This is a genomic window from Microbacterium sp. DMC48 (assembly GCF_056313825.1).
The window spans coordinates 806,174-1,036,859 of sequence record NZ_JBQUZN010000003.1 but is presented as its reverse complement, the minus strand read 5'-3'; the positions used below and the strand labels follow the sequence as shown (position 1 = coordinate 1,036,859).

Sequence of the window (230,686 nt, the reverse complement as noted above, 5' to 3'; positions counted from 1 at the left end):
ATGTCAGTATCCTGACATACACTTGCGTGTCAGATAACTGACATACGAAAGGAACAACTCATGCCCGCCACCGGCCCCGACTTCATTTCCCTGCAGGTTCGCGACCTCGCCGCCTCCCAGGCGTTCTACGAGCAGTTCCTCGGGCTCACGCGCTCACCGGCAGGACCCCCGCACGCCGTCGTCTTCGCGACGACCCCCATCGCATTCGCCGTGCGGGACATCGTCGATGACGCCGTCCGCGAGGGCGCGACCCCGCCGGGAGCGGGCATCGCCCTCTGGCTGCACGCGACCGACGTGCAGCAGATCCACGACGCCTTGGTCGCCGCCGGCCACGAGATCGTCGCCGCTCCGATCGACGGCCCGTTCGGCCGCACCTTCACGTTCGTCGACCCGGACGGGTACCGGATCACGCTCCACGACCGCGCCTGACGGACGGGCGAGCGAGCGAGCGGGCGGGCGAGCGAGCCCGACCGTATGGATGCCGGCGTCAGCGCAGGCCGAAGTGGTCGAGCTCGGCGTCGTCGAGCATCCGCGAGCGGATGAGGAAGCGCATGCCGGTCGGCCCCTCGACGCTGAAGCCCGCGCCGCGGCCCGGAACGACGTCGATCGTGAGGTGCGTGTACTTCCAGTACTCGAACTGCGATGCGGAGATGAAGACCTCGATGGGGTCGTCCAGCCCCACGTCGAGGTCGCCGAGTTTCACGTCCGACGGCCCGGTGAGGAACATCCCGACGGGGTAGCACATGGGTGCGCTGCCGTCGCAGCATCCGCCGGACTGGTGGAACATGAGCTTGCCGTGCTGCGCCGTGAGCTGGCGCAGGAGGGATGCCGCGGCATCCGTCACCGCGACCCTGCTGAGTGTGGTGGTCATGACCGTCCCGTTCTCCGCCGATACACGACCTGCCGCCCGAAACGCACGGGCGTCTGGGGCGGCAGGTCGTGTGTCGCCGATGTGTCTCGACTCAGAAGAAGCCCATCGCGCCTTCGGCGTAGGACACGAGCAGGTTCTTGGTCTGCTGGTAGTGGTCGAGCATCTTGAGGTGGTTCTCGCGTCCGATGCCCGACTGCTTGTACCCGCCGAACGCGGCGTGCGCCGGGTACTGGTGATAGGTGTTCGTCCACACGCGACCGGCCTCGATGCTGCGACCGGCGCGGTACATCGTGTCGGCCGACCGGCTCCACACGCCCGCACCCAGGCCGTAGAGGGTGTCGTTGGCGGTGTGGATGGCGTCGTCGAAGCCGTCGAAGCTGGTCACCGAGACGACGGGACCGAAGATCTCCTCCTGGAAGATGCGCATCGAGTTCTGTCCCTCGAACACCGTCGGTGCCACGTAGTAGCCACCGCTGAGCTCGCCGCCGAGGTCCACCCGCTCCCCGCCGGCGAGCAGCTTCGCGCCCTCGGCCTTGCCGATCTCGATGTAGCTGAGGATCTTCTCGAGCTGGTCGTTCGAGGCCTGGGCACCGATCATGGTGGCGGGATCGAGGGGGTTTCCCTGGATGATCTTGCCGACGCGCTCGAGGCCGTCGCCGAGGAACTGGTCGTAGATCGAGCGCTGGATGAGCGCCCGCGACGGGCAGGTGCAGACCTCGCCCTGGTTCAGCGCGAAGAAGGTGAAACCCTCCAGGGCCTTGTCGTAGTAGGCGTCGCGGTCGCGGGCGACATCCTCGAAGAAGATGTTCGCGCTCTTGCCGCCGAGCTCCAGCGTCACCGGGATGAGGTTCTGCGACGCGTACTGCATGATCAGCCGGCCCGTCGTGGTCTCGCCCGTGAACGCGACCTTGCGGATGCGCTTGTGCTGGGCGAGCGGCGCGCCCGCCTCGATACCGAACCCGTTGACGATGTTCACGACACCGGCCGGCAGCAGGTCGCCGATGATGTCGAAGAGGAACAGGATGGATGCCGGGGTCTGCTCGGCCGGCTTCAGCACGACGCAGTTGCCGGCGGCGAGCGCGGGGGCGAGCTTCCACGTGGCCATCAGCAGCGGGAAGTTCCACGGGATGATCTGGCCGACGACGCCCAGCGGTTCGTGGAAGTGATACGCGACGGTGTCTTCGTCGATCTGGCTGAGGGTGCCCTCCTGGGCGCGGAGCACACCGGCGAAGTAGCGGAAGTGGTCGATCGCCAGCGGGATGTCGGCGGCGAGCGTCTCACGGACCGGCTTGCCGTTCTCCCACGTCTCGGCGACGGCGATCTTCTCGAGGTTCGCCTCGATGCGGTCGGCGATCTTGTTGAGGATGTTCGCGCGGTCGGCCGGGGTGGTCTTCTTCCACGACTCGAACGCCTTCCAGGCGACGTCGACGGCGCGGTCGATGTCTTCCGCGGTACCGCGGCCGACCTCGGTGAACGGCTTGCCCGTGACCGGGGTGATGTTCTCGAAGTACTGCCCCTTGATCGGTTCGACGAACTCGCCGCCGATGTAGTGGCCGTACCGCGGACGGTACTCGGCGATGGCCCCGCGCTGGCCGGGAGCAGCGTAGACGCTCGAGACGCCCTCTTCGACGATGGTCATGATGTCTCCTTCGACAGTGCATGGTCCGCGGCATCCCCGCCGCGTTCGGATGCGCCGACGGTACGCACCGCAACGTTGCATCGCGTTGCATGGGCGGCGGGAGCCGCGGCATCCGCGTGGCATCCGCCGCGAGACACACGTTGCAAGCCGAGAAACCAGTGCGTGGGGTGTTTCTCGGCGTGCGCGTGGTTTCTCGTGGGTGGGCGGCGGGGGCGGGGGCGGGGCGGGGGCGGGATGCCGGGGTCAGTCGTGGCCGAGGGCGGCGAGCCAGCGGCGGGAGGCGTCGCGCACGGCGGCGGCGTCGCCCGCGGGAAGGAGCGCGACCAGGCGGTGCTCGTTGGCGAGGTGCGCCGTGAACGCGCGGTCGATGAGCTCGACGCCCTCGGGGGTGAGGCGCACGAGGCGCCGGCGGCGATCGTCCTCGGCATCCGCGCGGACGACGAGGCCGCGCTCGATCAGACGGTCGACCCGCTTCGTGAGTCCGCCGGTGGTGACCATCGTGTGGTCGGCCAGTTCACCCGCCGGCAGCTCGTACGGCGCACCGGCGCGGCGAAGCGATGCCAGGAGGTCGAACTCCGCCTCGCTCAGCCCGAACTGCGCGTAGACGGCGGTCAGCTCGGCCGTCAGCGCCGCGGCCAGGCGATGGACGCGGCCGATCACGCCCTGCGGAGAGGGATCGAGATCGGGGCGTTCGCGGCGCCACTGCTCCTGGATGAGATCGACGTGATCCTGCACACCCTCGACATTACCTTCCGTGGAAGCTATATTCTCTTCCATGGAAGATAAAAGGCGTCGCTGGGTGCTCGTGACGGCGATCGCCCCCGTCGCCTGGGGCAGCACGTACTTTGTGACGCGCCACCTGCTCCCGCCCGATACGGCCCTGTGGGGGGCGGTCATCCGCTGTCTGCCGGCGGGTCTTCTGGTGCTGCTCGTCACACGGCGCCTGCCACGCGGCGCCTGGTGGTGGCGCTCGTTCGTGCTCGGCGCCCTCACCGTCGGCGGCCTCAACGTCCTCGTCTACGTCGCCGCGCAGAGACTGGCGACGAGCCTGGCGGCGACGATCATGTCCACGTCTGCGGCGGCGCTGCTCCTGCTCAGCTGGATGATGCTCCGCCAGCGTCCGACTCTTCGGGCCGCCGGCGGTGCCGTCCTCGGCATCGTCGGCGTGATCGTCATGCTCCAGCCCGGTGGCGGCGATGCCGACGGGTGGGGCCTCGCGGCATCCGTCGTGGCGATGCTGTCATCATCGCTCGGCTTCGTGCTGACGAGGCGGTGGGGAGCCGACGTGCCACCCCTGACGATGACGGCATGGCAGCTCATCGCGGGGTCTCTCGTCGTGGCGCCCGTCGCGATCGTCGTCGAGGGAGCACCGCCGGCGCTCGACGGACCGGCGCTGCTCGGTTTCGCGTACATCATCCTCGTGGCGACGGCGGTCGCCTACGCCGCCTGGTTCACCGGTCTGTCGCGACTTCCCGGCGCCGTCGTCGGCGTGATCGGACTGCTCAATCCCGTGACCGGTGTGCTCCTGGGCGTCGTCGTCGCGCACGAGCCGTTCGGTCCCGCGCAGCTGCTCGGACTCGTGCTCGTGGTCGTCGGCGTTCTCGCCGGCATCCGCCCCGCCGGCCCCGCCGGCCCCGACGGACCGGCGCCTGCGCCCGCGGCGCCGCCGCTCGTCAGAGGTGAGCGTCGACGGCGCGCGTGAGCGCATCGAAACGGGGATTGTCGGCCAGGTCGTCCAGCAGCACGGCGCGACCGTCGGGTCCGGCCAGCGGGATCTGCCAGTTCGGGTACTCACGGTCGGTCCCGGGCTGGTTCTGCGCCCGACGCTCCCCGACGGCATCCACGAGCGCGACCCCGATCAGCTGCGCGGGGGATGCCGTGATCAGCACGTTCAGCGCCTCGATGACCTCCGCCTCGCCGGGCTCGTCGCCGATCAGTCCGCGTTCGCGCAACAGCGCCAGCATGCTCGCGCGCTCGGCATCCGCATCGGCGAGCTCCTCCTCGACCGGGCGGGTGAGCAGACCGAGGCGGGCGCGGAGGGCGACGTGCTCGTCGGCGAGGTAGCCGGCGGTCGGCGGAAGATCGTGCGTGTTGACGGTGGCCAGCAGCGAGCGGCGGTACTGCTCCGGCGGCCGGAATCCGTCGCCCTCGCGCTCGAACCACAGCACCGAGGTGGCGAGCACCCCGCGCGCCGACAGGTAGTCGCGCACCCAGGGCTCGACGTTGCCGAGGTCTTCACCGATCAACACGGCACCCGCGCGGTGGGCTTCGAGCAGCAGCACGCCGATCATCGCCTCGTGGTCGTAGCGCACGTAGGTGCCGGCGGCGGGGCTGAGCCCCTCGGGAATCCACCACAGCCGGAACAGCCCGATGACGTGGTCGATGCGCAGCGCTCCGGCGTGCCGCAGGAGCGTGCGGATCATGTCGCGCAGGGGTGCGTATCCGGCCTCGGCGAGCGCGCGAGGCAGCCACGGCGGCTGGTTCCACGTCTGCCCCTGCTGGTTGTACATGTCGGGCGGAGCGCCCACGGCCATGCCGGTCGCGTACATGTCGCGCAGCGACCACGCGTCCGAGCCCTGCGGATGCACCCCGACCGCGAGGTCGTGCATGATGCCGATCGCCATTCCCGCCGCCCGCGCTGCGGCCTGGGCGTCGGCGACCTGCTGATCGGCGATCCACTGCAGCCAGACGTGGAACGCGACCCGGTCCGCCAGCTTCGTCCGCAGCGCCGCCACCAGGGGTGAGCGGATGTCGTCGAGGTCGACCGGGCGCTCGCGGCCCGCGTAGTGCTCCTCCAGCGCGCACCACAGGGCGAAGTCCTGCAGCGGCTGGCCCTCGCGCGCGGCGAAGGCGTCGAGTTCGGCGCGCCGCGACGGCGAGAGCGGCACCGTGAAGATCGCGTCGAGCGCGAGCCGCTTGGCCGCCCAGACGGCATCGCGGTCGATGCGGTCGGCGTCACCGTCGGTCGACGCGACCGGTGCGCGAGCCGCCTCGACGACGGCGCGCTCGGTCGGGGTGAGCGCGGCGACCTCGCGGATGTGCTCCGGGCGGACGTAGAGAGGCGCGAGGAAGCGGCGGGTCGCCGGGCGGTACGGCGACGGCTCGATGGGGCTCGTGACCTCGGCCGCGTGCACCGGGTTGATGAGCAGGAAGTCGGCGCCGCGACGTCCGGCGATGGCGGCGAGGTCACCCAGATCGGCGAAGTCGCCGATGCCCCACGAGGCACGCGAGCGCACCGAGTACAGCTGCGCCATGAGCCCCCACCCGCGGTCGCGGCCGCGCCGCGCGGGCGGATCGGCCAGGCGATCCGGGGTGATGACGAAGGGGATGGATGCCGTACGGTCGGCCTCCGCCGCACCGAACGCGCGCTGCTCGGCACGCAGGGTGTGCCAGCCCAGCGGAAGGTCGGCGGGCACGGGTACCTCGACGCGCCAGCGCAGGATGCCGTCGACGAGCCGCGCCGCCGGACGCTGCTCCGGAATGGTCAGCTCACGCGTCCCAGCGTGTTCGAACTCGACGGTCAGCGCGACGTCGTGCCCGTCGTCGACGTGCACCCACAGCACGCCGACCCCGGGGCGGGTGACCACCGACGCCGGCAGCAGGTCGCGCCACACGCGCTCCTCCTCCGCGACGAGGGCCGCGCTGATCGCGGCATCCGTCCACGCGTCGATGCCCATCGCCGCCAGCACCGCCCGCAGAGTGGATGCCGGAACATGCACCCGGTCACCGAAGAACGACCAGTACTCCGTCGCGATGCCGAAGGCGCTCGCGAGTCGCACCAGGTCGGGCGTGGGCGCGTCGTCGGTCATGTCGATCCTCCCTCAGCGCCGCGCGGGCGTCTGCGCCCATCCTGGCACCCCGCCCCGGCCCCTGTCGTCCAGACCCGGCGCAGCCGGCTGCCCGAGCCCGGGTACCCCGCCGCCGGAACCCGGCGCGGCCGCGTGCACAACTCCGCCTCAACCCACGACCTCGCGCCCCCAGCCCGCCACCACCCCGGTTCAGGCGGAGTTACGCACGCCGGCACCGGGCGCCGGGCACCGGCGCCGCTCACCGCTCGAGCTTCTCCAACCGCGCGACGAGGCCGGCCCGTCGCGGCGAGCGCGCCGGCAGCATCTCGAGCGCAAGGCGTAGCACCTCGGCATCGTCGGCACCGTCGTCGGTGTCGGCGTACGCGAGCAGCACGTCGACGGAGGCCTCCGTGAGCAGGGCCTCGCGCAGGGCGAGGCGCACCGACTCGCGGAACTCCTCCACGCCGGGGGCGACCGAGTCGGGCAGCACGCGCCCGCGGTAGGCCGCGAGCGCGACGCGGTGCGCACCGCGTCCGAGCAGCGCGACCACCTGATGGGCGTCCGTGTGCAGCTCTGCCGTGAGGCGGTAGGGGCGGGATGCCGGCACCAGCTGCGGCGCCACCCGCTCCAGCACCTTGCGCAGGCGCACCAGCTCGGGTCGCAGCGTTCCCTCCGCGTCGTCCTCGCCGTAGACGAGCTGTCCGAGCCGCTCGGCGGAGAGTCCTTCGCGGTGCACGGCCAGCATGAGAAGGATCTCGGCGTGCCGAGCCGACAGCTCGGTCACCGTGACACTGTCGGGTCCGGCGACATCGAGGAGCGCCCGGTCGCGTCCGAGCACGCGCAGCATCGTCGTCGCGGTCGCCGCGGGCCGGCGCGCCCGCCGCGGCGCGGGAGGCTGGGCACGGGCGCGCAGCCGCCCCACGAGCAGCTCGGACTCGACGGCGCGGGCCGTCGCGTCGACGAGCAACTGCGCCTGCGGGGTGGCGGCATCGCTGTCGCCCGTGACGTCGATGACGCCGAGAACCCGGCGCGTCTCCGGATCGTAGACCGGCGCCGCCGTGCACGACCACGGTTGGACGAGGCGGTTGAAGTGCTCCGCCCCATGGATCTGCACCGAGCGCCCGAGGGCCAGGGCGGTGCCGGGCGCCGAGGTGCCCACCGCCTCCTCCGACCAGTTCGCGCCGGCGACGAAGCCCATGTCTCCGGTGAGGCTTCGCACCCGCCGGTCGCCTTCCACCCACAACAGCCGGCCGACGGCATCCCCCACGGCGACCACGACTCCCGAGTCGCTCTCGCCGCCCGGCAGCAGCAGGGCGCGGATCATGTCCATGGCTGCCGAGAGCGGATGCGCCTGCCGATACGCCTCGAGCTCTTCGTCGCCGAGATCGAGCGGCGGAAGCCCCTCGGCACCCACGAGGTGCGCGAGCGAGCGGCGCCAGGAGTCCTGCACGAGCGGGCGGATCTGACCCAGGCGCGGATCTCCGATGTTGCCGCCGACCAGCTCTTCGTGCGCGCGCTCGATCAGCAGACGCGACGTCTCTGGCGAGACCTCGCGGCGCGATGACCACGGCGAGGGCACGGCAACTCCGTTCGACGGTGAGGAGGTGCCGTCAGTCTAGATCGCGAGCCGCCAAGATTGCCCCGAGCCGCCAAGATTCGACGCGCGGGAGCAGGTCGGCTCGGCACGAACGTGGCGGCTCGGCGGGGAGAGATCGGCAGGGGGAGAGAGGGGTCAGCGGGCGGACCACCAGGCGCGCAGGCGCTGCTCGGCGGCATCCGCGCCGATCGGGCCCTCGTCCAGGCGCACCTCGAGCAGGAAGCGATACGCCTCACCGACCTCGCGCCCCGGCGGGATGCCGAGGATCTCCTGGATCCGGTTGCCGTCGATCTCGGGGCGGATGGCGGCGAGCTCCTCCTGCGATGCGAGCTCGTCGATGCGCCACTCGATGTCGTCGTACGCGCGGCGCAGGCGCGTCGCCTTCTTCGCGTTTCGGGTGGTCACGTCGGCGCGGGTGAGGATGTGGAGCCGTTCGAGCTGGTCACCGGCATCCCGCACGTACCGCCGCACGGCCGAATCGGTCCACGCGCCCTCGGCATAGCCGAAGAAGCGCAGGTGCTGCTCGATGAGCTGCGTGACCGCGGCGATGGTGTCGCCGTCGAAGCGCAGCGCCTGCAGGCGCTTGCGGGCCAGGCGAGCGCCCTTGACGTCGTGGTGGTGGAAGCTCACCCCGCCGCCGGGCTCCAGGCGACGGGTCGCGGGCTTGCCGATGTCGTGCAGCAGGGCGGCCAGGCGCAGCGTGGTGTCGGGGGCGGCGCCGGGATGGCGCGCGTGCTCGAGCTCGATGGCCTGGCGCAGCACGGTGAGGGAGTGCTCGTAGACGTCTTTGTGATGGTGGTGCTCGTCCACCTCGAGGCGCAGCGCGGGTACCTCGGGCAGGATCTCGCCCATCAGTCCCGTCTCGACGAGGATGCGGATGCCGCGCACGGGATCGTCGGTGGCGAGGAGCTTCACGAGTTCGGCCTGCACACGCTCGGGGCTCACGATCGCGATCGTCGAGCGCAGGCGCTCCATCGCCTCGAGAGTGGCCGGCGCGACCTCGAACTCGAGCTGGCTCGCGAACCGGGCGGCGCGCAGCATGCGGAGGGGATCGTCGCCGAAGCTGACGTCGGGGTCGCCCGGAGTGCGCAGCACGCCGGCGAGGAGATCTTCGACGCCGCCGGTCGGGTCGACCAGGGCGGGAACAGGCAGACGCAGCGCCATGGCGCCGACGGTGAAGTCGCGCCGGGCGAGATCGTCCTCGAGGCGGTCACCGAACGCGACGGTGGGCTTGCGGGTGAGCCCGTCGTAGCTGTCGGCACGGTAGGTGGTGATCTCGACCTGCTCGGAGGTGCCGGACGGGCCGGGAACCTTCGCACCGATGGTGCCGAACGCCCGTCCTATGTCCCACGTCGCGGTCGCGAGGGGCTTGACGATCCGCAGGATGTCGTCGGGGCGGGCGTTGGTCGTGAGATCGAGATCGTGGGTCGGACGTCCCAGCAGCGCGTCGCGCACCGGACCGCCGACGATCGCCAGTTCGAACCCGGCCTGGGCGAAGGCGGCACCGAGGGTCGCCATGATCGGCGAGGTCGCGAGCGACCCGAGCCGGTCGAGGCCTTCGGCCATGTTGAGCATGGTTTCCAGCCTACCGGCGCACCCTCGTCACCCCCGGGTTCACGCCAGGCGCAGCATCCCGATGAAGACGAGTTCGCGCACCCGCGGCAGCAGGTCGGCACGAAGCGCCGCGGCATCCACCTCGAGCAGTTGCGCGATCGCGTCGGAGAGCTGACCGACCGTGAGCTCGCCGTCCGCGGCGCCGACGAGAGCGGCGAGGGCGGGGTCGACCTCGACGGTGCGCGCGAGACCGCCGCCCTGTCGCAGCTCGATGACGCTCGGGGCTTCGGCGCCGGGCAGATGATGACGCGCCTCGGTGACGTCCTCGGCCACGATCGGGCGCGCGGCGGCCAGCGCCGCGTCATCGAGCTGCTCGAGCGCGTCGAAGGCGGCGAGCGCCGCTCCCAGGTGCACGCCGAGGGCGCGATCGTCGGGCAACGGGTGCGTGACGCGCTCGTATCGGGCGAGCGCCGCGATGGCGGATGCCGGGCGCCGGAGCACCAGGTAGCCGAAACCGACCGCGTCGACCTCCCGTGCGGCGAAGTCGGCGAGCCACGCATCGACCAGCGCCGCGTAGCCCGGCGTCCCCGGTGCCGTGCCGCCGTCGCGAACCCACAGCTCGGCGTACGCCAGAGGGTCGAGACGTTCCCGCTCGATCACCCAGGCCTCCAGCGGCACCGGCGAGGCGGCGATCCATTCGCGGACGCGCTGCAGACCGTCCTTCCCCGCGCGGTACTCCCAGTTGCCCAGCAGCTGCGCGGTGCCGCCCGGCGCGAGCACCGCGCCGACCCCCGACACGAAGGCTGCGACGAGGTCGTCGCCGGCGTACCCGGCATCGCGGTACTCGTATTCCGGCACGCCCGCGACGCGCGGGGTGATGACGAACGGCGGGTTCGAGACGACACGGTCGAACTGCTCACCTGCGACCGGTTCGAAGAGGCTGCCGCGACGGGTGTCGATGCCCCCCACCTCGTTGAGCAGCGCATTGATGCGGGTGAACTCCAGGGCGCGCGGCGAGACGTCCGTGGCGACGATCGTCGGCGGGGCGGGCTGAGTGCGCAGGGCGAGGTGGGCGCGCAGGGCCTGGATGCCGCAGCCCGTGCCGACGTCGAGAACCCGCCCGGCGGGCGTGGTCAGCTGCAGACCGGCGAGTGTGAGGGAGGCACCCCCGACGCCGAGGACGTGGCCCGTGGGCAGCGGTCCCCCGAGCGCGGCCTCGTCGAGGTCGCTGGCGATCCACCATTCGGCGTCGTCGGGAGCGCCCGCGACGTCCTGGGGACGCACGAGAACCGTCGGCGCGACGGCATCCCCGTCGATCCGCGCGAAGCCGAGGTCGACCAGCCCCTGTGCTCCGAGCATCGGCAGGGCGCGCGCGACGGCAGCACGGTCGGTCGCCACCCCGAGGTACAGCAGGCGCACGAGGGCGGCAAGCGCGTCACTGCGCGGTGCCAGGGCCGCCAGAGCCGGTCCGTGCAGCCCGTGGCCGACAGCGGTGTCGGCGACCGGGCCCCACAGTGATCTGACGGCGTCGGCGCGGTAGCCGGCGGCGGCGAGGTCGCGGCGCAAGGCGCTGATGAGCGCGGGGTCGGGGTTCAAGGTGGGCTCCACAGCATCCCATCCTCACGCACGCCGGTGCGGGACGCCGCACTCGGCGAGGCGACGGATCGCGGCGATCGCGGCCGGTCACGGGCTGCCCACAGCACGAGGACCCTAGAATCACAGCTGATCGTGCGGTCAGGCATCGCACAGGAGCCGATTCCCGCTATGACTGTGTCTTTCCCCGCCGCCGCGCGCCGACCTCCCGACGGAGTGCGCGGCCGTCGTCGTCGCACGATCATCGGCGCGGCGCGGCGAGGGCTGCGAGCCGCCGTGCTGCTCGCGGCGTCGGCCGGGATGGCGCTCGCGATCGTCGCCGCCCCCGCGCCGGCTCCCGCGGATGCCGCGACCGGTGCCCCGGAGCCCTCCGCAACTCCGAGCGCCACCGACGCCGCGGATGCCGCAAATCTGTCGGTCGTCGTCGCCCCGGCCGGCAACGGCGTGGTCAGCACGACGGTCGTCTCCGTCGCGGTCGCCGTCTCCAACACCGGCGACGCCCCAGCGGCGAGCGGAACGATGACCATCGCGCTGAGCCGATCGCCGCTGGCCACCAGCGCCGAGGTGACGAGCTGGCTCGACGCCCAGACGGTCGCCGACACGACCGTCTCCTCCGTACCGGTCACCGCCGTCGTCGCGCGCGGGACCGCGACGGCGACAGCGGCGGTCGATCTCGGCGCGCTGGGCGCGCTCGCCCCCGGGGTCTACCCGCTGAGCGCCGCGTACTCCTCCCCGACCACCGGCACACAGCCGCTCGTCGCGCACAGCGTGCTGACCGTGCCCGATGCCGCGTCCGCCGCGAGCGGTGTCGGCGTCGTCGTGCCGATCACCGCTCCGCCGACCACCACCGGCCTGCTCAGCGCGGACGACCTGAAAGCGCTCACCGCCGACGACGGTGCCCTGCGCACGCAACTGAACGCCGTGACCGGTACGCCGGCGATCCTCGCCGTCGACCCTGCGATCCCCGCGGCCATCCGCGTCCTGGGCTCGGCCGCACCGGCATCGGCGCGGCAATGGCTCGCCGACCTGCTGGCTCTGCCCAACTCCCGCTTCGCTCTGCAGTTCGGTGATGCCGACCTCGCCACGCAGATCGCCGCCGGCCTTCCCGCGCCTCTGCGTGTCTCCAGCCTCGATCCCTTCATGTCGGCGCGGAACTTCACCTCCACCGCCGTAGCCGCCGGCGCAAGCCCCACAGCGACCCCCGCGCCCGACGGGCGCACGCTGCCCACCCTCGACCAACTGCTCGACATCGGCACGGCGCGCGCCAATGTCTTCTGGCCCGCGACGGGCTCGGCCACCGCGGGTGTCGTCGCCGCACTGCAGAGCGCGCCGGGTGCCTCCGCCTCGACCGAGCCCGCTGCGATCACGCTCGTGGGCACGAGTGCTCTCAGCGGTGCCGTCGGGGCACGAGCGGATGCCGCAGGCGCCGGCATCCTCGCCTACGACGACGGTGCCTCCCGCGCGCTGCGCACCGCCTCGCTCGCCTCCGACCCTGTACACCAGGGCGCCGGTCTCGCGGCCGCCTCCGCCTACGCGAGCGTCGCCACACGGGGTGCCGCCTCCTCGGCGCCGCTGCTCGTCGTCGTCGACCGGGCGACCGGACGGTCGACGACGGGCCTGCGGGCCGCGATCGCCGCGGCATCCTCCCTGGCCGGGCGCACAGCCTGGGATCTGGATGCGCTGCTGGCGGCTTCGGCGACGGCGGTCTCCGTCACCGGAGGCGACGCGGCGGATCCGACACGCGTCGATGCCCTGCACGATCTGCTCGACCAGGAGAACCGCGTCGCCGCGTTCGCCACCGTGCTCGCCGATCCGACGCTTCTCACCGCGCCCGACCGGGCGGAGATCCTGCAGCTCCTGGGCAACGTGTGGCGTGCGGCACCCGATCAGTTCGCCAGCGCACTGTCGGATCATCGCGATGCGACGAGCACGACCCTGGGGTCCGTGGCGATCGTGCCCCCGAGCGACATCACGCTGCTGGCCTCGTCGGCGCCGCTGACCTTCTCGGTGCGCAACGACCTGCCGTGGCCGGTCACACTGACCCTGACCGCCGCCCCCAACGACCCGCGCCTGATCGTGCAGAAGACCGCTGACGTGTCCGTGGGCGCCGCCCAGAGCACCCGCGTGCAGGTTCCCGTGCAGGCGCGCGTGGGCAGCGGCGAGTCGACTCTCGACCTGCAGCTGCGCAGCTCGGCCGGTGTGGAGATCGGCGCCCGGGTGCGCGTCGCGGTGTCGGTGCGCGCCGAGTGGGAATCGGTCGGCATCACCGTCATGTCGGTGCTCATCGGCGCGATGCTCGTGCTCGGCGTCGTCCGCACGGTGCGGAAGATGCGCCGCCGGCGCACCGCCACCGCCGCGGCGGCGCAGACCCCCAGAACAGAGGACGTCGATGGCTAATCTCGGTCGCGCGAGCGCCATCATCGGAGCGGGAACGCTGTTCTCCCGGGTCACCGGACTGGTGCGCTCTCTCGTGCTCGTCGCCGTGATCGGCTCGTACGGCAGTAAGGCCGCCGACGCTTTCAGCATCGCGGCGCAGCTGCCGACGAACGTGTACGAGCTCCTCGCCGCCGGTGTGATCACCGGCATCCTCGTCCCGCAGATCGTGAAGGCCGCCGCGCACAGCGACGGCGGCTCACGGTACGTGTCGAAGCTGCTGACCCTCGGCAGTGTCGTGCTGGTCGCGGCAACGGCCCTCATGATGGCGCTGGCGCCCGCGCTGATCTGGCTCTATACGGATGGATGGAACGGCACCCAGAAGGGTCTCGCCGTCGCCTTCGCCTACTGGCTGCTTCCGCAGCTGCTGTTCTACGGCCTGTTCGCCCTCCTCGGCGAAGTCCTCAACGCGCGAAAGGTCTTCGGCCCCTACAGCTGGGCTCCGACCGTGAACAACCTGGTCTCGATCGCCGGATTCGGGGTGTTCCTCCTGGTCTTCGGAGGTCCCTTCACCGCCGTCGCGGACTGGGATGCCGGAATGATCGCGCTTCTCGGCGGAACCGCCACGCTGGGCATCGCGATGCAGACGTTCGTGCTCCTGCTGTTCTGGAAGCGCACGCGGCTGCACATCCGACCCGACTTCGGATGGCGTGGCATCGGCCTCCGACACGTCGGCACGCTCGCATGGTGGACGTTCCTCGCCGTGGTCGTCGGCCAGCTCGCGGGAATCGTGCAATCCCGCGTCGTCACACAGGCGTCCGGCGAGGCGAGCGTCACCGTCATGGTCTACGCGTGGCTCATCTTCATGCTCCCGCACTCGATCGTCGCGATGTCGATCTCGACCACGTACTTCACGCGGCTCGCCGAGGAGGTCGCCGCAGGGCGGCTCGATCGCGTCGCTCCCAACCTCGACGAGTCCATCCGCGCCATCGCGCTGTTCGGGTTCGGATTCACGGCCGCGATCGGCGCGGCATCCGTCCCACTCTCCCGCGTGTTCACGACCGACTCCGACGGTGCGGTCCCGATGGCGTGGGTGCTGTGCGGATACCTCATCGCGCTGGTGCCGTTCGGTGTGCTGCTGATCATCCGCCGGGCGTTCTTCGCCTTCCAGGACACCCGCACGCCGTTCGTCTTCTCCTTCGTGCAGGCCGCTCTCGCCGCCCTCGGCGCCGCAGTCGCGGCGGTCGCAGTCGCAGCGGGACTGCTGCCGTTGGCCTTCCTCGCCGCCACCGTCGCCTTCACGCAGTCGCTCTCGACGTACGTGCAGCTGCCGGTCGCGCTGCGCCTGCTGCGCCGACACACCGACACGACCGCTCTGCGCACGACGTGGAGGGCGCTCGGCCGCTTCGCCGTCGCCGCCGTCCCCGCGTTCGGCGCGGGATGGGCCGTGTTCCTGCTGGTGGGTGGACCTGCGGGCTGGACCGTGTCCGACCGACTGCTCGGGGCGATCGGCGGCGGCCTCGTGGGCGCGGCGTCGCTGGTCGTCTACATCGCCGCTCTGGCGCTGCTGCGCACCCCTGAGCTCGCGATCGCGGGCCGACTCGTGCGACGCCTCACCGGCCGCTGACCGGCGGCGCGGAATGCCGCGCGGTTAGCATGGGTTGCACGCACTGGAGCCCGACAGGGGCTCGTGCGGAAAGGGAAGAGCACGTGCGACAGGTCATCATCATCGGTTCCGGCCCGGCCGGATTCACCGCCGCCATCTACGCGGCGCGGGCGAACCTCTCCCCCCTGCTGATCGCGAGCTCGGTCGAGGCCGGCGGCGAGCTGATGAACACCACCGAGGTGGAGAACTTCCCCGGGTTCCCCGAGGGCATCATGGGTCCTGACCTCATGGCGAAGATGCAGGAGCAGGCGGAGAAGTTCGGCACCGAGGTCGTCTACGACGATGTCGTGAAGCTCGAGCTGACCGGCGACGTCAAGAAGATCGTGCTCGGCAGCGGCGCCGAGCACGAGGCCGAGAGCGTCATCTTCGCGACGGGTTCCGCCCCGCGAAAGATCGGTATCGAGGGCGAGTCGCGACTGTCCGGTCACGGAGTGTCGTACTGCGCGACCTGCGACGGCTTCTTCTTCCGCGAGCAGGCCATCGCCGTCGTCGGCGGCGGGGACTCCGCGATGGAGGAGGCGACCTTCCTCACCAAGTTCGCCTCGAAGGTGTACGTCATCCACCGTCGCTCGGAGCTGCGGGCCTCCAAGATCATGCAGGAGCGAGCCTTCGCGAACGAGAAGATCGAGTTCGTGTGGAACAGCGAGGTCGTCGACGTCCTCGGTGGCGATGCGGTCTCGGGACTGCTGCTGCGCGACACGGTCGACGGCACCGAGCGCGAACTGGCGGTGACCGGTGTCTTCGTCGCGATCGGCAACGACCCGCGCACCCATCTCGTGCACGATTCGCTGCGACTGACCGAGCACGGCACCATCTGGGTCGACGGTCGCTCCTCCCGCACGTCCGTGCCCGGGGTATTCGCCGCCGGCGACGTCGTCGACCCGATCTATCGCCAGGCGGTCACCGCTGCCGGCAGCGGCACCGCCGCGGCCCTCGACGTCGAGCACTACCTCGCCGCCCGCGGCGATGCCGGAGCTCCCGAGACGGATGCCGCCGAAATCGACGGCCTCGAGCAGGTCGCCTGACCGACGCCACGCGGGCCGGGTCGGGAACATCCCGGCATCCTCACGTGTTGGACACACCGGAGCCGAAAGAACCGCGGCTCACAACGAAGGAGACAGACATGACCGCCAAGGCCACGAGCGAGAGCACCTGGCAGCAGGACGTCATCGACGCTGAGGGACCCGTGCTGGTCGACTTCTGGGCCGCCTGGTGCGGTCCGTGCCGCATGGTCGGACCGATCCTCGACGAGATCCAGTCGGAGAATGGTGAGAAGATCACGGTCCTCAAGCTCAACGTCGACGAGAACCCCAACCTCGCCATGGAGTACCAGATCACCTCGATCCCCGCGATGAAGGTGTTCAACAAGGGCCAGGTCGAGAAGACGATCATCGGCGCCAAGCCGAAGTTCGCCCTCGAGCAGGACCTCGCCGCCTACCTCGGCTGAGCGATCCACAGCCCGCGTCCGCCCAGGGCGGCACGCCACCTCTGAACCGCACCGTCGTTCAGGATGCCTCGGCTCGCACCGACGCATCCCAGCGGCGGTGCGGTTCGCTTCCCAGCAGGCGCCAGACCGCGCGCGTCAGCGGCGGATACTGCAACGCGATCTGTCGCAGCACCCGGTAGTTGCGCGACGCCGTCGGCTTGTTGCCGCCGTCGGAGGCGATGTTCTCCGCCCGCAGGGTGAGCACGACGAGCTCGTCGACCGAGGGCAGGTCTTCCATGAAGTCCCACGGGTCTTCCCCCTCGCGGATGCGCTCCTCCACGAGCACCGACAACTCGTCGGCCGCCTCGGCGCGCAACAGCTCGAGGCTGGCACGGCGCGGGAGCGAGGGGTCGTCGGTCACCCCTCCAGCCTACGCGCCGCTTCCGACGCCGTAGCCGTCCTCACCGAGTTCGCCGAGAATGCGGTTGAGATCCTGCACCGTAGCGAAATCGATGTTGATCTGGCCTTTTCGCGCCGTCAGCGTGATCTTCACCTTGGTGTTGAGACGGTCTCCGAGGCGCTGGGCGACGTCGTCGAGGTGCGCACGGCGGGCGCCCGCCTTAGGTGCGACCCGGCGTGAGCCGGCATCCGCGACACCCTTTGCAGCCGCTTCCGCGGCCCGCACGGAGAGATCCTCGTTGATGATCTTGTCGGCCAGTCGCTGCATGGCGTCGACATCGTCCAGGGACAGGATTGCGCGCGCGTGACCCGCGCTGATGACTCCCGCCGCGACCCGCTGCTGCACCGGCATGGGCAGTTTGAGGAGTCGGATCGTGTTGCTGATCTGCGGCCGCGACCGACCGATGCGCGTCGCCAGCTGCTCCTGCGTGATGCCGAAGTCCTCGAGCAGCTGAAGATACGCCGAGGCCTCTTCGAGCGGGTTCAGCTGCGAGCGATGCAGGTTCTCGAGGAGCGCGTCACGCAGCAGGTCCTCGTCGGCGGTCTCCCGCACGATCGCGGGAATGGACGTCAGACCGGCTTCCCGGGAGGCGCGCGTGCGGCGCTCCCCCATGATCAGCTCATACTTGCCCTCGTCGTTGAGGCGGACGACGACCGGCTGCAGCACCCCGAACTCACGGACGCTGTGGACCAGCTCGGCAAGATCATCGGGATCGAAGTTCGTGCGCGGCTGCCGCGGGTTGGGAACGATGTCGTTCGGGTCGATCGTGATCAGTCGGGCTCCCGGCACCGCGACCAGTTCCGTGTCTCCACCGCCCAGTGCCGCGGCATCCGTGACGTCCGCGCCGACATCGGCACGATCCGCGGACTCGACGGTCGCCGCGGCCACGGCAGACGAAGCCCCGGGGAAGAAGACGTCGACGGGACGGGCCTCCGCGCTGTCTCCGGTCGGGATCAGTGCGCCGATTCCGCGGCCGAGACCGGTACGTTTCGCCATCAGGAGTTCTCCTCGTTCGCGGGGGTGCGCTGAGCGCGTTGGACCAATTCGACCGCCGCTTCGCGATACGACACAGCGCCCGCCGACTGGCCGTCGTACGCAATGACGGTCTGCCCGAAGCTCGGTGCCTCCGAGACGCGCACCGAGCGTGGGATCACTGTTCGCAGCACCTCCTGCGGAAAATGCTGGCGCACCTCGTCGGCCACCTGCTGAGCAAGACGCGTGCGGCCGTCGTACATCGTGAGAAGGATCGTCGACAGATGCAGACGCGGATTCAGGTGCTTCTGGATCATGCGGACGCTGCCCAGGAGCTGGCTCAGACCCTCGAGCGCGTAGTACTCGCACTGAATGGGGATCAGCAGTTCGCTCGCCGCCGTGAAGGCGTTGATCGTGAGAAGCCCCAGAGACGGGGGACAGTCGATGAGGACGATGTCCACACGTTCGGAGGTCGTCGAGAGGAAGTCATCGAGCGCCGTACGGAGGCGGTGTTCACGCGCCACCTGCGACACGAGTTCGATCTCTGCGCCGGCGAGATGAATGGTGCTGGGTGCGCAGAGGAGATTGGGGGACTCCGGGCTCACCTGGATGATGTCAGCGAGGGGGAACTCGTCGATGAGCACGTCGTAGACGCTGGGGACATCCGCGGAATGCGGCACACCCAGTGCGGTGGATGCGTTTCCCTGGGGATCGAGATCGATCACCAGCACACGCGCGCCGAGCGACGCCAGAGCGGCCGCGAGGTTCACGGTGGTCGTGGTCTTTCCCACGCCGCCCTTCTGGTTCGACACGGTGAAGACGCGGGTGTCGCCCGTGAACGTCACATCAACGGCATCCAGCGCCTTGCGGCGGGACGTCAGGTCGGCCAGCTCCCGAGCGATCGGGCTGTCATCGATGGAGAAGGGTGCGGGTGCGGTCGCATTCTCCGATTCCGGCACCATCAACTCCTGTCTTCGCGGGACTTCTCTACTGTAGTCGAGGCGTCCGACGTGAACCGACGTCGAACCCGTTCCTCGCCGCCGTTTCACGTGAAACCATGAGACGCGTCTCGAGATCCGATTGCTCCGTTTCGACTCGGTCCGCTCGCTCAACGACCGGTAGTTACGGCTGCCGCACCACGCGCACCGCGAACGACGTCCGCCGCGCGGCGTCGTAGCGCTCCTACCAGCGTTCCACGTAAAACCACGCGCGGCCTTCCGACAGCTGAGCGCTCGGCTTCGACTCGCCACGCCCACTCAACGACCGATCATTGTGACACCCGGTCGTTGAGTGAGGTGCGTAGCACCGAGTCGAAACGCCACAGGTGACGTTTCACGTGAAACGGTGAGCGCCATCCAGACAGCGAACGCACCACCCAGATCATCACCGGGAATGTTTCACGTGAAACAAGCAGGCTTTGCGCGCGCGCAACGACCGACGATGGCGGCGCTGGTCCTTGACTACGAGCGCGCCACCCAGTCGGTACGTCACGGCCGACATCCGCGTGGAGCGACCCGCGGTGTCGAGGGAAGTGAACACCGCGTATCGACTCGCCGCACACACTCAACGGCCCATCCTTGCGAGGACCGCGTCACCTCTGGTTGTCAATCTCCCCAGCGTGGAGGCGGAGAGACAACGAGGGTGTTTCACGTGAAACGGCCACAAGCCCGCACGCAGACCACGGTGGATGCTCCGCGACGGACTCGAGGAATCAGGCAGCGCGTGTCGCGCGGAGAACACGCGTCGGCTCGTCGATGACACCTTCGCCGACGGTCTCGACACGCACATCCGTGAGCTTGTAGCGACGGATCGCCTTCTCCGCAGCAGTGATCTCATTCTCCGCGTTGGCGCCCTTGAGCAGCACCAGTTCCCCACCCGGGCGCAGCAGGGGAGCGGTCACCGGGATCAGAGTGCGCAAGGCGCTCACGGCACGCGCGGTGACGGCATCCAGAACCGGACCTCCGGTCCACTCTTCGCCGCGTGCGCGTACCACCTCGACGTTGTCGAGACCGAGGACAGCCGTCTGCTCCTCAAGCCACGCGACGCGGCGCTCCATCGGCTCGATGAGGACCCACTGCACATCCGGCCGGGCGATGGCGAGCACGAGCCCCGGAAGGCCGGCGCCGGATCCGACGTCCGCCACGCGCCCGCCGGTGGGGAAGAGCGGGGCCGCGATGGCGGAGTTGAGAATATGCCGGTTCCACAACCGAGGAGGTTCGAGTGGGCCGATCAGGCCGCGCTCCTCCCCGTGCGCGCCAAGAGCGGCGGTGAACCGGCGCGCAAGCGGCAGGCGGTCTCCGAAGACGACGAGCGCCGAGGACGGCTCCGACTCCATCGCAACTGTTTCACGTGAAACATCGTCCATGGGCGTCAGGCGCGACGAATCACCGTGTGACGATCGGCGCCATCGCCGTACGACTCCGAGATCAAGCCGCGGTCGGCGACGATGTCGTGCACGAGCTTGCGTTCATAGCTCGTCATCGCGGGAAGCGACGCCTGCGACGCACCCTCATCCAGTCGGGCGATCGCACGATCGACGAGCTTCTCCAGCTGACGCTGACGCGCGTCGCGGGATCCACCGACGTCGAGGATCAGACGCGAGAAGCGGCCGGTCTTCGTCTGCACGGCGATGCGCACGAGCTCCTGCAGTGCCTGTACCGTGTCGGGCTCGGAAAGCAGCCGAAGGCTCTCGGCATCGTCGTTCTCGACCGACACGTAGGCGCGGCCTCCGCGCACGTCCAGAGCAAGGTCGCCATCGATATCGGCGATGTCGAGCAGGACCTCGAGGTAGTCGGCCGCGATGTCACCTTCCTGCTCGAGCTGCTCGGTGGTCGCAACGGGACGCTCGGACGCGTCGCTCTCGGAAATCGTGCTCATGAGGGTCCTCGGAGAATCGTCGATCCGGTCAGGAATCGGTGGTGGGCTTGTTCTTCGGCGCCTGCGACTGCTTCTTCGCGCGCTGCTTGCTCACCGGCTGCTGACGCTTGGGAGCTGCGGCCTTCGCCTTCTGGGCCTCTTCATAGAGACGCTGCTGCTCGGCCTGGTACTTCTCCAACGGCACGATCTTCCCCTGTGCATCGATCGCCTTGCCCTTGCGGGCGAGCCGCTCTTCGCGCGCCTTGGCCGCCTCGGAGCCGGGCGTCGGCAGGTTTCGGATCACGAGGAACTGCTGAACCATGGTCCAGATGTTCGACGTGAACCAGTACAGGACCACGCCCAGGGGGAAGAAGATGCCGGAGAAGATGAAGGCCAACGGCAGGATGTAGAGCATGATGCGCTGCATCTGGTAGGCCTGGCCGGTCTTGGCCTCGGGGGAGAGGTTCTTCGAGATGATCTGCAGCTGAGTGATGAACTGCGAGGCGATCATCAACACCACGAGCACGATCAGGATCGCGACGGTCGCTTCCCAGCCGTCCGGCTTCTGATTGATGGCCTCGACGAGGCTGGTGTGCAGGGGGGCGACACCGAACAGCTTCGCCTCGTAGAACTGCCAGGTGAGGTCCTTGCTCAGCAGACCCACACCGCCCACACCCCACTCGGCGTGCTTCTTCACATCACTGAGCGTGTAGAACATGCCGAGCAGGATCGGCATCTGCACCAGCAGCGGCAAACAGCTCGACACCGGCGTCGTGCCGTGCTTCTTGTACAGAGCCATCGTCTCGCGGCTCATCGCCTCGCGCGAGAGCTGATCCTTCTTGCCTCGGTACTTCTCCTGAACTTTTCGCAGTTCAGGGGCAATTTCCATCATCTTGCGCTGACTCTTGATCTGACGCACGAAGAGAGGGATGAGGGCACTGCGGACGACGATCACGAGGCCCATGATCGAGAGCACCCACGTGAGTCCGGCGTCGGCCTGGAGACCGAGCGACGTGAAGATCCAGTGCCAGAACACCAGGATCGCCTCGACGATCCACTTGAACGGCCACATGATGGTGCTGAAGAAGTCGAGGCTCGACGACGGCGCCGGCGTGGTCGGCGTCGGCACGACGGGGGTCGGTGTCGCCGCGGCGGCGGCGTACAGAAGATCCAGCACGGATCAGTCCTTTCTCGGCGACGCGTCGGGCGACGCCTCACCTGTGGATGGCACGACGAAACCGAACCGGGTCAGCTCGTGTCGAAAGTTCTCGTGCAAGGGCACATCATCGATTCCACCACGCGCCCAGGGGTGACAGCGCGCAAGGCGGGCAGCGGTGAGCGCTGATCCCTTGACGAGGCCATGCTGCTGAACCGCTCCGACCGCGTAGGCAGAGCACGACGGATAGTACTTGCAGACGTCGCCGTACAGATGCGAGATCGTCGCGCGATAGCCGTGGAGCACGAGAAGCCCGGCGTTGCGCGGCAGGAGTGGGATGGACGAGAGCACACCGGATGCCGTGAGGTGGCCCGTGCCGAGAGAGTACGAGGGGAGGGTGGTCGTACTCACGCGGCGGCCCGTCGCATCAGACATCTCGTGACCTCGTCGCGCAGCTGCGTGAAGTCGGCGGAGGCAGCGCTCGGCAGCGCGCGGATGACGATGTCCGCTCCCGGGCGGACATCGTCGATCGCCTGCGCGCAGACGGCCTTCAGGCGTCGACGAACGGTGTTGCGAACGACCGCACCGCCCACCTGCTTGCTGACGATGAAGCCGAAACGCGGTGGCCGTTGCTCCGTCGAGGTCGTGACGTACGTCACGGTGTGCGGCGCGGCACAGCGGACACCCCTGCGGACGACGGTCTTGTACTCCGCCCCGCGGGTGATGCGGTTCCCGCGCGCCAGCACTTTCGTCGGATCAGGCGGACAGCTCGGTGCGACCCTTGGCGCGGCGCGCCGACAGGATCGAACGGCCGGCACGCGTGCGCATGCGGGCGCGGAAGCCGTGCTTCTTGGCGCGGCGGCGGTTGTTGGGCTGGAACGTGCGCTTGCTCATGAGGATCACTCCGGATCGGCGGTCACCCGAACGCTCTAGACCGGGGACACGGGGTACAGGGACTGTCCAGGAGCGTCCGAAGGCGCCCCAGGGCATAAGTCAACCGACTAAGGCTACGTCGAGAACCACAAGAACTCAAACCGAAGCACCCGGACGGGTCATTATCCACCGACTGTGGATAGCGTGTGGTCAAGACACGCGGGGCGGATCTACAGTGGATTTTGCTCTTCGCGGGGTCGCTGACTACCGTGACTGCGGTAGTTATCCACAGGTTCGATCATCGTCGATGTCGCCCTGCCCCGCACCGATCCCACCCCCGGAGGGGACATGTCACAGCACGAAATTCCAGATGTCCCCGTCTGGACCGCCGTGCTGGAAGAGCTCTCCGGAGACGAGCGCGTCACTCCGCAGTTGCAGGGCTTCATCAATCTCGCCGTCGCCCAGGGAGTCATGAGCGGCACGTTGTACCTCGATGTGCCCAACGACCTCACCGCGGCTCAGCTCAACAAGCGTCTGCGGGCACCCATCATGGAGGCTCTGGCCCGCGTCGACGCCGAGCCGGCGGCATCGTCGTTCCGTGTGGTGGTGAACCCCGAGCTCGCCGACGCGCATCTGACGGTTCCGGTTCCCGTGCAATCCGCATCCGCGCCGGTCCCGATCGCCCGGCCGGCCGCCGAAGACTACGCGGAGACGGCGGCGTCACCCTCCCGCAATGACACACGCCTGAATCCGAAGTACAGCTTCGACAACTTCGTGATCGGTCAGTCCAACCGCTTCGCACACGCGGCGGCCGTCGCCGTCGCCGAAGCGCCCGCGAAGGCCTACAACCCCCTCTTCATCTACGGTGACTCGGGGCTGGGCAAGACCCACCTCCTGCACGCGATCGGCGACTACGCGCTCAGTCTCTACACCGGCATCCGCGTGCGATACGTCTCCAGCGAAGAGTTCACCAACGACTTCATCAACTCCATCGCCAACAACCGCGGCTCCGCGTTCCAGGCTCGCTACCGCGATGTCGACATCCTGCTGATCGACGACATCCAGTTCCTCCAGGGAAAAGCAGAGACGCAGGAAGCGTTCTTCCACACCTTCAACACGCTCCACGATCACGACAAGCAGGTCGTCATCACCAGCGATGTGCCACCGCGCCACCTCACCGGCTTCGAAGACCGCATGCGCAGCCGCTTCGAGTGGGGCCTCATCACCGACGTCCAGGCCCCGGACCTCGAGACCCGCATCGCGATCCTGCGCAAGAAGGCGCAGTCCGAGCGCCTCCTCGTTCCCGACGACGTCCTCGAGTACATCGCCACCAAGGTGTCGAGCAACATCCGCGAACTGGAGGGCGCACTGATCCGTGTGTCCGCCTTCGCGAGCTTGAACCGCTCGACGCTGGACATCTCGCTCGCCCAGACGGTCTTGCGCGACATCGTCGACACCGACGACGCGAACGTCATCTCACCGACCGACATCATCACGGCCACCGCCCAGTACTTCCGACTGTCGGTGGACGACCTGTACGGGTCGAGTCGGTCCCAGTCCATCGCGACCGCACGTCAGATCGCCATGTACCTGTGCCGGGAGCGCACGAGCCTTTCCCTCCCGAAGATCGGGCAGCTGTTCGGCAACCGAGATCACACCACGGTGATGTACGCGTACAAGAAGATCAGCGAGCTGATGAAGGAGCGGCGCTCCATCTACAACCAGGTCTCCGAGATCACGACGCAGCTCGGCCGCGTCGGACGTTGAGCAGCCGCCCCGTCGGGGCCTCAAAGACCCTCGGTGTCGTCACCGGGGGTCTTTTCGCGCAGATCGTGCTTGACAGCCTCACACAGGCGGCGCCAATATACGCGTTCTGCACAGTGTGGACAGACTGTGGATAACTCGGCATCCCCGTGGAGTCTTGTGAGTCGATGACGGTGGGCTGTGGATGACGATCGGACGACGGGGCCGACATCGTCGACCTCGCCCACCGACTCTCCGCAGGGTGCCCACAAGTTACACGCGTGTGGTTTCCCTGTCGCGACAGGGATCGGTCGAGTTCTCCACAGTTTCCACAGCCGTTAACACCATGACAGAGAACTTCATCAAGGAATCCGATTCGATCACCTCACGGTGTCGAGGGCTGAGGGACGGCGAAAGGATGCCGGGTCAATCCGTTCGGATCGTGGCACTAGCATGGGAGGGCCCTACTCGACGTCAAGGGAGCGCCAGTGAAGTTCCACGTGAATCGCGATGTGTTCAGCGAGGCCGTGTCGTTCGTCGTCAAGCTCCTGCCGCAGCGAAACCCGCAGCCGATCCTGGCGGGTGTGCTGATCGAGGCATCCGAGGACGGCCTGTCGCTGGCGGCCTTCGACTACGAGGCGTCGGCGCGCACGACGATCGAGGCGACGGTCGACGATCCGGGCACCATCCTCGTCCACGGACGGCTGCTGTCCGAGATCGCGAGCCGACTGCCCAACGCGCCCATCCAGATCGAGGTCGGCGAGGACGACGGCATCCTGCTCACCTGCGGGTCCGCACGCTTCACCCTCGCGTCGATGCCGGTGCAGGAATACCCCGCGATCCCCGAGGTCTCGGGCGAGTCGGGACTCGTGCCGGCGGAGGACTTCGCCACCGCGATCGCCCAGGTGGCCTTCGCTGCCTCCCGTGACGACGTCACCCCCGTGCTCACCGGTGTCCAGCTGGAGGTGGCGGGCACCGAACTCAGCCTCGTCGCGACAGATCGCTACCGTGTGGCCCTGCGCGACGTGAAGTTCGACGGCGGGGGTGTCGCCAGCGACGAGTCGACGACCGCACTCGTGCCCGCGCGTACGCTCACCGAGGTCGGAAAGACCTTCGCGCACTCCGGCGACATCCAGATCTCGTTCTCCGGATCCGGCGATCGCGAGATCATCGCCTTCACCGCGGGCAACAAGACGGTGACCTCGCTGCTGATCAAGGGAAACTTCCCTCCGGTGCGTCGCCTCTTCCCCGAGCAGACCGATCACTACGCCGTCGTCAACACGGCGGAGCTGGCCGAAGCGGTCCGTCGCGTCGCCCTCGTTCTCGACCGCTCCGCGCCGCTGCGATTCACGTTCACCGCGGACGGCGTCTCGATGGATGCCTCGGGCACCGAGCAGGCCCGGGCGACCGAGTCGGTCGATGCGACCCTCACCGGCGAGGACGTGACGCTGGGACTGAACCCGCAGTACCTCCTCGAGGCCCTCGGAGCCGTCAAGAGCGAGTTCGCGCGGATCACCTTCACGTCCAGCGACAACGCCAACAAGCTCAGCCCCGTGCTGATCACGCCGCAGACGTCGGGGACGCCCGAGAGCTTCAAGTACCTGTTGCAGCCCAACCTGCTGCTGCGCTGACGTCTTCTGCGCTCTCCCGGCGCACCGTCGGGAGTCGGCACCGCCGAATAGGCTGGGTCGGTGATCGTGGAGCAGCTCAGCCTCGTCGACTTCCGCAACTATGCGGCCGCCGACGTCACGCTGGATGCCGGCGCCAACGTCTTCGTCGGCCGCAACGGCCAGGGCAAGACGAACCTCGCCGAAGCCATCGGCTTCTTCGCCACCCTCGGGTCGCATCGCGTGTCGCAGGACGCTCCGATGGTGCGCGACGGCGCGGATGCCGCCATCGTGCGCATGCGTCTCGCGTACGGTGATCGGCGCGTGATGCTCGAGGCACAGGTGAACCGGACGGGCAGCAACAAGGCGCGCGTCAACGGCTCACCGGTGAAGACGTCGGAGCTTCCGCGCTACGCCCAGGTCGTCCTGTTCGCGCCGGAAGATCTGCAGATCGTCCGGTCCGATCCCTCCGCGCGCCGCCGCTTCGCCGACCAGCTCCTCATCCAGCGCGCGCCGCGGATGGCGGGAGTGCTCTCCGACTACGACCGTGTCCTCAAGCAGCGCACCGCTCTGCTGAAGTCGGCGCGTGCGCGTGGCGTGCGTGGGGATGCACTGTCCACCTTGGACGTCTGGGACGACAAGCTCGTCCAGCTCGGCACCGACGTGATCCGCGCGCGACTCGCCCTCGTCGACGATCTCGCCGGTCCCGTCGCGCGGGCCTACACCGCGATCGCCGGCGCCGACCATCGGCCCGAGATGGAGTGGATGCTCTCCATCGGCGGCCTCGACCCCGACGATGACGACATCGCGGCCGTCGACGGCTCGCCGGCGACCGTGAGGGGGCTGGGTGCCGGGGACATCCAGCGCATCTTCCGCGAGCAGCTCGTCGCGGTGCGCGCGTCGGAGCTGGAACGAGGGCTGACGTTGGTCGGTCCACATCGCGATGATCTCCTGCTGCGGGTGCGCGGCCTGCCGGTGAAGGGCTACGCATCGCACGGTGAATCCTGGTCGGTCGCCCTCGCCCTGCGTCTCGCGTCGGCAGAGCTTCTGCGTGCGCAGTCGCAGCTGGGCGATCCGGTGCTCATCCTCGATGATGTCTTCGCCGAGCTCGACGCCGATCGCCGTTCGCGTCTGGCGGCACTCGTCGAGGGCTACGAGCAGGTGGTCGTCACGGCCGCCGTCGAGGAGGATGTGCCTGCCGCACTGCGCGCGCGGACGGTGCGCGTGGTCGCGGGAACGATCGTGGCCGCCGACGCGGACGAGGATGCGAAGGTCGACGATGAGTGACGAGATCCCGGAGACGATCGGCACGTATCTGCGCCTGCGCGGCCTGGAGCCGTCTGCGCGCACGGCACGCCGGCGCAAGAAGCGCTCTGTCGACGACGATGACAAACAGCCGTTCGCTCCCGGCCGCGATCCCAAGGGGGTCGCCGACGTGCTCTCGGACCTCACACGCCAGTCGGGCTGGGACGCGCAGCTGGCGCGCGAAGACCTCGTCCTGCAGTGGACGGATGTCGCCGGTGAGGAGACGGCCCGCCACGCGCACCCCGTCGCCCTCGCCGACGGACTTCTGACCGTGCAGTGCGACTCGACGGCGTGGGCGAAGAACCTGCAGCTGATGCGCGCGGAGATCGTGACGCAGCTGATGCGGCGCTTCCCGGATGCCGGGGTGCAGAATGTCCGATTCGTGGGACCGGACGTCCCCTCATGGAAATGGGGCCCCAGAGCCGTTCCAGGGCGGGGTCCTCGCGATACCTACGGCTGAAGAGGGTCCGAGGGCATCTGGAACGATTTCAGGGCGCCACAGGGGCCTTCTCCGGGCTTTCGAGGGTCGTGTGGGGGTAGAATGAGACGTCTCTGATCGACCATCCAGGAGCGCTCGAAACCTATGACGTCCGATACCCCCGACAGCGTTCCTCAGGAACTTCCTCCGAAGCAGTCACAGAAGGTCGAGAACGATTACGGGGCCGACGCCATCCAGGTGCTCGAAGGCCTCGAGGCGGTGCGCAAGCGCCCCGGCATGTACATCGGCTCGACCGGTGAGCGCGGCCTCCACCACCTCGTGTACGAGATCGTCGACAACTCCGTCGACGAGGCACTCGCGGGCTACTGCGACACCATCACGGTCACGATCCTCGAAGACGGCGCGATCCGCGTGGTCGACAACGGTCGTGGCATTCCGGTCGACATGCACAAGACCGAGGGCAAGTCGACCGTGGAGGTCGTGCTGACCGTGCTCCACGCCGGCGGCAAGTTCGGCGGCGGCGGGTATGCGGTCTCCGGTGGACTGCACGGCGTCGGCTCGTCGGTGGTCAATGCGCTGTCGACCCGGCTGGATGTCGAAGTACGTCGGCAGGGACACGTGTGGCGGCAGTCGTTCCGCGACGGCGGTGTGCCGCAGGCCCCGCTGAGCCAGGACGAGGCGACCGAGGAGACCGGCACGACCATCACGTTCTGGCCGGACGCGTCGATCTTCGAGACGATCGACTTCGACTACGACACCCTGCGCACGCGCTTCCAGCAGACGGCGTTCCTCAACAAGGGGCTGCGCATCACGCTGAGTGATCTGCGTCCCTCGTCGGCCTACCTCGTCGACGGTGAGGACGGCCAGGCCGTCGAGAAGCAGCCCTTCGACGACTTCCACTACGAGCGCGGACTGGTGGACTACGTCGAGTACCTCAACAAGATCCGCAAGGCCGAGGTCGTCAACGACGAGATCATCGAGGTCGAATCCGAGGACACGGAGCGCCACATCTCGCTCGAGCTCGCCATGCAGTGGACCACGAGCTACACCGAGAACGTCTTCACCTTCGCGAACACGATCAACACGCACGAGGGCGGCACCCATGAAGAGGGCTTCCGCGCGGCGATGACCACGTACATCAACAAGTACGCGCGTGAGAAGGGCCTGCTCAAGGAGAAGGACGACAACCTCACGGGCGAGGACATCCGCGAGGGCCTCACCGCCGTCATCTCCGTGAAGCTGTCGGAACCGCAGTTCGAGGGACAGACCAAGACGAAGCTCGGCAACACCGAGGCGAAGGCGTTCGTGCAGAAGGTCGTCGGCGATCAGCTCACCGACTGGCTCGACCGCAACCCCGCCCAGGCGAAGCGCGTCATCATGAAGGCCATCGATGCCGCCACGGCACGGTTGGCCGCACGCAAGGCGCGCGAGACCGCGCGCCGCAAGAGCGTGTTCGAGTCGGCATCCATGCCCGACAAGCTCAAGGACTGCACGAGCAAAGACCCGTCGATCAGTGAGATCTTCCTCGTCGAGGGCGACTCGGCCGGCGGCTCGGCCGTCCGCGGTCGCGACCCCGAGACGCAGGCGATCCTGTCGCTGCGCGGCAAGGTGCTCAATGTCGAGAAGGCGCGATTGGACCGTGCGCTCGGCAACAACGAGATCCAGGCGATCATCTCGGCGTTCGGCTGCGGCATCGGCGAGGACTTCGACGTCGCCAAGGCGCGGTATCACAAGATCGTGCTGATGGCCGATGCCGACGTCGACGGCCAGCACATCACGACGCTGCTGCTGACGTTGCTGTTCCGCTACATGCGCGGACTCATCGAGGCCGGCTTCGTCTATCTCGCCATGCCGCCGCTGTATCGCCTGAAGTGGACCAATGCCGAGCACGAGTACGTGTTCAGCGACCGCGAGCGCGATGCGCTCCTTGCCGACGGTCTGGCCGGGGGCAAGCGCATTCCCAAGGAGTCGGGCATCCAGCGATACAAGGGTCTCGGAGAGATGAACCCGAAGGAGTTGTGGGAGACGACCATGGACCACAACACCCGCACGCTCCGTCAGGTGACGATCGATGACGCGGCCGCAGCGGACGAGATCTTCTCGGTGCTCATGGGTGAGGACGTCGAGTCGCGACGCAGCTTCATCCAGCGCAACGCCAAGGACGTCCGCTTCCTCGACATCTGATGCCTTTCGATTCGTCGAGCGAGGAGCGCAGCGACGAGTCGAAACGCGACACACGCACCCCGGCCCCCGTGAGAACGAGAAGACATGACTGACGAAGAACGCCCCGACCCGAACGCCGGCCACAACCACGGCAACATCGACCAGGTCGACCTCCAGGTCGAGATGCAGCGCAGCTATCTCGACTACGCGATGAGCGTCATCGTCGGCCGCGCCCTGCCCGACGTCCGTGACGGTCTGAAGCCCGTGCACCGCCGTGTCATCTACGGCATGTACGACGGGGGCTACCGCCCTGACAAGAGCTTCAACAAGTGCGCGCGCGTCGTCGGCGAGGTGATGGGTCAGTATCACCCGCACGGTGACAGTGCGATCTACGACGCGCTCGTGCGCCTCGTGCAGCCGTGGTCGCTGCGCTACCCGCTGGCCGACGGTCAGGGAAACTTCGGATCCCCGGGCAACCAGGGTGCGGCCGCGCCGCGGTACACCGAAACGAAGATGGCCGCGCTCGCCATGGAGATGGTGCGCGACATCGACGAGGACACCGTCGACTTCGAGCCGAACTACGACGGCAAGACGCAGGAGCCGACGGTGCTGCCGTCGCGCTTCCCGAACCTGCTGGTCAACGGCTCGGTCGGCATCGCGGTCGGCATGGCGACCAACATCCCGCCGCACAACCTCCGCGAGGTCGCGGAAGGCGCGCTGTGGGCGCTGGAGAACCCGGACGCGCCGCGCGAGGAGCTGCTCGAGGCGCTCATGAGCCGCATCCACGGGCCGGACTTCCCCACCGGGGCGCAGATCCTCGGAACCAAGGGCATCCGCGAAGCGCAGCGCACCGGTCGGGGTTCGATCACGATGCGCGCCGTCGTGAACGTCGAGGAGATCCAGGGCCGCACGTGCCTCGTGATCACCGAGCTGCCCTACCAGGTCAACCCCGACAACGTCGCGCTGAAGATCCGCGATCTCGCGCGCGATGGTCGCATCACCGGCATCGCCGACATCCGCGACGAGACGAGCGATCGCACGGGTCAGCGTCTCGTCATCGTCCTCAAGCGGGATGCCGTCGCCAAGGTCGTGCTGAACAACCTCTACAAGCACACCCAGCTGCAGGAGAACTTCGGCGCCAACATGCTGGCGATCGTCGACGGGGTGCCGCGCACGCTGGCCCTGGACGGGTTCATCACGTACTGGATCGAGCACCAGGTCGAGGTGATCGTCCGTCGCACGGCCTTCCGACTCCGCAAGGCCGAGGAGCGCATGCACATCCTGCGTGCGTACCTGAAGGCACTCGACGCGCTCGACGAGGTCATCGCGCTCATCCGTCGCTCGCCGACGGTCGAGGAGGCCCGCGAAGGACTCAAGGCGCTCCTGGAGATCGACGACATCCAGGCCGACGCGATCCTGGCCATGCAGCTGCGTCGCCTCGCCGCGCTGGAGCGGCAGAAGATCATCGACGAGGCGACGGAGCTCGAGGCGCAGATCGCCGATCTCAACGACATCCTCGTCTCGCCGGCGCGCCAGCGGACGATCATCGCCGAGGAGCTCACCGGCATCGTCGACAAGTTCGGTGACGACCGTCGCACGCACATCCTGCACGGCTTCGACGGCGACATGTCGATGGAAGACCTCATCCCGGAAGAGGAGATGGTCATCACCGTCACCCGCGACGGGTACATCAAGCGCACGCGCAGCGACAACTATCGTTCCCAGCATCGCGGCGGCAAGGGCGTCAAGGGCGCCCAGCTGCGGGCCGACGATGTCGTCGAGCACTTCTTCGTGACGACCACACATCATTGGCTGCTCTTCTTCACCACCAAGGGCCGCGTCTACCGGTCGAAGGCGTACGAGGTTCCCGAGGCCGGCCGCGACGCGAAGGGTCAGCACGTCGCGAACCTGCTGGCACTGCAGCCGGGTGAGGAGATCGCGCAGATCCTGGACATCCGCGACTACAAGGTCGCCCAGTACCTCGTGCTCGCGACCCGCGACGGCAAGATCAAGAAGACCTTCCTCAGCGAGTACGACACCAATCGTCAGGGTGGCATCATCGCGATCCGCCTGCGCGGGCAGGATGAGGAGGACGGCGACGAGGTCGTCAGCGCGCTGCTCGTCGACGACACCGACGACATCCTCCTCATCTCCCGTCAGGGCATGTCGCTGCGCTTCACCGCGACCGACGAGTCGCTGCGTCCCATGGGCCGCTCGACCGAGGGTGTGAAGGGGATGTCGTTCCGTGAGGGTGACACGCTGCTGTCGGCATCCGTCGCGAAGGACGATGCCTACGTCTTCGTCGTGACCGAAGGCGGGTACGCCAAGCGCACCGCTGTCGACCAGTACCGCCTCCAGGGACGTGGCGGACTGGGCATCAAGGTCGCCAAGCTGAACGAGGACCGGGGCGATCTCGCGGGCGGTCTGATCGTCGGTGAGGACGACGAGGTCTTGGTGGTTCTTGCCAGCGGCAAGGTGGTACGCTCTGCCGTGGCCGAGGTGCCTGCGAAGGGTCGCGACACCATGGGAGTGGTCTTCGCCCGTCCCGACGACGACGATCGCATCCTCGCAATCGCACGGAACTCGGAGCGAGCGCTCCGAGCGGAGCAGGACCCGGCCGAGACCACCGACGCCGAAGACTCCCCCGCTTCGCGCCCCGAAGGAAGTGACACCGACGCATGAGCACGGTAGCCGACAAGCTCGCCAAGAAGTCATCCAGTAAGACCAGCGCCAAGCAGGTGCGTCTGCGCCTCGTGTACGTGGACTTCTGGTCCGCCGTGAAGCTGTCCTTCCTCGCCGCGGTGGCCGTCGCGATCGTCACGGTGGTGGCGAGCTTTTTGATCTACACGGTGCTCAGCACGACGGGACTGATCGGCAAGCTCGACGACCTCTTCAAGGCCTTCGACGACAACTTCAAGTTGAGCGATGTGATCAACCTGGCGCAGGTCATGGCGTTCTCCTCCGTGGTGGCCATCCTGAACCTGATCGTGATCACGGTGCTGGGCGCCGTCGTCGCCGGGATCTACAACCTGATGGTCAAGGTGACCGGCGGACTGCTCGTCGGCTTCACGTCCAACTGACCGATTTTTTGTTTGCCCGCTCGTCGGGTAAAGTCTTGGAGGTTGACGGCGGCAACGCCGCCTCCGGACGGGGCTATAGCTCAGGCGGTTAGAGCGCTTCACTGATAATGAAGAGGTCCCAGGTTCAAGTCCTGGTAGCCCCACCACTACCCGTCCGGGGCCTTAGCTCAGTTGGTAGAGCGCCTGCTTTGCAAGCAGGATGTCAGGAGTTCGAATCTCCTAGGCTCCACAGTTTTTCTCCCCTCGGCCTCGCACGCTGACATACTCGCAGCATGCGGTTCGAAACGACGCTCTTCCAGCAGGGAAACAACACCGGCATCGTGGTTCCCCCCGAGGTGGTCGAGGCCCTCGGCGGCGGCAGCCGTGCAGCGGTCACGGTCACCGTGAACGGCTTCACCTACCCGAGCACGCTCGCGGTGATGGGTGGACGCCACCTCATCCCGTTCTCGTCCGACAAGCGCGCGGCGACCGGCCTCGCCGGCGGTGACGCGATCGAGGTCACCCTCGAGCTCGACACGACACCGCGGACGGTCGAGGTCCCGGACGATCTCGCCGTCGCCTTGGACGATGCCGGGATCCGCGCGCGCTTCGACGCGCTCGCTCCCAGCGCGCGAAAGGCGCACGTCACGAACGTCGTCTCGGCCAAGACGGACGAGACCCGCACGCGACGCATCGCCGCGATCGTCGCGAAGCTCGCCTGACCGGCGGCGCAGCCTCAGTCCGTCGTGCGCGCGAAGCGCCGTCGGGTCTCGGCATCCGCGACATAGACCACGAGCTGCACATCGGTGTGGTCCGACGGTCGCAGCTGGTGGTGCTCGAACACCAGCCGCCCCCGTTCGGGATGGCGGAACACGCGCTCGCGCGAGACGAAGCCCCCCACGCCGTGCTCGTTCCACCGGGTGCGGAAGTCGTCGCTGGCCGCGATCAGTCGCGCAACCAGATCGCGGTAGCGCGGATCTCCCAGACGAGGTCCGGCCTCGGCGCGGAACTCGGCGAGGAATCTCCGGCTCGTGTCGTCCCAGTCGTCCAGCAGCGAGCGCACCGAGGGGTCGGTGAAGACCAGCCACAGAAGGTTGCGATCTTCCGACGAGGTCGTGGCCACGCCGGGGTACAGGCGCTCGTACGCGCTGTTCCACCCGGCGATCCCCCAGTCGGGGGCGAGTGCATAGGCCGGATGCTCGTCGAGGGCGTCGAGAAAGCGCTGCACGTGGGCGGGCGCGACGTCTACGGCATCCGCGCGCACGGCCGGCCGCGGTGCGAGACCGACGAGACTGAGGACGTAGTCGTGTTCGGCGTCGGTGAGGCGAAGCGCCGCCGCGACGGCGTCCAGGACTTGGCGCGAGGGGTGGATGTCGCGCCCCTGCTCGAGCCACGTGTACCAGGTGACGCTCACCCCCGACAGGTACGAGACCTCCTCACGTCGGAGGCCCACGGCGCGACCACGGCCGGCCGGCGGCAGCCCGTAGGCGGCCCGCTCCAGGCGCTCGCGTTGGCGTCGCAGGAACGAGCCCAGCTCCTGCCGCCGCTGACGGCCGTCGTCGCGGGTGCTCTCGTCAGTCACCCCACAAACCTAGTACTGCCACTACTAGGAGCAGCGCAGACTTCCGACCGCGTGCCGCGGCATCCAGAGTGGAACCATGCCCACCCCTCTGCGCTCTCGCACCGTCACTCACGGCCGCAACGCTGCCGGCGCCCGTGCCCTGTTCCGCGCCGCTGGCGTGAACGCGGCCGACTTCGGCAAGCCGATGATCGCCGTCGCGAACAGCTTCACCGAGTTCGTCCCCGGCCACACGCACCTGCAGCCGGTGGGCCGCATCGTCTCCGACGCGATCACCGCGGCCGGCGGCATCCCGCGCGAGTTCAACACCATCGCCGTCGACGACGGCATCGCCATGGGGCACGGTGGCATGCTGTACTCGCTGCCCTCACGCGATCTGATCGCCGACTCGGTGGAATACATGGTCAACGCGCACCAGGCCGACGCGCTCGTGTGCATCTCCAACTGCGACAAGATCACGCCCGGAATGCTGATGGCGGCCCTCCGCCTCAACATTCCGACCGTCTTCGTCTCGGGCGGCCCGATGGAGTCGGGCCGGGCGACTCTGGTCGACGGGACCGTCCGCACCCTCGACCTGGTCGACGCGATCTCCGAGGCGGCGAACGACACGGTGTCGGATGCCGACATCCAGCGCATCGAGGAGAACGCCTGCCCGACGTGCGGATCGTGCTCGGGCATGTTCACAGCGAACTCGATGAACTGTCTCGTCGAGGCGCTCGGCCTCGCCCTCCCCGGCAACGGCTCGGTACTGGCGACCCACACCGCCCGCCGGGCACTGTACGAGAAGGCCGGGGAGGTCGCGGTCCAGATCACCCGCGCCTTCTACGACGAAGACGACGCGTCGGTGCTCCCGCGCGCCGTCGCGAGCCCGGCGGCCTTCGCCAACGCGATGGCGCTCGACATCGCGATGGGCGGATCGACGAACACGATCCTGCACTTGCTGGCCGCGGCGCACGAGGCCGGCATCGACTTCGGTCTCGACGAGATCGACGCCATCTCCCGTCGCGTGCCGTGCCTCGCGAAGATCGCACCCAACCCGGCCTACGGCCGCATGTACTACATGGAGGACGTGCACCGCGCCGGCGGCATCCCCACCATCCTCGGCGAGCTGCACCGCGCGGGGCTGCTCAACGCCGATGTCTCGTCGATCCACGCGGCCTCGCTGGACGCGTGGCTGGGCGAGTGGGACGTGCGCGGGGGCACGGCTTCCGACGCGGCGCGTGAGCTCTGGCACGCGGCACCCGGAGGCGTGCGCTCCTCGAGCGCGTTCTCGCAGTCGGAGCGCTGGGCGACCCTGGACGAGGATGCCGAGAACGGCTGCATCCGCTCCGTCGCGCACGCCTACTCCGCCGACGGTGGTCTCGCGGTGCTGCGCGGCAACCTCGCGGTGGACGGCGCCGTGGTCAAGACCGCGGGCGTGGACCCCTCGATCCTGGTGTTCTCGGGTCCTGCGGTGGTCTGCGAGTCGCAAGAGGAGGCGGTGGCGAAGATCCTCGGCAAGAAGGTGCAGCCGGGTGACGTCGTCGTGATCCGGTACGAGGGTCCCAAGGGCGGCCCGGGTATGCAGGAGATGCTGCATCCCACCTCGTTCCTCAAGGGCCGGGGCCTGGGCAAGGTGTGCGCCCTGGTGACCGACGGTCGTTTCTCGGGCGGCACGTCGGGTCTGTCCATCGGTCACGTCTCGCCGGAAGCAGCCAGCGGTGGGATCATCGCCCTCGTCGAAGACGGTGACATCGTCGACATCGACATCCCGTCGCGGTCGATGAGCCTGCGTGTGGACGACGACGAGCTCGAGCGACGTCGCGCCCGACTGCTGGACGAGGGCGGATACGCGCCGCGTGATCGTCAGCGACCGGTGTCATTGGCGCTGCGGGCGTACGCGGCGATGGCGACCTCGGCCGATCGCGGAGCCGTCCGCGATGTCGAATCCGTCGAACGCGCGCTGCGTGAACGCGAGCTGCGGACGGCTTCGGTCTGACCCTCGGATCTGCCGATCGCGACCGCTAGGCTCTCGGCATGGACTTGCGGGTCGCCGCCTACGCCGTCGTCGTCGACGAGTCCGACCGCGTGCTGCTCGCCCACTGGCACCAGGGGCGCCGGGGAGCCTGGACCATGCCCGGCGGCGGCCTGGAAGAGGGCGAGGATCCCGTGGATGCCGCGCGCCGAGAGGTGTGGGAGGAGACCGGGTACCGCGTGCGGATCGGCACGCTCCTCGGCATCCACTCCCGCGTGATCCCGGCGAACCGCCGGGTCTTCGCCGCCGACACCGAGCCCCTGCACACACTGCGCATCGTGTACCGCGCGCAGGTGACGGGAGGTCAGCTGCGCCACGAGAAGAACGGATCGACCGATCGGGCGGAGTGGTTCGACCTCACGGCGCTGCCGCCGCAACGGGTGAAGCTCGTCGACATCGCGCTCGGGATGGCCGGGGTGGCCGTCACCGGCGCGGTCTGAGCGCGCAGCGCGACGCGCTCAGGACGCCGCCGGCTGCGAGATGTCGGCGACCGTCGCATCGTATGCACGGATGAGGTCGTCGGCGTCGACGAACAGGCTGTAGCCGTGAGCCCCGGCACCCATCGCGATACGTCTGCCCACGATCGACGCGTCCGCGTACACCGGCCAGTCGTTCGTGCTGCCGATCGGCACGATGGTTCCCCGCTCGTAGCCGGTCGCGGCCAGAGCGAGCTCCGGCTCGGGGAGTCTCAGCTTGTTCACCCCGACCAGCGCGCGCAGTTTCGGCCAGGAGATCGCCAGATCTCCCGGGATCAACGCGAACAGATACGTGTCGTCGGACTTCTTGACCACGAGTGTCTTGACGATGTCAGCAGGCTGCAGACCGAGCAGGCCGGCCGCCTCCGCAAGGTTGGATGCCGCGGGCCGCTCACGAAGCTCGATGGCCAGGTCGCGCGCGGCGGCCGCATCTCGGACGCGGTCGAGGGGATCAGGCATCCGGGGCGCGCAGCGGGTCGTCCGCCACCCACAACTCGTCGTCCGCGCGAAGGGTCTGCCACGCCGCGTAGACCACGCCGGCCGCCGCCGCGATGCCGAGGAGGATCGCGATGACGCCCCCGGCGCCGATCCCCTTCTTCGCAGCGGGGACGCTCAGCTGCTTCGTCGCCTTCTTGCCGTACTTGTCGGCCTTCTTCTGCAGGGCGGCGAGGTCGATCGATCCGAAACCCCGACCGGCGGCCAGATCCTGGCGCTTCTCGTTCGCGGCATCCCACACCGAGAGCGCCGAACCGATCAGGGCACCCGCCGTCGGGACGACCTTGTCGTTGTAGACCTTCTTGGAGGTCGCGACGCCCTGCTCGACATAGGGGGCGGCGTACTTCTCGTAGGTGTGCTGCACGGTCGGCACGACCTGCTCGCGGTTGTAGTTGCCGAGCTGGCGGCCGGCTTCGCGGGCGACCTCGCCCGCCTGTCCGATCAGGACCTGCTGCGACTCCCACAGCGTGTTCGCCTGGTGCTGGAGCTTGCGGAGTTCCTTCTTGCGCTTGCGGCTGAGGCTCACGGTGCCCTCCCTGGGTTCCGGCTGGGTTTCATCCCATCTTGCCAGACCTCCCGGGCCTCGCGAGGGGTTGACAGGTGAGAGAATGCTAGGCATGCCGATCCACACCGCCGTCGCGACCATCCACACCAACCACGGCGACATCGTCGTCAACCTCTTCGGAGACCACGCACCGCGCACCGTGCAGAACTTCACGGGTCTGGCCGACGGCTCGCAGGCCTGGACGCACCCGGCGACCGGCAAGCCCGGCGAGGGTCCGCTGTACAAGGACGTCATCTTCCACCGCATCATCCCGAACTTCATGATCCAGGGCGGCGACCCGCTCGGTCAGGGCGTCGGGGGCCCGGGCTACAACTTCAACGACGAGATCCACCCCGAGCTCACCTTCGGTGCGCCCTACCTGCTCGCGATGGCCAACGCCGGACTGCGCCGCAACGCCATCACGGGCAAGGCCGAGGGCACCAACGGCTCGCAGTTCTTCATCACGACCGATCCGACGCCGTGGCTCAACGGCAAGCACACGATCTTCGGCGAGGTCGCCGATGACGTCTCGCGTGCCGTCGTCGACGCGATCTCGGCCGTTCCGACCGCCGCGGGCGACCGCCCGATCGAGCCCGTCGTGATCAGCTCGATCGACGTCGTCCCCGCCTGAAGAGAGCGGAACCGGCCCGCGTGACCGACTCCGGCATCCGCACCAACCCGGACAACTTCTGTTACCGGCATCCTGACCGTCAGAGCTTCGTGCTCTGCCAGCGGTGTCTGCGCACCATCTGCGGAGAGTGCCAGACACCGCTTCCGGTGGGCGTGATCTGTCCGGAGTGTCTCGCCGAGCAGCGCCAGGCCGCCAAGGCGAATGTCACGCGGATGCCGCGACGGCGTCCGTCCGGCATCGACGGCAAACCGGTCGTGACGTACACGTTGGTCATCGTCACCACCGTGTTCTACCTGATCGGACTGATCCCGGGCATCGGCCCGCTGGTTCAGAGTCTTTTCGCGTTCGCACCGTGGCTGGCCTACACGCAGCCTTGGCGATTGTTGACCGTGACGCTCGTGCACGCGAGCCCTTTCCACATCGCCTTCAACATGCTGGCGCTGTGGGCGCTGGGACGCAGTCTCGAACCGCTGCTCGGGCGATGGCGTTTCTTGGCGCTCTACCTCCTGAGCGCGTTGGGTGGATCCGTGCTGGGCGCCTTCGTCGCGCCGACGACATGGGTCGTTGGCGCTTCCGGTGCGGTCTGGGGTCTTCTGGGCGCGATGTTCGTCATCGGTCGTCACCTCGGCGCCAACGTCACCGCGATCGCCGTGCTTCTCGGGATCAACCTCGTGATCACGTTCCTGCCCGGATCGGGCATCGCGTGGCCGGCTCACATCGGCGGCGGGCTCGTGGGTGCGCTGATCGGCGTGATCTTCGCCCGGACGCGCAAGATCCGACAACGGGCGCTGCAAGTATGGTTGCTCGTCGCGGTCGGGGCGGGTCTGCTGGGCCTCCTCGCGGTGCCCTTGTTCATCTACGCCTAGGCCGTCAGCGGAGACTTATCCACAGGTTCATCCACAGATGGGGATGAATTACACCCGTGTAACTCACAGGCACTGACACCTGTGGAGAGGCCGAGGGGTGGCGGTCAGCGCCAGCGCGTCGTCATCAGGAACCCGATGAAGGCGATCCCGAAGCCGATGACGAGGTTCCATCCGGCGATGCCGGGAATCGGCAGCGCCTGGTTGCTCAGGTAGAACACGATCACCCACAGCAGCCCCAGGATCATGAGCCCGAGCATGATGGGCTTGAACCACACCGGGTTGGGTGCGGACTCGCCTTCGCCGTACTCCGCGACCTGCTCGTCGTGCTTTCCTGAACGCGCCATGGCCAAGATTCTACCTGGCAGGTCTCCCCCAGCCACGCTGTGCGACAATCACAGCGTGAAGGACGGCACCGGCGACAACGCAGCCGAGGGCATCGACCCCCTCGAGCACACGTCTCGACGTGCGCGGCGTCTTGCCGCGCAGTCGGAGGGGTCCGGGCCGACGATCCCGGCGCAGACGAACTCGCAGGAGCCGGAGGGCACGTCCCCGGCGGCGCGCCCGGTCAAGCCGGTGAAGCCGCGGCGACGAGCCTCTTTCCTCGGCGTGCTCGGCGAGCTGCTGATCACGGCCGGCGTCGTCGCACTGCTCTACGTCGCCTGGCAGATGTGGATCGGTGACTGGATCATCGGGTCTCAGAAGCACACCGAGGCCAGTGCGCTGTCGCAGAGCTGGCTGCAGCAGGCATCGCAGAGCCCGACGGCATCCGACACTCCGTCTCCGTCTCCGAGCGCGAGCTCATCTCCGGAGGCCGCCGCACCGGTCGTTCCGGTGATGGCGCAGAAGGACTACGGTCAGCAGTTCGGGGTCATGTTCATCCCGCGTTTCGGGCCGAACTGGCAGTTCACCGTGGCCGCGGGCACCGGCCGTCACGACATCCTCGACGCGGGCGAGATCGGTCACTACACCGACACCGCCATGCCCGGAGAGGTCGGCAACACCGTGTACGCCGCCCATCGGTGGACCTCGGGCGCACCCTTCGACCCGATCGACAAGCTCGTGATCGGCGACGCCATCGTCATCCAGACCCCGGACGGCTGGTACACCTATCGCTTCCGTACTCTCGAGTACGTTCAGGCGACGCAGGTCGAGGTCTTGCTGCCCGTTCCGCAGCAGGTGGGCATGGCGGCCAACGGCCGTTACCTCACCCTGACCAGCTGTGCCCCGAAGCTCAACATGCTCGAGCGCATCATCGCATACGCCGTGTTCGAGAGCTTCACTCCGACCTCGGCGGGACCGCCCGCCTCGCTGACCCAGGGAGTGTCCGCCTGATGTATGCCGCCCTCTGGCGCGTTCTGCCCGGCCCGGCCTGGGTGCGCATCGTGATTCTGCTGGTCCTGCTCGCCGCGGTGCTCTACGGGCTGTTCTGGTACGTGTTCCCGTGGGTCGGCCAGTTCATCAATCCGCAGGATGCCACGGTCGGCGGCTGACGGGCGTCGCGTCCTCGTCGTCGACAACCACGACAGCTTCGTCCACACGCTCACCGGCTATCTGCAGGAGCTGGGTGCGACGACCGACATGGTCGAAGCGGATGCCGTCGACGAGGCGAGTGCGTTGATCGCGCCGTATGCCGGAGTGCTGATCTCGCCGGGGCCCGGCGCCCCCGCGGATGCCGGGGCGTCGATCGACATCGTGCGCGCGGCGGGGGGTCAGGGGATCCCTCTGCTCGGGGTGTGCTTGGGCCACCAGGTGCTCGCGGCGGCGTTCGGCGCGACGGTCGCCGAAGCCCCCCGACTGCGCCACGGCACGACGTCGCAGGTGTGGCACGACGGCGCGTTCCCCTTCACGGGACTGCCCTCACCCTTCCCCGCGACGCGATACCACTCCCTCGCCGTCGTTCCGGACTCCCTGCCCGCCGAACTCCAGGTGACAGCGCAGACGTCGTCCGGAGTCATCATGGGACTCGCCCACCGTGACCTGCCGCTCTGGGGGGTGCAGTTTCATCCCGAGTCGGTGCTCACCGAGGGGGGCCATCTGCTGCTGGGCGCATGGCTCGAGCGCCTCGGAGTCACCGGCGCCGAGGCGCGGGGCCGTGAGCTGCGGCCCCTGCGCGGACTACTTTCCGGTGCAGACGCGGAGCTCGACCGTGGAGTGGATCGGCACGTCGCCCGGGGGCAGTGACTGCCCGGCGACGATCGGTGTCGATCCCACGGCGGGGCACGACGGGTCTTCGACGACGCTCGCGGTGAGCTTGAGGTCATCGGACGTGAGGTCGCGGGTCGCCGCGTCGACGGTGTAACCGACGAGATTCACCAGAGCGACCTTGCCGCTGGCGACCGTGAGGTTCACGCGCGTTCCGACCGGGATCTGCGTGCCGGCGGTCTGGTCGGCGGAGATCACGATGCCCTGGGCGAGGTCGGGATCGCTGCGCGTCGTCACGGCGCCGAGCTGCAATCCGACGGCCTTCAGAGCCGCTTCGGCATCTGTGGAGGACTTTCCGGCGATATCGGGCATGGCGCTGGTCTGCTGTCCCGTGGAGACGTAGACCGTGATCGTCTGGCCGGGCGCGACGATGGTGCCTGCGGCGGGATCGGTGCGGATGACGTTGCCGGCGACGATCCCGTCGTCGCTCTGGTCCACGCGCTTCGCCTCGAGATCCTGCCCCGCCAGCTTCTCGCTGGCGCGGTCCCACGACATGTCGACGACGTCCTCGACGACGCGCGAGTTCTGGGGAACCGCGCCGCCGGGACGTATCGTGATCACCCAGATCAGCACGGAGATCAGCACGACGGCGAGCAGCGCCACGCCGGCCCAGATCCAGGCGGCCGGGGGTCCGGCCTGCGTCCGTCGCATCGTGGTGTCGGCGGTGAGCTGTCGCAGCGACCGGGCTGTCTCTGCAGCCTGTCGCGGATTCGCACCGTACAGCTCGCTCGCCAGCGCGCCGACCTGCTTCTTCGTGGGGGCGTGACCGTCCACGGTGGCGTCGAGCGCCTGGCGGAACGACGCCGCGTCCTGGTATCGCTGGAACGGGTCCTTGGCGAGAGCGCGCAGCGCCACGGCGTCGATCGAGCGCGGGATCGCATCGACCAGTTCGGACGGCGGCAGGGGCGTCTCGCTCACGTGCTGGTAGGCGACGGCGACCGGTGACTCGCCGCGGAAGGGCTGGCGACCGGTGAGCAGCTCGTACAGCACGATGCCGGCGGAGTAGAGGTCGGCGCGCGCATCGACCGGCTCGCCCTTGGCCTGCTCCGGCGACAGGTAGGCCGCGGTGCCGATGATCGCGGTGGTCTCGGCGACGGTGGAGGAAGAGTCGGACACGGCGCGCGCGATGCCGAAGTCCATCACCTTCACCTGGCCGCCGGCGGTGATCATGACGTTTCCGGGCTTGATGTCGCGGTGGACGACGCCGGCGCGATGGGAGTACTCGAGTGCTTCGAGGATGCCGTCGACGTAGCGGATCGCGTCGCCGACGGGCACGCCGCCATCGCTGACGACATCCTTGAGAAGGGTGCCCTCCACGAGTTCCATCACGATGTACGGCACGGGATGCGTCGAGCCGTCCGGGTCGGTCTCGGCATCTTCACCGGCGTCGTAGACGCGGACGATCGCGGGGTGCGACATCCTCGATGCCGACTGCGCCTCGAGCCGGAACCGAGTGCGGAACGCGCTGTCTTCGGCGAGCTCCCGCTTGAGGATCTTGATGGCCACCTGACGCCCGAGGGTCAGGTCCTGCCCGCGATACACGCTGGCCATGCCTCCGCGGCCGATGAGTTCATCGACCCGATACCGCTCGGACAGCACACGCGGATCTGCAGACACTTCTCTCCCCTGGGCTGACTCATAGCCAGCCTAATAGAACCCTCCTGTGCGACCCCTGGACCCCGTCAGTCCGCGCCCCCCACCCCGGGGGCGCGACGCCGCTCAGGGAGCCGGCGTGCCCGTGGGCGTCGTCGTCGTCGGGATCGGAGCCTGACCCTCCTGCGAGTCCGGGCTCGTGCGATCGCCGCACTGCGCGCTGTACTTCACGAGGATCAACGAGCCCGGCTGCACGTTCTTGTCCGCCGTCACCTGAAGGCTCCGCGGAGCGGTGGGCGACTGGTAGGTCGTGCTGTTGTTGGCGTTGAAGGTGCCGTTGATCACGGTGAAGTTGTACGCGGTCACCGAGGACCCGGCCGGGCATCCGCTGAACGCATCCCACGTCACGGTGAAGGTCTGCGACCCCTTCGGGTCGTTCGTCACCGTCGGCGCGTTCGGCGTGCCGATCGGGCTCATCTCGTCGTAGAAGGTCAGCGTCACCGGGCTGCTGAGCTTGACGTTGCCCGTGGTCGGGTTGGTCTGGTACACCTTGCCGACCTCGTCCTGCGTCGTTGCCGCGGATCCCCGCTCGCAGGAGACGTTGGTGAAACCGGCCTTCTCAGCGATGGCCTTTGCGGCGTCACACGTCTGCCCGATCAGTCCAAGGCTGTCGATGGCCACCGTCGTGGGACTCGCCGAGGGTGACGGGGGCGTCGCGGAGCGGCTGGGTGTCTGCGATGGCGCGCTCGACGTCGGAGCGGGCTGCGCGCCCTGATTCGCGAAGAGGGCGAACAGCGTGCCGCCCAGCACGATGAGCAGCAGCGCGATGAGCGCGACCAGCGGCCACGTCCACGGGCTGCGCTTCTTCTTCTGCGGCTCGTCCGCGGCGTCGGCGGCCGCGACGGCGCCCACCGCTCCCGCCGTCGGCAGCAGACGTGTGGCCTCCTGGGTCGCGACGCCCGGCGTGAGGAGCTTGGTCGCCTCGTCCATGGCCAAGCCGCCGGCGATCGCCGGGACGATGGCCGCCGCGCCGGCGACATCGCCGCGACGGAGTGCGGTCGCCGCGCGGGCGACCGCCGAAGCGGTCGCGGGACGGTCCTCGGGCTTCTTCGCGATCATGCTCATCACGAAGTTGCGCACCGGTTCGGCGATGGTGGCGGCCAGCGGCGGCGGGGTGTCGTTGATCTGCGCCATCGCGATCGCCACCTGCGACTCCCCGGTGAAGGGACGCTTGCCGGCGAGGCACTCGTAGGCGACGATGCCCAGCGAGTAGATGTCGGTCGCGGGGGATGCCGCATGGCCCGACGCCTGCTCCGGCGACAGGTACTGCACGGTTCCCATCACCTGACCGGTGGCCGTGAGCGGTACCTGATCGGCGATGCGGGCGATGCCGAAGTCGGTGATCTTCACCCGTCCGTCGGGTGTGATGAGCAGGTTCCCCGGCTTGATGTCGCGGTGCACGAGGCCGGCGGCGTGCGCGGCCTGCAGGGCGGCCGCGGTCTGAGCGACGATGTCGAGGGTCTTGTCGGTGGACAGCGAGCCCTCGCGCTCGAGGATGGTCGACAGGGCTTCCCCGGGGACGAGCTCCATCACGAGGAAGGCGGAGCCGTTCTCCTCGCCGTAGTCGAAGACGCTCGCGATCCCCTCGTGGTTGACGAGCGCCGCGTGGCGGGCCTCGGCACGGAAGCGCTCCAGGAAGCCCGGGTCTCCCATGTACTCGTCTTTGAGGATCTTGATCGCGACGGTGCGTCCGATCACATGGTCGGTGGCCTCCCAGACCTCACCCATGCCGCCGATCGCGATCCGCGAATCCAGCTCGTAGCGTCCACCGAAGCTCACACCCTGTGTCGGTCTCATCTGCTCAGCACCGCCTCCATGACTTTCTTCGCGATTGGAGCCGCGATCCCGTTGCTCGTGCCGGACTGCCCGAGACCTCCGCCGTTTTCCACCATCACGGCGACGACCACTTTCGGGTCGTTGGCCGGGGCGAAGCCCGTGAACCAGAGAGTGTACGGATCCGAGGGTCCGTGCTCCGCGGTACCGGTCTTCCCGGCCACGTCGACCCCGTCTATTGTTGCACCGCTGGCCGCGCCGTCACGGACATTGGAGATCATCAGCGAGGTCATCGTCGCGGCATCCGTCGTACTCAGCGCACGACCCAGCTCGGTGTCGGCGAACGTCTCCTGCACGGTCAGATCGGGCGCCACGACGCGGTCGACCATACGCGGCTTCATGACCATGCCACCGTTGGCGATGCCGGCGGCGACCATCGCCATCTGCAGCGGCGTGGCGGTGACGCTGCCCTGACCGAAACCCGACAGCGCGAGCTGTGCCTGGTCGAGCGCTTTGGTCGGGTACGCGGAGGTGACGACGCCGAGGGGGATGTCGATGCTCGCGTTGTTGAAGCCGTACTTCTCGGCTTCGGCGCGCAGCGCGTCCTGACCGAGGGCGACGGCGAGCTGGGCCATCGGGATGTTGCAGCTCAGGCGCAGGGCGGTCGCGATGGTGACCTGATCGCCCGGGCCGCATGTGTTGCCGTCGAAGTTGCGGATCGAGGTCGACGTGCCCGGCAGCGTGTAGGTCGCGGGGTTCGGGAAGGTCGAGTCGGGCGTGAACTTGCCCGATGCCAGCGCTGCCGAGACGACGACGAGCTTGAAGGTCGACCCGGGTGGGTTCAGCGTACCGATGGCGCGGTTGTCGAGCGGGTTGACCGCGGCGTTCATCAGCTGGTCGTAGGTCGTGTTGACCTGCTGCGCGTTGTGCACGGCCATCGCGTTGGTGTCGTAGCTCGGGCTCGTGACCATCGCGAGAACGCGCCCGGTCTTGGGCTCGAGGGCGACGACGGCGCCCTGATAGGTGCCGAGCGCGTCGAAGGCGGCCTTCTGGATGGCCGGGTCGAGGGTGAGCAGCACGTTGGAGCCGCGCGCGGGCTGACCCGTGATGATCTGATCGACGCGCGAGAGGAACTGCGAGTTGGCGGTGCCCGAGAGCTCCTTGTTCATCGCCTGCTCGAGTCCGGTCACCGAGTTCAGCAGCGGGTTCATGTAGCCGGTCACCGGCGCCCACATCTGGGGGTCGGCGTACTGGCGCTGCCAGGCGTACACGTCGTCGCTGGGCACGGAGTCGGCGATGACGGTGTCGCCGGCGATGATCGACCCGCGCTGCACCTCGAACGAGTCGTAGAGCGCGCGCTTATTGAGCGGGTTCTCGCTGAGATCGCCGGCCTGGACGACCTGGATCCAGCTGGTCGCGCCGAACAGGGCCACGAACATGGCCAGCATGATCAGCGACAGCCGTCGCAGTTCGCGGGTCATCCGATCACCACCCGGGGGCGCGAGCGCACCGCATCCGAGATGCGCAGCAGCAACGCGACGACGATCCAGTTGGCCACCAGCGACGATCCGCCCGCCGCGAGGAACGGGGTCGTCAGCCCCGTCAGGGGGATGAGTCGGGTGACGCCCCCGACCATGATGAACACCTGGAGCGCGATGGTGAACGACAGGCCGGTGGCCAGCAGCTTTCCGAAGTCGTCCTGGCCGGCGATGCCGATGCGGATGCCGCGACTGGTGAACACCATGTACAGGCAGAGGATCGCGAAGACGCCGATGAGCCCCAGCTCTTCGCCGATGCTGGGGAAGATGTAGTCGCTCTGCGATAGGGGTGTCAGCCCCGGCCGTCCGCGGCCGAGACCGGTTCCGAGCAGGCCGCCCTCGGACAGGCCGAAGATGCCGCTCACGAGCTGATAGCTGCCGCCCGCGCTGTCGATGACGGCGGGGTTGAAGGCGTCCAGCCAGTTCTGGAAGCGCCCACCCACGTAGCTGAGCACCTGCGAGGCGATGAGGGCGCCGCCGACGGCGAGGAGCAGGCCGAGCACCGCCCAGCTCGTCTTGCCCGTGGCCACGTAGATCATCGCGATGAACATCCCGAACATGAGCAGACCCGTGCCCAGGTCGCGCTGGAAGATAATGATCGCCATCGAGGCGAGCCAGATGAGCAGAAGGGGACCGAGCTCGCGGGCGCGCGGCCACGTCATGCCGAGGAAACGCGTTCCCACCGAGGTGAGGGCTTCGCGCGTGCGCACGAGATAGCCGGCGAAGAAGATGGCCAGCGCGATCTTCGCCAGCTCGCCCGGCTGGAAGGAGAAGAGACCGCCGATGGAGATCCACACATCGGCGTTGGCGTCGGTGCCCAGTCCCGGGACGAAGGGGAGCACGAGCAGCAGGATGCCGACGAAGCCGAACACGTACGTGTAGCGGAAGAGCACGCGGTAGTTCTTCAGGAAGATCACGATGGCGACCGCCGCGGCGCTCGCGATGGCGAGCCACACCAGTTGACGGGTCGAGAGGGCGTCCCACCCGGTGCTCTGGTCTTCGATGTCGATGCGGTAGATCATCGCGAGGCCCAGACCCGACAACACGGTCGCGATGGGGACGACGAACGGGTCGGCTTGAGAGGCCTTGAAGCGCAGCACGATGTGCAGGGCGAGCACGAGCACCGTCAGCGCGCCGCAGTAGTAGAGGAACGTCCAGTCGATGTGGCCGAGCGCGCCCAGCTGCACGAGGGCGATCGCGGCGCCGTTGATCACGAAGGCGAACAGCAGCAGCCCGAGTTCACGGTTGCGCTGCGTCTGCGGCATCCGGAGCTTTCTCAGCGCCTTGACGACCGTGGTGTCGGCCTGGACGGTGTCGGTCGCCGAGCTCATCGTTCACCCTCCAGAGTGGTGCGCAGGGTGTCGACGATCTGCTCGGCATCGGAGAGCGACCGCGCCGAGATCGTCGAGGTGACCGCGAGACGTTGATAGAAGGGCAGATCGTTCAGGGAGATGCCGGTGTCCTCGTAGACGGACGAGAGGGAGATCGGTCCGATGTCCTGCTGGATGCCGCGGTAGATGACGACCGTGTCGGTGTCGGCGCCGACGAAGTACCGCGTCTGAGTCCAGGCGTAGGCGCCGAGCGTCGCCGCGGAGAGGGCGGCGAGGATCGCGATCAGGCCGACGACCCACCAGATGCGCCGACGGCGGGCGCGTCGTCGGTCTTCCTCGATGAGCTCCTCGAGGAACTCCGCGGCGGGCTCGAAGTGCGTCGGTTCGTTGGCAGCCTGGCGGGCGGTGTGCAGCCAGCTGGTGCGCCCGGGGCGGGCGGCCGGCACGTCGACGCCCTGCGGGTTGGATGCCGAGCCGACGATCGTCGCGGTACCGCTGAACATCGGGTGGCTGCCGCCCACATCGACGATGACGACGGTCACGTTGTCGGGGGCACCGCCGTCGAGCGCCTGCTTGAGCAGGAGATCGGCGGTGCGACCCGGCGGGTAATGGTGGCCGAGCACCTTGCTGGTGTGGGCGTCATCGACGACGCCGGACAGGCCGTCGGAGCAGAGCAGCCAGCGATCACCGGGCTGCGTCGGCATGATGAACGTGTCGACCTCGGGGTCGGGGTCCATGTCGCCGAGCACGCGCATGAGCACGGACCGGCGCGGGTGGTAGCGGGCTTCTTCGGGAGTGATGCGACCCGAGTCGACGAGGCGCTGCACGAAGGTGTGGTCGGTCGTGATCTGGGTGAGCGCATCGTCGCGGTAGAGGTAGATGCGCGAGTCGCCGATGTGGGCGATCACGGCGTAGTCGTCGACCATGATCAGGCCACTGACGGTGGTGCCCATGCCCGCGAGCTCGGGCCGTCGCGCGACGGTGTCGATCAGCACGCCGGCGGTCGAGGAGATGGCTTCCTGCAGCGCCTGTTCGGCCTCGGCGGTCGACGTGTACGGGCGGTCGAGGTCTTTGAGGCGGTGGACGGCGATGCTCGAGGCGACGTCGCCTCCGGCGTGGCCGCCCATCCCGTCGGCGACGACGAAGAGATTCGAGCCCGCGTAGCCCGAATCCTGGTTGTTGGAGCGCACCTTCCCCGTGTGGGAGATGGCGACGCTCGATCCCTCGAAGACCATGGGAGGCGGGCTACTTCCTCAGCTCGAACGTCGTCGCGCCGACCTTGATCGGTGCGCCCACGCGGATGGGCACCGGCGTGCTCACGCGAGCACCGTCGTGCCAGGTGCCGTTGGTGGAGTCGAGGTCCTGGATCATCCACTGGTCGCCCCAGAGCAGCAGGCGCGCGTGGTGGCTGGAGGTGTAGTCGTCGCGGATCACGAGCCCCGACTCGCTGGAGCGGCCGATCGTCAGCGCGTCAGAACCGAGCGGCAGCTCGAGGCCGGCCTTCGGGCCGCTCGTGATCACGATGCGCGACACGGCGTCGCGGGTCGCCTTCTGCGGTCCGCTCGGGTTCGCAGCGGCGGCGGGAGCGGCCGGGGCGATGGGTGCCGTTGCCGCCTGAGCGGGGGCGGGAGCGGATGCCGCGGGGGCGACACCGGCAGCCGCGGGTTCGGGCAGCTTTCGCACCTTCACCCCGAAGAGGTCGGCGCGCAGCGAGTAGACGACGGCGAAGACGAAGAACCACAGCAGGATCAGGAATCCGATCTGCAGCAGCAGGAGAGTCAACTCGCTCACGCGGATCCTCCGATTCCAAAGGCGCGGGTCGCGTCGGCGGCAGAGGTCGAGGGGCGAGGGGGCGCGGCCTGTGCGATGACGCGGAAGACGATGTCGGTGCGGCCGATCGTGACCACGGAGTCGGGGGGCAGCGGCGCTTCGGTGATCTTCGTGCCGTTCAGCTGCGTGCCGTTGGTCGATCCCATGTCGCGCACCATGGCGCGCTCGCCGTCCCAGAGGATCTCGACATGGCGACGGCTGGTCCCGGCATCCGGGATCGTGATGTCGGCGTCGCTGCCGCGTCCGATCACGGTGCGTCCCTTCGCCAGCGTGTGCTGCGCTCCGGCGATCTCGACGATGCCGCGCCAGGCGACCTGGCCCGCCGCAGTCTGCGAGGCGACGCGCAGCGTGCCCGTCGACAGCGTGGGATCGCCGGCGAGGGCGATCGTGACGGGGCCGGCGAAGGTGAATCCCTGCGCCTTCGCGTGAGCGTCGACGAGGGTGTGCAGTTCGGAGTCCAGCGCGCTGCCCAGGCCGAGCATGCGCTCGGCATCGGCCGGCGACATGCGCACCTCGAAGGTGTTCGGGGCGAGGATGCGGTCGCGGCTGACGACGGCAGCCTTCGCATCGAGCTCGCTGCGCAGGGCGGCCGCGATCTCGACGGGCTGAATGCCGCTACGGAAGGACTTCGCGAACGCGCTGTTGACTGCGCGCTCGAGTCCCTTCTCGAAGCTGTCCAGTAGTCCCACAGGGCTCCTCAGGATCGCCGACCGGTGCGTACATGCTAGTTGCACAGGCTGAGCAGACGCGGAACGCGCGGAACTGGCGCGCGGGGTAAAGGGCGTTTCGACTCGCGGCGCTCGCTCAACGAACGGGAGAAGGCCAGCCGGCTCGTTGAGCGAGGCGGGCGCCGCCGAGTCGAAACGGGTCCCGGGGCGTGATATCCTCGGGAAGTTGAGTCCGTGAGATCTTCGGATGTCGCGGCTCGCGCGAGTGGCGGAATAGGCAGACGCGCTGGCTTCAGGTGCCAGTGCCCGAAAGGGCGTGGGGGTTCAACTCCCCCCTCGCGCACCATAGGAGGCTTACTGCAATCGCCCTGGCTTTGCAGGGCAGTGAGCAGGTCTCCTACGGTTCCAACGAAAAGGTCACCCTTCGGGGTGGCCTTTTCGGCTGTTTCCGGGCGTGATCAGGTCCATGAAGAGTCTCTTCAGTACATCCACCTGGTCACCTCGAAACCAGTCAGGTCACACGACGGGCAGCTCTCATCATTCTTGGTGTTCGCCTTCTTGCTGTTACCCATGGCTCTATGGTTTGCGTTCGTGTTGTGGTTGGGGACTGTTGGTGCCGGCGTTCGACTGAGCGTGGTGGCTTTCGCGTTGGTGCTCACCTGCGCCAGTTTCATGACGCCGGCGTCTTTGATCGGCGCTGCCTCCGGCCGACGTTCGCTGACATGGGTGCTGCCGCTCGCTCTCCTCGCTCTGTCTCTCGGCGCCTACTTCGTTATCAATCGTGAGGTGTTTCGCGCCTCACCGCGGCTCTGGCAGTACCGCCGTCATAGACCGCTCTGGTCTGCATCTCTCAAAGTGCACAGCAAGAGAGGAGCGGCTCGCGATGACAGTCGGTATCAGTTCGTCACGCCGGATTCTGCGGGATCCACCGGGAGCGCCCGAGGCGCGTACCGTGCATATCTCACGCGTACCTGCACTCTGGGCGCACCTCCGGGACGTACCACGGGATGCCGCCGATGCGAGAGCTACGACGTGATCCACACCGTTCTCGCGTCGTCTCACGACACCACGCTGTCGCTATGGATGACGCTGGCCGTCGTTGTGGGTGTTCCCGGCATCCTGGGAGCAGTGTTCCTCGCGTTCGCACGCCGCAAGTAGCGCGCAGCGGTCATGAGAGGCGTGCGCGTCGCGTCAGGGGGCGGAGGTCACGGCTCCCGGGGTGACCCCGTACAGGCGCCGGACGGTGTCTTCGGCGCCGTCCGCGTCGCGCGTCGCGATCCGCTCACGCAGCAGCCGCCAGTTATCGCGGCGGGGGGCGGCCTCGGCGCGGACCCCTGACCATCCGCGCAGGTTGCGTTCGACGACGATGGACGTCTCGTGGATGATCGTGTCGAACACGCTGTTGCCGGTCGCCCGCGCAGCGACGATGCCCAGACGGGATGCCGCGGAGAACACCGCGGCCGCGTCGCCCGTGTCGATGCCCGCCAGTGCCGCATCGACCGTGGCGACGAGGTCGGCGAGATCTTCGTCGGAACAACGCGACACCGCGAGGCTGAGCGCGTTGCCGAGGAAGTAGGCGGCGAACTCGCCGGTGTCGCGGCGCAGTGCGTCGCTCGGCGCGGTGACACGCGTGTAGCGACCGACCGCGATCTCGACGAGCCCGAAGCGCTCCAGTCGCTGCAGTGCTTCGCGGACCGGTGTTCTCGAGACGCCCAGCTGCTGAGCGAGCTCGACATCGCGGAGGCGATGCCCGGGAGGGAACGTGCCGTCGGCGATCGCCGCGCCGATGCGCGCGTAGATCTCGTCACTCAGGATCATCCCGCTGACGAGTTCGATCGGGGCGAGCGTCGCACTCATTTGAACGAATGGTACGGCCCCCTGTCGTGCCGCGACAGGGGGACATGTCCATGATTGCCATTAGGTGAGATGTATGATGTACTAGCTCTCGCCGTCGCCCGACGGCCCTGTCGTCAACGACGCCGACCAGAAAAGGACGCGCAATGGCATCACAGCATCGACGCTCACGTCTTGTCCCTCGCATCATCGCTCTCGCCACGGGTCTCGCCGCCGTGGCCGCCCTCACCGCCTGCTCGGGCGGCTCGGGTGGCGGCGGAAACTCACAGTACGGCTTCGATGCTGCTGAGCAGGACGCAAAGGCGCCCATCACGGTGTGGGTCGACTCCTCCCGTGAGCCCATCGCCAACGCCTTCAAGGCGGCGAACCCCGACCTCACCGTCAACGTCGAGACCTACGACGGCAACTCCGGCGGCAGCGACTCGTTCAAGACGAAGATCGCCCTGTTCGACCAGTCCGGCTCGGGCTGGCCCGACGTCGTGTTCTCGACGCAGCAGAACGACACGTCGTGGGCCAGCAAGTCGACCAACGGCGGTCAGCCGTTCGCGGCCGTGCTCAACAAGGGGCTTCTTTCGGACGACTTTCTCAACGGCTTCACCAAGGGCGCGCTCGACCCGATGACCGTCGACGGCAACGTCTACGGCGTGCGCAACGACCTCGCTCCGGTCGTGTACTGGTACAACGACGCGCTGATGAAGCAGTTCGGCTACGACGTGCCCAAGACGTGGGAGGACTACCAGGCGCTCAGCGACAAGGTCGCAGCCGAGCACCCGGGCTACATCCTCGGCTCCGTCGGTGACTCGTTCGAGGGTCCGTACATCTACTACTGGGGCGCGCAGGCTCCAGTCTTCCAGGTGAATGGTGACACGTTCACGAGCAACTTCTCCGACCCGAACGCGGTGAAGGCCACGAAGCTCATCGACCACATGCTCGCCAACAAGACGCTCGTCAACGACAGCGTGTTCGGTGCGGACTTCGTGTCGAAGTACAGCGGCAAGGTGCTCGGTATGCCCGGCCCGGCGTGGTACTCCGGAGCGCTCTTCCAGAACAAGGACAGTCTGAACGCGCCCACCGGTACCGTCGGCGCCTCCGCCCCGCTGTATTGGAGCGGCTCGGACAAGGTCACCGGCAACGTCGGTGGTGGCGTCTGGTACGGCTCCAGCCACTCGAAGAACCTCGCCGCCGTGGCGAAGTTCCTGCAGTACGCAACGAGCTCCGACGACGCGGTCAAGCTGGCTTCGGGTCTTCCGGCCTACCAATCGGCGGCAGACAAGTGGCTCACGCAGCAGGCCAGCTCCGGCTACTACGTCGGCGACTTCAAGTCGGCGCTCACGACGGCGGCGAGCAGCGTGTGGAGCGGTTGGGGATACCCTTCCTTCAGCCCCGAGGTCGCCTACGCCTCGATCGTCATCCCCGGCATCTCGGCCGGAAAGACCCAAGCCGACCTGGTCACGCAGCTCCAGAAGGAGTACGACAACCAGGCCCAGGTGCAGGGCTACACGGTCAAGTAATTCCCGTTCCACGCGGATGCCTCGGCATCCGCCGCGAGCAAAGGAAACTCTCATCACCACTTCGCTCACGGCTCCCGCCGCCGCCGTGGCCTCTTCGGAGGCCCGGCGGGGGCGGGAGCCTCGCTCCTCCGCCCGACGTCGCCCGGATCGCTCGCAGAGCAGGATCGGATACATCTTCGTCTCCGGCTACGCGATTCTGCTGCTCGCGTTCGGCATCATCCCGACGCTCTATGCCGTCTTCCTCTCGTTCACGAAGAACGGCTCCTTCGCCGGCTTCGACAACTTCGTCAAGGTCTTCACCGACTATCGTTTTCTCCCCGCGGTGATGCACGTCGCGATCTACCTGGTCTTCTACCTCGTCTCGCTCCTCGTCTTCGTCGTGCTCCTCGCTCTTCTCGTGCACGGTGTGGGGCGCCGGTGGCTGTCGACGAGCTACCGCTTCGTCTACTACATCCCCGGAGCCCTCGCCGGCGCGTCGAGCGTCATGCTGTGGCTGTTCCTTCTTGACCCGACGGTCAGCCCGGTCGCCTTCCTGCTTCGTGCTTTCGGCTTCGAGAACTTCGTACAGACGGTCTCGGTGGACAACCTGCCGATCATCTTCACGATCATCGCCTTCTGGACCGGCGCAGGCGGCTGGATCGTCATCATGTACGGTGCCCTCAACAACATCTCCGCCGATGTGCTGGAGGCGGCCCGCATCGACGGCGCCGGGGCAGTGCAGACCGCGATCCACATCCAGATCCCGCTCATGCGCAAGTGGATCTCATACATGGCCGTGATGTCGCTCGCGGCGGGCACGCAGCTGTTCGTCGAGCCTCGTGTGCTCTCCCAGGCCTCCAAGGGGGTCGTTCCGCCCGACTACTCCATCAACCAGCTCGCGTACCTGTACGCGTTCCGCCAAGGCGACTTCAACGGCTCCGCCGCGATCTCGCTGCTGCTCCTGCTCGTCGCAGGCGCGCTGTCGGCGATCTTCGTCTTCCGAGGAGGACTCTTTGAGCGCGATTGATCTCCACGTGCGCGCGCGCCGTCGAAACGGTGCGGCGATGTCACCCGCCCGGTGGATGGGCCGGGCCCTCGTCACCGTCGTTCTGGTCTTCTTCACCCTCTTCTTCGTCGTGCCGATCGTCTGGCTGCTGCTCGCGCCGACGAAGACACCGCGCCAGCTCCTACTGGACGGACCCTTCACCTTCGGAGGATTCGACACCCTGGCGAGCAACTGGAACGAGCTGATCCAGTTCCAGGGCGGCATCGTGTGGACCTGGATCGGCAACTCGGTGCTGTACACCGGTGTGGCCCTGCTCGTCACTCTCGTCGTGACAATCCCTGCGGGCTACGCTCTCGCGCTCACCGAGTTCCGTCTACGCAAGACGCTCCTGATCGTCACCCTGGTCGTCATGCTCATTCCGAGCACGGCGCTCGTGCTGCCGGTGTTCCTCGAGATGTCGGCGCTGAAGCTCGTCGGCAACCCGCTCGCGGTGATCCTGCCGTTCTCCTTCTTTCCCTTCGGCGTCTACCTGACCTACATCTACTTCTCGACGAGTGTGTCCAAAGATCTGTTGGATGCCGCGCGCATCGATGGGGCCGGCGAGTGGCGCGTGTTCGGGCGCATCGCGATGCCGCTGGCCACGCCCGTCATCGCGCTCGTGGGCTTCTTCAACCTGGTCGGAAACTGGAACAACTACTTCCTGCCGTTCGTGATGGCCCCGGGGCGCAAATCGCCGATCCAGGTTGGGCTGGCGGAGCTGCTGTCGAACGTTCCGCTGTTCAACCCGACAAGTGGCGCATCGATCACGATCTCGTTGCCGGTCCTGGCGCTCGCCACGCTCGTCTCGGTCGGTCCCGTGCTCGTGATCTTCCTCTTCTCGCAACGCTTCCTCGTGACCGGCATGACCGCGGGCGGGACGAAGGAATGAGGATGTCGTCGACCCCGGTGCGTCGGTTCGGCATGGCCGCCCGACTCGTCCCGGAGAAGCGGGCGGAGTACCTCGAGCTGCACGCAGCCGTCTGGCCGCACGTCGAGGAGATGAACACGCGCTGCGGCATCCGCAATTTCACGATCTTCGTCCTCGCCGACGTGATCCTCGGGTACTACGAGTACGTCGGCGACGACTACGAATCCGACCAGGCGATCATGGCGCAGGATCCGATCTGTCAGCAGTGGTGGTCGTACACCGCGCCCTGCCAGCTGCCGCTGCGCAGCGGTTCATCGAGCCCGAACTGGGAGCAGTTCGCGGAGGTCTGGCACCAGGACTGACGTCAGGGCTTGCGGGCGTTGGGCTGACGTCGGCGCTGCCACGCGTCGAGGATGTGTGCGCGCATAGCGCTCTCGGCGGCCGCGGCATCCCCCGCCTCGATCGCCTCGAGAACGCGGCGGTGCTCCTCGAGGGTCAGATGGAAGACATCCTTCGACGGGTTCGTCGTGAAGCGGGCCGACTCGCGCGCGCGTGAGTACAACGTGCGGGTGATGCTCTCGGCGAGCGGGATCTGCGACTGCCGCATCACTTCGAGGTGAAAGAGCATGTCGGCGTCGTTGTACTCGTCCTCGTGATCGATGGTGTGCTCCATGCGCTCGTAGGCTGCGCGCAGGGCATCGAGCTCGGCATCCGATCGACGACCCGCCGTCGCGGCGGCCATCGCGCCTTCCAGCGCGCCGCGCACGACCGCGAGATCGTCCAGTACGCCCAGCGACGCGTCGTTCTCGAGCATGACCTGCAGAACCACCGGATCGAGCACGTTCCAGGACTCGCGCGTGCGCACCGTCGTCCCGCTGCCCTGCACGACCGCCACGAGGCCCTTCTCCTCGATGCGCTTGATGGATTCACGCACGACCGTGCGGCTGACGCCGAAATGCGCGCTCAGCTCCGTCTCGATCGGCAGCATGGTGCCTTCGGGGATCTCCTCGGTGATGATCGCCGTCACGAGGTCGTGGACAACCGCGACGCCGAGCCGCGACACCGGGGTGCGCGCCGCCTGGCGATCGAACACGCGCGGCGGTGCGGCCTCCGGCCGAAGATCATTCATCGCAACATTCTATGCGTCGCGGTGCGTGGCGGGAGAAGACCCGGCTCGTCTCTCGGCAGCAAGGCTGAGCCCCGCGCGCAGGGGTCGCACGTGCGGTCCCGCGGACTGCAACCAGTCGCCGTCGTGGACCGCGGCACCGATCGCCTGCTCGTCCACGGTCAGTCCTGCGCCTGGGGCATCGCCGAGGATGATCCCTCCCTCGTCGACGTGCTCGTCGACGAGGACGCCGAAGGGCATTCCGAGGTCCTGGACCTCCGCGGTGAGGTGGTTGGGCACCGCCGCGGCGGCGTGACTCACCGCGGGATTGCTGGTCAGGCCGACCGGACTGATCGGCAGATCGCGTGCATGGGCGGCGTAGGCCAGTCGCAGGAAATGCGTGATCCCCCACACGGCGCCGGTCTGCACGACGTCGACGGCGCCGAGGTCGAAGAGCGCGCGGAACTGCTCGAGGCCGGTCAGGTTCTCGCCGGTGGCGACGGCGGCGCGCACCGACTGCGAGAGCCGCGCGTGGCCGTGGGCGTCCCAGCGACGCAGCGGCTCCTCGATCCACGTGAGATCGATCTCCGCCTCCACGGCGCTCACGTAGCGCACGGCCTGCTTCAGGTTCCATGACTCGTTGGCGTCGAGCATGAGCGCGGGATGCTGCGTGTTGCGCGCCAACTGCTCCTGAACGATACGCAGGCGGCGCAGGTCGGTCTCGACATCGCGTCCGCCCTTGAGCTTGCCGCTCGTGAAGCCGCGCTCCGCCATCGCCGCGTAGAAGTCCGCCAGTCGATCGTCGCTGAGAGCGATGTCGAGGCCCGACGCGTACCCCGGGACGAAGCGGTCCCGACCGCCGAGCAGACGCCACAGCGGCTCGCCGAGGGCCTTGGCCTTGATGTCCCAGAGAGCGGCGTCGAGCGTGGCGATCCCCCCGAATGTGGCCCCGTTGTGACCCGCCTTGAAGACGTGGGCGAGCATGCGGTCGTACAGGCCGGAGACGCCGCGGGGATCCTGGCCTTCGAGGGCGGGGAAGATGCGGGCGATGTCGTGGTCGGAGCCGACGGCCACCCCCTCGATCCCCTCATCGGTCTCCACGATGACGATCGGCACCTCGGTGATGCCGGATGCGATGAAGCCGTTGACGTCGCCCACGGGCCGCCCCCAGTCACGGTGGGTGCGGAGCGTGCGGTAGCCCGTGATCTTCATATCGTCCTTGACACTTTCCGGGGTGAATTCCTGCTATAGAGCATACATCATATGAACGATGAACGGACGCGGAGATGAGTCACACCCCCGTCCACCTCCAGCGCCGTGCCCGTGGTGGATCCTGCGCGGGGACTGGCGAGGTACAAGATCGCGTCGGCGACCTCCTCCGGGGTCACCATCCGTCCCGTCGCCTGTCGCGCATCCAACGCGGCCCGCTCGGCGGTCGGATCGGGGAACTGCTGCAGCATCCGCTCGACGAACGGCGTCGACACCGTTCCCGGGCTCACGCAGTTGACACGCACGCCCTCCGACACGTGGTCCGTCGCCATCGCGTACGTGAGCGCGAGGACGGCACCCTTCGACGCGTTGTAGACGGCGCGCTGGGGCAACCCGTTGAGAGCGCCGATCGAGCACACGTTGACGATCGCTGCGTGCGCGGATGCGCGCAGATAGGGGAGCGCGGCGGCGCTGACGCGCGCCGTGCCGCGGACGTTGATGTCGAGCACCCGCTCCCAGTCGTCCTCCGTCGCCTCCTCGACGGTACCCACACAGCTGACCCCGGCGCTGTTGACGACGACATCGACCCCGCCCAGACGCTGAGCGATGGCCTCGATGGCCACGTCGACGGAGCGCCGCGAGGTGACGTCGGCCTCACAGCCCATCACCGCGGGCGGCAGTGCGGCGAGGGAGCGGTCGAGCACGGCCACCGTCGCTCCCGACATGACGAGGGCGTTGACGCTGGCCAGGCCGATGCCGGACGCACCCCCGGTGACGACGGCGACGATGCCGTCGAAGTCTCCGGTGCTCATGCGTCGACCAGCCGTTGCGCCGCCCGCCCAAGACCGTCGATCTCGAGCTCGACGAGATCACCGGCGCGCAGATACGGATGATCCGCCCGGCCGAGGGCGACCCCCGCGGGAGTCCCGGTGTTCACGAGGTCGCCGGGGCGCAGCACCATGAACTGCGACAGGTACCAGATCACATGGGCGACGGAGAAGATCTGCTGCGCGGTCGACCCGTTCTGTCGTTGCGCGCCGTTCACCCACAGGCGCAGGCCGAGCGCCTGCGGGTCGTCCACCTCGTCGGCGGGAACGAGCACCGGCCCCAGGGGATTGAACGTGTCACAGCTCTTGCCCTTGTCCCACTGCCCGCCGCGCTCGAGCTGGAACTCGCGTTCCGAGACGTCGTGCGAGACGACGTACCCGGCGACGTGTCGGAGGGCCTCGTCGGGCGAGGTGAGATAGCGGGCGGTGCGGCCGATCACCACCCCGAGCTCGACCTCCCAGTCGGTCTTCTGGGATCCGCGCGGGATGAGGATGTCGTCGAACGGGCCGACGATCGTGCGGGGATCCTTCATGAAGACGACCGGTTCGCCGGGAACCGCTGCGCCCGTCTCGGCGGCGTGATCGTGGTAGTTGAGGCCGATGCAGACGATCTTGCTGGGGAAGGCGATCGGCGCGCCGGTGCGGAGGTCCGCGGCATCCGGCAGAACCGTCAGCCGGCCGGCGTGCCACGCTTCCCGCGCGCGCACCAGTCCGTCGTCGGCGAGGAAGGCGCCGTCGATGTCAGCGGTGAGGGGGCGCAGATCCCACGCGACGCCGTCGCGCCACATCGTGGGGATCTCGTGTCCGAGGGGTCCGAGTCGTGCGAAGCTCATGGGCTGTCTCCGAGGGTGTGGGGGTGACGATCAGCGGACAACGGTGATCCCGAAACCCTGATCGAGGTCGGACTGTCGCGCGGCACCTTGCCAGTCGCCGGGGTGCAGGCAGGCGAATGCTCCACAACGGGTCGCGACCCGCAGCCGCTCGTATGCAGGGCGCCCCGCCGCGCGCGCGGCGAGGTAGCCGGCAGCAAAGGCGTCACCGGCGCCGACCGTGTCGACGGGGGAGATCTTGTCGGCGGCGATCCGGTGCGCGGCGCCGTCGATCTCGGCGATCGCGCCTCGATCACCGAGCGTCACGACGACTTCGCGTGGACCGAGTGCGACCAGGGCCCGCGCGAGCTCGGCGAGCGGGACGGCACCCGAGGGCCGTGCCACCAGCTCCGCCTCCTCATCGCTCGCGAAGACGATGTCGACACGCGGGAGAAGATCGAGATAGGCGGCGCGGGCCCGATCGCGGTCCCACAGCTTCGAGCGGTGGTTGACGGCGAAGGAGACGAGCAGGCCGTGAGCGCGGGCGCGGTCGACGGCCTCGTGCACCGTCGCACGAGCGCTCGCCGAGAGCGCGAGCGTCACGCCCGTGATGTGGATGATGCCGTAAGCGGCGAAATCGAGCCGATCGAGGTCGGCGGGGGTGAGGCGGCTTCCCGCGCTCCCGGCCCGGTAGTACTCGATCACCGTCGTTCCCGCCCTCGGCGTGGACTTCAGCATGAGACCGGTCGGCGCCGCCGGGTCGGCGATCGCGAGCACGTCGACCCCCTCCGCACGCAGGTCACCGCAGACGCGACGCCCCAGCGCGTCATCGCCCACGCGTCCCAGCCACGTCACGGGCACGCCCAGACGCGCGAGCCCGACGGCAGTATTTCCCTCGGCGCCTCCCGTGTCGATGGATGCCGCGGGCAGGCGCTCGAAGCCGCCGATGCCGTCTCCACGGAGCAGACCCATGCTCTCTCCGAGGGTCAGCACGCGCAGGGGGGCGCTCATGCCGGGCCTCGCACCGCGTCGCAGAGCTCGCGGCACGCGCGTGCGAGATCGCGGATCGCCCCGAAGCCACCTGCCGCGATCTGCGCCCGCGGCACCATCCAGCTGCCGCTGCCGGCGAACACGGTCGGGCGACGCAGGTAGTCGCCGAGGTTGTCGGCACTCACACCTCCGCTGGGCAGGAGGCGAACGTCGGGAAACGGGCCGGCAAGAGCGTCGAGGTAGGCGGGTCCGCCCAAAGCCGAGGCCGGGAACACCTTGAGATGCGTGTAGCCGTCCTCACGCGCGCGTTGCAGTTCCGTCGCCGTCGCGATGCCCGGGATCATCGTGAGGCCGCGCTCGCGTGCCCTCACGTTGACGCCCGCGGCGTAGCCTGGCGACACCAGGAACCGCGCCCCGGCATCCGCCACGGCATCCACTTGGTCGGCGCTCAGCACCGTGCCCGCGCCCGCGATGAAGCCGTCGACGGCGGCCGCCGCGCGCAGCGCCCCCAGACCCGCTGGCGTACGCAGGGTGAACTCGGCGCAGCCGATACCGCCGTCTCGCAGCGCCTCCGCGAGCGGAGCGCCATGGAGGGGGTCGTCGAGGACGACGACCGGCACGATGCCGATGCGACCGATCGTTTCGAGCGTGTCCACGGTGCCGATCACCGGCCGAGCCAGCCGCCGTCGACGGGGAGGGTGATGCCCGAGACGTAGTCGGAGGCGGATGCGGCGAGGAAGACGGTGGCGCCCGCGAGGTCGGACGCCTCACCCCAGCGTCCGGCGGGGATGCGCTCGAGGATGGAGCGCGAGCGGTCGATATCGGCGCGCAGCGCCTCGGTGTTGTCGGTGGTGATGTAGCCGGGGGCGATCGCGTTCACGTTGACGCCGTGCGAGGACCACTCGTTGGAGAGTGCCTTGGCTAGACCGGCGATGCCGGACTTCGCGGCGGCGTACCCGGGAACGTTGATGCCGCCTTGGAAGCTCAGCAGCGACGCGGTGAAGATCACCTTGCCGCGTCGGCGCTCGAGCATCTGACGGGCGACGGCCTGGGTGAGTCGGAACTGGCTGGACAGGTTGATCTGGATGACCCGGTCCCACAGTTGCTGCGGGTGCTCGGCGGCGGGGGCTCGTTCGATCGTGCCGGCATTGTTGACGAGGATGTCGACGCGGCGTTCGGCGAGGGTCCGGCCCAGAGCGTCGACGGCATCGACGTCGGCGAAGTCGCACGCGATGCCCTCGAAACGGCGGCCCGTCGCCGTGACGGCGCGCTCGATGTCGCTGCCGGATGCCGGTTGCGAGGCGCTGACGCCGATGATGTCGGCACCGGCCCCGGCGAGGGCCACGGCCATCGCGTATCCGATGCCACGGCGCGCGCCGGTGACGACCGCCGTCGTTCCCGTCAGGTCGAACAGGTCGCTCATGACTGACCGGCCACGTCGACGAGGATCTTCATGGCACGGCCGGCCTCGAGGTCGGCGAAGGCTTCCGCGGTGTCGCCGAGCGAGACGACGCGCGTGATGAGTCGGTCGGCGGGGATCACACCCTCGGTGATGAGTTCCACCGCCGTCTCGAAGTCGGCGCGCTGATACACGCGTGCGCCCAGGATGCGAAGTTCGCGCCAGAACACCCGCTGTAGGTCGATCGGACGGGGAGTCGGGTGGATCGCGACCACGACCAGGGTGCCGCGGGCTTTGACGAGGTCCGTCGCGCCGAGAACGGCGCGTGCGGCGCCGGAGACCTCGAAGACGACGTCGGCGCCCGCGCCCGCTGTCCACTCCTCGACGGCATCCTTCTGGTCGCGCTCGCGCGGATCGAGGGTCGCGAAGCCGAGCTCGGCGATCTGGGCACGTCGCTTCTCGTCGAGTTCGATCACGAGCACGTCGGCCCCGGCATGACGGGCGACGGTCGCGATGAGCAGACCGATCGGGCCGCCACCGATCACGACGGCCTTGTCGCCCGGGACAAGCTCGCTGCGGCGGACATCGTGCACGGCGACGGCGACGGGCTCGATGAGGGCGGCATGGTCGAGCCGTGTGTCCGCGGGCACCCGCACGAGTGCGCGCACGGGCACGTTCCAGCGCTGTTGCAGCGAGCCGGGGGAGTCGATGCCGATGAAGTCGAGGTTCTGGCAGATGTGCTCGTTGCCGGCAACGCACGCGGGGCACGTGCCGTCCCAGTCGAGCGGCATGACGGTGACGGCCTCACCCACGTCCCAGCCCGACACCCCCTCGCCGAGCGCGGCAACGGTGCCGCTCATCTCGTGCCCGAAGACGAGCGGCATGCGGACACGCGCGTCCATGTTCCCGTGGAAGATGTGCAAATCGGTGCCGCAGAGGCCGGTGTAGGCGACCGCGAGCTGTACCTCGCCTGCGGCAGGGGGTGTCGCGGGAGCGTCCACGGCGATGAGTTCGCGGTTGCCGGCGTAGGCGAGACCGTTCACGCTGTCGTCCTCTCGATGGTCGGGGTGGAAGGAAGTCGGTAGAAGGCACTCGCCGTACCGCCGAGCGCGGCGTCGCGATCGGCGGCATCCCAGCCGCCGATGATCTCGGTGAGCGCGGCGTGGGCGCGGTGATGCCCGCCGGCGCGCACGACGATGGGCCAGTCGCTGCCGTACATCAGCCGCGCCGGGCCCAGGATCTCGACCGCGTCGTCGATGAACGGACGGATGTCGTCGACCGACCAGGCGGTCGCGTCGCCCTGAGGCGGGTAGAGCCCGGAGAGCTTGGCATGCACGAGCGGGTGCGCGGCGGCATCCCGCAGCAGTCCCCGCCAGCGCAGTCGCTCCTGGGCGGTGCCCCCGATCGGCGGCTTGCCGAGATGGTCGACGACGATCCGCAGCGCGGGATGGCGCCCGGCGAGGCCGGGGATCTCGCCCAGCGCCTCGGCGGAGGAGGTGACGAAGTCGAGCGCGAGGCCGGCCTGCGCCAGCAGGGCGAGCGCGTGGTTCTGCGCCGAGCCGGACAGCCAGCCCGGCTCGCGGTCGTGGATGAGATTGCGGATGCCGACGATCAACGGATCGCCGGCGAAGCTCTCGATGCCGCGCTCGAGGGCCGCGGGGTCGTCCAGCGGCAGCCACGCGACGATGCCGGCCACACGGCGCGGGTGTCGCCGCGCCTCGGAGCGCATCAGCTCCGTGTCGGCCGCGTTGTCGGCGGCCTGGACGAGAACGACGCGGTCGACACCGGCGTGGTCGAGGTCTGCGGCGATGTCGTCGATCAAGAGGGTGCGATCGATCGGATGCAGCGCCGACGTGAGCCAGGGGTAGGGAGCTCGGGTCGGGTCCCAGACGTGCAGATGCGCATCGACGATCATGCGGTCTCCAGTTCCGTCCAGGCCTCGTCCGAGATCGGTGTCTCGTACCTGTCGACCGTGCTGTTCACCTGGGCGGCGTTGCGCATGCCCACCACGACCGAGACCACCGCCGGGTCGCGCAGCGGGTACTGCACCGCCGCGTCGGGCAGTGTGATGCCGTGGCGGGTGGTGATGTCGGCGAGGCGCCGCGCGTGGGCGATGACGTCGACGGGCGCGGGCCCGTAATCGTAGGTCGCATCGTCACGGACGACGGGACTGCTGAGCAGGCCCGAGTTATAGACGGCGGCGGAAACCACGGCGACGCCGCGCTCGTGCGCCAGCGGCAGCATTTCGTCCTGGGCTCGGCGGTCGAGAAGCGTGTGCCGTCCGGCGACCATGACTACGTCGACATCGCAGTGAGCGATGAACTGCGTGAGCATCTCCGCCTGGTTCATTCCGGCGCCGATCGCACGGACCACGCCTTGTTCGCGCAGTGCGACGAGCGCATCGATCCCACTCGTGGACGCCTCGTCCCAGTAGTCGTCCGGATCATGCAGGTAGGCGATGTCGATGCGGTCGAGCCCCAGCCGATCGAGGCTGCCCTCGATGGAGCGGAGCACGCCGTCGCGGGAGAAATCCCACTTGCGCTGGTGCGTGGCCGGTGCGGCGAAGCCGTTCTCATCGTCGAGCAGTCCCGCTGCCGCACGGGCGGGGGTGGGGACGAGGGCGCGTCCGACCTTCGTCGAGACGACGAACGCGTCACGCGGCCGGCCCTGGAGGGCGCGTCCGAGGCGCAGCTCCGACAGTCCCACGCCGTAGTGCGGTGCGGTGTCGAAGTAGCGGATGCCGCGGTCCCACGCCGCCTGCACGGCCTCCGCCGCCTCGACGTCGGAGGTCTTGCGATAGAGGTTCCCCAGCTGCGCGGCCCCGAACCCCATTTCGGAGACATCGATACGGCCGCCGATGGCTCGCTGACGCATGTGACCTCCTTGTTCACAAATGATCATACATCACATGTGAGGTCACATCGAGAAGTGCGAACCCGCCTCCCGCCGGTCGCGGCTCAGACGCGCGGCCTGACCAATGGCGCACCCGCGGTGAACGCGTGCGCCGCGAAGCGAACACCCATCCGCTCGTAGGCGGCGGCGTTCGGGTGAAGCCCGTCGTCGAGATCGGCCACCTCGGCATCCGGAAGCAGCTCTCGACCGTCGAGGAAGAAGAGTCGCGCATCGTCCGCGCGCGCCGCGAGCACCCGCGCGAGCGCCTCGCGCACGACGCGGAGGTTCATCGCCCCGCGCTCGATCTCCGCCGGCGTCCCCGCGCTGCGTGCGCGGCCGCGATCGTCGAGAACGGTGGGACCCGGCGCCTCTTCGTGGGCCGGGCAGGGTATCGGCCCGAGCATCAGCACCGGCACCTGTGGATGCCCTTCGCGCACGGTGTCCAGAAATCCATGCAGCACCGGTTCGAACATGCGGCGACGCATGAGGTCGCCGTTGACGACGTTGATGCCGATCTCGATGCTGATCGCATCGGCCGGCTGGTCGCGGATCGTTCGAGCGACGAACGGGTCGCCCACCGCGTTGCCGCTGAAGCCGAGGCTGCGCAGGCTGTAGCCGCCGTGCGCCGCCGCGATCGCCGGCCATGTGCGGGTGGGCGCCGACGCTTCTCCGCACTGGCTGATGGACGACCCGTGGTGCACCCAGACGGGTCGATCGTCGCGCGGCGGCGTCACGGGCGCGTCGGCGCAGAGCGCGACGAGCTCGACGGCCGTGGTGTGCGGAAGCCAGATCTCGATCTCGCGCTCGCGTCGAGTGGCGCCGGCGTGGAACGTCACGACGACGGGCGGGTGCTCCTGGGTCACCGTGCCGTCCGCAGCGACGAGGGTCTGGGCCGCGCCCGGCACGAAGAAACGCTCGCGGTGCGCGCCGTCGACGACCAGATCGAGCACCGCCGGCGCTGCCGGGCGTACGCCGGTGTCGATGCCGATGATCGCGAGCTCCACGGTCACACGCGTCGCCCCCGTGCGAGCGGCGATGCGCACACCGGATGTCATGCCGACGACGAAGTCGAAGACGGGGTCGGGGATCTGCCGTCGCGTCCAGGCCGGAAGCCGCCGTGGGCGCGAGCCGTAGATGCCCGGCACGCTGTCCAGTGCGCCGACGACGGACACCGCCGTCGAGGGGAAAGCGGTCGTGAACACCGTGTTCATCCGTGGGGCGAGTCCGTGCGCGACGTGCCGATGACGGGGGGCGCGGTGACCGTGCGCAGCAGGGTCTCGACCAGGCGGTGACGGCGGTCGTCCCCACCCCGGGTCGTCGCCCCTTCGACGAATCGGGGAACGACGGGAGACGCATCGGCATCCTCATCGTCCAGGCTTCCGATGAGGTGACGGGCGGCGCGCTCGCCGACATCCGTCAGCCGAGGATCGATGGATGCCAGGTAGGGATCGATGTCGTCGCCGTAGCCCGCGACGTGGTCATAGCCGACGATCGCGACGTCCTCGGGAACGCGCAGGCCGGCCGCCTCGAACCCCGCGGCCAACCCGATCGCGATGGCATCGCTGCCGGCGAAGACGGCGTCGACGGCCGGCGTGCGCGCGTGGAGGATCTCGGCGGCGAGATGGCCCCATCCCCGGCTGAACGACCCGTGGAGGACGGCGGCCGGCTCGAGGCCCGCCTCGCCGAGCGCAGCAGCGAAGCCGCGCGATCGCTCGCGGACGGAGGGGAGGTGCTCCTCGGCGGTGACGTGGGCGATGCGCCGCCGCCCGAGTGCGATGAGGCTCTGCGCGGCCAGCGCGCCCCCCGCACGCTCATCGGGGTGGATGCTGCTGGCATTCGTCGCATGGTGCGGTCCGAACGCATGGACCACCGGCCCGGAGAAGGAGACACCGAGGTCGTCGATCGCGACATCCGGACCCTCCCCGATGACGATGATGCCGTCGACTTGGCGATCGATCATGTGCCGGATGTGGTCGCGGCGCAGGTCCGGCTCGTGCTGCGCGTCGTACAGGACGCTGGCGAGGTCGTGCGCGCTGAGCGCCCGGTTGATGCCGATCAGAACGGGCATGCAGAACGCGCCGGCCGCATTCTCCGCGAGGACGCCGATCGTGCGACTGCGGCCCATGGCGACACTGCGGGCGAGAGCGTTGGGCCGATAGTCGAGGTCGCGGGCGGCCGCGAGCACCCGCTCCCGCGTCGCGTCCGCGACGCGACCGGTGTCGTTCATGACCTGCGATGCGGTCGGCACCGACACGCCGGCGGCACGGGCGACATCGACCAGGCGGGCAGAGCGCTGCGGCATCCTCACCATCCCTCGCTCCCGGTAGGGCACCGGGGCCGTGTTTTCGATGAGCAGTCTATGCCAAAGCGGTTCGGCATAGACTGCTCATGTGTCCAATGATGGTGCCACCGAGATCGCCGTGCACGGCGACGTCCGCTCCGATTTCGCTGCCGTGCGCTCGGCCTTCGCCGACGTCCTCCAGGCCGACCGAGCCGGGGGCGCCCTCTGTGTCGTCCACCGGGGCGAGACCGTCGTCGATCTGTGGGGCGGTGTCGATCCCCTCTCCGGGGCGGCGTGGGAGCGCGATTCCACGACGCTCGCGTTCTCGGCGGCCAAGGGCATCGTCGCGATGCTGGTGGCCCAGCAGATCCAGCGGGGAACGATCGATCCCCTGGCACCCGTCGCGGCCTACTGGCCGGAGTTCGCGGTCGCGGGCAAGGCGTCGATCACGGTCGCCGATGTCCTCACGCACACGGCGGGGATGCCGACGCTTCCGCTCGATGACGCGCGGGATCTTCTCGATCCCGTGCGGTTGGCCGCACGCGCCGCGCAGCGTTCCCCCGACTATCCGCCGGGCAGCGCCCGGGTCTACCACGTGCTCAGTTACGGCCTGCTGGCGGGCGAGATCCTTCGTCGCGTCACCGGTCTCGACGCCGGTGCGCTTCTGCAGCAGGAGATCGCGGCGCCGCTCGGCGCCGACCTCTGGCTGGGTACGCCTCCCGAAGCCGACGGTCGGTTCCGGCCGGTGCTGATGGACCCGATCGTGCCGCCTCCCGAGCCGGGCGGCACCGACTCCGCGTCCGGGGCCGCCTGCCGATCCGCCTACACGAGCACCCTGCAGATCGTGCCCCTCTTCGAGAGGGAGGACGGCGTGCAGGGAACGGAGCTCGTGAACGGCAGCGACTTTCGGAGGGCGCTCGTTCCCGGGGGCGGGCTCGTCGCCACGGCGCGCGGCATCGCGCGCGCCTACGGTGCCTGCGTCGCGCCCGTCGACGGCGTCCGACTGCTCGACGACGACACGGTGGCGAAGGTCTCGGCGGACTGGCTGGACGGCGTGGCCGAGCCGGCATGCAACCCCGCCGCGGCACTGACCACGCGCTGGGGCCTCGGCTTCGAGATCGCTCACGAGCTCTGCCCCATGCTCGGGCCGGGCTCGTTCGGCCACGCAGGCATGGGCGGGCGTCTCGCCTTCGCTCATCCCGGATCACGCACGGGCTTCGCCTTCATCGGTCAGCGGATGCTCTTTCCCGAACCGGGGCGCGACCCACGCTGGCGACGTCTGCTCGACGCGCTGGCGCCGGCGCTCGGCTGAACGGGGGGTGCTCGCGGCATCCGCCGGGGGAGGATGCCGCGAGCAGCTCATCCGTGCGCCGCTGCGCTCCGCGCGGCCTTCTCGCGTTCGAGCTGCGCCAGTCCGCGATAGTCGGGATCGGGATCGCTCGCCGCGTGGGCGGTGCGGACCGCCGCGCGCACGCGCTCGGGCGTGAACACCGCGGGGTGTGCCGTGCGTATCCGCCAGATCTCGTGCTCGCCCGGCAGGAGGGTGATCACGTTGCGGTCGGCGTGCGCGTCGGGGTCGAGAGCATCGACGAGCAGCGTCACGTCGCGCAGGAGCGTGTGCGCGTCGATGCGGATGCCGACACCGTCCGGCGCGACCTCTACGTTCAGCTCGAACGCCGGAACGCGATCGGGAAACTGCCGGTCGGTCCCGCCGAGCAGCGAGCTGCGGGTCGGACCGTCCGGCGCGAGCGCCGTGGCGATCAGGAGTTCGTCGGGCGCGAGCGCGGCGGCGATCACGGAGAGGTCTACGCGGGTCGAGCGATGCGGTTCTGCGACGACACGGAGTGAGCACCGCTCGACCAGACTGTCCGGACGCCAGCGCTGCACGTCGACGTCCACCGACCAGACCGTGCTCGTGCTGTTGCACACGAACAGCGCCGGAACACCGACTTCGTGGCGCAGCACCACGATGCGATCGCGATGCGCCTCGCGCACGGCGTAGGCGACGGGCTTGAACCGATCGTTCACGTCGATCATCGACCAGGACAACGCGGGCCAGCAGTCGTTGAGCTGCCACACGATCGTTCCGCGGCAGAAGGGTTCCAGAGAGCGGAACCGTTCCACGCCGTACCGCACCGCCCGCGCCTGATCGAGTTGGGCGAGCCAGTACCACTCGTCGAAAGCACGCGGGACGCCGAAGTGCGCCGCGAGCACGTCGTTGATGCGCTCCGTTCCGCCCTCGGCCTTCTGCCGCTGCACCGTTCCGGGGGAGAACGGAGCGGGATCCGCATCGTGCGTCACGGCGTCGAAGGTCACACGTGCGGGAGGACCCTGGAAGCCGAACTCCGAGACGAAACGCGGCCTGACGTCGTCGTAGGCGCGATAGTCGTCGGGTATCCACCAGTGCACGACACCCCGTGTCGGATCGTTGGGATCGTCCCACCGCCCGCCCGAGGACGGACTGCCGATGAGGTACGTGCGCCCCGGGTCGAGCTCGGCGGTGACGGTCGGCAGGAGGTCGGTGTAGAACCCTTCGCCCCAGGTCGCGCCGTCGAGGGCATGCTCCCAGTCGTGCAGGAACCAGAACCAGAGGTTCTCGTTGTTGCCGTTCCACAGCGCCAGGCTCGGATGGGGCATGAGGCGGGTGATGTTCTCGCGCACCTCCGCCTCGACCTCGGTGCGTAGCGGCTCCTCCTCCGGGTAGGCCGCGCACGCGAAGAGGAAGTCCTGCCAGACGAGCATTCCGGCCTCATCGCACGCTCGGTAGAACTCGTCGGACTCGAAGACGCCACCTCCCCAGACCCGCAGGAGGTTCGCCCCCAGGTCGCGGGCCTCCGCGACACGTCGACGCACGTCGTCCTCTGTCACCGCGGCGAGCGACGTGTCGTCGGGAATCCAATTGAACCCGCGGACGTACAGCGGCACGTCGTTGACGGTGATGCCGAAGCTACGCCCGACCTCGTCGTCGACCTGCTCGACGACGAGGTCGCGGAAGCCGACGCGACGCGTCTGCGTGTCGAGCACGTCGCCGTCCGAGGTCGTCAGGGTGACGACCAGATCGTGCAGGGTCTGCGGGCCGAGTCCTGCGGGCCACCAGCGCTCTGGCGCGGGAACGTCGAGGCGAGCGTGCGCGTGGACGGCGCCGGGTTCGACGTCCACCTGGACGCCGACGTCCCCGATCCTGGCGATCATGATGAGGGCTGAGTCGGAGCCGACCGCACCCGAGCGCTCCAGTTCGACATCCAGGTCGACGACGCCGTCCACGCCGTCCAGGCGCATCGTCGGTCGCAGCGCGCTCAGACGGGCGGTCGACCAGGCTTCGATCTCGACGCGGCGCCAGATTCCCGACCCGGGCAGCGCGGGGCCCCAGTCCCAGCCGAACGCGCAGGCGTTCTTGCGGATGAACGGAGACAGATCGCTGAAGACGCTCCATCGTGCGCCGAGACGGTCGCGTTCGGCGGTGGCGACCGCCACGGGCGAGTCGATGTCGATGCGCAGGGCGACGGCATCCGCGGCGAGCTCCGGGACGGGGACGCGCCACGTGCGGTGCATGTTGCTGAGGCGGGCGCGCTCGTCGCCGTCGACCCGCAGCACCGCATGTGTATCGACGCCGTGGAGAACGAGGTCGATGCGTTCCGCGGTGGTGTCGATCTGCTCGAGAGTGGTCTCGTACGACCAGTCGCACTGTCCGATCCACGCCAGCCGGCGCTCGTTGTCGCCCTCGTGGGGGTCGTCGATCGCGCCCGCGCTGCGCAAGGCCATGTGGACGTCGCCGGGAACGGGGGCGGCAAAGCGACGCGGGGTGCCGTCGGGTGCGTGGGCGACCGCATCCGGCACCGGGCCGGACAGGGCGGTGAGCTGCCACGTGGCAGGGGTGGGTAGGCGCAGGAGCACGTGTTTTCATCCTTGAAGTCGGTCGCTCGGAGGCGGATGTGGTGATGCGGTCTTGCATCGTCGGCCCTTCGGGGGCTATCGTGCAAAAGCGCTTTGGCATCCCGATGAGTTCAAAGTACAACACGCACCGAGTGTCGGCAATCCGGCACCAGAAAGAGGAGTTTCGATGAAGAGACCACTCCGCATCCGAGGTTGGGTGGGCGCTGCGGCCCTCCTCGGCCTCGCATCGACCGGGCTCACCGCATGCAGCGGCGGCGCGAGCCCCGACCCGACCGGCCCCGTCGAGATCGTCATCGGCAATCAGCCGGCCGCGACCGAGACGGCGCGACTCGCGCAGTTCAACGCGCTCGTGGAGACCTTCAAGAAGGACCACCCGACGTACGTCGTCACCACGACCGAGGACGGTTGGGACGCTCAGACGTTCTCCGCCCGCCTCGCCGCCGGCGACCTTCCCACCGTCATGGGCGTGCCCTTCACGGAGATCCGCGGCCTCATCGAGCGCAAGCAGGTCGCCGACATCACGGATGCCGTCGACCAGCTCGGTGTCACCGCGAAGCTCAATCCGCAGCTGGTCGATCTGGTCAGCGCCGACGGGCGCTCCTACGGCGTTCCGACGATGGCGTACGCCATGGGGCTGGTGTACAACCGCGCCCTGTTCACGGCCGCGGGCCTCGATCCCGACTCCCCGCCCGCGACGTGGGACGAGGTGCGCACGGCAGCCAAGACGATTCACGACAAGACCGGCGCCTACGGTTTCGCACAGGTCACCACCGACAACCAGGGCGGCTGGGTGCTGGGAGCCGAGGCGGCGTCGCGGGGCGGATCCCTCGTGAACGACAAGGGCGATCAGATCACCTTCGATGACAGTGCGACGACCGACGCGCTGCGCCTCATCCACGACATGCGCTGGACCGACGCCAGTATGTCGCCGAACGGGCTCATGGCGGCGCTCGACCTGGCGCAGGCATTTGCCGGCCGCCAGGTGGGGATGTTCGTCCTCCAGTCGGATGCCTATCGTCCGCTGACCGAACAGCTGGGCTTCCCCGGTTCCGACTTCGGCTTCGCGGCGATGCCGACCGCCACCGCCGGCCAGGCACCCGTCACGCTGTCCGGCGGCAACATCGAGGTCGTGCGCCCCGACGCATCTCCGGCACAGGTGAAGGCCGCCGTCGAGTGGGTGCAGCTGTCCGCTCTGGCCAAGTACGAGAGCAAGGATGCGGCACAGGCCGACGCGAAGGCCCTGGCCACGCAGGGCTCGGCCGTCGCGATCCCGGGCCTGCCCGTGGTCACCAGCGCGGCGTACGACCAGTACCTGTCCTGGATCTCCGACCTCAACAACGTTCCGCTGGCGAACTTCCGGCCCTACCTCGACAAGGTCGCCGAGCAGAAGGTGCAGTCGGAACCGCCTGTGAAGGGCCAGGACATCTACGCGACGCTCGATCCGGTCGTGCAGGCCGTCATCACCGACCAGAACGCCGACATCGGCACCCTGGTATCCGACGCGGCGAAGAAGGCGCAGGCCGTCTTGTCCCGGTGAGCACCGCGCTCGCCCGCGGTGGGGCGGCGGCGCGCCGCCCCACCGCACCCCTCTCGACACCGACGGAGTCCCGCATGTCCGCCCGCTCTCGACGCCACCGGCGCAGCGATCTGGTCGCCCTCGCGATCGCCGCGCCGACGATCGTCGTCTTCGCCGCCTTCTCCTGGTGGCCCATCGTCCTCGGCGCGCTGATGAGCTTTCAGCGCACGACCTTCATCGGCCCCGTCGACTGGGTCGGGTGGGACAACTTCGTCTATGTGCTCGAGGACCCGCAGCTCGCTCAGGCGGTCGTGAACACGCTCTGGTTCACCGCGCTCGCGATCGTGTTCGGATTTCCGCTGCCCCTGGCGCTCGCCGTCGTGATCTCGACGGTGCGGGCGCGCGCCCGCGGGGCGTATGCGGCGCTCGCCTACTTCCCGGTGATCGTTCCGCCCGTCGTCGCGATTCTGCTGTGGCGGTTCGCGTACGACCCGGCGCCGACGGGCCTGTTCAACAGCGCGTTGCGGCCACTCGGAGTGGGCCCGTTCGCCTGGCTCAACGATGCCGCGCTGGCGATGCCGTCCATCGTGCTTCAGGCGACCTGGGCCGCTGCCGGGACGAGCGTCCTCGTCTACCTCGCGGCGCTGACCGCCGTGCGACCCGAGCTGTACGAAGCCGCCACGCTGGACGGCGCCGGTGTGTGGGGGCGAATCTGGCATGTGACGCTTCCGCAGATGCGCACGATCATCCTGATCATGCTGCTGCTCCAGCTCATCGGGGCCGCACAGGTATTCACCGAACCCTTCCTCATGACCTCCGGCGGACCGCAGAACGCCACGCTGACCGTGCTTCTGCTCATGTACCGCTACGCGTTCGGCGGGTCGGCGGATTACGGCGCGGCGACAGCGCTCGGAGTGCTCCTCGCGCTCGTGCTCGCCGTGCTCTCCACCGTCTACCTCCGACTCACCAGGAGGTGGCAAGAGTGAGCGAGGTCGCGATCCTCACCCCGGCCGAGCGCCGCCGCCGCGCCGTCGCGGTGCCGCTGTTCGTCGTGCACGCGCTCGTTCTCGTCGGTCTCGCGGTCGCCGGACTCGGCCCTCTGCTGTGGCTCGTCGCCGCGTCGCTCGGAGGGACGGGCGACGTGCTCGCCGACCCGCTCGGCGTGTTCGCCCGGATGACCGAGTGGCAGCACTACGTCGACGCCTTCCGTGGCGTCGACACGGCGCGTCTGCTCGGTAACACCCTCGTGCTCGCCGCAGGTTCCGCCGCTGTGACGGTGGTGGTCGCCCTGAGCGCCGGATACGTCATCGCGATCATGCGCCCCCGATGGGCTCCGATCTTCTCGGCCGCGGTGCTCGCCACCATCTTCCTCCCGGCGATCGTGTCGTTCGTTCCGCTCTACCTGACCGTCGTCGACCTGTTCGGGACCGGTATCTCGCTGCAGAACACCTACTGGGCAGTGTGGCTGCCCGCGGCGGCCAACGCGTTCGCGGTGCTGCTGGTCACGGGCTTCCTGCGAGGCCTGCCGCGCGAGCTCATCGAGGCCGCGCAGATCGACGGGGCCGGTCCCCTCCGGATCATGTGGAGCGTGGTCCTGCCGCTTGCGCGCCCGATCCTCGGGGTCGTCGCCCTGCTCGCGGCGATCGGAGCCTGGAAGGACTATCTCTGGCCGTCGCTGGTGCTCACCGACCCGAAGCTGCGCCCGATCTCGGTGGCGCTGCCGATGCTCGAGCGGACGAACGAGTTGACGACGTTCTTCGCGATCCTCGTGGTCGCCGCTGTCGTGCCCATCGCACTCTTCCTCGTCTTCCAGCGGCCGCTTCTCGCGAATGCGGGCTTCTCGGCCGGCATGAAGGACTGAGGATCGCACTCCGTCCGCAACGGTGCGGACGGTGCACCTGAAGGAGAACCCATGAAACGACGGATCGTCCCCCTCCGTCTGCGCATCGCGACCGCTCGCCCGCGGCCCCGGACGCTCGGCCGTCTCGCGCTCGCAGCGGCGATCGTCGCCGGCGGCCTGACGGCCGGCGCCGTGTCGGCCCCCGCCGCGATCGCGGCCGGAACGACCTATTACATCGACAGCGCGACCGGCAATGACGCCGCGGCCGGCACCAGCCCGGCGACGGCGTGGAAGTCCCTCGCTGCGGCCACGTCGCGCACGTTCGCGGCGGGAGACAGCATCCTGCTCGCACGCGGTGGTGCGTGGAGCGGTCAGCTCGCGCCCAAGGGCTCCGGTGCGTCGGGGGCGCCGATCACCATCTCGGCCTACGGCACCGGCGCGGCGCCGTCGATCTCGGGTGCACCGCTGGCGACCGGCGGCGCCGTCCAGCTCGAGAACCAGAGCTGGTGGACCATCGAGAATCTCGCCATCACGAACAACTCCGGCACCGACAACTTCGGCGCGACGACGCCGGGCACCGCGCGCGCCGGCATCCAGGTGCGAAACTCCGCGGGCAACACGACCCTGCGGGGGATCGTCATCCGCGGCAACACCGTGAGCGACGTGAACGGGTGCTTCGCCTGCAGCGGCCTCGACGCCCATGACAACGGTGGCATCGTCGTCGACACGACCGCCATGGGTGCCAACTTCGACGGCGTGCTCATCGAGAACAACCACGTCGAGAACGTCGGCCGCACGGGCATCGTCGTCTGGGACAACAGCTACTTCACGACCAGCCAGACGGTCGTCGTGCAGTCCGCACTCACGTCGAACGTGCGCGTTCGCGCCAACACCGTCATCGATCCCGACAGCGACGGCATCCTCGCCTTCGGAACCGACGGCGCCGTGCTGGAGAGCAACGTGGTGCGCGGTGCCGGTCAGCGCACCTTCGAGGGCTCGGACATGCCCGCATCCGCCGGCATCTGGCCCACCCGGGGCATGAACACGCTCGTGCAGTTCAACGAGGTGTCCGGCACGCGCCTCCACAAGACGGACGGCCAGGGCTTCGACGTCGACATGGGCAGCACGAACACGCGCGTTCAGTACAACTACTCTCACGACAACGAGGGCGGCTTCCTCCTGCTGATGGGCGGCTTCTCGAGCGATGTCGTCGTGCGCGACAATCTGTCGGTCAACGACGCGTGGGGCGGTCAGAAGGGCGTCATCACGTTCTCGTGGGGTGTGCCGGCGCCGGTGCGCATCTACAACAACACCATCGTGATCCCCCCGGGTTCTCCGGCCAAGCCGATCTACTGCGACGGGGATGCCGGGGCGTGCGCGTCCTCGACGCCCGGCCAGTGGTGGTTCACGAACAACATCGTCGACAACCGCGGCACGGGGGAGTACACCTACCCGGGCTTGGGGACGAACGCGGTCTTCTCGTCGAACCTCTTCTCGGGGAACCATCCGGTGAGTGAGCCGGCGGACGCGGCGAAGATCACCGCCGATCCCGGGTTCGTCGCTCCGGGGACGACGGGTGACGGCTTCGGCGTGGCGAACGCGTACAAGCTGACGGCTGGATCCCCGGCGATCTCCAGCGGCGTCGTACAGTCCGCCAACGGGCTGCGCGACTTCTTCGGCAACGCGGTCTCGCCCACCGCGGCACCCTCACGCGGCTTCCATGAGGCCGCACCGCCGTCGCCCGCCCCGGCGCTGTTCGATCCGGCGGCGGACTGGAGCATCAGCACCGCGCGATCGGCGAACATCGTCATCGACACGACGGGGCCGCTGTCGAACATGGCTGGCGATGCGGCGCGGTTCAAGCGCAGCAACAACGCCGCCGGATGGATCCGGTGGGATGCGGCACCGGGCAAGGTCGTGACCCTCACGACCTTCCACTTCTCGCAGCCGCCGTCGGCGATCACGATCGTGGCACTGGACGCCTCGGGGATCGAGACCGCCGTGCCGACGACGGCGACGGCCGCGGTCGCGACGACCAACGGATGGACCACGCGCACCATCACGAGCGGGGCGCTGCCGGCGGCGACCCGAGCCGTCGAGGTGCGCTTCGGACCGGTCTCCGCCTGGGGCATCCAGGTCGGCGACGTCACGATCAATTGATGACCCCTCGGCGGCGGTGGCGAACCCGACCCCGCCGCCGCCGAGGCGACCACGCTCCACCGGAGGCGATGATGATCGAGCACGCTCTGATGCTGCGCGCACCCCGCAGCGACGACCGCGGGGTCATCGATGGTGCGCCGCGATTCACCCGGATCATCGAGATTCCTGCGCGACACGGCCCCGTCGTCACCGCTCGGCTCGCCGTCACCGCGGAGGGTCTCGTGGAGCCCGCCATCGACGGCGTCGGTGTGGGCCGCGACGTGCTGAGCCCGGGATGGACCTCCTACCCGTGGCGGCTGCGGGTGGCCACCCACGACGTGACGGCGATGATCGTCGCCGGTGCCCGTCACGAGCTGCGGCTCACCGCGGGCCGGGGATGGTACTGCGGCCGTCTGGGCTGGTGGGGTGCGGAGCGCCTCTACGGTGACGAGCCGGGTGTGGCGGCCGCGCTGGAGATCACCTTCGCGGACGGCTCGACGCTCGGCGTGGTCACGGACGCGACGTGGGACGTCACCGCATCGGCAATCGTCCGTGACGATCTGTACGACGGGCAGACCATCGACCTCACCCGGGACGGCGGCCCCTCGCATCCCCCCGACACGGAACGGATCGACGCGACGCGGCTCGTGCCGAGGCTCGGCCCGCCGATCGTGCGACACGAGCTCATCTCACCCGCGGAGATGTCGACCGACGGGCCCGACGCGGTGATCGTCGACTTCGGTCAGAACCTCGTCGGGTGGACGCGACTGCGCGTGCAGGGCCCGCGCGGTCACGTCCTCCGCATCCGTCATGCCGAGGTGCTCGAACACGGAACGCTCGCCACGAGACCGCTGCGTTCGGCCCGCGCCGAAGACATCGTGACGCTGAGCGGCGGCGAGGACGTCATCGAGCCGACGTTCACCTTCCACGGCTTCCGGTACGCCCGCATCGAAGGGTGGGATGCCGTCGAGGGGTCGGTCGAGGCGGTGGTCGTCGGCAGCGACCTCGAACGCACGGGACGCTTCTCCTGCGGTGATGTCCTCCTCGACAGGTTCCACCGGAACGTCGTGTGGAGCCTTCGCGGCAACACCGTCGGCCTCCCCACCGACTGTCCTCAGCGCGATGAACGCCTCGGATGGACCGGCGACATCGCGGTCTTCGCACCCACGGCCTGCTTCCTGTTCGACATGTCGGCCTTCCTGCGCGACTGGCTCGCCGATCTGCGGGCGGAGCAGCGGGCCGCACAGGGTCGCGTGCCGTACGTCGTACCGGATGTGCTGCGCAGCTGGACGGTCGATCCGGGCGCCGAGCCGGAGTCCGCGGCGATCTGGAGCGACGCCGCCGTGTGGGTGCCGTGGGCGATATGGGAGGCCTACGGCGATGTCGCGGTGCTCGAGGAGAGCTACGAGAGCATGTCCGCACACGTCGAGCGTGTGTGCGGACGGCTCTCCGCGCGCGGCGTGTGGGAGGGCGACTTCCAGTTCGGCGACTGGCTCGATCCGACGGCACCACCCGACGATCCGTTCGCCGCGGTCGCCGCGGTCGCCGATCGCGATGTGATCGCCACCGCGGCTCTGTATCGGAGTGTCGCCATCGTGGCACAGACGGCGCGCGTTCTGGGGAGAGCGGAGGACGCCCGCGACGCCGAGCTGCGGGCCGGTCGTCTGCGGCGCGACTTCGCACGGGTCTACGCCACGGCGAACGGGCGCCTGCGCTCGGACGCCCCGGCCGTCTACGCCCTCGCGATCGTCTCCGGTGTGCTGACAGCGGATGCCGCGCGTGCAGCAGGCCGCCGCCTCGCCGAACTGGTTCGCACCGCCGGTCACCGCGTCAACGCCGGCTTCGCGGGCGCGCCATACCTCTGCGACGCACTCACGCGCACCGGCCATCTCGACGACGCGCACGCGCTGATGCTCAACGTGAACCCGCCGTCCTGGCTCGCCCCCGTGGCGCAGGGCGCGACGACGATCTGGGAGCGGTGGGACTCGCTGCTGCCCGACGGCAGCGTGAACCCCGGGGAGATGACGAGCTTCAACCACTACGCCCTCGGCGCGGTCGCCGACTGGATGCATCGCGTCATCGGCGGTCTCGTCCCGGAGGCGCCGGGGTGGGCTCGGGTGCGCATCGACCCCCGTCCGCCGCTGGGCCTCCCCTGGGCATCGACGAGCATCGACTCTCCGCACGGGCGCATCGCGCTCTCCTGGTGGCGAGACGGGGAGGGCGCTCTGCGCGCCGAGTACGAGGCTCCGGACGGCGTCGAGGTCGACATCGCGCCGGCAATGACCGGTCGGGTGAAACGCGTCGACGTCGTCACGAGGGCTGTGCCGCACCGCGTCGACGGGTGAGGCGGCCGGCGCGATCTCAGCCCGCGGCGGCCGCCTCCACGATCGACAGTCCGCGCCCGCGCAGGCGCAGGCGGTCCTCGGACAGCGAAGCGAGCAGCCGGTCGCGCGTGCCGCGGGCGTGCGCGACGACGAGCGCCCGTGCGCGCTCGGCATCCCGGGCGGCGACCGCGGTCACGATCTCCCGATGTTCGGCGGCCGCCTGGGCCCGGGAGGCGGCGCTGCGCACCTCGAGCCACCGCGTGCGGCTGAGGCGCAGAAGCGTGCCGGCGATCGCGTCGACCAGGAACGGGTTGCGCGACAGTCGTGCCAGGGCGACGTGGAAGTCGCTGCCGTCGCGCAGGACCGCGTCGGCATCGTCGTGCTCGCCGCCGGCGCGAACGATCGCATCGAGGCTTTCGAGGTCCGCATCCTCGGCACGGTCCACGGCGAGCGCCACGACCGCGGTCTCGAGGGCCTCGCGGTACTCCATGAGCGCACGGATCTCGCTGAGGTCGATCGGAGTGACCCGCCAGGTGCGGGCGTCGCGAAGCGTCAGGCCTTCGTTCTCGAGGCGCATGAGGGCGGCGCGGATGGGGGTGCGGGATGCGCCCAGCATCGACTCGAGGCCCCGTTCACTCAGCCGCTCACCCGGCAACAGGTCGAGGGACAGGATGGCGGCGCGGAGGCGCTCGTATGGACCGCTCGTCTCGGGGGAGATGATCATCGTCGCTCCTCTGGTGCACCAAAGTGGTATACCAGAGTGTACCCGACGGAGGATCCGACGATGCCGAGCACGAACACGACGACGGCCACGCCCACGCGGGCGTGGCTGATGCTGGCCCTGGGTGTGCTGGCGCAGGCCGCCGGCACCCTCCTGGTGTCGGCGCCGGCGTATCTGATCCCGCTCCTGCACACCGAGCGCGCCATGCCGCTCGCGCAGGCCGGGCTTCTGGCATCGGCACCCACCATCGGCATGGTGTGCACGCTCGTCGCGTGGGGGGTCCTCACCGACCGCTACGGTGAGCGGCAGATCATCGCCGGCGGACTCGTCCTCACCGCGGTGTTCTCGCTCGCTGCCGCCGCAGCGAGCGGCGACGGATATCTCGTTCTCGGCGTGCTCCTCGCCTTCGGTGGCGCCGCCTCGGCCAGCACGAACGCCGCCAGCGGCCGCGTCGTGATCGGCTGGTTCCCCGTGGAGCGCCGCGGACTCGCGATGGGCATCCGCCAGATGTCCCAGCCGCTCGGTGTCGCCACCGCCGCGCTGATCGTTCCACCGCTGGCCGACGGCGGGCTCGCCGCGCCCTTCGTCGTGGTCGCCCTCGTGACGGCGGCGCTCGCCGTGCTCTGCGCGTGGGGCATCCGCAATCCTCCGCGACCTGCGCGCCGCGCGGGTGGAGCGGATGCCGCGGCCAACCCCTATCGCGCCAGCGCGTTCCTCGTCCGCATCCACGTGGCCTCGGCTCTGCTCGTCGTCCCGCAGTTCGCGCTCTCGATTTTCGGCCTGGTGTGGCTGGTGACAGCGATGGGATGGAGTGCGGCGGCGGCCGGCGTCCTCGTGGCGGCGTCGCAGTTCGTGGGCGCGCTGGGCCGGATCGTCGTCGGCCACCTCAGCGACCGCGTCGGCACGCGCGTCGGCGTGCTGCGGTGGGTGGCCGGCGCCGGTGTCGTGGCGATGGCGGCGCTCGCGGTCGCCGGCGCCGTGCACGCCGACGCGCTCGTCGGCGTGCTGTATCTCGTCGCGTCCACGATCGCGGTCGCCGACAACGGCCTCGCGTACACGTCGGTGGCCGAAGCGGCCGGACCCTTCTGGTCGGGTCGCGCCCTCGGCATCCAGAACACCGGGCAGTTCGTCGCGGCGTCGGCGGTCGGCCCGCTGGTCGGGTCGCTCGTCACCCTGGTCGGCTACCCCCTCGCCTTCGCGCTGGTCGGCGCGACGCCGCTCGCCGCGCTCGCGATCACTCCGCGCCGAGACCGCGGCATGCACGGTTAGCGTGGTGTCATGAACGACCCGCATCGCTCCACCGTCGTCGTCTCCGGTGCCGGCACCGGTATCGGCCGTGCCGCCGCCCTCCGCCTCGCCGCATCCGGTCGCCACGTCACCCTCGTCGGCCGCCGGCGGGCACCGCTCGAGGAGGTCGCCGCCCACGATCCGTCGTCGTTCCTCGTCGTGGATGCCGATGTCAGCACCCCCGACGGCGCGCGCCGTGTGGCGGATGCCGTGCGCGACGCGGGGCTGGGCTGTGTCGGTGTGGTCGCCTCCGCCGGCGGGAACGCCCCCGCGGCGTCCGACGACAGCCTCGAAGCCATCCGCGATCATTGGCGTGCGGGATTCGACCTCAACGTGATGACCGCGGTCCTGCTGGTCGAAGCGCTGCGACCCGCGCTGGAAGCCGACGGGGGGCGCGTCGTGCTGCTGTCGTCGGTGTCGGCCCTGCGTGGCTCGCGCACGGGTTCGTACGGGGCGTCCAAGGCAGCCCTGCACGCGTGGATGTTCGATCTCGCTGCGCAGCTGGGCCGCTTCGGCGGCACCGCCAACGTCGTCGCACCGGGATTCGTGCCCGGGACCGAGTTCTGGGCGGGGGTCTCGGACGACGTCGTGCAGAACCGCATCGCGCAGACCCTCGTCGGCCGGGTGGGCACGGCCGAGGAGATCGGCGGGATCATCGCCTGGCTGCTCGGTCCGGATGCCGGGTGGGTGACCGGCCAGATCATCTCGGCGAACGGCGGCATGGTGCTCGGACGCTGAACGCCGCCGGTCACTCGGCATCCGCCGACGCGCATCGGCGCGCGATCAGTGCAGATCGTGGAGCCGTCGCAGCGTCTCCTCGGCGCCGCGACCGTCGCGCTCGGCGAGCTGGCGTCGCAGCGCGTCGAAGAGGTCGACGCGACCGGCCGCTGCCGTGAGGAACGGGTCCCAGCCGCGCAGATTCCGCTCGATCGTCAGCGCCACCTCGCGAACGACGCCGATGAACACCGTGTTGTGGGTGGCGCGGGTCATGAGCTCGAACATCTGCGTACAGCGGAAGAACAGCGACGCGATGTCGCGGTGCGCCGCGCTGTCGACGACGGTGCCGGCCACCGCGACGATGCCGTCGAGCTCGTCGTCGGTGGCGTTGGCGAGCGCGAGACGGATCGCGTTGCCCATGAGGTAGGCGGTGAACACTCCGGTTTCGCGTCGCACGCGCTCGTCGGGCACGGACACGCGGGTGTAGCGTCCGACGGCGATCTCGACGAGGCCGAAACGCTCCAGGCGCTGCAGAGCCTCCCGCACGGGAGTGCGCGAAATGCCCAGCTGCGCCGCGATGTCGCCGTCGCGCAGACGTTCTCCGGGCGCGAGGGAGCCATCGACGATGGCCGCGCCGATGCGCGCGTAGACCTCGTCGCTCAGGCTTACGCCAGTGGTCAGATCGTTGTGATCGATCGGTCGAAGAAAAGTAGACATCTTGCTGAGACGGTTCGGGTCATCTCAGTGACGAGTGTACGGCTGCCGGCCGCCGGCGGGCGAGCGCGTCGGGGTTGCCACCTTTGGCTGTGTTCTTGCAACGTTTGTGTCACCTTGTCTCATCTGATACTGCGCGAGGCCATGCCGACCGTTAGCGTGGAGCCCGTCGGCGCACTCGCGTCGTCATCGCACGTCAGTAAGGCAGTTCATGAGCACCAGCGGTACCGTCAAGTGGTTCAACTCGGAGAAGGGCTTCGGGTTCATCGCTCCCGATGAGGGCGGCGCTGACGTCTTCGCCCACTACTCCGCCATTCAGTCGGGCGGCTACCGCTCGCTCGAGGAGAACCAGCGCGTCGAGTTCGAGATCGCCCAGGGCCCCAAGGGCCTGCAGGCGGAGAACATCCGACCCCTGTGAGTTCGACGGCCCGCTTTCGAGCGGGCCGTTTTCACGTCGGAACGAGCCGTCGTCCGCACCTGTGCGGCGGCGGCTCGTTCGTCGTGAGCGAGGATCACTCCAGATCGAGCCGCACGATCTGCTCGGCGCCGACGGCGGCAGCGGCGACGGCGGCCACGAGGTCGGGGTAGGCCGGCAGGATCTCCGGCGTGCGCTTCGATGATCCCGGCAGCCCGAGCAGCCAGCGGCGGGTGGTTCCCGTCGGATCGACGACGACGAGTCGGCGGCGGGGATAGGCAGGCGGGCTGAGACGCACGGCGCGCTGCTGTGCGAGGAAGAAGGTCTGCCCGTCGACCGTGACGGCACCCGCCGACACGTCGACGCGTCCGGGTACCGAGCGAGCCCGCGCGGCGGTGACGAGCGCGACGACGCCCAGGATCACCGCGAGCACGAGCAGCAGTGGCACGACCACGACCGACACGATCTCGCGATCGTCGCGCACCAGCACGCCCGACATCGCCACGGCGATCGTGACGGCGGCGATGGCGACGACAACGGCGGCCGCGACGCCGGCGCGACGTGCGCTGCGCCGCACTGCCGTGGCATCGGGGCTGAAGCTCCGCGTGCCGACGAGAGACGCAGCGGTGTGGATGCCGTCGGCCTCTCGGACGGCGACGTGTTCCGTGAGCGGCGAGAGCAGGGCAACCAGCTCGGTGAACGCCTCGCGTGACAGCGGGACGTTCACTTCATCGCGGCGGCCGGGCGACTCCACGATCAGCGTCCGATCGACGCCGGACGGGATGCCGTTGGTGTAGCGCTTGGTGATGCGACTGGTGAACGCCGCGTTCGAGCGCTCCCACCGATGCAGCAGCTGTCCGGGACGGCGGATCTCGACGGCGTCGCGGTCGACGATCACGCGCGTGTTCGCATACCAGAGCGCGCTGCCCCACACGAGGGCGACGACGATGACCGCGGCCGTGATGGCGAGAGTGGCCCGCGTCGACCTGCTCGTGGTGACGGGCAGAAACGAGGGCAGGGCGAACAGTGCCAGGGCACCGAGGATCGCCGACAGGACGAGGGCGCCGAGCGCCCGTCGGGCGAGAGAGCCGCGGAAGACGACCTGCTCGCCCGACGGCGTGCTCATCGGGCGGCGCCGGCGAGGCTGCCGGTCACCTTGCCGGACCGGTCGTAGACGATGCACGAGATCAGGCGGTCGTCGGCGCCCTCCCAGCTGTCCTTCGTCGGGAACAGGTAGCTGTAATCGAGCGTCGACTCTTCGTACGTCACGCCGACGAACGTCGAGAAGGCGTCTTCGCACCCCTTCTTGGCGGCGTCGGTCACGGCGCTGTCGCCGGGGTAGTCACCGGCCGGCATCGTCAGGTCGTAATAGACCTCGTTGTCGTGCGGGTCGGTGCACGGCACGGCGGGAACATCGCTGATCTGCTCACCGGGCTGGTCGTTGAAGCAGTCGCCGACCTTGATGGTGAACGCGTCGGCCTTGCCGGATTCCGTCACCTGTCCGGTGTCGGCGTCGCGGACGGCCTGATCACCCCCGATCAGGTTCGTGATCGTGGAGCAGCCTCCGAGGAGGATCACGCTCGACACGAGGGCGACGGCGGGGATGATGCGGTGCAGGCGCATGGGGCACTCTTTCCGGTTACGTATGTCGACTCACACGGGCCGCACGCTCCCACGCTCCGCGTGAGAGGAACAGGGGCACGTCACCGACTCCCGGCCGTGCCCCGACCGTGCAGCGCCCCCAATATATCGGTAGAGCTCAGCCGGCGTGAGACGCCGTCTCATCATCGATGAGCAGCAGTGCCCGCAGCTGCGCCGCGTTCTCCACGGCGGCCGACGCACCATCGGCCTCGTGGGGCCAGCTGAAGCCCCACCGCACGAAGACCACCGGCACTCCTTGCGCGGCGCCGCCCTCGACGTCGTGGTGGCGGTCGCCGATGAGCACCGGTCGGCTCGTGTCGGCTCCGGCCGCACGAAGCCGCCGCAGGGCCTCGGCGACGATGTCGGACTTCGATGCGAGCGTCTTCTCGTCGGGGGTGGAGCCGACCATCGCCGTCATATGAGGCGCCAGATCGAAGTGCTCCATGAGTGCGACGACCTGCACCTCCGGCTTCGAGCTCGCCGTCGCCTGGGAGATTCCCGCGGCGTCGAGGTCGGCGATGATCTCGGCCACCCCCGGGTACAGTCGCGCTCCCGTGGTGTAGCCGTCGGCCTTGCCCAGGGTGCGGTAGTACGCGACGGCTTCGGTCGCCTGCTCCGGCGTCATTCCGACGTTGTCCTGGAACGAGTTGAACATCGGCGGACCGATCCAGTGCACGAGCTCGTCACGCGTCGGTGCGGGCTTGCCGAAGTGCTCGAGGGCGGTCGTGAGGCGCCGGAGGATGCCGTCGGAAGCGTCGACGAGGGTCCCGTCGACGTCCCAGAGCACGCACGTGAAAGGGGATCGCATCGTCATGGGTCCAGCCTAGGGCGCCGTCAGAAAAGTCGCGGCGCGCCCGATTCGACGCCCTTCATGCCTTCGTAGTCGAGGGTCACGCAACGGATGCCGCGGTCGCCGGCGAGCGTCTTGGCTTGCGGCTTGATCTCTTGGGCGGCGAACACTCCCGCCACCGGTGCGAGGTGCGGGTCGCGGTTGAGCAGCTCCAGGTACCGAGTGAGCTGCTCGACGCCGTCGATGTCGCCACGGCGCTTGACCTCGACCGCGATGGTGCCGCCCGCGGGATTGCGCAGCAGCAGGTCCACGGGGCCGATCGCCGTCGGGAACTCCCGGCGCACGAGAGTGAGGCCGTCCCCGATCACATCGACCTGCTCGGCGAGCAGGCGCTGCAGGTCGGCCTCGACGCCGTCTTTCTGCAGGCCGGGATCGACGCCGAGCTCGTGCGACGAGTCGTGCAGAACTTCGTAGATGCGCACGAGAAGAGCATCGCCGGTCTTCGCGTGGGTGACCCGCCAGTGTTCGATCACACCGGCCGACGCAGACTCGGCATCCGGTGCCTCGACGGTCAGGGTGCACGGCGGGCTCATCCAGTTGAGCGGGGCGTGCTGAATGTCTCGATGGAACGCGACGGTGCCATCGGCCTTGATCATGATCAGGCGGGTCGCCAGCGGAAGATGGGTGTTCAGCCGTCCGGAGTAGTCGACGGAGCAGCGGGCGATGATGAGACGCACTCGTCCAGTCTCGCAGGGCGCGCGGGGAGAACCCGCGCGGTCGCTCAGAAGGGTGGCACGGATTCCGCTGGTGGATGCGGTGGTGGGTCGACCGTGAACGCCACGAGGGGGACGGGGGCGTCTTCTCGGTAGACCCGTCCGGTGGGTGAGGTCCATTCGAGGATGCCGCCGGGGTGTTGTCGCACTCTCCAGGAGGTGAACTGCTTCATCGAGTGGTGCCGCTGACACAAGTGGGCGAGGTTCCAGAGGGCGGTGGGGCCGCCCTGCGCGTGGTCGACGGTGTGGTCGATCTCGCAGCGGATCGCTGCCCGTCGGCATCCGGGGAACCGGCAGTGCTGGTCGCGCGCGCGGAGAAATCGACGCTGCGACTGTGCGGTGCGGTACCGATCGACGGCGATCACGGTCCGCTCTACGGGGTCGGTGAGGATCCGGGTGAGCGTGGGCGCGTTTGCGGCGAGAGCGCGGGCGGTGTCGGCGTCGACCGGGGTACGTCCGACGAGGTCGGCGGGTCCGTCGTCGGCGTCGAGCAGGGTGAGTGCGGGGACGATGACCTGAACCTGCGCACGGATCGCGCCCAGGGCCCCGGGCAGGTCGCCGACCGCGCTGGGGTCGAGGGTCGGGTTGCCGGTGAGCACCATGTCGCTGAGTGCGTCGGCGCGAATCTGATCCATCGTCCGCGTATCGCCATCGCCATCGCCGTCGCCCTCGTGATGGCGGCTGTCGGCGATCACCATCGCCTGCTGCGTAAGACGGTCGAGGATGCCGTGGGCGATGACCGTCGGCACTGTCGCGACGAGGTCGGACATGCCATCAGCCCCGGGGATCACCCGGACCCGGCGGCACGCGCTCGCCGTGCGGTGGCGCTCGGTGAAGGAACGCTCCGCGGTGCGTTCGGCGAGAATCTCCACCGCCGCCCGCACCCGGTTGGGCGTATCCCCCTCACAGAGCCGGATCGCCTCCGCTTCGAACTCCGCCCGCCGCCCGGCGGGAACGAGCCCGCCGGCATCCACGATCACCCGCACATGACCACGCGTGATCCGCTCCGCCTCCCACGCGTCGAGGGTCGCGGGGTAGCTTTCGACGAGTTCACGCGCCTCATCGATCCGCTGCTGCACCGTCCGATCGGTCACCCGCAGCACCCCACCCAGCTCCGCCGCGATCGAGCGCAACACCATGTCGTGCTCCCGCACCGACCCCCGCTGTGCCGCCGCCTCCCGCTCCGCGAGCCGACCCGCCCGCGCCAGCACCCGCACCTCCGCGACCTGCGCCGCCGTCACAGCGCGAGCCACCGCCTCAGTGTCCGCAACGAGACCCGACAGCACAGCCACGAACCGGCCGCCGCTGTCGGTCTCGATGACGCCCCCCGGCGCGATCTCCGTCATACCCCGAGTGTACGGCGAACTTCGGACATTTGTTCGATCTCTCCACAGGTGACCGTCGCGGCATCCCGGGGAGAGCGACCGCCTCAGTGGTGTCCCGCGCCCACCTTCGAACCCGCGATCGGCTTGGCGGCGCCGGATGCCAAGCCGCTCATGACGATGAGCCCGACGATGATCCAGAGGGTGTTCAGGATGCCGATCTGGTGGCTGACCCAGCCGAGGACGGGCGGTCCGCAGAGGAAGGCGACGTAGCCGATGGTCGCCGCCGCAGAGACGGATGCCGCGGCCTTGCGGGGATCGTCGGCCGCAGCCGACATGCCGAGGGGGAAGCCCAGCGACGCGCCGGCGCCCCACAGGGCGACGCCGATGAAGGCGACCGGAAGGTTCGGCGCGAGGATGAAGACGACCAGGCCCACCCCGGCGGCCACCGACAGGGCTCGCAGGGTCCACACGCGACCGATGCGGTCGACGAGCGGGCCGCCCACCGCGCGGAACACCGTCATCGCGACGGAGAAGACCGTGAGGAAGACCGCTCCGGTGGCCTCCGACTCGTTGTGACCGTCGACGACCGCGATCGTCAGCCAGTCGTTCGCGCTGCCTTCGGCGAAGGCCATGCCGAGGATGATGGCGCCGATCGCGTAGGTGCGCGGATCGCGCCAGACCTCGAGCGCGGCATGCAGACGCTCGCGACGCCCCGGAGACGCGGCGTCGGGGTTGACCGAGACCTGCTCCTGCAGGGGGATGGATCGCAGCGCGTTGGCCGTGATCACGAGCCAGACGACGGCCACGGTGCCGAGGTGCCACGATGCACCGACGCCCCAGGCCGTCATCGCGACGCCGATACCGGCGCCCGCGACGGTGCCGAGGCTGAAGAACGCGTGGAAAAGCGGCATGAGAGTGCGCTCGAACGCCTGCTCGACCTCGGCCGCCTCGACGTTCATCATGACGTCCGTGGCGCCGAAGCACAGGCCGAGGGTCGCCAATCCGATCACCGTCAGGGGATAGGACGACAGCGCGTCCACTCCCAGCGCGGCCAGGAACAGGCCGATGGCGATGCCCACGATCGTGACGGACAGCCCGCGCTTGGCGCCCCAGCGAACGACCACGACGTTGGCCGACATCACGCCGATGAGCGAGCCGGCACCCATGGCGAACAGCAGGATGCCGACCTCGAAGTCGTCGATCGCGAGGTTCTGCTTGACGGCCGGCAGCCGCGACGCCCAGGACGCGAAGGTCACGCCGCACAGGAGGAACAGCGTGAAGATCGAGGTGCGCCAGCGGACGAGCTGGCGGCGGTCGAGGCGGGAGCGGGAGATCACCCCCTCACTGTATCCACATTTCTCGAATCGATTCGATCCTTCGACGACGAGCGCGCCACGTCCCCGATCTCCGGCCCGAAACGATTCGACGCGGGTTAGCATCGGGGAGTGACGAACCGCCGGGCCACCATCGCCGACGTCGCCCGCGTCGCGGGCGTCTCGCCGTCGACGGCGTCCGTCGTCTTCAGCGGCAAGACCCCGGTCTCGGACACCACGCGACTGCGGGTCATCGAGGCCGCCGACTCGCTCGGCTACACCGGGCCCGACCCCCGCGCCGCCTCGCTGCGTCTGGGCCGCAGCGGCATCGTCGCCGTCGTCGTCGGTTCATCCTTGAACTTCATGTTCGTCGACCCCGTCCAGCGTCTCCTGATGGACGGGCTCGCCGAAGCCGTCGCCCCCCTCGGTGCGGGCCTCCTCCTCCTTCGCCGCGATGCCGAGCTCGATATCGAGAACGCCCCCACCCTGACGACGGCGTCCATCGACGCCGCGGTGCTCATCGGCTGCGATGGGTCGCTCCGCGCGTCGCTGCCGATCGTCCAGGCCCGCGGCATCCCCGTCGTGGTGGTCGAAGGAGACGCCGGCGAGGGCATTCCCCGCATCGCTCTGGACAACCGTGAGGCGCAGCGGCGCGCGGCGCAGCACGTCCGCGATCTCGGCCACACCCGCGTCGCGATCGTCACGCTGTGGCAGGACGCCGCCGGCACGGTCGGGTGGATCGCGCCGGATGCCGAGATCGCGGTCGACGTGACGCGCGATCGTCTTCAGGGAGCTCGTGACGTCTTTGCCGACGCGCCGGCCTTCGCGTGCGCGGGCAGCTCCATCGACGACGGATTCGCCGCGGGGCGCGTGCTGTTCGCCGACCCGCGCACCCGGCCCACCGCCGTCATCGCGCAGAGCGACCTTCTGGCCGCCGGTGTCATCCGCGCCGCCGAGGATGCCGGTCTGCGCGTGCCCCAGGACGTCAGCGTCACCGGGTTCGACGGCGTTCCCGTCGACGGGCTCGCGCCCTACGAGTTGACCACGCTCGTCCAGCCCGCGACGGCCAAGGGTCGCGCGGCAGGCGCCGCGATCGCTGCGATGCTCGACGGACGTGAACCGGAATCGGTCGATCTCACTTCCACATTCCGCATCGGTAATACGACCTCGCGCGCCGGGTGACTCCGGGCGCCCGGTAGACTGGCCTTCCGACCCCCGCGACCCGTCAGGAGGCCAGATTGCTTGTGCTCCTGGCTGCGTTCGCGGTGATTCCGCTGGCGCTGCCGTGGCTGGTCGGGCGAATCGGCTCGCGAGCATTCTTCGTCGCAGCGCTGCTGCCGGTCGTGGCCTTCGTCCACGCCGCCATGGCCACGCCCGAGGTCATCGCCGGTCGGGTGCCGGCCGAGTCCCTTCCTTGGATCCCCCAACTCGGCATCGATCTCTCGATGCGCATGGACACCCTCAGCTGGGTCCTCACGCTCATCGTCACGGGGGTGGGAGCGCTCGTCCTGCTGTATTGCCGCTGGTACTTCGACGGCAAGACGCAGGGCGTCGGCCTGTTCGCCGCGGTGCTCCTCGGGTTCGCGGGGGCGATGTACGGACTCGTGCTGACCGACGACATCATCGTGCTCGTGATGTTCTGGGAGATCACCAGCATCCTGTCCTACCTGCTCATCGGCTTCTACCACGCGCGCGGCGCGAGCCGACGAGCCGCCCTCCAGGCGCTGCTCGTCACGACACTCGGCGGACTCGTGATGTTCGTCGGCGCGGTCATGCTCTCGGTGATCTACGGCACGAACAGCATCACCGCGATCGTGAGCGGTGCGGCGGCCCTGCGGCCGGGAAGTGACGGACTGCTCGCCACCGCGATCGTTCTGCTGCTGGTCGGTGCGCTCAGCAAGTCGGCCATCTTCCCCTTCCACTTCTGGCTCCCCGGTGCGATGGCCGCGCCCACGCCCGTGAGCGCGTATCTGCATGCGGCCGCGATGGTCAAGGCCGGCATCTATCTGATCGCCCGGCTCGCGCCGGCGTTCGCCGAGAACGAGCTGTGGCGACCGATCGTCATCGGTCTGGGCATCTTCACGATGCTGCTGGGCGGCTTCCAGGCGCTGCGCGAATCCGATCTCAAGCGCATCCTCGCGTTCGGCACGGTGAGCCAGCTCGGCATGCTCACCGTCGTGTTGGGCTACGGAGAGCGCAACTCCGCGCTCGCGGGCCTCGCGCTGCTGATCGGCCACGCGCTCTTCAAATCGGCGCTCTTCCTCGTGGTCGGCGTCATCGACCGTCAGCTGTCGACCCGTGACATCGGCGAGCTGTCCGGTGTCGGTCGCCAGGCACCCACGCTCGCGGTGGTCTCGATCATCGCCATCGCGTCGATGGTGGGGTTCGCCCCCACCGTCGGTTTCGTTGCGAAAGAGGCGGTGCTCAGCTCGCTGCTCGAAGGCGGCACGCGCCCTGATGCGCTCATCCCTCTGCTCGGCATCCTTCTCGGCTCGATCCTCACGACCGCGTACGGTCTGCGTTTCGTGTGGGGCGCGTTCTGGACGAAGAAGGATGCCGCCGGCGCGGCCCGCCCTGCCACGCAATGGCCCGATCCACCGCTGGGCTTCCTCGCGGCGCCGATCCTGTTGGCCGTCCTGACTCTCGCCGCCGGCTTCACGGCACCGCTGCTCGATCACGCCTTCTCCGGCTACGCCGACACGCTCCCCACCGCCGGCGGATATCCGTACCACCTGGCGCTCTGGCACGGATGGGAGCCGGCCCTGTTCCTGTCGCTGGGCAGCATCGCTCTGGGTGCGCTGGTGTTCACGATCGCGCAGCGCACGGGCCGCATGCCGCGTCGCGTGCTGCCGTTCACGGCCGCCGATGTCTACAACCTGGTGCTGCGCATGATCGCGCGCATCGCCGTGTGGACCACGACCTTCACCCAGCGGGGTTCGCTTCCGGTGTACGTCGGCACGATCTTCGTCGTCTTCGTGGCGGCCGAGGGCACGGCGCTGTTCGCGGGCCGCGACTGGCAGATCTCGCTCGACGCCTGGCAGACGCCGATGCAGCTGGTCGTCGCGCCGATCATGATCGTCGCGAGCATCTTCGCGGTACGGGCTCGGAAGCGCTACACCGGCGTCGTCCTCGTCTCGGCGACCGGACTCGGCATGATCGCGCTGTTCGCGACGAGCGGGGCCCCCGACCTCGCACTGACGCAGATCCTCGTCGAGACGGTCACGCTCGTGGCGTTCGCGCTGGTGCTGCGACGGATCCCCGCGCGCCTGGGCGAGCACAACGCCTCGGTCAAGCCGATCCTGCGGGCGATCCTCGCCGTCGCCGTCGGGGCCACGATGGCGATGGTCGCGATGGTCGCGACCGGTGCGCGCGTCGCGACGCCCATCTCCGATCGCTTCCCCGACCTCGCCTATGAGCTCGGGCACGGCAAGAACGTCGTGAACGTCGCCCTCGTCGACCTGCGCGGCTGGGACACGATGGGAGAGCTGTCGGTCCTGATCCTCGCCGCGACCGGGGTTGCCTCGCTCGTGTTCGTCACCCACCGCTCCGATCTCATCTCGCGATCGATCTCGGCGCTGCCGACGGGGGTCACCCGCACGCGGCGTCCCCTCATCGAGACCGCGGAGGGGCCGCGTCCCCGCGGAAGCGATCCCGACAGCACACGTCAGACATGGCTCGTGGGCGGACAGAAGGTACGCCCGGAGAATCGGTCGATCCTGCTCGAAGTCATCGTTCGGATTCTCTTCCACACCATCATCGTCGTGTCGATCTACCTGCTCTTCGCCGGTCACAACCTTCCCGGCGGCGGCTTTGCGGGCGGTCTGGTCGCCGGTATGGCGCTGGTGATGCGCTACGTCGCCGGTGGTCGGTACGAGCTCGGGGCGGCCGCCCCCACGGATGCCGGGCGCCTTCTCGGTGCGGGGATGACGCTCGCCGTGGCCTCCGCGGTGGTGCCGCTGCTGTTCGGCCTGCCGCCCCTGAAGAGCGTGTTCTGGGAGGCGGAGATCCCGGTCGTCGGTCACATCGAGTTCGTGACGTCGACGCTCTTCGACATCGGTGTCTACCTCGTCGTGATCGGTCTCGTGCTCGACGTGCTGCGTTCGCTCGGTGGCGAGGTCGACCGGCAGACGCAGGAGCTTCGCGAGAGGGGGGTGCTCGTCTCGTGACCGTCTCGGCCGTTCTCATCGTCATCATGGCCGCCCTCTTCGCGTGCGGCGTCTACGCCATGCTCGAGCGCAGCCTCACCCGCGTGCTCATCGGCTTCCTGCTGCTGGGCAACGCCACCAACCTGTTCCTGCTCGTCGTCATGGGCCGCCCCGGCATCGCCCCGTTCTTCGGTGCGGGCGGCGTCGACGAGATGAGTGACCCGCTGCCGCAGGCGCTGACGTTGACGGCGATCGTCATCACCTTCGCCGTCTCGGCCTTCCTGCTCGCGCTCATCTACCGCTCGTGGCAGCTCGGCCAGGCCGACACGGTGGTCGACGACGAGGAAGACATCGCCGTGCGTGATCGCGGTGCCGTCGAAGAGGACGAGATGGACGACGAGACGTCCATCGAGGACGAGGATGAGGACGCGACGACCGACTTCATCGGCACCGAGACCGCCCCGATCACGGTGCTGCACCATCGCGATCTCGACGGCATCCGCGACGACGCCCCCGTCGACCGTCCGGGTCGAGACGGCCGAGACGGCGGTGATGCGCGATGAGCGCTCTGGTTCCCCTTCTCGTCGCCCTGCCGCTGCTCGGCGCCGGCATCGCGCTCGTCTTCGGTCGCCAGCGCCGCGTTCAGGTCGGTGTGTCGGTCGTCACGCTCACCCTCGTGCTGGCGATCGCCGCCGTGCTGCTGTACACCGTCGACTCGTCGGGGCAGGCGATCGCCGTGTCGGTGGGCGGCTGGCCGATCCCGTTCGGGATCGTGCTGTACGTCGATCGTCTCGCGGCGCTGCTCGTGGTGATCTCGAGCATCGTGCTGCTTGCCGTTCTGCTCTTCTCCGTCGGGCAGGGCGCCGCCGACGGCGACGACGACACCCCCGTGACGATCTTCCACCCCTCGTACCTCATCCTGTCGGCGGGCATCTTCAACGCGTTCATCGCGGGCGACCTCTTCAACCTGTACGTCGGCTTCGAGATCCTGCTGGTCGCCTCGTACGTGCTCATCACCCTCGGTTCCACGGAGTCGCGCATCCGCGCCGGGGTCGTCTACATCGTCGTATCGCTCGTCTCCTCGATCCTCTTCCTCGCCGCCATCGCTGCCATCTACGGCGCCCTGGGCACCGTCAACATCGCGCAGCTGGCCGAGCGGATGACGGAGCTTCCCGATTCGACGCAGCTCGTCCTGCATCTGATGCTGCTGCTCGCCTTCAGCATCAAGGCGGCCGTGTTCCCGCTGTCGTTCTGGCTGCCCGACTCGTATCCGACGGCGCCGGCACCCGTCACGGCGGTCTTCGCGGGCCTCCTGACGAAAGTCGGCGTCTACGCGATGATCCGCACCGAGACGCAGATCTTCCGGGACAACGACGTCAACACGCTGCTGCTGATCGTCGCGTTGGCGACCATGATCGTCGGCGTCCTCGGTGCGCTGGCCCAAGCCGAGCTCAAGCGCATCCTGTCGTTCACACTCGTCAGCCACGTCGGCTACCTCGTGTTCGGGCTCGCGATCGCGACGCCTCTCGCCCTCGGCGCGACCATCTACTACATGGTCCACCACATCATCGTGCAGACCACGCTCTTCCTCGCGGTCGGTCTCGTCGAGCGTCGTGCCGGCTCGACATCGATCCTGAAGGTCAAGGGGCTGATGCGCGCCGCACCCCTGCTCGCGGTGCTGTTCTTCATCCCGGCGATCAACCTCGGCGGGCTGCCGCCGTTCTCGGGATTCATCGGCAAGCTCGCGCTGTTCGACGCGGCGGCCGAGGTCGGCACGCCACTCATGTACCTCCTGATCATCGGCGGCATCGTCACGTCGCTGTTGACCCTGTACACCCTCATGCGCGCGTGGAACCTCGCCTTCTGGCGCGAGGACGACGACCATTCGGAGGAGACCGGCGTCGTCGAGCGCATCTCGTACCTCGGTGACGCCCCGGCCGCCGACGACGAGGGCGCGCGCCGCGTCATTCCGCGCATCATGACCGCGACGACGGCGGGGATGGTCGCGGTCACGGTCGCCCTCACGGTCTTCGCCGGTCCCCTCTACGCGCTGTGCGCGAGCATCGGCGACGCGCTGCTCACGCCCGTGACACTGGTGCAGCTCGACGACGGGGGCGGATCATGAGTCCGACGTCGTCGGTGGCGGCTGCCGTCTGGCGCCAGCTTCCCTTCTTCGTGTGGCTGGTCGCCCTGTGGATGCTGCTGTGGGGTCAGTTCACGGTGCTCGCCGCCGTGACCGGCGTCGTCGTGGCGCTCGTGGTCACCCGCGTGTTCCGACTGCCGGCGGTCGAGCTGTCGGGACGGGTGAACCTCTGGTACGGCCTCGTCTTCGTGGTGATGTTCTTCCTCGCTCTGGTCCGTGGATCCTTGCTCGTCGCGTGGCAGACCCTCAATCCGCGGCGCTATCCGGGCACCGCGGTGATCGCAGTGCCGCTGCGCACCGACGACGACCTGATCATGGCCCACGTCGGCGTGACGGCGTCGCTCATCCCGGGCTCGCTGATCGTCGACGTCGACCGTGACCGGCGCATTCTCTTCCTGCACGTCATCGGCGTCTCCTCCGCCGAGGATGTGGAGAAGCAGCGCCGCGCCGTGCAGGGCTGGGAGGCGCGCATCGTGCGCGCGGTGGGATCGCGCGCCCAGCTGCGGGCCATTCAGGAGATCGGTGCGCGCTCGCCGCGGGAAGGCGGCGCACCTCGATGACCGTTCTCATCATCGCCATCTACGTCGTCTTCGCGGCGGCGGGCCTTCTCACGCTGTGGCGCATCATCGTGGGGCCGTCGATCCTCGACCGCGCCGTAGCATCGGACGTGCTGCTGACGCTCGTCATGTGCGCCCTGGGCGCGGACATGGTGATCAACCACCACACCCGGTCGCTGCCGGCGCTGCTCATCATCGCTGCCGTCGGTGTCTTCGGCTCCATCGCGGTGGCGCGCTTCGTCGCACGAAGGGACAACACCGACCGATGAACGATCTCCTCGACATCGCGGCCCTCGTGCTCGTACTCATCGGCGGTTTGCTGTGCGTCACGGCGGCGATCGGGCTGCTGCGCTTTCGCGATGTGCCGACGCGGCTGCATGCCGCGACGAAGCCGCAGGTGCTCGGGCTCATTCTCATCTGCCTCGCGATCGCGCTGTCGCTGCGGAGCTGGCCGGTGGTCGCCTTCCTCGTCCCCGTGGTGATGATGCAGCTGGCCACCGCGCCGCTGTCGGCGCACATGGTCGGACGCCAGGCCTATCGCAACGGCACGATCGACGAACGCTCGCTGTACGTCGACGAGCTCGACGAGGCCCGTCGCACGCCCCCTGCGGCGGGCGGCTGAGCGCGAGAACTCCTCCCCATCGGCGGATGGGTGGGCGCTGCCGGCGGCACGTGTGGACAACGGCGCACACGTCCGGCATCGCCGCCACACTGGACGAGTCGGGGACCGGACCGTCAACTGGGGGGTCACAGGTCCGGCCCCGGCATCCCTCCCCTCGGTCCGCGGCCGTGTCCCCCGATCGGCGGGAAAGTCCGGTCGCTCGGGCGATGCGGCCGACGCGGCGTGCTGGTGGACTGGAAGAACCGCGTGAGAGAGGCACGAATCATGACAACCGCGAACACGCCATCCCTGACGCTCGAGCCGGCGATCCGCGACGACCTCGCCGACGTCGGTCGGCGCATTCAGGCGGCTTTCGCCCCCGCCGTGGAGAAGGAGACGGGGCAGCCCAGCACGGAACCCATTCCCAGCGATCGTGAGCTCGCAGAGTCGTTCGATGCTCCCGATGCCGAGGTGCTGCACCTGCTCGAGAACGGCGAACGCGTGGGAGGGGCGGTCGTCGTTCCGGGCCGGGAGGCGGGCCGCCGCGCGCTGGAGCTGTTCTTCATCGATGTCGGTCGCGAGGGCAAGGGACTCGGTCGGCGCGCGTGGCGCGCGATCGAGGAGCGCTACCCCGACACCCGGGTCTGGGAGACCTTCACTCCGCACTTCGAGGTGCGCAACATCCACTTCTACATCAACGTCTGCGGCTTTCACGCGGTCGAGTTCTTCCACGAGGGCCACCCGCCTCCCGGCCCGCCCGAGAAGCCGGATGCAGCGGATCGACCGGGTGGGAGCTTCGACGGCGAGGATCGCGGCTTCCGCTTCGAGAAGGTCATGCTGCCGCTGCGGTGACGCGCCTCGCGCAGCGACCTCAGGGTGCGAGTGACGGCGTGCGGGCCATCCCGAACTCGTGTCGCAGCACACTCCGCGCGGCGAACCATCCCGACTGCCCGTGCACACCCGGCCCGGGGCTCGTCGCCGCGCCGCAGAGGTAGACGCCCGGCAGGGGTGTTCGCCACGGCTCGGTACTGAGCACGGGCCGTGCGAGCAGCTGGCGCAGGGTCGCGGCGCCGGCCGCGATGTCGCCGCCGATGTAGTTCGGGTTGTCGGCCTCGAGCTGCGCGGCCGACGTGCTGCGCGACGTGATGATGACATCGCGGAATCCGGGTGCGACGTTCTCGATCGCGCGGGTGACGGCCTCGGTCTGGTCGAGCGTCGAACCGGCCGGCACGTGCGTGTACGCCCAGAGGGCGTGGTGGCCGTGCGGCGCCCGTGTCGCGTCGAAGACCGATGGCTGGGAGACGAGCACATAGGGGGATGCCGCGTGTCGCCCGGCGAGCACCTCGCGTTCGGCCGCAGCGATGCGGGCGCGCGTGCCGCCGATGTGCACCGTGCCGGCCTCGGCGATCCGCTCGTCGGCCCAGGGGACCGGACCCGAGAGAGCGAACTGCACCTTGGCCGAGCCGCTGCCATAGCGGAACTGCTCCAGGCGCCGCCGGTAGCCGCTCGGCATCCGCTCGCCGGCGAGCCGCACGAGCGCGCGCGGGGTGACGTCCAGCACCACCGCGCGAGCGTTCAGCTCGTCGAGCGAGGCGATCTCGTGGTCGAGCACGATCTCGCCGCCGTGTGCGCGGAGATCGTCGGCGAGGGCGTCGGTGATCGCCTGGGAGCCGCCCATCGGGATCGGCCAACCCGCCGCGTGCGCGTGCGTCTGCAGGGCGAGGCCGGCGGCCGCGGCGATCAGACTCGGCTGCGGCGCGATCGCATGGGCGGCGACGCCGGTGATCATCGCCGGAGCGACGGCGCCGCTGAAGGGCGCATTCCAGGCGGCGCTGCCCTGCAGAACCGCCCGCGCGCCGAAGCGGGCGCTGACGAGAGGATGCGGAGGCACGCGCAGTAGCGGGGAACCCGTGAACCGGGCGACCTCGCGCGAACGCGCGGCGAGTGGCGCGATCAGGCGGCGGTAGGCGGCGCCGTCGCGGCCCAGGCTCTCGACCGTAAGCTCCAGATCGCGATAGGCGATGCCGGAGCCGCCGTCGGCGGCGCTCAAGGGATGTGCGAACGAGATCTCCGGTGTGACGAACTGCACGCGACGCGCGAGCCCGAAGGCGCGGAAGAAGGGTGAGGCCAGCGCCAACGGGTGCACGGCCGAGCACGTGTCGTGGTGGAATCCGGGCGCGACCGTCTCGGCGGTGCGGGCTCCGCCGCCGAGGTGCGACATCCGCTCGAAGACGCGCACTGACAGGCCCGCGCGTGCGAGGGTGACGGCGGCGGCCAGTGCGTTGGGGCCGGAGCCGACGACCTCGACGTCGAACGGCCATGCGCTGGTCGCCATGGAGCCTCCTCCGGGTCCCTTCCCATCGTAGAGGCGGGCCGCCCGCCGTCGCCGGGCGGGCGGCCGGGCGGGCGGGCGGGCGGCGGGACGATGCCCCGGCGCCCTACCCGATGAGACTCGGCTGCAGGTCGCGGAGCGTTCGGCGGTGGGTCATCCGGGTCACCCCCACCGCCGCCAGCGCCAGCGCCCCGCCGAGCCACAGCAGCAGCACGCCGATGTCCGTACCCACGCGGGCGAGGTCACCGCCGTACATCAGCTGGCGCATCGCGTCGACGACGTAGCCCATCGGCAGCACGTGATGCAGTGCTGCCAGCGGTGCCGGCAGCGTCTGCCAGGGGAAGGTGCCTCCCGCCGTCACGAGCTGCAGCACCATCAGCACGAGACCGACGAACTGGCCCACCGAGCCCAGCCAGACGTTCAGCGCCAGGATGATCGCCGCGTAGGTGAAGGAGGCGAGCATCAGGATGCCGAGAGTGCCGAGTGGGTTCGCGAACCGGAAGCCGAGGGCGAACGACAGCACGCCGAACAGCGCGACCATCCCGACGCTGCCCAGGAGAGCCGGGGTGAGCCAGCCCGCGATGGTGACCCGGACCGGTGAGCGCAGCGCCGTGACCGCTCGGCGCGAGATCGGCTTGACGATGAGGAAGAGGGCGTAGATGCCGATCCAGCCGGCGAGGGCAGCGAAGAACGGCGCGAGCCCGGCACCGTAATCGCCCGCGGAGGTCTGCGCACTCGAGCTCACCGCGACCGGATCGGAGATGGTCTTGGCCTGGGCGTCGCGGGTCGCGGCATCCGTGTCGGGAATCGCCTGCACCCCCGAAGCCAGACCGTCGCGCAGCTGTGACGCGCCGCCGGCGACCTGGCCGGCGCCGGACGCGAGGGTCGCCGCGCCGGCCGCGGCCTGGTCGGCGCCGTCGCGGAGCGAGCCGGCGCCGCCGGCGACCTGCGTCGCCCCGGCGGAGACCTGCGCGGCGCCGGAGGCGACCTGCGCTGCCCCGGATGCCAGCTGATCGACCTGTGACACGGCCGCCTGAAGACGGTTGTTGCCGGTCACCGCGGCGTCGCCGATGGGATCCAGCGCGGCGAGCACCCGGTCGATCGTGGCCTGGTCGACGCCGCGGTCGGCCAGCAGCGTCGCGATGTCGGCGCGAGCTTGCGGGAGGGCGGCGACCACCTGCTGCCCCGCGGATGCCGCGCGATCGGCATACCCGTCGAGCGTCGCCGTCCCCGCCGAGACGCGACGAGCGCCGTCTGCGACCTGCGCGGCGCCCGCGGCGACCTGGTTGGCGCCGTCGGTGAGCGTTCCCGCGCCCTGCGCCAGTGCGGCGGTGCCCTGCGCCAGTGTCGTGCTGCCTCCGGCGACCTGGGCGGCCCCGTCTGCGAGGGTCGTGGCGCCGTCGGACGCCTGCACGAGCTGGGCGCGGATGTCGGCGAGCCCTCCCAACAAGCGCGAAGCCGCCTCCTGGCCGACGAGCTCGGCGACCGAGCGGCGGATCTTCTCGACGGCCTGGGTGCCGATGGTCGATGCGAGGTAGTTGTTGGCGTCGTTGGTCTGCAGGCCGATGGTCGCCTGGCGCGGTGCGGAGCCGCCGGAGGAGACGAGGGCCGCGGAGAAGTCCGAGGGGATCGTGACGATGAAGTCGACCGTCCCCTCGTGCAGAGAGGTTGCGGCATCGGCCGCGCTCATCGCGCGCCAGTCGAAGGCGTGGCCGTCGATCAGCTGCTGCGAGACCTGGCTGCCGTACTGCGCCGCATCGCTGCCGGTCCCCGACCCCTCGTCGAGATCGACCAGGGCGACGGGAACCTCGGAGAAATGCCCGTACGGGTCCTGGTTGGCCCACAGGTACAGCCCGCCGTAGAGGACGGGCACCAGCATGAGGGCGACGAGAGCGATGACCGACATGCGCGTCGCCGTCAGGCGCCGCAGCTCGGCGGCGATCATGGCGGGGATCTTCATCGGTGGCCTCCGGCGAGGGGAGCGGTGGTGCGCAGGCGCACCCGACTGGGCTTGAGGACGCGGGCGCTGGAGGGATGCGGCGCCAGGGATGCCGAGGTGTCGATCAGGGCCGACGCGGCGGCCTCGCCGGCGATGACGAGCACGGCGTAGCCTCGCTCGCCGAACTCCTCGGCGAGCTCCCACCACTGCACGGGGTCGCCCCCGTGGCGGTCGGGGGAGACGAGGACGAGGCCGTCGACCCCGGGGCGCGCAGAGGCGAGTTCGAGAAGGATGCGCAGTCGGTGCGCCGGTGCGAGGTCGGCGATCGGCAGTCGCGCCGACGAGCGCAGGTCGTGCTCGTCGAGCCACCGTCGAGCCGACAGGGGATCGGAGGCGAGGCCTGCGAACATGAGCTCCTCGGCGACGACACCGGCCACCGCGATGTTCGGGGCGGGCTCGCTCACGTCGGGAGCATCGACCAGAGCCACCCGACGGCGCAGCGCGTTGTGCGCACGGCGGTCGGTGGCGTCGTCGAGTGCGACGGTGCCGGCGTCGGGTCGCATGCGCCCCGACGCGATGAGACCCAGCACGGTGGGGCGCTGTTCGGTCTCGGCGACCGCGAGCGTGGCGCGCCCGCTGCGGTAGGTGAGGCTCGTCGCCCCCAGGGCCTCGCCGCGGCGCCCCTTCTGCACCTCATCCAGACGTACGCGCATCACTTCGTCTCCAGCACATCGGGGTGGGCGTTCAGCAGGGCTTCGGACTCCCGCCAGGACAGCCCGGCGATGCTGAGGACGGCCCGCACGGCCAGCGAGGTCGCGATGGGCGACGATGCATCGATGCGGCTGACCGCCGCGCGCGCCGTCTCCTCGATGAGGCGGGCGAGAGTCGGGGCGGCCATGTCGACGCGGAGGGTGCCGTCGTCCTGGCCGGCGCGGACGACCTGGACGAGGGTGCGCCGCAGGGGGGCGAGTGCGGCGGCGGTCTGCTCGAGGCGGGTGTCGTCGAGCGCGAGCGCGGCCGCCACCTGCACGTGGGCGGCCTCCGCCCACAGGGCCGCCGTCAAGCGTGCGAGAGCGAGCGGGGGATGCGGCTCGTGGAGCGACGAGGCGATCGCATTGAAGCGCTGGGCGCCGGCGGCGATGAGCTCGGTGAGCAGTGCCTGACGGTCGTCGAAGTGTCCGTACAGCGCACGCCGTGACAAACCCGCCGCGCGCGCGATCTGATCGATCGAGGCGGACGGATCGAGCGCCAGGGTGGTCGCGGCCGCCTGCAGGATGCCGGCACGATTGGCAGCGGCATCCTTTCGGGGGCGTCGAAGGGGTGCGGTGGTGGTCACCCGGTCAGTGTATTAACTTGCACAGAAGTGTGCAAGTTTCCTGAGCGAGGAGCGCAGCGACGAGTCGAAACGCGGACGAGTCGGAGCGCAGGCTCAGTCGGCGCCGAAGTCGAACGACGCCGACTCGGATGCCTCGTCGACCGCCTCGGCGAGCTGCTCGCGCGCCTCGTCGAACGGAGCGACGTGTCCGGTGATCTCCGCCGACGCGCCCGACGCGAGCTCGCCGACCAGTTCGGCGGTCGCCCCGCCGATGAGCCCGAGACCGGCGTACTGCTCGAGGCGGGCCCGCGAGTCGGCGATGTCGAGGTTGCGCATCGTGAGCTGACCGATGCGGTCGGTCGGACCGAACGCGGCGTCTCCGACGCGCTCCATCGAGAGCTTCTCCGGCGCGTACGACAGGTTCGGCGACACGGTGTCGAGGATTGTGTAGTCCTCGCCGCGCCGAAGACGCAGGGTGACCGTGCCGCTGATGGCGGAGCCCACCCACCGCTGGATCGACTCGCGCAGCATGAACGACTGCGGCTCCAGCCAGCGTCCCTCGTACATGAGGCGGCCGAGCCGGCGACCCTGCTCGTGATAGGTCGCCAGCGTGTCTTCGTTCAGGATGCCGTTGACCAGGCGCTCGTACGCGATGAACAGCAGCGCCATGCCCGGCGCCTCGTAGATGCCGCGGGACTTCGCCTCGATGATGCGGTTCTCGATCTGGTCGCTCATGCCCAGTCCGTGACGGCCGCCGATCGCGTTGGCCTCCTTCACGAGCGCGACGGTGTCGGTGAACTCGGCGCCGTTGATGGCGACGGGACGACCGGCCTCGAAGGTGATCGACACGTCTTCGGTGGCGATCTCGACGGCCGGATCCCAGAAGCGCACGCCCATGATCGGGTCGACGATCTCGAGTGAGACGTCGAGGTGCTCGAGGGTCTTCGCCTCGTGTGTGGCGCCCCAGATGTTGGCATCGGTGGAATAGGCCTTCTCGACCGAATCGCGGTACGGGAAGTCATGGGCGACGAGCCACTCGCTCATCTCCTTGCGACCACCCAGCTCGGTGACGAAATCGGCGTCCAGCCAGGGCTTGTAGATGCGCAGGGCGGGATTGGCGAGCAGGCCGTAGCGGTAGAAGCGCTCGATGTCGTTGCCCTTGTAGGTGGATCCGTCGCCCCAGATGTCGACGCCGTCCTCCTTCATCGCGCGCACGAGCAGCGTGCCGGTGACGGCGCGGCCGATCGGTGTCGTGTTGAAGTAGGTACGGCCGCCGGAGCGGATGTGGAACGCGCCGCACGAGAGGGCGACGAGCCCCTCTTCGACCATCAGCGGCTTGCAGTCGATGAGGCGCGACTTCTCGGCGCCGTACTGCAGCGCGCGACCGGGGATCGATGCGATGTCGTCTTCGTCGTACTGCCCCAGGTCGCCGGTGTACGTGTACGGAACGGCGCCCTTGTCGCGCATCCACGCGACCGCAACCGACGTATCGAGCCCCCCGGAGAAGGCGATGCCGACGCGCTCGCCGACGGGCAGGGACTGAAGGACCTTCGACATGGAACCTCAGTCTACTGAGCGGCGGCGGTGCAACCTGCGGAGGTGGCCCCCGCACTCGCGGGGGTCACCGGATTCGCATAGCTGTGCATGTATGCCCTATGGTCGGACCCACGTGCGCCCTCCGATGTGGGATCGGGGCTGCCGACGTGGGGTCGGTGGCAGGGGCGCTCTACCTTGGGGGTAGTTGGCATGCGCGCTGCGCGCTCTTCCGTCGTGTCCGCGAAGCGTCCGTTCGTCGCGGGGCTTCTCGTCGTTCTTCTGGCGCTGGGCGGAGTCGTCGGCGGCATCGCGCCGGCAGCGACCGCCGCCGGTGGTCCCGGCGACTACCTGCAGATCGACAAGAGCGTCGACAAGCCGACGCCGCTTCCGGGTGACACGTTCACGTACACGGTCAAGGTCACGTGTTCGGAGCAGGACTGCTTGGGCGCTCAGCTCACCGATGCCTTCCCCGCTGCGCTCGTGGGCTTCGACATCGAGAGCGTGCGATTCGCTCCCGACACCACCCCGTACGCCGTGACCTGGACCGGGGGAGCGAGCACTCCGCCGGCGAAGGTCGCCGCCGGCACCGCCGTGACGGTCGACATCAAAGAGACGACCGACACCCCCGTCGGCGTCGGTATGTCGGCGGGCACCACCTTCTCGATGCTGGTCAGCCTCCGCGTGCCCGACAACTACCCGCCCGGCCAGAGCGGCGACATCGTCAACACCGCGAAGGTCACGGCGACCAACGCGAACCCCGTCGACAGCTCGGCGACGATCAACATCAACGTTCCCGAGAACATCGCTGTCGGCGTGACGAAGACATGGTCGCCGAACCGTCTGTCGTACGCGCCCGGAGCCGCGTCGGCCATCGCCCTCGGCGTCTCCAACGCCTCGAACGTCAACGTCGACAAGCTCGTCATCCAGGAGCCCAAGACCGCCGTCGACGGAGCGTCCACGCTCGACGCGAGCAACCCCTTCACGATCACCGACTTCACGGGGTTGCAGAACGTCTCGCTGCCGGCGTCGTGCACGTCCGTCCAGGTCGACGCGTATGTCTTCCAGGGCGGTACCTGGGCGTGGAAGACGGGCCCGCCCGCCGCCACCCCGACCCTGCCGAACGGCGTCACCAATGCGCAGGTCGGCGGCATCCGCCTCACCTGCGTCGGCACCATCGCGCCCGGTGACACCGTCGCACTGGGGCTCGGCCTCGCCCAGCGCTCCACCCAGCGCGACACCGGAGCCGATCTGTCCACTGCCGAGCACCGCGTCGACAACGTGGCCAACGGCATCGCGGCCGTCGGTACGCGCACGGCCACGAAGGATGCCACGGCCAGCTACACGGTCGCACCCTCGATGCCGACGGTGCAGACCGCGAAGAACATCGCTCCCGGTCAGATCACCGCCGGCCAGAAGGCGTCGTCGACGCTCTCCGCCACCAACGGCGCGGTCCCCGTCAGCGAGCTGCGCGTGGCCGACCTCGACTTCTTCTCGACCGACGTGGCCTTCGGCGGGTTCACCGCCGCGCCCGTGTGGCCGGCCGGCGCCAGCGCGGCGAAGGTCGTCTACCACCTCGCCGCCGGCGGAACCCAGGATGTCTCCTTCGCGAATGGCGCCGTGCCGGCCGCGCCCGGAGGGTCCGTGACCGGCTTCGAGCTCGTGTTCACCGGCTCGCTGATCCAGGCGAACGCGACCGCCAACGCCGCCTTCACGATCGCCACCACCGAGAACGCGACCGGCGCAAAGCCGAGCGTCACGCTGACCAACACCGTCGCCTCGACGGTGACCGCCCCCAACGGTCTGACCGCGAAAGCGACCGACGACGCCACGCTGACGGTCATCGACCCGTCGGTCTCCGTCACGATCGACAAGACGGTGCGCCCGGGTGCGCCCGTCGCCCCCGGTGACAGCGTCATCGCGTCCCTGCGCACCGTGGCCTCCGCCACCGGTGACGGAGCCCGCATCAATGACATCGTCGTGGAGGACGCCTGGAACGGCGCGCAGGACGCGTTCTGGAACGCCTTCAGCTTCACCTCCGTCGCGCCCACACAGGTGCCGGCCAACACGACGCTCACCGTGCAGGTGCGTCGTCACGACGGAACGTGGGTGACGCTGGCGACCGCGCCCGCGCAGGCGCAGGCGTTCGTCTTCCAGATGGATGCCGCGGCCACCGCGGCCGCCCTCGCGCCGCTGGCTGCCGCCGACGTGGAAGGCATCCGTTTCACCTTCCACAGCGACGCGGGGTTCGCCGATACCACCAACGTCACGCCGAACCTCGTCTTCGACGCCCGCGCCGATCGTCGCACGGGCGGCGCGACGACTCCCGGCCCCGACAAGCCCACGACCTACACGAACACCGCGGTCTCGAGCGTCACCGGTAAGAGCGACGGCGGCAAGACGCTGATCGACGATGCGACCGACACGGCACCGGGAACGATCCAGACCGAGCAGAACCCGCCGGGCCCCGGACCCGACATCCAGAAGCGGTGGACGCGCGACTTCCTCGATGCCCAGTCCGGGCAGCGTGCCGACACGACGCTGCGCTGGAACGTCTCCTCGGGCTTCGCGCCGGTGACCATCACCGACCCCGCCACCGACGCCGGCACACCGTCGTCGACGGCCTATGACGCGTTCGACCTCGTCTCGGTGTCGGCGATCGCCCCGAGCGCCGACCCGTACAGCAACGGTTGGTACCTCAAGTACGACACCGTGACCGCGGTCGAACTCTTCTTCGACGGCACGTGGCACACCGTCGCCGCGCCCGGTGGCAGCTGGATGACGGCAGGCCGCGGCTTCGTCGGATACACCCTCACCGCGGAGGAGTCGGCGAAGACCACCGGCGTCCGCCTGGTGATCGATGAGACGGCGGCCGACACCGCGGCCCGTCAGGCCGCGCGCCAGACCGGTCCCGCTTTCGATCCGTTCGCGCCCGCCCCGGGCTCGGGAGTCGGCTCCGGCAGCGTGCAGCGAGAGTTCGACCTCACCTGGCAGCTGCGTGACGTCACGCGCTCCTCGGGAACCCCGATCACGGCGGACTCGCTGCTGAACACCTCCACCAAGGGCATCGTCGACAACGCCGTCCAGATCAGCTCGCACCCTCTCGCGGGCGGCGCGGACATCACCGACGGCGACCACGACACGATCCAGATCCTCAACCAGCCGCCGGGAGTGAAGGTCACCAAGTCGGCCACGCCGACGAGCCAGATCTTCACGCCCGTCACCGGCACGCCCGCGCAGAGCTATCCGACGGCGCAGTGGACGATGACCGCGCACAACGACGCCACGGCCAAGGCGAGCGCGTTGCGGATGACCGATCCGGCCACCTGCAGCCAGACCGCACTGGCCGGGTGTCAGTCCGATGTCTCCGCGGCCTTCGCCGACCCGTTCGACACGTCGAAGAACTACCTCACGGACAGCGGCACTCCGACGCCCTTCGATCGCTTCGACGCGACCAAGATCACGATTGCCTCGAGCATTCCTGCCCAGATCGACGCGTCGGGCTCCACGGTATGGCTCCTGCATTACTCCGGCGGCACGTACACGACGACCTCGCACACCATCGCTCAGGTGAACGCGTTCACCGCCGAACAGCTCTCCGACGTCGTGGGCGTCAGCGTCACGTTCCGCGGCGTGAGCGCGGCGAACACGGGCACGATCGACCAGAGCAACGTCTTCACGGTCACGATCGACAGCCGACTGCGACCCACGCTGCGATCCAGCGGCGATGCGCAGGTGCTGCCGGCAGGAAAGACGGTCGACGTCTCGAACCGCGTCTTCGCCCAGTCGTACGACCCGGTGCTGGCGCCGACCACGAAGACGGGTGACGTCGCCGACGCGAAGGTCGTCCTCACCGGCGGTGTCGTCAACATCACCCCGACGAAGTCGGTGAGCGCGGCCTCCATCGCCGAGCCGGCCAAGAGCACGCCCGTCACGGTGACCCTGGGTGCGAACCAGGGATCGAACCCGCGCAGCACCCTCTCTCCGAACGTCGTCGTCGTCGAGGACTTCGCCGATGCGACCGCCTTCTGGAACACGTTCGACCTCGTCGGGCTCGGCACGGTGACCCTGCCGGCCGGCGCCGACCGCGTGCGGGTGGATGTGCACACCGGGGGACGCTGGATCCAGGGAACCGCCGCGGCCACCGCCGCGCTGCCCGCGGGCACCGACGTCACCGCTGTCGACGGCATCCGCTTCACCTTCACGCGCGCCGACGGTGCTCTGTTCTCCAACACGCTCCCGGCGGCCAACTGGTCGGCATCGGCGGCCTTCACCGTGAAGGTGCGCGACGCCTACCGCGACGCCAGCGGTCCGGTGAGCTTCGACCACACCGTAACCAACACGCAGTCCTCGCAGTCGACGCGCGTCGACGGCAACGACTCCGCCCTGAAGCAGGCGTCCGCCCAGATCGCGCTCACGCAGGGCACGCACCAGATCGCGGTGAACAAGCTGAGCAACAACGGCGACCGCCTCGTGTCGGTCGGCTCGCCCGTGCCGTTCGATCTCACCTTCCAGAACACCGGCACCGGCTTCCTGACCGTGTCGGAGCTGACCGACACGCTGCCGGTGCAGCTGGACTACCTGACGACACCGGCGCCCGTGTTCACCAAGCAGGCCGACGGCCTCCTGTCGGACAAGGTCACGGTGGGCCTCAGCTCCGACGGTCGCACGGTCACGTTCACGTGGCCGTCGGACGGCAACCGCATGAAGCCCGGTGAAGTGTTCAAGGTGCGGCTGTTCCTCGAGCTGCAGCCTGGACTGTCGCAGGGCGACCGCGCGACCAACACGATGACCGTGAAGACGGCGCAGCAGCTCACCGCGTGCCGCAACACCGTGCCCGGCGGATCGACGACCAGCGCGTTCGCGAACGACCCCACCACGTGCGGCACCACCGACTACGTCGGCGTGGTCGCCGGCTCGAACCTGTACACCGTCAAGGGTGTTTCGGGCGCGCTGCCCGGTGCGTACCAGCCGGGCGCCTCGGATGCGATCTGCCAGCAGAATCTCGTCGTCGGCGACAAGGGCTACTTCCGGTCGCCGTGTGTCGCGAACTCCGAGGTGGGCGGCACGGACGACTGGGTGCTGCACAACGTCAACGCGGGGACCGTCCCGGTCGCCGAGATGACCGTGTTCGACCAGCTGCCGACGCCGGGTGACACGCTGCTCATCTCGGGCACGGGTCGCGGCTCGACGCTGCGCCCCGAGCTCCTGGCGGGCTCGCTCAAGGTCGCCGCTCCGGCCGGCACGACGCAGACCGTCGAGGTCACCACCAGCACGGGAGTGTGCGTCAACACGTGGTCGACGCTCACGACCGCACCGGTCTGCGAGCAGAACGGTGAGAAGTGGACCGTCGCGTCCGACGGCACCGACTGGTCGAAGGTCACCGGCATCCGCGTGCACCTCGACTTCCGCACGACGCCGGCCAAGGCGCTCACGCCGGGTCAGGCTGCCGACGTCACGTTCTCCACCGTGAACAAGCCGGCCGCCGCTGACCGTCCCGACGGCGCGTCGACGAGCGTCCCCGCGAGCGATCAGTTCGCCTGGAACCAGTACGGCGTCAAGTACGAGCTGACCACCGAGAGCACGTTCCGCAAGATCGCTCCGGCCGTCGTCGGCAGCCACCTGCGCTTCGGCTCGATCGCGGTCACCAAGAAGATCACGGGACCGGCGGCGCAGTACGCGCCGACGAGCTTCCTCGCCGATGTCGTCTGCTCCGCCGGCGGGTCACCGCTCGACCTCGGAGCGGCGTCGACCGTCACCCTCAGCGCGGCCAACGACTACACGGTGCGCATCGACGGCATCCCGCTCAGCGCCGAGGGCACGACGTGCACCGTCACCGAACAGGGCGCCGTCGGCGCGTTCGGTGAGACCTCCCGCAGCGGATCGCCCACGACGATCGCCGTCACCGAGCCGGCCCCGCAGGATGGCGATGCGGGCGACGTGCCCGCGCTGCAGGTCGCGACGCTGACGAACGACTACCAGTACAGCGGCCTGTCGGTCACGAAGCAGGTGCAGACCGAGGCGACGGCCGGCGAGTTCGGACCGTTCACGTTCTCGCTGACGTGCACGAGTGCGACGGGAATGCCGGTGGCGTTCGACGATCAGGGTTCCCACAAGCTCACCTTCACTCTCGAGGCGGGCCAGACCTGGACCGCTCCGGCCGACCGCATCCCCGCCCGGGCAAGCTGCACGGTGACCGAGACGGACTCGTTCTTCGCGAACCACATCGTGTTCACGGGCACGAACGTCGTCGACGCCGGTGACGGCTCGGCCACGGTCACGCCCGGGGTGGATGCCGCCGCGGTCACCGTGACCAACGGGTACGACGCGGGTCGACTCACGGTCGGCAAGGTCGTGACCGGTGCGGGCGCCGACCTCTACGGCACGGGTTCGTTCGACTTCTCCGCCGTCTGCACGTACCAGGGTCAGAGCCTGCTCGACCAGCGCTTCTCGCTGCGCCACGGCGACACCGAGACGTTCGGTGTGTATCCGACGGGCACCGTGTGCGACGTGAAGGAGCTGACGACGGGCGGTGCGACCGCGGCGACGCTCGACCCGGCCGACGGTCAGGTCACGATCGTGGCGCCGACCGACCCGGTCGCGATCGGCGACGTCAAGGTCACGGCCACCAACCGCTTCGACCTCGCCTCGTTCGACGTGGTCAAGGAGCGCCAGGGCAACATGCTCAATCCCGGTGCGGCGGGACCGTTCACGGTCAGCGCGGTCTGCACGTACGTCGTGGACGGCACCGTCACCGACATCGCCGTGCCCGGGGGAGCGGAGCGCCAGCTCACCGCCGCGAACGACTACCGGGCGGCCTACACCGACCTTCCCGTCGGCGCGACGTGTGAGGTCACCGAGACCGTCACCGGTCACGCGGCCTCCACGAGCATCACGGTGGACGACGCCGACCCCGTGACCGGGACGAGCGCGACGATCGACCTTCACGGGGGCGACGAGCCGCAGCTCATGACCATCGCCAACACCTTCACCGCCGGTCAGATCTCGGTGACGAAGACGGTCAGCGGCACCGCGGCATCCGCCCACACCGGCGACACCTTCGGTGTGACGCTCGTGTGCACCTGGTACGGCGAGAACCTGCCGATCCCGGGCGGCGCCGTCCGCGATCTCACCGTGGGAACGCCCGTCGTCTACACCGATCTGCCGACGGATGCCGCGTGCGTGCTCACCGAGACGCGCACCGGCGAGGCGAAGCAGGTCACCATGACCGTCGACGGTGGACACTCCGCCAATCCGGCGAGCGTCGTCATCACCGCCGACAGGACGATCGCTATCGGCGTCGACAACCGCTTCGACAAGCCGTTGCCGGCCACCGGTGGCAGCTCGGCGCTCGTGCTCGGGGTGTCCGGCTTCGGGATCGCAGGTCTGATCGTCGGCATCGTGCTGTTGACGCGCCGCCGTCGTCGCGAGATCTGACGGATGCGCTGAGCGGGCGGGCGGGGTGACCCTCGCCCGCCCGCTCAGCGGTGTCGGAGCGCAGGACGGGCCGCTCGATAGGATGGGGTGTACCGGCATTCCCGGTGCAACCGTCCGATATGCGCCAGAAGGCCGAAAACGGGGGAGCAGTCCATGCCAGGAATCGTGATCGTCGGCGTCCAGTGGGGAGACGAGGGCAAGGGCAAGGCCACCGATCTGCTCGGTGAGCGCACCGACTGGGTCGTCAAGTTCAACGGCGGCAACAACGCCGGTCACACCGTCGTCATCGGCGATGAGAAGTATGCACTGCACCTCTTGCCCTCCGGCATCCTGTCCCCCGGCGTCAACGCCGTCATCGGCAACGGCGTCGTCGTCGACCTCGAAGTGCTCTTCGCCGAGCTCGAGGCGCTCAACGCCCGCGGCCTCGACACGTCGCGCTTGAAGATCAGCGCGAACGCGCACGTCATCACCCAGTACCACCGCACGCTCGACAAGGTCACCGAGCGCTTCCTCGGCAAGCGCATGATCGGCACGACCGGTCGCGGCATCGGCCCGACGTACGCGGACAAGATCAACCGCGTCGGCATCCGCATCCAGGACCTCTTCGACGAGAACATCCTCCGCCAGAAGGTCGAAGGCGCGCTCGATCAGAAGAATCACCTGTTGGTGAAGGTCTTCAACCGCCGCGCGATCACCGTCGACGAGGTCGTCGACGATCTGCTCTCCTACGTCGAGCGCCTGCGCCCGATGGTCTGCGACACGGGGCTGCTGCTCAGCCGTGCCCTGGATGCCGGCGACGTCGTCGTCTTCGAGGGCGGCCAGGCCACCATGCTCGACGTGGACCACGGTACCTACCCGTTCGTGACCTCCTCCTCTGCCACCGCCGGTGGTGCGTCGACCGGGTCGGGGGTCGGTCCCAACCGCCTCGATCGCATCGTCGGCATCGTCAAGGCCTATACGACGCGCGTCGGTTCCGGACCCTTCCCGACCGAGCTGTTCGACGACAAGGGCGAGTGGCTCCGCAAGCGCGGCTTCGAGTTCGGCACGACGACGGGTCGGCCCCGCCGCGTGGGCTGGTACGACGCGCCGATCACGCGCTACGCGACCCGCATCAACGGCATCACCGACCTCGTGCTCACCAAGCTCGACATCCTCACCGGGCTCGAGCAGATCCCCGTGTGCGTCGCGTACGACGTCGACGGCGAGCGGTTCGACGAGGTGCCGGTCAACCAGAGCGACTTCCACCACGCGACACCGATCTTCGAGTACTTCCCGGGCTGGCAGGACGACATCTCCGGCGCGCGGAGCTTCGAGGATCTGCCCGTCGCGGCGCAGGAGTACGTGCTCGCTCTGGAAGCGATGAGCGGCACGCGCATCTCGGTGATCGGTGTGGGTCCCGCCCGGGACGCGGTCATCGTGCGCCACGATCTCGTCGACTGAGGTGCGCTTCTTCCTCGGCGGGTATTCCGCCGACATGGGCGGTCGCGCGGAGGGCATCGGCACGCTCCTGGCTGGAGACCCCGACGATGGATCGGCCGGGGGAGAGCTCGCCCGGCGCGCGGAGGTCGCCGTCGGCGCCGAGTCGCCGTCATGGATCGCGTGGCATCCGACGCGTGCGGTCGTCTACGCCGCGCTGGAGGGGCGCGGCGTCGTGCAGGCATATCGCCGCACCGGCGAGGAGGGCTTCATCGCCCTCGGTGCCCCCCTGGAGGCCGGCGATGCCGTCTGCCATCTCGCCGTCGCCCCCGCCGGTGACGCATTGATCGCGGCCTGCTGGGGTGATGGGCGCCTCGTGCGCATGTCGCTGGATGCCGAGGGACGCCCGTCCCAGCCGAGCGTGCTCGCCGCCGCGTCCGACCCGTATGCCCTGGTCGGCATATCGCAGGAGCCGCGGCCGTCGCGCGCGCACCACGTGCGGTTCCTGCCGCGCGACACGATGGCGACGACCGATCTCGGGCTCGATCTCGTGCGTTTCTGGCGGGGCACGGGGACGCAGGGCTCGCGTGACGTCGCGCTTCCGCGGCAGACCGGGCCGCGCCACAGTCGATGGCATCCGTCGGAGCACCTCTTCGTGGTGACCGAGCTGTCGAACGAGCTCTATGCGCTGGCGCCCGACGCGAGCGGGCAGTGGCGCGTCGCCGCCGGCGTGGCGTTGTCGCCGGGCGCGCTCGCCGGAGACGCCGCGGCCGAGCTCGCCTTCTCGCGTGACGGCCGCTTCGTCTACGCGGGGCTGCGCGGTTCGAACACGATCGCCGTCGTGGAGGTGCGCGGTGACGGGGCGCAGCTGCGTCCCGTCGCGCTCGTCGATGCGGGCGTGGAGGGGCCGCGGCATCACGTCGTCGTGCGCGACACCCTCCTCGTCGCCGGTCAGCACTCCGACGAGATCGCCGCGCTCACGCTGAACGAGCGCACCGGGGTGCCGGGGCGAGCGCGACGCCGTGTCGACGCCCCCTCGCCGACCTGTCTGCTCCCGGCATCCTGAGGCGTGGGGCTCAGACGGCGAACAGTTCGCTGCGGGGAGTGTCGATCAGTGCCGTGATGGGCATCAGCGCCGATCCGAGCGCGACCGTGTCGCCGCCGAAGGACGCCGGGACGATCTCGAACTGGGTGCCCAGGCGCGTCAGGCAGTTGCGCCGCACCGCATCGGCGATCCGTGCGGATCCGTGCTCCATCAAGCGCATCCCGACCCATCCGCCGACGACGATGCGTTCGGGGTTGGTCAGGTTGACGACGCTTCCCAGCGCCGCGCCGAGCGCCTCCACAACCCCGTCGACGACGGCGCGCGCGTCCGTGTCGCTGTCCGCCGCGGCCAGCAGCGCGCCGATCGCCTGCCACCCCGAGCCCTCGAAGGAGCCGCCGCGGATCTGCCATTCGGCGAGGATCGCGTCGGCGCCGAGGTAGGCCTCGACGCAGCCGTTCTGTCCGCACCGGCAGCGCGCGCCGCCGACCACGATCTTCGTGTGACCCCACTCGCCGGCGCTGCTGAACGCGCCGTGCACGAGGGCTCCGTCGCTGATGACGCCGAGCCCGACGCCGCGACCGAGGAGGGCCACGACGGCATGGTCGATTCCGCGTGCGGCGCCGTACCAGAGCTCGGCCCGCGCCTGCGTCTTGGCACCGTTCTCCGCGAAGACGGGCAGATCCGCGTCCAGGTCGCGCGGGATCGGCCACGGCTCCCAACCGAGACTCTGGGCGTAGAGCACCTGGGCACCGTCGGGTCCGGTCTCGACCACACCCGGAAGCCCGAGCCCGATGCCGAGGACACGCGGCCACCGCTCCTGATTGCGCACGCGCAACGCGGCGATGGCTTCGACGAGATCGCGGTGGATGTCCGGCGGGGTCTCGTCGTGGCCTCCGCCGCGGAATTCGCGGTCGACCATCGTCAACGACAGGTCGAAGAGCTCGACGGCGACGCCGCGCTCGCCGACATCGACGCCGATCGCGTAGGCACCTTCGGCGCGGGGCGCGATGAGTGAGATCGGTCGTCCGCCGCGCGAGGAGACCGAGCCGACCTCGGCCAGCAACCCGTCATCGATGAGCTCGGAGGTGATGTTCGCGGCGGATGCCGAAGAGAATCCGCAACGCCGCGCGAGATCGGCCCGGGTCGTCTCGCCCTGCTGCAGCACGAAGCGCAGAGCGGCCGCGCGATTCTGCTGACGCAGCGTCGTGACGGTCGCGGAGGCGGGCGCCGCGGAGGCGGCGCCCCGCGCCTGTGCACTCATGGTTCGACGATAGCCCGTCACATGCTCACCTCGAGCCGTCGCACCCGCACGCGCTCCGAGGCGCTGAGTCGGAGGCTGCCCTCGTGCCAGTCCGCCGTCACGGCGTGGGATCGGTCGGCGTCGACCCGCCAGGATGCCGGGCGGGACGAGAACGCGAACGCGAGGCGGTCTCCGGGGGTGATCTCCACCGGAACGTACTCGGCGGCAGCGTAGGCCGCCCCTGCCGTGTGATGCCAGAGGCCCTCTGGCAGCGGGGCGGCCACCTGCTCGGAGATCGAGGTCTCCGCCTCGCCGCCCACCCCGGCCCACGCCGGCAGCTGCAGAGCGGGGCGCGCGAACAGTGCATCGAGAACGGCCGTGCGCACGTCGCAGCGCTCGACGGCGACGGCCGCCAGGAACTCCCGCAGAATCCGCCACGCGTGGTCGGGGTCGAGCTGCGCCGTCGGGTCGGCGATCAGCTCCCAGCCTTCGGGGGTGCGCGCGGACAGCGGCGAGGTGAGAGTGTCGAGCTTCTTCCAGGGCCAGAAGTTCCATCCGATCCCGTGGCGCTCGTACAGGCGCGTCGCCGCGTAGATCCACCCGGGCGTGTTCTCGCCGCCTTCGCCCATGTAGATCGGCAGTCCCGCGTCGCGCCGCAGCTGGAGGAAGTCGGCGATGCTCGTCTCGTCGGGCGCGCACCAGTACCGGTGGAACTGCACCGCCTGGTTGTCGTCGTAGCGCATCCGCACGGGCTCGGGGTTGGTCGCCCAGTGGCTACCTTCGTACATGAGCAGATGGTGCGGATCGATCTCGCGGATCGCCGCGGTGAGCTCGCGGTAGAGGGTGATCAGCTCGTCTTGATAGCGGTGCTGCCACTCGTTCGGAAGGGGCTCGTTGAGCAGGTCGTAGCCGAGCACCGTCTCGCTGTCGCGGAAGCGACGGGCGATCTCGCGCCACAGTGCGACGGTGTGCGCGCGGTGCCGCTCCGACATGAACAGCTCCGGGATGCCGCGCGGCGAATCGTCGATGTTCGTTCCGGTCTGCCCGCCGGGAGCGCCGTGCAGATCGATCAGTACCCGCAGACCGTGGCGCTCCGCCCACTCGACCGCCCGGGCGATCAGTGCGAAGCCGTCCTCTTGGAAGCTCCCGTCATCGGCGATCACGCCGCGCGCGTTGATCGGCAGCCGCACGTGATCGAAGCCCTGCGCCGCGATGAAGGCGAAGTCCTTCTCGGTGATGAACTCGTCGCGGAACCGGCGCCAGAACTCGGCCGCCCGTGCGGGTCCGACGAGCGCGGCGATCCGCGCTTCGATCTGACGCGGAGAGGCAAGCTCGTCGCCGAAGCGCCACATGTACCCTTCGGCGAGCAACCAGTTGCCGAGGCCCACGCCGCGAAGCAACAGCGGCCCGTCGTCGTCGACGAGCTCGGTGCCGACGGCGCGGACGAAGCCGCGGGGGCGAGGGGGCGGGGTCATAGTGTTCCTCACGGGCGGGGCCTCACTTCAGGCCGGACAGGGCGAACCCTTGGACGACGTAGCGCTGGAAGACGACGAAAACGATGAGGATGGGCACGACCATCAGCGTCGAGGCCGCCATCTGCAGCGACGGGTTGGTGGAGATCTGCTGATTGAGCAGCGAGATTCCCACCGAGAGGGTGTAGAGCCCCTGGTCATTGGCGATGATCAGCGGCCACAGGAAGCTGTTCCATCCCGCGATGAAGGTGAGCACCACCTGCACGGCCAGGATCGGTCCCGACATGGGCAGGATGATCCGGAAGAAGATGCGCCACTCTCCCGCGCCGTCCATCCGTGCGGCCTCGAGGATCTCTGTCGGGATCGTCGCCATGAACTGCCGGAACAGGAACACGGCGAAACCCGACACCAGCATCGGCAGGGCGATGCCGATGAGCGTGTTCGTGAGCTTCATCCCGTTGAGGATGAGGTAGCTCGGGATCATCGTGACCTGGCCGGGGATCATCATCGTCACCAGCACCAGGAAGAACAGGGCATCTCTGCCGGGAAAGGCGAACTTGGCGAAGCCGTAGCCGGCCGCCGCCATCAGCAGCAGGCCCACCATGCAGATGACGACGATCAGCAGGGTGTTCAGGAGGTAGCGCCCGAAGTCCAGCTCGGTGAAGAGCTGGATGAAGTACTCGAGCGTCGGATTGCGCGGCAGCAGCTGCGGGGGGAACGCGACGGACTCGCTGCGCGGCTTGACGGAGGCGAAGATCATCCACAGGAACGGGAACGCGGTGATGAGTGCGCCGACGGTCAGCAGCGCGCCGATCACGATGGTGCCGGTGCGTCCGCGGCGCCGTCCGGCTCGGGTGCCCCGTCGTGCGTCCGACGTCTTCGCGAGGCCCCGTCCGCCGCGGGTGATGAGCTCAGTGGTCGACATCGGACCTCCTCAGGCGCAGCTGGACGATGGTGATCGTCGCGATGATCGCGACGAGGACGACCGAGCCCGCACTGGCGTAGCCGAACTGACTCGACGAGAAACCCTTCTGATACAGGAAGAGCGCGATCGACGTCGACGAACCCAGTGGTCCGCCCTTGGTGAGCACGAAGGGTTCGTCGAAGAACTGCAGCCATGCGATGACGGTGGTGATGGTGACGAAGAAGATGGCGAAGCGCAGCAGGGGGAGCACGATCGAGACGATGCGGCGCAGCCCCGATGCGCCGTCGATCGCCGCCGCCTCCAGGTACTCCTTCGGCACGCCTTGCAGGGCCGCGAGGAAGATGATGACGTTCAGCCCGAGGCCGCGCCATACGGCGACCAGCCCGACGGAGAACTTCACGACCGTGGGGTCGGAGAGCCAGGGAACCGGCGGCAGCCCGACGAGCGAGAGCAGGTAGTTGAACAGGCCGAACTGTGTGTTGTAGAGGTAGCCCCATACGAGGGCCACGGCCACGATCGCGGTGATGGCCGGGACGAAGTAGAACGAGCGCAGCGCGCGGAAGAAGCGGCCCTGCGAGCTGTTGAGCGCGAGCGCGATCGCCAGGGAGAGGACGATCACGCTGGGTACCCCGACGACCGCGAACAGAGCGGTGTTGCCGAGGGCCTGCCAGAAGTCGGGGTCGGCGAACAGCGCCGTGTAGTTGTCGCCGCCGATGAACTGGATCCGCGACCAGTTTCCCAGGCCCGCGAGATTCATGTCGGTGAAGCTCACGAGGAGCGCCACGGCGATGGGCAGGATGCCGAAGACGATGAGCAGGAGCATCGCCGGGGCGATGAACGTATAGGGGACGATGCGGTTCTTCATGGCCTCGTGGCCGGGGGTGCGCGGTGATCGGGTCACCGCGCACCCCCGGAGCTCAGTTCGCGGGGGTCCCGGCGGTAGTCGTGAACAGCGTCTTCAGGGCGTCGTCTCGGTTCGCGCCGGTGAGCACGATCGAGTTGAGCGCGTCGAGCACCGCCTTGCCCGTCTCACCGTCCCAGTTCGGCACGAGCGGCAGCAGGCGGGAGGACGCGAGCTGCTTCGTGTAGACCGACACCATGGGGTCGCCGGTCAGCGCGCTGTCGGCGAGCGCCTTCTTCACTGTCGGCAGCTGCCCGTCGGACTGGTACCAGCTCACCTGCACGTCGGGCTGCGAGAGGTAATCGAGCAGCTGAAGTGCGCCGTCCTTGTTCTTCGTGGAGCCCCAGACTCCGAGGTTCGACCCGGCGAGCAGCGACGTGTCCTTCGCTCCGGACGGCACGGTGGTCACGTTCCACTTCCCGGCCAGCTCCGGCGCCGACTGCGAGATGGCGGCCGCAAGGTAGGGACCGCTGACGAGCATCGGCGTGCTTCCCGTGATGAAGCCCTGCGTCTGGTCGAAGTCGCTGTTGGTGGGCACGCTCTTGTCGGCGTAGAGGCCGGTGTACAGGTCGACCGCCTTACCGAACGCGGGCGTATCGAAGTCGATCTTGCCCTGGCTGTCGACGATGTCGCCGCCCTGGTCCCACGTCATGATCACGGGCAGTGCGCTGTCCCATTGGGGGATGTAGTAACCGTACGAGCCGTCACCGCGGCCGCCCAGTGTCTTCGCGTCGGCGCGCAGCTGATCCCAGGTCGCCGGCGGAGTGCTGATACCCGCTGCCTGGAGGATGTCGCTGCGGTAGAAGAGAACGCGCGTGTCCGACACCCACGGCACGGAGACGACCTTGCCCCCGATGGCGGTCGCATCTCCGGCGACGCCGTCGACGAAGTTGGATGCCGCGAGGTTCTCGTGACCCGACAGTGCCGCGTCGTCGAGGGTGAGCAGTGCGCCGCTGTCGGCATAGGTGCGCAGCTTGGAGAGTCCGATCTGCAGCACGTCGGGGCCGTCGCCCGAAGCGACCGCTGTCGTGAACTTCTGGTCGACGCTGTCCCAGGGGATGGCGACGGTCTTCACGTCGATTCCCGTCTTTTCTTCGAACGGCTTGACCAGCGCATCGAAGTGGGCAGAGCTGTCGCCCATGACCCAGACGGTCAGTTCCTTGGCGGCGGTGCCGCCGTCGGCGGGTGCGGATGACGAGCATCCGGCGAGGGTGGCGGCCGTCAGGGCGGCGGTGCCCAGCGCGAGCCAGCGCATTCTCTTCATCGAGAGGTCCTTTCGGGGTGCAGGAGGTGCGGTGTCGAATCGGGATTCGGCGGCGAGAGGACGGGAAGAGACTCCCTCGTCCTTTCTCTACGACTTAGATTAAGGCATGTCCGATTGTCTGGCAAGAGGCGGAGCGGCGAAACGAGCGCAGGGGGCCGCCACGTCGCGACCCCCTGCGCCGATCGTTGTCAGTACGACGAGTAGACCGTCACCTCGTCGATAGACCACCACTGCGGCGCCACGCCCGTCTGGGTGATGCGGATGTACCGCGCGCTGACCGGTGCGATCGAGATCGGACGCTTCCATCCGTAGGCGATGCCCGTGGCGGCTGTCGTCCACGACGAGCCGTCGAGGGAGGTCTCGACGGTGAATCCGCGCGGATAGTCCCACGTCGACGAGCTGTCGGTCTGCACCGTGACCATCGCGACCGTGCGGGTCGAGCCCATGTCGATGCGGTACCACTCCCCGCCCGCCATGGCCTGGCCGCTCTTCCACGATGTGCCGTTGGCGCCATCGATGCCCGCACTCGGCGAGCTGCCCGCCGCGGTCGTGGACGCCGTCGCGGTCCAGCCGGTGTGGCTCACCGCGGACGGGGCGAACGTCGACAAGCCGCCGGCGTACTTGGCGATGGTGGCGACGAACCGCGCGTTCTGCGTGAAGGTGGCGGTTGCGAACTGCGACAGCTTCGACTGGAAGGTCGCCGCATCGTCACTGTTGATGACCGGCACCGGCTTGCGGTCGTCGTAGTACATGCCCCAGTAGGCGAAGCCGTCCTCGGCCGAGCCCTTGACCTTGTACGACCAGTTCGACCACGACACCTGCGAGGCGTTGAGTCCCGCCATGAACCGTGCCCAGACGTCGTCGTTGTAGTACAGGGAGTATTCGCCGTAGAGGATCGGCACCCCCGGATTCGAGAGCTTCGCAGCCAGTCCGCCCAGTTCGTTCGTGACGAGTTGGTTCTGGGCCGTCCAGTCCTTCGAGTTCGGCATGTCGTACGGGTGGTATTCGTAGACGACGTTCGTCCACCCGTAGGTCGACGGCGGTGCGATCTTGTCCAGGCCGAAGAACGCGCCGAGGAAGATCGCGTGGTCCGCATCGATGGCACGTACGGCGGTGTACAGCCGGTTGTAGTAGTCGCTCTTCTGGGCCACATCGTCGCTGTCTTCGTTGTAGTCGATCAGGGGCTCGTTGATGAGGTCGTAGCCGGCCACCGCGGGATTGCCGTTGTAGCGCGTCGCGATCTTCTTCCAGATGTCCTCCACCCAGTTCTGATAGGTCGCGCTGCCCCAGAACCCGTTGGGGTTGGGTCCGATGCGACCGCACGACCCCCACGGGCAGCCGCCGCCCGGCACCGTGTGGAGGTCGATGAGGACATAGATTCCGCGCGCCGCGGCTTCGTTCACGACCCAGTCGATCTTCGACCACGGATTCGACTTCCAGGTGCCGTCGAGATTGAGGAACACGTTCCACCCGATCGGCACACGGATGAAGTTCATTCCCGTGGCCTGGATCGCGTCGAGGTCGTTCGCCGTGAACCATGTGTCCTGATGCGTGCCGACGACCGAGGCGGTCGTCGTCGCGCCGAAGCGTGCGGTCATCGTGTTCGTCAGCGAGTAGTCGTCGTTGTAGAGCCCGGCGGTGAGCTCGCCGATCGACCACCAGTTGCCTGCGGAGCCGGTCTGGGTGAGGCGGAAGTACCGTGCTGCCTGAGCCGTGAACCCGATGGTCGACGCCTTCTTGGTTCCCGCCCCGGTTGCGACAGTGCTCCAGGAGGACCCGTCGCGTGAGAGCTGGAGCGTGTACCCGCGCGGCCAGTCGTCCTCGTCGGTGGTGTTCTTCGCGGTGTCGGTCGTGACGTTGTTCAGCGTGATGAGCGCGCCCATGTCCACGGTGACGGCCTGACCCGGCGCCTGGGCCGCACCGGTGGTCCACCGCGTCGAGGTGGTGCCGTCGATCATGTTCGACGGGGAGGCGCCCAGCGAGGAGGTGACGACCCATCCGCCGCGATCGAGGGAGGTTCCGCTCGAGATCGCGACCTCGGCCACCGACCACCACTGCGACGAGGTGCCGTTCGAGGTGATCCGAAGATAGCGACCGTTCTTGGTCCCTTGGAAGTCGGCCTGCACGACGCGATTCGCGCCGTAGCCGCTCGCGACCTTCGTCCAGTTCGCGTTGTCGTAGGACGTGAAGACGTCGTAGACCCGCGGGTAGTCGTTCGCGGTGGTCGCGCCCGCATCGAACAGGACTTTGTCCATGTCCACGTTGCGCCCGAGATCGATCGTCAACGACTGCCCGGGCGCCTGCGGGGCACCGCTCTGCCACACCGTGGAGACGTTGCCGTCGAGCGTCATCTGGGCGTTCGTGCCGGGGGCGTTGGAGGTCGCCGTCGCGGTATGCGTGCCGTTGAACAGGACCGGGTCGCTGTAGAGGTTGATCTCACCGACCGACCACGCAGCGGCCGCGGCGCCGGTCTGTGTCACCCGCACGTAACGCGCGACCTGCGGGGCGAACTTCACCGTCGTGAGACCATCCGTGCCGGGCTGGGTCGCCACGCTGGTCCAGGTCGAGCCGTTGGACGATGTCTCGATGTTGAGTGCTCGCGGCCACTGGCCCGCGTTGGCGGTGTTGTCGATGGTGAGCCGGTTGAAGAGAGTGGGCGCCCCCAGGTCGAGACGAATCCACTCCCCGCCGGCCTGATTCGCGCCGGTCGTCCACCGGCTGGTTCCCGATCCGTCGAGGGCGTTGGCCGGTGCTCCCGCGGACGCGGTTGCACTCCAGCCGGTGCGGTCGGCGGCGAACTCGCCGAGGGGCGACATCCAGTCCTCCTGGGTGAGCCATCCGCCGATGTTCGTGCCGCGGAGGTTCACCGCGGCGCCGGTCCCCGACGATTTCTTCAGGACGTTGCCGCTGGCTTTGAGGAAGTCGGCGGAGGTGAGGGCGGCGGCATGCGCCGCCGTCACGGGTAGGACGGCAGTGGCCGCCACGGCCGCAGCTGTCACCAGCGCGGCGAGAACACGTCGTTTCACGATCCTCCTTGATCAGTGCGGAGCATGGCTGCGCTCCGTCGCTGGTCAGCATCGCGAGACGACGTCTACTTTGTCAAGGACTTAAAATAAGCCCAGCACTTACTGGGGCTCAGAGTGCGGCGTCCTGCTTGGGGATGAAGACCTTCTTGATGATCAGCAGGATGGAGGCGGTCACGGGAATCGCGACGAGCGCGCCGAGCAGGCCCATGAGCGTCCCCCCGACGAGCGCGCCGATCACGACGAGGGCTCCCGGCACCGCGATGGCCTTGTTCATCACCTTCGGCGTGAGCACGTATGCCTCGAGCTGCATGTAGACCAGATACGCGACGGCGAAGATGAGCGCCGACAGGGGGCTGGCGAAGAGGGCGACCACCGAGGCGATGCCCCAGAACAGCACGGTTCCGACGAGCGGAATGATCGTGAGGCAGAAGGCGACCACCGCCATCAGTGCGGGGAAGGGGAGGCCGAGAACCGTGTACAGGATGAAGCTCACGACCGCGTTGAAGAAGGCGAGCACGACCATGCCGCCCAGGTAGCCGCCGACCGACTCCGTGATCTGCTCGGTCAGATCGGCCGTCAGTGCGCGACTGCGGGCGGGCACCATGCGGTAGAACGCCTGCTTGATCTCCGGCAATGACGCGAGGAAGTACAGGCTCAGCACGATGATGATGATGATCCCGGAGATCGTCGTGCCGATGGAGATGCCGATCTGCAGCACGCCCCCGCCGATCGCCGCCAGATGGCCCGGATCGGTGAGGAACTTCTGCACCTCGGCGACGATCGCGGGCACCTGGTCGCCGAACTGATCACGTGCCCAGTGGTAGAGGTCGGTCTGCTGGAACGACGTCACGAGAGTCGGCACGTCCGTGATGAACTGGGCGATCTGGCGCACCACCGTGGGCACGATGAGCCACAGCACGGCCACGAGCAGCAGCGCCAGGGCGAAGTACACGATCACGATCGCCCAGGCTCTGCCGACGCCGTGCCGCTGCAGGCGCTGCACGACGGGGTTGAGTCCGAGAGCGACGAACAGGGCGAAGGCGACGTAGATCCACACCGTGACCAAGCTGGTGACGGCCATGCCCAGCAGGATCGCCACCAGGCCGCCGAGCGTCAGGAAGAAGCCCACGACGAAGGGGCGGTTCAGGGTCGTCCACACCGCGCGTCCCGTGTGCGAGCGATGCGCAGCAGCCTCGGACGACACCGCACCGTCGGTCGTTCTCGCCCGGTCGGAGTCCGCCGCGGTCTTCGCCCCACGCCGGAGGGAACGCGGGCGGGGCTCGTTGGATGCTGCTGCCATGGTCACACTCTAGGGCTGTCAGCGGATGCCGCTGGGAGAGGCGGTAATGTCGGCGAGGACGAGAGGAAGCCCATGACCGACGCCGCCGTTCACCTGCAGCGCCTGCGTGCCAGCATCGACAACATCGACGCGGCGCTGATCTTCATGCTCGCCGAACGCTTCCGCTGCACGCAGCAGGTCGGGGTGCTCAAAGCGGAGCATCGGATGCCGGCATCCGACCCCGCTCGCGAAGAGCAGCAGATCGCGCGTCTGCGTCGCCTCGCTCTCGAGGCCGACCTCGATCCCGAGTTCGCCGAGAAGTGGTTCAACTTCGTCGTCGCCGAGGTCATCCGACACCACACCGCGGCGGCCGCCGCCGACTGATTCCGGCGCCCGTCCGGCGGCCCCGATGCGTCAGGGGATGGCGCGGCGCAGCGTGAGGAACGACGCGGCACCGAGGATGCACGTCAGCACGGCCAGCACCGCGGTCAGCCCCATCGGCCCCAGGTCGGCGAGCCACGTCCACACCGTCGCCCAGGCATCCATCCGCCCGACGAGCCACAGGGCGGCGATCAGCAGCACCCCCACGCCCGACAGCGTGAGCGTCAGCCCGAGAGCGCCGAAGCGGCGGTAGAGCGTCGCTCCCCAGAACCCGGCCACGAAGAGCACCATCGCCACTACGGCGAAGAAGAGCCCGGCGCCCCCGGGGCCGGCGGTCCACACCCAGTCCAGCGAGAAGAAGTAGCCGTTGACACCCCAGCCGCCCGTGGCGCGTTCGATCGCGCCGCCGACGGCGAAGACGGCGCCCAGCAGGACGGCCGTCACCAGTGCCGCGAGCATCGTGCCGAAGAAGAACTCCCGGCGCGTGATGCTGAGGGCCTGCGAGAACGGGAAGGTGTAGCTCAGCGACATGATGCCCAGGCCGAAGAAATACCAGATCGGAGCCTGGCTTCCGCCGCCGTACTTCGCCCCGCCGTAGGGGATGAGCGCGAAGATCGCGATCGAGAGCACGAGGCTGACGACGAGGATGAGCAGCGGCAGCCACACGAACGTGTACTTGTTGACGAACTGCATCCGGGTGACGGTGAAGACCCGATTCATCGGCGTGCTCCTTCGGCGGTGGTGGCTGCGGCGGCGTTCGCCGTGGCCGAGGATTCGGCATCGTGCTGGGTCAGGCGGACGATCAGCTGCTGCAGAGAGACCGCACCCACCTCGAGCCCGGATGCCGCGAGCTGCGCCCGATCCTGGACGCCGAGTTCGCCGAGAACCGTCGCGCTGGCCACGCGGCCGAGGCTCTCGCGGTGCAGTACCTCGCGTCCCGCGGTGAAGGCGTCGACGGCGACGGCGTCGCCGATGATCGTCGAGGCCCGGCCGCGGACGGCATCGGTCTCCTCGTCGAGGATGATGCGCCCGCGATCGATGACGATCACCCGTTCGATGAGGTCGGCGACCTCGTCGATGAGGTGACTGGACAGCACGATGGTGCGGGGATGTTCGGCGTAGTCGGCCAGGAGGCGGTCGTAGAAGATCTGGCGCGCGACGGCATCCAGTCCGAGGTAGGGCTCGTCGAAGAACGTCAGCTCGGCGCGCGAGGCGAGTCCGATGATGACACCGACCGCCGACAGCTGCCCGCGGGAGAGCTTCTTGATCCGCGTCTTCATGGGCAGCTGGAACGCATCGATGAGCTCGTCCGCGAGATCCTGGTTCCAGTGCGGGAAGAACATCGCCGCCATCCGGAAGGCGTGGACGGGTCGGGCGTCGTCGGGATAGCGCTGACTCTCGCGGACGAAGCAGATCCGGCCCAGCACGCGGCTGTTCTCGTACGGGTTCTCGCCGAAGACGCTGACCTCGCCGCTCGTCGCGAAGTTCTGGGCGGTCAGGATCGACATCAGGGTTGTCTTGCCTGCGCCGTTGCGGCCCAGCAGGCCATAGATGACATTGGCTTCGAGCGTCAGCGACACCCCATCCAGGGCGGCGGCGTTCCTATAGCGCTTGACGAGATCGGTCACCTGGACGACGGTCATCGGGCGCCTCCTTCCGTGGTCGATGTGATGTGGGCGGCCGCGTGGTCGCGGACCATCGTGGCGAGTTCGTCGGCACTGAGGCCGAGCGTGTGAGCTTCTGCGAGCAGAGGCTCGATGAACCGGGCGGCGAAGGCGGCACGCCGCTCGGCCCGCAGGCTCTCGCGGGCGCCGACGGCCACGAACATGCCGATTCCACGGCGCTTGACGAGCACGCCCTTCTCCACGAGCATGTTCACTCCTTTCGCGGCCGTGGCCGGGTTGATGCGGTAGAACGCCGCCAGTTCGTTGGTCGACGGCGCGCGTGTGTCTTCGGGAAGGCTCCCGTCCACGATGGAGTCCTCGACGCTCTCGGCGATCTGCACGAAGAGCGCTCGTCCCTCATCGATCACGTGGCCTCCCGGCATCCAGTGAATTGGTTAGTTACTTGACTAAGTAACCACATAACGCTGGCGACGTCAAGCGCTGCCGGAGCGCCTCCGCCTTCGCGTGCGCGCGATAGCGAGAAGTCGGCGTCGCGTCCAATTTGCGTGCGCATTCACCCGGATGAAACGGTGGTGGCGGCCCCCACGCGGGGTCGACCCCAGACCAGTCCGCGACCGCTGTCGTGCCCGTTGGCACCGGCGGACGTAAGGTCGGCGGCCTGTGCCCGGATCCGATGTCCGGTGCCGAGCGCTCTGCCCGAGCGCGAGTGGCCGTCACCCGGGCGTGACCGATGCAGCCTGTGCACCGGGCTGCCGAGGTGTTCTGTGACCGACGCTGTTTCCGCTGCGCCCCTCTTGGAGGCGCGGCATCTGTTCAAAGTCTTCGGGCGTGATCCGAAGGATGCCGTGGCGCGCCTGCGCGCGGGTCACTCCCGCGCCGACGTGGCCGATGCCGGCACCGCGGCCGTGGTGGACGCGAGCTTCACGGTGAACCGTGGCGAGATCTTCGTCATCATGGGGTTGTCCGGCTCGGGCAAGTCCACGATCATCCGCATACTCAACGGCCTGCTGACCCCCACCGCCGGCGAGGTGACCATCGCCGGCCGCAACGTCACCACGGCCTCGCCGGCACAGCTGCGCACCATCCGCCGCGAGTCGGTGTCGATGGTCTTCCAGCACTTCGCCCTGCTGCCGCACCTGAGCGTGCTCGACAACGCGGCGTACGCGCTGGAGATCCAGGGCGTCGGCAAGACCGAGCGCCGCGAACGTGCGCGTGACATCCTCCAGCGCGTGGGCCTCGGCGATCGCGCCGATGCGCTTCCCGACCAGCTCTCCGGCGGCATGCGTCAGCGGGTCGGCATCGCGCGCGCCCTGACGGCCGGCACCGACATCCTGCTGATGGACGAGGCCTTCTCGGCGCTCGACCCGCTCATCCGCCGCGAGATGCAGGAGCAGCTGGTGGAGCTGCAGCGCGAGCTCGGCCGCACGATCGTGTTCATCACGCACGACCTCAACGAGGCGATGTTCCTCGGCGACCGCATCGCCGTGATGCGTGACGGTCGCATCGTGCAGAACGGCACACCGGAAGAGATCCTGACCGATCCCGCCAACGACTACGTGGCGCAGTTCGTTCAGGACGTCGACCGGGCGCGCGTGCTCACGGCATCCGCCGTCATGGAGCCGCCGTCGCTGTCGACGCCGATCACGGCGGGCGTGCGCGGGGCACTGCGCACGATGCGTGAGAACCAGGCCGGTGCCGTGTTCGCGACCGAGAACCGCCGCCTCGTGGGCGTGGTCACCGACCGGGCCGTGATCCGAGCGGTGAAGTCGGGCGAGAGCGACCTGCGGCGCATCGTCGACACCCGCGTGCCGACGGTCGGTCCCGACGACCTGCTCACCGACATCGTCGAGACCGCCGTGGAGGCGTCCGTTCCCCTGGCCGTCGTCGACGATCAGGGACGCCTGCGTGGAGTGATCCCGCGCATCACACTGCTCGCCGCTCTCGGCAACGTTCCGGCGACGACGCGCGAGATGGCGGTCGTGCAGACCCCGCTGGAGATGGTGGCCGAGTTCACGCCGCTGGTGGATGCCGCGACGGAGGGAGAGCGCTGATGGACGGGTTCCGCATTCCGGTGGGCCAGTGGGCCGAGACGGTCGTCGATGTCGTCGGCGACGCGCTGCGCGGACTGTTCGACGCGGTGGCGCTCGTTCTGGGCGCCGTCTACGACGCGGTGGACGCCGTGCTCATGGCGCCGCCGTTCTGGCTGCTGATCGTCGTGCTCGCCGCGGCGGCGTTCGCCGTGAGCGGCTGGCGCCTGGCGCTGGGCACCGCCCTCGGCCTGCTCGTGATTGTGGGCGTCGATCAGTGGGACAACGCGATGGACACCCTCGCCCTGGTCATCGTCGCGGCGCTCGTCGCGATCGTGATCGCGATCCCCGTCGGCATCTGGGCTGCCCGCAGCGACGCCGTCTCGCGCATCGTGCGCCCCGTGCTCGACTTCCTGCAGACGATGCCCGCCTTCGTCTACCTCATCCCCGCGATCATCTTCTTCGGCGTCGGGGCGGTGCCGGGCATGATCGCGACGATCCTCTTCGCGATCGCCCCCGGCGTGCGGCTGACCGAACTCGGCATCCGGGGCGTCGACAGCGAGGTCGTCGAGGCGGGGTACGCGTTCGGGGCTTCGCCGGCGCGTGTGCTGCGGCAGATTCAGATCCCGCTGGCGCTGCCGTCGATCATGGCCGGCGTCAACCAGGTGATCATGCTCAGTCTCTCGATGGTCGTCATCGCGGGCATGGTCGGCGCCGGCGGACTCGGCGGCGAGATCGTTCGCGCCATCGGGCGCATCAACGTGGGCCTGGGCTTCGAAGCCGGCCTGTCGGTCGTCATGATCGCGATGATCCTCGACCGTCTGACTTCGGCGCTGGGCCGACCTCGTGCCCCGCGCCGGGCGGGTGCGGCGCGCCGCACCCGCAACGGCGGGTCGACGGCCCGCCCCAGCCGCGGAGAGTCCGCGGCTGACACCGACCGATCCGCGGACAGCACGCGGATGGAGAGGACGTCAGCATGAACAAGACCAAGAGCATCCTGGGCGGTATCGCCCTGAGCGCCGCCGCAGCGCTCACCCTGAGCGGCTGCGCCGGCGGCACGGGAGGCGCGGGCGGTTCCGACGCGAAGTCGATCGAGATCGCCGTGTTCAACGGGTGGGACGAGGGCATCGCCGCGTCGTACCTGTGGCAGTCGATCCTCGAGGACAAGGGCTATGACGTGAAGCTCACGTTCGCCGACGTCGCGCCCGTTTACCAGGGCCTCGCTCGCGGCGACTTCGACCTCGTGCTGGACACCTGGCTGCCCACCACGCACGCCGACTACATGGAGCGCTACGGCGACAAGGTCGACGACCTCGGGGCCTGGAACGACGACGCGCGACTCACCGTCGCCGTCAACGCCGACGCGCCGATCGACTCGCTCGATCAGCTGGCCGCGGCATCCGACCAGTTCGGCGGTCGCATCGTCGGCATCGAACCGGGCTCGGGGCTCATGCGCATCACCGGCGACGATGTCGTTCCCGGCTACGGGCTCGAGGGGATGGAACTCGTGGAGTCGTCCACGCCGGCCATGCTCGCCGAGCTCAAGAAGGCGACGGATGCCGGGCAGAACATCGCGGTGACGCTGTGGCGGCCGCACTGGGCGTACAACGCGTTCCCGGTGAAGGACCTCGCCGACCCGAAGGGTCTGCTGGGGGATGCCGAGAGCATCCACTCGGTGGCCGCGACGTCGTTCGCGAAGGACCATCCCGAGGTGCACGGCTGGATCTCGAACTTCACGATGCCCACCGACACGCTCGCCTCGCTCGAGAACGCGATGTTCAACGAGTACAGCGGTGACGACTACGCGCCGGTGATCAAGAAGTGGATCGCCGAGAACCAGGAGTGGGTCGACAGCCTCACGTCCTGACGATCGCGGTCAGGAACGGGGTCCGGCGTCTGCCGGGCCCCGTTCGTCGTCGGGGGTCGGCTGCGGACGCTCGAGCTGCAGGGCGACCTTGGTCTCGAGACGCTCGACGGCCTCGTCGGAGAGGGCGAGCAGGCCGTCGACCTCCTCGCGCACCCGGCGGTAGGCGACCTGACGTTCTGCCGGCGTGGCGGACTGGTCGAGCGCGACGGCCAGCAGCTGCTGGGCGGTGGCCAGGCGCTTGCGCTCGGCGTCGGTGAACTGCGAATCACGCACGCGTCGGGCGTCGCGCTCGGCGAGATCGAACGCGACTTCGTAATCGGTGACGGCGGTGCGGTATTCCGCGACCTGATCCGCGCTGACGCGGGCATCCGCCGACGCCGGGCGCAGCCGGTCGGCGATCTTCTTCGCGCGCAGGAATGCCGCGGTCAACGGCTGACGTCCATCGCTCATGGTCGGAAAGGCGATCATGCGGGCGACGTCCAGCTCGTACTCCAGCCAGCGCGCCGTCACGTCGTCGTGCACGGCGAACAGCTTCGCGAGCTGGTCGGGCAGGGGCGACGGCTTGGTGATGGGCTGCGGATCGCCGGCGCCCGTGACCCGTGTGGACGCGGTGATTGTCTTCAGCTCGGCCTTCGCCCGCATGACCTCGAGCCGGCGCGCGTGGCGGCGCTGCGCCAGCACGTCCCAGCGGCGCACGAAGCCGCCGGCGATGCCCATGAGGGGAAACACCAGCCACCAGTAGTGCTGCGCGAACTCCCAGAACTGATCCACGGGCTTACCTTACGCGCGGGGTCGACCGGGCACGGGCCACACGTGACGGCCGTCATCACCGTCGGCATCCGGACCGCCCGCGGCGCCGGCTCCGGTCGCCGTGCCCGAGGATGCCGTGGTGCGCGTCGCCGGCGACGTGCGCGCCGCCACCACCCGGGCCAGCGCTTCGGTGCCGCGCGCGAGCGCGGTCTGCGTCAGGCTCTGCGCGATGATCGTCCACTGCTCGCGCACCGGGGCACCGGTGCTCGCGGCATCCGGATCTCCGGGTTGGGGGCGTGCGGGTGCGTCACCCGCCGCGCGCGCCTGCCGCCAGGCCTCGGCCTCGGCCACGGCGAAGGCGCGCCCGGCTGCCGCCACCGCGTCGCGGTACGCGGTGAAGCGAGCGGGTGCGACACGGGCGTGCGCCGTGGCGGGGCGGTGCTGGCGCGCCACCTGGTCGGCGGCGAGGAAGGCGGCGGTGGCGGGCTGGCGCGCATCGGTCATCGCCGGAAAGGCGATGAGCCGTGCCGGATCGGTCTCGTACGTCATCCACCGCGCGATGATCTCGTCGTGTGCGCCCATCACGCGCGCGAGCGGCAGGTGCGCGTCGTCTCCCGCCGGCGGCAGTGCCGCACGAGCGGCCGACACGTGTGCACGCCGCGAGCGGGCTGTCGCGGTCGCCACGCGGACCTCGTCGGTGGCGCGATCCAGCTCCCGACGGGCCGCGGCGACCTCTGCCGCGCTCGCCCGACCGGTGGTGCGCTCAGCCTGCAGCCGATCGAGCTCTGTGCGCGCCACCCGCACCGCGGCACGGGCTGTCGCCGCATCGCGCTTCGCGGTGCGCAGCTCGAGTCGGGCCGCGTCCAGCTCGATGCGCCGGCGGCGCTCGCGCCGTTCGCGGCGCAGGCCGAGCCAGCCGAGGGTGCCGGTACCGATCGTCGCCGGTCCGATCCACCAGAACTCGGCGATCGTCGCCCAGAGCGGATCCACGCCCTCAGCCTAGCCAGGCCGCCTGGGAGCGCTCGCAGAGAGGGATGCCGCGGCATCCGCCCGGGTGAGCCGTGACGAACTCCGCAGATGGTGACGAACTCCGCACCTGCGCAGGCGTTGCGCTGCGGAGTACGTGCGTTCCTGCGGAGGTGGTGGCGTGGCTCAGCCGAAGAGCAACGCGAGCACCGTCGCGCCGCCGCCCACGAGGATGAGGGCGACGATCGTGACCCAGGCGATGATGCGGGTACGGCGCGTGCGCGCCTCGTTCATGCCCTCGTACTCGTCCTGCTCGCTCATGCGGCTCAGCCTACGGGCCCGACCACCGTCGGCCCGAACGCGGCCGGCAGTGTCGCCTGCGACCGCGCGCGCAGCTCGGAGACGGTCAGGGTGAACACGTCCTGCACCTCCAGGGCGTTCTCGGCCGCGTCCGTCGCGGCGTCGGTGACGCCGATGCGCAGCACGGGGTAGCCCCGACCCTCGCACAGCCCGCGGAACTTCACGTCCTCCTCGCGCGGCACCGAGACGATGACGCGGCCGGTGGACTCGCTGAACAGGGCGGTCGCGGCATCCACACCGTCGCGCTCCATGATCTCGCGCAGCCAGACGCGGGCGCCGACGCCGAAGCGCGTCACCGCCTCAGCCAGGGCCTGGGCGAGCCCGCCCGACGAGAGGTCGTGGGCGCTGGAGACCAGCTCCTGCTGGGATGCCGCGTGGATGAGCTCCGCGAGACGCTTCTCCTGGGCGAGGTCGACCGCCGGCGGGCGTCCGCCGAGGTGGCCGTGCACGGTCTCTGCCCACGCCGAGCCGCTCAGCTCGGTGGCCGTGACGCCCAGCAGGTAGATGTTCTCGCCGGCATCCTGCCAGCCGCTCGGAATGCGACGGGCGACGTCGTCGATGATGCCCAGAACGCCGACGACGGGTGTCGGGAAGATCGGGGTGTCGCCGGTCTGGTTGTAGAAGCTGACGTTGCCGCCGGTGACCGGCACGCCGAGCTCGAGGCACGCGTCGGCGAGACCGTCGACCGCCTGACCGAACTGCCACATCACCTCGGGGTTCTCCGGGCTGCCGAAGTTGAGGCAGTCGGTGACGGCGGTGGGCACCGCACCGGTGACGGCGACGTTGCGGTATGCCTCGGCGAGGGCCAGCTGCGCGCCCGCGTAGGGGTCGAGCTGGCAGAAGCGTCCGTTGCAGTCGGTGGCGATGGCGAAGCCGAGGCCGCTCTCCTCGTCGACGCGGATCATGCCGGCGTCGTCGGGGAAGCTGAGGGCGGTGTTTCCCATGACGTAGTAGTCGTACTGGTTGGTCACCCAGCTGGTGTCGGCGAGGTTCGGGCTGCCGAGCAGGTCGAGGAACTGCGCCTTCAGCGTCGCGGCGTCATCGGTACGGGGCAGGGCGGATGCCGAGTCGTCGCGCAGGGCGTCGATCCAGGTCGGGTAGGCGACGGGGCGCTCGTAGACGGGGCCGTCGACGGCCACGGTCGAGGGGTCGACGTCGACGATCTGCTCGCCGTGCCAGAAGATCTGCAGCCGGCCGTCGCCGGTCACCTCGCCGAGGACGCTCGTCTCGACATCCCACTTGCCCGTGACGGCGAGAAACGCGTCGAGCTTCTCGGGCGCGACGATCGCCATCATGCGCTCCTGGCTCTCGCTCATGAGGATCTCCTCCGGCGTGAGCGTGGGGTCGCGCAGCAGCACGTTCTCGAGGTCGACGCGCATGCCCGAGCCGCCGTTGGCGGCCAGCTCGCTCGTCGCGCAGGAGATGCCCGCGGCGCCGAGGTCCTGGATCGCCTCGACGAGTTCGTCGCGGTACAGCTCCAAGCAGCACTCGATGAGCACCTTCTCGGCGAACGGGTCGCCCACCTGCACCGCGGGACGCTTGGTGGGGCCGCCGTCGGCGAAGGTGTCGGAGGCGAGGATCGACGCGCCGCCGATGCCGTCACCGCCGGTGCGGGCGCCGAAGAGCACCACCTTGTTGCCGGCACCGGTGGCGTTGGCGAGCTTGATGTCTTCGTGGCGCATGACGCCCACCGCGAGGGCGTTCACCAGCGGGTTGCCCTGGTAGACGGAGTCGAACACCGTCTCGCCGCCGATGTTCGGCAGGCCCAGGCAGTTCGCGTAGAAGCTGATGCCGCTGACCACGCCGTGCACGACGCGGGCGGTGTCGGGATTGTCGATGGCGCCGAAGCGCAGCTGGTCCATGACGGCCACCGGGCGCGCACCCATCGAGATGATGTCGCGGACGATGCCGCCCACGCCGGTCGCCGCGCCCTGGAAGGGCTCGATGTAGCTGGGGTGGTTGTGGCTCTCGACCTTGAAGGTGACGGCCCAGCCCTCGCCGACGTCCACGACGCCCGCATTCTGGCCCATGCCGACCATGAGGCGGGCCTTCATCTCCTCCGAGACCTTCTGGCCGAAGCGGCGCAGATAGATCTTCGACGACTTGTAGGAGCAGTGCTCGCTCCACATCACCGAGTACATCGCCAGCTCGCCGCTGGTGGGACGGCGGCCGAGGATCTGCTTGATCTGGTCGTACTCGTCGCTCTTGAGTCCGAGTGCCGCGTACGGCTGCTCCTTCTCCGGCGTCTGGACGGCGTTCTCGACAGTGTCTGCGACCTTGCTGTCGGATGCGGGGGTGCTCACGCGGCGGGACTCCAAGACTCGGGTGCCGGGGACGGCCTCAGTCTAGCCGGGCCGCCGTCGGCCGGGCGGCCCCGAGCTCCGCCACCCGCGGTGAGATGGAGGAGGCCGGGAGGGGCCCGGTCAGGCCTCGTCGTCGATCACGCCGATGCCGACGGCGTGATGGCTGGGCTCGGCGGCCTGCGGCAGCGTGGGTTCGATCGGGTTCGGGGCCAGCGGCTCGTCGGGGTTCGGGGCGAGCGGCTCGTCCGGGTGCGGCGCCAGCGGCTCTTCGCCGGGATCCTTCTCCGTGCTCGGCTCGGTCAGCTCCTCGGTATCGGGCTCGGTCGCGGCGGGGGCGTCTTCGGTCCCGACGCCAGGCGTCGTGTCGGGGGATGTCTGCGGGGTGGTCATGTCGTCCTCCTTCGTCATGAGCTCCACTGTTCGCTGCCGTCGGCGGCGACGCACGGGGGTTGACAGGAGGGGTCGTGGATGTCGTCGCCGCGACGTATCCTCGCCCTCATGACCGGACTCACTCCGTACCTCTCCTTCGACGGCACCGCACGCGACGCCCTCGAGTTCTACCGCGGGGTGTTCGGCGGCGAGCTCGTCCTCGCGACGTTCGGCGAGTTCGGGCGCGACGACGGGCCCGCCGACCGCATCGCGCACGGCATGCTGCAGGGGGTCGTCGAGCTCTTCGCCTCGGATGTCGCGAGCGGGGAGCCGACACTCGAACTCCGCGGCATCCTGTTCTCCCTGCTGGGCACCGCCGAGCCGGCCGTCTTGGAGGAGTGGTTCGCGGCGCTCGCCGACGGGGGCGACGTGCTCGACCCGCTCGCCTTGCGACCCTGGGGTGACCACGACGGTCAGGTGCGCGACCGGTTCGGGGTGACCTGGCTCATCGGCTACCAGGGATGACCGACCCGGTCGACCGGCTGCGCGCCCGCGCGGCGGAGCTCGACGCGTTGTGGGCCCGGCTGGACGCCGACGAGGCGTCGGTGCTCTCCGACCGTGCCGACGCGACCGCCGACGACGAGCACGATCCGGAGGGGTCGACCCTCTCCGGCGAGTGGCAGCGCATCGACGCACTGCGTCGTTCGGTGCAGGACGAGCGGGCCGAGGTCGCGGCCGCGCTTTCCCGCGTGGATGCCGGGACGTACGGAACCTGCGTCGTCTGCGGCGGGCCCATCGCCGCGGGCCGGCTCGAGGCACGGCCGATGGCCACGACCTGCATCGCTTGCGCCGCCTGAACGGAGCCTTGCGGACCCGCGAGGCGGAGCGATGTCACGCCTGAAGCTGCTCCCGGTCGTCCAGCAACCGCGCGTGGGTCTCGTCGGCCCGGACGTTCCGTCACGGCGTTCACAACTCCGGAACCGTGGCCAGCAAACCCCGCGACGCGCCGAGGTCTCGCCGTCATGGCCGCGAGTCTCCGGAGTTGTGGACGGCACGACAGTCGGTGCCTTCCCGACGCTCGACAACGAGGGTGTTGACACACGGCATCCCGTCGCCTAACGTACAACCAAATGGTTGTACAAACTGAGTTGAGCGACGATGAGACCGATCGGCTGTTCCACGCCCTGGCGGCGGCGACGCGGCGCGACATCCTGCGCCGCACCATCGTCGACGAGCAGTCGGTGTCGGCACTCGCCGCGGACTACGACATGTCGTTCGCCGCGGTGCAGAAGCACGTGGCCGTGCTGGAAGCGGCCGGCCTCGTCATCAAGCGCGCCGAGGGACGCGAGCGCCTCGTGCGCGCCGATCCGCGCATGATCGCGCGTGCCCGAGCGCTGCTCGCCCGCTACGAAGACCTCTGGCGCTCGCGGATCGACCGCCTCGACGCCCTGCTCGCTGAACCCCACGATCCCCGTCCCACGCAAGGAGACTGACATGCCCGTCACCGACATCACCACCGATCCCGAGAACTTCACGATGACCCTCGTCGCGGATGCCGCGGCGCCCGTTTCCCGCCTCTGGGAGGCCTTCACGAACCCGCGTCAACTGGAGCGGTTCTGGGGTCCTCCCGGGTGGCCGGCCACGTTCACGGCGTTCGACCTCCGCCCCGGCGGCCGCGTCGACTACCGGATGACGAGCCCGCAGGGCCAGCGCTCCGCCGGATCGTGGGAGGTGCTGAACGTCGACCCCGGACGCAGCTTCGAGGTGCTCGACTCGTTCGTCGGCGACGACGGTGAGAAGCTCGACGGCTTCCCCTCGATGCGCATGGTCTTCTCGTTCGAGGCGACCGCCGACGGCTCGCGACTCACCAACACCACCTACTTCACCTCGCTCGAGGCGCTCGAGCAGGTCGTCGCGATGGGGGCGATCGAGGGTTCGCGTCTGGCGATGAGCCAGCTCGACGCCGTGCTGCAGGACCTCCGGGCGTACGCGCAGGGCAAGGGCACTCGCACCGAGCTGCTGACCGATCAGCACGTGCGGATCACCCGGCTCATCGAGGGTTCGCGCGAGCTCGTCTGGCGTGCCCACCACGAGCCGGAGCTGCTGCGTCAGTGGCTGCTCGGCCCCGACGGCTGGCAGATGGTCGAGTGCGAGGTCGGCGAGACCACCCGCTTCGTCTGGCAACAGGGCGACGACGAGTCGACCCGCTTCGGCTTCGAGAGCGAGCGGCTGCTCAGCGAGCCGATGTGGCGCGAGGTGTCGACGGAGCGCATGATCGGCACCCCGGGGCCGTCGACCGTGAACGACCTGCAGTTCTACGAGGAGGACGGCGCGACCCTGCTCACGCTGCTGATCGAGTACCCCGACAAGGAGACCCGCGACATGATCCTCGCGACGGGGATGACCGACGGCATGGAGGCGTCGTACGCGCGCCTGGAGGCGGTCGTCGCGGGCTGAGCCCGTCTGCGGCGCGGGGCGTTTCGACTCGGCGCTGCGCGCCTCGCTCAACGACCGGGAGGGGTGCGCCCTCCGGTCGTTGAGCGAGTGCAGCGAGTCGAAACGCCCGCGCCCCGACCGTCGCGGGTCAGTCGCCGAGCACGAGTCGGTAGCCCATGCCCTGCTCGGTGAGCAGGTGCTGGGGATGCGCCGGATCGCGCTCGAGCTTCTTGCGCAGCTGCGACATGTAGAGGCGCAGATAACCCGAGTCGGCCACCTGGTCGGTTCCCCAGATGTCTCTCAGCAGGTTCTGCCGGGTCACGAGCGTGCCGGGGTTGCGGGCGAGGAACTCGAGCATCCGCCATTCCGTCGGCGTCAGGTGCACGACCTCGCCGCCGCGGACGACCCGGGTGGCGGCGAGGTCGACCTCCACATCGCCGAAGCGCACGACAGGCGTGTCCACGGATGCCGCCGCTGCCACGCCCCGCCGACGTGCGAGGGCGCGCAGGCGTGCGAGCAGCTCGTCGATCTGGAACGGCTTCGTGACGTAGTCGTCGGCGCCGGCATCCAGAGCTTCGACCTTGTCGGCCGAGCCCGTCCGTCCGGACACGACGAGGATCGGCACATCGGTCCACCCGCGCAGCGCGTGGATCACCTCGATGCCGTCCAGGCGCGGCATGCCGAGATCCAGCATGACGACGTCGGGGCGCGCCTGCGCCGCCGTGGCGATCGCGGCGGCGCCGTCGGGCGCGGCGATGACGTCGTAGCCGTGCGCGGCGAGGGTGATCCGCAGCGCCCGCACGAGCTGCGGATCGTCGTCGGCGACCAGGATCTTCACGATCTCATCCTCCCGCTTCGGCGACCGAGGGCGCGGCGAGAGTGGATGCCGCGGCATCCACCGGCAGCGAGACCACCATCGTCAGCCCCCCGCCGGGCGTGGTCTCGGGCGTCAGCGTGCCGCCCATGCCCTCGGTGAAGCCCTTCGACAGGGCGAGCCCGAGCCCCAGCCCGGTGGTGTTGTCGGTGTCGCCGAGCCGCTGGAAGGGAGCGAAGATGTCGTCCTGGCGGTCGGCGCTGACGCCCGGGCCGTGGTCGACGATCCGCAGCTCGACGGTCGAGCCGAGCCGGCTGGATGCGATGCGCACGCGCGTGCCGAGCGGCGCGTAACGGCGCGCATTGGCGAGCACGTTGACGATGACCCGCTGCAGCAGCACGGGATCGGCGCGCACCGCAGGAACGGTCGGATCGAGCGCGAGTTCGACGACGTCGGGTCCGATGCCCAGCTCGTCGAGGGCTTCGAGAACTGCCCCCGCGAGATCGACGGGGGAGAGCGAGACGGCGAGCACCCCCGCTTGCACGCGGCTCACATCGAGCAGGTCGGTGACCAGCGCCGCGAGCGCGGCGAGCGACTCGTCCGCGGTTTCGACGAGCTCGTCGCGGTCGGCGGCGGTGAGCGAGGGCCCCGCGGCACGCAGTCCGCCGACGGCGGCGATGGCGGCCGCGAGCGGCCGGCGCAGATCGTGGCTGACCGCCGACAGCAACGCCGTGCGCACCTGGTCGGTCGCGGCCAGGGCGTCGGCGGTGCGGGCCGTCTGCGTGAGCTCGCTGTGCTCCAGGGCCGCAGCGAGTTGAGCGGTGATGACGTCGAGGAGGCGTCGTTCGGGGCCGCCGACATCGCCGCCGTGCAGCTCCAGCGTGGCCCGAGGGCCGCCCGCGGCATCCGTGCCGACGGGCACCACGACCGCCCGGCCGTCGCGCACCGGCTCGCCGTCGGTCGCCAGCACCTGCTGCGTCGATCCGTCTCCGGCCAGCAGGCGCGCCCCGCTCACGCCGAACGCTTCCCGCGTGCGACTGACCAAGGCCGGAACGGCGCTCTCGCCCCGCAGCACGCTGCCCGACACCGTCGCCAGCAGCTCCGACTCCGCAGCGGCGCGCCGTGCCCGGCGGGTGCGCCGCGCCGCCTGGTCGACGATCCAGCTCACCAGGATCGCGATCACCACGTACAGCACGAGCGCCAGCGCGTGCAGCGGGTTGTCGATCGTGACCGTGAAACGCGGATGGATGAACAGGAAGTCCAGCGTCAACCCCGACAGCACCGCCGCGAACAGCGCCGGCCAGATCCCGCCGATCAACGCGACGACGACCACGAGCAGTTGGTAGGAGAGCACGTCGGAGGTGATCGTCTCTTCGTTCGCGGTCGCGAACAGCAGCCACGACAGCAGCGGCCCGCCGGTGAGAGCGACCACCAGCCCCAGGATGCGCCGCCGCCAGCCCAGCGCCCCTCCGGTCAGCCGCGGCAGGTGCAGGTTTCCGCCCGCGGCGGCGTGGGTCACGATGTGCACGTCGATGTCGCCCGACTCGCGAATGACCGTGGCCCCGATGCCCGGGCCGGTGAAGGCCGCGCCGAGCCGGCTGCGACGGCTGGCGCCCAGCACGAGCTGGGTCGCGTTGACCGACCGGGCGAACTCGACCAGCGTCCGCGGCACGTCCTCGCCGATCACCTGGTGGTAGCTGCCGCCGAGCGACTCGACGAGTGCGCGCTGGGCCGCGAGGGCACCGGGAGCGGCCGCACGCAGCCCCTCCTGCGTCGTCACGTGCACCGCGAGCAACTCGCCCCCGGCGGCACGCGCGGCGATGCGCGCTCCGCGCTGCAGGAGCGTGTCGCCCTCCGGGCCGCCGGTGAGGGCGACGACGACCCGCTCGCGCGCCTGCCACGCCCCGCGGATGCCGTGCTCCTCGCGGTAGCTCTGCAGCGCGCTGTCGACCTCGTCGGCGAGCCACAGGAGGGCGAGTTCGCGCAGGGCCGTGAGGTTTCCGAGGCGGAAGTAGTTCGACAGGGCCGCGTCGATGCGCTCGGCGGGGTAGACGGCGCCGGCGGCGAGCCGGTCGCGCAGCGACTGCGGCGCGAGGTCGACGACCTCGATCTGGTCGGCGGCGCGCACCACGGCATCCGGCACCGTCTCGCGCTGAGTGACCCCGGTGATCTGCGCGACCACGCCGCCCAGCGAGGCGATGTGCTGGACGTTGACGGTCGTGATCACGTCGATGCCGGCGGCCAGCAGCTCCTCGACGTCCTGCCATCGCTTCTCGTTGCGGGAGCCCGGTGCGTTGGTGTGGGCGAGCTCGTCGACGAGCGCGATCTCGGGATGCCGATCCAGCAGGCCGTCGAGGTCGAGCTCGTCGAGGTCGACCTCGCGATGGCGCAGACGCCGGCGTCCGAGCGTGGGCAGGCCTTCCGCGCGGGCCGAGGTGGCCGCCCGGCCGTGGGTCTCGACGATGCCGACGACCACGTCGCGCCCGTCGGCGAGCAGCCGGTGTCCCTCGGACAGCATCTCGTAGGTCTTGCCGACGCCCGGCGCCGCCCCGAGCAGCACGCGCAGTCTGCCCCGCTTCATGCGTTCACCCTAGTTCTCCCGCCGCCGCGCAGCCGCCCCGAACGACGTGCAAGCGATGTCGGCGGACGCGCCGCGTCGCACGTCACCGCAGCCATCGTCACCGCGTGGCGGCGTCGAGGGCGAGGTTCAGCTCGAGCACGTCGACGCGGGGCTCGCCCAGGAAGCCGAGGTCGCGCGAGCTGGTGTGCTGATCGACGAGCGCCGAGACCACCGCCGGATCGAGGCCGCGCGCCGCGGCGACGCGGGCCACCTGCAGCTTCGCGTACGCCGGCGAGATGTGCGGGTCGAGTCCCGACCCGGATGCCGTGACGGCATCGGCGGGGATCTCGCCCACCGCGACACCGTCCGCGGAGGCGATCGCGGCCTGGCGCTCGCCGATCGCGGTCACGAGGTCGCTGTTCTCCGGGCCGAGGTTCGACCCGCTGGACGCCGCGCCGTCGTATCCGCTGCCCGCGGCCGATGGCCGCGACTGGAAGTACTGGGGGAGGGCTGCCCCGTCGGCATCCGTGAAGGACTGGCCGATCAGCGCGCTGCCGACGACCTGACCGCCGGCGTCGCGCACGAGGGAACCGTTGGCCTGCGCGGGCAGGACCACCTGGCCGATGCCCGTGATGACGGCGGTGTAGGCGATGCCGAGGACGACCGTGGCGAGCAGCATCGCGCGGGCGGCGACGCCGAGATGGCGGAGGGAAGTGCGGGTGGACATGACGATGCCTTTCGAAGAGCCCGGTCAGAAGCCCGGGAGAAGGCTCACGACGAGGTCGATGAGCTTGATGCCGACGAAGGGGGCGATGACTCCGCCCAGTCCGTAGACGAGGAGGTTGCGCCCGAGGATCTGCGAGGCGCTCGCCGGCCGGTAGGCGACGCCCTTCAACGCCAGCGGGATCAGCACCACGATGATGATCGCGTTGAAGATGATGGCGCTCGTGACCGCCGACGCGGGCGAGTGCAGCTGCATGAGGTTCAGCGCGGCGAGTCCCGGGAAGACGCCCATGAACATCGCCGGGATGATCGCGAAGTACTTCGCGATGTCATTGGCGAGGGAGAACGTCGTCAGTGCTCCTCGGGTGATGAGCAGCTGCTTGCCGATGCGGACGATGTCGATGAGCTTGGTCGGGTCGCTGTCGAGGTCGACCATGTTGCCGGCCTCTTTCGCGGCCGACGTGCCCGTGTTCATTGCGACGCCGACGTCGGCCTGCGCGAGCGCGGGGGCGTCGTTGGTGCCGTCGCCGGTCATCGCAACGAGGGCACCACCGGCCTGTTCGCGCTGGATGAGCGCCAGCTTGTCCTCCGGGGTGGCCTCGGCGAGGAAGTCGTCGACGCCCGCCTCGGCGGCGATCGCCCGCGCCGTCAGGGGGTTGTCGCCCGTGATCATCACGGTGCGGATGCCCATCGCACGCAGCTGTGTGAACCGCTCGGCGAGGCCCTCCTTGACGACGTCCTTCAGGTGCACAACGCCGAGCACGCGCGCCTCGGTGGCATCCTGAACGGCCACCACCAGCGGCGTGCCGCCCGACTGCGACACGGACTCGATGTCCGAGGTCAGCTGCGTGCGCACGGAGGCCGACACCGGACCGGTCTGCTCCATCCAGGCGAGCACGGCGCTGCCGGCGCCCTTGCGGATGACGGTGCCGTCGGCGAGATCCAGACCGCTCATGCGGGTCTGGGCGGTGAACGGGACGGCGACGGCGTCGGCTGGAGCGGTCGCCTCGACGCCGCGCGCGGTGGCGAGCTCGACGATCGAGACCCCTTCCGGTGTGGGGTCGGAAAGCGACGACAGCGCGGCGGTGCGCGCGAGTTCGGTCTCCTCCACCCCGGTCAGCGGCAGGAAGGCGCTCGCGCGACGGTTGCCGTAGGTGATCGTGCCGGTCTTGTCGAGCAGCAGCGTCGTGACGTCGCCGGCGGCCTCGACCGCGCGGCCCGACATGGCCAGGACGTTGTGCTGCACGAGACGGTCCATGCCGGCGATGCCGATCGCCGACAGCAGCGCACCGATCGTCGTCGGGATGAGGCAGACGAGCAGTGCCACGAGCACGGGGATGCTGACCGGGCTCGCCGCGTACGAGGCGATCGGGTTGAGGGTCAGCACCACGACGACGAACACGATCGACAGGCTCGCCAGCAGGATGCCGAGGGCGATCTCGTTGGGGGTGCGCTGACGGTTCGCGCCCTCGACGAGAGCGATCATGCGGTCGACGAAGGTCTGACCGGGCGTGGACGTGATGCGGACGACGACGCGGTCGCTGAGCACCCGCGTGCCGCCGGTGACGGCGCTGCGGTCGCCGCCGGATTCGCGCACGACGGGGGCCGATTCGCCGGTGATGGCCGATTCGTCGACCGTCGCGATGCCCCAGATGACGTCGCCGTCGCCGGGGATGAGCTCGCCGGCCGACACGACCACGACGTCGTCCAGGGTCAGCTCCGACGAGGCCACGTCTTCGGTCGCGGCGGTGGTGGCCGCGGCATCCGCGGCGCCGTCGTAGTCGCGCACTCGGTGCGCGACCGTGGCGGTGCGGGTCGTGCGCAGGGCCTGCGCCTGCGCCTTGCCGCGGCCTTCGGCGACCGACTCGGCGAGGTTCGCGAACAGCACCGTCAGCCAGAGCCACACGGCGATGCCCCACGTGAAGCCGCCCGGCACCGGGGTGCCGCCCGAGCTCTGCGGACCGCCGAGGAAGGGCTCGGCGATCGCGATCGCGGTGGTGAGGGCCGCGCCCACCCACACGAGGAACATGACGGGGCTGCGCCAGAGCTCGGCGGGGTTGAGCTTGCGCAGCGCCCCCGGAAGGGCCTCGATCAGCTGGCTCCAGCCGAAGGCGCGGCGGGTCGGAGCGGGCGAGGACGCACGGTCGTCACCGGTGGGTTGCGGACGGTCGAGGACCGGAGCGGACGTGTTCATTTCAGGAAAGACCTTCTGCCAGGGGACCCAGCGCGAGAACGGGGAAATACGTCAGTGCGGTGATGACCACGGTCACGACCGCGAGGAGCCCGACGAACTGCGGGCGGTGCGTCGGCAGTGTGCCGGCGGTGGCGGGCACGCGCTCCTGCGCGGCGAGCGAGCCGGCCAGGGCGAGCACGAGCACGATCGGGACGAACCGTCCGAGCAGCATCACCACACCCAGCGCCGTGTTGAACCAGGGCGTGTTCGCGGTGAGTCCGGCGAACGCCGAGCCATTGTTGTTCGCGGCCGACGTGAACGCGTACAGCACCTCCGTCATCCCGTGGATGCCGGGATTGAGGATCGAGGTCGCCTCGACGTCGGCGCGCACGGCGGGGATGCCGAAGCTCAACGCCGTTCCCGCCAGCACCAGGGTCGGAGTCACCAGGATGTACAGGCTCGCGAGCTTGATCTGGGTGGGGCCGATCTTCTTGCCGAGGTATTCGGGGGTGCGACCGACCAGCAGACCTCCGACGAACACGGCGATGATCGCGAGCACGAGCATGCCGTACAGACCCGAGCCCACGCCGCCGGGGGCGACTTCGCCGAGCATCATGTTCAGCAGCGGAATCATGCCGCCCGCCGCGGTGTACGAGTCGTGCATCGAGTTCACGGCGCCGGTCGAGGTGAGCGTCGTGACGGCCGCGTACAGCGCCGAGCCGACGATGCCGAACCGCTGCTCCTTGCCCTCCATCGCGCCCCCGGCCAGCTGCGGGGCGGTGCCGTGTCCGGCGACCTCGAGCGCGCTCACCGCGGCGATCGACGCGATCGCGAGGGTCGACATGACCGCGAGGATCGCGTAGCCCTGGCGGTTGTCGCCGACCATGCGACCGAACGTGCGCGGCAGCGAGATCGGGACGACGAGGATCAGCAGCAGCTGGAACAGGTTCGTCCACGGCGTCGGGTTCTCGAAGGGGTGCGCGGAGTTCGCGTTGAAGAACCCGCCGCCGTTGGTGCCGAGCATCTTGATCGCCTCCTGCGAGGCGACCGGTCCGCCCGGGATCGACTGGGTGGCGCCCGCGAGGGTGTGCGCATCGACGAAGCCGTTGAGGTTCTGGATGACGCCGCCCGCCAGCAGCACGACCGCAGCGACGAGCGCGATCGGCAGCAGCAGTCGGCCGAGGCCACGCGTGAGATCGACCCAGAAGTTGCCGATCGTGCTCTGCCCGCGCCGCGCGAAGCCGCGCACGAGCGCGATCGCGACGGCGATGCCGACGGCGGCCGAGACGAAGTTCTGCACCGTGAGGCCGGCGAGCTGCACGAGGTAGCCCATCGTCGCCTCGGGGGAGTACGACTGCCAGTTGGTGTTGGTGACGAAGGACGCCGCGGTGTTGAACGCCAGGCCCTCGGGCACGGCCGGCAGCCCGAGCGAGGCCGGCAGGAACGCCTGCAGGCGCTGGAGCGCGTAGACGACGAGCACGCCCATGAGCGAGAAGGCGAGGACGCCCCGGGTATAGGCCTGCCAGGTCTGTTCGCTGCGCGGATCGACCCCGATGAGGCGGTAGACGACCCGCTCTGCGGCGGCATCCTTCTCGCCCGTGAAGATGCGGAACATGAGGTCGCCGACCGGGCGGTACAGCAGTGCGAGCAGCAGGACGAGGGTGGCGATCTGGAGCACACCGAACCAGATGTCGGCGGAATCGACGCCCATCAGAAGCGTTCCGGTTTCACGAGGGCGACGACGAGGTAGACGACGCTGGCGATGCCCAGCACGGCGCCGATGATCGAGAAGACGTCCATCAGAGTCGCTCCGCCCCCTTCGCGACGAGGGCGACGATCGCGAACACCGCGACCGTCACGACGACGTAGATCACATCGAGCACAGCAACTCCCGGACACTGACCGCGCTCCGACTTCGGCGCGGGCGCCCACCATGGGCACGGCATCCGATCCAACTCCTGCGCGGCGGCCGCTTCCGGCGTCCTTACGGTTTCCCTACGGCTCGGCGGGCGGTCCTCACGGCACGCTCACGTCGCCGGCGGGGGTGGGGCGTTTCGACTCGCTGCGCTCGCTCGACGACCGGGGACTGCGCTCGCTCAACGACCGGGAGCTTCCCCGCTGTGGTGCGGTCGAATGTGACGGTCGTGTAAAGCTTCGCCGAATATCTGAAAAAAAACTTCATAACGTGGTTCACTGGGCGACGTCACCTTCCGCACCGTCTCGTGAGGACACCATGAAGCGAAATCTTGCGATCGTCGGCGCCGCTGTGGTCGCTCTCGTCGTCATCGGCGGCGTCTCCGCCGCCGCGCAGGCGCCCGGCCCATCAGCGCGCACCGTCACCACCGCCGTCGCGAGGGCCGACACCGCTGCCGCCGAGGCCGGCGGCTGGACTGTCGCCTCCAGCGAGGGGAGCGCGGTGCCGCAGGGTGGTCGCGTCGTGGCCGCCGCGCCACACGACGTTGCGCCGATCCAGGTCTCGCTCGATCAGACCTCCATCGAGCAGTACTGGATGTGGGCGTCGGGTGTCGAGGTGACCGCTCACGGCATGACCCCCGGCGCGACGGCGACGATCTCCATCACGTTCGCCTCGGGCCTGCAGAAGCACTGGGCACCGATCACCGCGGATGCCGACGGCTCGATCGTGACCAGGGTGCGAACCCTCGACGTCGACCCCGAGAACACCCAGCCGGAGCCCGGCGTCGCCCGCATCACCGTCGACACGTCCACGGGAGAAGCAGGGTCCGCTCTCCTGGACATCACCGTGCCCGACGGCGAGCGCCTGAAGGTGTGGAGCGACCCCGCATCGATCACCCAGGACGAGTTCCTGGACAAAACCGTCGTCGTTCACGCGAGCGGCTTCGCCCCGATGACCCACGTCTTCTTCAACCTCGGCATGCCCGACACCACGATGGTGGCGATCGGCGAGAACGAGGGGCTGCACTCGGATGAGAACGGCGATTTCTCTTACGAGATGCAGATGGTCTCCGTCAACGCGCTCGTCGGTGAATGGCTCATCAGCCTGCAGTCCGCGGACGGCACTCAGCAGGGTTCCGGCACCTTCATGGTGACCCCGGGGGCACCGCGCACGCAGAACAAGACGCTCACGCCGTCCGCACCACAGATCTCGGCCGCCGCGTTCGCGACCGCGCCCGGAATGGCCTTCGACGTGACCGGCTTCATCCCCTTCGATACGTACGAGCTCACCCTGGTGACCTCGCGTGGCATTCGAATCCCGCTGGGCATCTCGCGGACGAATGGCGAGGGACGTCACCACAACAGCGTCAAGGCGCCCGACGGTGCGGCCGAGGGCGTCTATACGCTGGAGGCGCGCTCCACGATCACCGGTGACTACGCCCTCGGGACGTTCACCGTCACCGGAAATCCCGACAGCCCCGCCTCCTCGTTCGCGTTGACGCCGTCGACGGTCGCGGCCCGCGTGCTCAGCGATCCTGCGGGAGGGATCGTCGTGACCGGCGCAGCAATCCCGTCGGGAACGTCGCTGCGGGTGTCTCTCCGGGACGCGCAATGGAAGCGGATGCCGCTGACCGTCGGCGCCGATGCCTACGCCGATGCCGGGGAGGACGGCACCATCCGGATGCCGCTGGTCACCCTCGACCCGATCGCCGCGGGCTCCTACACCGTGTGGATCACCGCCGGCAGCGCGCCGTTCGGGTACAGCATCCAGCTGCCGCTGATGGTCACCGCAGAAAGCTCCGCCGCGCCCAGTGCGGACATCGTGCCCAGCTCCGGTGCCTCCAGCAGTGCGGTGGCTCCCGCTCCGAGCTCGCCGCTGGTGGCCATCACGCCGTCCACGACGACGCCGCGCGTCGACCGGCCCGCTCCGCCCGCGCCGAGTGCCGCGCCGAGCCCGTCGCCGTCGCCGGATGTCGATCCGCTCGAGGGCGACATCGCACCCCCGGCGCTTCCCGTTCCCACCTCGCCCGCTCGTTGAACCCAGGAAAGCACACGATGCCCCGCACACCCCTTCGCGCTCGGGCGGCCGCAGCCGCCCTGATCGCCAGCTGCCTCGTCGCCACCGGCGCCGCGCCTGCCTTCGCTGACACCGGCTCGCTGGACGAGATCCCCGTTGCCCCGGCATCCGCCGGCGGGCGCACGGCAGTACTGCCCGACAGCATCGCCTCCGCCGCCGGCCCCGTGGACGTCTTCATCCAGACGGACGGCGAAGGTGCGCTGGCCGCGAGCACTGACCAGCGGCGGCAGGGCGCATCCTCCGCCACGGCGAGTTCGGTGGCCGAGGACGTCGCGGCGAAGAACGAGGAGAAGACGAAGGACGTCGCGGCTGATGTCACCGCCGTCGACAGCGACGCGCGCATCCTCTACACCTCGACGTATTCCGTCCCGGGTGTCGCCGTGACCGCTGACGCTGCGACGCTGGCTCAGATCGCCGAGCGCCCCGACGTGGTCAAGATCTCGCGCATCGTGCCGCAGTCGATCGAGGTCCCCGCTGTCGATGGGGCCACGCCGAGCAACGGCGCCTCGGATGCGTTGACGCGAGCCGTCGACACGTGGCAGCAGACGGGGCACACGGGCACGGGCGTCACGGTGGCCGTCATCGACACCGGCGTCGACTACACGCACGCCGATTTCGGAGGCCCGGGCACGTCTGCCGCCTACGCCGCGGCGCTGGCGTCCACGGACGCCCCTCAGCCCGGTTCGTACGATCCGAGCGTGTATCTCGGCGGGTGGGACTTCGCCGGTCCCACCTACAACGGCGCCATCGGTCAGCCCGGCTACGATCCCATCCCGGTGCCCGACGCCAACCCCATCGACGGCCCGGGCGGAAACCACGGCACGCACGTTGCCGGAACGGTCCTGGGGCGCGGCGTCAGCAACGACCTCACCACCTTCCGCGGCGACTACCGCAGTCTGTCGTCGGAGAGCGTGCAGAAGGACTTCTCGATCAGCCCCGGGGCTGCGCCGCAGGCCGGCCTCATCGCGCTGAAGGTCTTCGGCGACGGCGGCGGCAGCACGTCGCTCACCGGAGCGGCACTGGAGTGGATCGCGCAGAAGGTCGCGTCCGGAACCGAGATCGATGTCGTCAACCTCTCCCTCGGCACGAACTACGGCGCCATCGACGACCCCGACAACGCGAAGCTCGATCAGATCGTCAAAGCAGGAGTGCTGCCCGTCGTCGCGGCGGGCAACTCCGGCGATGTGACGGACGTGGCCGGCAGCCCGGGCACTACCGAGAGCGCCTTGACCGTCGCGGCATCCGCGAGCGGTCACGGTCTCGCCGACGCGGCGCTGGCGACGATCGGCGATCCGGCTCAGAACGCCGCGGAGCAGATCCGGGTGCAGTACGGCCAGTCCTACGTGTGGGACTTCGACGTCACCGCCTCGGTCATCGGGCTCACCGACACGGGCAACCTGGACGGATGCCGGCCGTTCAGCGCGGCGGACGCGCAACGAGCGAGCGGCAAGATCGTGTGGCTGGAGTGGGACGACAGCAACGTGGCGTGCGGTTCGGCGACGCGTTTCGACAACGCCCGCGACGCGGGGGCCGTCGGCGTCGTCCTCACCAGCCAGTCCGACAGCTTCGAGAACGGCATCGCCGGCAACGCGGACATTCCCGGTGCGCAGCTCACCGGCGGAGAGTCGCAGAGTCTGCGCTCCGCGATGACGTCCGGCACACTCGTGATCGAACTGCGCAGCGACCTGCGGCACGTCATCGATCACACCGACCCGTCACGCATCGATACGATCGCCTCGTTCACCTCCCGTGGAACGCACGGCTCGATCGACAACGTGCTCAAGCCCGATGTGGCCGCCCCCGGCGTGACGATCACGTCGGCCGGGAACGGCAGCGGCGCAGGGCGCGAGGTCATGAGCGGTACTTCGATGGCCACCCCGCATGTTGCGGGCATCGCCGCGCTCGTGAAGGAAGCGCATCCGGATTGGGCGCCCGAGCGGGTGAGGCAGCAGATCATGAACACCGCGGCTCACGACGTGCTCACCGTCGGCAGCAACCCGATCGCATACGGCCCGGCGCGCGTCGGCACGGGACGGATCGACGCGCTCGCCGCTGTCCGCGGGACGATCAGCCTGCTGTCGGAAGAGAACGGGGATCTGCTGAGCGCGTCCTTCGGCGTCGTCAACGTCGGCACCCAGCCGGTCGTCCAGACCCGGACCATTCGGGTCGGCAACGATGGACCGACCGCCCAGACCGTCGCGTTGCGCTACGCGCCGCGCACGGAGACACCGGGCGTCAGCTACGACGTCTCGCCGGCCTCCGTGACCGTTCCGGCGAAGGGGTCCGTGGCGGTGACGCTGACCTTGCGCATCGACGATCCGACCGCACTTCGGCACACGATCGATCCGACCATGTCGAAGATCGTCGACACGGCGCCGCGGCAGTTCGTGACCGACGCTTCCGGTGTTCTCGAAGCGATCGGGCCGGTCGGCACCTTCCCGGTGCGCCTGTCCGTGTACGCTGCACCGCGTCCGTACTCCGAGACGCATGTCGACGGTGTCGCATTCCAGGGCGCCACCGGCTCGCTCGCCATGTCGGGCCGCGGGCTCGACCAGGGCGCCGGCAGCGAGCGCTACCGGTCGATGATGGTTCCGCTCATCCTCGGCGCGACCTCCCCTGCACTGTCGTTCCCGGCCGGATCGGCGCAGCACACGCTGAAGAGCGCCGACATCCTCGCCGTCGGAGCGTCGTCGACGGCGCCGCTGCTGAGCGACCCCACGCAGGGCGTGCTGACGTTCGGCGTGCAGATGGCCGGCGAATGGGCGCGGATGTCGCCGCTGACGTGGCCGATGGTGCAGTTGGATGTCAACGGCGACAGCCGCCCCGACTTCATCGTGCAGCTGCAGCCCGGGCAGGACGCCGACGGGGACATCCCGGTCGCGATGACGATCGACGCGGTGACCGGAGACGTCATCGAACAGCGTCCCGTGAATGGCCTCTTCGGCGACCAGGGCACCAACGTCTTCGACAACACGGTGGTGACCCTGTCGACCTCCCTGTCGGCGCTGGGCTACACCGCGAAGACCACCGCGACGACGGTGCGCTACATCGTGCAGACCCGTTCGTTCTACAACCCGGCCTTCGACGGCGGCATCCGCAGTGCGCTCGTCGATCAGACGGCGCCGGCGACCATCGACGCCTACCGGCCCGCACTGCAGTTCGGCACGACCGGAACGCCGATCTTCGCCGACCAGCCCGGTTCGCTGACGGTGACCCGTCGCGGCGATGCCCTGCCGCAGATGCTCGTGCTGCATCTGCATGGCGACGGTGCGGCGCGCGCGGAGATCGTGACGCCCACCGCGACGGATGCCGGTGGGTCGACCCCGACCCCCGAAACGCCCGCGCCGGGAGGCTCCACCCCGGGTGATCCGACGGGATCGGGCGGCTCGGTGAGCAGTGCGCCGCGGGGTGGGTCGCTGGCCACATCCGGACAGGATGGGACCGGCGTGCTCCTCCTGGCGGCGTTCGCCGGCATGCTCGTCGCGGGCGGCTCGGTGCTCGTGTGGCGTCGTCGCCGCCGGTCCTGACCGCCGTCGTCGCAGACGCCCCGCACCCTTCGGGATGCGGGGCGTCTGCGGGCGCGGCAGACTGGGCAGGGATGTCCTCGCATACCCTCCTGATCTCCGACCCCCGCGCGGTCCGAGCCATGGCGAACCCCTTGCGCCAGGTGGCTGTCGACGAGCTGTATCGCCGCCAAGGGCCGGCCACGGCCACCGAGCTGGCGGAGCTGGTCGGGTTGTCGCCGAGTGCGATGAGCTACCACCTGCGCGCGGTCGAGGCGACCGGGCTCATCCGCCGCGGAGAGTCCACCGACGGCCGGGAACGGCCGTGGCTTCCCGCCGCCCCGGACTACTCGCTCGTCGCGAGCGCCGACGCCGACGCCGTGCACCGCACCATCTTGATCGACTCGCGACTGACCCCGATGCGTCAGCGCATGGAGGAGGTCTTGGCGGCGCGGTCGGTACGACCTCCGGATGCCGATATCGCCTACATGGTGCTGGCCACGGGCCAGATGCTCCTCGCTCCCGATGAGGTGGCGCGTCTGCAGGAGCGTGTGCAGGAGATCTTCGACGAGTACGAGGCATTGAGCGCCGACCGTCGTGAAACCGGGGATCTGCGCCGCTCGCGCTACATGTGGTCGGTACTTCCGGAACGCGTCGAACCGGAAGACTAGACCGTTCCTGCTTCCGAGACGCCCCCGCGGAAGTGGGCGATCTTGTCGTCCATGACCGCGATCGCGCGAGACAGCACCCGCCGGCGCTCTTCGAGGGCGGCACGCCGCTCCCGGAGGAAGTCCACGGGGTTCACCGCCCCGCGCGAGCCGTGCAGCAGATCGGCGAACGTGCGCAGGTCGTCGATGCCGAGTCCGGCATCCTTCATGCACGTGACCACGCCGATCCAGGCGAGATCGCTGTCGCTGAACACCCGATGATTGCGGTGATCGCGCTCGAGCGGGCCGATGATCCCCTCGTCCTCGTAGTAGCGGAGGGTGTCGGCCGAAAGGCCGCTCGCCGCGACGGCCTCGCCCATCGTGAGCATCGTGGTCATTGGGCATCCCTTCCGTCGAGCGTGGCGCGCGCCTCGGCATCCAGCTGCAAGGCGAGCGCGTCCATCGCCTCATCCAACTGTGCGATGTCGGAGACCCCCACGATGGGTGTGACCGCCGGCGTGCCGCCGATGAGCCACGCGAGCACCACCTGGCTGCGCGTGGCGTCGAGGCGCTGCGCGACGCGGTCCAGCGCAGCCAGGCGCCGCTCGGTGTTGGGATGCCGGTACGCGTGCGGTAGCCGCTCCGGTCGTGCGTACGCGCCCGAGAGCAGCGTCGTGTAGGCCCACATGCCGAGCCCCTCGGCGGCGGCGTAGTCGAGGGATTCGGCGGTGGCGGCCATGTGGCCCGACGGCAGCGGCACGAAGGGGATCGGCTGGAGGTAGCTGTGTCGCAGTTGGAGGGCATCGTAGGAGGCCAGTCCGCGCGTGCGAGCGAGGGAGCGGGCACGCTCGACGCGCCAGGTCGCGTGGTTCGACGCACCCAGTCGGCGGACGCGCCCCTCGGCGACGAGCGATCCGAACGCCTCGACTTGCTCCTCGAGGGGAGCCGCGCGGTCTTCGATGTGCGCCCACAGCAGATCGATGACGTCCACACCGAGACGGGCCATCGACGATGCGACCGCCTCCTCGACGGCGCGCGGGCCCAGACCTTCCATCGGTGCGTCCCACGTGCCAGGCACCGTCGGGTTCGCGCCGACCTTGGTCGAGATCGAGATGTGCTCGCGGATGCCGGGGTTCCGGCGCAGCCATCGTCCGATCACGGTCTCGCTCGCGCCGCCGTGCCCCGTGGGTGACTCCCAGAAGGCGTAGTTGTCGGAGGTGTCGAGCCAGCGGCCGCCCCGCGCCACGTAGTGGTCGAGCAGCGCGAACGCGGTGTCCTCATCCTGTCGCGTTCCGAACCAGATCGTGCCGAGAGCCAGCTCGTTGCGGTGAGTGGTGTCCATGGCTCCACAGCACACCACCTGGAGCGCGCTCCATGTCAAACGCAGAACGGGAGCTCAGCCACGCAACCCCGCCGTGTACCTTAGGTAAGGCAATCCTTATCCAAGATCGGCCTCGGTCGTCGTCCCACAGGAGCTCCCGTGCGCCCTGCCCCGTTTGCGCGTTCCGCCGCGATCGCCCTGCTCGCGGTCGTTGCGGCCGTCTCTCCCGCCGTCCCCGCCGCCGCGACGGGAGAGGCCGATCCCGCCGACTGCACGGTGACGTCCGCATCGCTGACGTGGGGGTTCAAGGAGTCGTTCCGCTCCTACATCTCGGGCTCGATCGCCCGAGGTGGGTGGGAGACGGTCGATGGTGCGACATACACCACGCCCGCCTTCCACTGGTCCGCCGGCACCGGCGCCGTCGCCCCGGACGGCACCGTCGGCGCGGTCTCCTTCCCCGGCGGCATCCGGTTCACGGGGCACGACGGACTGCTCGACACGACCGTCGCCCACCCCACGCTCGAGCTGTCGGCGGATGGGGCTCGGCTGCTCCTCGACGTCGCGGGCGTCTCGATGGAGAACGCAATGGCCGGCGACGGCACCGTCGACACGGTCACTCAGACGCCGTTCGTCACGGTCGACGCGGCCGCGATCGAGTACATGCGTGCCGGTGACGTCGTCACGGTCTCCGCGACGGATGCCGCGACCGCCGTGACCGAGGAGGGCTTCGCCGCCTTCGGCAGCTATCCGGCCGGAACGGCGTTCGACCCGCTCACGCTCTCGGTCACGGCCCGGTGCCCGGCATCCACCCCGACCACCGAGGTCGAACCCGTCGCCCTCGCGGAATCCGGGACGGACGACGCCGCACTCGCCGCGAGCCGTGAGCCCTCGGCGCCGGTCGGGGCGATCGCCGGAGCGGCCGCCGCCGTCGTCGCGGCCGCGGCCGCCACGCTGCTCCTCGTCCGCCGACGCCGGAACCGCGGCGGCGCGGAAGGGGAGGGCTCGTGATCCTCCGCCGCGTCGCGGCGACGGCGCTGAGCCTCGTCGTCGTGCTCCTGGCCGGCTGCTCCGCCGCGGCGGCGCCCGCCGAGCCCACGGCGTCCGCTCCGCGCGTCGCGTTGTCGGACGTCAGCCCGCTCGCCGACCCCAAGGCGTACGTCGGCCCCTCGACCGCGACGCTCGACGACGCCGCGATCGAGCCCGTCCTCGCCTCGCCGTCGTCGCAGCTGCCGGTCACCGTGACCTCCCACGACCTGTCGGGCGATGTGGAGGTCACCGTCACCGACGCCTCCCGGGTCATCGCCATGGACCTCTCCGGTTCCCTCGCGGCGACCGTCGCGGGGCTCGGCTTCGCGGATCGACTGGTCGGCCGCGACATCTCGACCACCTTCGCGGGCGTGAGCGACCTGCCCGTGATCACCTCCAGCGGCCACTCCGTCAACGCCGAGGCGATCATCGGGCTCGCGCCGACGCTCGTCATCACGGACGGGAGCATCGGTCCGGCCGACGTCGTCCAGCAGCTGCGCGACGTCGGCATCACGGTGGTGTTCGTCGAGCGCTCGTCCTCGTTCGCGGGCGCCGTCGCGCAGGCGCGCGCCGTCGCCGCGATCTTCGGTGCCGCCGACGCCGGAGACCTGCTGGCAGGCCGCATCGAGGGCGAACTGCAGACCGTCACCGCGCAGATCTCCCGGATCGCGCCCGCCGCCGAGTCCGACCGACTGCGCATGGTCTTCCTCTATCTGCGCGGGACGTCGGGCATCTTCTACCTGTTCGGCAGCGAGTCCGGCGCCGACGACCTCATCGGCGCCCTCGGCGGCATCGACGTCGCCGGCCAGCTGGGCTGGCGCGGCATGCAGCCGCTGACCGACGAGGCGATGGTCGCCGCCGATCCCGACCTGATCCTCGTCATGACCTCCGGCATCGCCTCGGTCGGCGGCATCGACGGGCTGCTCGCCGAGAAGCCCGCGATCGCGCTCACCGCCGCGGGCCAGCACCGACGCTTCGTCGACATGGCGGACGGACAGATCCTCTCGTTCGGCCCGCGGTCGGCGGAGGTGCTGGACGCGCTCGCGCGGGCGGTCTATGCGCCCGACGATCCGTCGGATGCCGCGTCGCGGGCCGTGCCGGGGGAGCCGGGCCCGTGACCCGGGTCGCCCCCGCCATCTACGCGGTGACGGCGGCCCTGCTCGTTGTCGGGGTCATCCTCTCGGCGGGGATCGGTCAGTTGCCCATCGGCCCGGCGGAGGTCGTCGGCTCCCTGCTGCGCTCCCTCGGCATCCCGAACGCCTGGGCACCGTCGACGCCGTTGATCGAGCAGACGCTGTGGCAGATCCGGTTTCCCCGCGTGGTCATGTCGGTGCTGGTGGGAGCGTTGCTGGCGCTTGCCGGCGCCGTCATGCAGGCCATCTTCGCCAACCCCCTGGCCGAGCCCGGCGTCGTCGGGGTGTCGTCGGGCGCCGCCGTCGGGGCCGCCGCCGCGATCACTTTCGGCCTCACCCCCCTCGGCGGCTGGGCGACCGCCGCGTTCGCCTTCGTCGGAGGGCTGGCGGCGACCCTCGTCGTCTACGCGACGTCGCGGTCGCAGGGGCGTACCGAATCGGTCACGCTGATCCTCACCGGCATCGCGGTCAATGCCTTCACGGGAGCCGCGCTCGCCGTGCTGATGTTCGCGGGCGACACGGCTTCTCGCGAGCAGATCGTGTTCTGGCAGCTCGGCTCGATGAACGGCTCCCGGTGGACCGAGGTCGGGCTCGTCGCCCTGGTCGGGCTGGCCGCGGCATCCGCCACGGTCGGTCTCGCCCGCCGGCTCGACCTGCTGGCCCTCGGCGACCGGACGGCGGCGCACCTGGGGGTGCGGGTCGAACGGCTGCGCGTGGTCGCGATCGTGCTGGTCGCCCTGCTCACGGGGGTCGCCGTGGCCTTCGTGGGCATCATCGCCTTCGTGGGGCTGGTGGTGCCGCACGTGATGCGGATGCTGCTGGGTCCCTCCAACCGCGCGCTGCTTCCCGCCTCGCTGCTCGGCGGGGCGGTGGTGCTGGTCTACGCCGACCTTCTCGCCCGCACCGTGATCCCGTCCGCGGACCTCCCCATCGGCGTGCTGACGTCGCTCGTCGGCGGGCCGTTCTTCTACGTGCTCATCCGCCGCACCCGTCGCCGCGCCGGAGGCTGGGCATGAGCGGGCTCGCCTATGCGCTCCGCGACGTGTCCTATCGGGTCGGGGCGCCCGGGGGAGGCGTCGAGATCCTCGCGGGCGTCACCCTCGACATCGCGTACGGACGGGTGCTGGCGCTCGTCGGCCCCAACGGCGCCGGGAAATCTACTCTCCTGAGCGTGCTGACCGGGGATGCCCCGCCTTCCGCCGGCACGGTGGAGCTCGACGGGCGTCCGCTCGCCCAGTGGCGGGCGCGGGAGCTCGCACGCGCACGGTCGGTCCTTCTGCAGTCGCATCAGGTCGCATTCTCGTTCACGGCGGCCGACGTCGTGGAGATGGGCCGAGCGCCCTGGATCAACACGGCGCGGGCCGACGACGACGATCGCCTCATCGCCGAGGCGCTGAGGCGGGCGGACGTGTCGCACCTGCGTGAGCGGGAGTTCCCGTCGTTGTCGGGCGGCGAGAAGGCGCGGGTGTCGCTGGCCCGCGTGCTGGCGCAGGACACGCCCGTCGTGCTGCTCGACGAGCCCACGGCCGCCCTCGACCTCCGTCACCAGGAGGACGTGCTGCGGATCGCGCGAGAGCTTGCGGCGGAGGGGCGCGCGGTGGTCGTGGTGCTCCACGACCTGTCGCTCGCCGGCGCCTACGCAGACGAGATCGCGGTCATCGATCGCGGACGACTCGTCGCGCACGGCCAGCCCGCGGAGGTCTTGGCGGAGGAGCGGATCGCCGAGGTCTACGGCATCCCCGTGCGCGTGCTGGCCGACCCCGACACCGGCCGGCCGATCGTCCTCGTCCGGCGCGATCCATCGCGATGAATGGACTAAATAAGGTTAGGCTAAGCTAAGTTAAAGGCTGAGCGTTTGCCCTGCGGCATCCGCATCCTTTCGCCACACTCCTGGAGGTTCTCCCGTGCACAGAACAAGGAGGCCGTCGCTCAGACGCGCCCTCGCGAGCGGGCTGGCCGCCGTGCTCGTCACCGCCGGCGCGCTCGTCGGCGTCGCCGCGCCCGCGCAGGCCGCGTCCGATCCCGCGCTGACGGCCACCGTGACCGTCAACCCGGGGAGCGGCATCGAGATCGCGGTCGCGGGCACCGGGTTCCAGGACGTGCAGGCCCAGCCGGGTCAGACGGCACCGAGCGTCTACCTCGCGCTGGTGACGCGCGACGGCTACGACGTCGACCAGGCGAGCACTCCGAACACGGACGCGGTCGTGGGTGCCGACGGGAGCATCGCCGGAACCCTCACGCAGACCGCCGCGAAGCTGGACCGCGCGACGTCGTACGACGTGATCGCGTGGCCGTCGCGATCGTTCCCGTCGGCGTCGAACCTGCTTGCGCGCACCGCGGTCACCATCGACGAGGAGGCGCTGTACCCGCCCGCCGCGACCACGACGACCCTCGCCGTCTCGCCGAGCGCGACCGCCGCGTCGGGCACGAGCGTGGCACTGACCGCGACCGTCACGCCCGCGGCATCCGGCGCCGTGGAGTTCTTCGACGGCTCCGCGTCGCTGGGCTCCGTCGCCGTCGCCTCCGGCTCGGCGCGGGTGAGCACCTCGACATTGAGCGTCGGCGGCCACACGCTGACGGCCGTGTTTACCCCGGCCGACACCGCCTCCACCGGCTCGACGTCGGATGCCGTCGCCTACGACATCACCGCGGCCGTCGAGCCCGAGAAGCCGACACCCGCCGTCTCGGTGTTCCTCGCCGACGGCGTCACGGCGTACACGGGTCAGGCGCTGTACGACGGCGACACCGTCGTCGTGAAGGGCAGCGGCTTCGTGCCGAACGCACCGGCGACGGACGGGACGCGTCCGCCTCTCGCGGGTGCCTTCGGCGGCGCGTACGTGGGCTTCGGCTCGTACGCCGGCGACGTCTGGACCTCGGCGGGCCGCACCGCGGAGTACACCAAGTGGGCCGTCTCCGAGGGCGATGTCGCCAAGATCGGCGGTGCGGCGGCGGGTGCCGTGGCCATCGCCGCCGACGGCACCTTCTCCACGACGCTGAGCGTCGTGCGCAGCGCGACGGCACCCGACGGCTCCCGCTTCGGCGTGCGCACGTGGGCTGCCGGCGGTGCGGTCTACGCGCCGTTCTCGACGTTCACCGTCGTCGACGCGTCGGGGCCGGCACCGGAACCCACCCCGACCCCGAAGGTCACCGTGTCGAAGACCGCGGATCTCGACCCGAACGGCGAGACGGTGACGGTCACCGGCTCCGGCTTCCTCCCCCACGCGCCCGACACCGACGGCACCCGGCCGCCGCTGCAGGGCTCGTTCACCGGGGCCTACATCGTGTTCGGGTCGTTCGCCGCCGACTGGCGACCGAGCACCGGCGCGATCTCCTCCGCGCGTAAGGGCTTCGACACGAAGTGGGGCCTGCTCGCCGCGGACATGGCGAAGGTCGGGGGCGCCGCGGCCGGCGCGATCGAGCTCGCCGCCGACGGCAGCTTCTCGACCACGCTGCACGTCTCGAAGGCCGACGGCGCGCTCGCGAACGGCACGTGGGGGGTGTTCACCTACGCGGCCGGCGGTGCGACGTACGCGCCGTTCGAGACCGCCACGCCGCTCTCGTTCGCGGACGAGGTTCCCCCGACCGATGGTCCGAAGGTCACCGTGACCCCGGCATCCGAGGTGGACCCCGCCGTCGAGAACGTCCTGACCGTCTCGGGCACCGGCTTCACCGGACCCGGTGCGGCCAACGGCGTCTACGTGCTGTTCGGCGAGACCTCGCTGTGGTCGGGGCAGTCCGCCCTCCCCGCCGGCGGGTGGATCGCGCAGGGCTGGGTCCCGACGATCCTCGACGGCGCTTTCACCACGACGCTCACGATCCCGGCCGGCACCCTCGAGCCAGGTACGAGCTACCAGGTCGCGACGTCCGCGGCGCACGGACTGTCGCTGACCGACCGCAGCCTCGACACCTTCACGGCGGTGACGGTGGCGACGCCGACCACCACGACACCCACCGTGTTCCTCAGCGCGCCCAGCGTCGTCCAGGGCGGCTCGCTCACGGTGCGCGGCAGCGGCTTCCCCGCCGGGGTCGCCGTCACCGTCGAGGTGCACTCCGACGTGGTCACCCTCGGCACCACGACCGTCGGCGACGGCGGCCTCTTCTCGGTCACCGGCCTCATCCCGGCCACCCTGGCCGCGGGCGCGCACACGGTCGTCGTCCGTGCGGGCGACATCACCGTGGAGCAGCCGATCGCGGTCGAGGCCGCATCGGCATCCCCCGCACCCGAGGCGGTCGCCGCACCCGTCGCGGTCTGCACGGCGCGTGCGGTCGACGGGGCCGCCCTCACGTGGGGTGTGAAGCAGAGCTTCGTGTCTTACGTGAACGGCCCGATCGCGAAGGGCTCCGCGTCGATCGCGTGGCGCAGCGGGTCGGGGGCCTTCAACACCGAGGAGGGCATCGGCCGGGTGGCCTTCGGCGGAGCGGCGAGCTTCACCGGGCACGGAGGACTGCTCGACCTGACGATCTCGAACCCCGTGATCCAGGTCACCGGCGCGCGCACCGCGACGCTCAGCGCCTACGTGCAGTCGAAGGGGTACGGCGGCAGCCCGTCGGTCGACGGCCGCGTCGTGCTCGCGAACCTGACGCTCCCGGCGGCGACGACCCGCGGCGGCGCGCTCGCGTGGGCGGATGCCGCGGCGACCCTGACCGCGGCCGGAGCGGAGGCCTTCGGAGGCTTCTACTCGGTGGGCGAGAGCCTCGACCCCGTGTCGTTCACCTTCCCGCTGGGCGCGGAGGTGCCGTGCGACACGGCGACGTCGGGAGCACTCGCGGCCACGGGTGGAACGATGCCGGACGGAACCGTCTGGGTGGGGCTCGGAATGCTCCTGCTCGGTGCGGGCCTGGTCGCACTCCGCCGACGCGCCGTCGCAGGTCGCTCGGCCTGAGCCCTCGAACCCGCAGCGCCCCGCCTGGCTTCGGCGGGGCGCTGCGGCGTTCCGGCCCGCCGCGGCTCGACGCCACGCGGGTCGGTGAGGTCAGGCGAGGGGCGAATCAGTCGCCATCGACTCCGGCGCTCACGCCGGCGTCGGCATCCGCGGCCGCGCGCTGCTCGGGCGTCAGCCGCCGGCGCTGCGCCTTCGACGGTCGGATCGCCGGCACGTCGCCGACGATCGGCACCGGCGTCCGGTACAGGTGCACGCCGTAGCGCGCGACCAGACCGATGAGCACCATCAGCTTGTTGCGCGGACCGAGCAGGCTCGTGATGTGGACGAAGAGCCACGTCAGCCAGCCGAACGAGCCGGTGAGGGCGACCGTCTTGCGCAGGAGCGGAATCTTCGAGAGGAAGCGCAGACGGTGCAGTCCCGGGAGGTTGGCGATGCCGGGCAGCTCGCCGATGGCGGCGCGTCGGCCGATGATCGCCAGTTGCCCCTTGTCGTAGTACGAGAACGGCTCCGTGGGCTGTCCCGCGATGAGCCGCACGATCTGTCGGGCGACGTGCTCGCCGCCCTGGATCGCGGGCTGGGCGAGCTGGGGGAGGTCCTGCGGAGCGACGGCGACGTCGCCGGCGGCGAACACTCCGTGCAGTCCCTCCACCTGCAGGTCCGCGCCCACGCGGATGCGGTCGCCCGTGTCGAGCGGCAGGCTCCAGTCGCGCACCTCCTCGTGGGGCGCGACGCCGGTCGCCCAGACGGTGAGATCGGAGGGCAGCACGGTGCCGTCCGAGAGCACGACGGCATCCGGTCGCACCTCGTCGACGCCCGCGCCGAGGCGCAGCTCCACATCGCGGCGCCGCAGCTGCGCCGCCGCGTAGTCGCGCAGCTTCGGCAGGAACGGCTTCAGGATCTCGCTGCGCTGCACCAACGTGATGCGGAACGCGTCACCGTCGAGTTCGGGGTAGGCCGGCTCCAGGCCTTGGTCGCGCAGCTCGGCGAGAGCTCCCGCCATCTCGATGCCCGTGGGGCCTCCGCCGATCACCACGACCGACAGTCCCTTGGTGCGCCCGTCCCGCACGGCCGCTCGCTCGAGCCGGGTGAAGAGGGAGTCGCGGATGGCGATCGCCTGCGAGCGCGAGTACACCGCGAACGAGTTCTCCTTCGCGCCGGGCGTGCCGTGATAGGCCGTGGTGACGCCGTTGGCCACCAGCAGGTAGTCGTACGACATCTCCTGGCCGTCGAGCAGGCGCACCGTGCGGCCTTCGGGATCGATCTCCATGAGGTGCTCGTGCACGACATCGAGGTTGGGCTGGCGCACCCGCAGGCTCCGGAGGAAATGGGTCACGTCGCCGGGGTTCAACCCGCCCGTGGCGACCTGGTACAGCAGGGGCTGGAACGTGTTGTACACGCGGCGATCGATGAGCGTCACCCGTACGTCGGCGTGCCGCAGGGCTCGCGCGGCGCTGATCCCGGCGAAACCGCCACCGACGATGACCACGTGCGGCCGCGTGTCGTGCGTCGTGTTCGTCGAGCCGTCGGAAGCCTGGGATGCGGATGCCGTCATAGCCGCAGATTACCGCGACCGCGTGAACCGCCCCTGTCGCACCCCCATGCTTGACACGGTGGGACAATGGGTGCATGAGCTCCTCCGCCGCGCACCGCATCGAGACCGCGCAGGTGCGCCGCAGCCCGCGATACACGGTGTTCCTGCTGGCGGGCGCGGTCCTCGGCATCCTGGCCGCCCTCGTGCTCACGTTCGCCTTCGGAGGCGGCGAGAACGAGAGCGCGACCACCGGCGTCTCGTACTCGACGACGCAGGTCTTCGGGTTCATCTGCCTCTTCGCGATCCCGGTCGGCGTCGCCGTCGGCGGTGTGGTCGCGCTCGTTCTCGACCGCTCGCTGGCCCGTCGCGCCCGTGAGGTGCGCGTCGAGCGCGAGGTCATCACGATCGACGACGCGGAGTAGTCGCGCCGCGCCAGAGCGCCTGTGCTCGACCGGCCGGCGGAGGCCGCGACCGGCGGACGCCGTCAGGCGATGTCGGCGATGATCGGCGCGACCGCGGCGTCGAAGGCGGCGATGTCGCCGCGCAGGCCGTCGGTCACCGCGATCGTGAGCGCCCCGATCCACCAGACGCCGCGCTGCGTGAACGGCAGCACTTGGACGTTGAGTTCGAACGAGTGCGCGCGCCGTCCCACGACGCGTTCGTGTTCGGCGATCGCGCTGGCATAGGCGCGGTACGACGCACCCGTACCCAGACGCGACCGATAGCGCTGATGCTCGGCGCGGGCGTAGGCCACGGCATCCGTCCCGTGCGGGGCGATCGCATCGGCGAGCTCGTCGAAGCCCTCGACCGGGAGCGCCACCACCGTCTCGAACCCGTCGATGAGCTCGAGGGGCACGGGAGAGGGATTGGCCTGCGGCTCGACCGTCAGATCCCAGTACGCGCGCCACTGCCGCTCGATCGCCGAACGGTCGTCGTACTCGCTGATCGGTGCACTCAGGGGCGGGATTCCGCGCAGGTGCGGAAGCTCCTCCGGAAAGCGGATGCCGAGGACCTGGCGCAGATACAGTGCGACGAGCACCGGAAGCGTGGCGTCCTCGCGGACGATCCACTCCGGTGCTTCCGCGGCTGCCATGTCGCCATCCTAGGGACAGCGCTCGGCGCGGCGACAGGGTGCGATCGGCTCCTCTGCGCCGACGGTCCGCGCGTCCCGCCCCTGCCGGTAGGCTGTTCGCGTGGCAGAAGCCCCACAGAATCCCTATTCCGAAGCCGGCGTCGACACCGCGGCGGGAGATCTCGCCGTCGAACTGATGAAGTCGGCTGTTCGTCGCACCCACGGGCCCGAGGTGCTGGGCGGTGTCGGCGGGTTCGCCGGCCTGTTCGACGCCTCGGCGCTGCAGTCCTACGAGAAGCCCCTGCTGGCCACCTCGACCGACGGCGTGGGCACCAAGGTCGCGATCGCGCAGGCGATCGACAAGCACGACACGATCGGCCAGGACCTGGTCGGCATGGTGGTCGACGACATCGTGGTGGTGGGCGCGAAGCCCCTGTTCATGACGGACTACATCGCGTGCGGCAAGGTCTTCCCCGAGCGCATCGCCGACATCGTTCGCGGCATCGCCTCCGGCTGCGAGCAGACCGGCACGGCGCTCGTCGGCGGCGAGACCGCCGAGCACCCGGGCCTGCTCGGCGTCAACGACTACGACGTCGCCGGAGCGGCCACCGGCGTCGTGGATGCCGGCGACGTGCTCGGCGCCGACCGCGTGCGCGCCGGCGACGTCGTGCTGGCCCTGGCCTCCAGCGGAGCGCACTCGAACGGCTACTCGCTCATCCGCCACATCGTCGCGGGCAAGGGCATCAGCTACGGCGCCCCGGCCGCCGACTTCGGTCGCACGTGGGGTGAGGAGCTCCTCGAGCCCACGCGCCTGTACACGCTGCCGCTGCTGAACGTGCTCACCGCGCTGCCCGGCGCCGTGCACGCGCTCAGCCACGTGACCGGTGGCGGTATCGCCGCGAACCTCGCTCGCGTGCTGCCGCCGCAGGCGTGGGTCGAGGTCGACCGCTCGACGTGGTCGCCCAGCCCCGTGTTCCGCGTGCTCGCCGATCTCGGCGGGCTGCGTCTGGAAGACACCGAGGGCACGTGGAACCTCGGCATCGGTTTCGTCGCTGTCGTCGCGCCCGAGAAGGCGGATGCCGCGGCATCCCTCCTGTCGGACGCCGGTATCGCGACCTGGCAGGTGGGCGTCGTCCAGGAGGGCGCGCGTCCCGAGGGCCATTTCGAGCAGGGCGCCAAGGGCGTGGACGGCGGAGCCGTGCGCCTCGTCGGCGCGTATTCATCAGCCGTCTAGGTTCATCGGCCGCCGAGGTGCATCACCGCCCCGGCGCAGAAACGGATTGAGCAACACCACATGTGCGGAATCGTCGGCGTTGTCGGACAGGGCCCGGTCAATCAGGACATCTACGACTCGCTGCTGCTGCTGCAGCATCGCGGTCAGGACTCGACGGGTATCGCGACGGCCGAGACCAGCGGCGTCTTCCATCTGTTCAAGGCCAAGGGGCAGGTGCGCGAGGCGTTTCGCACCCGCGACATGCGCGCCCTCCTGGGCAACATCGGCCTCGGCCACGTCCGCTACGCCACGAAGGGGACCGCGTCGAGCGAGGAAGAGGCCCAGCCCTTCTACGTCAACGCGCCCTACGGCATCGTGCTGGTGCACAACGGCAACCTCACCAACACGCGTGAGCTGACCCAGGAGCTCTTCAGCAAAGACCGCCGTCACCTCAACACGAGCTCCGACACCGAGCTGCTCGTCAACGTGCTCGCCAACGAGCTGCAGTCCTCCATCTCCGGCCTCGAACTCGACCCGGCGCAGGTGTTCCAGGCGGTCACCCGGGTGCACGAGCGCGTCGAAGGCTCGTACGCGACCATCGCGCTCATCGCCGGTTACGGCCTGCTCGCATTCCGCGACCCCTTCGGCATCCGCCCCCTCATCCTCGGCACGCGTCCCGCGGTGGATGCCGAGGGCGCCCCGACGGGTCGCTACGAGTGGATCGTCGCCTCCGAATCGCTGGTGCTGGAAAACGGCGGCTTCGAGGTCGTCCGTGACGTCGAGCCGGGCGAGGCCGTCTTCATCGACGTGGACGGGCGCCTGCACACCCAGCAGTGCGCGACGAACCCGCAGCTGGTCCCGTGCTCGTTCGAATACGTCTACCTGGCGCGACCGGACTCGATCATGAACGGCATCTCGGTGTACGAGGCGCGCCTGCGGATGGGTGAGCGCCTGGCCGACACGATCGCCAAGTACACCCCCGCCGGCACGATCGACGTCGTCATGCCGATCCCCGACAGCTCGCGCCCGGCGGCCATGCAGGTGGCGCGCAAGCTCGGCATCGAGTACCGCGAGGGCTTCTACAAGAACCGTTACGTCGGCCGCACGTTCATCATGCCCGGCCAGGCGGTGCGCAAGAAGAGCGTGCGTCAGAAGCTGAACGCCATGTCGAGCGAGTTCAAGGGCAAGAACGTGCTGCTCATCGACGACTCGATCGTGCGCGGGACGACCTCCAAGGAGATCATCCAGATGGCTCGGGATGCCGGCGCCAAGACGGTGACGTTCGCCTCGGCCGCCCCGCCCGTGCGCTTCCCGCACGTGTACGGCATCAACATGCCCTCGCGTCACGAGCTCGTCGCGCACGGCCGCACGATCCCCGAGATCGCCGAAGAGCTCGGTGCGGACTACATGGTCTATCAGGAGATCGACGACCTCAAGGCCGCGATCCTCGAAGGTTCGCCCGACGTCGACGACCTCGACATGAGCTGCTTCGACGGGCGCTACATCACCGGCACCGTGTCGGAGGAGTACCTCGCCTGGGTCGAAGGCACGCAGGAGAGCTGACCCTTCCCCGCGCGCCCTAGGCTGGATCGGGTGACCCATCCCCGCCCGCGCTCCCTCTGGCGGGGACGCCTCCTCGCGCTGGTGGGCGTCGTGCTCGTTGCCTTCTCCCTGCGTTCGGCCGTCGCCGCGCTGTCGCCGATCATCTCGGAGGTGCAGGCCGACTTCGCGGTGCCGACGTGGGTGGTGGGTCTCATCGGCACCGCGCCGCCGGTCTGCTTCGCCGTCTTCGGCATCGTGACCCCGATCCTCGAACGCCGGTTCGGGCTGGAGCGGCTCGCGGCGGCATCCATGCTCATCGTCACGGCCGCCCTCCTCGCGCGCGCTCTCGCGACGGACGCGGCCACGCTGCTGCTGGCGACGACGGTCCTGTTCGCCGCGGTGGGCGTGGGCAACGTGGTGCTGCCGCCACTGATCAAGACATACTTCCCCGACCGCGTGGGCACGATGACCGCGCTGTACTCCGCGCTTCTCGCGATGGCCGCGTTCGTGCCACCGTTGGTGGCCGTGCCCGTCGCGGATGCCGCGGGGTGGCGGTTCTCGCTAGGCATGTGGGCGATCCTCGCGCTTCTGGCGGTCGCGCCCTGGGTGACGCTCGTGGTGCGCGCGAACGTCGCCCGCACGCAGGCTCCCGCCGCGGTGGATCTCGACGCCCCGGCGCCCGGCGTGTTGGGACGCCTGCCGCGGCTGTCGCTCGCGTGGGCGCTGGCCGGGACGTTCGGCATCTCTGCGGCGAGCGTCTATGCGTGCTTCGCCTGGCTGCCGGTCATCCTCGTCGACGTCGCCGGAGTCTCGCACGCCGAGGCCGGCGCGCTGCTGTCGCTGTTCGGCGCGATGGGACTGCCGTGGTCGATCATCGTGCCGATCCTGATCACACGGTGGCGCCGGGTCGGCGTCGTCTACGCCGCCGCGTTGATCGCGGGGCTGGCGGGTGTGGCCGGAATGCTGCTCGCGCCTGCGACGGCCACGATCCTCTGGGTCGTGCTGCTCGGCACCCCGCAGGCGTTGTTCCCGGCGGTGCTGGTGCTCATCCAGCTGCGCTCGCGCACCCACGAGGGCGCCGTCGCGCTCAGCGGCTTCGCGCAGAGCGTCGGGTACGGCATCGCCGCGCTGTTCCCGCTGATGTTCGCGGTCGTCCACGAGGCGACCGGACAGTGGCAGCCGGTGCTCGTGGTCTTCGGCCTGCTGTTCCTCGCGACGATTCCGACCGGCCTGGTCGTCACGCGGCCGCGCACGATCGAGGACGAGTGGGAACGTCGCCACGGCGCGTGGTGAGTGGACGTGCGTGAGGGCGACCTTTCCGCCACGATGGTCGCGTGGATGAGCATGACGCGTCACCGAAGGGACGTGCCCCCGCCGAGCGACGGGCGCTGAGGGCGCACCCGGCGCCCGTGCTGGCGACGGTCTGCGGCGCGCTCGCGCTGGTGTCCATCGACGTGACCATCCTCCACGTCGTCGCGCCGACCATCGCCCGCGACCTGGGCGCCACCGACACCGAGCTGCTGTGGATCATCGACATCTTCCCGTTCGTCATCTCGCCCCTGCTGCTGTCGGCGGGCGTCATGAGCGATCGGTACGGGCGGCGCGCGTTCCTGGTCGGCGGGCTCGTCGTCTTCGCGCTCGCGTCGGCGGCCGCGGCCTTCGCCTCCAGCCCGCAGCTGCTCATCGCGGCGAGGGCCGCGATGGCCGTCGGCGCCGCAGGGGTTCTCCCCTCGACGATGTCGCTGCTTCGCGTCGCCTACCCCGATCGGGACAAGCGCGTGCGCGCCGTCGCGATCTGGTCGATGTCGTCCGCCGCCGCGGCGGCGGCGGGACCCGTGATCGGCGGCTTCGTCGTCGAGCACAGCACGTGGGGTGTGGTGTTCCTCATCAACCTGCCGCTGTGCGCGCTCGTCATCATCGCGGCGGCGGCGTTCGTTCCGGAGTCGCGCTCCACGCGGCCGGGCAGCACCGACCTCGTCAGCCAGGGGCTCGCGATCGGAGCGGTGCTGGCGGCGGCCGTGGCGATCAACAGTCTGGCCGAACACCATGTCGAACTCGTCCTCGGCGGACTGGTCGTCGCGGCCGGGTTGGGCGCGCTCTTCGTCCGGCGACAGCGCGCGATGGTTCGTGAGCGACGGACGCCGATGCTCGATGTCGCACTCTTTCGCAATCGCGCGTTCTCCAGTGCGCTGATCGCGGTCGCGCTGGCGATGTTCGCCATCGTCGGCCTCGAACTGCAGTTCGCGAGATACCTACAGCTGGGGCGCGGCTTCGAACCCCTGGATGCCGCGATCGCGCTGATCCCGCTCGCGTTGGCCACCCTGGTGGGCGCCTTCCTCTCACCGTGGTTCCTGCGGCGCCTCGGTCATCGCGCGGTGATCTCGAGTGCCCTCATCGTCGCGGGGGCGGCGCTGGCGGCGGTCGCGTTCGCGCCCGACCCCGTGCACCTGGCCGTCTTCGCCGTCGCGACCGGACTGGCAGGACTGACGATCGAGATCGCCGCCGTCGGGGCGAACGATCTGATCGTGTCGTCGGCTGGCCTGCACGAAGTGGGAGGAGCGGCCGCGCTGGAGGAGATCTCCTACGACCTGGGCGGCGGCTTCGGCACCGCCGTGCTCGGCGCGACCGCCGTGTCGGCGGCGTCGGTGACGGAGGGCTTCCACGCCGCGGTCATCGCCTCGGCGGTGATCCTGGCGGTCGCCGGGGTCGCGATGATCCTCACCCTGCGTCCCGCGCGAGCAGCCGCAGCGGGGCCGCGGCACTGATCACGGCGCCGACGGATCACATCACCCACACGACGGCGCCGGCCGAGGCCGCCGGAAGAGCGTCAGGCTGTCTCCAGCTCGTCCTCGTCGTCGGCGTACTGGTCGGCCCACTTGTCGACGTACGGGTCTTCCTCGTGGTGTCCGAGCTCCTTTTCGAGCGCGGAGTAGTTCACGTTGTAGGTGTCGTACTTCAGCTCGCGAGCGATCTTGGTGTGCTTCGCTTTCTGACGGCCACGCCCCATGCGAGACCCCCTCATTTCTGAGTCACGGACGATGCGGGTTTCCCGCATTTCGTCCGGCGCATTCACGATGCGATTGACGATCCGGCTTCCTGCCGGGAAGAGTAGCATTCAGAATAACACGGTGCCCCCGGCGCCTCGCGGTGCGGGGGAGGACGGGGAAGGTCGCATGGCCGAAACAGACGAGAGTCCGGTCCCTCAGCGGGCGGTGATCGTCGGCGTCATTCCCGACCAGCCGGCTCGCGTTCTCAAAGAAGCAGCCCGGTACGCGAAGCTCTTCTCGGCGCCCTTGATCGTCGCCCACGTCGACGTCACGCGCTTCGTCACGTACGAGGATCCGGACGGCTATATGCACACCGCGCCGATCGACATCGACCTCGCCATCGGGGAGGCGCAGCTGAGTGCGGTCGAGGGCGTCGCGGCATCCGCGCTGGACGGCTCGGGTGTCGAGTGGAGCGTCACCCAGCTCGTCGGCGACCCGGCTCTGGCGATCAAGCACCTCGCCGAGAAGGCGCAGGCGCGCCTGATCGTCGTCGGTACCCGCCGCCGCGGGTTCGGAGAGTCGATCCGCGAGTTCTTCACGGGCTCGGTCGCCGCCCGTCTGGCGCACCGTCAGTCGCGCCCCATCCTCGTCGTCCCCCTGGAAGACCCCGTCGGCGACGACGAGGACCTCTGGCCCTCGTCGTAGCCCCTCCCCCCTCCCCGCGAGCCGCTACGAACTCGCCGAGCCGCCATCTTTTGACACGCCGGAGTGTGGCGGATCGGCGGAAAGATAGCGGCTCGGCGGAGAAGGCGAGAGCGGACGGGCCCGTGCGTCAGCGGAGTGCGCGGGTCAGGGCGGCCAGGGTGTCGTCCAGCGCGCGCGACAGGTCGTCGACGGCGTCGGCCGCGAGTTGGCCGCCGTGCGCCAGATGCGTGCGCAGATCCGCGCGCACGGTGGCGCGGAACTCGCCCACGATCGCCTCGGCCCGCCTCATCTGCTCTCGCGACGACTGGCGCGCCTCGTCCCCCCCCGACGCGGATGCCGAGGCGCGTGCGCCGGTGCGGTCACGGTCGGCGTTGTCTCGTTCCGACTGCGCCGAAGCGGCGAGATCGGCGCGGAGGCTCTTCATCGCCTCGCGGACGCTGCCGCGGACCTCGTCGGCGATCAGCCGCACGCTGTCGGCAAGCCCCGCCTCGATCCCCTCGAGCTCGTGGGCGCGAGCGGCCACCTCGGCGCGCCCCGCCTCGGTGATCGCGTACACGGTCTTGCGGCCGTCCACGGTCTTGGTGACCAGGCCCTCCTCCTCGAGCTTCGACAGCCGGGGATAGATGGTGCCGGCGCTGGGCGTATAGGTTCCGCCGGTGCGATCGGACAGCGCCTGCATCAAGTCGTAACCGTGGCGCGGCGACTCGTCGAGCAGGTTCAGCAGGTAGAGGCGCAGATCGCCGTGCGAGAAGACGGGAGGCATGCTCAGTTCTCCTCGGCGGTCGCGGATGCCGCGGCATCCGGAGCGGCCGGCGAGCGGCGCAGCACCGTGACGTCGCCCGAGACCGAATTGGCGCGCACGTCGGCGAAGCTGCCGCTGAGCTCCCCGACGGAGTCGACGTAGTTCGAGGGCCCAGAGCTCGAGCGCTTGACGCCGTCGACCATGAGCCGCCCGCTGACGCTGCGCAGCACGAAGTTGGCCGGGTGGCCCTCGTCGAGACGCACGGTCGCGTCGCCCGACACGGTGTTGAGGCTGACCAGGTCGACCCGATCGGTCGAGTCGACGAGCATGCCGCCCGAGACGGTGTCGATCGTCGCTTTGCGGATGCTGCCGGTGGCCGCCACATCGCCGGACACCGAGTTGGCGCTGAGTGCGCCGTCGAGGCCGCGGATCTGCACGTCGCCCGAGACGGCGTTGACCGAGAGGTCGCCGGTGAGGCCGTCGACGATGATGTCGCCGGAGACGGTGTTCAGGCGCGCGCCCGAGGCGAGGCCCGACACGAGCGCGCTCGCGGAGACGACGCCGAGGGTCAGCAGGATGCCGCGGGGGACCGCGACGCTGATCTCCGCCTTGGGGCCGCCGGAGCCGAAGTTGCGGAACACCTCGAGGAAATTGTCCCAGCGCAGCTGCGGATGGTCGATCTCCACCACGTCGCCGGAGGCCTCGATGCGGAGGTCCTTGATGGTGACGGCGTGCACTTCGATGCGCACGCCGGGCTCGTCGTGCGCGACGACGTCGATCTGGCCGCCGACGAGGCCCACCTTCAGCTTGCGGATGTCTTCGAGGTCGATCACCCGGGTCTCGCCCGGCTTGATGAGCCACTTCTCCAGAGTCATCTGTTTCTCCTGACGTGAGGCGATTCGAGATATATCGCGTTATCCGAGAGTAACACGATATATCTCGAATCGCCAGCGTGTTCGTCCGACTTCCCGGTTGGTCCGTCCCTTCTTGCCGGCGGCGAGCGGCGTCAGCAACGAGACGGACCGGACGAACGGAGCGGGACGAGGCCCCCACAACGCGGACGCGCCGGCCCACCGTGAGGTGAGCCGGCGCGTTGTCCGGTTGTGCGACGTCGCTACGCGCGACCGCCGCGAACGAGTCGCAGCAGGAACGCGATGATCGCGATCACGGCGACGATCAGGGCGACCCACAGCAGCCAGTTCAGGGCGGCGTTCATGCCGCCGACGATGGCGAGCACGATCGCGACGACGATGATGATGATCAGAGCGAGATTCATGTGATTGCTCCATTCTCGGGGGACTCCATGACCCCCTGAAACTAGTCCCGTTCCGCGGGGGAGGCACCCCCCTTGCCGCGGCCTTCGCACCTGCGGTAGGGCGGTTATATGCCACAGAACAGCACACCTCCTTCGCTGAAGGATCCCGAGCTCTACGAGGAGCTGCGCAAGGACGGCGCGTCGAAGCAGAAGGCGGCGCGCATCTCCAACGCCGCCGCGCGGGACGGCCGGAAGGCCGTCGGGCGACGAGGTGGCGAGTCCGGCTCGTACGAGGACTGGACGGTGGCCGAGTTGCGCGCTCGCGCGAAGGAACTCGGCATCCGCGGGTACTCCGGTGCGCGCAAGGCGGAGCTCATCGACATGCTTCGAGACTCCTGACGTGCCGCGCCTGCGCCGCGTCCGCCCCGGACGCGACCTCGGCTACCGGCGCCTGCGCTCCGGTTCGGGATTCCGCTACGTGGATGCCGACGGCGCCGCCCTCCCTGCCGCGGAGCGCGAACGCGTGGTCGCGCTCGTCATCCCCCCGGCGTGGAACGACGTGTGGATCTGCGCCGCCGCGAACGGCCACATCCAGGCCACCGGCGTCGACGAGGCCGGACGGATGCAGTACCTCTACCACCCGGAGTGGTCGACCACCCGCGACAAGGGCAAGTACGCGCGGGCGCTGCAGCTCGCCGAGAGCCTGCCGCGCGCCCGCGGGCGCATCACCGCGTCGCTGCGCCGCGACGACCTCGACCGCGAGCGGGTGCTCGCGACCGCGTTTCGCCTGCTCGACCAGGCGGCCCCGCGAGTGGGCAGCGAGCGGTACTTCACCGCGCACGGCAGTCGGGGGCTCACCACGCTGCAGCGGCGGGATGCCGCGGTCAGCGGTACCGTCACGAGCCTGCGCTTTCCGGGCAAGAGCGGCAAGCGGCAGAGCCTCGACGTGGACGACGAAGACCTCGCCGTCGTCGTCGAGATGCTCGCTGCGGGTCGGCCGGCTGCACCTCTTCTGGCGTACGCGCGCGGTCGCCGGCGCGTTGCCCTGACCCCCCGGGACGTCAATGTGTACGTCCGCACCATGACCGGCGGCAGCTTCACCGCGAAGGATTTCCGCACGCTGCGCGGCACCATCCTCGCGGCCGACGCGCTGGCGCGCATCGGGACCACCACCACGAAAGCCGATCGCAAACGCGCCGAGGTGCTCGCCGTCAAGGCGGCGGCCGCGGCCCTGGGCAACACGCCGACGGTGGCCAAGAGCTCGTACATCGATCCCCGCGTGTTCGCGCGGTATCGACGCGGTGAACTGCTGGACACGACGGTTTCGCCGGAATCGGCGATCCGTGCGCTGCTGGGTCCGTGAGGCGACGCTAGTCTGCGGACGTGACTCGTCCCCGCTGGTTCTCGCCGGTCGCCCTCGTGCTGGTGATCCTCGGCGGCATGATCGGCGTCGCGATCCGCGCGGCCGTGGTGGTGCCCCTGGGGGCGGTGAACCCGCATCCGCTGGTCGTGCCGGCCGTCACGCTCGTCATCAACCTGCTGGGTTCGCTGCTGCTGGGCGTCATCGTGGGCTGGTTCGCCGATCGGCATCCGCGCGCTCGACTCTTCCTCGGGACGGGAGTCATGGGCGGGTTCACGACGTACAGCGCGTTCGCCGTGCAGACCCTCTCGACCTCGAGCGCGTCGCCCTACATCGGCATCATCCTCGTCGTGGTCTCGCTGTTCGGCGGCGTCTTCGCCGCCGTGGTGGGACTGGCGGCCGGGCGGCGCATCGCCGACCGTCCCGGCGAGGTCGAGCGTCCGGAGGATGCCGAGTGAACCCCGTCGAGACGGCGGCACTCGTCGTCGGCGGGGGACTGGGCGCCGGTGCGCGTTACCTGATGGATGCCGCGATCATGCGCGGGCGATCGGGCGCGTTCCCGATCGGCATCCTTCTCGTGAACGTGCTCGGCTCCTTCCTGCTGGGGCTCGTCACCGGTCTCGGGCCGAACGTGGCGCCGGCATGGGCGAGCATTCTCGGCGTGGGCGTACTGGGGGGCTTCACGACGTTCAGCACGGTGTCCACGGAGACGGCGCTGCTGGCCGAGCGGGGTCGCCGTGACTGGGCCTGGATCAATCTGATCGGCACGCTCGTGCTCTCCCTGATCGCCGCCGCCGCCGGCCTCGTCATCGGCGAGCTCTTCCCGCGCTGAGCGTCGACGCCCGTGGGCGCCGAGCGTCCGGATTCTCGGGTTATCCCCCGGCTTCCGTCGCCGCCCGCCGTCTGTCCGCGTGCGAGAATGAGGCGGATACACGCGTGTATCGGATTTTCGTCCGCGCCTTCCGACAGCAAGGGTTTTCCGTGTCGCATCTCGCCGTCCTGAGCTTGAAGAACCGGGCGCTGATCGCCCTGATCACGATCGTCGCGGCGATCTTCGGCGGCCTCGCCCTCACGAGCCTCAAGCAGGAGCTCATCCCCTCGGTCGAGTTCCCCCAGCTGTCGATCCTGTCGACGTACCCCGGCGCGTCGCCCGATGTGGTCAACAACGACGTATCGACGCCCATCGAGACGGCGATCCAGGGCATTCCGGGACTCGAGTCCACGACGGCGACGAGCACCACGAACGCCTCGATCATCCAGGCGTCGTTCACCTACGGAACCGACTTGGCGACCGCGGAGCAGAAGATCCTGCAGGCGATCAACCGCATCAAGTCGACGCTGCCCACCGGTGTCGAACCCAACGTGGTCTCCTTCTCGATCGACGATCTGCCCGTCATCGCCCTCGCCGTCACCGGATACGGCGATGAGAAGACGATCCAGGCCCAACTGCAGGCCAGCACGATCCCCGACCTCGAAGACGTCAAGGGCGTCAGCGCCGCCACGATCGTGGGCGGCCAGGGCCAGCGGGTCACGATCACCCCTGATCAGGCGAAGCTCGCTGCCGCCGGCTTCACCCAGACGGCACTGACCGACGCCCTCAAGCAGAACGGCGTGCTCTTCCCGGGTGGCACGGTCACCGAGGGCGACCAGACGCTCACGGTGCAGACCGGCAGCAAGCTCACATCGGTCGACCAGATCTCGGCGCTGCCGCTCGTGCCCACCTCGGCGGCCCAGTTCGAGGGGGCGGCCAAGAACGGTCCCCTGAAGATCGGCGATGTGGCCACCGTGGCGCTCGCGCAAGACCCCGTGACCTCGATCTCGCGCGTGAACGGCGAGCCCGCGCTGACCATCTCCATCACCAAGCTGCCCTCCGCCAACACCGTCGACGTCAGCCGAGCGGTCACGGCCCTGCTGCCGAAGCTGCAGAGCGACATCGGCGGCGACGCGAGCTTCAGCGTCGTCTTCGACCAGGCGCCCTACATCGAGCAGTCGATTGAGTCGCTGGCACAGGAGGGTCTGCTGGGCCTCGTCTTCGCGGTGCTCGTGATCCTCGTCTTCCTGTTGTCGGTGCGCTCGACGCTGGTGACCGCGATCTCCATTCCGACGAGCGTCCTCATCACCTTCGTCGGCATCCAGGCCTTCGGCTACTCGCTGAACATCCTGACTCTGGGTGCTCTCACGATCGCGATCGGCCGCGTCGTCGACGACTCCATCGTCGTCATCGAGAACATCAAACGCCACTACGTCGAGGGTGCCGAAAAGCTCTCGTCGATCCTGCTGGCGGTTCGCGAGGTCGCCGCCGCGATCACGGCGTCGACCATCACCACCGTCGCAGTCTTCCTGCCGATCGCGTTCGTGGGCGACGTCACCGGCGAGCTGTTCCGGCCCTTCGCCATGACCGTGACGATCGCGATGGCGGCGTCGCTGTTCGTCGCGCTGACGATCGTTCCCGTGCTCGCCTACTGGTTCCTGCGCCCCGGAAAGCCCGTGCGCGATGCCGAGGGCGACCCGATCGACCCGGAAGACCCCGCCGCGCCCCCGTCCAGGCTGCAGCGTGCGTACCTGCCGATTCTCGGCTGGACCCTGAAGCACTCGTGGGTGACCTTGTTGGTCGCCGTGCTCGTGCTCGGCGGCACGATCGCCGCGGCCCCGTTCATGAAGACCAACTTCCTCGGCGACAGCGGACAGAACACCTTCACCATCACGCAGCAGGTCGGCCAGGCCCCCAGCCTCGACGCCGAGGATGCCGCCGCGAAGAAGGTCGAGACCGCGCTGAAGGGCGTCGCCGGCATCACCACGGTGCAGACCTCGATCGGATCGAGCGGATCCGCCGTGCGCGATGCGTTCCGCGGGGGCAGCACCGGCATCACCTACTCGGTGACCACCGACACGTCAGCCGATCAGGTGACCGTGCGCAACGACGTGGAGAAGGCGCTCGCCGACCTCACCGACGTCGGCACCGTCACCGTCTCGTCCGGCCAGGGCGGCTTCGGCTCCACGGACGTCGAGGTCGACGTGACCGCGCCGTCGGGCGACGCGCTGCAGAAGGCGACCGATGCCGTGGTGGCGGCGCTGCAGGGCAAGGCCGGCATCGGACAGATCACGTCCAACCTGTCGGCATCCCTGCCCTACATCGCGGTGACGGTCGATCGCGCGAAGGCCGCGCAGCTCGGGCTGTCGGAGGTCGCCGTCGGCGGCCTCGTCTCGAACACGATGCAGCCGAGCCAGATCGGCTCCGTCGAGATCGACGGCACCGCCCTCACCGTCTACCTGCAGGCGGCGTCCGTGCCGAAGACGATCGACGAACTCAAGGGGCTGCAGGTCGCCTCGGCGAGCGGGCTCGTGCGCCTCGATCAGGTCGCGACGGTCGAGCAGAGCCAGGGGCCGACCTCCATCACGACCCAGCGCGGTCAGCGGACGGCGACGGTCACCGTGTCGCCCTCGACCGACGACCTGAACACCGCCTCCGCAAGCGTCCGCACGGCGCTGACCGGCCTGGACCTTCCGACCGGTGCGGCCGCGAAGGTCGGCGGTGTGGTGACCCAGCAGTCCGATGCGTTCGGCCAGTTGGGCCTCGCGATGCTCGCGGCCATCCTCATCGTCTACATCGTGATGGTCGCGACGTTCAAGTCGCTGCGTCAGCCGCTGCTGCTGCTGGTGTCGGTGCCGTTCGCCGCCACCGGCGCGATCCTCCTGCAGATCGCGACCGGCGTGCCGCTCGGCGTCGCGTCGCTGATCGGCGTGCTGATGCTCATCGGCATCGTCGTCACGAATGCGATCGTGCTCGTCGACCTCGTCAATCAATACCGCGCCAAGGGTCTGAGTGCGCACGATGCGACCGTCGCCGGTGGATCGCGACGTCTTCGTCCGATCTTGATGACGGCGCTGGCGACGATCTTCGCGCTCACGCCGATGGCGCTCGGCATCACCGGCCACGGCGGCTTCATCTCGCAGCCGCTCGCGATCGTCGTCATCGGCGGTCTCATCTCCTCGACCGTGCTGACCCTGCTCGTCCTGCCCACGCTCTACAACCTGGTGGAGGGTGCGCGCGAGCGACGGGCGGCCCGGCGGGCCGGTGGCGGCGACGGGACGGACGTGGATGCCACGGCCTCCGCGGACGGGTCCGCCGCTCTGCACCCCCGGCGGTCGCGTCGTCGATAGGCTCGGCCGCATGCGACGAAACGTTCTGTCGGCAACGATCGCGGCGCTGGCTCTCGCGGGTGCACTCAGCGGTTGCGCCGCCGGCGTTGCGCCCGATGCCGTTGCCATGACCGCTTCGCCAGACTCAACCTCCAGCGCGAGCGCCGTGCCTCCATCGCCCTCGGGGTCGGGGTCCGGGTCGGGGCCGTCGTCGCCGCCGGCGAGCGCGGTGCTCGTCTTTCCGCGGTGCGAGGACTTCATCCCGATCTCTGTCCTGCAGAAGTACTTCTCGGCGGACGCCGTCGCGTACGCGGATCCTGGCTGGACTCTTGAACAGCGGCTTCCCGGCCCGCTGGCGCGCGCTGCCGTCACGAAGGCGGAGCGAGCCAGCCAGTGCGCCTGGGGCGTGCGAGGGGGTTCGGACGGTGGCGTCCAGGCGGGTCTGCTCGAGCTTCCGACCGACGTGCGTGACGAGCTGATCACCGCGTTGCGCAGCAGCGCGGACTACACCGAAGCGGCGATCGACGGTGCCACTGTCTTCACCGCTCACGTGGCGGGCGAGATCGCTGATGGCGCGGTCGGCTACGCCTTCGAGGGGAACACGTGGATCGCGGTCGTCGGCAACAGCAAGGAAGCGGCCATGCTTTCCGGGTACCTTCCCGCCGCCCTTGCGGCCCTTCACGCCGCGAACGCGCGATGAGGCAGAGACCGTCGAGGTAGGCGCTTCCTGACCGGCACTCTCACAGGTGGACCGGGTACAGTGGTGGGGTCGGCTCTGGACACCGCGCTGCGGCGCGGGTGGGTTTGTGAGTCCAAGGGGCCGATGGTGAGCGTCGATCGACGCGCATGACCATCACTGTTGAATGGCCCCCGGACCACCGGGTTGCCCGCCGCCCCGATCCGCCCGGCCTCCTGGTCGCTCCGGCTCTCGCTGCGCGGCGGCGCTGTTCTCGCGCGAGAAAACCCAGGAAGAACACCATGCCCAAGAGCAAGAAGCCGGCCGGCGGCCGCGCCCAGAACTTCGAGCCGCGTTACGGCGCGAAGACCAGCTACCAGGACGCCAAGCGTCGCCCCGGACAGTCCTCCGCGGGTAAGCCCGGCAGCAAGAGCCCGAACCACCGCGGCTACCGTCCGGCCGAGGCCGCGGAGTCGGGTACTGCGCCGAAGCAGCGCTGGAGCGCACAGGAGCGGGCCGGACGCGACGAGGCTCGCGGCATCCGCTCGCGCGCCAACGGCGAGCGCCCGCGTCGTGATGACCGCGACGGCTTCCGCCCCGCGCGCGACGATCGTCCGGCTCGTTCGTTCGAGGATCGCCCGCGTCGTGACGACCGTCCGGCTCGTTCGTTCGAGGATCGCCCGCGTCGTGACGATCGTCCGGCTCGTTCTTTCGACGACCGCCCGCGCCGTGACGAGCGCGGTGGCTATGGCCGCAACTCCGCAGATTCCACGCGCGGCGGTCGCGATGGCGCGCGTGCGCCGCGCGAAGGCCGCGACTTCCGAGACGCGGAACGTCCGCGTCGCGACGACCGTCCGGCTCGTTCGTTCGACGACCGCGGACGCCACTCCTCCACCTCGCGCTCGGATCGACGCGAGCGCCCTGATCTCGCTGCGCGAGATGCGGATCGGAGGAGTTACGACCGTCCGCGCCGCGACGACCGCCCGGTTCGCACCGGCGGCAACCGTTCCGACTGGAACTCGGACGCAAAGGATGCCGCGGCGCGCAAGGCCTATGAGGAGCACGCCGATGTCGTGCACGAGAAGCTGCAGGCGCAGGCCGTGCAGGCCGAAGAGGTCGCGGATGTGAGCTTCGCGAGCCTCGGTCTCGGTGACAACATCGTGCGGACCCTCGCCGAGCTCGGCGCCGCGGCCCCGTTCCCGATCCAGGCCGCCACGATCGCGCCGATTCTCGCGGGCAAGGACGTGCTCGCCCGCGGCCGCACCGGTTCGGGCAAGACCATCGCGTTCGGCGCGCCGCTCGTCGAGGCGGTGCTGCGCAGCCAGGCCGGCAAGCGTCGCGCGTTCGGCCGCAGCCCGAGGGCCCTGATCCTCGCCCCGACACGCGAGCTCGCGCTGCAGATCGACCGCACCATCCAGCCGATCGCCCGCAGCGTCGGCCTCTTCACCACGCAGATCTACGGCGGCGTGCCCGCCGGGCGCCAGGTCGGGGCGCTGAAGAAGGGCGTCGACATCATCATCGGCACTCCCGGACGCATCGAAGACCTGCAGAGCCAGGGCAAGCTCGACCTCTCCGAGGTCGGCATCGTCGTGCTCGACGAAGCCGATCACATGAGCGAGCTCGGCTTCCTCGAGCCGATGCAGCGGATCCTCCGGCTCGTCGACCCCGACGCGCAGAAGCTGCTCTTCTCGGCGACCCTCGACCGCGAGGTCGCGGCCCTCGTCGATGAGTTCCTCGTCGACCCCGCCGTCTACGAGGTCGCCGGCGAAGACCAGGACTCCGGCACGATCGACCACCGCGTGCTCGTCATCGACCACCGCGACAAGGCGGAGATCCTCACCTCGCTCGTCGACCGCGCCGGCAAGACCCTCGTGTTCGCCCGCACCCGGGCCTACGCCGAGATGCTCGCCGAGCAGTTCGACGACGCCGGCATCCACGCCGTCGCCCTCCACGGCGACCTGAACCAGGCCAAGCGCACGCGCAACCTCGAGCGCCTCACGTCCGGTCGGGTCAGCGTGCTCGTCGCCACCGATGTCGCCGCGCGCGGCATCCACGTCGACGACATCGACCTCGTCGTCCAGGCCGACGCCCCCGACGAGTACAAGACGTACCTGCACCGGTCGGGTCGAACGGGCCGTGCCGGTCGTGTCGGAACGGTCGTGACTCTCATCCCTCGCCAGCGCCGCCGTCGCATGACGGAGATGCTCGAGCGCGCCGAGATCGACGCCCCGTTCGAGGACGCCCGTCCGGGCGACGACGTGCTCGAGGAGATCTCAGGGCGTCAGGCAGCGCACATCGACCGCTGAGTTCGGACCTGGAGAAGGGCCGTGACGATACCGTTACGGCCCTTCTGCGTATGCCCGGCCAGGAGGGCATGGCGAAACCAACGCGCTCCCATATGGTGATGCCATGCCCCGTTTCACCACATCCATTGTTGTTCTGGCGGCGGTTCTGCTTTTCAGCGGCTGCTCGGCTCTGCCGTCGCTGTCACCGTCGGCTGATGCAGTCACTCCCGAGGCGCAGACGCCGAGCCCGGCCGTGTCTCCGGCGACGCCGGTCGCGCCGGCCGTCGTCGCTTCGATGCCCACTTCTTGTGAGCAGCTCGCGACCATTGAAGCGGTGTCGGGTGTGGATGGGCCGACGTGGCGCGTAACCGACACGGATCCGGGGACGAGTCTGTTGCCTGGCCCGGTGGCACGCGACACCGTTCATCGCGCGTCGGAACGGCTCGAGTGCTTGTGGTGGCCGCCGGCGGCGACCGAGGCGTATCTGGCGATGACGGTCTACCAGCTCGACGCGACTGATCGGAACCAACTGATTGCTGCGTTGCGGGCCACGGAGGAGTATGTGGCCCTGGACTCCGGAATCTCCGGATCCGTCGCGTTCTCCTACGTCGAAGAGGGTGCGGAGATCGTGAGGAATGTGGTCTACGTCTTCACTGGCGACCTGTGGTTCACGGGCGTCTCGGTCGGCCCTTCCATGGACCGGATCTCCTCACTCGTCGTCGACGCCGCTCGACGCAGCACCCTGAGCGGGCAGTCCTAGAACAGCATGGCCGGGGCCGCGGCTGCTGCCCGCGCGGTCGTCCGCACCGGACCCGGTCGCGCCGGCCGCGTCTCGACCTCGTCCTCCGGACCACCGGTGAGACGGTGCCGTCGCAGCAGCGGACGCACGCGGGCCGCCAGCCACTTCCGGTACCCGACCGGCGCGTAGACCGTCGCGCCGGGGTAGAGCCCTCGATAAGCGGGCACGAGCTCCGGATGCTCGCGTTCCAGCCACTGCCAGAACCACTCCCGGGCGCCGGGACGCAGGTGCAGTGCCCCGAAGACGACGCGCACGGCGCCGGATGCCGCGATGCGCGCAAGCGTGTCGTCGAGCACCGCCACGGAGTCGGTCAGGTGCGGCACGATCGGCATCAGGAACACCGTCACGGCGAATCCGGCTTCGGTCGCCGCACGCACGGTGTCCAGGCGTGCCTGGAACGTCGGTGCACCGGCCTCGAGTGTCTGCCGCAGCCGCTCGTCGGGCATGGCGATCGACATCGCGAGGTGGACGGGCACGCGACGCCGCGCCTGCGCGAGCACCGGCAGGTCGCGGCGCAACAGCGTGCCCTTGGTGAGCACCGAGAACGGCGTTCGGCTCGCCGCGAGGGCATCGATGATCTCGGGCATGAGCCGATAACGCCCCTCGGCGCGCTGATACGGGTCGGTGTTGGTGCCGAGCGCCACCGGCTGCCGCTGCCACGACGGCGCGGCCAGTTCGCGGCGTAGGACCTCGGCCACGTTGACCTTCACGACGATCTGCTCGTCGAAATCGCGCCCGGCGTCGAGATCGAGGTAGGTGTGGGTGCCCCGCGCGAAACAGTACGAGCAGGCGTGGCTGCAGCCACGGTACGGGTTCACCGTCCAGTCGAACGGCATCGCGGATGCCGAGGGCACATGATTCAACGCCGACTTGGCCGCCACCTCGTGGAAGGTCATCCCGGCGAACTCCGGGGTCGTGACGGTGCGGACCAGGCCGTCGAGGCGCTCCATGCCGGGCAAGGCAGCGGCATCCGCTGCATCGATACTCTGTCCACGCCACCGCATGTCGTACATTCGAACAGAGATACGACAAATGTGCAACGGGCAGGTGTCGCACGGGCTCGGCGTGCAGAATAGGCGGGTGCCGCACCCCGAGCAGCCGACCAGTCGCCGCGCCGCGCGCGCCGCTGCCCCGCGCCCGCGGGCGCGCCGAGAGTGGCTCGCGAAGGTGCCGCTGCGCGTGCGATGGACGGCGTTCGCGATCGTCTTCTGGGCCGTTGCGGCCGTCGTCGGCATCTCGGCCTTCTCGCTCAGCGGCGCGCGCGGCCCGAGTGGCGCCGCGACCACAGCGAGCGCGGTGGCCGCCGTCGCTCTGCCGAGCGGAGCCGACGCGACGGCGCCGCCGGCCACGGGTCTGCCGGTACCTGCGCAGACCGGCGCTGCGGCGCTGTGCGACGACCCCGCCGTGGTCGCAGCGCTCGCCGCGGGGCAGGACGAGGACGTCATCGCCGCCTTCGGTGGCGGTGCGGCCTTCCGCGACGCCGTCGTCGCCGGCTCCGCACCCTGCATCGATCTCGGCGACCCGCATCGGCTCTGGATCGTCGTCGACAAGAAGCGGCCCCTGAACCCGCTGGATGTCGAGCCCACGGAGCTGGTCGCGCCCGCCGACATGCAGCGCACGGTCGACGGCAGGCTGCAGCCCGCGGCGGCGCAGGCGCTGACGGCTCTCGTCGCCGCCGCCGCTCAGGAGGGCGTCGGGGCGATCGGCCTCAACAGCGCCTACCGATCGTTCGCGTCCCAGACGCGCACCTACAACGGGTACGTGAACTCGCTCGGTCGCGACGTCGCCGATCAGCAGAGCGCCCGCCCCGGCTTCAGCGAGCACCAGACGGGACTCGCCACCGATGTCGCAGCCTGCGACGGCGGCTGCGGTGCCATCGAAGCGTTCGGCGGTACGCGCCAAGGCGCCTGGGTCGCCGCGAACGCCTGGCGATTCGGTTTCGTCGTCCGTTACGAAGAGGGCTACACCTCCATCACCGGTTACGAGGCCGAGCCCTGGCACCTGCGCTACATCGGGCCCGCGCTGGCGAAGGCCTACCGCGACGGCGGTTTCCACACTCTCGAGGACTTCTTCGGCCTGCCGGCGGCGCCGGACTACTGATTGTCGAGCGCCACGCTCGGGGTGAAACCCAGTACCATGGATGCTGGGATGCGATGCCACCGGCATCCGGGATTCCTCCCGCGGCATCCGGCAGATTCCACACTCGACGACGAGAGGACGGGCGCACCATGGAGCGCGAGATCTACGACGAGGACCACGAGGCGTTCCGCGACGTCGTGAAGGAGTTCCTCAAGCGCTTCGCCACCGAAGAGAAGCGCAAGCAGTGGGAGGCGGACGGTGAGATCGACCGTGCGACCATGCTCGCTGCCGGCGAAGCCGGCATCATCGGTTTGAGCGTGCCCGAGGAGTTCGGTGGCGCCGGCATGCTGCAGGACTATCGATTCCGCTCGATCGTCCTGGAGGAGACCATCGGAGCCGGGCAGGGCTCGCTCGCCGGTGCCTTCGGCATCCAGGACGACCTCGCCGTGCCGTACATCGTGCACATGGGAACGCAGGAGCAGAAGGAGAAGTGGCTGCCCGGCATGGCGACGGGCGAGATCCTCGGCGCGCTCGCGATGACGGAGCCCGGCGCCGGAAGCGACCTGCGCGGCATCAAGACGACCGCGAAGAAGGTCGACGGCGGCTATCTCGTCAACGGCGCGAAGACGTTCATCTCCTCGGGAAAGACCGCCGACATGGTGGTCACGTTCGTGAAGACCGGCGAGGGCAACCGGCCGGATGCCTTCAGCCTGCTCATCGTCGAAGACGGCATGGAGGGTTTCGACCACAGCAAGAAGCTCGAGAAGATGGGCTTCCACGGGTGGGACACCGCGGAGCTCAGCTTCACCGACGTGTTCGTCCCGGAAGCGAACCTCATCGGCGGCAAGGAGGGCATGGGGTTCATCCAGCTCATGATGAACCTGCCGCTCGAGCGTCTGTCGATCGGTGTCGCGGCTGCGGCTGCGGGCGAGGCCGCATTCGTGTGGACCCGCGACTACGTGCTCAGCCGGGAGGCGTTCGGAGAGCGGATCGCCGACTTCCAGAACACGCGGTTCCTGCTCGCCGACATGGCGACCACGGTCGACGTCATGTGGACCTACAACGATCGCGCGATGATGCTCTACAAGGACAAGAAGCTCACGGCCGAAGAGGCGGCGAAGGTCAAGTTCTGGTCGACCGATCGTGAAGCGGAGCTGCTCGACATCGGCGTGCAGCTGCACGGAGGCTACGGCTACATCACCGAGTACCCGATCGCGCGCGCCTATCTCGACGCCCGCGTGCACCGCATCTACGGCGGCACGAACGAGATCATGCGCGACATCGTGTCGCGACAGATCGTCGGCAAGCGCTGATCCGCCCCCGCGCGCTGATCTGCCCGCGCGCTCCTGCGGCATCCCTCCTCGTCCGCGAGACACCGGTTCTGCACCGAGACACCTGGCCACAACCGGTGTTTCGGTGCGCAGACGGTGTCTCGCGGTCGGAGGGCGGTCGGGTCGCGGTCGGAGGGCGGTCGGGTCGCGGTCGGGGTCGGCAGCCGCGGGTGTCGGCGGGGCGCGCTAGCGTGCGGGGGTGTCGCGGCGGGAGGAGTGCGTGCTGTGCGGGTTCGCACGGCCAGAGGCGGATGCCGACGGCATCCTTACCTGTCCGGTGTGCGGGTGGCGGCTCGGCGACAGCCCCGATCCCGATCTGCCGCGCCCGCGCGTCGAGGTCGTCTACTACCTGCGGTGGGAAGAGCGCATCAAGATCGGCACCAGTCGCGAGCCACGCCAGCGCCTGGCCGCGATCTGGCATCAGGAGCTGTTGGCGTTCGAGCTCGGCGGCCGCGCGGTCGAGCGCGCGCGTCATGAGCAGTTCGCGCCCCTGCGCGAGGGCGGCGAGTGGTTCCGTGCCGCGCCCGAACTGCGCGCGCATGCGGCAGCGCTCGCCGACGGCATCCCGCCCTGGCACAGCTATGCCCGCTGGGTCGCCGACGCCCTTCGTCGTTCGGTCAGCTGACGCGCGTTCAGACCACCGCGCGGTGGCGGGCCAGGCGTGCGACTCCCGCGGCGCGCAGCCGGTCGGCGATCAGAATGGCCAGAGCCGTCCCGCCGACGCAGGATGCCGCGCACAGCGCGATGAATCCCACGAGCACGGGCGTGGCCATCGACCAGAGGTCGAACGACTGCGCCGCGAGGATCGGATACGCCACGCCGATGAGAGCGGCTCCGGCGTAGTGCAGCCACGTCGCCCACCGTCGGTACAGCGTCACCATGAACGGGAGTTCGGGGAAGAAGGCCCAGAACAGCGTCGTCGCGACGGCCGAGATCGTATAGAACGGGGCGAGAACGAGCCCCGAGATGAGCCCCACCAGCAGGCCGGCGAACGGACGCTGCAGCAGGCGCAGTGCCACGACCGGCGGAATCACCCACAGGCCGGCGATCGCCACCGTTGCGAACGGCACTGTCGCGAACAGGGCGAGCGAGAGCCACCACCCCGCCGCGAGCACGACGCCTCCCGCCACGCCGATCGCGGCGCACGTCAGCAGGTACGCGGTCGATGCCCTGCCCATCAGTGCACCTCCGAGGCGGCGTGCGCTGTCGCGGTGGCCGCTCCCCGCCGCCAGTACCCGACGAAGCTGATGCGATCCTTCGAATGCCCGAGGCCGACGAGGTGACGCCGTGCCGCCACCGGGAGGGACTGCTCGCCGGCGACGAACACGTGGGTATCGGCCGTGGGGGCGCCCAGCGCGCGCAGGGCCTCGAGCGCCGGGGTGCCGGGGGATGCCGCGGCATCCCGCACCAGCCACGTCACGTCGACCCCCACGGGCGCCTCGAACGTCAGAACGTCATCCGCGGACGGCGCTTCCACGACGACCGTCCCCGTCGCCGCGGCGGGAAGCGATGCGCAGATGCCGGCGAGGGCCGGGGCGGCCGTCTCGTCGCCGACCAGCAGCACCCGGTCGACACCGCGCTCGGGCGCGAAGCCGATGCCTTCATCGATGATCACGACCGATTCGCCCACCGCCGCCGTCTCCGCCCAGCGCGAGGCGGGACCCGCCGTCGGGCCCGACCCGTGGAGGACGAAGTCGACGTCCAGTTCCGCACCGCCGCTCGGACCCGAGGCGCGATGGGCCCGCACCGAGTAGTTGCGCATGACCGGACGGAGGCCCTCCGGGATGCGCAGGTAGCTCAGATAGCCGAGGATGCTGTTCGCCTTCGCCGGGATCCGCTCGAGCCCCGTGCCCGCGCTGTCGCTGCGGTGGGGAAGGAACAGGCGGAACCACTGGTCGTAGCCCATCGGCGAGAAGCGGGCGATGTCGCCGCCGCCGAGGGTGATGCGCATCCAGTGCGGCGCGAGGCGTTCGGTGCGGAGGACCTCGAGGCGCAGGAGCGGCTGTGCCGACGGCTTCGTGAGGCGGGACGAGCGGGCCAAGGGAGCCCCTTTCGTGTGTGTGGACAGGGATGCGCAGTGCGGCGTCAGAGGGTCCAGGGGAAGAGGGCGATCAGGATGGCGCCGCTCACCAGCCAGAAGACGACCACGAAGACGGTGTCGCGCCGGCGCCACGGGACGAGGTGACGCTCGGTGCGGTCGGGGTGGGCGCCGAAGGCGCGGGCATCCATCGACAGCGCGACGCGCTCGGCGTGGCGGATCGCGCCCGCGAGAAGCGGCACGAGATAGCCCCACCAGCGCGCGATCGCGGCCAACGGCCCGCGGCCGCCGTGCGACCCGCGCACCCGGTGGGCCTGGCGGATCACGTCGAGCTCGTGCCCGAACCGCGGCACGAAGCGGAAGGCGGCCAGTGCGGTGTAGCCGACCCGGTACGGCACGCGCAGCTGTTGCACGCTCGCCCGGACGAGGTCGGGGCCCGTGGTCGTCAGCCCCGCGATCAGCGCGAGCGCGACGATCGCGGCCAGGCGCAGTCCTGTCGCGAACCCGACCGCCAGGGCTCCACTGGTCAACGTCCACGAGCCGACGTGCGCGAGAACGGCGCCGCCGACGCGGGCGGGATCGGTCCACAGGCTCATCGATGCTCCGATGACGAGGGCCGCGGCGGGCAGCGCGACGAACAGCAGCAGGGCCACCCGGGCGGTCAGCCGCGCGCCGAGGAGCACGACGACATAGGCGACGGCGATGAACGCGAGCGGGGTGGCGAGGTCGCGCACGAACACCAGCAGGATCATCGCGGGCAGGGGCGCCGCGAGCTTCGCCAGGGGGTTGATGCCCTCCAGCGTGCGAACGCTCTCGCTGTCGGTGCGCGCCCACGGATCGGTGACGGCGGCGCTCACGGGGCCGTCACCCCCACCGGCAGATCGGTGAGGCGGGTGACGTCGGCAAGAGAAGGATGCCGCGTCATCCCCGCGAACGCGCGTCGCAGCGGCGGCTGACGGAGACCCGCCGCGCGCACCAGATCGTCGTCTGCGAAGATCGCGGCGGTCGCGGCATCCGCGATCACGCGCCCCTCGGAGACGACGACCGTGCGATGCGCGTGCTCGGTGACCAGCTGCATGTCGTGGGTGACGACGAGGATCGTGGTGCCGTCGGCGCTCAGGCCCTCCAGCAGATCCATGAGCTCGTCGGCCCGCGCCCGATCCTGACCGAACGTGGGTTCGTCGAGGGCGAGCACGGGCGCACCGGCGACGAGAGCGGTGCCCACCGACAGGCGCCGCTTCTGCCCGCCGGAGAGCAGGAAGGGGTGCACGTCGGCCTTGCCGTCGAGGTCGAACCGGCGCAGCACATCGAAGGCCCGCTCGCGCACCTCGTTCTCGGCGAGCCGCTGCCGCCGCAGGCCGTGCGCCAGTTCGTCGAACACCGTGTGCGCGATGAACTGGTGCTCCGGATTCTGGAACACGAAGCCGATTCGCCGCGACAGCTCGCGCGGATCGCTGCGCGCGACGTCGATGCCGTCGAGCACCACCTGCCCCCGCGGCACCGGGACGACTCCCGCGAGCGACTGCAGCAGCGTGGTCTTTCCCGCGCCGTTCGCGCCGACGAGGGCGACGAACTCGCCCGCCGCCACATCCAGGTCGATGCCGTGCAGGATCTCGCGACGACCCCGCACAGTGCGCAGCCCGCGGACGCGTATCAACGGCTCTGCGGAGGCGACCGGCGCCGCATCGGCTGCGGAAGGGACGGATGCCGCGGGCGAGCCGGCCGGTGCGTCCGCCGCGTCGAGGGCGGTGCGCAGCTCGGTCGGGTCGAGCGGCAGAGGATCGAGCGTCCATCCCGCGGCGCGCAGACGCAGTGCGGCGAGGGTAGAGACGGGCAGCCAGACCCCCATCTCATGCAGCTCGGCGGCGCGGGCGCGCAGCACCTCGTCAACCGTGCCGTCGGCCACGGTGCGCCCGGTGCGGTCGAGCACGACGACCCGGTCGACGATGCCGACGACGGCGTCGAGGTTGTGTTCCACGAGCACGATCGCGCGATCGCCGGCGGCGACGAGCGCGCCGAGCGTCGCGTAGACCTCTTCGACGCCCTGCGGGTCGAGGTTCGCCGTCGGCTCGTCGAGCACCAGAAGCGGTGAGCCCATCGCGAGCGCGCACGCGATCGCGAGGCGCTGGCGGCCGCCTCCGCTCAGACGGTCGGGGTTCTCGTGCCGCCGGTCCCAAAGGCCGACCCGGCGCAGGCCTTCCTCCGCGCGCTCCAGCACGTCCGCCACGGGAAGACGCAGGTTCTCGGGGCCGAAGGCCACTTCGTCGAGGAGGGTTCCCGTCACCAGCTGCGCGTCGGGATCCTGGAACACCATGCCCACTCGCGTGCTCAGCACCGACACCGGGGTCTCGGCGGTGTCGAGACCGTCGACCTCCACCCGTCCGCGCACCGTGGCCGGCACCGCGTGGGGGATGAGCCCGTTGAGCGCGAGTGCCAGCGTCGACTTCCCGGCCCCGCTCGGACCGAGAAGCAGCACCACTTCGCCGCGGTTGACGACGAACGAGGCGCCGGCGGGAGCCTCGGCATCCGCGCCGTCGTGACGGATGCCGAGGTCACGCACGCTCAGCAGAGCACCGGACGCGCGGGTATCGGGCACCGCGGCATCCGCTCCAGGCTCAGCAGTGGTCACGGTTCGTCCCAGGGTCGGTCGGGCGTCTCCCCTCAGGTTAGCCGAACCTAACTTCTCCCACCTAGCTCCTGTCCGGAACCCCGTATCAGCGCCGAACGATCTGCCGCGCGACGCCCGCCCGCCGCAGCGACGCGCCGACGCCGAGTCCGATCGCCGTCCAGGCCACCGGTCCGCACACCGACAGGGCGAGATAGGCGATCTGGGCCCAGAGCGGGTAGGCGCTCAGGTGCGCGGCGAAGAAGACCACGACCGCCACGAGCACACCGATCACGACCGCGGAGATGAAGAACCGCCACGCACCCCACGCGCGGTAGCGGGTGAGCGCGGCCACGCCCTCCTGAATCGCACCGAACAGCAGTGCCGTGCCGAGGAAACGCGCGCTCCAGATCGGCGCGAACGCGCTGGCGACCAGCGCTGCCAGAACATGCGTCAGCACGGCCACCAGCGGCAGGCGCAGCACCTCCTGCGCGATGATGCCGGGAAGCACGTGCGCGCCCAGCACGAGGCCGTAGACGATGGCCAGACCGGGTACGGAGAGGACGATCGGCGTCACGAGCCCGGCGATACCGCCCAGGATGCCGGTGGCCACGCCGATTGCCGCGCACACCAGCAGGACGCGCGTCGACAGGACGGTGTTTCGGGCCACGCCTCCAGCGTAGCTGCGCGCTCGCGGAGCCCGGGCCGGGAAAAACCCTCAGACCGTGCGGCGTCGAGGAGTCAGTCGCACCGCCGGAAGGGGAGGCGCCGGCACCCGCTCACGGTCGTGTCCGATGACGTGCCCGAACCGCGCGTCGGCACGCTCGGTGCCGTCGGCCTCGCTCTCCCAGGCCTCGCGCGCGGCGACGATCTCATCGTGCGAGCGCCCCACGAAGTTCCACCACATGACGATGTCCGACTCGAACGGCTCGCCGCCGATCAGGAACAGCGTCGTGTCCTCTTGCGCCGTCACCTCGACCCCGTCGCGATGGATGCCGAGGTACAGCAGCCCCTGGTCGGCGAGCGTGATCGCGGCATCCTCCGCGGTGTGCACCTCGGGCACCCCGGCGACACCGACGAGGGCGTACTCCCAGGCCGGATCGAGCGGAAGGCGCACCCGCGCCCCCGCCGGCAGGCGGATCTCGGCGCCGACGATCGGCGTGTGCATCGTCGCGGGCGACGGCACGCCGGCGAAGACCCCGACCACGACCGTCGCCGTGGCCCCGGCGCCGTGCTCCCCGTCGTCGAGGGTGACGATCGGCAGGTTCTCGTGCCGCTCGAACCCGGCCGCGCCGTGTCGGCGGGACTCCGGGAGGGCGACCCACAGCTGCAGTGCATCCAGTGGCACGGCGTCTTCGCCCAGGGAGTACTCGGAGTGTGCGATGCCGGCGCCGCTGGTCATGAGGTTGAGGACGCCGCGCCTGACCACCACGTCGTTGCCGAGCGTGTCGCGGTGGCGCACCTCGCCCACGAGCGGCCAGGTCACGGTCTGCAGGCCGATGTGGGGGTGCGGCTCCACCCGCATGCGCGCGGTCTGCGGCCCGAACCTGTCGAGGAAGCACCAGGCGCCGACCATCGGCAGTGCGCGCTGGGGCAGACTGCGGTGCACCTCCATCGCCCGCACGCCGCCCAGCGGAACCTCGCGGGCCTCCAGCAGCAGCGAGCGGGGACCGTCGCAGGCGGCCGGTCCGGCCAGGTCGGGGGCCGCGTCGTCGAGCCTGGTCATCCTCGGGACGACCCCACCCCTTCGTCGCCCGGCGTCGGCTCGGCGGTCGACGCGGCGCTCGCCGCTTCGACGTCGCCCTCGCGCCACGCCACGGCGAGACCGGGCACCTCGTTCTTCTGCAGGTAGCTCACGACGAACGGGCACACCGGCACCACGGCAACCCCGCGCGCGGACTCGCCCTCCATCGCCGCCGCGACGAGCTTCGTGCCGAGTCCGCGTCCGCCGTAGGCGGGGTCGATCTCCGTGTGCGGGAAGACGTGCCGGCCCTCGGCATCCGCTTCGTACTCGGTGAAGCCGGCGACCCGTCCGTCGACGAGGATCTCGTAGCGGTCGGCGTCGTCGTTGCGGGCGATGCGGATGTCGTCGCTCATGACGTCCCTTTCGTGTGCAGGTGTTCTCCCACCGTAGGCCGGTTCTCGGTCAGGGCACCAGGCCTGTCGCGGCGGCGGGCGAACCGGGAGGATGGCGGGGTGACGTCTTCTTCCGGCCTCCGTTCGCGACGGCTCTCGCGCGCGCTGCGTTCCGCCGCGGCCGCCGCGGTGATCGCCCTCGGCCTGGCGGGTTGCGGTGCCTACGGTCCGTCCCCGTCCCCGTCGACCTCCGCTCCGTCACCCGCCCCGACGACGACTCCCACCCCGACGCCCACCGTCGACCCGCTCGCCGGTCTGGACCTGCGCCAGCGCGTCGGACAGCTCTTCATCGTGGGCACGCAGATCGATGCGGCGACGCCGGCCACGATGGCGGCGGTCACCGACCGGCACGCGGGCGGGATCTTCCTGCACGGGCGTTCGCAGGCGGGGGCGGCGGCGGTCGCGGCGCTCGTGGGCTCGTTCACGAGCGCGGATGCCGACGGCATCCCCCTCTGGGTCTCCACCGACCAGGAGGGAGGCGAGGTCCAGGTGCTCACGGGTCCGGGTTTCGATGACATCCCGTACGCGATCCGGCAGGCGGACCTGCCCGACGACCAGCTGCGCGCCTCCGCGACGACGTGGGGGCAGCAGCTCGCCGCCGCCGGCGTCACCCTCAACCTCGCGCCCGTCGCCGACATCGTTACGAGCGAAGCGACGCGCTTCGACAATCCGCCGATCGGTGCGCTCGGCCGTCAGTACGGCTACGACGAGGCGACGGTGGTCGCCAAGGCCGGCGCGTTCGCCGACGGGATGCGGGCCTCGCGTGTCATGCCGGTGTTCAAGCACTTCCCGGGGCTCGGTCACGTCACCGCCAACACCGACACCGCCGCCGACGTCGTCGACACGACCGTCACCGCGGACGGCCCCGACGTCGCCGTCTACCGCCGTCTGCTGCAGGGCGGCCCCGCCGCCGTGATGGTCTCGAGCGCGATCTACCAGGACATCGACCCCTCTGCACCGGCGGTGTTCTCACCGACGGTGGTGGGCCTCGCCCGGTCGCTCGTCGGGCCCGACGCGATGATCGTCACCGACGACCTCTCCGCGGCACAGGCGGTGCAGGCGTGGAGCCCGGCTGATCGCGCGGTGCTCGCCGTGAGCGCCGGGGTCGACGTCGTGCTCGCATCGACGGACCCCAGCGTCTTCGCGGCCATGTACGACGCGGTGCTCGCCAAGGCGCAGACCGATCCCGCGTTCGCACAGCGTGTGGACGACGCCGCACGACACGTGCTCGCCGCCAAGGCCGCGCGCCCCTGAGCCCACCGCGGCGGCACCGTGCGACGATGGCACCGCGGCGCCTGGCAGACTCGGGTAATGACCTCGCCCGCGGCACTGACCGATCTCGTGCCCGTCGGCGCGTCGGCGGATGCCGCCTATCAGGGCTTCGTCGATTGGGCCGCCGGGCGCGGGCTGGCGCTCTATCCCGCACAGGACGAAGCCGTCATCGAGCTGGTGTCGGGCGCCAACGTGATCCTGTCGACGCCGACCGGCACCGGCAAGTCGCTCGTCGCGATCGCCGCGCACGCGGCCTGCCTGGCCGCGGGCGGCCGCTCGTATTACACGGCCCCGATCAAGGCGCTGGTCAGCGAGAAGTTCTTCGCGCTGGTCGAGGTGTTCGGCGCCGAGAACGTCGGCATGGTCACCGGCGACTCGTCGGTGAATCCGGATGCCGCGATCGTCTGCTGCACCGCGGAGATCCTCGCCAACATCGCCCTCCGCCACGGCGCGGATGCGGAGATCGCCCAGGTCGTCATGGACGAGTTCCACTACTACGGCGATCCCGATCGGGGATGGGCGTGGCAGGTGCCGCTCCTGCTGCTGCCGCAGGCGCAGTTCCTGCTGATGTCCGCCACTCTCGGCGACGTCACACCGATCGCCGACGATCTGGAGCGCCGCACGTCCCGTCCGGTGGCGCTCGTCACCGGCGTCGAGCGCCCGGTCCCGCTGCACTTCTCCTACGAGCGCCGGCCGGTGCACGAGGTGCTGACGATGCTCGTCGACGAGCGCGAGGTGCCGGTCTACATCGTGCACTTCGCACAGGCAGCGGCCCTCGAGCGTGCGCAGGCCCTGGCATCCGTCACCCTCACTACCCGCGCCCAGCGCGACGAGATCGCCGACGCCATCGGCGGCTTCCGCTTCACGACCGGCTTCGGCAAGACGCTGTCGCGCCTCGTCAGGGCGGGCATCGGCGTGCACCACGCGGGTATGCTGCCGCGCTACCGACGCCTCGTCGAGACGCTCGCCCAGCGCGGGCTGCTGCGGGTGATCTGCGGCACCGACACCCTCGGGGTCGGCATCAATGTGCCCATCCGCACCGTCATGATCACCGCGCTCAGCAAGTACGACGGCACGAAGATGCGCCAGCTCACCGCGCGCGAGTTCCACCAGGTCGCCGGGCGCGCGGGACGTGCCGGCTACGACACCCACGGCAACGTCGTGGTCATGGCGCCCGAGTGGGAGATCGAGAACGCGGTCGCGCTCGCCAAGGCCGGCGACGATCCGGCAAAACGCAAGAAGATCGTCCGCAAGAAGGCCCCCACCGGTGTCGTCAACTGGGGCGAGGGATCATACGAGCGGCTCATCGCCGCCGCTCCCGAGCCGCTCGTGCCGCAGCTGAAGCTCACCGCCGCGATGCTGATCAACGTCATCGGTCGCGGGGGAGACGTGTTCGGCCACGTTCGCGCGCTCGTGTTCGACAACCACGAGCCGATCGCGCGTCGGTTCGCCCTCGCCCGGCGCGCAATCGCGATCTTCCGCACGCTCGTGGATGCCGGGATCGTCGAGATCGACCGTTCCCCGGCATCCGGCCCGCGCATCGCGCTCACCGTCGACCTGCAGCCGAACTTCGCGCTCAACCAGCCGTTGTCGCCCTTCGCGCTCGCCGCCATCGAGCTGCTGTCGCCGGAGGACGACGTGCCGCCGGGCGGAGCCCCCGCGCAGGGTGGTGTCGGCACCGGCCACTACGCCCTCGACGTGCTGAGCGTCATCGAGTCGACCCTCGATGACCCGCGCGCCATCCTCGCCCAGCAGGAGTACCGCGCCCGGGGCGAGGCGGTCGCCGCCATGAAGCGCGACGGCATCGAGTACGACGAGCGCATGGCGCTGCTCGAGGAGATCACCTACCCGAAACCGCTCGCCGACCTGCTGACGCAGTCCTTCGAGGTGTTCGCCTCGTCGCAGCCCTGGGTGCGCGACTTCGAACTGAGCCCCAAATCGGTGGTCCGCGACATGTTCGAGCGCGCCATGTCGTTTGCGGAATACGTCTCCTTCTATCAGCTGTCCCGCAGTGAAGGGCTGGTGCTGCGCTACCTGTCTGACGCCGACCGTGCGATTCGCCAGACCGTTCCGGCCGATGCGAGAACCGACGAGCTGCGCGACATCATCGAGTGGCTCGGCGAACTCGTGCGCCAGGTCGACTCGAGTCTCGTCGACGAGTGGTCGGCGCTCATCGACCCGGCGGCGGTGCTGCCCGAGGACGGCGCTCCGGTCGTGCCGCCGGCGCCGCCCTCCATCCTCACGAACGAGCGCGCGTTCACGGTGCTCGTGCGCAACGAGCTGTTCCGGCGGGTGCAGCTCGCGGCTCTGCAGGACGACGACGCGCTGGTCGCCCTCGATCCCGACGTCGACTGGCCGCAAGCCCTCGACCGCTATTACGACGAGCACGACGAGATCCTCACCGGCGGCCCCGCGCGCTCACCGCGGCTGTGTGCGATCGACACGGCGGATGCCGCGGCATCCGGTCTCTGGCGCGTCGAGCAGACGATCGACGATCCGGCCGGAGACCACGACTGGCGTATCCGGGCCCAGGTCGATCTCGCCGCCTCCGTCGAGGAGGGAGCCGCCGTCGTCCGCGTCACCGAGGTCGTGCGGCTCTAACCCGCCGCGCCCGCCCGCGAGCACCCCGGGGACCCGGCGATCGCCGAACCGCCATATTCTGAGCGAGCCGCCATGATCTGTCGTGGCGGCTCGGCGGGATCGTAGCGGCTCGGCGGGGTGTGGGTGGGGTGTGTGGGCGGTGCGGGTGTGGGTGTCGGATGCCGCGGCTAGCCTGGACGGGTGAGTGCAGCCACCGATCGGTACGACGACCCCTACGCGGACGTGCCGTGGGATGTGGATGAGCTGACTCCGCCCGACGACGCCGACGCCCCGCCGCCGCCGGAGTACGACGGGTATGCCGGTGCGCTCGCTCGCGCGACACGGGACGCGGCACCGGCCGCCAACCCGGCCGCCACCGCACCCGCCCGCCCGGCCGCGCGGCGAGCCGCGTCTGCGTCCGACCCGAAGGCCGTCCTGAAGGAGGTCTTCGGGTACGACGAGTTCCGCGGCGATCAGGGCGACATCGTGGCGCATGTCGTCGCCGGCGGCGACGCCGTGGTGCTCATGCCCACCGGCGGCGGCAAATCGATCACGTATCAGGTTCCCGCGCTCGTCCGTCCCGGCACGGGGCTGGTCATCAGTCCGCTCATCGCACTGATGCACGACCAGGTCGACGCCCTGCGCGCCAACGGTGTGCGGGCGGCGTACCTGAACTCCACCCAGAGCCCGTCCGAACGCGCCGGTGTCGAGCGCGACTTCCTCGCCGGCGAGCTCGACCTGCTCTACGTCGCGCCCGAACGCCTCAGCGCTCCCGCGACGAGTGCCCTGCTGCAGCGGGGCACACTCAGTGTGATCGCCATCGACGAGGCGCACTGCGTCAGTCAGTGGGGTCACGACTTCCGTCCCGACTACCTCGCGCTCGGAGATCTGAGCGCGCGCTTCCCCGGGGTGCCGCGCATGGCGCTCACGGCGACGGCCACGCGCGCGACCCATCAGGAGATCACCGAGCGGCTGCGCCTGCCCGACGCACGGCATTTCGTCGCGAGCTTCGATCGTCCCAACATCCAGTACCGCATCGAGCCGAAGGTCGATCCGCGCCGTCAGCTGCTGCAGTTCGTGCGCGCCCAGCCGGTCGGCGCCGCCGGAATCGTCTACGCCCTCAGCCGTAAGTCGGTGGAGCAGACGGCCGAGTATCTGCGCACGCAAGGGGTCGATGCCCTGCCGTATCACGCGGGATTGGATGCCGCGGTGCGTGCTCACCACCAGCAGCGCTTCCTCCGCGAAGACGGCGTGGTGATGGTCGCCACGATCGCTTTCGGAATGGGCATCGACAAGCCGGACGTACGCTTCGTCGCCCACATCGACCTGCCGAAATCGGTGGAGGGCTACTACCAGGAAACGGGCCGGGCCGGCCGCGACGGCGAGCCTGCCATCGCCTGGATGGCCTACGGCCTCGGCGACGTGGTGCAGCAGCGGCGCCTCATCGATCAGTCGCCGGGCGAGCGGTCGTACAAGATGCGGCTCGGTCAACACCTCGACGCGATGCTCGCCCTCTGCGAGACGGTCTCGTGCCGCCGGCAGAACCTTCTCGCGTACTTCGGGCAGAGTTCCGAGCCGTGCGGCAATTGCGACACCTGTCTCGACGGGGCCGACACCTGGGACGGGTTGGTCCCCGCCCAGAAGCTGCTGTCGACGATCGTGCGGCTGCAGCGCGAGCGCAATCAGGCCTTCGGCGCGGGGCATCTGGTCGACATCCTCCGCGGAGCGTCGACCGAACGCATCCGTCAGCAGGGCCACGACACGCTCGCCACGTACGGGCTGGGAGCGGACCTCAGCGATCAGGACTGGCGCAGCGTCATCCGACAACTGCTCGCTCGCGGCGTCATCGTCGCCCGCGGCGAGTACGGCGTGCTCGCGGTCGGCGACGAAGGCGCGGCGGTGCTGCGCGGTGAGACGCCGGTGCCGCTGCGCCGCGACGTCCTCGGGCGCGGCGGGGGTGCGGCGCGCGTCCGCAAGGCCGCGGCGTCCGACGCCGTGGCCGACGGTGACCGCGACCTCTTCGAAGCCCTTCGCGCCTGGCGTGCCGGGGTCGCGAAGGAACAGGGTGTGCCCGCGTACATCGTCTTCGGCGATGCGACGCTGCGGGCGCTGGCCGAGCAGCGCCCGGCATCCATCGCGGCGCTCGACGGCATCACGGGCATCGGCGCGAAGAAGCGCGAGGCCTACGGCGAGGGCGTCCTCGCGGTCATCGCCGCGCACTGACGCGCGTGCGCGAGTTGCGGGCTCAGCGGGGGTGCCCGTCCATGCAGCGACGGCCGGATCCGATGCGAGCCGTAGGCCGCAGGCCACCCGCCGCCGACGGCGGCCGATCAGCGCCGGGGGAGGATGTCGTCGATGTGGGCGGCGAGCTCTGCGGCCACGTCCACGCTCTCGCGGTCGTACAGCCACTGGTACTGCAAGCCGTCCCACAGTGCGACGAGCCGGATCGCCTCACGGGCGGGATCGCGGTGGGGCGGCAGGTCGCCGTCCTGCTGCGCCGCGCGGAGGACGGCGGTGAAATGGTCGATCGTGGCGGCGAAGCGCTGCGTGAAGTAGTCGTGCGCCGGATGGTCGGGCGGCAGTGCCTCGCACGAGAGCACCGCGTACACCTCGATGAGTCCGGGCGCGGACGCCGCATTGATCGCAGCGTTGCGCGGCAGATCCCGCAGCGCATCGGCAGCGCGCTGGGCGTGCGCCGGCGGTGACACCGAAATGGCACGATCGCGCTCGGCCAGCACGGCGCGCAGCAGCGCATCCTTCGACGGGTAGTGGTGCAGCAGGGCCGACTTCGACACCCCCACGCGCTCGGCGATCTCTCGCAGGCTGGTGTCGGCGTACCCATCCCGGGCGAACAGCGCCGTCGCGTCGCGCACGATCCGAGATCGCCGCTCGCGCCCGACGCGGTAGCCCTCCGTCGTCTCGGGCTCTTCGTCGACGAGATCGAGCGTCGGCCAGGGCGCGGGACGGGCGGATGCCGCGGCATCCTCACCCCCGTCGCGTTGCGCCGGACCGGGCGCGCCGGGGGCTGCGACCAGCATCTCCTGCATGTCGGTGAGCAGCGACACGAGATCCACGCGCCGGGGCAGATAGAGCTGAAGCAGCTGCAGGCCGTCCCAGACCGCCGCGATGCGGACGGCCTCGCCGCCCACGTCGCGGCCGGGATGCACCGCGCCGACGGTGCGGGCCGCGGACAGCTGCGCGACGAACACCGCGCGCAGTCGACGGTAGCGCTCGCGCATCGCCGCGTGCGCGGGGTGTCCGCGGGTGGAGCCCTCGCCGACGAGCGCCGCATACAGCGCGAGATAGCCCTCAATCGTCGCGTTCCTCGCCGCGACCGACGAGAAGAGCAGCGCGCCGGCCTCGCGCGCGCCGTCGTGGTCGGCGAGAGCCGTCTCGGTCGATCGGTCGAACCCGGCGACGACGGCGGCGAGGAGCATGTCCTTCGTCGCGAAGTGCTTCAGAAGCCCCGGGTGGCTGATGCCCGCCGCGGTCGCGACATCGCGCAGCGACGCCGCACGATACCCGCGAGAGATGAAGACCTCACGCGCGGCCTCGACGATGCGCGCGCGCGTCGCCGCAGCATTGCGTGTTCGCGCCACTGCCGTCGCCATCCTGCCTCCCCGCTCACCCTAACCCCGGCCTGCGGCGCCCGCCGGAAAGAGTTACCAATCGGTCGGGTTTCGTGTACGGTCGGCACAGAGGCGCACCGGATCCGTGCGTCGCCGTGAAAGGACCCCTCCATGACAGAGCTGTCATCCGCCCCGGCCCTCCCCGACGTCGGCGCCCGCCCCTGGCTCGACGCGACGCTCTCCGTCGACGAGCGTGTGGACCTGCTGCTGGCCGAGATGACGGTGGAGGAGAAGGCGGGCCTGTTCTTCCAGACGATGATCACGATCGGCCCCGACGGAGAGCTCTCCGGCGGCGACCCCGCGTTCGGGCTCCCGTCCACCGAGGAGTACGTGCGCGAGCGCCACATGACGCATTTCAACCTCCTGGGCGCCGCGCCCTCGGCGGGCGACATCGCACGCTGGCACAACCGGCTGCAGGAGCTCGCAGCCTCGACCCGGCTCGGCATCCCGGTGTCGCTGTCCACCGACCCCCGCCACTCGTTCACCGACAACCCCGGTGCGGCGATGCACGCCGGTCCGTTCTCGCAGTGGCCTGACGCGCTGGGGCTCGCCGCGACCCGCGACGAGGATCTCGTGCGCAGCTTCGGCGACATCGCCCGGCAGGAGTACACCGCCGTCGGCATCCGTGTCGCCCTGCACCCGCAGGTCGATCTGGCGACCGAGCCGCGTTGGGCGCGCCAGCTGCAGACGTTCGGAGAGGACGCCGAGCTGTCGGCGCGCCTCGGCGCCGCCTACATCCGCGGATTCCAGGGCGAGACGTTCGGGCCCGGCTCGGTGTCGACCATGGTCAAGCACTTCCCCGGCGGCGGGCCGCAGAAGGACGGCGAGGACCCCCACTTCGCGTACGGCCGTGAGCAGGTCTACCCCGGTGATGCATTCGAGCTGCACCTGACGCCCTTCGCGGCCGCCTTCGACGCCGGCGTGCGCCAGGTCATGCCGTACTACGGCATGCCGATCGGCACCCCCTACGAAGAGGTCGGCTTCGGTTTCAACAAGAGCGTGCTCACGGGCCTGCTCCGCCAGCGCTTCGGTTTCGACGGCGTCGTCTGCACCGATTGGGGCCTCATCACCGACAGCGACATCATGGGCACGCCCTTCCCGGCCCGCGCGTGGGGGGTGGAGCACCTCACGCCCGCCGAGCGCATGGCGAAGATCCTGGATGCCGGGGCCGACCAGTTCGGCGGTGAGCGCTGCACCGAGATCCTGGTGCAGCTCGTGGCCGACGGTGTCGTGTCCGACGCGCGCCTCGATGTGTCGGCGCGACGCCTGCTGCGCGAGAAGTTCGTCCTGGGGCTCTTCGACGACCCGTTCGTGGATGCCGAGGCGGCCGACGCGATCGTCGGCTCCGCCGCATTCCGTGCCGCGGGCGAGGCTGCGCAGCGCGCCTCGATCGCGGTGCTGTCCGCGACGGCATCCGTGCCCTTCGCCGGCGGCGTCAAGCTCTACGTCGAGGGGGTGGATGCAGCCGTCGCGGCCGCCTATGGCGAGCTCGTCGCAACCCCCGCGGAGGCCGACGTCGCGGTGCTGCGGCTTCAGGCGCCCTACGAACAGCGAGGATCGGCGTTCGAGAACTTCTTCCACGCCGGTTCGCTCGACTTCCCTGCCGAGGTGGTTGCGCACGTCGCCGAGGTCGCGGCAGTGGTGCCCACCGTGGTCGACGTCTTCCTCGATCGTCCCGCGATCCTCACACCCTTCGCCGAGCTCGACGTGAGCCTCACCGCGAACTGGGGCGCCGGTGCCGCCGCCCTGTTCGACGTGCTCTCGGGTCGCGCGTCGGCGCGCGGAAAGCTCCCGTTCGATCTCCCTCGTTCGATGGCCGCGGTCGAGGCCTCACGTCCCGATGTCCCGTTCGACACCGCCGACCCCCTCTTCCGCTTCGGTCACGGCCTCGAGCTCTGACCCCGGATCCCACCCGGGCTCTGACCCCGGATCCTGACCCCGTTCCCGCATCGGATTCGGGCCTGCGCAACAGAATCGGATGCCGCCGCGCGCGGCATCCGATTCTGTGCGCGTGATCCGCATCCGCTGCGGCGCCGCGGCCCTCCGCGCGCCCGCCAGGCGGCTGCCACGCTCACGCGCGTTACCCCTGCGATCGCCCCGCGTCAAGCGGAGGCGCCGACGGTGCGCGCAGGAGTAGAACTGTGCCCGGCGTACGCGAGGTCGCGCGCCGGAGAGGAACTGCGATGGCGTCGTCGAAGATGCAGGTCAAAGAGGTGCGTTCGCTCGTGCCCGCGCGGATGGATCGGCTGCCCTGGGCCCGTTTCCACTGGATGATCGTCGTCGGCCTCGGCTTCTCGTGGGTGCTCGACGGCCTCGAGGTGCAGATCGTCGCGGCCAACGGGTACGCCCAGACCCTCGGGATGGACTCGTTCCAGGTCGGCCTTGCGGGCACGTTCTACCTGCTCGGACAGGTCACCGGCGCCCTCGTCTTCGGTCGGCTGACTGACCGGCTCGGGCGCAAGAAGCTGTTCATCCTCTCGCTCGCGATCTACCTCGTCGGCAGCGCCATGGCCGGGCTCGCCTTCGCGCCGTGGTTCTTCTACGTCTTCCGCTTCATCGCGGGAGCCGGCATCGGCGGGGAGTACGCGGCGATCAACTCGGCGATCGACGAGATCATCCCGTCGAAGTACCGCGGCCGGGTCGACATCGCGATCAACGGCACCTACTGGGGTGGGGCGGCCCTCGGCGCCGTGGCGAACGTGTTCTTCCTCAACGCCGACATCCTTCCGCAGGACATCGGCTGGCGGCTCAGCTTCTTCCTCGGACCGCTCCTGGGTCTCTTGATCATCTGGCTGCGTCGCCACATCCCCGAGAGCCCGCGCTGGCAGATGACGCACGGGCAGGAGGATGCCGCGGAGCGCACGGTCGACGGCATCGAGGAGCGCATCCGCCGCGAGGGTAAGGATCTGCCTCCCGTCGACGAGTCCAAGGCGATCGTCGTCAAGGAGTACGGCCGGGTGCCGTTCCTCACGATCGCGAAGGTGCTCTTCCAGAAGTACCCGCGTCGCACGCTGGTGGGCGTGACGATGATGGTCACGCAGTCGTTCCTCTACAACGCGATCTTCTTCACCTACGCGCTCGTGCTCGAGAACTTCTACGACACGCCTCCCGCCGCGGCATCCACGTACTTCATCGTCTTCGCCGTCGGCAACCTGTCGGGCGCGCTGCTGCTCGGCCACTTCTTCGACACGTGGGGGCGGCGCCGGATGCTGTTCGGCACGTACGTGCTCGCCGGGCTCATCCTGCTGGTGAGCGCCTTCCTCTTCAACGCGGGCGTGCTCAACGCGGCCACGCACACCGCGTTCTGGTGCGCCTCGTTCTTCTTCGCGTCGGCGGGTGCTTCCGCGGCCTACCTCACGGTGAGCGAGATCTTCCCGCTGGAGCTTCGCAGCCAGGTGATCTCGTACGTCTTCTCGATCGGGCAGCTCGTCGGCGCGGTCGCCCCCGGGCTCTACGGCGCGATGGTCGGCGACGGCACCGATCGCGGACCGCTGTTCTGGGGGTACGTGCTGGGCGCCGCGGTGATGATGTTCGGCGGTGTGATCGCGGGTGTGTTCGGCATCAGCGCGGCCGGCAAGTCGCTCGAGGACATCGCCGACCCCCTGTCGCTCGTCGAGGGTCCCGACGGTGCGGTCCGTGCGGGCGACGGAGGGCCGACGCGGTGAAACCCGGTGGAACTCAGTCTCACCAAACGTGGGTGTGGGTCTCATACAGGTGAGAATGCCGCTGAGGCGCGCCGCTTTGTGGGCAGCGCGCAAGCGTTTTGCGAGGTGCCCGGCGCGCTCCTAGCGTCGAGCGTGAGTCTTCCTGTCCGCTGTCGAAAGGTACGCCGATGACCGACGCCGCCGTCCGTCCGAAGAAGCCCGCCACGAACACGCGAACGCCCGCCGGCGGAGCCCCGACCGCTGCGCACACCGCCGCAGAGGCCCACGAGCCGCGCATCCACGTCGACACGGTCACCGATCTGCTGCTGGGAACGTGGGCGCAGACCCGACGCGAGGCCCGCGAGATGATCAAGGACCCGGCGCTCTGGAAGATCGAGGGGCTCTCGGTCGCCGACCACCGCGAACGCGTGTTCGGCCAGCTGCAGACCCTCGTCGACAACAACGGGTCGCGGCGCGCGTTCCCGAAGAAGTACGGCGGCCTCGAGGACAACGGCGCGAACCTCGCCGGATTCATGGAGCTCGTTCTGGCCGACCCGTCGCTGCAGATCAAGTCGGGTGTGCAGTGGGGCCTGTTCGGCTCCGCGATCTACCAGCTCGGAACCGAGAAGCACCACGATGCGTGGCTGCGCGATGTCATCGAACTGACGCTGCCGGGGGCGTTCGCGATGACCGAGATCGGACACGGCTCCGACGTCGCCGCCATCGGCACGACCGCCACCTACGACCCGGAGACCGAGGAGTTCGTCATCAACACGCCGTTCCGCGGCGCGTGGAAGGACTACCTCGGCAACGCCGCCGTGCACGGTCGGGCCGCGACCGTGTTCGCCCAGCTCATCACCGGGGGCGTCAACTACGGCGTGCACTGCTTCTTCGTCCCCATCCGCGACGACGAGGGCAACATGCTGCCGGGCGTGCAGAGCGAGGACGACGGCGTCAAGGGCGGGCTCAACGGCATCGACAACGGACGGCTGGCGTTCGACCACGTTCGCGTCCCGAGATTCAACCTCCTGAACCGCTACGGCGACGTCGCCGCCGACGGCACCTACAGCTCCGACATCCCGAGCCCCGGGCGCCGCTTCTTCACCATGCTCGGCGCGCTCGTGCAGGGCCGGGTCTCGCTCGACGGCGCGGCGACGACCGCGACCGCGCTCGCGCTGCACATCGCGATCACCTACGCCGGTCAGCGTCGCCAGTTCGACTCAGGGTCGGGCAGCGACGAGGTGGTGCTGCTGGATTACGGCAAGCACCAGCGGCGCCTGCTGCCCCGACTGGCGCAGGTGTACGCGCAGTTCTTCGCGAACGACGAGCTGCTGCGCACCTTCGACGGCGTCTTCAGCGGACGCACCGACACCCCCGACGAGCGCGAGAACCTCGAGACCCTCGCCGCCGCGCTGAAGCCGCTGTCCACGTGGAACGCTCTCGACACCATCCAGGAATGCCGCGAGGCCTGCGGAGGCTCGGGCTTCATGGCCGACAACCGTCTCGTCGGGCTGCACCACGACCTCGACGTCTACGTCACCTTCGAGGGCGACAACAACGTCCTGCTCCAGCTGGTCGGCAAGCGCCTGCTCAACGACTTCGCGAAGCAGTTCAAGGGCGCGGATGCCGCGAAGCTCGCGTCCTTCGCCGCGAAGCAGACCGCCGGCAAGGTGTTCCACGGGGCGGGGCTGCGCCAGCTCGGTCAGGCCGTCACCGACTTCGGCTCCACCGCCCGCTCGGTCGAGCTCGGGCTGCGGGCCGAGCAGCAGCACGAGCTGCTCGCGGAGCGCGTGCGGCAGATGATCGAAGACATCGCCGGGCGGCTGCGCCCGGCATCCAAGGCATCGCCCGCCGAGGCAGCGGCGATCTTCAATGCCAATCAGGCCGAGCTGATCGAGGCGGCGCGGGCACACGGCGAGCTGCTGCAGTGGGAGGCATTCAGCGACGGCATCGCCGGCATCTCCGATCCCGGCACGGCGCAGGTGCTGGGGTGGCTGCGCGACCTGTTCGGTCTGCACCTCATCGAGAAGCACCTCGCCTGGTACCTCATCAACGGCCGACTGTCGGCACAGCGCGCGGCATCCGTCTCGAAGTACATCGACCGCCTGCTGCTGCGGCTGCGTCCGCACGCGCAGGATCTCGTCGACGCGTTCGCCTTCGAGCCTGAGCACGTCCGCGCGCCCATCGCCTCCGGTGCCGAGCAGGAGCGCCAGCGCGAGGCGCGGGCCTACTACGCCGATCTCGCCGCCGCCGGCGAGGCGCCCGTCTCGGAGAAGTCGCTCAAGAAGAAGTAGGTGGCGCCGCGGAGGGTGCGCTCCTCACCGGAGTTCGTAGGTGAAGCTGCCGCGGTAGCGGAACGCCGTGCCGATTCCGCGCAGGCGCACGACGGCATCCACTCGCTGCAGGCCGTCGGTGATCCGTTCATCGACGACGACCTGGGCGAACGGCGGCAGGGGGATGCGCCGGCCGGCGATCCGCCAGGCGAGCCGATCCGAGCGCAGCCGAAGGCCGCCATCGATCACGGCGGCAGCGAGGCGCACCTCCAACCCTCCCCGTCGCCCGAGCCGGTCGACGATCGCGCCCTCGACGGCCTGCATGCTGTCGAGCATGACGCGCTCGCGTCTGCGAAACCGGAAGGTGCGGACGGCGCGCAGGGTCCCGTCGGGCCCGCGCTCGTTGCGTACCGAGAACGGCACCTCCTGCTCGTTCTCGGGAAACAGCACGCGTCGCCATGCCAGGACGACGAAGACGGGGCGCAGGAGCGCGATCCTCGCTCCGGCGACCTCGAAGGTGCCCTCGCCGGCGCCGACCGCGCCCGGGGGGATCGGTCCGAAGTAGACGCGTAGGCGTGGGTCGAGGTCGGCGAAGCGCAGACCGAGCACCTTCTGATAGACCGACGTGTCACTGGACGCGCTCATGCCTCCGAGGGTATCTTGTTTTGAACACGTTCAGAAAGGGGATGCCGGTGCACGAGCAGACACGGCGGCGCGTCGTCGTCGCCGGGGCGTCGGGCTTCATCGGGAGGGCCGTCGTCGCGTCGTTGCGCGCTCGTGGCGACGAGGTCACGGTCGTCGGTCGCACCACCGGCGTGGCCTGGAACGACGCCGCCGCACTCGTCAGAGCCGTCGAGGGAGCCGAGGTCGTCGTGAACTTGGCGGGGAAGTCGGTCAACTGCCGCTACACCGACCGCAACCGCGACGAGATCCTGCGCTCACGCATCGAGACGACGCGCGCCCTGCGGACGGCGATCGCGGCGGCGTCGTCGCCTCCGGCCGTGTGGCTGAACGCGTCCACCGCCACGATCTACCGGCACCGCACCGATGCCCCGCACACCGAGCGTGCCGGTGAGCTCGGCACGGGATTCTCCGTCGACGTGGCGCGGGCGTGGGAGCACGAGCTTTTCGCGGGAGAGCTTCCGCAGACGCGCCGTGTCGCGATGCGGATGGCGATCGTGCTGGGCGACGGCCCCGCCACCCGGATGCTGACGACGCTCGCCCGTCTCGGCCTCGGCGGATCTCAGCGCGACGGCTGGTGGCTGCAGCACCGCCGCTACCGCGGCATCGGGCCGCATCCGAGCGGCGATGGTCGCGCGCCGCACCACCGCACCCGCGGACGCCAGCGCTTCAGCTGGGTGCACATCGACGACGTCGTGGCCGCGATGCACTTTCTGATCGAGCGTGACGAGCTGGCCGGCGTCGTCAACGTCGTCGCGCCGCAGGCCTCCGACAACCGCACGCTCATGCGCACACTGCGGCGCATCGTCGGCGCTCCCTTCGGGGTGCCCGCCTTCCGCTGGATGCTGGAGCCGGCGATGTGGCTGCTGCGCACCGAGCCGGAGCTCGTGCTGAAGAGCCGCTGGGTCGTCCCCGAGCGGCTGACCGCGGCCGGGTTCGTCTTCGCGCACCGTGACTTGGAGGAGGCGCTGCGAGCGAGTCTCGCATCAGCCGCCCCGCGCGGCGCCCGCGCCGGCGTCGCCGGGGATGTCGGCGCCCGCGGTTAGCCTGACCGGGTGGATGATCTGCGCGAAGGCCCGGACGGCCTGCTCCGGTGTGGCTGGGTGGGCGACGACCCGGAGTACCGGCGCTATCACGACGAGGAATGGGGTCGTCCCCTGCACGGCGACCGCGCCCTCTTCGAGAAGATGAGCCTCGAGGGCTTCCAGGCGGGGCTGTCGTGGATCACGATCCTGCGGAAGCGCCCCCGCTTCCGCGAGGTGTTCGCAAACTTCCAGCCCGCCGTGGTCGCGGAGTTCGACGAGGACGATGTCGAGCGGCTGATGGCGGATGCCGGGATCGTGCGCAACCGCGCGAAGATCCTCGCGACCATCGGCAACGCCCGACTGGTGCGGGAGATGGAGACGGGTGCGCTCGACGATCTCATGTGGTCGTTCGCGCCGCCGGTGCGGGCCGAGGGCGAGCGTCCGGTCGCGTTCGCCGACGTGCCGGCCGTGACGGCGGCATCCGATGCGCTCTCGAAGGCGCTGCGTGCCGCCGGCTTCCGCTTCGTGGGATCGACGACGATGTACGCACTCATGCAGTCGGCCGGGATGGTCGACGATCACCTCGCGGGGTGTCATCGCGCGGTGTGAACGCGCGAGCGGGTCGACGCGGGACTGTGCGACGTCGCACCCTCGCGGCAGACTGTCGCCATGACACCGGCATCCGAACACGTCGCCGACTCCCACGGCCTCATTCGCGTCGTGGGCGCACGCGAGAACAACCTGCAGGGCGTCGACGTGGAGATCCCGAAGCGTCGGCTCACGGTCTTCACCGGCGTCAGCGGCTCGGGCAAGTCGAGTCTCGTCTTCGGGACCATCGCGGCCGAGTCGCAGCGGCTGATCAACGAGACCTATCCGACGTTCGTGCAGCAGTTCATGGGCCAGGTGAACCGTCCCGAGGTCGACGCGCTCGAGAACATCAGTCCGGCGATCGTCGTCGACCAGGAGCGCATGGGCGCGAACGCACGCTCGACCGTCGGGACGGCGACCGATGTCCACGCGATGCTGCGGGTGCTGTACAGCCGCATCGGCCATCCGCACATCGGTTCGCCGCAGGCGTTCTCCTTCAACGTGCCATCCGCGTCCGGATCGGGATCCCTCACGGTCGCGGCGGCCGCGTCCACGACGCAGCACCGCCGATTCGAGATCACGGGCGGGATGTGCCCGGCGTGCGAGGGCCTGGGGCAGGCGAGCGAGATCGACATCGACGAGGTGCTCGACCGCTCGCTGTCTCTGCGCGACGGAGCCATTCGCGTGCCCGGCTACACGCCCGACGGTTGGATGGTGAAGGGGTACAGCGAGTCCGGTTTCTTCCCGCCCGACGAGCCCGTCGCGCAGTTCACCGCGACGCAGCTGAACGACCTGCTCTACAAGGAGCAGACGAAGGTCAAGGTCGCCGGCATCAACATGACCTACGAAGGACTCATCCTCAAGATCACGAAGTCGATCCTGCAGAAGGATCGCGACAGTCTCCAGCCGCACGTGCGCAGTTTCGTCGATCGTGCGGTGAAGTTCATGCCGTGCACCGCCTGCGGCGGCACGCGCCTCAATGACGGAGCCCGGTCGTCGACCATCGCCGGGGTCAGCATCGCGGACGCGGCGGCCATGCAGATCACCGAGCTCGCGGAGTGGGTCGCCTCCATCACCGATGCCTCGGTGGCCCCGCTCGTCGCGGGCCTGCGTCAGACGCTCGACTCCTTCGTCGCGATCGGCCTCGGCTACCTGTCGCTCGATCGCGCCAGCGGCACACTGTCGGGAGGCGAGGCCCAGCGGACCAAGATGATCCGCCACCTCGGCTCGAGTCTCACCGATGTCACGTACGTCTTCGACGAACCCACCACGGGCCTGCACCCGCACGACATCCAGCGGATGAACGACCTGCTCCTGCTCCTGCGTGACAAGGGCAACACGGTTCTCGTCGTCGAGCACAAGCCCGAGGTCGTCGCCATCGCCGACCACGTCGTCGACCTCGGACCCGGTGCGGGCCGCGCCGGTGGACGCATCGTGTACGAGGGCGACGTCGCGGGGCTTCGTGCCTCGGGAACGCTCACCGGCACCCACCTCGATCACCGTGCGCGACTCAAGCCCGCGACGCGCACGGCGCGCGGCGCACTCCAGATCCGCGGCGCAAGTCTGCACAACCTGCGTTCCGTGGACGTCGACGTGCCTCTCGGCATCCTCACCGTCGTCACGGGAGTCGCGGGATCGGGCAAGTCGTCGCTCATCCACGGCAGCCTGCCGGCGTTCGACGACGTCGTCGTCGTCGACCAGACGGCCATCAAAGGCTCGCGCCGTTCGAGTCCGGCGACCTACACCGGTGTGCTGGATGCGATCCGCACCGCGTTCGCGAAGGCGAACGGCGTCAAGCCCGGATTGTTCAGCGCCAACTCCGAAGGCGCCTGCCCCGCGTGTCGAGGCCTCGGTGTCATCATCACCAATCTCGGGTTCACACAGAGTGTCGAGACCCGCTGCGAGCTGTGCGGCGGCAGCGGGTTCAGCGACACCGTGCTCGAGTACCGGTGGCAGGGCAAGACGATCGCGGAGGTGCTGGCGATGTCGGCCGACGAGGCTGCCCCCTTCGTCGGCACGGGGCCGGCCCACGCGGTCCTGCGACGGATGATCGACGTCGGGCTGGGCTACACGACGCTGGGCCAGTCGCTCTCCTCGCTGTCAGGCGGCGAGCGGCAGCGTCTGAAGCTCGCGATCGCGATGGCCAAGCCCGGCGCCGTGTACGTTCTCGACGAGCCGACGACCGGCCTGCACCTCGCCGACGTCGACAACCTGCTCGCGTTGCTGGATCGTCTCGTGGATGCCGGCAACTCGGTGATCGCGATCGAGCACCACCAGGCGGTCATGGCGCACGCCGATTGGATCATCGACGTCGGTCCGGGCGCCGGTCGCGAGGGTGGTCGAGTCGTGTTCGCGGGAACACCTGAGGACCTGGTCGCCACGGGTGAGACGCTCACGGCTCGTCATCTGGCTACCTACGTCGGAGCATGACGATCCAATAGTGGGTAGTTCTCCCCATGTGCAAGGGCACGCAGCCGTTGATTTCGTGACGTAGGCTATCCGGGTCTGCACGACGTGTGCGCCTGCTTCAGCAACAGGTCCCGACGCCACGCAAATGAATACGAGCCCGGAGGGGAGCCGAGCCCACAATGAAGTCCTTTGCGTGGCTTCGCGCGCGTCCGCGTACGCTGATTTCGACCGCCGCGGTCACCGCGGCCGCTCTCGTGGTCGGCTTTTTCGCGGTGTCGTACGAGGGCAAGCCGACCACCGAGGTCGACCTCAATGACGGCGGTGTGTGGGTCACGAAGCAGTCCAGCCTGCTGATCGGCCACTTCAACCACTCCTCGCGCGTGCTCGACGGGGGCCTGCGTGCCGGTACGTCCGACTACGACATCCTGCAGAGCGGCACCCGTGTGCTCGTCGTCGACTCGACGGCGTCGTCGATCACTGCCGTCGATCCCGCCCGCGTCATCATGTCGGACTCCGCCGAGCTCAAGCCCGGGGCCGCCGTCGCGATGGGCGCGGACACCGTCGCGGTCATCGAGCCCACGGGAGCACTCTGGACCAGCCCGTTCACGGCCATCAGCGGTATCGGCGCCCAGGGCACCGAACCCGTCGCCGACGAGGGCAAGAATGCGAAGGTCGCCGTCGGCGTCGACGGCACGGTGTACGCGGCCTCAGCGTCGGAGGCCGCCGTCCGTTCGTACGGACAGGGAGACGACGGCACGACGGTGCAGAAGTCGTCGCGCGATCTTCCCGGTGTGACGGCCGACCACAAGCTCTCCTTGACCGTCGTCGGCACCACGCCGTATGTGCTCGACCACGACACCAACACGCTCTACGGCGGCGACGGGCTGCGCGTGCAGGTGCCGGGCGACGCCGTGCTCCAGCAACCGTCGGGCACGGCCGACGCCGTGACCCTCGCAACGCCGACGTCGCTGGTGCGCATCCCCACGGGGGGCGGCGATCCCCAGACGATCGAGGCCGGCGGCTCGAAGGGCACGCCCGCCGAGCCGGTCTCTGTGGCCGGCTGCGCGTACGGCGCCTGGTCGGGCAGCGGACGGTTCGTCCGCGACTGTCCCGGCGACGCCGACGACGCCGCGCGGGATGTTCCCGGCGTCGAGGCGACGAGCGTGCTGCGCTTCCGGGTCAACCGCGACGTCGTCGTGCTCAACGACGTTTTCGGCGGTGCCGCGTGGATGGCCTCGGACTCGATGCAGCGCGTCGACAACTGGCAGGACATCACGCCGCCTGAGGGCGACGGCGATGACGAGGAGAAGACGACCGAGGAGACCGTGCAGACCACGCTCCCCGAGCGCACCGACCAGAACACCCCGCCGATCGCTCAGGACGATCAGTACGGGGTGCGCCCCGGCCGCACGACGGTGCTTCCGGTCCTGGACAACGACACCGATGCCGACGGCGACGTCCTCGTCGCCGCACCCGCCTCGACCCCCGCATTCGGCAGCGTCGAGCCGATCAACAACGGCGCGGCGCTGCAGTTCACCGCTCCCGAGGGCGCGACCGGTTCCACGAGTTTCCGCTACACCGTGGAAGACGGTCGTGGCGGCGAAGCCACCGCGACGGTCACGGTGACGGTGCACCCGTTCGATGTGAACGCGGCGCCGGTGCAGAAGCGCACCACGCCGATCACCGTCGAGTCGGGTGGCACGGCCTCGTACAACGTGCTGTCGGACTGGATCGACCCCGACGGCGATGACATCTTCCTCAAGGACGTCGCCGCCGACGGCGGCGACGAGGCGGACTTCACGCCGGATGGGCAGATCACGTACCGCGCGATCGGCGGCGTCCAGGGGCGCAAGGACGTGCCGATCGTCGTGTCGGACGGCACGGCGGACGGCGCCGGCATCGCGCGCTACGACATCCGCCCGCTCGGCACGACCGTCCCGGTGACCAACTCCGACCACGTCGTCACACAGGTCGGACGCACGGTGACGGTCTCTCCGCTCACGAACGACACGAGCTCCGGCAGTGAGCCCTTGCGCCTCACCCGCGTCGACGAGGTGCCCGGCGCGACGATCGTCCCCGACTTCGCGAACAAGACCTTCACGTTCACGGCCTCCAGCCCCGGCACGTACTATCCGCAGTACCTCGTATCGGCCGGCCCCAACTCCGTTCCGGGTCTCGTCCGCATCGATGTGCTCCCGGCATCCAACGAGGACCTGCCACCCGTCGCGGTGCGCGACGTGGCTCTGCTGCCCGTCGGCGGCGACGTGCTCGTCAACGTGCTGTCCAACGACACCGATCCCGCCGGGGGCATCCTCGTGGTGCAGTCGGTCAGCTCCGTCCCCGGCTCCGGCGTCGCCGCTGCGGTGCTGGGCCATGAGACCGTGCGCATCAGCGACATCGGCTCACTCAGCAAGCAGGTGCGCGTCGGGTACACGATCTCCAACGGCTCGCGCACGGCCGAGGGCGAGATCGTCGTGATCCCGGTGCCGCCGCCCGCGAAGCTGCGCCCGCCGGTCGCCAACGACGACCAGGCCGTCGTGCGCGTCGGCGACACCGTCACCATCCCCGTGCTGGCGAACGACTACCACCCCAACGGCGACACGATGCACGTCGCTCCCGATCTCGTGCCACCGCTGGTCGACCCCGCCGACGGCGAGGCCTTCGTCTCCGAGGACAAGGTCCGCTTCCGTGCCGGCAACACCCCGAAGACCGTCTACGTCACGTATGAAGCCGTCGACTCGACCGGTCAGCGCGACGCGGGGTACGTCACGATCCAGATCCTGCCGCGCAATGACGAAGCCAACTCCGCGCCGAAGCCGCGCGATCTCACCGCGCGCACGCTGAGCGGTTCGACCGTCACGATCCCCGTGCCGCTGGACGGCATCGACCAGGACGGTGACTCGGTCGAGCTGGTCGGCATCGCCGACGCGCCGAAGAAGGGGCGCATCGTCGAGACCGGGGCGAACTCGTTCACCTACGAGGCGTTCGGCGACTCCGCGGGCGTCGACCGGTTCTCCTACCGGGTGCGCGACAGCCTCGGCAAGGACGCCACGGCCACCGTGCAGGTCGGAATCGCACCCGCGGCATCCGTGAACCAGGCGCCCTACGCGGTGCGCGACACGGTGACGATCCGCCCGGGACGCGAGGTCGCGGTGCCGGTCCTCGCCAACGACTCCGACCCCGACGGCGACGAGTTCGGTTTCGCCCAGGACGACCCGGTGACGCTGCCGCCGAACGTCCCCGGCCTGAAGGCGCGCGTCAGCGGGAAGTATCTGCTCATCACGGCTCCGAACGAGCAGATGAACACGTCGCTGCAGTACGCGATCACCGACTCGCGCGGCGCGCGGGCCTCGACCAGCGTGCAGATCACCGTCGACCCGAACGTTCCGCTCGAGCGTCCCATCGCCCGCGACGACCGCGTGCGCGCCGAGGACGTCAAGGACGGCACCACGGCCGATGTGGCGGTGCTCGAGAACGACGACGATCCCGACGGCACGAAGAGCGATCTCACGGTGACCCTCGGTGCGGGCGGGGACAACGCCCGCGTGGGCGCGGACGGCACCGTGCGGGTGCAGGTCACCGACCAGCGCCAGCTCATCACGTACACGGTCACCGACCCTGACGGTCTCACCGACTCTGCGTTCATCCGGGTGCCGGCGCTGTCGGAGCTGCCGCCGAGTCTCATCTCCACCAAACCCGTCGAGGTCAAGAGCGGCGAGACCATCGATCTTCCGCTGTCGCAGTACGTGCGCGCGGCCGGTGGCAAGAGCGTCGTGATCACCGAGGCCGCCAAGGTGTCGGCGGTGCACGCCAACGGCGCGAACCTCATCAAGGACCAGCAGACGCTCGTCTACACCTCGGCCGACCGCTACTTCGGTGCCGACGCGCTGACGTTCGAGGTCACCGACGGCGACGGTCCCGACGACCCGACCGGGCGCAAGGCCACGCTCACGATCCCGATCACGGTTCTGCCGCCCGACAACCAGTCGCCGACGATGCTCGGCGCCTCCATGAACGTCGCGCCCGGTGAGGATGCCACCGTGCTCGACCTCGCGGCGCTCGCGACGGATCCCGACCCCGGCGATCAGGGCAAGCTGAATTTCGCGATCAAGGGCTCCACGCCCGACGGACTCACCGCCTCGGTCGACGGCACACAGCTGAAGGTGTCGGCCGCGGCATCCACGAAGAAGGGCACGCGCGCCGACCTGACGGTCACCGCCGACGACGGCACCACGACGCCGGCGGAAGCGACGATCTCGATCACCGTCACCGCGTCGACGCGGCCGCTGGCCAGCGCCAACGACGACGTCATCGCCGAGTCGGCCCAGGGTTCGACCGAATCGGTGCCCGTGCTCGCCAACGACGTCAACCCGTTCCCCGACACCCCACTCAAGATCGAGAACGCGGTGCTGGAGACCGGGCAGGCCCAGGTCGCCGTCAAGGGCGACCGGGTGGAGGTCACCAGCGACAAATCGTTCGTCGGCACCGTCATCGCGCGCTACCGCGTGATGGACGCGACCGGAGACCCCGACCGCGCGGTCGAGGGACGCATCCGCATCACGGTGCAGGGAAAGCCGGATGCCCCGGGTCGCCCCGTCGTCTCCAGCATCCAGAGCCGCACGGTCGTGCTCTCGTGGACCCCGCCGACCGACAACGGGTCGCCGATCACCGGGTACACCGTCACGTCGACGGCGAACAACTACATGAAGCAGTGCGCGTCGACCACGTGCACCCTGGACGGGCTCACCAACAACGTCGAGTACAACTTCGTGGTCACGGCCAGCAACAAGGTCGGCACGTCCGACCCGTCGCTGCCGTCGGAGACCGCACGCCCCGACGTGCGCCCCGACACCCCCGCGCCGCCGACGCTGCAGTTCGGCGACCGCAGCCTCACCGTGTCGTGGGTTCCGCCGCGCTCGGAGGGCTCGCCGGTCACGTCGTACACGCTGGAGATCTCGCCGGCGCCGCCGTCGGGCATCGTGCAGAAGACGGGCGTCACCGGAACCTCGATCGTCTGGGACGGCCTCGAGAACGGGGCGTCGTACCAGGTGCGCGTGCGCGCCCACAACAAGGCGCCGGATCCGAGCGAGTTCAGCCCCTGGTCGGCGTCGATGGTGCCGGCCGGAAAGCCGGACGCGCCCGCCGCGCCCACGACGACGCTCCTCTCGCCGGTGGGCTCGCAGGCTCAGATCCAGGTCGACTGGAAGGCGCCCGCCAACAACGGCGACGCGATCTCCGGGTACGAGCTGCGGGTCCTGCGCGGCGGCTCCGTGGTGAACACCATCCCGGTCTCGGGCAGCCAGACGAGCCAGGCCGTCAAGGTCGACACGTCCACGACGGACTACACGTTCGACGTCCGGGCACAGAACAAGGCCGGCTGGGGCGACCGCAGCCCGCAGTCCGCCCCGCGTCGCGGCGTCACCGCTCCGGCGGCGCCGACGGGTGTCGCAGCCCGAGAGGGCAACAACACGGTCGATGTCTCGTGGCAGGCCGGTTCCGGCAACGGCGCGAACGCGAACGAGATCCAGTACCAGTACTCCGTGAACGGCGGCGGCTGGCGCGGCGACTGGGTCGGCGGCGGCACCAACGGCGCCGGCACGATCGGCAACGGCCAGGTCAACAACAACGGCACGTACACGATCCGCGTGCGCGCCGTCTCGACCGTCGACGGCAGCACCTACGCCAGTGGGGCCTCCAACGACTCGAACGCCGTGTCGCCCTACGGGCCGATCGGCAACCCGTCAGCGAACGCCTCGGCATCCGGGACGAACATCACGTACTCGTGGTCGTCGCCGTCCCGCAACGGGCGCGACATCGGCACCGAGGTGTACATCGACGGCGGCCTCGTCAGCCGTGACGCGAGCGGCTCGATCACGCGCGGCTACGGCTACAGCGAGACGCACAGCATCGAGGTCCGCACGAGCGCGGCCGGCCAGACCACCACGGCGTCCGACTCGGCACGCACGGTCGATGCCCCGCCGCCCCCGCAGCCTCGGGTGTGGGTCACGCGCGGCAACTTCGAACCCGCGGGCTGCAACAACGGCTGCTACCACTTCGTCGTCAACTGGCAGAACCTCGACATCGGGACGAAGGACGTGCGGTGCTACCGCGACGGCGGCCGCGTGGGCTCGTATGACAACCCCGTCAACTTCAACGGCAGCGGCAGCCAGGAACTCACCTGCTACCTCGGTGCGGACGGCTACAACGTCTACGTCGACATCCTCGGTTGGGGTGGCTCCGTCGATACGGAGAAGTCCTGGTGGCCACGAGGATGAACGCCTCCCTCTTCAGAATCCGACAGCAAGGAACGAACGAATGAGCATGACCCCCGAACAGGCCGCGTGGTTCCGCGACACCTTCACGCGTCTCGTCGACAATGTCGATCAGGCGCTGCTGGGAAAGCGGGAGGTGGTGGGCCTGGTGCTCTCCGCGATGCTCGCCGAGGGACACGTGCTCCTCGAGGACGCCCCGGGCACCGGCAAGACGAGCCTCGCGAAGGCCATCGCCGCCTCCGTCCAGGGCACGAGCACGCGCATCCAGTTCACGCCCGACCTGCTGCCCTCCGACGTCACGGGCGTCACGATCTACGACCAGCAGAACCACCGGTTCGAGTTCCACCGCGGTCCGGTCTTCTCCTCGATCGTGCTGGCCGACGAGATCAACCGTGCCTCGCCCAAGACGCAGTCGGCGCTGCTGGAGGTCATGGAGGAGTCGCGCGTCACGGTGGACGGCGTGGCCCACGAGGTGGGTCGACCGTTCCTCGTGATCGCGACGCAGAACCCCATCGAGCAGTCGGGAACGTACAAACTGCCCGAAGCGCAGCTCGACCGCTTCATGCTGAAGACCTCGATCGGCTACCCGACGCTCGCCGTCACCGAGCGGATCCTCGCGGGGGCGGTCGACCGCAACCCGTCGGCATCCCTCGGTGCCATCATCACCACGAGCGCGGTTGCCGACATGGCGGACCTTGCCGCCACCGTGCACGTCGACCCCGTGGTCGCGCGGTATGCCGCGCAGCTCGTCGAGCACACGCGCGCGTCCGACGCGACCCGCCTCGGCGTCTCGGTGCGCGGAGCGATCTCGATGATGCGCGTCGCCAAGGTCTACGCGGCCGCGCAGGGTCGCCACTTCGTGGTGCCCGACGACGTGAAGACCCTCGCCGTGCCGGTGTGGGCGCACCGCCTCGTGCTCGACCCCGAGGCGGAGTTCTCCGGAACGACCGCCGAGAGCATCGTCCAGCGGGCGGTCTCCGCCGTGGAGGCCCCCCTGGCGCGGGCCGCCAGCTGATGTCGCCGGCACCGGACACTCTCACCCCGTCGCGCCGCGCGCGGCGACGGGGTGATGATTCCGGCGTGCCCGCGGACGCCGCCGCGCCCGTCGCCCCGACGCCGCCGACGTCGGATGCCGACGGCGAAGCCGACGCGCCCCTCGTCGCTCCCCGGGAGGCCACCGCGGCCGAGCGCCGGCGGGAGCGCATCGACGCGGTGCGCCGCCGCGTCGTCCGCGTGCTGCGGGCGATCGGCGACGTCGTGCAGCCACTGGGGTGGGTGCTGATCGCCACCGCCGTGCTCGTCTGGTGGCTGGCCTTCGCCTACGGCTGGCGCGAGTTCCTCGTCATCGCCGCCGTCATCACGGTGACCCTGATCATCAGCCTCGGCTTCCTCTTCGGCCGCACGACGTACGAGATCGGGCTCGACCTCACGCGCACTCGCGTCGTCGTGGGCGAGCGCGCCGTCGGCGGGCTCATGCTCGCCAACCGCACGCCGCGAACGCTGCTGCCCTCCGAAGTCATCCTTCCCGTCGGCGCCGGGCGCGGCGTCTTCCAGGTGCCGCGCCTCGCGCCCGACGAGGAGCACGAAGAGGTCTTCGCGATTCCGACGACGACACGCGGTGTGCTCTCGGTCGGACCGGTGAGCGTTCGCCGCGGCGACCCGCTGGGGCTGTTCGAACGGGCGCACGACCGCCGCCAGGCCGTCGATCTGTACGTGCACCCGCAGACGACGGCGCTGGAGGGCCTGTCGCTCGGCCACCTCCGCGACCTGGAGGGTCTGCCGGTGCAGCACCTCGCGCGCGACGACGTGTCCTTCCACGCGCTGCGGGAGTACCAGCCCGGCGACGACCTGCGCCACGTGCACTGGAAGTCGACCGCGCGGGTCGGCGAGGTGATGGTGCGCCAGTACGAAGAGACGCGCCGCTCGCACTTCGTCGTGGGCCTGTCCACGCTTCCCGACGAGTATCGCGAGGCGGCGGAGTTCGAACTCGCCATCTCGGTCGCCGGGTCGATCGGCCTGCGCGCCCTGCGGGATTCCCGCGTCCTCGATGCGCGCACTCAGCAGGGGCCGCTGCGCTCGCTCAGCTCCCGCCGCTTCCTCGACGAGCTCTCGATGCTCGGGAACTCGCGCGCCCGGCTCGGCGGGATCGTCGCGCTCGCCGGCGGCATCGCGGCCCATGCGCCGGATGCCGCGGTCGTCGTGCTCGTCACGGGCTCGCGCACCGACGCGGCCGAACTCCGCCTCGCCTGCTCACGACTGCCGCTCGGCGTGCGCGCACTCGCGGTCGTCGCCGACACCCGGGTGGACGCACCGGCACTGCAGCGCATCGGCGAGGCCGACGTCGTCACCGTCGGTGCGCTCGACCAGCTGCCGCGGGCCGTCCGGAAGGTGCTCTCGTGAGCGCGCGCCCGCGGCTGCCGCGTCGCGCCCCGCGCCCCGCTGCACAGGCGGCGACGATCGAGCCGCGCGTTCTCGCTCTCGACCTGACCGCCGCCGCCCTGCTGCTCGCGGTGTCGATCGTCGGGTTCGCCCCCACCTTCGATTCGCCGCAGTACCTCGTCGCCGGCGTCGGCGGGCTCGCTCTCGGGCTGGCGCTGGCCTGGGCGGGAGCCCGGTGGCGCCTCGGGGTGCTGAGCCTGGCCGGCGCGACGATCGGCGCCTACATCGTCTTCGGCGGTGCGCTCGCGTTGCCGCACACGGCGCTGCTCGGCGTCGTCCCGACGCTGGAGACCCTGCAGCAGCTCGCCCTCGGGACGATCACGTCATGGAAGCAGCTGCTGACCACGGTGCCGCCGGTCGCGGCATCCGACGGCCATCTCGTGGTCCCCTTCATCCTCACTCTCGTCGGCGCCGTCCTCACCGGATCGCTGGCGCTCCGGGCCCGCCACGGCGCCTGGGCTCTGCTGCCCGCGCTCGCGGTGCTGGTCGCGACGATCCTGCTGGGTGTCGCGCAGCCCGCGGCCCCGCTCGTCCAGGGCATCGTCTTCGCCGTCGTCGCGACGGTCTGGCTCGCGCTGCGCCGCGCGTGGGACCACGACCGCGCCGCGGTGCGGATCGAGTCGGCGGGCGCCTCGGATGCCGGGGCGGTGCGCAGTTCGCGCACGCGCCGACTCGTCGCCGGTGGGATCGTGCTCGCCGTCGCCTCGGCCGCGGGAATCGCCACCGCCGCGGTCGCCACCCCGCCGCGGTACATCCTGCGCGACTTCATCGTGCCGCCGTTCGACATCACCGACTATCCGAGTCCGCTGCAGTCCTTCCGCGGCTCCGTGCGCGACGACGCCGACAAGACCCTGTTCACCGTGACGGGACTGCCCAAGGACGGCCGCGTGCGGCTGGCGACGATGGACGCGTACGACGGCATCGTCTACAACGTGTCCGACGACGGGGCCGGCTCCTCCAGCGCGTTCACCCCGATCCGCTCCAACATGTCTCCCGCGGCGACCGGCACCGCGGCCACGCTGCGGGTGGAGATCGGCGACCTGAGCGGAGTGTGGGTGCCCGATGTGGGCGCCGTCCGCGACTTCACCTTCGACGGCCCGCGGGCATCGGAGCTTGCCCGCACGACGCACTTCAACGACGCCACCGGCACCGCCGTCGCCCCTGCGGGGCTTGCGTCCGGCGACGCGTACACGATCGACACCGTCATCCCCGACCTCCCGAGCGACACGGCGCTGGCCGACGTGCCGTTCGCGGCTCTCAAGATGCCGAAGCAGACGGGCATTCCGGAGAAGATCGCCGACATCGCCTCCAAGGCCACCGCCAGCGCCGACACCCCGATCGAGCGCGCGCGGGCACTGGAGAGCTACCTGCACACGCAGGGCTTCTTCAGCCACGGCCTGGGCGACGACGTCGTCTCGCTGTCGGGACACGGGGCCAACCGCATCACGTCGCTCTTCGGAGGCGACCAGATGGTCGGCGACGACGAGCAGTACGCCGTCGCGATGGCTCTGATGGCGACGCAGCTGGGCATGCCTGCACGCGTCGTGATGGGCTGGCACGCCGACGAGAAGCACCCGCAGGACGGTCCGACGCTCACGGCCACCGGCGGCAACCTGCACGCGTGGGTGGAGATCGCCTTCCAGGGCTACGGCTGGGTTCCGTTCGATCCCACCCCCGACGAGGACAACAAGCCCAACGACCAGTCGACCAAGCCGAAGGCCAACCCGAAGCCCCAGGTGCTCCAGCCGCCGCCGCCCGCCCAGCAGCCCGCCGACCTGCCCCCGGCGATCGCGGAGAACCGCGACCAGGACGAGGAGCAGGCCGCAGACCTCAGCTGGCTCGGACCCGTGCTGCTGTACGGCGGCCTCACCCTCGGCATCCTGCTGCTGCTGGCGGCGCCGTTCATCGTGATGGGCGTGATCAAGGGCGTGCGCCGTGCGCGCCGACGCAACGCCGAGCGCACCGCGGACCGCATCTCGGGAGGCTGGGACGAACTGGTCGATTCGGCCGTCGATCTGCGGGCTCCGGTGGCGATCGGGGCGACCCGTGCCGAGAGCGCGCTCGTCGTCGGCTCGACTTTCGACGACCCGCGCGTCACGCAGCTCGCCACCCGCGCCGATGTGGATGTCTTCGGTCCGGGCGACCCCGCACCCGAGGATGTCGACGCCTTCTGGCGCGAAGTCGATGACATCGTCGGCCAGATGCGCGGATCGACGACCGTCTGGCAGCGCCTTCGCGCACGGTTGAGCGTGCGGTCGCTGCGCCGCAGCGGCTGGTCGTGGCACGCCCTCGGCCAGGCGATCGCCGGCACCGGTGGCGCCGTCGTCGCGCGCGTGCGCCGCGGCATCCGCCCTCGTGGAACGGAGTCCTCCGATGACTGATCTGGATCTCGTGCGGCGCCCGGCACAGGTGGGCCGGCGGGTGGGCGCCTACCTGATCGACGCGGCGATCGGGATGGTCGTCCTGCTGATCGCGGTGGGCGTGTTCGCCGGTATCTCCTTCGGCACCGGAGGGGCACTGCCCCTGCCGCTGGCCGTGGCCCTGGCGTACGTGATCGGTCTCGGTTGGTTCGTCGTCTACACCCTGATGCAGGCCGGCGCCGGCTCGCTCGGCATGCGCGCGCTCGGGCTGCGACTCGTGCGGGAGGGTGGGGCGGTCGATGCGTCGGCCCCGGCATCGCGCCTCGGCTTCGGCCGCGCGCTCGGCCGCAACCTCGTCTGGGCGTTGGGCGGCGCGATCGTCGTCGGGTACTTCTCCCCGCTTTTCGACTCGTCGCCGTGGCACCGGGGATGGCACGACCGCGCCGTGGGGGCCGTCATGACCGATGTCGCCGGCCGCTCGCCGGTGCCGGCAGCAGATTCCCGCGCGGAGGCGGCGCCCCCGTCGCCCCCGTCGAGTCTGGCGCCGACGGTGCTGCCAGCTGCCCCGATTCTGCCGGAGGCGCCGGCGCCCGAACTCGGCGGCTGGTCGCCTGCCGAGCCTCCCGCGCCGGTGCGGAGCACTCCGCTCGCGAGCGGCGTCATCTCCTTCGTCCCCGGGGTGAGTGACGCCGACCGACTCGATCAGCCCGCGCCCGCGCCCGCACCCGGCCTGCCGACGGTGGAGGTGTCCGACGCGACGCCGCCGGTCTCCGGCGCGCCGGCCGCCGATCGCGGGCCCGTATCCGGTGCCGGCGTGGTCATCGAGAGCATCGACGAGACCCGGATCTCCACCGGAGAGCGTCCTTTCGCGCGCCTCGTGTGGGACGACGGAACGCGGCAGGCGCTCTACGGTCGCACGCTCTTCGGCCGTAATCCCGCACCCGAGACGGGCGCGATGGTCTCACCCGTGCGCGATGAGACGCTGTCGCTGTCGAAGACGCATTTCGAGATGATCCCCGACGACGATCGCGCGGTGTGGGTGGTCGATCGGCACTCCACCAACGGGGTCGCGGTGCGCCGCGGTGACGACCTCCTCCCGCTGGAGCCGGGCGAGCGCACTCGCGTCCGGGCCGGAGACGTGCTCGTCTTCGGCGACCGGCAGGTGACCGTCGAGGTGACCTCGTGACCGACGCCACGCCGGCGGAGCCCCCGATCGCCGTCCGCGTCGGTGCGGCGTCGCACACGGGTCTTCGCCGCCGCGTGAACGAAGACGCCTACCTCGCGCAGGCGCCCCTCTTCCTCGTCGCCGACGGGATGGGCGGACACGACGCGGGCGACCGCGCCAGTGCTGCGGTCGTGGCCGAGTTCGCCCACCTGGTCGGCGGTGCGAGTCTCGCCATCGACCAGGTGCGCGCGGCGCTGCGGCGCGCCCGGTCGCGTGTGGAGGCGATCGCCAGCGACGGACGCGCGGCGGGCACGACGTTGTCGGGCGTCGTCGTCGCCGACGTCGGTGGGGTCGGATACTGGCTGACCGTGAACGTCGGCGACTCCCGCACGTACCGCTTCGCGCAGGGCGTGCTCGAGCAGATCAGCGTCGATCACTCGGTCGTGCAGGAACTGCTCGACGCCGGCGTGCTGTCCGGCGCCGACGCCGCGACCGACAGCCGCCGCAATGAGATCACGAGGGCGATCGGCGCCGGAAGCGAAGGGCAGGCCGACTACTGGATGGTGCCGGCCGAGCCGGGCGATCGCATCCTGGTCTGCTCCGACGGCCTGTCCGGCGAGGTGCCGGCCGATCGTCTGCGCGACATCCTCGCCGAGGAGAGCGATCCCGAAGCCGCGGCGACGCGACTGATCCATGAGGCGTTGCTGCACGGCGGACGCGACAACGTCACCGCGGTGGTCGTGGACGCCGTGCACGTCGCCGGCTTCGACGACGTGTACGACACGGCACCCGCAGGGGCGCGCCGAGCCGAAGCGGACGGCGACACCCGACCGCGCGCGGGCACGAGAGGTGATGTGTGATGACGGATGCGATGACGAAGACGCGGATCGACTACCGGCCGGCGACGACGACCGACGCCTGGTGGCTCGCGGCCGACGGCGACGCCGTCGTGCTGCTGTCTCCGGCCGTGTCGGCCGCGACGGCCGCCGGCGTGTGGCGCGGGCTGGGTGCGGGGGGCATCGGTGCCGTTCTCGAGGCGCTCACGGGTGCGTTCGGTACGTCCCTCACGGCGATCCCGCCGTTCGCACTCGCGATCGCGGAGGCGGGCGGTGCGCGCGTGGCCGTGCGCGGTGACGTCGAGGTCGTCGTGGAGGGCGACCACACCGAGGCCGTGTCGGGACGGGGAGTGGCGACCTGGACAGAACGCTTCGTCCCGGGCGCCGTGCGTGTGAGTGTCGCCCCGCACCCGGGCACGCACGCACCCGCGGCCGACGTGCCGCTGCAGTCCGGAGTGGTGCGCGCCGATCTCGTCGAGGTCGTCCTCGCCGCCGCATCGGTTGCTTCCGCTCCCTCTGTTTCTCCCGTTCCGCCGGCAGCCTCCGCGCCGGCCGTGGCTCCGGCCCCGGCGGAGGCTGCGGCCGAGGCCCCGGCCGACGCGCCGTCTGACGCCGAGGAATCGTCGGATGCCGAGGAAGAACCGGCCGTCCACGTCACCTCGGCATCCGCCGTCTCCTCGGAATCGGTCATCGATTCGGTGCCGCCAGGGCTGTTCGGCGGCGCCCCCGTATCGCAGCCCGCGCCGGACGCCGAGCCGCAGCCCGCGGCGCCGGCTGCCGACACCTCGGCCGACACGCTGATCCCCGAGGCGACCGACGTTCAGGATGCCGCCGCGCCCCCGGTCGACGAATACGACCTCCTCTGGGGCGAGACGGTCGCACGCCCGGTCTCGGCCGCCGCCATCGTCGTCGCGGACCCCGAGGACGCGCACCCCGACGACGTCGAGACCGCGTCCGGCGAGCCCGCGTCGCCGGAGCGCGAGCCCGCGCCACGCGACGCCCTCGGCGACCACGGCGACCTCGGCGACCACGACGGTGCGACGATCGCCGTCGCCGAGATGCGGGCGCTGCGCGCCGAGCGACCCGCGTTCGATTCGACCGACAACGTTCCCGCCCGCCGGCCGGCTCGCGGGCGCATCCGGTTGTCGACCGGTCGGGTCGTCGAGCTCGAACGCCCGGTGATCATCGGCCGTCGCCCGAAATCGACGCGCACCACGGGAGCCGACCTGCCGACGTTGGTCGCGGTCGACAGCCCCGATCAGGACATCTCGCGCAGCCACGTCGAGATCCGTGCCGAAGGCGAGCACGTGCTCGTCACCGACCTCGACACGACGAACGGCACCGTGCTGCTGCGCGGCGGCAGCGAACCGGTGCGGCTGCACCCGAACGAGCCGACGATGGTCGTCACCGGTGACGTCCTCGATCTCGGCGACGACGTGACCGTGACCTTCGAGGACCTCCCGTGAGCGCCGCCAAGCGTCCGCCGGCACCGCCGCCCGCCCTGCCCGGATTCACCTACGTCGACGTGCTCGGCTCGGGTGGGTTCGCGGACGTCTATCTCTATGAGCAGCAGCTTCCCCGCCGCCGCGTCGCGGTGAAGGTCATGCTGCCCGACCGCTTGGCGTCGGGCTCGGCCGAGCAGTTCACCGCCGAGGCGAACGTCATGGCTCTGCTGTCGACACACCCGGCGATCGTGACGATCTACCAGGCCGGCGTGTCCGACGACGGCCGGCCTTACCTGGTCATGGAGTACTGCTCGCGACCCAACCTGCAGGTGCGCTCCCGTACGGCGGCGTTCTCCGTCGCCGAGGCGCTGCGGGTGGGTGTGCAGGTCGCGGCCGCCGTCGAGACCGCGCATCGCGCCGGCATCCTGCATCGCGACATCAAGCCGGCCAACATCCTCGTCACCGAGTACAACCGCCCCGCGCTCACCGATTTCGGCATCGCGACGACGGCGGAGTCGGAGGAGTCGTCGGGGGGCATGTCGATTCCGTGGTCGCCGCCGGAGGCGTTCAGCGACGCCCCGGGATCCGGGGTCGCCACCGACGTCTATGCGCTGGGCGCGACCGTCTACACGCTGCTGGCCGGGCGCTCGCCGTTCGAGCAGCCCGGCGGCCGCAACGGCGGCGCCGATCTCATCCAGCGCATCGAGTCCCAGCCGGTGCCGCCGCTGACGCGGGCCGACGCCCCTGCCTCGCTGCAACTGGTGCTCGAGCGCGCGATGGCCAAACGTCCGGGCGATCGGTACGAATCCGCCCTCGCCTTCGCCCGTGCCCTGCAGCGCGTGCAGATCGAACTCGCCCACTCGGTCACCCCGATCGACATCCTCGACGATGCCCCGCACGAGGATGCCGACGACGACGCCGACGGCGAGCTCACCCGGGTCCGCGGCATCGTCAGCATCGAACCGAACACGAACCCCGCCGCCGGCCCCACCCGCCGCCGTGACAGGGACAACCCGTGGGCGCCCGAGACGACGGGCACCCTGCCCGCGGCATCCACCTCCGCCGCCCCGGCCGACACGGCCGAGCCGACGCTGTTGCGCGGTCCGGTCTCGATCGCTCCGCAGGTTGACATCGATACGTCCTCGACGATCCGCCGCCCCGCCGCCGGGGCGCCGGTGACGGCGCACACGCTCGATCCCGCGGCCGCACGCACGGCGACCGCACCGGAGGCCGACGCCGTCGCGGGCGCGGACGAGCCGGTGGTGCCGCGGTCCCGCCGCGGTCTGTGGATCGGTCTCGGCATCGCCGCGGCCGTCGTCGCCGTCGTGGGGGCCGTCGCCGTCGGTGCGAGCCTGTTGGCGCCCGCCGTCGAGCCCCAGGCGTCTCCGACGCCGTCGACGACCGCCGTCGCGCAGGACCCGTTCGAAGACGTCGTTCCCGCGGTGACGCAGCTCGCCGGCCGGATCGAGGGCGGCAACGTCGTCTTCACCTGGACCAACCCCGACCCGAAGGACGGCGACGGCTACCTCTGGTACGCGTACACGCTGGCCGGCAACGGCGACGTCCGCAAGGTCACCGAGCCCACGGTGTCCGTTCCCGTGGATGCCGCGGGCACCACCTGCGTCGCGGTCACTCTTGTCCGCAAGAGCGGCGTGGCGAGCACCGAGATGCGGAAGTGCGTCCCATGACCGACATTCACGACACGGTTCCGCCCCTCGACGAGGCCGCAGCGGATGCCGCGAGCAGCGACATCACGGTGGAGTTCGCGGGCGAGTACATCACGGTGCCGTCGGGCACACGGTTCACGATCGGCCGGGAGGGCGATCTCGCGATAGACGACAACCGGTTCCTGCACCGCCACTTCCTCTCGATCGAGCAGTCCGCCGGGCTGTGGTGGCTGGTCAACATCGGTTCGCGCCTGTCGGCCACCGTCACCGACACGGAGGGGCGGGTGCAGGCCCAACTCGCCCCGGGCGCCCGCCTGCCGATCGTGTTCGGAGTGACCACGGTCGTCTTCAGCGCCGGTCCCACCACCTACGAACTGTCCGTGCACACGGCGCAGCCGGCTTTCCGCGAGACGGCGCCCGAGAGCGTCCTCGACGGGGAGTCGACGATCGGCGCCGTTCCCCTCACACCGAGCCAGAAGCTGTTGATCCTCGCTCTGGCCGAGCCGGTGCTGCGGCGCGAGGGCACCGGGATGAGCGAACTGCCCAGCTCGGCCGCTGCGGCGCAGCGCCTGGGCTGGAGCATCACCCGCTTCAATCGCAAGCTCGACAACGTCTGCGACAAGCTCGACCGTCAGGGCGTGCCGGGCCTGCGCGGCGGCGTGACCAGTTCGGCCACGAACCGCCGCGTGCGCCTGGTGGAGCACGCCGTCGCCTCGCGACTGGTGGTGCGAGAGGACCTCGCCATGCTGGACGACCCGGCGGCGTACGATCGCGACGCCGCCGATGACGCACCGCGCAGGAAGGAACAGGGATGAAGCTGCGCACCACGCTGGTCCGCCCCGGAGGCGAGCCGGAAGATCTCGTCATCAACGCCGATGCCGATGCGACCGTGGGCGACCTCGCACGCACCATCGCCGAGCTCGATCCGCGCGGCGGCGGGGCGGCGGCGGGCGACGAGGTGACGCTCGAGGCGTTCGGCACGATCGCTCCGGGCCCGGGAGAGGTGCTGGATGCCGCGGCATCCGTCTCGCACGTCCAGCTGGGTGCGGGCTCGGCCGTGCGCATCGTGCCGACCGGCTATCAGCCGCCGCAGAAGCTCGGCGACGTCGAGATCGCCTCGGGTGCCGGTGCCGGCACCACGATCCCGCTGCAGCGCGGGGTGGTCATCATCGGACGAGACCCCCAGTGCGACATCGTGCTCGACGACCCGCTCGTCTCCAAGCGGCACGCGCGGCTGGAGGTCGGGCAGGGCCGGGCCGAACTCGTCGACCTGAACTCCGCCAACGGCATCCTCGTCGACGGCGCGCCGGTCACCTACCTGACGGCCGCCGACGGCCAGATCGACGCCGTGCTGGGCGACACGCGCCTTCGCATCACGGCGGCCCCCGCCGACGCCACGGCGGCGCCCTCCACATGGCGGCAGGTGCCGTTCGTGCGCTCGCCGCGGGTGGAGGCGCGCTACCTCGGCGAGGAGCTGCCCGGCACCGACCTGCCGGCACCGCCCGCTCCGCAGATGTTCCCGTGGCTGGCGATGATCGCCCCGGTGATCATGGGCGTCGTGCTCTTCTTCGTCATGAAGAATCCGATGGCGCTCGTGTTCGTCGCGGCATCCCCGCTTCTCATGCTCGGCACCTGGCTGACGACGCGCCTGCAGGGCCGCGCGCAGCTGCAGCGCGACAAGGACCGCTTCGAGCAGCAGCTCACCCGCCTGTCCACCCGCCTCGAGCAGGAGCGCGAGACCGAGCGCCGCGTCCGCCGCGGCGAGGTGCCCGAGCTCGATCCCATCTGCGCCGACGCGCTCGCCGCCGGGCCTCTGGTGTGGACGCGCCGGCCCGAGCACTGGTCGTTCCTGCACGTCCGTCTCGGCGACGGCACCGCCCCGAGTCGCAACTCCGTCGCCGAGTCGACGAAGCGCGACGCGGCGATCCCGTCGTACGTCGACCGCCTCGACGAGGTCGTCGACGCGTTCCGCGAGGTCGACGACGTGCCGATCCTCGAGTCGCTGGCCGAGGCCGGCGCGATCGGCATCGCCGGCTCGACGGCGCGCGTCGGCGACACGGCGCGGGCGCTGCTGGCCCAGACGGCGGGGCTGCACGCGCCGTCCGACGTCCACATCGTCGCCTTCGTCGGCCCGGCCACCCGTGCGGCGCTTGCCGACCTCAAGTGGCTGCCCCACACGTGGGCCGCCGAGGACGCCCTCGGCACGGCCCCCATCGCCGACAACGCGGCGACCGCGTCGCGCCTGCTGGCCGAGCTGGAGGAGTTGGTCGACACCCGCACGAAGCAGCTGCGGCGTCTGCGGGCGCTCAAGGCGACGGATGCCGCGACCGCCGCCGGCGCCGAGGTCGGCGAGTCGCGGGGGCGCGAGGAAGAGATGCCGCTTCCGGCATACGTCGTGATCATCACGCCCGACGCGCCCGTCGACCGGGGGCGACTCATCCAGCTGAGTGAGCGTGCCGCCGGCAGCGGTGTCATCCCGGTGTGGGCGACGTCGCGCGTGTCCGACCTGCCCGCCGCCTGCCGCACGTGGGTCGAGCTTCCCGCCGACGGGGAGGCGAGCGCCAACTTCGTGCGCCTCGGCACCGTCATCGCGCCGCTGCGCGTGGAGGCGTTGGATGCCGCGCGCTTCGGCGTCGTGGCCCGGGCGCTCGCCCGCATCACCGACATCGGCGATGTCGCGGAGGACGCCGGGGACGTGCCGCGCACCATCCCCCTGCTGCAGCTGCTGGGGTCGGACATGGCGACGAGCGCCGACGCCGTCATCGACCGGTGGACGCAGAATGCGTCGATCCGTGCGACGCGCTCCGGCGCGGGCTACCAGCCCAAGCTTCGTGCCCTCGTCGGACAGGGCGCGCAGGGCGCTCTGCACCTCGATCTGCGCCAGCAGGGTCCGCACGCCCTCGTCGGCGGCACGACCGGCTCGGGCAAGAGCGAGTTCCTGCAGGCGTGGGTGCTCGGCATGGCCGCCGAGTACAGCCCCGAGCGCGTGACGTTCCTGTTCGTCGACTACAAGGGCGGCTCGGCCTTCGCCGACTGCGTCAGCCTGCCCCACTGCGTGGGCCTCGTGACCGACCTCAGCCCCCATCTGGTCCGCCGGGCGCTGACGAGCCTCCGCGCCGAACTGCATCACCGCGAGCACCTGTTCAACCGTAAGAAGGCGAAAGACCTCCTCGAGCTCGAGAAGGCCGCCGACCCCGACGCTCCCCCCGCACTCGTCCTCGTCATCGACGAGTTCGCCGCACTCGCCAAGGAGGTGCCCGAGTTCGTCGACGGCGTCGTCGACATCGCCCAACGTGGGCGCTCGCTCGGCATCCACCTCATCATGGCGACGCAGCGCCCCGCCGGTGTCATCAAGGACAACCTGCGCGCCAACACCAACCTCCGCGTCGCGCTGCGCATGGCCGACGAGACCGACTCCGACGACGTCATCGGCTCGAAGGAGGCGGCACTGTTCGATCCCGGCATCCCGGGACGCGGCATCGCAAAGACCGGTCCGGGCCGCATGAACCTCTTCCAGTCGGCCTACTCGGGCGGGTGGAGCCTCCGGGCCGAAGCCGAACCCGCCGTCGAGGTGCGTCCGTTCCTGCTCGGCGACGCGCCGGTGTGGGAGAAGGCCGCCGTCGAGGCGCCCGCCGAGACCGAGGATCTCGGCCCCAACGATCAGCAGCTGCTCGTGGCGCGCTTCGGCGACGCCGCGCAGCTCGCCCGCATCGCGCCGCCGCGTCGGCCGTGGCTCGACGAGCTGGCCACCACTTTCGACCAGACCAAGCTGCACCAGCGCACCGACGCCCGGCTGGTGCTCGGCGTCGTGGATGTGCCCGAGCGCCAGGACCAGGTGCCCTTCTTCTTCGAGCCCGACACCGAGGGCCACCTTGCGATCTTCGGCACCGGCGGCTCGGGAAAGTCCGTGACCCTGCGCACGCTCGCCGTGTCGGCGGGGATCACTCCGCGCGGCGGCCCCGTCCACGTCTACGGATTGGATGCCGCGACCGGGGGCCTGCGCATGCTCGAGTCGCTGCCGCACGTGGGCGCCGTCATCTCCGGCGACGACACGGAACGCATCGATCGCCTGTTCGCCACGCTCCGCAGCGAGCTCGACCGTCGCGGCGACGCGTATGCGGCGGCGGGCGCCTCCACGCTCACCGAGTACCGCGCTCTCGCCGGCCGCCCCGACGAGCCGCGCATCCTCCTGCTCGTCGACGGCTTCCCCGCGTTCCGTTCCGCGTTCGAGGGTGTGCCCGGTCGGGCCGAGGCCTACCGCGCGTTCCAGCAGGTGCTCACCGACGGTCGCGGGCTCGGCATCCACGTGGCCCTCACCGCCGACCGCGGCCAGAGCGTGCCCACCTCTCTGCAGGCGATGATCCAACGCCGCATCGTGCTGCGGATGGCCGACGAAGACGGCTATGCGCTCCTCGGGATGCCGCGTGACATCCTCGGCCCCGACGCGGCGCCCGGTCGGGCCATCGTCGACGACCACGAGGCGCAGATCGCCGTGATCGGCGGCACGTCGAGCACGAAGGACCAGTCGCTCGCGATCGATCGGATGGCCGAAGCGATGACGCGACGCGGCACGACGCCCGCTCCCGGCATTCGCGCACTGCCCGTCGAGTACGGTGCGGACGACCTGCCGGCGACGACCGCGGCGGGCGTCGCCATCGGTCTGTCCGATCTCGACCTCGGCCCGTACGGGATCGAGGCGAGCGGGACGTTCATCGTCGCCGGCTCGCCCGGCGCGGGCCGCTCCACCGCCGCCGCCGCGATCGCGCGGCAGACGCTGCGCGCGCGGCCCGACACGCCCGCGTTCTACATCGGCGACCGTCGATCGCCCGTGCAGGACGTTGTCGCGTGGACCGCGACCGCCGAGTCTCCCTCGGCGGCCATGGCGGTGCTCGGCGCCGTCGATGAGGCGGCCGACCGCGCCCAGGCGGGCGGACCCGTGCCGCTGGTCGTGCTGGAGGGCATCGGAGAGTTCGCCACGTCGATCATCGAGATGAATCTCTCCACGCTCGTCAAACGCGCCGGTCGCGGTGAGGTGTTCTTCGTCGTGGTCGGGGAGATGAGCGAGTGGACGACGAATTTCGGGCTGCTCGGCGAGATCAAGGCCGCGCGGCGCGGCGTCGTGCTGCAGCCGGAGACGATCGACGGCGAGGTCGTTCTCAAGACGCCGTTCCCCCGGTTGGTGCGGGGCGAGCTCCCGGTGGGACGCGGAATCCTGGCTCATCGTGGCAAGACCGTGCGCATCCAGTTCCCGCTGGTGGCCGGGGACGTCCCGGTCGGCGTCGAGTCGGGCGCCCTCGCCTCCTCGGCGGCGCAGACATGACCGCGGTGGGCCGGGCGCGCGGGCGCTCATGGGGAGTTCTCCCCATGGTCACGGGCCGCGACGCCGCCTATCTTCGAAACAACAAGACCTCCCGGCACACCGGCCGGGCCAGATGAAAGGGGCCCTCATGGCCAATCTGAATGTCACCTACGACCAGATGAACTCGGCCGCCTCGCGCCTGCGTGACGGACAGAACGAGCTCGAGGCGAACCTGCAGCGCCTGCGTCAGCTGGTCGCCCAGCTCGTCCAGGACGGCTTCACCACGAGCCGCGCCTCGGGCGCTTTCGACGCCTCGTACACCGAGTTCACCACCGGTGCGACCAAGACGGTCCAGGGCATCGAGGGCATGGCCTCCTTCCTCGAGAAGGCCGCCCAGGCCCTGCAGTCCACCGACGAGCAGCTCGCCAGCCAGCTCGGTCAGTGATGTCGACCTGCGGGGCGCTCGCGCGCCCCGCAGGTTCACGAGGCCTTCCACCCGCTTCCGTCACCCGGACACCGCGGGTGGCGGGCCTCGCGAACCTCGGGAGAAGAAGATGACTGACCTTCAGCTCGACTTCGATGCGTTGCGCACGGCGCGCACCCGCGTCGACGACGCGCTGTCGACCTTCGAGTCGGCCGGCACCGTCGGCGGCGACCTCGCCGGACTCACCGGTGAGGACCGGTTGGCCGGAAAGGTCCGTGACTTCGCGGACAACTGGGACTACAACCGGGGAAAGCTCACCGAGAAGCTCCAGTTCCTGCGCGACGGCATCGATGCGATCGTCGACAGCATGACCGAGGTCGATGCCGAACTGGCACGTCAGGCCCAGGAGGCCGCGCCCGAGACCCAGAACGACGGAGAGGGGGAGGGCTGATGAGCGCCATCTCCGTCGAATTCGAAGACATCCTCCTCGGCAAGCCCGATCAGCTCGACCCGCGCGCCGCCGACCTCGTGACGGCCGCCGCCGCGATCGAGAAGGCCACCGCGTCCCTGCGCGGACTCATCGAGGGGCAGGCCTCGCGATCCACCGAGGCCCTCGCCGAGACGGCATCCGAGGTCGCCCGCTCCCTCAGCCGGGCGCGAACCCGCTATCGCAACACGGGTCAGGCGTTGCAGACGTACGCGGCCGACCTGCGCCCCATCCAGCAGGATGCGACAGCCGCGATCGCCACCGCGGAGTACTACGAGCAGAAGTCCGCGACGATCCCGAACGACATCTCCCGCCGCGAAGGCGACCTGCTGCGTGCCGAGGCGGTCGA

General features: G+C 69.8%; 196 protein-coding genes and 3 tRNA genes (2 of these 199 cut by a window edge). 104 read left to right on the top strand and 95 right to left on the bottom strand.

Annotated elements, in window-relative coordinates:
* Positions 1–2 carry a 2-nt sliver of a MarR family winged helix-turn-helix transcriptional regulator gene (locus ACT53O_RS04715; protein WP_135949978.1) on the bottom strand. Its footprint begins 442 nt before the window's first position, so just 2 of its 444 coding nucleotides fall inside the window; the start codon is cut by the window's left edge — 2 of its three bases fall inside, at positions 1–2; its stop codon lies beyond the left edge, outside the window.
* Between the two features lie 58 nt (positions 3–60).
* Here ACT53O_RS04715 and ACT53O_RS04710 point away from each other — a divergent pair, with 58 nt between their 5' ends.
* Positions 61–429: a VOC family protein gene (locus ACT53O_RS04710; RefSeq protein ID WP_036319525.1), complete on the top strand. Its 369-nt coding sequence runs from the start codon at positions 61–63 to the stop codon at positions 427–429.
* A gap of 58 nt (positions 430–487) precedes the next feature.
* Here the strand turns inward: ACT53O_RS04710 and ACT53O_RS04705 are convergent, their stop codons facing one another.
* The 3 genes from ACT53O_RS04705 to ACT53O_RS04695 all read right to left on the bottom strand — a co-directional run bounded on the left by ACT53O_RS04705 (position 488) and on the right by ACT53O_RS04695 (position 3,245).
* Positions 488–871, bottom strand: a complete 384-nt coding sequence (locus tag ACT53O_RS04705) for a DUF779 domain-containing protein (RefSeq protein ID WP_036319524.1) — start codon at positions 869–871, stop codon at positions 488–490.
* A gap of 91 nt (positions 872–962) precedes the next feature.
* Complete coding sequence (gene exaC / locus ACT53O_RS04700) at positions 963–2,510, bottom strand: acetaldehyde dehydrogenase ExaC (protein ID WP_036319523.1); 1,548 nt, start codon at positions 2,508–2,510, stop codon at positions 963–965.
* 243 nt (positions 2,511–2,753) lie between these two features.
* The gene (locus ACT53O_RS04695; protein ID WP_476151478.1) at positions 2,754–3,245 is read right to left on the bottom strand and encodes a MarR family winged helix-turn-helix transcriptional regulator; all 492 of its coding nucleotides are present in this window, start codon (positions 3,243–3,245) and stop codon (positions 2,754–2,756) included.
* Positions 3,246–3,285: 40 nt separating this feature from the next.
* Here ACT53O_RS04695 and ACT53O_RS04690 point away from each other — a divergent pair, with 40 nt between their 5' ends.
* Positions 3,286–4,212 carry a DMT family transporter gene (locus ACT53O_RS04690; protein ID WP_476151477.1) on the top strand — a complete coding sequence of 309 codons (927 nt, stop codon included), beginning with the start codon at positions 3,286–3,288 and terminating at the stop codon, positions 4,210–4,212.
* On the opposite strand, the gene malQ is transcribed toward ACT53O_RS04690, so the two are convergent.
* The 4 genes from malQ to ACT53O_RS04670 all read right to left on the bottom strand — a co-directional run bounded on the left by malQ (position 4,184) and on the right by ACT53O_RS04670 (position 11,057).
* Entirely contained in the window at positions 4,184–6,319 is a 2,136-nt protein-coding gene (gene malQ, locus ACT53O_RS04685; RefSeq protein WP_476151476.1) for a 4-alpha-glucanotransferase, read from the bottom strand. The genes ACT53O_RS04690 and malQ overlap by 29 nt on opposite strands.
* A 238-nt stretch (positions 6,320–6,557) precedes the next feature.
* Entirely contained in the window at positions 6,558–7,877 is a 1,320-nt protein-coding gene (locus ACT53O_RS04680; RefSeq protein ID WP_476151475.1) for a GAF domain-containing protein, read from the bottom strand.
* Positions 7,878–8,030: 153 nt separating this feature from the next.
* Entirely contained in the window at positions 8,031–9,470 is a 1,440-nt protein-coding gene (locus ACT53O_RS04675) for a CCA tRNA nucleotidyltransferase (RefSeq protein ID WP_476151474.1), read from the bottom strand.
* A 39-nt stretch (positions 9,471–9,509) separates the two neighbouring features.
* Positions 9,510–11,057 carry a DUF7059 domain-containing protein gene (locus ACT53O_RS04670; protein ID WP_476151473.1) on the bottom strand — a complete coding sequence of 516 codons (1,548 nt, stop codon included), beginning with the start codon at positions 11,055–11,057 and terminating at the stop codon, positions 9,510–9,512.
* 156 nt (positions 11,058–11,213) lie between these two features.
* Here ACT53O_RS04670 and ACT53O_RS04665 point away from each other — a divergent pair, with 156 nt between their 5' ends.
* From ACT53O_RS04665 to trxA, 4 genes are all read left to right on the top strand, one after another.
* The gene (locus ACT53O_RS04665) at positions 11,214–13,439 is read left to right on the top strand and encodes a DUF6049 family protein (protein WP_476151472.1); all 2,226 of its coding nucleotides are present in this window, start codon (positions 11,214–11,216) and stop codon (positions 13,437–13,439) included.
* A complete protein-coding gene (gene murJ / locus ACT53O_RS04660) occupies positions 13,432–15,042 on the top strand; it encodes a murein biosynthesis integral membrane protein MurJ (RefSeq protein WP_135949985.1) in 1,611 nt (536 codons plus the stop codon). Before ACT53O_RS04665 ends, murJ begins: the two co-directional genes overlap by 8 nt.
* Positions 15,043–15,125: 83 nt before the next feature.
* The gene (gene trxB, locus ACT53O_RS04655; protein WP_036319516.1) at positions 15,126–16,106 is read left to right on the top strand and encodes a thioredoxin-disulfide reductase; all 981 of its coding nucleotides are present in this window, start codon (positions 15,126–15,128) and stop codon (positions 16,104–16,106) included.
* 98 nt (positions 16,107–16,204) lie between these two features.
* Positions 16,205–16,528, top strand: coding sequence for a thioredoxin (trxA, locus tag ACT53O_RS04650; protein WP_005054661.1), 324 nt, complete (start codon positions 16,205–16,207; stop codon positions 16,526–16,528).
* A gap of 58 nt (positions 16,529–16,586) precedes the next feature.
* Here the strand turns inward: trxA and ACT53O_RS04645 are convergent, their stop codons facing one another.
* The 9 genes from ACT53O_RS04645 to rpmH all read right to left on the bottom strand — a co-directional run bounded on the left by ACT53O_RS04645 (position 16,587) and on the right by rpmH (position 22,845).
* The gene (locus tag ACT53O_RS04645) at positions 16,587–16,928 is read right to left on the bottom strand and encodes a hypothetical protein (RefSeq protein WP_036319515.1); all 342 of its coding nucleotides are present in this window, start codon (positions 16,926–16,928) and stop codon (positions 16,587–16,589) included.
* 9 nt (positions 16,929–16,937) lie between these two features.
* Positions 16,938–17,963, bottom strand: coding sequence for a ParB/RepB/Spo0J family partition protein (locus ACT53O_RS04640; protein ID WP_476151471.1), 1,026 nt, complete (start codon positions 17,961–17,963; stop codon positions 16,938–16,940).
* Positions 17,963–18,898, bottom strand: coding sequence for a ParA family protein (locus tag ACT53O_RS04635; protein ID WP_036319591.1), 936 nt, complete (start codon positions 18,896–18,898; stop codon positions 17,963–17,965). Before ACT53O_RS04635 ends, ACT53O_RS04640 begins: the two co-directional genes overlap by 1 nt.
* A gap of 752 nt (positions 18,899–19,650) precedes the next feature.
* Positions 19,651–20,304 carry a 16S rRNA (guanine(527)-N(7))-methyltransferase RsmG gene (rsmG, locus tag ACT53O_RS04630; RefSeq protein ID WP_476151470.1) on the bottom strand — a complete coding sequence of 218 codons (654 nt, stop codon included), beginning with the start codon at positions 20,302–20,304 and terminating at the stop codon, positions 19,651–19,653.
* 5 nt (positions 20,305–20,309) lie between these two features.
* Positions 20,310–20,816, bottom strand: a complete 507-nt coding sequence (locus ACT53O_RS04625) for a Jag family protein (protein ID WP_294982461.1) — start codon at positions 20,814–20,816, stop codon at positions 20,310–20,312.
* A 28-nt stretch (positions 20,817–20,844) separates the two neighbouring features.
* Positions 20,845–21,972, bottom strand: a complete 1,128-nt coding sequence (gene yidC / locus ACT53O_RS04620) for a membrane protein insertase YidC (protein ID WP_082013772.1) — start codon at positions 21,970–21,972, stop codon at positions 20,845–20,847.
* Between the two features lie 3 nt (positions 21,973–21,975).
* Positions 21,976–22,386: a membrane protein insertion efficiency factor YidD gene (gene yidD, locus ACT53O_RS04615; protein ID WP_036319589.1), complete on the bottom strand. Its 411-nt coding sequence runs from the start codon at positions 22,384–22,386 to the stop codon at positions 21,976–21,978.
* Positions 22,359–22,697, bottom strand: coding sequence for a ribonuclease P protein component (rnpA, locus tag ACT53O_RS04610; RefSeq protein ID WP_476151469.1), 339 nt, complete (start codon positions 22,695–22,697; stop codon positions 22,359–22,361). The genes yidD and rnpA overlap by 28 nt, the downstream gene beginning before the upstream one ends.
* Positions 22,698–22,707: 10 nt before the next feature.
* Positions 22,708–22,845: a 50S ribosomal protein L34 gene (gene rpmH / locus ACT53O_RS04605; protein ID WP_005054680.1), complete on the bottom strand. Its 138-nt coding sequence runs from the start codon at positions 22,843–22,845 to the stop codon at positions 22,708–22,710.
* A gap of 327 nt (positions 22,846–23,172) precedes the next feature.
* Here rpmH and dnaA point away from each other — a divergent pair, with 327 nt between their 5' ends.
* The 10 genes from dnaA (at position 23,173) to ACT53O_RS04555 (ending at position 33,862) form a co-directional block, all read left to right on the top strand.
* Complete coding sequence (dnaA, locus tag ACT53O_RS04600; protein ID WP_036319510.1) at positions 23,173–24,591, top strand: chromosomal replication initiator protein DnaA; 1,419 nt, start codon at positions 23,173–23,175, stop codon at positions 24,589–24,591.
* Positions 24,592–25,055: 464 nt separating this feature from the next.
* Positions 25,056–26,198: a DNA polymerase III subunit beta gene (dnaN, locus tag ACT53O_RS04595; protein ID WP_036319509.1), complete on the top strand. Its 1,143-nt coding sequence runs from the start codon at positions 25,056–25,058 to the stop codon at positions 26,196–26,198.
* 60 nt (positions 26,199–26,258) lie between these two features.
* Positions 26,259–27,461, top strand: a complete 1,203-nt coding sequence (gene recF, locus ACT53O_RS04590) for a DNA replication/repair protein RecF (RefSeq protein WP_036319508.1) — start codon at positions 26,259–26,261, stop codon at positions 27,459–27,461.
* Positions 27,454–27,939, top strand: a complete 486-nt coding sequence (locus ACT53O_RS04585) for a DciA family protein (RefSeq protein ID WP_036319506.1) — start codon at positions 27,454–27,456, stop codon at positions 27,937–27,939. Before recF ends, ACT53O_RS04585 begins: the two co-directional genes overlap by 8 nt.
* Before the next feature lie 123 nt (positions 27,940–28,062).
* Positions 28,063–30,102, top strand: a complete 2,040-nt coding sequence (gene gyrB / locus ACT53O_RS04580; RefSeq protein WP_036319504.1) for a DNA topoisomerase (ATP-hydrolyzing) subunit B — start codon at positions 28,063–28,065, stop codon at positions 30,100–30,102.
* An 84-nt stretch (positions 30,103–30,186) separates the two neighbouring features.
* Positions 30,187–32,763 (top strand): DNA gyrase subunit A, encoded by a 2,577-nt coding sequence (gene gyrA, locus ACT53O_RS04575; RefSeq protein ID WP_112932164.1) that lies wholly within the window; start codon positions 30,187–30,189, stop codon positions 32,761–32,763.
* Positions 32,760–33,161, top strand: a complete 402-nt coding sequence (locus ACT53O_RS04570) for a DUF3566 domain-containing protein (RefSeq protein WP_036319501.1) — start codon at positions 32,760–32,762, stop codon at positions 33,159–33,161. Before gyrA ends, ACT53O_RS04570 begins: the two co-directional genes overlap by 4 nt.
* Positions 33,162–33,230: 69 nt before the next feature.
* Positions 33,231–33,307 (top strand) — tRNA-Ile (locus ACT53O_RS04565).
* A 10-nt stretch (positions 33,308–33,317) separates the two neighbouring features.
* Positions 33,318–33,390: transfer RNA gene (locus tag ACT53O_RS04560), tRNA-Ala, on the top strand.
* A gap of 43 nt (positions 33,391–33,433) precedes the next feature.
* Positions 33,434–33,862: a YdeI/OmpD-associated family protein gene (locus tag ACT53O_RS04555; RefSeq protein WP_135949991.1), complete on the top strand. Its 429-nt coding sequence runs from the start codon at positions 33,434–33,436 to the stop codon at positions 33,860–33,862.
* 14 nt (positions 33,863–33,876) lie between these two features.
* On the opposite strand, the gene ACT53O_RS04550 is transcribed toward ACT53O_RS04555, so the two are convergent.
* Positions 33,877–34,722, bottom strand: a complete 846-nt coding sequence (locus tag ACT53O_RS04550; protein ID WP_476151468.1) for a helix-turn-helix transcriptional regulator — start codon at positions 34,720–34,722, stop codon at positions 33,877–33,879.
* 76 nt (positions 34,723–34,798) lie between these two features.
* Here ACT53O_RS04550 and ilvD point away from each other — a divergent pair, with 76 nt between their 5' ends.
* Positions 34,799–36,697, top strand: coding sequence for a dihydroxy-acid dehydratase (ilvD, locus tag ACT53O_RS04545; RefSeq protein WP_347418154.1), 1,899 nt, complete (start codon positions 34,799–34,801; stop codon positions 36,695–36,697).
* A 38-nt stretch (positions 36,698–36,735) separates the two neighbouring features.
* A complete protein-coding gene (locus ACT53O_RS04540) occupies positions 36,736–37,173 on the top strand; it encodes an NUDIX hydrolase (RefSeq protein ID WP_039415234.1) in 438 nt (145 codons plus the stop codon).
* Between the two features lie 18 nt (positions 37,174–37,191).
* Here the strand turns inward: ACT53O_RS04540 and ACT53O_RS04535 are convergent, their stop codons facing one another.
* Both ACT53O_RS04535 and ACT53O_RS04530 read right to left on the bottom strand, forming a co-directional pair.
* Complete coding sequence (locus ACT53O_RS04535) at positions 37,192–37,668, bottom strand: aminoacyl-tRNA deacylase (RefSeq protein ID WP_476151467.1); 477 nt, start codon at positions 37,666–37,668, stop codon at positions 37,192–37,194.
* On the bottom strand, positions 37,661–38,230 hold the full coding sequence (locus ACT53O_RS04530) for a hypothetical protein (protein WP_036319490.1): 570 nt from the start codon (positions 38,228–38,230) through the stop codon (positions 37,661–37,663). Before ACT53O_RS04530 ends, ACT53O_RS04535 begins: the two co-directional genes overlap by 8 nt.
* A 91-nt stretch (positions 38,231–38,321) precedes the next feature.
* Between ACT53O_RS04530 and ACT53O_RS04525 the strand changes: the two genes are divergently transcribed.
* Together ACT53O_RS04525 and ACT53O_RS04520 are read left to right on the top strand one after the other, a co-directional pair.
* Positions 38,322–38,879 (top strand): peptidylprolyl isomerase, encoded by a 558-nt coding sequence (locus tag ACT53O_RS04525; RefSeq protein WP_476151466.1) that lies wholly within the window; start codon positions 38,322–38,324, stop codon positions 38,877–38,879.
* A gap of 20 nt (positions 38,880–38,899) precedes the next feature.
* Positions 38,900–39,745, top strand: coding sequence for a rhomboid family intramembrane serine protease (locus tag ACT53O_RS04520; RefSeq protein ID WP_476151465.1), 846 nt, complete (start codon positions 38,900–38,902; stop codon positions 39,743–39,745).
* 104 nt (positions 39,746–39,849) lie between these two features.
* Here the strand turns inward: ACT53O_RS04520 and ACT53O_RS04515 are convergent, their stop codons facing one another.
* The gene (locus ACT53O_RS04515; RefSeq protein WP_005054721.1) at positions 39,850–40,089 is read right to left on the bottom strand and encodes a cell division protein CrgA; all 240 of its coding nucleotides are present in this window, start codon (positions 40,087–40,089) and stop codon (positions 39,850–39,852) included.
* Between the two features lie 55 nt (positions 40,090–40,144).
* Here ACT53O_RS04515 and ACT53O_RS04510 point away from each other — a divergent pair, with 55 nt between their 5' ends.
* Genes ACT53O_RS04510 through ACT53O_RS04500 form a run of 3 tightly spaced genes read left to right on the top strand, consistent with a single transcriptional unit; the run spans position 40,145 to position 41,926 of the window.
* Positions 40,145–41,077 carry a class E sortase gene (locus ACT53O_RS04510; RefSeq protein ID WP_244295811.1) on the top strand — a complete coding sequence of 311 codons (933 nt, stop codon included), beginning with the start codon at positions 40,145–40,147 and terminating at the stop codon, positions 41,075–41,077.
* Complete coding sequence (locus tag ACT53O_RS04505; RefSeq protein ID WP_036319487.1) at positions 41,077–41,235, top strand: hypothetical protein; 159 nt, start codon at positions 41,077–41,079, stop codon at positions 41,233–41,235. The genes ACT53O_RS04510 and ACT53O_RS04505 overlap by 1 nt, the downstream gene beginning before the upstream one ends.
* Positions 41,216–41,926 carry an anthranilate synthase component II gene (locus ACT53O_RS04500; RefSeq protein WP_476151464.1) on the top strand — a complete coding sequence of 237 codons (711 nt, stop codon included), beginning with the start codon at positions 41,216–41,218 and terminating at the stop codon, positions 41,924–41,926. The genes ACT53O_RS04505 and ACT53O_RS04500 overlap by 20 nt, the downstream gene beginning before the upstream one ends.
* On the opposite strand, the gene pknB is transcribed toward ACT53O_RS04500, so the two are convergent.
* From pknB to ACT53O_RS04465, 7 genes are all read right to left on the bottom strand, one after another.
* The gene (gene pknB, locus ACT53O_RS04495) at positions 41,861–43,564 is read right to left on the bottom strand and encodes a Stk1 family PASTA domain-containing Ser/Thr kinase (RefSeq protein ID WP_433719939.1); all 1,704 of its coding nucleotides are present in this window, start codon (positions 43,562–43,564) and stop codon (positions 41,861–41,863) included. The two genes, ACT53O_RS04500 and pknB, sit on opposite strands and share 66 nt — an antisense overlap.
* Positions 43,565–43,666: 102 nt before the next feature.
* The gene (locus ACT53O_RS04490) at positions 43,667–45,397 is read right to left on the bottom strand and encodes a protein kinase domain-containing protein (RefSeq protein ID WP_476151463.1); all 1,731 of its coding nucleotides are present in this window, start codon (positions 45,395–45,397) and stop codon (positions 43,667–43,669) included.
* Entirely contained in the window at positions 45,394–46,854 is a 1,461-nt protein-coding gene (locus tag ACT53O_RS04485; RefSeq protein WP_294979402.1) for a peptidoglycan D,D-transpeptidase FtsI family protein, read from the bottom strand. The genes ACT53O_RS04490 and ACT53O_RS04485 overlap by 4 nt, the downstream gene beginning before the upstream one ends.
* Positions 46,851–48,242: an FtsW/RodA/SpoVE family cell cycle protein gene (locus tag ACT53O_RS04480; protein ID WP_036319477.1), complete on the bottom strand. Its 1,392-nt coding sequence runs from the start codon at positions 48,240–48,242 to the stop codon at positions 46,851–46,853. Before ACT53O_RS04480 ends, ACT53O_RS04485 begins: the two co-directional genes overlap by 4 nt.
* Positions 48,239–49,477, bottom strand: coding sequence for a PP2C family protein-serine/threonine phosphatase (locus ACT53O_RS04475; protein WP_476151462.1), 1,239 nt, complete (start codon positions 49,475–49,477; stop codon positions 48,239–48,241). The genes ACT53O_RS04480 and ACT53O_RS04475 overlap by 4 nt, the downstream gene beginning before the upstream one ends.
* A gap of 10 nt (positions 49,478–49,487) precedes the next feature.
* Entirely contained in the window at positions 49,488–50,033 is a 546-nt protein-coding gene (locus ACT53O_RS04470) for an FHA domain-containing protein FhaB/FipA (RefSeq protein ID WP_476151461.1), read from the bottom strand.
* Entirely contained in the window at positions 50,030–50,761 is a 732-nt protein-coding gene (locus tag ACT53O_RS04465; protein WP_294946819.1) for an FhaA domain-containing protein, read from the bottom strand. The genes ACT53O_RS04470 and ACT53O_RS04465 overlap by 4 nt, the downstream gene beginning before the upstream one ends.
* Before the next feature lie 238 nt (positions 50,762–50,999).
* Here ACT53O_RS04465 and ACT53O_RS04460 point away from each other — a divergent pair.
* Positions 51,000–51,086 (top strand) — tRNA-Leu (locus ACT53O_RS04460).
* A 686-nt stretch (positions 51,087–51,772) separates the two neighbouring features.
* Positions 51,773–51,898 carry a hypothetical protein gene (locus ACT53O_RS04455; RefSeq protein WP_476151460.1) on the top strand — a complete coding sequence of 42 codons (126 nt, stop codon included), beginning with the start codon at positions 51,773–51,775 and terminating at the stop codon, positions 51,896–51,898.
* A gap of 33 nt (positions 51,899–51,931) precedes the next feature.
* On the opposite strand, the gene ACT53O_RS04450 is transcribed toward ACT53O_RS04455, so the two are convergent.
* The gene (locus tag ACT53O_RS04450; RefSeq protein WP_476151459.1) at positions 51,932–52,597 is read right to left on the bottom strand and encodes a GntR family transcriptional regulator; all 666 of its coding nucleotides are present in this window, start codon (positions 52,595–52,597) and stop codon (positions 51,932–51,934) included.
* A gap of 143 nt (positions 52,598–52,740) precedes the next feature.
* Between ACT53O_RS04450 and ACT53O_RS04445 the strand changes: the two genes are divergently transcribed.
* The 4 genes from ACT53O_RS04445 to ACT53O_RS04430 all read left to right on the top strand — a co-directional run bounded on the left by ACT53O_RS04445 (position 52,741) and on the right by ACT53O_RS04430 (position 56,359).
* A complete protein-coding gene (locus tag ACT53O_RS04445) occupies positions 52,741–54,105 on the top strand; it encodes an ABC transporter substrate-binding protein (RefSeq protein WP_347418163.1) in 1,365 nt (454 codons plus the stop codon).
* A gap of 85 nt (positions 54,106–54,190) precedes the next feature.
* Positions 54,191–55,111, top strand: a complete 921-nt coding sequence (locus tag ACT53O_RS04440; protein ID WP_239498505.1) for a carbohydrate ABC transporter permease — start codon at positions 54,191–54,193, stop codon at positions 55,109–55,111.
* A 37-nt stretch (positions 55,112–55,148) separates the two neighbouring features.
* The gene (locus ACT53O_RS04435) at positions 55,149–56,018 is read left to right on the top strand and encodes a carbohydrate ABC transporter permease (RefSeq protein ID WP_112932950.1); all 870 of its coding nucleotides are present in this window, start codon (positions 55,149–55,151) and stop codon (positions 56,016–56,018) included.
* 2 nt (positions 56,019–56,020) lie between these two features.
* A complete protein-coding gene (locus ACT53O_RS04430) occupies positions 56,021–56,359 on the top strand; it encodes an L-rhamnose mutarotase (protein WP_476151458.1) in 339 nt (112 codons plus the stop codon).
* A gap of 2 nt (positions 56,360–56,361) precedes the next feature.
* Here the strand turns inward: ACT53O_RS04430 and ACT53O_RS04425 are convergent, their stop codons facing one another.
* From ACT53O_RS04425 to ACT53O_RS04370, 12 genes are all read right to left on the bottom strand, one after another.
* Entirely contained in the window at positions 56,362–57,126 is a 765-nt protein-coding gene (locus ACT53O_RS04425; RefSeq protein ID WP_476151457.1) for a FadR/GntR family transcriptional regulator, read from the bottom strand.
* Between the two features lie 9 nt (positions 57,127–57,135).
* Complete coding sequence (locus ACT53O_RS04420) at positions 57,136–58,314, bottom strand: mandelate racemase/muconate lactonizing enzyme family protein (RefSeq protein WP_476151456.1); 1,179 nt, start codon at positions 58,312–58,314, stop codon at positions 57,136–57,138.
* 47 nt (positions 58,315–58,361) lie between these two features.
* Positions 58,362–59,123: an SDR family NAD(P)-dependent oxidoreductase gene (locus ACT53O_RS04415; RefSeq protein WP_476151455.1), complete on the bottom strand. Its 762-nt coding sequence runs from the start codon at positions 59,121–59,123 to the stop codon at positions 58,362–58,364.
* The gene (locus ACT53O_RS04410) at positions 59,120–59,971 is read right to left on the bottom strand and encodes a fumarylacetoacetate hydrolase family protein (protein WP_476151454.1); all 852 of its coding nucleotides are present in this window, start codon (positions 59,969–59,971) and stop codon (positions 59,120–59,122) included. The genes ACT53O_RS04415 and ACT53O_RS04410 overlap by 4 nt, the downstream gene beginning before the upstream one ends.
* Before the next feature lie 30 nt (positions 59,972–60,001).
* On the bottom strand, positions 60,002–60,958 hold the full coding sequence (locus tag ACT53O_RS04405) for a sugar kinase (protein ID WP_476151453.1): 957 nt from the start codon (positions 60,956–60,958) through the stop codon (positions 60,002–60,004).
* Positions 60,955–61,593 (bottom strand): bifunctional 4-hydroxy-2-oxoglutarate aldolase/2-dehydro-3-deoxy-phosphogluconate aldolase, encoded by a 639-nt coding sequence (locus ACT53O_RS04400; RefSeq protein ID WP_239498507.1) that lies wholly within the window; start codon positions 61,591–61,593, stop codon positions 60,955–60,957. The genes ACT53O_RS04405 and ACT53O_RS04400 overlap by 4 nt, the downstream gene beginning before the upstream one ends.
* A gap of 8 nt (positions 61,594–61,601) precedes the next feature.
* Positions 61,602–62,360: an SDR family NAD(P)-dependent oxidoreductase gene (locus tag ACT53O_RS04395; protein ID WP_476151452.1), complete on the bottom strand. Its 759-nt coding sequence runs from the start codon at positions 62,358–62,360 to the stop codon at positions 61,602–61,604.
* Entirely contained in the window at positions 62,357–63,379 is a 1,023-nt protein-coding gene (locus ACT53O_RS04390) for a zinc-dependent alcohol dehydrogenase (protein ID WP_476151451.1), read from the bottom strand. The genes ACT53O_RS04395 and ACT53O_RS04390 overlap by 4 nt, the downstream gene beginning before the upstream one ends.
* Complete coding sequence (locus ACT53O_RS04385) at positions 63,376–64,251, bottom strand: amidohydrolase family protein (protein WP_476151450.1); 876 nt, start codon at positions 64,249–64,251, stop codon at positions 63,376–63,378. Before ACT53O_RS04385 ends, ACT53O_RS04390 begins: the two co-directional genes overlap by 4 nt.
* Positions 64,248–65,210 carry an aldo/keto reductase gene (locus ACT53O_RS04380; RefSeq protein ID WP_476151449.1) on the bottom strand — a complete coding sequence of 321 codons (963 nt, stop codon included), beginning with the start codon at positions 65,208–65,210 and terminating at the stop codon, positions 64,248–64,250. Before ACT53O_RS04380 ends, ACT53O_RS04385 begins: the two co-directional genes overlap by 4 nt.
* 83 nt (positions 65,211–65,293) lie before the next feature.
* Positions 65,294–66,430, bottom strand: coding sequence for a GDSL-type esterase/lipase family protein (locus tag ACT53O_RS04375; RefSeq protein WP_476151448.1), 1,137 nt, complete (start codon positions 66,428–66,430; stop codon positions 65,294–65,296).
* Positions 66,431–66,435: 5 nt separating this feature from the next.
* Entirely contained in the window at positions 66,436–67,530 is a 1,095-nt protein-coding gene (locus ACT53O_RS04370) for a LacI family DNA-binding transcriptional regulator (protein WP_162722435.1), read from the bottom strand.
* A gap of 88 nt (positions 67,531–67,618) precedes the next feature.
* Here ACT53O_RS04370 and ACT53O_RS04365 point away from each other — a divergent pair, with 88 nt between their 5' ends.
* Positions 67,619–68,821, top strand: coding sequence for a serine hydrolase domain-containing protein (locus ACT53O_RS04365; protein ID WP_476151447.1), 1,203 nt, complete (start codon positions 67,619–67,621; stop codon positions 68,819–68,821).
* A 47-nt stretch (positions 68,822–68,868) separates the two neighbouring features.
* Here ACT53O_RS04365 and ACT53O_RS04360 read toward each other — a convergent pair whose 3' ends face one another.
* Complete coding sequence (locus ACT53O_RS04360; RefSeq protein ID WP_476151446.1) at positions 68,869–71,403, bottom strand: glycoside hydrolase family 2 protein; 2,535 nt, start codon at positions 71,401–71,403, stop codon at positions 68,869–68,871.
* A gap of 166 nt (positions 71,404–71,569) precedes the next feature.
* On the opposite strand from ACT53O_RS04360, the gene ACT53O_RS04355 reads away from it, so the two are divergent.
* The 5 genes from ACT53O_RS04355 to ACT53O_RS04335 all read left to right on the top strand — a co-directional run bounded on the left by ACT53O_RS04355 (position 71,570) and on the right by ACT53O_RS04335 (position 79,243).
* Entirely contained in the window at positions 71,570–72,940 is a 1,371-nt protein-coding gene (locus ACT53O_RS04355; protein ID WP_295817934.1) for an ABC transporter substrate-binding protein, read from the top strand.
* Between the two features lie 74 nt (positions 72,941–73,014).
* Positions 73,015–73,905 (top strand): carbohydrate ABC transporter permease, encoded by an 891-nt coding sequence (locus tag ACT53O_RS04350; protein WP_135949536.1) that lies wholly within the window; start codon positions 73,015–73,017, stop codon positions 73,903–73,905.
* Positions 73,902–74,780 (top strand): carbohydrate ABC transporter permease, encoded by an 879-nt coding sequence (locus ACT53O_RS04345; protein WP_476151445.1) that lies wholly within the window; start codon positions 73,902–73,904, stop codon positions 74,778–74,780. The genes ACT53O_RS04350 and ACT53O_RS04345 overlap by 4 nt, the downstream gene beginning before the upstream one ends.
* 51 nt (positions 74,781–74,831) lie before the next feature.
* On the top strand, positions 74,832–76,919 hold the full coding sequence (locus ACT53O_RS04340) for a right-handed parallel beta-helix repeat-containing protein (RefSeq protein ID WP_476151444.1): 2,088 nt from the start codon (positions 74,832–74,834) through the stop codon (positions 76,917–76,919).
* A gap of 68 nt (positions 76,920–76,987) precedes the next feature.
* Positions 76,988–79,243, top strand: coding sequence for an alpha-L-rhamnosidase (locus tag ACT53O_RS04335; RefSeq protein ID WP_476151443.1), 2,256 nt, complete (start codon positions 76,988–76,990; stop codon positions 79,241–79,243).
* A gap of 16 nt (positions 79,244–79,259) precedes the next feature.
* On the opposite strand, the gene ACT53O_RS04330 is transcribed toward ACT53O_RS04335, so the two are convergent.
* The gene (locus tag ACT53O_RS04330) at positions 79,260–79,946 is read right to left on the bottom strand and encodes a GntR family transcriptional regulator (RefSeq protein ID WP_476151442.1); all 687 of its coding nucleotides are present in this window, start codon (positions 79,944–79,946) and stop codon (positions 79,260–79,262) included.
* A 60-nt stretch (positions 79,947–80,006) separates the two neighbouring features.
* Between ACT53O_RS04330 and ACT53O_RS04325 the strand changes: the two genes are divergently transcribed.
* Together ACT53O_RS04325 and ACT53O_RS04320 are read left to right on the top strand one after the other, a co-directional pair.
* On the top strand, positions 80,007–81,212 hold the full coding sequence (locus tag ACT53O_RS04325) for an MFS transporter (RefSeq protein WP_476151441.1): 1,206 nt from the start codon (positions 80,007–80,009) through the stop codon (positions 81,210–81,212).
* A gap of 9 nt (positions 81,213–81,221) precedes the next feature.
* Positions 81,222–81,968, top strand: a complete 747-nt coding sequence (locus tag ACT53O_RS04320) for an SDR family NAD(P)-dependent oxidoreductase (protein WP_135949540.1) — start codon at positions 81,222–81,224, stop codon at positions 81,966–81,968.
* Positions 81,969–82,013: 45 nt separating this feature from the next.
* Here ACT53O_RS04320 and ACT53O_RS04315 read toward each other — a convergent pair whose 3' ends face one another.
* Complete coding sequence (locus ACT53O_RS04315; protein WP_476151440.1) at positions 82,014–82,664, bottom strand: GntR family transcriptional regulator; 651 nt, start codon at positions 82,662–82,664, stop codon at positions 82,014–82,016.
* Positions 82,665–82,872: 208 nt separating this feature from the next.
* Here ACT53O_RS04315 and ACT53O_RS04310 point away from each other — a divergent pair, with 208 nt between their 5' ends.
* Positions 82,873–83,079 (top strand): cold-shock protein, encoded by a 207-nt coding sequence (locus ACT53O_RS04310; protein ID WP_028496198.1) that lies wholly within the window; start codon positions 82,873–82,875, stop codon positions 83,077–83,079.
* Positions 83,080–83,173: 94 nt separating this feature from the next.
* Here ACT53O_RS04310 and ACT53O_RS04305 read toward each other — a convergent pair whose 3' ends face one another.
* From ACT53O_RS04305 to ACT53O_RS04280, 6 genes are all read right to left on the bottom strand, one after another.
* On the bottom strand, positions 83,174–84,202 hold the full coding sequence (locus ACT53O_RS04305; protein WP_294946757.1) for a hypothetical protein: 1,029 nt from the start codon (positions 84,200–84,202) through the stop codon (positions 83,174–83,176).
* The gene (locus tag ACT53O_RS04300; RefSeq protein ID WP_476151439.1) at positions 84,199–84,699 is read right to left on the bottom strand and encodes a septum formation family protein; all 501 of its coding nucleotides are present in this window, start codon (positions 84,697–84,699) and stop codon (positions 84,199–84,201) included. The genes ACT53O_RS04305 and ACT53O_RS04300 overlap by 4 nt, the downstream gene beginning before the upstream one ends.
* A 136-nt stretch (positions 84,700–84,835) precedes the next feature.
* Positions 84,836–85,531, bottom strand: coding sequence for an HAD hydrolase-like protein (locus ACT53O_RS04295; RefSeq protein ID WP_476151438.1), 696 nt, complete (start codon positions 85,529–85,531; stop codon positions 84,836–84,838).
* Positions 85,532–85,551: 20 nt separating this feature from the next.
* Positions 85,552–86,244 (bottom strand): endonuclease NucS, encoded by a 693-nt coding sequence (gene nucS / locus ACT53O_RS04290; protein WP_039415284.1) that lies wholly within the window; start codon positions 86,242–86,244, stop codon positions 85,552–85,554.
* 44 nt (positions 86,245–86,288) lie between these two features.
* Complete coding sequence (locus ACT53O_RS04285; protein ID WP_476151437.1) at positions 86,289–87,626, bottom strand: HNH endonuclease signature motif containing protein; 1,338 nt, start codon at positions 87,624–87,626, stop codon at positions 86,289–86,291.
* An 83-nt stretch (positions 87,627–87,709) separates the two neighbouring features.
* Entirely contained in the window at positions 87,710–88,942 is a 1,233-nt protein-coding gene (locus tag ACT53O_RS04280; RefSeq protein ID WP_476151436.1) for an MFS transporter, read from the bottom strand.
* Between the two features lie 108 nt (positions 88,943–89,050).
* Here ACT53O_RS04280 and ACT53O_RS04275 point away from each other — a divergent pair, with 108 nt between their 5' ends.
* From ACT53O_RS04275 to ACT53O_RS04240, 8 genes are all read left to right on the top strand, one after another.
* Entirely contained in the window at positions 89,051–90,100 is a 1,050-nt protein-coding gene (locus ACT53O_RS04275; RefSeq protein ID WP_476151435.1) for a LacI family DNA-binding transcriptional regulator, read from the top strand.
* A gap of 56 nt (positions 90,101–90,156) precedes the next feature.
* Complete coding sequence (locus tag ACT53O_RS04270) at positions 90,157–93,084, top strand: Na+/H+ antiporter subunit A (protein ID WP_476151434.1); 2,928 nt, start codon at positions 90,157–90,159, stop codon at positions 93,082–93,084.
* A complete protein-coding gene (locus tag ACT53O_RS04265; protein WP_039415297.1) occupies positions 93,081–93,626 on the top strand; it encodes a Na(+)/H(+) antiporter subunit C in 546 nt (181 codons plus the stop codon). The genes ACT53O_RS04270 and ACT53O_RS04265 overlap by 4 nt, the downstream gene beginning before the upstream one ends.
* Positions 93,623–95,188 (top strand): Na+/H+ antiporter subunit D, encoded by a 1,566-nt coding sequence (locus ACT53O_RS04260; protein WP_036319434.1) that lies wholly within the window; start codon positions 93,623–93,625, stop codon positions 95,186–95,188. The genes ACT53O_RS04265 and ACT53O_RS04260 overlap by 4 nt, the downstream gene beginning before the upstream one ends.
* The gene (locus ACT53O_RS04255) at positions 95,185–95,766 is read left to right on the top strand and encodes a Na+/H+ antiporter subunit E (protein WP_476151433.1); all 582 of its coding nucleotides are present in this window, start codon (positions 95,185–95,187) and stop codon (positions 95,764–95,766) included. Before ACT53O_RS04260 ends, ACT53O_RS04255 begins: the two co-directional genes overlap by 4 nt.
* Positions 95,763–96,032 (top strand): MrpF/PhaF family protein, encoded by a 270-nt coding sequence (locus ACT53O_RS04250; protein ID WP_036286829.1) that lies wholly within the window; start codon positions 95,763–95,765, stop codon positions 96,030–96,032. Before ACT53O_RS04255 ends, ACT53O_RS04250 begins: the two co-directional genes overlap by 4 nt.
* Positions 96,029–96,385: a monovalent cation/H(+) antiporter subunit G gene (mnhG, locus tag ACT53O_RS04245; RefSeq protein ID WP_036286831.1), complete on the top strand. Its 357-nt coding sequence runs from the start codon at positions 96,029–96,031 to the stop codon at positions 96,383–96,385. The genes ACT53O_RS04250 and mnhG overlap by 4 nt, the downstream gene beginning before the upstream one ends.
* 264 nt (positions 96,386–96,649) lie before the next feature.
* The gene (locus ACT53O_RS04240; protein WP_476151432.1) at positions 96,650–97,216 is read left to right on the top strand and encodes a GNAT family N-acetyltransferase; all 567 of its coding nucleotides are present in this window, start codon (positions 96,650–96,652) and stop codon (positions 97,214–97,216) included.
* 19 nt (positions 97,217–97,235) lie between these two features.
* Here ACT53O_RS04240 and ACT53O_RS04235 read toward each other — a convergent pair whose 3' ends face one another.
* From ACT53O_RS04235 to argG, 5 genes are all read right to left on the bottom strand, one after another.
* Positions 97,236–98,699 carry a phytoene desaturase family protein gene (locus ACT53O_RS04235; RefSeq protein ID WP_476151431.1) on the bottom strand — a complete coding sequence of 488 codons (1,464 nt, stop codon included), beginning with the start codon at positions 98,697–98,699 and terminating at the stop codon, positions 97,236–97,238.
* Positions 98,700–98,802: 103 nt separating this feature from the next.
* Positions 98,803–100,656, bottom strand: coding sequence for a YhgE/Pip family protein (locus ACT53O_RS04230; RefSeq protein WP_476151430.1), 1,854 nt, complete (start codon positions 100,654–100,656; stop codon positions 98,803–98,805).
* Positions 100,653–101,348 (bottom strand): hypothetical protein, encoded by a 696-nt coding sequence (locus ACT53O_RS04225; RefSeq protein ID WP_036286837.1) that lies wholly within the window; start codon positions 101,346–101,348, stop codon positions 100,653–100,655. Before ACT53O_RS04225 ends, ACT53O_RS04230 begins: the two co-directional genes overlap by 4 nt.
* A complete protein-coding gene (locus ACT53O_RS04220; protein ID WP_039415311.1) occupies positions 101,348–101,971 on the bottom strand; it encodes a TetR/AcrR family transcriptional regulator in 624 nt (207 codons plus the stop codon). Before ACT53O_RS04220 ends, ACT53O_RS04225 begins: the two co-directional genes overlap by 1 nt.
* Positions 101,972–102,064: 93 nt before the next feature.
* Positions 102,065–103,507 carry an argininosuccinate synthase gene (gene argG / locus ACT53O_RS04215; protein WP_476151429.1) on the bottom strand — a complete coding sequence of 481 codons (1,443 nt, stop codon included), beginning with the start codon at positions 103,505–103,507 and terminating at the stop codon, positions 102,065–102,067.
* 189 nt (positions 103,508–103,696) lie between these two features.
* On the opposite strand from argG, the gene ACT53O_RS04210 reads away from it, so the two are divergent.
* From ACT53O_RS04210 to ACT53O_RS04200, 3 genes are all read left to right on the top strand, one after another.
* Positions 103,697–110,920 carry a DUF5979 domain-containing protein gene (locus ACT53O_RS04210; protein WP_476151428.1) on the top strand — a complete coding sequence of 2,408 codons (7,224 nt, stop codon included), beginning with the start codon at positions 103,697–103,699 and terminating at the stop codon, positions 110,918–110,920.
* Positions 110,921–111,073: 153 nt separating this feature from the next.
* Positions 111,074–112,360, top strand: coding sequence for an adenylosuccinate synthase (locus tag ACT53O_RS04205; RefSeq protein ID WP_036286848.1), 1,287 nt, complete (start codon positions 111,074–111,076; stop codon positions 112,358–112,360).
* A complete protein-coding gene (locus ACT53O_RS04200; protein ID WP_476151427.1) occupies positions 112,308–113,402 on the top strand; it encodes a lactonase family protein in 1,095 nt (364 codons plus the stop codon). Before ACT53O_RS04205 ends, ACT53O_RS04200 begins: the two co-directional genes overlap by 53 nt.
* 10 nt (positions 113,403–113,412) lie before the next feature.
* On the opposite strand, the gene ACT53O_RS04195 is transcribed toward ACT53O_RS04200, so the two are convergent.
* From ACT53O_RS04195 to ACT53O_RS04165, 7 genes are all read right to left on the bottom strand, one after another.
* Positions 113,413–114,642 (bottom strand): ROK family transcriptional regulator, encoded by a 1,230-nt coding sequence (locus ACT53O_RS04195; RefSeq protein WP_476151426.1) that lies wholly within the window; start codon positions 114,640–114,642, stop codon positions 113,413–113,415.
* A 17-nt stretch (positions 114,643–114,659) separates the two neighbouring features.
* On the bottom strand, positions 114,660–116,096 hold the full coding sequence (locus ACT53O_RS04190) for a glycoside hydrolase family 5 protein (protein WP_476151425.1): 1,437 nt from the start codon (positions 116,094–116,096) through the stop codon (positions 114,660–114,662).
* Positions 116,097–116,118: 22 nt separating this feature from the next.
* Positions 116,119–117,018, bottom strand: coding sequence for a carbohydrate ABC transporter permease (locus ACT53O_RS04185; RefSeq protein ID WP_112932219.1), 900 nt, complete (start codon positions 117,016–117,018; stop codon positions 116,119–116,121).
* Positions 117,005–117,919 carry a carbohydrate ABC transporter permease gene (locus ACT53O_RS04180; protein ID WP_239640092.1) on the bottom strand — a complete coding sequence of 305 codons (915 nt, stop codon included), beginning with the start codon at positions 117,917–117,919 and terminating at the stop codon, positions 117,005–117,007. Before ACT53O_RS04180 ends, ACT53O_RS04185 begins: the two co-directional genes overlap by 14 nt.
* Before the next feature lie 16 nt (positions 117,920–117,935).
* Entirely contained in the window at positions 117,936–119,183 is a 1,248-nt protein-coding gene (locus ACT53O_RS04175) for an extracellular solute-binding protein (RefSeq protein WP_476151424.1), read from the bottom strand.
* Between the two features lie 188 nt (positions 119,184–119,371).
* Complete coding sequence (locus ACT53O_RS04170) at positions 119,372–122,209, bottom strand: discoidin domain-containing protein (protein WP_476151423.1); 2,838 nt, start codon at positions 122,207–122,209, stop codon at positions 119,372–119,374.
* A gap of 109 nt (positions 122,210–122,318) precedes the next feature.
* Positions 122,319–123,509: an AI-2E family transporter gene (locus ACT53O_RS04165; RefSeq protein ID WP_476151422.1), complete on the bottom strand. Its 1,191-nt coding sequence runs from the start codon at positions 123,507–123,509 to the stop codon at positions 122,319–122,321.
* 72 nt (positions 123,510–123,581) lie between these two features.
* Between ACT53O_RS04165 and ACT53O_RS04160 the strand changes: the two genes are divergently transcribed.
* Entirely contained in the window at positions 123,582–123,872 is a 291-nt protein-coding gene (locus ACT53O_RS04160) for a chorismate mutase (protein ID WP_036288797.1), read from the top strand.
* Positions 123,873–123,902: 30 nt separating this feature from the next.
* On the opposite strand, the gene ACT53O_RS04155 is transcribed toward ACT53O_RS04160, so the two are convergent.
* From ACT53O_RS04155 to ACT53O_RS04145, 3 genes are read right to left on the bottom strand one after another with little or no spacing between them, the layout of a single operon-like run.
* A complete protein-coding gene (locus ACT53O_RS04155) occupies positions 123,903–124,589 on the bottom strand; it encodes a hypothetical protein (RefSeq protein WP_112932224.1) in 687 nt (228 codons plus the stop codon).
* Positions 124,586–125,512, bottom strand: coding sequence for an ABC transporter ATP-binding protein (locus ACT53O_RS04150; RefSeq protein ID WP_135949559.1), 927 nt, complete (start codon positions 125,510–125,512; stop codon positions 124,586–124,588). The genes ACT53O_RS04155 and ACT53O_RS04150 overlap by 4 nt, the downstream gene beginning before the upstream one ends.
* A complete protein-coding gene (locus ACT53O_RS04145; RefSeq protein WP_036288828.1) occupies positions 125,509–125,901 on the bottom strand; it encodes a GntR family transcriptional regulator in 393 nt (130 codons plus the stop codon). The genes ACT53O_RS04150 and ACT53O_RS04145 overlap by 4 nt, the downstream gene beginning before the upstream one ends.
* A 357-nt stretch (positions 125,902–126,258) precedes the next feature.
* Here ACT53O_RS04145 and ACT53O_RS04140 point away from each other — a divergent pair, with 357 nt between their 5' ends.
* The 3 genes from ACT53O_RS04140 to ACT53O_RS04130 are packed head-to-tail and all read left to right on the top strand — an operon-like array spanning position 126,259 to position 129,388.
* Positions 126,259–127,545, top strand: a complete 1,287-nt coding sequence (locus ACT53O_RS04140) for a quaternary amine ABC transporter ATP-binding protein (RefSeq protein WP_476151421.1) — start codon at positions 126,259–126,261, stop codon at positions 127,543–127,545.
* Positions 127,545–128,501, top strand: a complete 957-nt coding sequence (locus ACT53O_RS04135) for an ABC transporter permease (protein WP_347418201.1) — start codon at positions 127,545–127,547, stop codon at positions 128,499–128,501. The genes ACT53O_RS04140 and ACT53O_RS04135 overlap by 1 nt, the downstream gene beginning before the upstream one ends.
* Positions 128,498–129,388, top strand: a complete 891-nt coding sequence (locus tag ACT53O_RS04130) for a glycine betaine ABC transporter substrate-binding protein (RefSeq protein WP_476151420.1) — start codon at positions 128,498–128,500, stop codon at positions 129,386–129,388. The genes ACT53O_RS04135 and ACT53O_RS04130 overlap by 4 nt, the downstream gene beginning before the upstream one ends.
* 9 nt (positions 129,389–129,397) lie before the next feature.
* Here the strand turns inward: ACT53O_RS04130 and ACT53O_RS04125 are convergent, their stop codons facing one another.
* The 5 genes from ACT53O_RS04125 to ACT53O_RS04105 all read right to left on the bottom strand — a co-directional run bounded on the left by ACT53O_RS04125 (position 129,398) and on the right by ACT53O_RS04105 (position 134,157).
* Positions 129,398–130,159, bottom strand: a complete 762-nt coding sequence (locus ACT53O_RS04125) for a hypothetical protein (protein WP_476151419.1) — start codon at positions 130,157–130,159, stop codon at positions 129,398–129,400.
* Positions 130,160–130,168: 9 nt separating this feature from the next.
* Positions 130,169–131,128, bottom strand: a complete 960-nt coding sequence (locus ACT53O_RS04120) for a hypothetical protein (protein WP_476151418.1) — start codon at positions 131,126–131,128, stop codon at positions 130,169–130,171.
* Positions 131,129–131,290: 162 nt separating this feature from the next.
* Positions 131,291–131,425 carry a hypothetical protein gene (locus tag ACT53O_RS04115; protein WP_259457186.1) on the bottom strand — a complete coding sequence of 45 codons (135 nt, stop codon included), beginning with the start codon at positions 131,423–131,425 and terminating at the stop codon, positions 131,291–131,293.
* A gap of 5 nt (positions 131,426–131,430) precedes the next feature.
* Positions 131,431–133,767: a phosphoribosylformylglycinamidine synthase subunit PurL gene (purL, locus tag ACT53O_RS04110; RefSeq protein WP_476151417.1), complete on the bottom strand. Its 2,337-nt coding sequence runs from the start codon at positions 133,765–133,767 to the stop codon at positions 131,431–131,433.
* 120 nt (positions 133,768–133,887) lie between these two features.
* Positions 133,888–134,157: a hypothetical protein gene (locus ACT53O_RS04105; protein WP_036319319.1), complete on the bottom strand. Its 270-nt coding sequence runs from the start codon at positions 134,155–134,157 to the stop codon at positions 133,888–133,890.
* Positions 134,158–134,265: 108 nt separating this feature from the next.
* On the opposite strand from ACT53O_RS04105, the gene ACT53O_RS04100 reads away from it, so the two are divergent.
* The 4 genes from ACT53O_RS04100 to ACT53O_RS04085 all read left to right on the top strand — a co-directional run bounded on the left by ACT53O_RS04100 (position 134,266) and on the right by ACT53O_RS04085 (position 136,593).
* Complete coding sequence (locus ACT53O_RS04100; protein ID WP_294943043.1) at positions 134,266–134,661, top strand: VOC family protein; 396 nt, start codon at positions 134,266–134,268, stop codon at positions 134,659–134,661.
* Positions 134,658–134,993: a TraR/DksA family transcriptional regulator gene (locus tag ACT53O_RS04095; RefSeq protein ID WP_295817854.1), complete on the top strand. Its 336-nt coding sequence runs from the start codon at positions 134,658–134,660 to the stop codon at positions 134,991–134,993. The genes ACT53O_RS04100 and ACT53O_RS04095 overlap by 4 nt, the downstream gene beginning before the upstream one ends.
* A gap of 273 nt (positions 134,994–135,266) precedes the next feature.
* Positions 135,267–135,629 carry an ArsR/SmtB family transcription factor gene (locus tag ACT53O_RS04090; protein ID WP_036319301.1) on the top strand — a complete coding sequence of 121 codons (363 nt, stop codon included), beginning with the start codon at positions 135,267–135,269 and terminating at the stop codon, positions 135,627–135,629.
* Position 135,630: 1 nt separating this feature from the next.
* On the top strand, positions 135,631–136,593 hold the full coding sequence (locus tag ACT53O_RS04085) for an SRPBCC family protein (RefSeq protein ID WP_476151416.1): 963 nt from the start codon (positions 135,631–135,633) through the stop codon (positions 136,591–136,593).
* A gap of 127 nt (positions 136,594–136,720) precedes the next feature.
* Here the strand turns inward: ACT53O_RS04085 and ACT53O_RS04080 are convergent, their stop codons facing one another.
* The 7 genes from ACT53O_RS04080 to ACT53O_RS04050 form a co-directional block, all read right to left on the bottom strand.
* Positions 136,721–137,410 (bottom strand): response regulator, encoded by a 690-nt coding sequence (locus tag ACT53O_RS04080; protein ID WP_476151415.1) that lies wholly within the window; start codon positions 137,408–137,410, stop codon positions 136,721–136,723.
* Between the two features lie 4 nt (positions 137,411–137,414).
* Positions 137,415–139,967 carry a DUF4118 domain-containing protein gene (locus ACT53O_RS04075; protein WP_476151414.1) on the bottom strand — a complete coding sequence of 851 codons (2,553 nt, stop codon included), beginning with the start codon at positions 139,965–139,967 and terminating at the stop codon, positions 137,415–137,417.
* Between the two features lie 97 nt (positions 139,968–140,064).
* A complete protein-coding gene (gene kdpC, locus ACT53O_RS04070; protein WP_476151413.1) occupies positions 140,065–140,673 on the bottom strand; it encodes a potassium-transporting ATPase subunit KdpC in 609 nt (202 codons plus the stop codon).
* Between the two features lie 24 nt (positions 140,674–140,697).
* On the bottom strand, positions 140,698–142,863 hold the full coding sequence (kdpB, locus tag ACT53O_RS04065; protein ID WP_476151412.1) for a potassium-transporting ATPase subunit KdpB: 2,166 nt from the start codon (positions 142,861–142,863) through the stop codon (positions 140,698–140,700).
* Position 142,864: 1 nt separating this feature from the next.
* The gene (gene kdpA, locus ACT53O_RS04060; RefSeq protein ID WP_476151411.1) at positions 142,865–144,553 is read right to left on the bottom strand and encodes a potassium-transporting ATPase subunit KdpA; all 1,689 of its coding nucleotides are present in this window, start codon (positions 144,551–144,553) and stop codon (positions 142,865–142,867) included.
* Positions 144,553–144,642, bottom strand: coding sequence for a K(+)-transporting ATPase subunit F (gene kdpF / locus ACT53O_RS04055; RefSeq protein WP_036319279.1), 90 nt, complete (start codon positions 144,640–144,642; stop codon positions 144,553–144,555). Before kdpF ends, kdpA begins: the two co-directional genes overlap by 1 nt.
* Entirely contained in the window at positions 144,642–144,788 is a 147-nt protein-coding gene (locus ACT53O_RS04050) for a hypothetical protein (protein WP_476151410.1), read from the bottom strand. Before ACT53O_RS04050 ends, kdpF begins: the two co-directional genes overlap by 1 nt.
* Positions 144,789–145,075: 287 nt before the next feature.
* On the opposite strand from ACT53O_RS04050, the gene ACT53O_RS04045 reads away from it, so the two are divergent.
* The 3 genes from ACT53O_RS04045 (at position 145,076) to ACT53O_RS04035 (ending at position 151,007) form a co-directional block, all read left to right on the top strand.
* Positions 145,076–146,794 carry a hypothetical protein gene (locus ACT53O_RS04045; protein ID WP_476151409.1) on the top strand — a complete coding sequence of 573 codons (1,719 nt, stop codon included), beginning with the start codon at positions 145,076–145,078 and terminating at the stop codon, positions 146,792–146,794.
* Positions 146,795–146,811: 17 nt separating this feature from the next.
* On the top strand, positions 146,812–150,360 hold the full coding sequence (locus ACT53O_RS04040; RefSeq protein ID WP_476151408.1) for a S8 family serine peptidase: 3,549 nt from the start codon (positions 146,812–146,814) through the stop codon (positions 150,358–150,360).
* Positions 150,361–150,431: 71 nt separating this feature from the next.
* The gene (locus tag ACT53O_RS04035; RefSeq protein ID WP_135949577.1) at positions 150,432–151,007 is read left to right on the top strand and encodes a winged helix-turn-helix domain-containing protein; all 576 of its coding nucleotides are present in this window, start codon (positions 150,432–150,434) and stop codon (positions 151,005–151,007) included.
* Here ACT53O_RS04035 and ACT53O_RS04030 read toward each other — a convergent pair.
* A complete protein-coding gene (locus tag ACT53O_RS04030) occupies positions 151,004–151,381 on the bottom strand; it encodes a MerR family transcriptional regulator (protein WP_135949578.1) in 378 nt (125 codons plus the stop codon). The genes ACT53O_RS04035 and ACT53O_RS04030 overlap by 4 nt on opposite strands.
* A complete protein-coding gene (locus ACT53O_RS04025) occupies positions 151,378–152,325 on the bottom strand; it encodes an aldo/keto reductase (RefSeq protein ID WP_476151407.1) in 948 nt (315 codons plus the stop codon). The genes ACT53O_RS04030 and ACT53O_RS04025 overlap by 4 nt, the downstream gene beginning before the upstream one ends.
* A gap of 138 nt (positions 152,326–152,463) precedes the next feature.
* On the opposite strand from ACT53O_RS04025, the gene ACT53O_RS04020 reads away from it, so the two are divergent.
* From ACT53O_RS04020 to ACT53O_RS04000, 5 genes are all read left to right on the top strand, one after another.
* Entirely contained in the window at positions 152,464–153,312 is an 849-nt protein-coding gene (locus tag ACT53O_RS04020) for an HtaA domain-containing protein (protein ID WP_476151406.1), read from the top strand.
* The gene (locus ACT53O_RS04015; RefSeq protein WP_476151405.1) at positions 153,309–154,448 is read left to right on the top strand and encodes a heme/hemin ABC transporter substrate-binding protein; all 1,140 of its coding nucleotides are present in this window, start codon (positions 153,309–153,311) and stop codon (positions 154,446–154,448) included. The genes ACT53O_RS04020 and ACT53O_RS04015 overlap by 4 nt, the downstream gene beginning before the upstream one ends.
* Positions 154,445–155,479: a FecCD family ABC transporter permease gene (locus ACT53O_RS04010; protein WP_476151404.1), complete on the top strand. Its 1,035-nt coding sequence runs from the start codon at positions 154,445–154,447 to the stop codon at positions 155,477–155,479. Before ACT53O_RS04015 ends, ACT53O_RS04010 begins: the two co-directional genes overlap by 4 nt.
* Positions 155,476–156,273, top strand: coding sequence for a heme ABC transporter ATP-binding protein (locus tag ACT53O_RS04005; protein WP_476151403.1), 798 nt, complete (start codon positions 155,476–155,478; stop codon positions 156,271–156,273). The genes ACT53O_RS04010 and ACT53O_RS04005 overlap by 4 nt, the downstream gene beginning before the upstream one ends.
* 94 nt (positions 156,274–156,367) lie before the next feature.
* Positions 156,368–159,346, top strand: a complete 2,979-nt coding sequence (locus ACT53O_RS04000; protein ID WP_476151402.1) for an HtaA domain-containing protein — start codon at positions 156,368–156,370, stop codon at positions 159,344–159,346.
* Between the two features lie 106 nt (positions 159,347–159,452).
* Here the strand turns inward: ACT53O_RS04000 and ACT53O_RS03995 are convergent, their stop codons facing one another.
* The gene (locus tag ACT53O_RS03995) at positions 159,453–160,898 is read right to left on the bottom strand and encodes an NAD(P)/FAD-dependent oxidoreductase (RefSeq protein ID WP_433720039.1); all 1,446 of its coding nucleotides are present in this window, start codon (positions 160,896–160,898) and stop codon (positions 159,453–159,455) included.
* A gap of 74 nt (positions 160,899–160,972) precedes the next feature.
* On the opposite strand from ACT53O_RS03995, the gene ACT53O_RS03990 reads away from it, so the two are divergent.
* Entirely contained in the window at positions 160,973–161,299 is a 327-nt protein-coding gene (locus ACT53O_RS03990) for a hypothetical protein (RefSeq protein WP_036319227.1), read from the top strand.
* A 62-nt stretch (positions 161,300–161,361) separates the two neighbouring features.
* Here the strand turns inward: ACT53O_RS03990 and ACT53O_RS03985 are convergent, their stop codons facing one another.
* Complete coding sequence (locus ACT53O_RS03985; protein WP_036319224.1) at positions 161,362–161,970, bottom strand: hypothetical protein; 609 nt, start codon at positions 161,968–161,970, stop codon at positions 161,362–161,364.
* A gap of 100 nt (positions 161,971–162,070) precedes the next feature.
* Here ACT53O_RS03985 and purM point away from each other — a divergent pair, with 100 nt between their 5' ends.
* From purM to ACT53O_RS03965, 4 genes are read left to right on the top strand one after another with little or no spacing between them, the layout of a single operon-like run.
* Positions 162,071–163,183 (top strand): phosphoribosylformylglycinamidine cyclo-ligase, encoded by a 1,113-nt coding sequence (gene purM / locus ACT53O_RS03980; protein ID WP_135949583.1) that lies wholly within the window; start codon positions 162,071–162,073, stop codon positions 163,181–163,183.
* 60 nt (positions 163,184–163,243) lie between these two features.
* Positions 163,244–164,725 carry an amidophosphoribosyltransferase gene (purF, locus tag ACT53O_RS03975; RefSeq protein WP_112932249.1) on the top strand — a complete coding sequence of 494 codons (1,482 nt, stop codon included), beginning with the start codon at positions 163,244–163,246 and terminating at the stop codon, positions 164,723–164,725.
* A gap of 30 nt (positions 164,726–164,755) precedes the next feature.
* Positions 164,756–165,997, top strand: coding sequence for an MFS transporter (locus tag ACT53O_RS03970; protein ID WP_112932250.1), 1,242 nt, complete (start codon positions 164,756–164,758; stop codon positions 165,995–165,997).
* A 41-nt stretch (positions 165,998–166,038) separates the two neighbouring features.
* On the top strand, positions 166,039–167,469 hold the full coding sequence (locus ACT53O_RS03965; protein WP_476151401.1) for an MFS transporter: 1,431 nt from the start codon (positions 166,039–166,041) through the stop codon (positions 167,467–167,469).
* 62 nt (positions 167,470–167,531) lie between these two features.
* Here the strand turns inward: ACT53O_RS03965 and ACT53O_RS03960 are convergent, their stop codons facing one another.
* A complete protein-coding gene (locus tag ACT53O_RS03960; RefSeq protein WP_005054410.1) occupies positions 167,532–167,711 on the bottom strand; it encodes a DUF3073 domain-containing protein in 180 nt (59 codons plus the stop codon).
* 166 nt (positions 167,712–167,877) lie between these two features.
* On the opposite strand from ACT53O_RS03960, the gene ACT53O_RS03955 reads away from it, so the two are divergent.
* On the top strand, positions 167,878–168,396 hold the full coding sequence (locus ACT53O_RS03955) for a universal stress protein (RefSeq protein ID WP_347418221.1): 519 nt from the start codon (positions 167,878–167,880) through the stop codon (positions 168,394–168,396).
* Between the two features lie 127 nt (positions 168,397–168,523).
* On the opposite strand, the gene ACT53O_RS03950 is transcribed toward ACT53O_RS03955, so the two are convergent.
* The 3 genes from ACT53O_RS03950 to ACT53O_RS03940 all read right to left on the bottom strand — a co-directional run bounded on the left by ACT53O_RS03950 (position 168,524) and on the right by ACT53O_RS03940 (position 170,414).
* Positions 168,524–169,159 carry a PadR family transcriptional regulator gene (locus tag ACT53O_RS03950; protein WP_294978796.1) on the bottom strand — a complete coding sequence of 212 codons (636 nt, stop codon included), beginning with the start codon at positions 169,157–169,159 and terminating at the stop codon, positions 168,524–168,526.
* 2 nt (positions 169,160–169,161) lie between these two features.
* Entirely contained in the window at positions 169,162–170,013 is an 852-nt protein-coding gene (locus ACT53O_RS03945; RefSeq protein ID WP_061681104.1) for a DUF4097 family beta strand repeat-containing protein, read from the bottom strand.
* 239 nt (positions 170,014–170,252) lie between these two features.
* On the bottom strand, positions 170,253–170,414 hold the full coding sequence (locus ACT53O_RS03940; RefSeq protein ID WP_005054418.1) for a hypothetical protein: 162 nt from the start codon (positions 170,412–170,414) through the stop codon (positions 170,253–170,255).
* 108 nt (positions 170,415–170,522) lie between these two features.
* On the opposite strand from ACT53O_RS03940, the gene ACT53O_RS03935 reads away from it, so the two are divergent.
* The 8 genes from ACT53O_RS03935 (at position 170,523) to ACT53O_RS03900 (ending at position 179,614) form a co-directional block, all read left to right on the top strand.
* Positions 170,523–170,792, top strand: coding sequence for a DUF7218 family protein (locus ACT53O_RS03935; RefSeq protein WP_112932255.1), 270 nt, complete (start codon positions 170,523–170,525; stop codon positions 170,790–170,792).
* 1 nt (position 170,793) lies between these two features.
* Positions 170,794–171,756: a DNA topoisomerase IB gene (locus tag ACT53O_RS03930; RefSeq protein ID WP_112932256.1), complete on the top strand. Its 963-nt coding sequence runs from the start codon at positions 170,794–170,796 to the stop codon at positions 171,754–171,756.
* 20 nt (positions 171,757–171,776) lie between these two features.
* Positions 171,777–172,211 carry a fluoride efflux transporter FluC gene (locus ACT53O_RS03925; RefSeq protein WP_239498511.1) on the top strand — a complete coding sequence of 145 codons (435 nt, stop codon included), beginning with the start codon at positions 171,777–171,779 and terminating at the stop codon, positions 172,209–172,211.
* A complete protein-coding gene (crcB, locus tag ACT53O_RS03920; protein WP_476151400.1) occupies positions 172,208–172,585 on the top strand; it encodes a fluoride efflux transporter CrcB in 378 nt (125 codons plus the stop codon). The genes ACT53O_RS03925 and crcB overlap by 4 nt, the downstream gene beginning before the upstream one ends.
* Before the next feature lie 149 nt (positions 172,586–172,734).
* On the top strand, positions 172,735–175,914 hold the full coding sequence (locus ACT53O_RS03915; protein WP_476151399.1) for an efflux RND transporter permease subunit: 3,180 nt from the start codon (positions 172,735–172,737) through the stop codon (positions 175,912–175,914).
* Between the two features lie 10 nt (positions 175,915–175,924).
* Positions 175,925–176,593, top strand: coding sequence for a hypothetical protein (locus ACT53O_RS03910; RefSeq protein ID WP_135949590.1), 669 nt, complete (start codon positions 175,925–175,927; stop codon positions 176,591–176,593).
* Positions 176,594–176,871: 278 nt separating this feature from the next.
* On the top strand, positions 176,872–178,875 hold the full coding sequence (locus tag ACT53O_RS03905; RefSeq protein ID WP_476151398.1) for a DEAD/DEAH box helicase: 2,004 nt from the start codon (positions 176,872–176,874) through the stop codon (positions 178,873–178,875).
* A gap of 103 nt (positions 178,876–178,978) precedes the next feature.
* Positions 178,979–179,614, top strand: a complete 636-nt coding sequence (locus tag ACT53O_RS03900; RefSeq protein ID WP_476151397.1) for a hypothetical protein — start codon at positions 178,979–178,981, stop codon at positions 179,612–179,614.
* Here ACT53O_RS03900 and ACT53O_RS03895 read toward each other — a convergent pair.
* Complete coding sequence (locus tag ACT53O_RS03895; protein WP_476151396.1) at positions 179,611–180,657, bottom strand: Rv2578c family radical SAM protein; 1,047 nt, start codon at positions 180,655–180,657, stop codon at positions 179,611–179,613. The two genes, ACT53O_RS03900 and ACT53O_RS03895, sit on opposite strands and share 4 nt — an antisense overlap.
* Positions 180,658–180,733: 76 nt before the next feature.
* Between ACT53O_RS03895 and ACT53O_RS03890 the strand changes: the two genes are divergently transcribed.
* The 3 genes from ACT53O_RS03890 to ACT53O_RS03880 all read left to right on the top strand — a co-directional run bounded on the left by ACT53O_RS03890 (position 180,734) and on the right by ACT53O_RS03880 (position 183,688).
* The gene (locus tag ACT53O_RS03890) at positions 180,734–181,753 is read left to right on the top strand and encodes a M15 family metallopeptidase (protein WP_378793639.1); all 1,020 of its coding nucleotides are present in this window, start codon (positions 180,734–180,736) and stop codon (positions 181,751–181,753) included.
* 128 nt (positions 181,754–181,881) lie between these two features.
* Positions 181,882–183,045 carry an acyl-CoA dehydrogenase family protein gene (locus tag ACT53O_RS03885; RefSeq protein WP_476151395.1) on the top strand — a complete coding sequence of 388 codons (1,164 nt, stop codon included), beginning with the start codon at positions 181,882–181,884 and terminating at the stop codon, positions 183,043–183,045.
* Positions 183,046–183,262: 217 nt separating this feature from the next.
* Positions 183,263–183,688: a GIY-YIG nuclease family protein gene (locus ACT53O_RS03880; protein ID WP_135949594.1), complete on the top strand. Its 426-nt coding sequence runs from the start codon at positions 183,263–183,265 to the stop codon at positions 183,686–183,688.
* 7 nt (positions 183,689–183,695) lie between these two features.
* Here ACT53O_RS03880 and ACT53O_RS03875 read toward each other — a convergent pair whose 3' ends face one another.
* From ACT53O_RS03875 to ACT53O_RS03845, 7 genes are all read right to left on the bottom strand, one after another.
* Positions 183,696–184,241 (bottom strand): ECF transporter S component, encoded by a 546-nt coding sequence (locus tag ACT53O_RS03875; RefSeq protein ID WP_476151394.1) that lies wholly within the window; start codon positions 184,239–184,241, stop codon positions 183,696–183,698.
* Positions 184,241–185,104, bottom strand: a complete 864-nt coding sequence (locus ACT53O_RS03870; protein WP_476151393.1) for a siderophore-interacting protein — start codon at positions 185,102–185,104, stop codon at positions 184,241–184,243. Before ACT53O_RS03870 ends, ACT53O_RS03875 begins: the two co-directional genes overlap by 1 nt.
* Positions 185,105–185,148: 44 nt before the next feature.
* On the bottom strand, positions 185,149–185,958 hold the full coding sequence (locus tag ACT53O_RS03865; RefSeq protein ID WP_476151392.1) for an energy-coupling factor transporter transmembrane component T family protein: 810 nt from the start codon (positions 185,956–185,958) through the stop codon (positions 185,149–185,151).
* Positions 185,955–187,730: an ABC transporter ATP-binding protein gene (locus ACT53O_RS03860; RefSeq protein WP_476151391.1), complete on the bottom strand. Its 1,776-nt coding sequence runs from the start codon at positions 187,728–187,730 to the stop codon at positions 185,955–185,957. Before ACT53O_RS03860 ends, ACT53O_RS03865 begins: the two co-directional genes overlap by 4 nt.
* An 85-nt stretch (positions 187,731–187,815) precedes the next feature.
* A complete protein-coding gene (locus ACT53O_RS03855; protein WP_039413055.1) occupies positions 187,816–188,376 on the bottom strand; it encodes an ECF transporter S component in 561 nt (186 codons plus the stop codon).
* Positions 188,377–188,424: 48 nt separating this feature from the next.
* Positions 188,425–189,432 (bottom strand): pirin family protein, encoded by a 1,008-nt coding sequence (locus ACT53O_RS03850; RefSeq protein WP_476151390.1) that lies wholly within the window; start codon positions 189,430–189,432, stop codon positions 188,425–188,427.
* Complete coding sequence (locus ACT53O_RS03845; RefSeq protein ID WP_343234086.1) at positions 189,429–189,896, bottom strand: GNAT family N-acetyltransferase; 468 nt, start codon at positions 189,894–189,896, stop codon at positions 189,429–189,431. Before ACT53O_RS03845 ends, ACT53O_RS03850 begins: the two co-directional genes overlap by 4 nt.
* 6 nt (positions 189,897–189,902) lie before the next feature.
* Between ACT53O_RS03845 and ACT53O_RS03840 the strand changes: the two genes are divergently transcribed.
* From ACT53O_RS03840 to recQ, 3 genes are all read left to right on the top strand, one after another.
* The gene (locus ACT53O_RS03840; protein ID WP_476151389.1) at positions 189,903–191,096 is read left to right on the top strand and encodes a glycoside hydrolase family 3 N-terminal domain-containing protein; all 1,194 of its coding nucleotides are present in this window, start codon (positions 189,903–189,905) and stop codon (positions 191,094–191,096) included.
* 57 nt (positions 191,097–191,153) lie between these two features.
* Positions 191,154–193,715, top strand: a complete 2,562-nt coding sequence (locus ACT53O_RS03835; protein WP_476151388.1) for a DEAD/DEAH box helicase — start codon at positions 191,154–191,156, stop codon at positions 193,713–193,715.
* 180 nt (positions 193,716–193,895) lie between these two features.
* Positions 193,896–195,917 carry a DNA helicase RecQ gene (recQ, locus tag ACT53O_RS03830; RefSeq protein WP_476151387.1) on the top strand — a complete coding sequence of 674 codons (2,022 nt, stop codon included), beginning with the start codon at positions 193,896–193,898 and terminating at the stop codon, positions 195,915–195,917.
* Between the two features lie 107 nt (positions 195,918–196,024).
* Here the strand turns inward: recQ and ACT53O_RS03825 are convergent, their stop codons facing one another.
* Positions 196,025–197,305 (bottom strand): TetR/AcrR family transcriptional regulator, encoded by a 1,281-nt coding sequence (locus tag ACT53O_RS03825; protein ID WP_476151386.1) that lies wholly within the window; start codon positions 197,303–197,305, stop codon positions 196,025–196,027.
* Between the two features lie 129 nt (positions 197,306–197,434).
* Here ACT53O_RS03825 and ACT53O_RS03820 point away from each other — a divergent pair, with 129 nt between their 5' ends.
* The 3 genes from ACT53O_RS03820 to ACT53O_RS03810 all read left to right on the top strand — a co-directional run bounded on the left by ACT53O_RS03820 (position 197,435) and on the right by ACT53O_RS03810 (position 203,261).
* On the top strand, positions 197,435–199,222 hold the full coding sequence (locus ACT53O_RS03820; RefSeq protein WP_476151385.1) for a glycoside hydrolase family 3 protein: 1,788 nt from the start codon (positions 197,435–197,437) through the stop codon (positions 199,220–199,222).
* Positions 199,223–199,506: 284 nt separating this feature from the next.
* Positions 199,507–200,988, top strand: coding sequence for an MFS transporter (locus tag ACT53O_RS03815; RefSeq protein WP_476151384.1), 1,482 nt, complete (start codon positions 199,507–199,509; stop codon positions 200,986–200,988).
* Positions 200,989–201,155: 167 nt separating this feature from the next.
* Positions 201,156–203,261 carry an acyl-CoA dehydrogenase family protein gene (locus tag ACT53O_RS03810; RefSeq protein WP_036319123.1) on the top strand — a complete coding sequence of 702 codons (2,106 nt, stop codon included), beginning with the start codon at positions 201,156–201,158 and terminating at the stop codon, positions 203,259–203,261.
* 24 nt (positions 203,262–203,285) lie between these two features.
* Here the strand turns inward: ACT53O_RS03810 and ACT53O_RS03805 are convergent, their stop codons facing one another.
* Entirely contained in the window at positions 203,286–203,885 is a 600-nt protein-coding gene (locus ACT53O_RS03805) for a DUF4166 domain-containing protein (protein ID WP_244295728.1), read from the bottom strand.
* 41 nt (positions 203,886–203,926) lie between these two features.
* Here ACT53O_RS03805 and ACT53O_RS03800 point away from each other — a divergent pair, with 41 nt between their 5' ends.
* From ACT53O_RS03800 to ACT53O_RS03725, 16 genes are all read left to right on the top strand, one after another.
* Positions 203,927–204,967 (top strand): epimerase, encoded by a 1,041-nt coding sequence (locus ACT53O_RS03800; RefSeq protein ID WP_476151533.1) that lies wholly within the window; start codon positions 203,927–203,929, stop codon positions 204,965–204,967.
* 9 nt (positions 204,968–204,976) lie between these two features.
* Positions 204,977–205,555: a DNA-3-methyladenine glycosylase I gene (locus ACT53O_RS03795; protein WP_476151383.1), complete on the top strand. Its 579-nt coding sequence runs from the start codon at positions 204,977–204,979 to the stop codon at positions 205,553–205,555.
* A 60-nt stretch (positions 205,556–205,615) separates the two neighbouring features.
* Positions 205,616–207,964, top strand: coding sequence for an ATP-binding cassette domain-containing protein (locus tag ACT53O_RS03790; protein ID WP_476151382.1), 2,349 nt, complete (start codon positions 205,616–205,618; stop codon positions 207,962–207,964).
* A 158-nt stretch (positions 207,965–208,122) separates the two neighbouring features.
* The gene (locus ACT53O_RS03785; protein WP_476151381.1) at positions 208,123–214,218 is read left to right on the top strand and encodes an Ig-like domain-containing protein; all 6,096 of its coding nucleotides are present in this window, start codon (positions 208,123–208,125) and stop codon (positions 214,216–214,218) included.
* Between the two features lie 40 nt (positions 214,219–214,258).
* Positions 214,259–215,230, top strand: a complete 972-nt coding sequence (locus tag ACT53O_RS03780) for an AAA family ATPase (RefSeq protein WP_112932281.1) — start codon at positions 214,259–214,261, stop codon at positions 215,228–215,230.
* Positions 215,231–215,295: 65 nt separating this feature from the next.
* Complete coding sequence (locus ACT53O_RS03775) at positions 215,296–216,615, top strand: DUF58 domain-containing protein (RefSeq protein ID WP_476151380.1); 1,320 nt, start codon at positions 215,296–215,298, stop codon at positions 216,613–216,615.
* On the top strand, positions 216,612–219,035 hold the full coding sequence (locus tag ACT53O_RS03770) for a transglutaminase TgpA family protein (RefSeq protein ID WP_476151379.1): 2,424 nt from the start codon (positions 216,612–216,614) through the stop codon (positions 219,033–219,035). The genes ACT53O_RS03775 and ACT53O_RS03770 overlap by 4 nt, the downstream gene beginning before the upstream one ends.
* On the top strand, positions 219,028–220,200 hold the full coding sequence (locus tag ACT53O_RS03765) for an RDD family protein (RefSeq protein ID WP_378793671.1): 1,173 nt from the start codon (positions 219,028–219,030) through the stop codon (positions 220,198–220,200). The genes ACT53O_RS03770 and ACT53O_RS03765 overlap by 8 nt, the downstream gene beginning before the upstream one ends.
* Positions 220,197–221,039 (top strand): PP2C family protein-serine/threonine phosphatase, encoded by an 843-nt coding sequence (locus ACT53O_RS03760; protein ID WP_294981068.1) that lies wholly within the window; start codon positions 220,197–220,199, stop codon positions 221,037–221,039. Before ACT53O_RS03765 ends, ACT53O_RS03760 begins: the two co-directional genes overlap by 4 nt.
* Positions 221,040–221,050: 11 nt before the next feature.
* Complete coding sequence (locus tag ACT53O_RS03755; protein ID WP_476151378.1) at positions 221,051–222,481, top strand: FHA domain-containing protein; 1,431 nt, start codon at positions 221,051–221,053, stop codon at positions 222,479–222,481.
* Positions 222,478–224,148, top strand: a complete 1,671-nt coding sequence (locus ACT53O_RS03750; protein ID WP_476151377.1) for a serine/threonine-protein kinase — start codon at positions 222,478–222,480, stop codon at positions 224,146–224,148. The genes ACT53O_RS03755 and ACT53O_RS03750 overlap by 4 nt, the downstream gene beginning before the upstream one ends.
* The gene (locus tag ACT53O_RS03745) at positions 224,145–224,942 is read left to right on the top strand and encodes an FHA domain-containing protein (RefSeq protein ID WP_135949615.1); all 798 of its coding nucleotides are present in this window, start codon (positions 224,145–224,147) and stop codon (positions 224,940–224,942) included. The genes ACT53O_RS03750 and ACT53O_RS03745 overlap by 4 nt, the downstream gene beginning before the upstream one ends.
* The gene (locus ACT53O_RS03740) at positions 224,939–229,447 is read left to right on the top strand and encodes an FtsK/SpoIIIE domain-containing protein (protein ID WP_476151376.1); all 4,509 of its coding nucleotides are present in this window, start codon (positions 224,939–224,941) and stop codon (positions 229,445–229,447) included. Before ACT53O_RS03745 ends, ACT53O_RS03740 begins: the two co-directional genes overlap by 4 nt.
* Positions 229,448–229,574: 127 nt before the next feature.
* Positions 229,575–229,871, top strand: coding sequence for a WXG100 family type VII secretion target (locus ACT53O_RS03735; protein WP_005054492.1), 297 nt, complete (start codon positions 229,575–229,577; stop codon positions 229,869–229,871).
* A 109-nt stretch (positions 229,872–229,980) separates the two neighbouring features.
* A complete protein-coding gene (locus tag ACT53O_RS03730; RefSeq protein ID WP_135949618.1) occupies positions 229,981–230,301 on the top strand; it encodes a hypothetical protein in 321 nt (106 codons plus the stop codon).
* A protein-coding gene (locus ACT53O_RS03725) for a hypothetical protein (protein WP_135949619.1) crosses the window boundary here: on the top strand, positions 230,301–230,686 show its 5' end (the start). 1,240 nt of this gene lie beyond the right edge of the window; 386 of the gene's 1,626 nt are visible here — the first part of the coding sequence; its start codon is at positions 230,301–230,303; its stop codon lies off the right edge, out of view. Before ACT53O_RS03730 ends, ACT53O_RS03725 begins: the two co-directional genes overlap by 1 nt.

Excerpts from the sequence above, each read along its gene's own strand:
- ACT53O_RS04705 (WP_036319524.1), bottom strand. The coding sequence starts at position 871 with ATGACCACCACACTCAGCAGGGTCGCGGTGACGGATGCCGCGGCATCC.
- ACT53O_RS04205 (WP_036286848.1), top strand. The coding sequence starts at position 111,074 with ATGCCAGGAATCGTGATCGTCGGCGTCCAGTGGGGAGACGAGGGCAAG.
- ACT53O_RS04355 (WP_295817934.1), top strand. The coding sequence starts at position 71,570 with ATGAAGAGACCACTCCGCATCCGAGGTTGGGTGGGCGCTGCGGCCCTC.
- ACT53O_RS04285 (WP_476151437.1), bottom strand. The coding sequence starts at position 87,626 with ATGACGGAGATCGCGCCGGGGGGCGTCATCGAGACCGACAGCGGCGGC.
- ACT53O_RS04405 (WP_476151453.1), bottom strand. The coding sequence starts at position 60,958 with ATGAGCGCCCCCCTGCGCGTGCTGACCCTCGGAGAGAGCATGGGTCTG.
- ACT53O_RS03745 (WP_135949615.1), top strand. The coding sequence starts at position 224,145 with ATGACCGACATTCACGACACGGTTCCGCCCCTCGACGAGGCCGCAGCG.
- ACT53O_RS04330 (WP_476151442.1), bottom strand. The coding sequence starts at position 79,946 with ATGATCATCTCCCCCGAGACGAGCGGTCCATACGAGCGCCTCCGCGCC.
- ACT53O_RS04160 (WP_036288797.1), top strand. The coding sequence starts at position 123,582 with ATGACCGACGCCGCCGTTCACCTGCAGCGCCTGCGTGCCAGCATCGAC.
- ACT53O_RS03955 (WP_347418221.1), top strand. The coding sequence starts at position 167,878 with ATGGCCGAAACAGACGAGAGTCCGGTCCCTCAGCGGGCGGTGATCGTC.
- ACT53O_RS04430 (WP_476151458.1), top strand. The coding sequence starts at position 56,021 with ATGTCGTCGACCCCGGTGCGTCGGTTCGGCATGGCCGCCCGACTCGTC.
- ACT53O_RS04165 (WP_476151422.1), bottom strand. The coding sequence starts at position 123,509 with ATGGCAGCAGCATCCAACGAGCCCCGCCCGCGTTCCCTCCGGCGTGGG.
- dnaA (WP_036319510.1), top strand. The coding sequence starts at position 23,173 with ATGTCACAGCACGAAATTCCAGATGTCCCCGTCTGGACCGCCGTGCTG.
- ACT53O_RS04130 (WP_476151420.1), top strand. The coding sequence starts at position 128,498 with ATGAACAAGACCAAGAGCATCCTGGGCGGTATCGCCCTGAGCGCCGCC.
- ACT53O_RS04385 (WP_476151450.1), bottom strand. The coding sequence starts at position 64,251 with ATGATCGTCGATGCGCATCTGCACGTCTGGGACCCGACCCGAGCTCCC.
- ACT53O_RS03945 (WP_061681104.1), bottom strand. The coding sequence starts at position 170,013 with ATGACTCTGGAGAAGTGGCTCATCAAGCCGGGCGAGACCCGGGTGATC.
- ACT53O_RS04030 (WP_135949578.1), bottom strand. The coding sequence starts at position 151,381 with ATGACCACGATGCTCACGATGGGCGAGGCCGTCGCGGCGAGCGGCCTT.
- ACT53O_RS04410 (WP_476151454.1), bottom strand. The coding sequence starts at position 59,971 with ATGAGCTTCGCACGACTCGGACCCCTCGGACACGAGATCCCCACGATG.
- ACT53O_RS03950 (WP_294978796.1), bottom strand. The coding sequence starts at position 169,159 with ATGCCTCCCGTCTTCTCGCACGGCGATCTGCGCCTCTACCTGCTGAAC.
- ACT53O_RS04175 (WP_476151424.1), bottom strand. The coding sequence starts at position 119,183 with ATGAAGAGAATGCGCTGGCTCGCGCTGGGCACCGCCGCCCTGACGGCC.
- ACT53O_RS03935 (WP_112932255.1), top strand. The coding sequence starts at position 170,523 with ATGCCACAGAACAGCACACCTCCTTCGCTGAAGGATCCCGAGCTCTAC.
- ACT53O_RS04095 (WP_295817854.1), top strand. The coding sequence starts at position 134,658 with ATGACCGACCCGGTCGACCGGCTGCGCGCCCGCGCGGCGGAGCTCGAC.
- ACT53O_RS04300 (WP_476151439.1), bottom strand. The coding sequence starts at position 84,699 with ATGCGCCTGCACCGCATCATCCCCGCCGTCGCCCTCGTGTCGAGCGTG.
- ACT53O_RS03780 (WP_112932281.1), top strand. The coding sequence starts at position 214,259 with ATGAGCATGACCCCCGAACAGGCCGCGTGGTTCCGCGACACCTTCACG.
- ACT53O_RS03740 (WP_476151376.1), top strand. The coding sequence starts at position 224,939 with ATGAAGCTGCGCACCACGCTGGTCCGCCCCGGAGGCGAGCCGGAAGAT.
- ACT53O_RS04585 (WP_036319506.1), top strand. The coding sequence starts at position 27,454 with ATGAGTGACGAGATCCCGGAGACGATCGGCACGTATCTGCGCCTGCGC.
- ACT53O_RS03895 (WP_476151396.1), bottom strand. The coding sequence starts at position 180,657 with ATGCGGTGGCGTGGACAGAGTATCGATGCAGCGGATGCCGCTGCCTTG.
- ACT53O_RS04480 (WP_036319477.1), bottom strand. The coding sequence starts at position 48,242 with ATGAGCTCGGCGACCGACACCGTCCAGGCCGACACCACGGTCGTCAAG.
- ACT53O_RS04025 (WP_476151407.1), bottom strand. The coding sequence starts at position 152,325 with ATGGACACCACTCACCGCAACGAGCTGGCTCTCGGCACGATCTGGTTC.
- kdpF (WP_036319279.1), bottom strand. The coding sequence starts at position 144,642 with ATGGACGTCTTCTCGATCATCGGCGCCGTGCTGGGCATCGCCAGCGTC.
- ACT53O_RS04260 (WP_036319434.1), top strand. The coding sequence starts at position 93,623 with ATGAGCGCTCTGGTTCCCCTTCTCGTCGCCCTGCCGCTGCTCGGCGCC.
- ACT53O_RS04395 (WP_476151452.1), bottom strand. The coding sequence starts at position 62,360 with ATGAGCGACCTGTTCGACCTGACGGGAACGACGGCGGTCGTCACCGGC.
- ACT53O_RS03850 (WP_476151390.1), bottom strand. The coding sequence starts at position 189,432 with ATGACCAGGCTCGACGACGCGGCCCCCGACCTGGCCGGACCGGCCGCC.
- ACT53O_RS04155 (WP_112932224.1), bottom strand. The coding sequence starts at position 124,589 with ATGAATCGGGTCTTCACCGTCACCCGGATGCAGTTCGTCAACAAGTAC.
- ACT53O_RS04085 (WP_476151416.1), top strand. The coding sequence starts at position 135,631 with ATGCCCGTCACCGACATCACCACCGATCCCGAGAACTTCACGATGACC.
- ACT53O_RS04675 (WP_476151474.1), bottom strand. The coding sequence starts at position 9,470 with ATGCTCAACATGGCCGAAGGCCTCGACCGGCTCGGGTCGCTCGCGACC.
- ACT53O_RS04485 (WP_294979402.1), bottom strand. The coding sequence starts at position 46,854 with ATGACCCGCGAACTGCGACGGCTGTCGCTGATCATGCTGGCCATGTTC.
- malQ (WP_476151476.1), bottom strand. The coding sequence starts at position 6,319 with ATGACCGACGACGCGCCCACGCCCGACCTGGTGCGACTCGCGAGCGCC.
- ACT53O_RS04490 (WP_476151463.1), bottom strand. The coding sequence starts at position 45,397 with ATGAGACCGACACAGGGTGTGAGCTTCGGTGGACGCTACGAGCTGGAT.
- gyrA (WP_112932164.1), top strand. The coding sequence starts at position 30,187 with ATGACTGACGAAGAACGCCCCGACCCGAACGCCGGCCACAACCACGGC.
- ACT53O_RS04210 (WP_476151428.1), top strand. The coding sequence starts at position 103,697 with ATGCGCGCTGCGCGCTCTTCCGTCGTGTCCGCGAAGCGTCCGTTCGTC.
- ACT53O_RS04665 (WP_476151472.1), top strand. The coding sequence starts at position 11,214 with ATGACTGTGTCTTTCCCCGCCGCCGCGCGCCGACCTCCCGACGGAGTG.
- ACT53O_RS03900 (WP_476151397.1), top strand. The coding sequence starts at position 178,979 with ATGCCCCGTTTCACCACATCCATTGTTGTTCTGGCGGCGGTTCTGCTT.
- ACT53O_RS04295 (WP_476151438.1), bottom strand. The coding sequence starts at position 85,531 with ATGACGATGCGATCCCCTTTCACGTGCGTGCTCTGGGACGTCGACGGG.
- ACT53O_RS03905 (WP_476151398.1), top strand. The coding sequence starts at position 176,872 with ATGCCCAAGAGCAAGAAGCCGGCCGGCGGCCGCGCCCAGAACTTCGAG.
- rsmG (WP_476151470.1), bottom strand. The coding sequence starts at position 20,304 with ATGGACGATGTTTCACGTGAAACAGTTGCGATGGAGTCGGAGCCGTCC.
- ACT53O_RS04190 (WP_476151425.1), bottom strand. The coding sequence starts at position 116,096 with ATGACCCCGCCCCCTCGCCCCCGCGGCTTCGTCCGCGCCGTCGGCACC.
- ACT53O_RS04195 (WP_476151426.1), bottom strand. The coding sequence starts at position 114,642 with ATGAGTGCACAGGCGCGGGGCGCCGCCTCCGCGGCGCCCGCCTCCGCG.
- ACT53O_RS04255 (WP_476151433.1), top strand. The coding sequence starts at position 95,185 with ATGAGTCCGACGTCGTCGGTGGCGGCTGCCGTCTGGCGCCAGCTTCCC.
- ACT53O_RS04570 (WP_036319501.1), top strand. The coding sequence starts at position 32,760 with ATGAGCACGGTAGCCGACAAGCTCGCCAAGAAGTCATCCAGTAAGACC.
- ACT53O_RS04235 (WP_476151431.1), bottom strand. The coding sequence starts at position 98,699 with ATGGCGACCAGCGCATGGCCGTTCGACGTCGAGGTCGTCGGCTCCGGC.
- ACT53O_RS04515 (WP_005054721.1), bottom strand. The coding sequence starts at position 40,089 with ATGGCGCGTTCAGGAAAGCACGACGAGCAGGTCGCGGAGTACGGCGAA.
- ACT53O_RS04540 (WP_039415234.1), top strand. The coding sequence starts at position 36,736 with ATGGACTTGCGGGTCGCCGCCTACGCCGTCGTCGTCGACGAGTCCGAC.
- ACT53O_RS04135 (WP_347418201.1), top strand. The coding sequence starts at position 127,545 with ATGGACGGGTTCCGCATTCCGGTGGGCCAGTGGGCCGAGACGGTCGTC.
- ACT53O_RS04525 (WP_476151466.1), top strand. The coding sequence starts at position 38,322 with ATGCCGATCCACACCGCCGTCGCGACCATCCACACCAACCACGGCGAC.
- mnhG (WP_036286831.1), top strand. The coding sequence starts at position 96,029 with ATGAACGATCTCCTCGACATCGCGGCCCTCGTGCTCGTACTCATCGGC.
- ACT53O_RS04640 (WP_476151471.1), bottom strand. The coding sequence starts at position 17,963 with ATGGCGAAACGTACCGGTCTCGGCCGCGGAATCGGCGCACTGATCCCG.
- kdpB (WP_476151412.1), bottom strand. The coding sequence starts at position 142,863 with ATGAACACGTCCGCTCCGGTCCTCGACCGTCCGCAACCCACCGGTGAC.
- ACT53O_RS04185 (WP_112932219.1), bottom strand. The coding sequence starts at position 117,018 with ATGTCGACCACTGAGCTCATCACCCGCGGCGGACGGGGCCTCGCGAAG.
- ACT53O_RS04415 (WP_476151455.1), bottom strand. The coding sequence starts at position 59,123 with ATGAGCACCGGAGACTTCGACGGCATCGTCGCCGTCGTCACCGGGGGT.
- ACT53O_RS04105 (WP_036319319.1), bottom strand. The coding sequence starts at position 134,157 with ATGACCACCCCGCAGACATCCCCCGACACGACGCCTGGCGTCGGGACC.
- ACT53O_RS03735 (WP_005054492.1), top strand. The coding sequence starts at position 229,575 with ATGGCCAATCTGAATGTCACCTACGACCAGATGAACTCGGCCGCCTCG.
- ACT53O_RS04445 (WP_347418163.1), top strand. The coding sequence starts at position 52,741 with ATGGCATCACAGCATCGACGCTCACGTCTTGTCCCTCGCATCATCGCT.
- ACT53O_RS04505 (WP_036319487.1), top strand. The coding sequence starts at position 41,077 with ATGTATGCCGCCCTCTGGCGCGTTCTGCCCGGCCCGGCCTGGGTGCGC.
- ACT53O_RS03820 (WP_476151385.1), top strand. The coding sequence starts at position 197,435 with ATGACAGAGCTGTCATCCGCCCCGGCCCTCCCCGACGTCGGCGCCCGC.
- purF (WP_112932249.1), top strand. The coding sequence starts at position 163,244 with ATGTGCGGAATCGTCGGCGTTGTCGGACAGGGCCCGGTCAATCAGGAC.
- ACT53O_RS03835 (WP_476151388.1), top strand. The coding sequence starts at position 191,154 with ATGACCTCGCCCGCGGCACTGACCGATCTCGTGCCCGTCGGCGCGTCG.
- ACT53O_RS04500 (WP_476151464.1), top strand. The coding sequence starts at position 41,216 with ATGCCACGGTCGGCGGCTGACGGGCGTCGCGTCCTCGTCGTCGACAAC.
- ACT53O_RS04690 (WP_476151477.1), top strand. The coding sequence starts at position 3,286 with ATGGAAGATAAAAGGCGTCGCTGGGTGCTCGTGACGGCGATCGCCCCC.
- ACT53O_RS03990 (WP_036319227.1), top strand. The coding sequence starts at position 160,973 with ATGAGCTCCTCCGCCGCGCACCGCATCGAGACCGCGCAGGTGCGCCGC.
- ACT53O_RS03940 (WP_005054418.1), bottom strand. The coding sequence starts at position 170,414 with ATGAATCTCGCTCTGATCATCATCATCGTCGTCGCGATCGTGCTCGCC.
- ACT53O_RS04225 (WP_036286837.1), bottom strand. The coding sequence starts at position 101,348 with ATGCGCGTACGTCTGGATGAGGTGCAGAAGGGGCGCCGCGGCGAGGCC.
- ACT53O_RS04305 (WP_294946757.1), bottom strand. The coding sequence starts at position 84,202 with ATGAGCACGCCGTCGGGCGAGCAGGTCGTCTTCCGCGGCTCTCTCGCC.
- ACT53O_RS04090 (WP_036319301.1), top strand. The coding sequence starts at position 135,267 with ATGGTTGTACAAACTGAGTTGAGCGACGATGAGACCGATCGGCTGTTC.
- ACT53O_RS04310 (WP_028496198.1), top strand. The coding sequence starts at position 82,873 with ATGAGCACCAGCGGTACCGTCAAGTGGTTCAACTCGGAGAAGGGCTTC.
- ACT53O_RS03875 (WP_476151394.1), bottom strand. The coding sequence starts at position 184,241 with ATGGGCAGGGCATCGACCGCGTACCTGCTGACGTGCGCCGCGATCGGC.
- ACT53O_RS04475 (WP_476151462.1), bottom strand. The coding sequence starts at position 49,477 with ATGGTCTTCGAGGGATCGAGCGTCGCCATCTCCCACACGGGGAAGGTG.
- ACT53O_RS03960 (WP_005054410.1), bottom strand. The coding sequence starts at position 167,711 with ATGGGGCGTGGCCGTCAGAAAGCGAAGCACACCAAGATCGCTCGCGAG.
- ACT53O_RS04115 (WP_259457186.1), bottom strand. The coding sequence starts at position 131,425 with ATGAGCGAGCAGGACGAGTACGAGGGCATGAACGAGGCGCGCACGCGC.
- rpmH (WP_005054680.1), bottom strand. The coding sequence starts at position 22,845 with ATGAGCAAGCGCACGTTCCAGCCCAACAACCGCCGCCGCGCCAAGAAG.
- ACT53O_RS04250 (WP_036286829.1), top strand. The coding sequence starts at position 95,763 with ATGACCGTTCTCATCATCGCCATCTACGTCGTCTTCGCGGCGGCGGGC.
- ACT53O_RS04535 (WP_476151467.1), bottom strand. The coding sequence starts at position 37,668 with ATGCCTGATCCCCTCGACCGCGTCCGAGATGCGGCCGCCGCGCGCGAC.
- ACT53O_RS04075 (WP_476151414.1), bottom strand. The coding sequence starts at position 139,967 with ATGAAGCGGGGCAGACTGCGCGTGCTGCTCGGGGCGGCGCCGGGCGTC.
- ACT53O_RS04315 (WP_476151440.1), bottom strand. The coding sequence starts at position 82,664 with ATGTCTACTTTTCTTCGACCGATCGATCACAACGATCTGACCACTGGC.
- ACT53O_RS04035 (WP_135949577.1), top strand. The coding sequence starts at position 150,432 with ATGTCCTCGCATACCCTCCTGATCTCCGACCCCCGCGCGGTCCGAGCC.
- ACT53O_RS03730 (WP_135949618.1), top strand. The coding sequence starts at position 229,981 with ATGACTGACCTTCAGCTCGACTTCGATGCGTTGCGCACGGCGCGCACC.
- ACT53O_RS03765 (WP_378793671.1), top strand. The coding sequence starts at position 219,028 with ATGACTGATCTGGATCTCGTGCGGCGCCCGGCACAGGTGGGCCGGCGG.
- ACT53O_RS04555 (WP_135949991.1), top strand. The coding sequence starts at position 33,434 with ATGCGGTTCGAAACGACGCTCTTCCAGCAGGGAAACAACACCGGCATC.
- ACT53O_RS03810 (WP_036319123.1), top strand. The coding sequence starts at position 201,156 with ATGACCGACGCCGCCGTCCGTCCGAAGAAGCCCGCCACGAACACGCGA.
- ACT53O_RS03985 (WP_036319224.1), bottom strand. The coding sequence starts at position 161,970 with ATGGCAGCCGCGGAAGCACCGGAGTGGATCGTCCGCGAGGACGCCACG.
- argG (WP_476151429.1), bottom strand. The coding sequence starts at position 103,507 with ATGTCGAAGGTCCTTCAGTCCCTGCCCGTCGGCGAGCGCGTCGGCATC.
- ACT53O_RS04370 (WP_162722435.1), bottom strand. The coding sequence starts at position 67,530 with ATGCCGCAGCGCTCTGCCCGCCTGGTCGATGTCGCCCGTGCCGCCGGC.
- ACT53O_RS04710 (WP_036319525.1), top strand. The coding sequence starts at position 61 with ATGCCCGCCACCGGCCCCGACTTCATTTCCCTGCAGGTTCGCGACCTC.
- ACT53O_RS04050 (WP_476151410.1), bottom strand. The coding sequence starts at position 144,788 with ATGCCGTGCCCATGGTGGGCGCCCGCGCCGAAGTCGGAGCGCGGTCAG.
- ACT53O_RS04045 (WP_476151409.1), top strand. The coding sequence starts at position 145,076 with ATGAAGCGAAATCTTGCGATCGTCGGCGCCGCTGTGGTCGCTCTCGTC.
- yidD (WP_036319589.1), bottom strand. The coding sequence starts at position 22,386 with ATGTCTGATGCGACGGGCCGCCGCGTGAGTACGACCACCCTCCCCTCG.
- ACT53O_RS04040 (WP_476151408.1), top strand. The coding sequence starts at position 146,812 with ATGCCCCGCACACCCCTTCGCGCTCGGGCGGCCGCAGCCGCCCTGATC.
- ACT53O_RS03995 (WP_433720039.1), bottom strand. The coding sequence starts at position 160,898 with ATGACGGCATCCGCATCCCAGGCTTCCGACGGCTCGACGAACACGACG.
- ACT53O_RS03755 (WP_476151378.1), top strand. The coding sequence starts at position 221,051 with ATGACGAAGACGCGGATCGACTACCGGCCGGCGACGACGACCGACGCC.
- ACT53O_RS04425 (WP_476151457.1), bottom strand. The coding sequence starts at position 57,126 with ATGAATGATCTTCGGCCGGAGGCCGCACCGCCGCGCGTGTTCGATCGC.
- ACT53O_RS04350 (WP_135949536.1), top strand. The coding sequence starts at position 73,015 with ATGTCCGCCCGCTCTCGACGCCACCGGCGCAGCGATCTGGTCGCCCTC.
- ACT53O_RS04240 (WP_476151432.1), top strand. The coding sequence starts at position 96,650 with ATGACAACCGCGAACACGCCATCCCTGACGCTCGAGCCGGCGATCCGC.
- ACT53O_RS04325 (WP_476151441.1), top strand. The coding sequence starts at position 80,007 with ATGCCGAGCACGAACACGACGACGGCCACGCCCACGCGGGCGTGGCTG.
- ACT53O_RS04335 (WP_476151443.1), top strand. The coding sequence starts at position 76,988 with ATGATGATCGAGCACGCTCTGATGCTGCGCGCACCCCGCAGCGACGAC.
- ACT53O_RS04625 (WP_294982461.1), bottom strand. The coding sequence starts at position 20,816 with ATGAGCACGATTTCCGAGAGCGACGCGTCCGAGCGTCCCGTTGCGACC.
- ACT53O_RS04420 (WP_476151456.1), bottom strand. The coding sequence starts at position 58,314 with ATGAAGATCACGGGCTACCGCACGCTCCGCACCCACCGTGACTGGGGG.
- ACT53O_RS04450 (WP_476151459.1), bottom strand. The coding sequence starts at position 52,597 with ATGAGTGCGACGCTCGCCCCGATCGAACTCGTCAGCGGGATGATCCTG.
- ACT53O_RS03825 (WP_476151386.1), bottom strand. The coding sequence starts at position 197,305 with ATGGCGACGGCAGTGGCGCGAACACGCAATGCTGCGGCGACGCGCGCG.
- ACT53O_RS04380 (WP_476151449.1), bottom strand. The coding sequence starts at position 65,210 with ATGCGTCAGCGAGCCATCGGCGGCCGTATCGATGTCTCCGAAATGGGG.
- ACT53O_RS04340 (WP_476151444.1), top strand. The coding sequence starts at position 74,832 with ATGAAACGACGGATCGTCCCCCTCCGTCTGCGCATCGCGACCGCTCGC.
- ACT53O_RS04005 (WP_476151403.1), top strand. The coding sequence starts at position 155,476 with ATGAGCGGGCTCGCCTATGCGCTCCGCGACGTGTCCTATCGGGTCGGG.
- ACT53O_RS03815 (WP_476151384.1), top strand. The coding sequence starts at position 199,507 with ATGGCGTCGTCGAAGATGCAGGTCAAAGAGGTGCGTTCGCTCGTGCCC.
- trxA (WP_005054661.1), top strand. The coding sequence starts at position 16,205 with ATGACCGCCAAGGCCACGAGCGAGAGCACCTGGCAGCAGGACGTCATC.
- gyrB (WP_036319504.1), top strand. The coding sequence starts at position 28,063 with ATGACGTCCGATACCCCCGACAGCGTTCCTCAGGAACTTCCTCCGAAG.
- ilvD (WP_347418154.1), top strand. The coding sequence starts at position 34,799 with ATGCCCACCCCTCTGCGCTCTCGCACCGTCACTCACGGCCGCAACGCT.
- kdpC (WP_476151413.1), bottom strand. The coding sequence starts at position 140,673 with ATGTCCACCCGCACTTCCCTCCGCCATCTCGGCGTCGCCGCCCGCGCG.
- ACT53O_RS03785 (WP_476151381.1), top strand. The coding sequence starts at position 208,123 with ATGAAGTCCTTTGCGTGGCTTCGCGCGCGTCCGCGTACGCTGATTTCG.
- ACT53O_RS04320 (WP_135949540.1), top strand. The coding sequence starts at position 81,222 with ATGAACGACCCGCATCGCTCCACCGTCGTCGTCTCCGGTGCCGGCACC.
- ACT53O_RS03885 (WP_476151395.1), top strand. The coding sequence starts at position 181,882 with ATGGAGCGCGAGATCTACGACGAGGACCACGAGGCGTTCCGCGACGTC.
- kdpA (WP_476151411.1), bottom strand. The coding sequence starts at position 144,553 with ATGGGCGTCGATTCCGCCGACATCTGGTTCGGTGTGCTCCAGATCGCC.
- ACT53O_RS03790 (WP_476151382.1), top strand. The coding sequence starts at position 205,616 with ATGACACCGGCATCCGAACACGTCGCCGACTCCCACGGCCTCATTCGC.
- ACT53O_RS03800 (WP_476151533.1), top strand. The coding sequence starts at position 203,927 with ATGCCGGTGCACGAGCAGACACGGCGGCGCGTCGTCGTCGCCGGGGCG.
- exaC (WP_036319523.1), bottom strand. The coding sequence starts at position 2,510 with ATGACCATCGTCGAAGAGGGCGTCTCGAGCGTCTACGCTGCTCCCGGC.
- ACT53O_RS04150 (WP_135949559.1), bottom strand. The coding sequence starts at position 125,512 with ATGACCGTCGTCCAGGTGACCGATCTCGTCAAGCGCTATAGGAACGCC.
- ACT53O_RS04100 (WP_294943043.1), top strand. The coding sequence starts at position 134,266 with ATGACCGGACTCACTCCGTACCTCTCCTTCGACGGCACCGCACGCGAC.
- ACT53O_RS04435 (WP_112932950.1), top strand. The coding sequence starts at position 55,149 with ATGTCACCCGCCCGGTGGATGGGCCGGGCCCTCGTCACCGTCGTTCTG.
- ACT53O_RS03910 (WP_135949590.1), top strand. The coding sequence starts at position 175,925 with ATGCGACGAAACGTTCTGTCGGCAACGATCGCGGCGCTGGCTCTCGCG.
- ACT53O_RS03805 (WP_244295728.1), bottom strand. The coding sequence starts at position 203,885 with ATGAGCGCGTCCAGTGACACGTCGGTCTATCAGAAGGTGCTCGGTCTG.
- murJ (WP_135949985.1), top strand. The coding sequence starts at position 13,432 with ATGGCTAATCTCGGTCGCGCGAGCGCCATCATCGGAGCGGGAACGCTG.
- ACT53O_RS04230 (WP_476151430.1), bottom strand. The coding sequence starts at position 100,656 with ATGAAGATCCCCGCCATGATCGCCGCCGAGCTGCGGCGCCTGACGGCG.